Origin of the sequence: Actibacterium atlanticum, from assembly GCF_000671395.1 — a bacterium.
Lineage (GTDB): Bacteria > Pseudomonadota > Alphaproteobacteria > Rhodobacterales > Rhodobacteraceae > Actibacterium_D > Actibacterium_D atlanticum.
In genome coordinates, this window is the sequence record NZ_AQQY01000001.1 from 1 (window position 1) to 225661 (window position 225661).

A 225661-nucleotide genomic window follows, 5' to 3' on the forward strand; every position below is an offset into this window, starting at 1 on the left:
CGCAATCTCACCACGGTTCGCTATCAATATCTTCTTAAACTCAGACATGGGGGGAGGACTCCTTGTGTTGCGCGTTCGCGGTTCCAGTAGGGGAGTCTTAGGTGCACAATCCTTGTGCGGTAAATCCCCAGAAACCCGTATTCGGGCTGTCTTATAGTGTTAGCGCCAACACGAGGGAAGCCTAAAGGCGCGAATTGCCGCGTCTGAGTGTTTTTCAGGCGGGTCGCGCATGAAAAGCGGGCAGGAACAATTGCAGAACGTGCTTTTCCTTTGGGCACGCTGCCTGTATCGTGACGCGCATGAGCAGCTATAATGAAGATGACGCCTTTGAGGCCGCCGCCCGCGTTCCCCTGTCGCAACGTGCGATGCAAGGGGCGATGGCGGATCGGCCCGCGCCGTATCTGGATGACCTGAACCCCGAGCAACGCCGCGCCGCCGAGACCCTGGATGGTCCGGTGTTGATGCTGGCCGGGGCGGGGACGGGGAAGACCAAGGCTTTGACCACGCGCATTGCGCATCTGTTGAACACTGGCACGGCGCTGCCCAATCAGATTCTGGCGGTGACTTTCACCAATAAAGCCGCGCGCGAGATGAAAGACCGTGTCGGGCGTCATCTGGGCGGCCCGGCCGAGGGCATGCCGTGGATGGGCACCTTCCACTCGATCTGTGTGAAACTGCTGCGTCGCCATGCCGAGCTGATCCCGATCCGGGCGCAGGCCAGCGATGACGTGCTGGATGAGGGGGACTCGGCTGCGCAGCCAGCGGCAGTGCACCTGAAGAATACGTTCACCATTCTGGACACGGATGATCAGATCCGGTTGCTGAAACAGCTGATCACTGCCGAAGGCTTGGATGAAAAACGCTGGCCTGCCCGCGCGTTGGCCGGGGTCATCGACAACTGGAAGAACCGCGCCTGGACGCCCGAGGCCGTGCCCGCCGCAGAAAGCAGTGCGTTCAATGACAGGGGCGTTAAGTTGTACGCCGCCTATCAGCGCCGACTGATTGAACTTAACGCCGTGGATTTCGGTGATCTGCTGCTGCATGTGGTCAGTATTTTCCAGAACCACGAAGACGTGCTGGCCCAGTATCAACGCTGGTTCCGCTATATTCTGGTCGACGAGTATCAGGATACCAACGTCGCCCAATACCTGTGGCTGCGCCTTTTGGCGGCCAAGCATCGCAACATCTGTTGTGTCGGGGATGACGACCAGTCGATCTATGGCTGGCGCGGGGCCGAGGTGGGCAATATCCTGCGGTTTGAAAAAGACTTCCCCGGCGCTGCGGTGATCCGGCTGGAACAGAATTACCGCTCCACCCCGCATATTTTGGCGGCGGCTTCGGCGGTGATTGCGGGCAACAAGGGGCGGCTTGGCAAAGAGCTGTGGACCGAGGCTGAAGAGGGCGAGAAGGTGCGCCTGATGGGCCATTGGGACGGCGAGGAAGAGGCGCGCTGGGTCGGTGAAGAGATCGAAGACGCGCGTGCAGGTAGAGGGCGCTATAGGGATCGAGACAACCCGCGTTCTGAAACCTTCCAGCAAGAGCTCGACAGGCGCGCGAAACAGGGCCTCGGAAGAGTAACTAGGCAAGAGTTCGTACGTTGGGCCTTTGAGAGTGGAACGGCCTTCTCCGACTTTAAGGTCCAAAAACTACTTAAAATCCTGCTTCGCGATGATCCCAAAGCGGAGAATATGTACAAGGCCCTGCTCGCAAGTCCCGTCGATAAGTACTCTTACAATGAGATTGTTATTCTGGTGCGCGCTTCGCACCAGATGCGGGCGTTCGAGGATCGGTTCCTGACCATCGGCCTGCCGTACCGTGTGATCGGTGGGCCTCGGTTCTATGAACGGTTAGAGATTCGCGATGCCATGGCCTATTTCCGGCTGGCGGTCAGCCCGGATGACAGCCTGGCTTTTGAACGTATCGTCAACACGCCCAAACGGGGCCTTGGCAATGTGGCGCAGCAGAAAATCCAGACGACAGCGCGGGCCAATGGGGTGTCTTTGGTCGAAGGTGCCCGGATTTTGCTTGAATCAGGCGGGATCGGCGGCAAGGGCGCCAAAGAGCTGCGCGCGCTGATCGACGGGATTGGCCGTTGGCATGGCGCGGTGCTGGACGATCGCACCAGCCACATAGAGCTGGCCGAGGTCATTCTGGATGAAAGCGGCTATACGACCCATTGGCAGAATGACAAATCCCCCGATGCGCCGGGGCGGCTTGAGAACCTGAAAGAGCTGGTCAAAGCGCTGGAGAATTTCGACAATCTGCAGGGTTTCTTGGAACATGTCGCGCTGATCATGGACAATGACCGCGAAGAGGCCGAAGACAAGGTCACCATCATGACCCTGCACGGCGCCAAGGGGCTGGAGTTTCCGGCGGTGTTCCTGCCCGGCTGGGAAGACGGGTTGTTTCCCAGCCAGCGCTCAATGGATGAAAGCGGCGTGAAGGGCTTGGAAGAAGAGCGCCGGCTGGCCTATGTCGGGATCACCCGCGCCGAAGAGATTTGCACGATCACCTTTGCCGCCAACCGACGGGTCTATGGACAGTGGCAATCGCAAATGCCCTCGCGCTTTGTCGATGAGCTGCCCGAAGACCATGTCGAGGTGCTGACGGCGCCGGGGCTTTATGGTGGGGGCTATGGCGCGGCGGCGCCCTCGGCCGCGGTGGAAGAGCGGGCCTCGAAGGCGGATGTTTATAGTTCGCCGGGCTGGAAACGCATGCAGGCGCGCAGCCAATCTGGCCCGTCGCGCGCGGCCTCGATGGTGATTGATGCCAAGGCCGTGTCCAAGTTCACCGCCGGAGAGCGGATTTTCAGCCAGAAGTTCGGCTATGGCACGATTCTGGGTGTTGAGAATGATACGCTGGACGTGGAGTTCGACAAGGCGGGCGCCAAAAAGGTGAAAGCCGGGTTCGTTGTGGCGGCTGAGCGCGCCGACGACGTGCCCTTCTAAACCGTATTCAATCAAATTGTGCGCGCTGCGCGCGCGTCAGATGTCTCGACGCCCTTTGGGGCGTCTCGGGATTGGTGCGCGTTGCGAGGGGGCGAAAAAGAAAAAACGGCGGTGCCAGGGAGGAGGAGAGGCACCGCCGTTCTGTTCTGCGTAGACCCCAGGGAGGAGGAGGGGGCCGGCGCATCTCGGTCAAGGCGTGGGGCGCGTGGCCCGGGCCTTTATGTTTGCGACGGTGACACCAGGGAGGAGGAGAGGTGTCACCGTCTATTCAACGCAGACCTCAGGGAGGAGGAGAGGGCCTGCGTATCTGTGCGGGGCTTTGCGCCCCTTATAAAAGGGCGACGACATCAGGGAGGAGGTCGATGCCGCCGCAGCAATCGGGGATCCCAGGGAGGAGGTAGGGAACCCGAAGAGCGTCGCGAGTGCGTTTGTTAGCGCCCGCTGTTGATACTGAAGATAGGGAATTGCTGCGCCTGCACAATCTCTCTTTGGAGAATGCTGCTATGCAGAAAATGCATACCAAGCGAATTGCTAAATTTAAGGCAAAATTGCACATCTGCCGGACATGATTTGCAACCTTGGCGTGAAATGCGGGGGTTGATGTTGTCCTGAGGTCACCATTTTCGCGAAAGGCGCAGTGGGTGACGTAGCGTTATCTTTACCGGATTTATGGTTAATTTCCTGATTCCTGTTGCTGGCCTTGTCGCGGGAAACACGAATCAAAGCCTGTGTTGAGTCGCGCCTCAGGGCGAAGCGCGGCAGCTCCATCGGAACGTTTTGCATTTTTTTGGGAATTAATGGGAAATTAGGGGGTGGGCCTGATAAATCCTATATGTAGTGGGCATTTCCAATTGTTATATCAACATGGGGTGTGTTGGGTCGTCTATTGTATGGCTCTCTGCCTCGGCTATTCGGGTTTTCCGGGGGTTCTCTCGGATTTATCCCGTGAAAATCAGTTGATTTCCATGAATTCCCGTGTCATCCCTAATGCATCCGATGAGGACGGGCTCAATCAGGGGCGCAAAGAACCCCGAACAAGGCGTAAGTCAGGTTTCATACAGGCACCCGCTTTCATCACCAAAGATCCGGCGCGCAAGCGAGCAGACATCCCCCCAGGTGGCATGCGCAGCAGGACATACCCAGAGATGGGACGAGGGCGGCGGATAGGGCAGTGGCAGCAGCTCTATCCGCCGTTTTCGTTCCCGACAGATAAAAAGGGGCGTCGAAACAGTGGCGCGACGGTTCAGAGGCGAAAGCCACCACAAGGTGGATACGAAGGGCAGGGTGTCTATCCCAGCCCTGTTTCGCCGTGTGCTGGAAGCCGGCGACCCGGATTGGACCGATGGCCTGCGCCCCCAGCTTGTGATCGTCTATGGCGATCACCGCCGCAAATACCTTGAATGTTACACAGTGGAAGCAATTGACGAGGTCGATGACCAGATCGCCGCCATGCCGCGTGGCTCTATGGCGCGCCGCATGCTGGAGCGTCTGATGCACGGTCAATCTTTCCCGACCGAAGTCGATGGCGATGGCCGTTTGGTCCTGCCGCAAAAGCTGCGCGATAAGATCGGCCTTGAAAAAGAGGCGTTCTTTATTGCCTCAGGCGATACATTCCAGATCTGGAAGCCCGAAACCTATGAGGCCGAAGAGCTGGCCAAAACCGAAGCCTGGCTGGATGACCTGCCGGATGACTTCGACCCCCTGACATTGCTGGACAGCGCCGGGGCGCAAGAGGGATGAGCGCGGCGAAGGTGAAAACCGATGCCCCCCATATTCCTGTGCTGCTGCGTCCTTTGCTGGCCGCCGTTGCCCCTGTTGAGGGCACATGGCTGGACGGCACCTTTGGCGCGGGCGGCTATAGCCGTGGCTTGTTGGAGGCTGGCGCGGATCTGGTCATCGGGGTCGACCGCGACCCGATGGTGTTTGACATGGCCGCGGCATGGGCCAGCGACTATGGCGACCGGCTGAAACTGGTCGAAGGCACGTTTTCTGAGATGGACCAATACCATGACACCCCGCTGGATGGGGTTGTGCTGGATTTGGGCGTGTCTTCCATGCAGCTGGATATGGCCGAACGCGGCTTTTCTTTCATGCGCGACGGGCCGCTGGACATGCGGATGAGCCAATCAGGCCCCTCGGCCGCCGATCTGGTGAACGAGGCCGACGAGAAAACCATCGCCGACATTCTGTTTCACTATGGCGAAGAGCGCGCCTCGCGCCGGATCGCCCGCGCGATTGTCGAGACCCGCAAAACAGAACCCTTTGAAACCACTGCGCAATTGGTCGCGGTGATTGAACGCTGCCTGCCGCGCTCTAAGCCCGGCCAAAGCCACCCGGCGACGCGCAGCTTTCAGGCCATTCGAATCGCGGTGAATGATGAACTTGGCCAGCTGGTCGAAGGTCTGTCCGCCGCCGAACGCGCCCTGCGCCCCGGTGGGCAACTGGCCGTGGTGACCTTCCATTCGATTGAAGACCGGATCGCCAAACGCTTCCTTCAGGCGCGTTCAGGCGGGGGCGGGCGTGCCAACCGCTATGCGCCCGAGGTCGAAGAGGACGCGCCGCAGTTCAAGCTGACCCCGCGCAAGGCCATCGGCCCCGATGCCGATGAGCTAGAGCAAAACCCGCGTGCCCGTTCCGCGCGCCTGCGTGTTGCACAACGCACCGACGCGCCAGCGGGGACACCGGACATGGCCGCGCTTGGCCTGCCAAAGTTACTGAGTGAAAGGGGGCGCTGATGCGTGGTTTCCTTTATGTTTTGACCGGGCTGGCCGTTATGGGGCTGATCTATTGGGCCTATAACGAAAACTACCAGACCCGCGAATCCATCGCCCAGGCCGAACGCCTGCAACGCGAGATCGGCCATCAACGCCAGACCCTGTCGATGCTGCGGGCCGAATGGGCCTATCTGAACCGTCCTGACCGGCTGCGCGAACTGGCCGACCTGAACTTTCAGCGTCTTGGCCTGCTGCCGCTGCGCCCTGAACAATTCGGGCTGACCGATCAGGTGGCTTATCCCGGCTCGGGCACCTTGCCGATTACCAACCCGATCGACGCAATCGGGACGCTTGAGGAGGCCGCGCAATGATCCGCACCCCGCTGCGCCCGCTGGCCCGCGTGCTTGATGCCCGCGAAAAGGGGGAAAACCCCGATGCCATCGTGCGTGAAAACCTGCGTCTGCGCCACGAAGCCATGCGCGATCAGGCCCGCACCCGCGCCGAAGGCCGCCTGTTCATCATGGCGGTGCTGTTCCTGTGCGCCTTTACTGTTGTGGGTGCCCGGATGGGCACGTTGGCGGCCTCGGTCCCGCAAGAACCCCGCATGGCCGCGACCACGGGCACGGCGATCACCGCCCAGCGTGCCGACATCGTGGATCGCAATGGCAACGTGCTGGCCACCAATCTGGCCACCCATGCGCTGTATGCGCAGCCGCCCCATATGATTGATCACGCGCGCGCGGCAGCGGAACTGGTTCGTATCTTTCCCGATCTGGACGAAGAACGCCTGATCAAAGACTTTACCGGATCGCGTAAGTTCTTGTGGATCAAAAAGAAAATCAGCCCTGAACAAATGCAGCAAGTGCACGAAATCGGCGATCCCGGCCTGCTGTTTGGCCCGCGTGAAATGCGGCTTTATCCGAACGGCAAACTGGCGGCCCATGTGTTGGGCGGCACCAGCTTTGGCCGCGAAGGCGTGCATTCAGCCGAGGTCATCGGCGTGGCGGGTGTTGAAAAGGCCTTTGATACCTTTCTGCGCGACCCCGCCAACGAAGGCGAGGCCCTGCGCCTGTCTTTGGACCTGACCGTACAATCGGCGATCCGGCGCGTGCTCTATGGTGGGATGAAGCTGCTGAATGCGGCCGGCGCGACCGCCGTGATGCTAGATGCCCACACCGGCGAGGTGATCTCGCTTGTGTCGCTGCCCGATTTTGATCCAAATGACCGCCCCCGTCCGCTGACAACCGGGGATGCCGGGGACAGCCCGCTGTTTAACCGCGCAGTGCAGGGCGTCTATGAACTTGGCTCAACCTATAAAATCTTCACCGCCGCGCAGGCGATGGAGCTGGGTCTGGTCAACGCCCATACCGAAGTCGACGCCAACGCGCCGATGAAATGGGGCAAGCACAAAATCCGCGAGTTCCGCAACAAAAACTACGGCCCGAAACTGTCGGTGACCGATGTGATCGTGAAGTCGTCCAACGTCGGCACCGCCAATATGGCGCTGGCCATCGGCAAGGAGCGCCAGCAAGAGTTCCTGCGCCGTCTGGGCCTGTTTGAACCCACCCCTCTGGAGCTGGTCGAGGCCCCCGGCGCCAAGCCGCTCTTGCCGAAAAACTGGGGCGATATTCACACGATTACAGCGTCTTACGGCCATGGTATTTCCGCCAGCCCGATGCATCTGGCCTCCGCCTATGCCTCGCTTTTGAACGGCGGTAAGCTGGTCAAACCCTCGCTTCTGGCGGGCGGCGCTGCGCCCACGGGCGAACGCATCGTTTCAGAAGACGTGTCAAAAGCCTCGCGCGAAATGCTGCGCGCCGTGGTGACCCGCGGCACCGCCAGCTTCGGCGAGGTCGAAGGCTATGCCGTTGCGGGCAAAACCGGCACTGCGGATAAACCCAAACCCACCGGCGGCTATTACGACGACAAGGTGATTGCCACCTTCGCCACCGTCTTCCCGGCTCATGATCCCAAATATGTGCTGGTCGTCACGCTGGATGAGCCCTCGGAAAACTCCGGCACCAAACCGCGCCGCACCGCCGGGTGGACAGCCGTGCCCGTCGCCGCTGAAATCATCCGCCGCACCGCACCCCTGCTGGGCTTGCGCCCCGAGATTGAACCCGCCACCGACTTCGGGGTAACACTCGCAGGGAACTGATTGGTAAAAGGCGCGGGCATGTCCGAAAAATCACTTGCACAGCTGGGGCTGACCGCCCGCGGCGGAGCAGAGGCCCGGATCACCGGCCTGAGCGTCGACAGCCGTCTCGTCAAAGAAGGGCACCTGTTTGCCGCGCTGCCCGGCACACGGGTGCACGGCGGCAGCTTTATCCAATATGCGCTGCGCATGGGCGCCGGGGCGATCCTGACGGACGCCGAAGGCGCGCGCATCGCCAAAGATGAACTCGCCGCCTCCGATGCCGCCCTGATCATCGCGCAGGATCCGCGCCAGACGCTCGCCTTCACCGCCGCGCTCTGGTTTGGCAAACAGCCCAAAAACGTGGTCGCCGTCACCGGCACCAACGGCAAAACCTCGGTCGCGACCTTCACCCGCCAGATCTGGGAAATCCTTGGCCACACCGCCGCCAACATCGGCACCACCGGCGTCGAGGGCGGCTATGACGCGCCGATGACCCACACCACACCCGAGCCAATCACCCTGCACCGCCTGCTGGCCGATATGGCCACCGCCGGCGTCACCCACGCCGCGATGGAGGCGTCATCTCACGGGCTCGAACAACGCCGCCTTGATGGCGTCAATCTGGCCGCCGGGGGCTTTACCAACTTCACCCAGGACCATCTGGATTACCACGCAACGTTTGATGAATATTTCGCCGCCAAAGCGGGCCTGTTCGCCCGCGTCCTGCCCGAAGAGGGCACCGCGGTGATCAACCTCGAAGACGACCGCGGCCCCGACATGACCACCATCGCCACCGCGCGGGGGCAAAAACTGCTGACCGTGGGGCGCTCAGACTGGGCCGATATTTGCCTTTTGACCCAACGCTTTGACGCCACCGGGCAGGATATCCGCTTTTCGCACAACAGCATCATCCACCAATCGCGCCTCAACCTGATCGGCGGGTTTCAGGCCGAAAACGTGCTGCTCGCCGCCGGGCTGGCGATTGCGGCGGGCGACAGGCCCACGGCCGTTTTCCGCGCTTTGGAGCACCTGTCCACCGTGCGCGGCCGCATGCAACTGGCCGCCACCCGCGACAATGGCGCTGCCGTTTACGTCGACTACGCCCACACGCCCGACGCGCTTGCCACCGCGCTCAAGGCCCTGCGCCCCCACGTCATGGGCCGCCTGATCGTGGTCTTCGGCGCAGGTGGTGACCGCGACCAAAGCAAACGCCCGCTGATGGGCCTCGCGGCGGCGGAAAACGCCGATGTGCTGTTTGTCACTGACGACAACCCCCGCTCCGAAGACCCCGCCACCATCCGCGCCGCGATCATGGAGGCCTGCCCCAACGCGAATGAGGTCGGCGACCGCGCCGAAGCCATCCTGCGTGGCGTCGACGCCCTTGGCCCCGGCGACGCCCTGCTGATCGCTGGCAAAGGTCACGAGATCGGCCAAACCGTCGGCGACGACGTGTTCCCGTTCGACGACACCGAACAAGCCTCCGTCGCGGTGGCGGCGCTGGACGGCAAACTGGCGTAAACCTAACGCCCGGGCGCCCGCCCGGGCAGCGCACGCCCCGCCCCCCGGGCGGGCGCTTCACGCCCACCCCGGGCCGCGCGCTGTCCTCCGCAACAAACCACTGGCACCTTCCTCCACCTTTGCTAAGCTCCGCCCCAACAAAGAGAGTGCCATGAAATTTCTTCTTCGCCTGATTGTCGTTGCCCTGCTGTCCACCCCGGCCATGGCCGACCCGACCGCCAACGCAACCCAAGCCCTTCAAATGGCCGAGGCCGCCGAAGCAGAACAACGCTGGGAAGACGCCGCCCGACACTACGCCGATCTGGTACGTTTAGAGCCAAGTGTCGTGAACCTGATCAGGGCGCATCGCTTTAGTCGTAAATTGAACGACATTCCGACCGCGTCTATTTATAGCGCGCAGATGGTCGATCTCGCGCGCGCCGAAGGTGTGTCTTATACGTTGGCCTCAGCTCTCGGTGCCCACAGTTGGGATCTGGCCAACCTTGGGAACTACGATGCGGCCGAGCCACTCTATCGCGAGCTTGTGGAGGTAAACCGAAGCGTATTTGGGTCTCAAAGTCCGTATCTGGTCGTTTCTCTCGACAACCTGGCGATCCTGTTGGGCGAGACAGGCAGAGAGGCCGAAGCCGAGACGTTGCTGCGCGAAGCTGTGATGGTCGCGCGACAAGCCTATGGTGCTGAACATCCGGACTATGCAAATCAGCTCAACGACCTCGCGAACCTGCTCATCAAAACCGGTCGTTTGGATGAGGCCGATCCGCTTTTGCGCGAGGCCGTTGAAGTCATGGAAACAGCCAAGGGGGTGGACGACATGCATGCGAAGATTTTGCGCAACTCCTACGAACGCTTCCTCGCCAACCGCCCGCCCCAGTAACCCGATCTCAACCCAAATCGGCCTACCGCACGACTCGCAGTTTAAAGGTTTAAACCTTGGCCCCCTCGGCCCCTGCGTTCTTTAAACCTTTCTTGTAAACATGCCCCGCTTGCATTCCGATCCCGCCCCCGGCATCTTCGCCGCAACATGAAAGGGATGCCATGATACCGGTGCGCGGATATGAAGGGGCCAAAGTGGCTGTTTTGGGCTTGGGCCGGTCGGGTCTGGCCACGGCGCGGGCCTTGGTTGAAGGCGGGGCCGAGGCACTGGTTTGGGACGACAATGAAGCCGCCCGCTCCCGTGCGGCGGACGAAGGGTTCACCGTCGCCGACTTGACAAAAGCGCAGTCTTTTCAGGATGTTGCGGCGCTGATCGTCTCGCCCGGCATCCCGCATCTCTACCCCGCGCCCAACCGCGTTGTGCAGCTGGCGATGGACGCAGGCGTGCCTGTGGACAACGACATCGGCCTGTTTTTCCGCAGCTTTGCCACCGATGATTGGGATCGCTTCGACGTCACCCCCAAGGTGATCGCGGTAACGGGCTCGAATGGTAAATCCACAACCTCGGCCTTAATTCACCACATCTTGTGTCATGTAAATCGTGACGCACAACTTGCAGGGAATATCGGCCGGGGCGTGCTGGACATCGACCCGCCCGTCGATGGCAGCGTGGTGGTGCTAGAGCTGTCCAGCTATCAGACCGAACTCGCCCGCTCGCTGACACCAGATATTGCGGTCTTCACCAACCTGACCCCCGACCACTTGGATCGTCACGGCGGTTTCGGTGGCTACTTTGCGGCCAAAAGACGTCTCTTTGCTGAAGGCGGTCCCGACCGCGCGGTGATCGGTGTGGACGAGGTCGAAGGCCAGTTTATGGCCAATCAGCTGGCGCAAGGCCCCACCGACGATCAGGTGATCCGCGTTTCTGGCAGCCGAAAGCTGGCCGGAAATGACTGGCATGTCTTTGCAAAGAAAGGGTTTTTGGCCGAATGGCGCAAGGGGCGGCAAGTCGCCAGCATCGACCTGCGCGCCATCCCCGGCCTGCCCGGTACGCATAATCACCAAAACGCCTGCGCCGCCTATGCCGCGCTGCGCCCGTTGGGGCTTGCCCCCAAGGTGATCGAAGCCGCGCTGCACACGTTCAAGGGGCTACCCCATCGCAGTCAAACCATCGCTGAACAAAACGGCGTGCGCTATGTGAATGACTCTAAGGCGACCAATGCCGACAGCGCGGCTAAGGCCTTGTCAGCCTTCAAGAATATCCGTTGGATTTGTGGCGGTCTTGAAAAGGAAGGCGGGCTTGGCCGGGTGCAGGCGCAGCTGCCAAACGTCGCCAAAGCCTATGTGATCGGGCGCGAAGCAGCCGCCTTTGCCCTGCATCTGGGCGACACCCCGCTTGAGGTTTGCGACACCATGGAACGCGCCGTCGCCAGCGCCGCAGCCGAAGCCCAGCCCGGGGATACGGTTTTGCTGGCCCCCGCCGCCGCCAGTTTTGACCAGTACGATAGCTTCGAAAAGCGCGGCGAGGATTTCATATCGCAGGTCCAGGCGGTGCTGAAAGCCTAGGCAATTCCCCGCCGCGCAGCGCTGCATGTGCTGGCCACAAAGCCCAATCACCGCTATAGTGCCACTCAGACCCGGAAAACGGGCGTTTAAAGAGGCAGTCAGGCGGTATCTCATGACGGAAATGGTCTATGGCACCGCGCCGATGCGTTCGGGAGAGGCCGTTCTCCCGCGCTGGTGGCGCACGATCGACAAGTGGACCTTGTCTTGTATCCTCATGCTATTTGGGATCGGGCTGTTGTTGGGCCTGGCGGCCTCGCCGCCGCTGGCCGCGCGCAACGGGTTCGAAGCGTTTCACTACGTTGAAAAACAAGCAATTTTCGGGGGCATGTCGCTGATCACCTTGATGGTGGTCTCGATGATGTCGCCTGATCAGGTGCGCCGGATTGGCGTGTTGGGCTTCTTTTGCGCCTTTGCCGCTTTGGCCTTGTTGCCGGTGCTGGGCACGGATTTTGGCAAGGGCGCCACGCGCTGGTACAGCCTTGGTTTTGCCTCGGTGCAACCCTCTGAATTCCTGAAACCCGGTTTTATCGTACTGGCCGCCTGGTTGATGGCCGCCAGCCAAGAGGTCGCGGGCCCGCCGGGTAAAATGTTCTCGTTCGCGATTGCCATTGTGATCGTTGCCTTTCTGGCCATGCAACCCGATTTCGGGCAGGCAGCATTGATCCTGTTTGCCTGGGGGGTGATGTATTTCGTTGCCGGAGCCCCGTTGTTGTTGCTGATCGGTATGGCCGGTCTGACGGTGTTTGGCGGCGCGGTTGCCTATCATAACTCAGAACACTTCGCGCGCCGGATTGATGGCTTTTTGTCGCCCGATCTGGATCCGCGCACGCAGCTTGGCTATGCCACCAATGCCATCCGCGAGGGCGGGTTTTGGGGTGTCGGTGTCGGAGAAGGCCAAGTAAAACAATCACTTCCCGATGCGCACACTGATTTCATCATCGCCGTCGCGGCCGAGGAATACGGTCTGATCCTGGTGCTGATCATCATCGCGCTTTACGCGCTGATCGTGTTGCGCTCGCTGTTTCGGTTGATGAAGGAACGTGACCCCTTCATCCGGCTGGCGGGCACGGGGTTGGCATGCATTTTTGGGGTGCAGGCCATGATCAATATGGGTGTTGCTGTGCGGTTGTTACCCGCCAAGGGCATGACCTTACCCTTTGTCAGCTATGGCGGCTCGTCGTTGATCGCGGGCGGGTTGCTTGTTGGCGCCCTGTTGGCGCTGACCCGCACTCGGCCGCAGGGCGAAATCGGAGACATCCTGCGCAGAAAGGGTCGCGCATGACAACCAAGGCACCGTTGCTGGTGATCGCTGCGGGCGGCACTGGCGGGCATATGTTCCCGGCGCAGGCGTTGGCCGAAACCATGCTGCGACGGGGGTGGCGGGTAAAGCTGTCGACCGATGCGCGCGGCGCGCGCTACACCGGTGGTTTCCCGCATGTGGTTGAGATTGAACAGGTGTCCTCGGCGACATTCGCGCGCGGTGGAGTTCTGGCCAAAGCTTTGGTGCCGCTGAAAATTTTGGGCGGGGTGGTGTCGGCGGCGCTGGCGATGCGGCGCGACCGCCCGGCGGCGGTGGTAGGCTTTGGCGGTTATCCGTCGATCCCGGCTTTGGGCGCGGCGACCCTGCTGCGGCTGCCCCGGATGATCCACGAGCAAAACGGCGTTTTGGGCAAGGTGAACAAGCTTTTCGCCAAACGCGTGCCACTGATCGCTTGCGGGACTTGGCCCACCGACTTGCCCGAAGGCGTGCAGGGCGAACATACCGGCAATCCGGTGCGCGGAGCGGTGCTGGAGCGTGCAGGCGCACCCTATATCGCGCCGGGCGACTATCCGATGAGCGTGCTGGTCATTGGCGGCAGTCAGGGCGCGCGCATCCTGTCGGATGTGGTGCCAGCCGCCATCGCGGCCTTGCCCGACAATCTGCGCCAGCATATCCGCGTCAGCCATCAGGCCCGCGATGAAGACGGCGCGCGCGTGACCGAATTCTACGCTGCTCACGGCATCAGCGCCGATGTGCAGCCTTTCTTTACTGACATCCCGTCAAGGATGAGCGAGGCGCAGCTGGTGATTTCGCGTTCGGGGGCTTCTTCGGTTGCTGATATCAGTGTGATCGGGCGCCCGTCGATCCTGATCCCCTTTGCCGCAGCGGCGGGTGATCACCAAACCGCCAATGCGCGCGGGCTGGTCGATGCGCAAGCGGCCGTGCTGATCCCGGAATCGCGCCTTGATCCTCAGGCGCTTTCGCAGCAAATAGGCGCGATCCTGTCCAACCCGCAGGCCGCCACGCAAATGTCGCTGGGCGCCCTGCAGTATGGCCAGCCCGAGGCCGCCACCCGGCTGGCCGATCTGGTCGAAGGTTTGGCGCAGGTTTAGAACACAACGCCCGGCGGCACGCCGGGCAGCGCCCGACCCGCCCCATGGGCGAGCGCTTTACGCCCACCCCGGGTCGGGCGCTGCCCTTTGAGGCAAGACAGAAGGACGAGACGAGATGAACGCAGCCGCCACCAAGCTTCCCACCGATGTGGGCCCGATCCATTTCACCGGTATTGGCGGCATTGGCATGTCGGGCATCGCCGAGGTTCTGCTGAACCTTGGGTATACCGTTCAGGGGTCAGACCTGAAGGCTAGTAAAATCACCGACCGGCTGAAAAAACTGGGTGCGACGATCTTTCTGGGTCAACGGGCCGAGCATCTGGCAGATGCCGCCGTTGTGGTGATCTCTTCCGCGATCAAGCCCGGCAACCCCGAGCTGGACGAAGCCCGCCGCCGCGGTCTGCCCGTCGTGCGCCGCGCCGAGATGCTGGCCGAGCTGATGCGCCTGCGCTCCAACATTGCTGTCGCAGGAACGCATGGCAAAACCACCACCACCACAATGGTGGCCGAGCTGCTGGTCGCCGGTGGCATTGACCCGACCGTGATCAATGGCGGCATTATCCACGCCTATGGCTCGAACGCGCGGATGGGTGCGGGCGACTGGATGGTGGTTGAGGCCGACGAAAGCGACGGCACCTTTAACCGTCTGCCTGCCACCATTGCCATCGTCACCAACATCGACCCCGAGCACATGGAACATTGGGGCGATTTCGACCGCCTGCGCGATGGTTTCCACGAGTTTGTTTCGAACATTCCGTTCTACGGTCTGGCGGTGTGTTGCACCGACCACCCCGAAGTGCAGGCGCTGGTGGGCCGCATCACCGACCGCCGCGTCGTGACCTTTGGCTTTAACGCGCAGGCCGATGTGCGCGCGGTGAACCTGACCTACAAGGCGGGCGTCGCCCATTTCGACATTGCGCTTCAGGCCGAGGATGTCGTGATCGAAGGTTGCACCCTGCCGATGCCGGGGGATCACAACGTGTCCAACGCTTTGGCCGCCGTCGCCGTGTCGCGCCATCTGGGCATGAAGGCCGATGAAATCCGCACCGCGCTGGCCGAATTCCGAGGTGTGAACCGCCGCTTCACCAAGGTGGGCGAAGCAAACGGCGTCACCATCATCGACGATTACGGCCACCACCCGGTCGAAATCGCCGCCGTGCTGAAAGCCGCGCGCCAAGCCTGCGAAGGCCGGGTGATCGCCGTGCACCAGCCGCACCGCTATACCCGCTTGGCCAGCCTGTTCGAAGACTTCTGCACCTGTTTCAACGAGGCCGACGTGGTGGGCATCGCCGAGGTATTCGCCGCCGGCGAAGACCCGATAGAGGGCGCCACCCGCGATGACCTGCTGGCTGGCCTGACAGCCCACGGCCACCGCCACGCGCTGGCGGTGAATTCCGAAGACGAGCTGGAGGCTCTGGTGCGCGCCGAAACCCAACCGGGCGACATGGTCGTCTGTCTGGGCGCGGGTACAATTTCCGCCTGGGCCAACGGCCTGCCCGCGCGTTTAAACAGCTAACGCGACGTCGCCCCCCTTGCCCCCGGTCGCGCAAAGGCGTTCAATTGCCCTGCGCGCGCTCATTGATGGGGCACAACATGTCTGAACATCTGAAACGTCGGATCGGGTTTGGATTGCTCACCGCCTATGGCGTGGGTGTCATGGTCGGGGCTGGCATTTATGTGCTGGTCGGTGCCGTGGTGGCACAGGCTGGGGTCTATGCGCCTTTGGCGTTTGTGATTGCCGGGTTGATCGCTGCGCCCTCGGCCTTGTCTTATGCCGAGCTGTCCACCCGCATCCCTGAGGCCGCAGGCGAAGCGGCGTATATTGCCAAGGGGCTGAACTCGCATCTGTTATCGGTGATCGTTGGCTTGGGGATTGTCTTTGCGGGGACAGTGTCGGCGGCGGCGGTGCTCAGGGGGGGCGGGGGCTATCTGATCTCGGTCGTGGATTTGCCGTTTGACTGGGTCGTTGTTGGGATCGGCGTGGCTTTGGTTGGCGTGGCGATTTTGGGCGCGCTGGAGAGCTTGGCCGTGGCCGCCGTGTTCACGGTAATTGAACTGGCCGGATTGGCCGCGGTGATCTGGGCCGGGGGCACGGCCGCGCCTGTCGCGGCGTTCAGCGCGCCACCGCAGATCGTTTGGACCGGGGTCGGGGCAGGGGCCGTCTTGGCCTTTTTCGCCTTCATCGGGTTTGAAGACATCGTCAACATGGCCGAAGAGGTCGAACGCCCCGCGCGCAACCTGCCGCGAGCGATCCTGTGGTCTTTGGCGATTACCTCGGTCATCTATGGTTTGGTCAGCTTTGCCGCTGTGCGCGCCGTGCCGCAGGATATTCTGGCGGTCAGCGAACAACCGTTGGCCTTGGTGTGGGAATACGCCACCGGTCAAAGCGCGGCCTTTCTGGCGCTGATCGCGGTGGCGGCGGCGCTGAACGGGGTGTTGGCGCAGATCGTGATGGCGGCGCGGGTTTTGTATGGCTTGGGCAAACGCGAGGCAGCCTTTGGGATATTCCATCATGCCCATCCGCGTTTTGGCACTCCGGCACGGGCGACCGCTTTGGTCGGCGTTTTGGTGATCGGTGCGGCAATGGCCCTGCCGGTGGCCACCTTGGCCGGTTTTACCTCAACGGTGCTGTTGGGCGTCTTTGTTCTGGTGAACCTGTCGCTGATCGCTTTGAAGCGCCGTGAACCAGAGGCGCCGTTCAAAGTGCCGATGATCGTGCCGGTGGTCGGGTTGGTCGCGGCGATCGCCGCGCTGGGCGTCAGTTTCGGGGCAGGCCATTGACCGCATCCCTGATCCTGGCCGCGCTTTGGGTGCTGGCGGCGACGGGCGTGGCGTTTTTGCCGATGCGCTATCAGTACATCCCAGGTTTGGCCTTGCTGATCGCGGCCGTGCCGCTGTTGGTTTTCCTGGCCAACCAACATAGTGTCTGGATTGTTCTGGCGGTGCTGGCGGCGATCCTTTCAATGTTCCGGCGTCCGCTGAAAGCGTTGCTAAGGCATTGGAAGGTGCTCAAATGACATTATCCCTGATCTTGCTGTGCTGCTGGGTGCTGCTGGCTGCCCTGTCGATGGTGGTGATGCCCGGGCGCAAGTCGTGGTACGCGGCTTACGGGCTGATCGCCTTGGGCGCTCCCTTGGTCGTTTTTGTTACGGTGCAGAACGGCGTGTTCTGGGGTTTGATCGCGCTGGCCGTGATGGGGGTGATCCTGCGCTGGCCGGTGATCTATCTGACCCGCTGGTGCAAACGCCAATTGCGCGGTAAAGAGCAGCCCTGAGGGACGACATGCAAAGTTTTACCGAAGTCTTGGTCTATGCCACATGGGCCGCGTCGCCCGTTGTGGCCTATCAGGCGCTGATGCACGGGCTGCGGCGGGCGCCGGGGCCGTTTGCGGTGATCTTTGCGATGTATTCCGCTGCGGTGGCGCTGACATTCCTGTCGGTTCGGGCCGAGCTGGCGCGTAATGGTTTTGGCGCGGTCAGCCCGGTTGCGGTGGTGCTTCCCTGGGGGGCGACGGCGGTGTTGTCAGCGCTTTTTTACGGATTGGGGCTGAAGGGGGCCGAGAAAGAATGATCAACCTGCCAGAGGTGCGCGGCACCCTGACCCATGACAAACCCCTGTCGCAGCTGACATGGCTGCGTGTGGGTGGCCCGGCGGATGTGCTGTTTCAACCGGCGGACCTGCAGGATTTGCAGGATTTCATGGCGGCCTTGGACCCGGATGTGCCGGTGTTTCCGTTGGGGGCAGGGTCAAACCTGATCGTGCGCGATGGCGGGCTGCGGGCCGTGGTGATCCGGCTTGGGCGCGGGTTTAATGGCATTCAGATCGACGGCAACCGCGCCACGATTGGCGCTGCGATGCCCGACGGGATGGCCGCGCGCAAAGCGGCGGACGCGGGGCTGGACCTGACCTTTTTGCGCACCATCCCGGGGGCAATAGGCGGGGCAGTCAAGATGAACGCAGGCTGCTATGGCAGCTATGTCGCTGATCATCTGATCAGCGCGCGGGTCGTTCTGCGCTCGGGCGAGATGGTCACGCTGACGCCGGAGGATCTGAATTTTGCCTATCGTCACTCGGACCTGCCCGATGATGCGGTTCTGGTGGACGCGGTGTTTGAGGCCGAACTGGGCGATCCGGCCGAGCTGAACGCCCGCATGGAGGCACAGCTGGCCAAACGTGACGCCACCCAGCCCACCAAGGACCGCAGTGCAGGTTCGACCTTTCGCAATCCGGCCGGGTTTTCATCGACGGGGCGTGCCGATGATGTGCATGACCTGAAGGCCTGGAAGGTGATTGATAACGCCGGTTTGCGTGGCTTTTCCATCGGTGGCGCGCAAATGTCTGAAAAGCATTCCAACTTTATGATCAACACAGGTGATGCATCTGCGCACGATCTCGAATCATTAGGCGAAGAAGTGCGAAAAAGGGTTTTCCAAAATAGCGGGATCAAGCTAGAGTGGGAGATCAAGAGGGTCGGTGAACCGGCCCCGCAGAAATAACACCAAAAGGGCGCAAAGCCCGGTTGAAAATGAGGCGGGCATGTCGAGCAGGACAGCCCCGACAGTGGCGGTAAAGGCAGGCCGGGCCCCGGTTTACGGGACGAGTCTGTCACAACAGCGCACCGCGCTGCGGGAACAGGGATTCAAGGTACAGGGGCCGGGCATTGCGCCGGTTTTGGGCCTATGGCGGATGTAAGCGCGCCCAACGCGCCGCGTCGCGATCCTGCGCCCACGCGGATGGCCTATCGGATGAACCGGCTGTGGCTGACGCCGCTGTTTCGGGCGTTTTTGCGTGTTGGTCTGCCGGCGTTTACCATCCTGTTTTGTGCCGGTGTCTTTTTGTCAGATGAAACCCGGCGCGAGGAGCTGATGCTTCAGGTTTCTGATCTGCGTCGCGCGGTGGAAGAACGCCCCGAATTCATGGTCCGCCTGATGTCCATTCAGGGGGCGTCGACGGAAATTGATCAAGACATCCGCGAAGTTCTGCCGCTGGATTTTCCGGTGACCTCTTTTGATCTGGATCTTGAGCAGATGCGCCAGACCGTGGCCGGGCTGGATGCTGTGGCCAAGGCCGAATTGCGCATTCGTCCCGGCGGTATTCTTGAAATTGAGATCACCGAGCGCGTGCCCGCCATCGTGTGGCGCGGTCGGGATGGGCTTGAGCTTCTGGATGCGGATGGGCACCGGGTCGCGCCGCTGGATCACCGGGCCAACCGGGCCGATTTGCCATTGATTGCCGGGGATGGCGCTGATGCGCAGGTGCCCGAGGCGCTGCAAATACTGGCCGCCGCCCGCCCGCTGACCCCGCGGTTGCGCGGCTTGGTCCGTGTGGGCGAACGGCGCTGGGATGTGGTGCTGGACCGCGAACAACGGATCATGCTGCCCGAACAGGGCGCCGTGGCTGCACTTGAGCGTGTGATCGCGCTTAATCAGGCCGAAGATATGCTGGAACGCGACCTGATGGTCGTTGATATGCGAAACGCTGACCGCCCGACCCTGCGCCTTGCGCCCGGGGCCGTGTCCGAGATGCAGCGAATAAGAACAATCGAGTCAGGAGCGCTTAACCAATGATTGATCTGTACCAATCCCAACGGGCGATGCGCCGCATGCGTAAGGCGGCAATGGATCGCGGTGTGGTGGCCATTCTGGACATTGGCAGTTCGAAAATCGCCTGTCTGGTGCTGCGCTTTGATGGGCCGGATCGCTTTGGTGAAAACGATGGGATCGGGTCACTGGCGGGGCAGTCCAGCTTTCGGGTGATTGGCGCGGCAACCACGCGTTCACGCGGGGTGCAGTTTGGCGAGATCGACGCCATGCAGGAAACCGAGCGCGCCATTCGCACCGCAGTGCAGGCGGCGCAAAAGATGGCCAACCTGCGGGTCGATCATGTGATCGCCTGTCTGGCCGGGGCGCAGCCGCGTTCTTATGGGCTGGATGGCTCTGTTGAGCTGTCGGATAGTGTCGTGACCGAAGAGGATGTGGCGCGCAGCCTTGCGGCCTGTGATGTGCCCGATTTCGGCGAGGGCCGCGAGGTTCTGCACGCCCAACCGGTGAATTTTGCGCTGGATCATCGCTCGGGCCTGGGCGATCCGCGCGGGCAGATCGGCAACCGTTTGGCCTGCGATATGCACCTGCTGACGGTCGACACCCACGTGGTGCAGAACCTGATTTACTGCATCAAACGCTGCGATCTGGAACTGGCCGGTCTGGCCAGCTCGGCCTATGTGTCGGGCGTTTCCAGCCTTGTGGAAGACGAACAGGAGCTGGGCTCCGCCTGTATTGATCTGGGCGGCGGAACCACCGGCCTGTCGATCTTTATGAAGAAACACATGATTTATGCTGACAGCGTGCGTCTGGGCGGCAATCATGTGACCTCGGATATTTCTAAGGGGCTGCAGGTGCCGCTGAGCACCGCCGAGCGCATCAAAACCTTTTATGGCGGCGTGGTCGCGACCGGCATGGACGACCGCGAGATGATCGAGATCGGCGGCGACAGTGGCGATTACGAACATGACCGGCGCTCCGTCAGCCGGACCGAGCTGATCGGGATCATGCGTCCGCGCGTCGAGGAAATCCTTGAAGATGTCCGCGCCCGGCTTGAGGCCGCAGGGTTTGACCACCTGCCCAGCCAGCAGATCGTTCTGACGGGCGGGGGCAGCCAAATTCCGGGTCTTGATGGTCTGGCCAGCCGCATTCTGGGGCAACAGGTGCGCCTGGGACGTCCGCTGCGCGTTCAGGGCCTGCCGCAGGCGGCGACGGGGCCGGCGTTTTCGTCTTCTGTTGGGTTGTGCCTGTTTGCGGCCCATCCCCAAGACGAATGTTGGGACTTTGACATTCCCGCTGAACGTTATCCTGCGCGCTCTTTGAAGCGCGCGATGCGATGGTTCCGCGACAACTGGTAACCCCCAAATCCAGTGTCATTGGCGAAATGCCGCTGATATTAGGCGCTAATTCCCCATATTTTGTGGGGATTAGTCGTTTTTTTGATGACGATCTGTGACGATCTCGCTAGAATCACCTGCAATAAGGGTAGTGCCGCGCGCGTTTCATCGTGTGACAGGCGTATAAAAACAGGCGGACTTAAGATGACACTGAACCTTTCCATGCCGGGTAGCACCGAGGAATTGAAGCCGCGGATCACCGTGTTCGGTGTGGGTGGTGCAGGCGGAAACGCTGTTAACAACATGATCGAGAAAGAGCTGGAAGGCGTGGAGTTCGTAACCGCGAACACCGATGCGCAGGCTCTGCAGCAGAACTCTTCGGCAGCCAAGATCCAGATGGGCGTGAAAGTCACCGAAGGTCTGGGCGCAGGCGCGCGTCCTTCGGTTGGCGCAGCCGCAGCGGAAGAAACGATTGAGGAAATCGTTGATCATCTGGCGGGCGCCCACATGTGCTTTATCACTGCTGGCATGGGTGGCGGCACCGGCACCGGCGCAGCCCCGATCATCGCGCAAGCCGCGCGTGAGTTGGGCGTTCTGACCGTCGGCGTTGTGACCAAACCCTTCCAGTTTGAAGGCGCCAAGCGGATGCGTCAGGCTGAAGAGGGTGTTGAGGCCCTGCAAAAGGTCGTCGACACGCTGATCATCATCCCGAACCAGAACCTGTTCCGTCTGGCCAACGAAAAAACAACGTTCACCGAAGCGTTCAGCATGGCCGATGACGTGCTGTATCAAGGTGTGAAGGGCGTGACCGACCTGATGGTGCGCCCCGGTCTGATCAACCTGGACTTCGCCGATGTGCGCGCAGTGATGGACGAGATGGGCAAAGCCATGATGGGCACCGGCGAGGCCACGGGCGAAGATCGCGCCGTTCAGGCCGCCGAGAAAGCCATCGCCAACCCGCTGCTGGATGAAATCAGCCTGCGCGGTGCGCGCGGTGTGCTGATCAACATCACGGGCGGCTATGATCTGACCCTGTTTGAACTGGACGAGGCCGCCAACCGCATTCGCGAGGAAGTGGACAGCGAGGCCAACATCATTGTCGGCTCGACCTTGGACACCTCGATGGACGGCACCATGCGCGTTTCGGTCGTGGCCACGGGTATCGACGCTTCGGAAACGGTTGCTGAAACACCGGTTCCGCGCCGCCGTCTGGCCGAGCCGCTGCAAACCGCAGCACCTGAAGCCGCGCCTGCGCCCGCCGCAGAAGTGCCCGCGCCAGCCGCGCCGCAAGCCGCTGCACCCGCAGCCCAAGAGCCTTCGTTGTTCCCCGGCTTTGACAGTCAAACCGCCGAAGAGCAGGCCGAAGACATCTTTGCGCAGGACGAAGAAACCGGCGATCTGCCGCCTCCGGCCTATCAGCCGCAAGCTGCCGCCGCGCCGGCTGCTTATGCGATGCCCGAAGAGCCGCAAGAGGAAGTCTTTGTTGCGCCCAAGCCGCGTGCGCCGGGCACCCCATCGCCCGAGGCACTGGCCCGTTTGCAGGCCGCCGTTTCGAAAGCACCGCGTGAGGGAGCCCCTGTGCCACGTCCGGCTGCCGCTGCGCCTGCACCGGTTGCCGCGCCCGTACCTGAGGCAGCTGCCGAACCCGCCGACAAAGCGCGCTTTGGCATTGGGTCGTTGATTAACCGCATGGCCGGTCACGGCGGTGAAGCCCCTGCGCGCAGCGAGCCGCAGGCACGTCCTCAGCCGCCGGTTCAGGGTTACACCGAAGACCCCGAGCTGGATGCCGAACAAGAGCGGATTGAGATTCCCGCCTTCCTGCGCCGTCAGGCAAACTAAATTCTGCACTGCAACATGTGCAAGAAAGGGCCGGGTTTCCCGGCCCTTTTTCTGTTTTAAAACAGGGCATTAACCGCATGTCATAAAACTGTTGGCAAGAATCTGCCGACGTGTTCAGGCCTATGTTTCAGCCGGTTACAAAGATTGAGTTGAGTTGCCAGCCCCGACTGCGTAGGTCGTGAGTGCCGGGATCGGGGGATGCCCGGAACGTAACAATTGGGTGCATATTGCAAACCACGCTGAAAACTTCTGCTGTCTTTTCCGGGGCCGGTCTTCATTCCGGCAAGCCGTCGCATATGACAGTGCTGCCCGCTTCTGCTGAATACGGAATTTGGTTTTGTCGGACCGATGTGACCGGGGTTGACCCGTTGATCCCGGCCCGCTGGGACGCTGCTGAACAGGTTCCGCTTTGCACCCGTCTGGTGAATGACGCCGGGGTGTCGATCTCGACCGTGGAGCATATCATGGCCGCCCTTGCAGGCTGTGGCATTCAGAACGCCTTGATCGAGGTGGACGGCCCTGAGGTTCCGATCCTCGATGGCTCTTCTGCCCAGTTTGTCGAAGCCTTTATCAAATGCGGTTTCCAGCGGCAGGATGCACCCAACCGGGTGATCCGCGTGCTGCGCGAGGTCGAAGTGCGCCGTGGCGATGCCGTGGCCCGTCTGTCGCCTGCTGACACCCTTGAAATCGACTTTCACATTGACTTCGCCGACGCGGCCATCGGCCAGCAAGACAAGAGCCTGAGCATGGCCAACGGCACGTTCGTGCGTGAACTGTGCGACAGCCGTACTTTTTGCCGCCAGGCAGATGTTGAATACATGCATGCCAATGGTCTGGCCCTTGGCGGCAATGTCGAAAACGCAGTTGTCGTTGATGGCGACAAGGTTCTAAGCCCGGGTGGCTTGCGTCACAGCGACGAAGCGGTGCGTCACAAGATGCTCGATGCGTTGGGTGATCTGGCACTGGCTGGCGCTCCGATTTTGGGCCGTTACAGCGGTCATCGGGCCGGGCACTCGCTGACCAACGAATTGCTGCGCGCCCTGTTTGCGCAACCCGATGCCTACCGCATGGAAATCTGCGATGCCGACACCGCCCGGGTGCTGCCCGGCGTGGGTGTCAAACCAGCAGACCTGCGGGCCGTCGCCTAAGTGATGTAAAATCCGGCGCAAAGACGTTTTGCACCGGATTTTTCTGTGCTAGGAGAACGGGGACGGACGGCGCCTTGAACGCGCCGCGTGAAAGCAGACAGTGGGGTTATGCGGTTCATGGGCAAGATCAGAGCACGCGCAACTTGGGCCAGTGCGACTTCGCTGGTGCTGTTTTTGGCGGCTTGCGGTGGCGGCAATCGCGAAATCCCGATTGAGGCTTACTCGGCTCAGGAAATCTTTGAAAAGGGCGAGTTCGAACTTGGCCAGGGCAAGCGCAGTGCCGACGAAGCGGCGCAGTTGTTTGCCGAGGTTGAACGCCTTTACCCCTATTCCGAATGGGCCAAACGCGCGCTGATCATGCAGGCTTATGCGCTGTACGAAGCGCAAGAATACGAAGCCTCTCGCCTGTCGGCGCAGCGCTACATCGACTTCTATCCGGCAGATGAAGACGCGGCCTATGCTCAATACCTGCTTGCGTTGACCTATTACGACCAGATTGATCTGGTGGGACGTGATCAGGGGCTGACCTTTCAGGCACTGCAATCGTTGCGCACTCTGGTCGAGATTTACCCGGACAGTGAATACACCCAATCCGCGATCCTGAAGTTCGATCTGGCTTTCAACCATCTCGCCGCCAAAGAGATGGAGATCGGTCGCTATTATCTGAAGCGCAATCACCACACCGCTGCCATCAACCGTTTCCGTGTGGTCGTCGAAGATTTCCAGACGACCTCTCACACAGCTGAAGCGCTTTATCGTTTGATGGAGGCCTATCTGTCCTTGGGCCTAACGGCCGAAGCCCAGACCGCCGGTGCGATCCTTGGGTATAACTTCCAGTCGTCTGAATGGTACGAGGACGCCTATGCCCTGTTGCAGGGCCAAGGGCTGGAGCCTGATCCCGTTTCCACCGGTTGGTTGCGCAAGATTTATCGCCAGATGCTCAAGGGCGAGTGGCTCTGAGGCGATCTGTGCTGTGTCATCTCGAAATCCGTGACCTGCTGATCATTGATCATCTTGTGCTGGAGTTTCAGCCCGGGTTGAACGTGCTGACCGGTGAAACCGGGGCGGGCAAATCCATATTGCTGGACGCGTTGGGTTTTGTTTTGGGCTGGCGAGGCCGGGCCGAACTGGTGCGCGCGGGTGCCGATCAGGGCGAGGTGATCGCCGAGTTTGCCCTGTCAGATGGCCATCCGGCTTTGGCGGTGCTGGACGACGCCGGATTGCCCGTTGATGACACTCTGATCCTGCGCCGTATCAACAAGGCCGATGGCCGCAAGACCGCATGGGTTAACGACCGCCGGGTGTCGGGCGAGGTGCTGCGCAATCTGTCAGAGTGCTTGTTAGAGTTGCACGGCCAGCATGATGATCGCGGGCTGTTGGATGCGCGTGGGCACCGGGCTTTGTTGGATGCTTTCGGCGGGTTCGCGCCGTATCTGGATGCAACACGCGACGCATGGCGGGGGCTGTCACAGGCCCAAAAGGCTCTGGATGCGGCTTTGGCGGCATTGGCCACTGCGCGCGAAGAAGAAGATTTCCTGCGCCACGCCATGGGCGAGTTGGATGCGCTGGATCCGCAACCGGGCGAAGACGCAGAGCTGGACGCGCGCCGCCGCATGATGCAGGGCGCCGAACGCATCCGAGAAGACATCAGCCGCGCCTTTGGCGCCATGGGTGGCGATGGGGCTGAGGGCCGCTTGAGCGATGCGCTGCGTTGGTTGGAAGGCGCAACAGACGGGGCCGAAGGCCAGCTGGACAGCGCCATCGACGCGCTTGGCCGCGCCTTGGCGGAACTGGGCGAGGCCCAGCAAGGTGTGGAAACCTGCCTGCAGGCGCTGGACTTCAACCCGGCCGAACTGGAACATCTGGAAGAACGTCTGTTCGCGATCCGGGGGCTGGCGCGCAAACACGGGGTGCAGCCGGATGATCTGGGCACGCTGGCGATTGAAATGCGTGGCAAGCTTGATGCGCTGGATGCGGGCGAAGGCGACATCGCGGCGCTGGAATTGGCCGTCAAAGAGGCGCGCGCCGCGTATCAACGCACCGCCGATGATCTGTCTGGCCGCCGGGCAGAGGCCGCTGCGCGACTGGATCAGGCTATGGCCACGGAACTGGCCCCGCTGAAAATGGAACGTGCGGTGTTCACCACCGAGATCACCAGCGTCGCACCGGGACCCGACGGCCAAGACGCCGTCAGCTTTACCGTCGCCACGAACCCGGGGGCGCCGGCCGGGCCGCTGAACAAGATCGCCTCGGGCGGAGAGCTGTCGCGGTTCTTACTGGCGCTCAAGGTTTGTTTGCGCGGCGAAGATGGCTCGAAAACCCTGATTTTCGACGAGATCGACCGCGGTGTCGGTGGGGCCACCGCCGATGCGGTCGGGCGCCGCCTGAAAGCGCTGGCCGAAGGCGGGCAGGTGTTGGTGGTGACCCACTCGCCACAGGTGGCGGCGCAGGGCGCGCATCACTGGCAGGTGGCGAAAACGGTGGTGGATGGCATGACCCTGTCGCGGGTTGTGCCCCTGACCGCAGACGACCGCACCGACGAGATCGCCCGGATGCTGTCGGGCGATACAATCACACCCGAAGCGCGCGCGGCGGCGCAATCCTTGTTGGCAGGCTAATTGCCGGGCACCAGCTTGCCGGGGTTCAGGATGTTATGCGGGTCCAGCGCCTGTTTGATCTGACCCATCGCATCCCAGCCATCGCCATGTTCGGCGCGCATGTATTTGCGCTTGCCCAGGCCCACACCGTGTTCCCCCGTCACAGTGCCCCCCATCGCCAGCGCGCGTTCTGCCATGCGGCCGGACAGATTAAGCGCTTCGTCCATTTCCGCGCGGTTGCCCGGTTCCACCAAAAGCAGCGCATGGAAATTACCGTCGCCCACATGACCGATGATCGGGCCACGCAGGGTTGAGGCCGCGATGTCGGCGCGGGTTTCTTCGACCGCGTCGGCAAGGCGCGAAATCGGCACGCACATGTCGGTCACAACCCCGTCTGCGCCGGGGCGCAAGGCCAATACCGACCAATAGGCGCGGTGGCGGGCCTCCCACAGGGCATTGCGTTCTTCAGGGCGCGAGGACCATTTGAAACCTTCACCGCCGAAATCTGCCGCGATTTCGCCAAACCGTTCGGCCTGTTCGGCCACGCCACTGTCTGAGCCGTGAAATTCCACCATCAGATGCGGCTGCAGAGGCATGTTCAGTGTTGATTGCGCGTTGACGGCCTCCACGCAGTCTTCGTCCAGAAACTCGATCCGGGCCATCGGAATGCCCATCTGGATCGTCGCCATCACGCACTCAACCGCGTTTCGGATCGTGTCGAAACCGCAGATCGCGGCGCTGATGGCTTCGGGTTGGCCATGCAAGCGCAGGGTTAGCTCGGTCATCAGGCCCAAGGTGCCCTCGGAGCCGACAAGCAGCCCGGTCAGGTCATACCCGGCCGAGGATTTGCGCGCCCGCGTTCCGGTGCGGATGATGCGGCCATCCGCCAGCACGGTTTGCGTGCCCAAAACGTTGTCGCGCATGGTGCCATAGCGCACGGCGGTTGTCCCCGAAGCCCGCGTGGCCGCCATGCCGCCCAAAGAAGCGTTCGCGCCGGGATCGACAGGAAAGAACAGCCCCGTGGCGCGCAACTCGGTGTTCAGATCTTCACGGGTGACGCCGGGCTGTACGCGTACATCCATGTCTTCGGCATTGACCTCCAGAACTTTGTTCATACGCCCGAAATCCACCGCGATTCCGCCTTGTGTTGCCATGGCCTGCGCTTCCAGCGATGTGCCCGCGCCATAGCCCACAACTGGACAGCGTTCAGATGCACAAATCTGCACAATCTTTGCCACTTCCTGCGTCGTTTCGGGATAGGCGACCCCATCTGGCGGGCAGGGGGTGAAATGGGCTTCACTTTGCCCGTGAGCTTCCAGATCGGGCTTGGAGCGTGTGAAACGATCGCCTAAGAGGGAAGAGAGGGCTTCTAGAGCCTGAGGGATCGGCATTTTTGTCTCCGGCTTGTTCGTTCAGGCAGGGTATGTCAGCCGAGCCTTGGGTAAAAGGGCCGAAAGTTGCGGAGGGGGCGTTGCCCGAATTTCTGAAAGGCCAGATCGCATCGGCGCGCGCAGAGTTGGCGCGCGTCTGGGCGGTGCTTTTGCGCCAGGGTCCAAGCGAGTTTCAATTCTGGGTAATTGCGCTGGCCATTGGCGTTGCGGCGGGGTTTGCGACCCTGGGCTTTCGTCTGGCGATTACAGCATTGCAGACCTGGCTTTACGGGGTCGAAGACCCCCGCCTGCTGCACAGTTTTGCCGAGACCTTGCCGTGGTACTATGTGCTGTTGATCCCGATCTGCGGGGGGCTGGTCGTGGGCTTGATCCTGAACAGGTTCACCGATGACGGGCGGGTTCGGTCTGTGGCAGATGTGATCGAAGGCGCCGCGCTGCATGATGGACGCGTTGAGCGCAAAGCCGGGTTGGCCTCGGCGGCGGCCTCGCTGATTACGTTGTCGTCGGGTGGCTCTACGGGCCGCGAGGGGCCGGTGGTCCACATGGCTGCGCTGATTTCCAGCTGGGTGTCGGCGCGGATCAACGCCAGCGGCGTTACCGGGCGTGAGCTGCTGGGCTGTGCTGCTGCTGCGGCCGTGTCGGCTTCGTTTAACGCACCCATTGCCGGGGCCTTGTTCGCGATGGAGGTGGTGTTGCGCCATTTCGCCGTGCATGCGTTTGCGCCGATCGTCATTGCCTCGGTCGCGGGCACGGTGGTCAGCCGCATCAAGTTTGGCGATGTGACCGAATTTTCCTTGCCGGTGGAAAACACCCTTGCCGTTTACTTTGAACTGCCCGCTTTCCTGCTGCTGGGCATCGTTTGCGGCCTTGTGGCGGTGGCCTTCATGAAGGCGATCTTTTTTGCGGATGACATGGGCAATGCGATCCAATCTGCTCTGCGCTTGCCACGCTGGCTGCGCCCGGCTGTGGCGGGGGGGATGCTGGGCGCCCTGGCCATCGGGTTTCCGCATATCATCGGGGTGGGCTATGAAACGACCTCGGCCGCGTTGACGGGTAATCTGATCTTTAAGGAAGCGATGGTTTTTGCGGTGCTTAAGGCCGTGGCTGTGTCGATTACCGTTGCCGGGCGCATGGGGGGCGGGGTGTTTTCGCCGGCACTGATGCTGGGCGCGCTGACCGGGTTGGCATTTGGCTATGTCGCCGTGGCAATCTATCCGGCGGTAGAGGGCGAACAGACGCTCTATGCGCTTGCCGGGATGGGCGCCGTGGCGGCGGCGGTGCTGGGGGCGCCGATATCGACCACGCTGATTGTGTTCGAACTGACCGGCGATTGGCAGACCGGGCTGGCGGTTATGGTGGCGGTTTCTATGTCGTCGGCGTTGGCGTCACGGCTGGTGGATCGCTCTTTCTTTTTGACCCTGCTGGAACGGGGCGGCAAACATGTGGCCGCCGGGCCGCAGGCATACCTGCTGTCGCTTTACACGGCGCAGGTGGTGATGCGCGGCAAGGATAGCCCCGGTGCGGCCTCGATTGAGGCCTGTCAGGCGTTAATGGAGGCCGGGATGATGGTTGGCCCCGAAACCACGTTGGAACACGCCCTACCGATTTTTGAGGATACCGGGCATGGTTTCCTGCCCGTGGTCATGCAGGGCAAAGACGGCAAAGAGCCGGCCCTTCTGGGCGCGCTGTTTCATGTGGATGCGCTAAGCGCGTACAACAGGGCTTTGGCGGCGACCGCCGCCGAAGAGCATTCCTGAATTACAGCTGCTCGACCGCGACTTTGCCAGACTGATAGAAGGCGATGTGGTCTTTGATACGTTCCATTCCGGCCTTCGGGTTCTCATAGGACCATGCCGCATCAGGAATGGTTTCGCTTTTGGTCTCGATCGAGAAGTAGCTCGCTTCGCCCTTGTGCGGGCAGGTGGTGCGGCTGTCAGACGATTCAAGAAACGGCATCGCGATATCGGCACGCGGGAAATAAATCACGGCAGGCAGGTCACCTTCGGACAGCTCAATGGCGTTCTCGGACTCTCCCAGAACCGCGCCGCCTGCGCGTACCACCCACTTGCCTTCCGCTTTACGAACTGTGATCTGATTGCCCATATCGTCTCTCCTGATTCATCGCGGTGTACTGTGCAGAGGGTTCATGACAGCTTGGTGTCAGAAAATCCAGAGCTCAGAAGGTCGCATAGTTAGATCGGGGCGCAGGCGCCCAAAAGCCATGCACGGGCGGCCTCGGATACACGCGGAGAGATGTGTTCCAGAACCTTCTGGTGATAAGCATTCAGCCAGTCCCGTTCGTCATTGCTAAGCATCCCGACATCAATCAAGCGCCGGTCTATTGGCACGAAGGTGAGCGTGCGGAAAGACAGCATATCGCGCTTGTCGATGCCCTCGTCGGCGGGCTGCACAACGATCAGGTTTTCAATGCGGATGCCAAAGGCACCTTCGCGGTAATAGCCGGGCTCGTTTGACAGGATCATCCCTTCGCGCAACGCTACGTTGCTTATGCGCGACAGGCGCTGGGGGCCTTCGTGGACGCTCAGATAGGCCCCCACGCCATGGCCGGTGCCATGGTCATAGTCGCGCCCAGTGGCCCAAAGCGGCGCGCGGGCCAGCGCATCCAGGTCACGCCCTGCGGCGCCGCGCGGCCATTGTGCCCGTGAAATGGCAATCATGCCGCGCAACACCAGCGTGAAACATTCCTTTTCCTCAGCCCCAACGTCGCCGACAGCGATGGTGCGGGTGATGTCTGTGGTGCCGTCCAGATACTGGCCACCGCTGTCGATCAACAACAGATCACCGGGTTGGATGGTACGGTTGGTGTCGCGGGTCACGCGGTAATGGACGATGGCGCCGTTGGGGCCGGTACCCGCGATGGTTTCAAAGCTGATATCGCGCAGACGTTTGGTGGCGGCGCGGGCTGATTCCAGCTCGGTGACCACGTCGATTTCGGTCAACGGGGTGTGGGGCAGGGTCGCCTCGAGCCAGCACAGAAATTCAACCACCGCCGCGCCGTCGCGCAGATGGGCCTCAATGCTGCCGGCGATTTCTGCACTGCTCTTGCAGGCTTTGGGCAGAATGCAGGGATCTTGGCCCCAATCCATCTCGACACCGGCCTCGTTCAGCTGTCCGGTCACCCAGATCGGAGCACTGGTGCGATCAACCCGGACCACGCCTGTCAGGCTGCGCAGCCCCGGCCCAAAGGCGTTCGGGGGGCGCAGGGTGATGTCTGGCCCCAGATGGGCACGCAGCTCATCATCCATCTTGTCAGGGTCTGCGAAAAGGGTCAGATGGCCATTGTCATGCAGCACAGAAAAACAATGCGGCACCGGGTTGCGGGTGATGTCACTGCCGCGCACATTCAGCAGCCAAGCAATGGAATCGGGCAGGGTGATCACCGCCGCCGAGTGCCCCGCCGCGCGCAGGTCGGCCGCGATACGGGCGCGTTTGGCATCGTGATCCTCGCCCGCCAGTGTTTCGGGGTAGGGGGTGATCGGTCCCATTGGTGGGGCAGGTTGATCGGCCCAGATCGCGTCAACAAGGTTGGCGGTTTGCGAGAGGGTAATGGCGCTACCCTCAAGGCCTTTCAACAACTGATCAATCTGATCGAACGTGTGCAGCATCGGGTCAAACCCCACCGCGCCGCCTTCGGGCAACACCTCGCGCAGCCAATCGGCCAGCTTGGTCTCGGGCCACGGCACGGGGGCGAAATGATCCAGATCGACCTGATCTTTGACCTGCACGCGGTAGCGCCCATCGATGAACACGCCCGCATCCTGCAGGGTGATTGCCGCAAACCCGGCCGAGCCGGTGAACCCGGTCAGCCACGACAGACGTTCATCATGTGCGGCAACATATTCGCCCTGATGCGCATCGGCGCGCGGCACCAGAAACCCAGCCAAACCTTCCTGCGCCATCGCTGCGCGCAACTGCGCCAAACGCGGGGGGCCGTTTTCGGGGCGGGTGGGGGTGTCGAACCCTTGCAGCATCAACCGGCCTTCTTGATGCCCATCACGCGGGCGCGGGCGCGGGGATCGGAATCAAACAGGCTGGCCAGTTGTTCCGTCATCGCCCCGGCAAGCTGTTCCACATCGGTGATCGTCACGGCCCGGTCGTAATAGCGGGTCACATCATGGCCGATCCCAATCGCCAACAGTTCCACCTGTTTGCGTTTCTCGACCATGGCGATCACGTCGCGCAGGTGCTTTTCCAGGTAATTGGCCGGATTCACCGAAAGGGTGCTGTCATCCACCGGCGCCCCATCCGAGATCACCATCAAGATCTTGCGGGCCTCGGGGCGGGCAATCACCCGACGGTGCGCCCATTCCAGCGCCTCGCCGTCGATGTTTTCCTTCAGCAGGCCCTCTTTCATCATCAGACCCAGATTGTCTCGGGTACGGCGCATCGGCGCGTCAGCGTGCTTATAGATGATGTGGCGCAGATCGTTCAGGCGGCCCGGCTGTTGCGCGCGCCCTGCAGCCAGCCATTTCTCACGGTTCTGCCCGCCCTTCCAGGCGCGCGTGGTAAAGCCCAGAACCTCGACCTTCACCTGGCAGCGTTCCAGCGTGCGGGCCAGAACATCGGCGCAGATGGCGGCAATCGAAATCGGCCGCCCGCGCATCGACCCCGAGTTATCCAGCAGCAGCGTCACAACCGTGTCGCGGAACTCGGTGTCTTTTTCCACCTTGAAAGACAGGGGGGTGGTGGGGTTGGCGACCACGCGGGCCAGACGCCCGGCGTCCAGAATGCCTTCCTCCAGGTCGAACTCCCAACTCCGGTTTTGTTGGGCCTGCAGGCGGCGCTGCAGTTTGTTGGCCAGCCTGCTGACAGCGCCTTTCAGCGGTTCAAGCTGCTGGTCCAGATAAGCGCGCAGTCGTTCCAGCTCGGCCGGTTCAGCCAGATCTTCGGCAGAGACTTCTTCGTCGAACTCGGTGCTGAAGACCTCGTAATCGGGATCGGCTTCAGAATGCGGCGGTGGAGGCGGCGGCTCCAGAGGGGCGTCGCTGTCGGGCATTTCTGCCTCGTCCGACATATCCATATCCGCCAGATCATCCATCGAAACCTGCGCTTCGGCGGCGTCCATCGTCTGGTCTTGTTCTTGCTGAGGCGCGGCGTCGTTGTCTTCAGAGCTGTCATCGTCATCGCCCGTGCTTTCGGGCTGATCCTGCTCTTCTTCCTGCTGTTCGGACTCGTCGTCCATGTCTTCGTCAGGCGTGTCCGGGTCTTCGCCCAACTGGTCGCCATAGCCCAGATCGGTGATGATCTGACGCGCAAATTTGGCGAAGCTCTCCTGATCGGTAAGAACGCTGTCCAGATTCTCAAGCGTGCCCCCGGCCTGCTCTTCAATAAAGCCGCGCCACAGGTCCATGACGTTGTCGGCACCTTCGGGCAGGTCGCGCCCCGTGGCCATCTGGCGGATCATATACCCGGCGGCGACTGACAGGGGGGCGTCCGCGCTGGAAGTGATCTGCGAATAGCCTTTACGGTTGGCCTCGGCCCCGATCATCGCGTCGATGTTGCCTGCTGTGCCCGGCATGACGCGCGCGCCCATCGCCTCGCAGCGGGCGGTTTCCATGGCGGAATACAGGTCCTGCGCCATCTGGCCCTGCGGCATGTATTTCTGGTGCGTCGGTTCATCGTGAAAGCGCAGCCGCATGGCATAGGCATCGGCTGTGCCGCGTGCCAGCAACACTTCTTCGCGCGTCATACGGCGGCTGACCTGCGGCAAACGCACGGAATCGCCGGTCATCCCCGGCGGATCCACCGAGTAGCTGACACCCAGCTCGGGGTCGTCCGCAAGCACGCGGGTTGCCTCGGACAGCGCCTTTTTGAAAGGATCGGCTGGGTTTTCGGTTTTCGACATGGCTGAGTCCGCGGGTGACTGAATTCTACCCGGCTAATCTAGGGACTTTGGCGGCAAATGGCCATGCGAAACGCGCTATGCGCCCAGCAGTATTCCCTGACATTGGGACAGCCGCATCTGTGCGGCCTGCTGGGCCCGTTCCTTGGCGCGGGGGTCGGTCGAAAACGTGGCACGCTGCATCAGCACCGCATGGGCCATCTTGGCCTCAATTTGCCACACCAGAGCCTGCCTGCCGGGCAGCCCATAAGCGCGGGCATCGGGCATCAGGGCCGAGATGATGTCATCAAACATCGCTTTGTGTTGTGCTGTCTGCTCCGAGGCGGGGCCGTCAAACATGCGTTGGTGTTCTTCAAGCGCCGAGAGACGTCCGGCGCAGGTGGCAAAAAGCTGCACCCGTGCGGACGGGGAATGTGGGAGAGACACTGCCGGAGCCGTCAGTCCGACCAGAGCAATGAATCCCACGATTAGTGTTCTTAAACTGCTCATAAAGTAAACTTTACGGCAATTTTATTGAATATCAATTAATCAGTTTGTTAACGGTTCGTTACCTTGCGGCACTTAGTTACCTTGCGGCACTTAGCAGCAGAGATTGGCAGGCGTCGATGCGTTGGGTTATCGCATCCTCTGCCCGGCGCACCCGACCGGGATCGACGCTGTAATAGGTGTCGGCCAGTAGCGCGGCGATCTCGGACCACCCGGACGAACGCCATTGAACGTGTTGCGTCGGCGGAACGCCTTGGGCCCATGCGGCGGGCAGGGTGGCATCCAGCATCAGGTCGAAATCAGCCCGAACCTGTTCGGTTTGCCGCTGATCAGGGTTTTTAAGCGCGCGCTGGTTTGTGGCAAGGGCGGACAAGCGCCCTTCACATGTTGCAAATACCTCTGCCCGTTCAAATGCAGTGCTGGGCAAGGCAGTCGCGGCCGAGGCGGTCAGAACCGACAGCGCCACGCCGCGAAGGGTAAGGAACGCTGTAATCGTCATGTAACAAGTTTACGACAGGCTCTGCGTCAGTCAAGACTGTATATACAATTAATAGACAAGTAATATCTTTAGGATGTGCATTTGTGAGGGCAGTGAAAAACACAAGGTGCTCAGGCGTTTAGACTGTGCGGTTGATAGTTTCCCAAAAGAAAACGGCCCGCGCGAAACGCAGGCCGTTAAAGTTTGATTTAAACTGATGTTAGCCAAGGCTCATGGATGCAGCGCTTTCGGGCAGTTCTTCGTCAAAGCAGCGCTGATAGAACTCGGCCACGGTCTGGCGTTCCAGCTCGTCGCATTTGTTCAGGAAACTCAGGCGAAACGCATAGCCGACATCGCGGAAGATCGCGGCGTTTTGTGCCCAGGTGATCACTGAACGCGGGCTCATCACCGTCGACAGATCACCGTTCATGAACGCCGTCCGGGTCAGGTCGGCCACGGTGACCATCTGGCTGACGGTCTGGCGGCCTTCGGCGGTGTTGTAATGCGGGGCTTTGGACAGCACGATCATGGTTTCGGCGTCATGGCTCAGATAGTTCAGCGTAGCCACCAAAGACCAGCGGTCCATCTGGGCTTGGTTGATCTGCTGTACACCGTGATACAGACCGGTGGTGTCGCCCAAACCCACGGTGTTGGCCGTGGCGAACAGACGGAAATAGGGGTGCGGGGTGATGACTTCGTTCTGGTCCAGCAACGTCAGTTTGCCGTCGCTTTCCAGCACGCGCTGGATCACGAACATCACATCAGCGCGCCCAGCATCGTATTCATCAAACACGATGGCGCAGGGGTTGCGCAGAGCCCAAGGCAGGATGCCTTCCTGAAACTCGGTGACCTGTTTGCCATCACGCAGTTTGATTGCGTCTTTACCGATCAGGTCGATCCGGCTGATGTGGCTATCCAGGTTCACACGTACGGCAGGCCAGTTCAGACGCGCGGCGACCTGTTCGATGTGGGTCGATTTCCCGGTGCCGTGATAGCCTTGGATCATAACGCGGCGGTTATAGCCAAAACCAGCCAGAATCGCCAAAGTCGTGTCCGGGTCGAATTTATAGGTCGGGTCGATCTCAGGCACGCGATCGGTGCGCTCGGCGAAGCCTTTGACAATCATATCGGAATCAATGCCGAACACCTCGCGAACCGAGATTTCTTCGGTGGGTTTTGTGTTCACGTCCATGAATCCGTCAGCCATCGTCTTAATTCCTTCGCGCTTTAACGGGATTGTCTTGGAGCATTCCGCGCGGCGGTGCAAGGGGAAGCGGTGACCCAAGGCTGTGATTTTCGTTTCAGACAGATCACAGAATCCTCACCACGAAGTGACGAGTATTTCAGTGGCTGAACGACTAGATTGACAGCAAGTTGATTTGTCAGAAGGAGGAGATCATGAACCGTCGCGCTTTCATGTCGCAGGTTTCAGTGGCGTCTTTGCTGGCCACTGTCCCCGCAGTCGCAGGTGCCAAAGAGTTTGAAATCACCTATTCGGATGCCGAGTGGCGGGCCATGCTGACGCCGTTGCAGTACAAGGTTATGCGCAAAGAAGGCACTGAACGCGCAGGTTCTAGCCCATTGGACAAGAACTATGCCGAAGGCGTGTACCACTGTCGCGGCTGCGACCTGCCGCTCTATTCATCGCAAACCAAGTATGACAGCGGCACCGGTTGGCCCAGTTTCTGGAAGGCGATCAAGGGCAATGTCGACACCAAGCCAGATCGCAAGCTTTTGGTTGTGCGCACCGAATTGCACTGCCGTCGTTGCGGCAGCCATTTAGGGCATGTGTTCAATGATGGCCCCAAACCAACCGGCAAACGCCATTGTATCAACGGCGTCAGCCTGGTGTTCAAACCCGCCTAAGTCAGATTTTTAGCGAGTATGGGGGTGGCTCAGATTACTGAGCCGCCTCGGTTTCCCATTCGTCCAACAGGCGTTGCAACAACATGCGCGCTTCAGAGTTCAGCTCCTCTGACCCGCCCAATGCCTTTCGCTGCATGATCTTTTCAACCAGAGCCACATCCCGCTGTTTGCAGGCCTTGATCAGGGCACGCGGCAGACGACCCGCGGCTGCACTGGCCGATACCCAAGCGGTGATCAGCGAAGGCGCCGGGGCGTCATCATTGCGGCACCAACGATGTTCGAACTCCGTCATGATATAGGACAGAACCTGGGGTTCTATGTGCCGGCGGTCCTCGCGGTAGGGCAGGTGGAAGACATCTGTCACGATCTCATAGCTGGGCCAGTAGAACAGCGCGCCTTCGTCTTTATGAGCGCGCACAACCTCGTCAATGGCGACGCGCAGCACCGCCTTGGACACCGAGTTGGACGTCAGGCAGGAATTGTCGCGGAAGGTGGCAATCAGCGGGATCGGCGACAGGGTCATGATGATCTTGGCGTCGGGGCGATGCTTTCGGATCAGCTGATAGATCGCCTCGATATTGTCGCGGTTTTCTTCCGTGGTCGACACGCGGAACTTATGGCGCGACGGGTCATAGACCTCTTTGGGGATCGTACGCCAGAAAACACTGCCGGTGACTTCGTCATACCAAACTTCGGACAGGCCGAAGGTCAGAACGAAGACGTCGGTTTCATCGAAGATTTTCTTGGTTTGAAGCCGGATGGATTCATCATAGCCATAGCTTGTCGCGTCATAGCCGTGCCACAGATCCTGCTGGAAATCAGCGTTTTCCCAGGCCCATTCGAACTGTTGGCGGATCACAAAAGAGTTCACCATGCCTTCGCCCATAGACACCACATAGGCCTCTTTGGCGCTGTTGTCCTTGGTCAACACCCGGTAATTGCGCTTGCTGAGCCAATTCGAGATATTCGCCGCAAAGCAACTGCCAAACGCGGTTACCTGCGTGTCGCGCCCGATCGCGGGGGCATCAGGAAGCCAGCCTTTCAATACCTGATCGCGTACCGCAGTTTCAGGCATCATCTTTAGTTTGTCGGGCACATAATTGGTATGATCGCCGCGAAACCATGGACTCACATGGCTGGACTTGGATTTGTTGTCATCTTCCAGAATTTTCTGGGCGGTTTTTACTTGGGGCGCCGAAGAGCCGGTGGGTATTTCGGGAATATCCACATTGACCTCCTCCGCGCGCGGAATGAAAGTATCCATAGCTCTGCCTCAGGTTTCGAATGCTTTTTTGCATTCTTACATTGATTGCAGAGTGCCTGAACGCAGAATCTGCGTCAAGCTTTTGGAAAATAAAGCAGTTTACTTGGCGTTAATCAGCTAAAGCTGCGGCTTTCTTTGATCTGATCCCAAGCCCAGACGACCTCTTGCAGGCGGTCTTCGTCAGATCGGTTGCCACCGTTCATGTCCGGATGCAGATCTTTGACCAGTGATTTGTACTGTTTGCGGATCTCAGCCTTGGTCCAATGGTCCTTGGCTTCCAGAATATCCAGCGCCTTGCGTTCCGTCGGCGGCAGGCGGCGGGTCGTGCCGCCGGTTTCGGATCTGCCCGGATTACGTGTGGCGTTATCGCCCAGCACCTGGTGCGGGTCATCGACGCCCAGACGTGCCCAGGCGCGCTTTTCTTCTGACGAGCCAAAGGGTTTTGTCTCGCGTTCCCAGACGCGGTCCTTATCCATCTGGTCGTTCACTTCGTCTTCGGTCGAGCCGTTGAAGAAGTTCCATTTCAGATTGTACTCGCGCACGTGTTCTTTGCAGAACCACAGGAACTCATCCAGGTGATCGGGTGATTTGGGGGCGCGATATTTGCCGGCCTCTTCGCAACCCGGGTGTTCACAAACGCGGGTTGATGTTTCAAACGCCCCCGACATGCCGCGCTTGCCGCGAGACCGTTTTTTCTTGTCGGCAGACACCGACATATTGAAACCAAAGGGATCGCTTTTCGACATGATCAGACACCGTTTCGACTCGGACCACAGAGTTTATCGTTTTGGTCGCCGGAATGAAGGGGCAGTATTCAAAAAAACCGCTTACGTGGCAAAAATCTGCGAATGCCGTGCTCAGGAGGGCAGTTTCGCATTCTGCGCTGCTTCGCCATCCGCATTTGTTTCGGGCGCGGTCAACGTGGCTTCGGCCGCAGATTTGAAATCTTCCACCGAGTCGGGCGCCGTATGCTCAGGGTCTGGGTCGGCAGGTTTGGACTTTTTGCGCATGAAACCACCGCGCAGCGATGGGCCTGTATCTTCTTGCGTGTCGTCTGCGTCGGGTACCACTGGCGGGGCAAGACTTTCTTCTGTCACGGCGCGGCGAAAAACCAAAACATTCTGAAAGTTGGTCGTTTTCCCCGTTAGACCCGAACGCTCATCGCAGGGCAGGGTCTCGGCGCGTTGATACTCCCAGCCATCGGCTGCAAGCTCGTTCATGACATCTGCCAGCGCATGGGCAAACCGATCTTGAGTGCCGCGCAGGCCTTTGACCTTGGCCGGGCGCGACGGAGCCGGGATGACTTTATACTCGTAAAAGTTGGGCATCGGTTTTACCAAATCCATTTCAAAACCACAGCGCAGCCTAGCGCCGCACCGTGCGATTGCCAATCCCGTGCAGCCGCACTGACCTTGGGTCAGTCACCAAGTTTCTTGGCGACGATTTCGTTCACGGCTTTGGGGTTTGCCTTGCCGCCGGTGGCTTTCATCACCTGACCCACGAACCAGCCTGCAAGCTTGGGGTTCTGTTTGGCCTTTTCGACCTGAGCGGGGTTTTCTGCAATCACCTTATCCACCGCAGCCTCGATGGCGCCGGTGTCGGTAACCTGTTTCATGCCGCGCGCTTCAACGATCTGCGCCGGGTCGCCGCCTTCGGTATAGACGATTTCAAACAGGTCTTTGGCGATCTTGCCGCTGATGTCCCCTTTGGTGATCAGCGCAATGATCCCACCCAGTTGCTCGGGGCTGACGGGGCTTTCGGTGATGTCGTGGTCTTCTTTTTTCAAGCGGCCAAACAGTTCGTTGATCACCCAGTTGGCGGCCAGCTTGCCGTCACGGCCCTCGGCCACGGCCTCAAAATAGGCGGCGCTTTCGGCTTCGGCGGTCAGCACGCTGGCGTCATATTCCGACAGGCCGAAATCATTGACGAACCGCGCTTTTTTCTCGTCGGGCAGTTCGGGCAGGGTTTTGGCAATGTCATCGACCCAACCCTGTTCGATTTCCAGCGGCAGCAGGTCGGGGCAGGGGAAATAGCGGTAATCATGTGCTTCTTCCTTGGAGCGCATGGAACGCGTCTCGCCCTTATCGGGGTCATACAGGCGGGTTTCCTGCACGACCTCGCCACCGTCTTCCAAAAGCGCAATCTGGCGGCGGGCTTCATAGTCAATGGCCTGCTGGATGAACCGCATAGAGTTCATGTTCTTGATCTCGCAACGCGTGCCCAGATGATCGAAATCCTGGGTCTCCATGTATTTCTCATACTGGCCCGGACGACAGACCGACACGTTCACGTCGGCCCGCAGGTTGCCGTTTTGCATGTTGCCGTCACAGGTGCCCAGATAGCGGGTCAGCTGGCGGATTTTGGCGACATAGGCGGCGGCCTCTTCAGGGCCACGGATATCGGGGCGGCTGACGATTTCCATCAGCGCGACACCGGTTCGGTTCAGATCGACAAAGGACATATGTGGGTCCATGTCGTGGATCGACTTACCGGCGTCTTGTTCCAGGTGGATGCGTTCAATGCGGACCTTGCGGGCAATGCCCGGTTCCATGTCGACGATCACTTCACCTTCGCCCACGATGGGGTGATAAAGCTGCGAGATCTGATAGCCCTGCGGCAGGTCGGGGTAGAAATAGTTCTTGCGGTCAAAGGCCGAAAACAGGTTGATTTCGGCCTTGAGGCCCAGCCCGGTGCGCACGGCTTGTTCCACGCAGTACTCGTTGATTACGGGCAACATGCCGGGCATGGCGGCGTCCACGAAGGCCACGTTTGAATTGGGCTCGGCGCCAAACTGGGTCGATGCGCCCGAGAACAGTTTCGCGTTCGAGGCAACCTGAGCGTGGATCTCCATCCCGATCACCAGTTCCCAATCGTATTTGGCACCGGCGATGGTTTTCGGTTTGGGGCTTTCAAAGCTAAGGTGATCAAGCATGGTCGCATCCTGTGAACGGGTCGTTTTGCGTTCTAGGGCAGGGCGCGGGCGGGGGCAAGGCCAAGGCGGCGAGGCTTTGCCGAAATCATCGCGACGGGCCGGGCTGCTAGACGGAATCGCGGCGATTTGGCAGGGTTCGTGTGATGGTTAACGATTGATTGAGAACCCCATGCCGCGTTTTGCCCTTTCTGTTTTAGCGTTTGTTTTGCTTGCTGCCTGCGGGGGGGAGGCCGATGTCAGTCGCGATGCGCCACCCCCACCGGCGCAATTGCCCGAGCTGCGGTGGGATCATCGGCCCGAGGCTGATGACTGGACCCGCGCGGCATTGGCCGCACTGGACACGCATGGGCAGGTGTTGCCGCAGGTTGTGCCCAAAGACATCGACACCTACTGCGCGGCCTACCCAGCGGCATCGACAAAGGAACGTCAGGTGTTTTGGGCCGGGCTTTTGTCGGCGCTGGCCAAGCACGAAAGCACCTGGAATCCCTCTGCCGTTGGCGGTGGGGGCAAGTGGTTCGGTTTGGTCCAGATCGCCCCCGCCACGGCACGCGGCTATGGCTGCGAGGCCAAGTCGGGTGAGGCGTTGAAAGACGGCGAGGCCAACCTCAGCTGCGCCATTCGCATTCTGGCCCACACGGTGCCGCGCGACGGCGTCGTGTCTGAAGGCATGCGCGGGGTCGCGGCCGACTGGGGGCCGTTCCATTCCAGCCGCAAGCGTGCGGATATGCAGGAATGGATGCGCGCGCAGCCCTATTGCCAATCGTGAGCCGCGCCGCAATGGTGCGCGCATGCATGTTTTAATCGTTATTTCCCACCCCCGCCCGAACTCCTTTACCCACGCCTTGACCCAACGCTTTGCCGAGGGCGCGCAAGCCGCGGGCCACACGGTTGAATTCGCTGATCTGCACGCCGAAGGCTTTGATCCGCGCTGGCAGGCCGAGGATGAACCGCAATTCGAGGATGGCCCCTCACCCGACGACGTGCTGGCCGAACAGGCCCGCATTGAACGCTGCGATGCGCTGTGTCTGGCGTTCCCTCTGTATTGGTACGGGATGCCCGCCTTGCTGAAAGGCTGGGTTGACCGGGTGTTCACATGGAACTGGGCCTATGATCAGGTCGAAAATCCTGATGTGTCGTTGCTGCGCGACCGGATCGGGGTGATGCTGGTGCCTGCCGCAGCGAACACCGGCAAATGGACCCAAGACAGTCTGGGCACGGTGGCCCAACGCATCTGGGACGAAGGCTCCATGCGTTACTTTGGCTTCAAGGATCAGCGTATCCATGTGCTGGGCGGCGCCGAAGGGTCACCTGCCCGGCGTGAAGGGCTGTTGGCGCAGGCCTATGACGCAGGTCAGGCGCTAGGCTAAATCCCATCTACCAAAGACCGCGCCCATTTGGGGCGGCGGGTGTTGGCGACAAGGCTGACGGTGGGGGCGTATTCGCCGCCTAAGGCCAGCGTCTCTTTGCGCAGTACTTCGATGCTTTCATCCGATTTGACCGGCAGAGTCTTGGGATCAATCGGCGTGCCCACAGTGATGCGATAGGGCTGACTGCCTTTGTTCAGCGTTTCGTGGAACAGCGTGATGTCGCGTAGGGTTGGGTGGATCAGGTCAAACAGGTAAAACAGAACCGAGTTGCGGGCGCGGATGTTGATCGGGATCACCGGAAGGTCAAACTTGCGCGCGATCATCGCCGCCGAGGCCATCCACGGCCGTTCATGCAGTTTCAGACCGCGCCGTTTGGCCAAGCGGCCCGACGGAAAGATGATGCCCAGCCGACCCTGATCAATCGCGGAGCGGGTAAAGGCCATGGTCTCGCGGGTTTTACCGTGGCTGCGCTTGTCCTCGCGCCATTCCACAGGGGCGATCATCTGATCCATTTGCGGCAAAACGCGGTTGATGTCGCGGTTGGCATAAAAGAACAGATCGGGCCTGATCGCGCCCAGCTGGCTCCACAGCATAATCCCGTCGGCGATGCCTGTGGGGTGGTTGGCGACGATCAGCGCGGGGCCTGATCGCGGGATATTGCGCAGCCCCTCGGCCTCGACATCGCGGGCCAGAATGCGGGACATTTCCTCAAAGATTGCGGGCGCTGTATGGTGTTGGATTCGCTCGCCAATTGCGATGGTGCGTGGATAGCCCAACAGCGCGGTCAATGCCTTGCGCGAGACGTCACTGACGGGCGTGCCCTTGAATAACCAAGGCGCGCGTTCTTCGATCAAAGGGTCGATTCTTTCCTGCATGCGCTTTGTCACCACAATGCCATGACACCCATATGACATTGGAGCCAAAGCCAACCTTCGGGTCAAGAATGCCCCGAGGTTTTGCGCGGTTTCTTGCGCGTCAGTTGGCGTCCAACATCCGGGTGATCATCTCTCCCATATCGCGAGACAGCTTATCATGTGCGGCGATCTTTTGCATCTGTTCGCGCATCATGTCCTGACGGTCGGCATCAAACCGGCGCCAAGTTTCAAAGGCGGTCGACATGCGCGCGGCGGTTTGCGGGTTCTTTGAATCCAGACGTATCAGCCAATCTGCGACAAACTGATAGCCTGCTCCGCTTTCGTGGTGAAAGCCCGCCGTGTTCATCGCCAGCCCGCCGATCAACGCCCGGAAGCGGTTGGGATTGGTCCAATCAAAGTCTGGGTGCTCGGCCAGAGAATGTGCCACCTGTGCGGCCTGATCGGGCTTGGCGAGCGACACTTGCATGCCAAACCACTTGTCCAGCACCAGACGGTCACCGTGCCATTGATCATAGAACGCCTGAACCTGATCGCCGCCTTTCGCGATAGCCAACAGGCTGGTCAGCGCGCCGGTTTGATCGGTCATGTTGTCGGCAGCTTGGTACAGGGCCTCGGCGCGTGCGCCGCCATCGCAGCGGCTGAGCAACCCAAGCGCCCCGTGGCGCAAGGCGCGTTTTCCCGCATCGCCCGCTTCGGGGCTATAAGGGCCGGGGCAGGCCATCGCGTCATAGATCGGTGCCAGTGCCGGTTCCAGATGTGCGGCCAGCGCGTCGCGCAGGGATTGGCCTGCGTCATAAATCACTTGCGGGTCCGGGGTTTGACCGCTGTCAAACAGCGCCTGCGCGATGTCGTCCTGCGATGGCAGGCCCAGCGCCAAAGCGCGGAAGGCCGGGTCCAGCGCGCTGTCAGCAGCGACTTGCGCCATGGCATCTAGATAGAGCGCATCGGGCTGGGTGCTCTGCGTTATCATGGTCAGCAGCACATGTTTGGCCAACGCGCGCCCGGCTTCCCATTTGTTGAACGGGTCGGTGTCATGGGACAGTAAAAACCCCAGTGTTTCAGGGGTGATATCGCGCTCTAGGATGACCGGCGCCGAGAAATGGCGCAGGACTGAGGGCGTGGGTTTTTCCGGTGCCGCGCCCGAGATGCGTTCGGCAGCGGCAGGCCCGTCCAGCACCCAGCCTTCGACGCTGTTTCGGAAGCTAAAGCTTTGTTTCGCCTCGGTCATTTCCAGAACGGTTGTTGGCATGACTTCATTCCCGTTGGCGCCCAGAAGGCCCACGGCGATGGGGATGACTTGGGGGTCTTTCACGTCCTGCCCCGGGGTCGGGGGCGTGTCTTGTGCAAACGACAGCGTATAGGTGCCATCCTCGAAGGCCTCAGACATGTGCAATCGCGGCGTGCCGGGCTGGCTGTACCAGCGTTTGAACTGGCTCAGATCGCGGCCAGTGGCGTCCTCGAACACCTTCAACCAGTCTTCAATGGTGGCCGCATCGCCGTCATGGCGGTCGAAATACAGATCCAGTGCCTGTGAATATCCGTCATCACCAACCAACCGCTTGAGCATCCCGATCAGCTCGGCACCTTTTTCGTACACGGTCGCGGTGTAGAAATTGTTAATCTCGACATAGCTTTCGGGGCGCACCGGGTGCGCCAGCGGGCCGTTATCCTCGCGGAACTGACGCCCGCGCAGCATTAACACATCCTGAATGCGGTGCACCGCATGGCTGCGCATATCGCCGGAAAACTGCTGATCGCGAAACACGGTCAGACCTTCCTTCAGGCACAGTTGGAACCAGTCGCGGCAGGTGATCCGGTTGCCCGTCCAGTTGTGGAAATACTCGTGCGCGATGATCGCTTCAATGCGGGCGAAATCGGCGTCAGTGGCGGTTTCGGGGCTGGCCAGAACGCATTTGGAGTTGAAGATATTCAGCCCCTTGTTTTCCATCGCGCCCATGTTGAAATCATCGACAGCGACAATGTTGAACACGTCCAGATCGTATTCGCGGCCATAGACATCTTCGTCCCATTTCATCGAACGTTTCAGCGCATCAAGGCCATAGTCGCAGCGGTCCTCATCCCCCGGACGCACCCAGATGTTCAGTTCTACATCCTTGCCCGAAGCCGTTGTAAAGCTTGATGAAACCGCGCGAAGATCGCCTGCGACCAGCGCAAACAGATAGGCCGGTTTGGGCCAGGGATCGTGCCATTCGCCCTGCGCCACCGGGTTGCCGTTGGACAGCAAAACCGGGTCTTCACCAAAGATACGCACTTTAAAAGGCGCCATCACATCAGGGCGGTCGGGGTAGAAGGTGATCTTGCGAAAGCCTTCGGCCTCGCACTGGGTGCAATACATGCCGCGCGACATGTAAAGCCCTTCCAGCGCGGTGTTGTCCTGCGGGTCGATTTCAACCTCGGCCTCCCACACGAAAGGCGCGTCGGGCACAGCACAGGTGAGGCCGGTTTTGGAGACCTCGGGGGTGATCCGTTCGCCGTTGATCTTGGCCCAGATCAGGCGCAATTCCTCGCCGTGCAAAAAGAAATCCTGCGCGGGGGCGTCGGGGTTGGGGCGCAAGCTGATCTTCGACAGCACACGGGTGGCACGCGGGGCCAGATGGAACTCCAGCTCGACCTGATCAATCAGCCAGCCAAAGGCGGTGTAATCGGCCAGAAGGATCGGTTGCGGCGTGTCGGACATGGGGCGCTCCTGTATCAGTTGCCCTAAGACTTAGCCGCCGCTGCGCGGGCGTGCAAACGTCAATGAGGGCGGGGACTCCGATGATATATCGCCACTGACCGTGCTAGGGGGGCGCACAACCCGCTGAGTCCCAATTTACCCGCGATTGTGATATGGTCGGCGCACTGAGGGATTAGGAGGTGAAGTCATATGAGACATGTTTTACAAACCGTTCTGCTTGCTGGACCGATCGCATTGGCGGCTTGTTCACATCAAGGCGGTTTGGTGATCCGGGGGGAACCCATTTACAATAAATACGGTGAACAAGTCGGATGCGAGAATGGCGTCTATGTTCCGGGCGCAGCGCCGCCAGACCAGTGTTTACCGCCCGAAGATTGCCCGGATCCGGTTGCTGGAACCGCCAATCCATGCCCGCCTGATCCGGGTCGACCGGATGATGGCAGAGACCCTGATCCCGGGCGAACTGCAACAGGCCAGCCGGGTGGACCGCGCCCCTAACCAGATGCGTGCCTAAGTTTGGGGCGCATTGCTTTAGGGCCTGACAAAACACATACACATTCCATGCACAGTTGATGTGCATGGGGTCTACTCTTCACGCCGGGACCTGAATGGATATATTGGGGCGAACACAGCAAAGAAGGACTCGCAGGTGCGCCCCAAGGTCGGTATTATTGGTAACCCGCATTTGATTGATGGCCATTATCCCACCCATGCGGGGGGAACGATGAACTCGGACGCGGTGGCCAATGTCAGCGGGGCCATGCCGTTGCTGATCCCGGCCGATCCGCGCTATGTGACCGTGCCCGAACTGCTGGAGGCGTTTGATGGGTTTCTGTTCACCGGCGGGCGCCCCAATGTTCATCCCGAAGAATATGGTGAAAGCGCGACCGAGGCGCATGGTGCGTTTGATCGCTCGCGCGATTCGATTACTTTGCCGCTGATCCGGGCGTTGGTGGAGCGTGGTCAGCCGCTATTGGGGATTTGCCGCGGTTTTCAGGAGGTCAACGTGGCCCTGGGCGGGACACTGTACCCTGAAATTCGTGATCTGCCCGGACGGATGAACCATCGCATGCCACCTGACGGGACGCTGGAAGAAAAATTCGCCCTGCGTCACAAGGTGACCTTTGCCGAGGGCGGGCCTTTTGCCCGGCTGTTTGGCGCCCCCGAGGTGATGACAAACACCTTGCACGGGCAGGGGATCAAACGCCCCGGGGCCCGGATTGTGGTGGACGGGCAGGCCGAGGATGGCACGCCCGAGGCGATTTACGTACAGGATGCGCCGGGCTTTACGCTTTCGGTCCAATGGCACCCTGAATACAACGCCGCCTGCGATCCGGTTTCGCGCCCCTTGTTCGAAGCGTTTGGCGAAGCGTTGCGCGACTGGGCGGCGGGGCGGCGGCCCGTAGGGCTACGTTCGGCTTGACCTTCCAGTGCGGGAAGCCTGTAACCTGTTTCTGAAACGGGAGAGGCGCGATGCAACGAAATACGATTTTAGCGGTGCTGGCCATGGCCGTGCTGGGTGGGGGAGTCTGGGTGTTGACCCAGCCTTCTGGACCGCAAGCAACGGATGGCATGGTTCAGGTTATGGTGCCCACATTAAGCGCCGAGGCGCAGGGCGGCGCGCAGCTGTTTGAGGCCAATTGCAGCCAGTGCCATGGTCGCAACGGCGCCGGGCAGGACGGGAGCGGCCCACCGCTAATTCATAAAATCTATGAACCTTCGCACCACGGCGACATCTCTTTTTTGCGGGCGGTGCAATTTGGGGTGCGCGCGCATCACTGGACCTTTGGGGATATGGCACCGGTCGATGGTGTTAGCACACGACAAGCCGGCCAGATCATCACCTATATACGGGAAGTGCAGCGGGCCAACGGCATTGAATGACGCGGCCCGCGCCGGATCAATAGCTGATCAACGCCTTGGTTTCATGCTTTTTCAGGCACAAGCGCGAGGTCGGGCCATAGGCCCCCACATTGCAGCGCAACTCGGGGAAAATCCGGAACAGCTCTTCGCGGGCTGGGTCCAGAATGGCGTTCATACCGACATGGCCGGGGTGGAAGCTTTCTGACGGTGTGCCTTCGGCAAAGACCAGTTCGTGCTGATCAAACAGCAGGTGGATATAGGTTACCTCATCCGCGACTTCGCGGGTCACGGCGTGGTCGTCCAGCAGGTGGATGGCCGGGGCCAGAACCTCGGATTCGCCAAACAGCAGCTCGGCGCGATAGCCCGACAGCAGCATGCGGTGTTGGGGCGAAACCAGAAGATCACGGGTGTTGCTGAACGTGCCTTTGCGGATTTTCACCGGCGCCAGATCACCGCTTGCAGACACGGTACGTTTGCCGATCCAGCGGATGGGCTGAAGGCCGTTGTCAGCGGTGATGACCATATCTCCGATCTCAAGATCCTCGATCGGGCGTTCGCCGCGCGGTGTCAGGATGCGGGTGCCGGCGGCAAAACAGATCACGACATTCTCAATTTCCGAGAAGTTCACCACCGTGCCGTCGGTCAGGGTGAAGTTGCCGCTGAGCCCGCCCGAGGCATCATCCGTGTTGGTATAGGTAATGTCGGCCGGGTTCACCAAGCCGCCAAGGTTCAGCGTATCGCCCAGCGTTTCATCGCCTTCACCGCCGGTGATGGTGATCGTGTCCGATCCGCCCGCTTCGCCCAGATCGGTCAGAATGAATGTGTCGTCGCCATCGCCGCCCTCGGCCACGTCGCCCTCGGCCACGGTGATTTGGTCATCCCCCGCGCCGCCGATGATCGTATCATCGCCCAGGCCACCCGCCAGAATGTCATCACCCGAAGGTTCGCTTGGGATGGTCTGGAAATGAATGTCCGAGACGTTGATCGCCTGCGTGCCGGTATATCCGCCTGATGGGGTTTCATTGTTGGCATAAGAGATTTCGATGCTGGCCACAGGCCCGGGTATCGAGACCAGAACCGAGCCTTGCGCGCTGTCAGGATCGTCCAGCGAGTTCCCCGCGGTGACCGTGTCGCCTGAAATGGTGTCATTGCCTGTGGTGGTGATGGTCACCGGCACGGGGTTGCCGTCGGCGTCATAGGCGGTGATCGTCACCTCGTCGAGGTGGTTCGTGGCAAAGGCATCAATATCCGAAATGCGGAATTCGACGTTTTCCACTTCGCCGGTCACAGAGCCGTTGGCCGCCGCGAAATCAATGGTGGTGGTCGATGTATCGCCATCGCCTTCGCCGTACAGGTACAGGCTGGAGTTGGTGTCAAAATCCTCGCCGGTGTCAGCATAGATCGCGTCGCCGGTTTCGACCTCGAACAGCGGGTTGTTGTTGCCATCGCTGCTGAACGAGACGGTAACATCCATGTCGCCGGTCGATTGCGTAAACCCACCCGACAGGTCGGTTGCATCGCCGCCTTGGCCGGACCAGTTCAGGGTTTCCGGGTCGCCGCCGGCGCTGGGGGGGGTGCCGTCGCCGTAAATCGTGTCATCCCCGGCGCCGCCGGTGATGGTATCGTTGCCGCCCTGACCATAGATCGTGTCGTCGCCTGACCCGCCGGTCACAACATCAGCGCCATCGCCCGCATCAATGTCAGTGCCTGCGCTGTCGCTGCTGGCGTCGATCTGATCGGCGCCATCGGTCAGGATCAGGTGTTCGATATCCGAGAAGGTCACCGAGTCGGTGCCCGCGTTGATCGTGCCCGCCTCATCGCCACTATAGGTGCCGGTGATCGGGGTGCTGACTTGCGAGAAGTCCAGCGTGTCATAGTCGGTGCCCAGATCGCCGCCATCGACAACGTCATCGCCAAAGTTGTCGGTGAACTGGATCGTATCGGCGCCACCGCCGCCATAGATCGTGTCGTCGCCCGCACCGCCATCAATGGTGTCGGCATAGTCGTCCAGCGGGATGGTGTCGAAGTGAACATCCGTCACCCAAAGCGCCTGACCTCCGGTGTCACCATTGGCATAGATCACTTCGACCTGTGCGACAGGCCCGGGGATAGAGACCAGTACCGATCCCGCGGCCTGGTCGGGATCGTTCCCGCCACTGCCCGCTGTGATGGTGTTGCCGGATGTAGTTTCGTTGCCCGAAACCGTGAACGTTACCGGCACCGGGTTGCCATCCGCGTCATAGGCATTGACCGTGACGATATCTTCCCAGCCGCCGCTGTCGATATCGTTGATACGGAATTCAACGTTTTCGACCGTGTCGGCCATGCCGCTGTCCGCGTTGGCCGAGAAATCCAGTGTGGTGGTGGCCGTCGTGCCCGATGCGGTGCCGTCAGATGTCAGGTACAGGGCAGAATTATCGTTAAAGTCTTCGCCGCTGCCAACGTATTGGGTTGAGGTAGATACCTGGATTGCGTCCGAAATTGCGCCGGGGGTGAAGGAGACGTCGACGGTGACATCGCCGGTGTCTTGGCTGAACCCGCCGCTGATATTGCTGCCGTTACCGCCCTGATTGGTCCAGTTCAGGGTTTCGGTGCTGCCAGTTTCGGCGGTTTCGTTGTCGCCATAGATTGTATCGTCGCCCGCGCCGCCGGAAATCGTGTCTTCGCCCGCGCCGCCGATAATCAGGTCATCAAGGCCACCGGTGCCATCTCCGCCGCCATCATCGGGTGCATCGCCTTGGGGGTCATCCGTGTAACTGGCGTCGATAACGTCATCGCCATCGGTGCCTTCGACCACACGATCAGGCGCCACGTAATCGGTATAGGTGAACGCAATGTCGCCCGAGGCGGCATTTGGGTTGGAATCGTAATCCAACACCTCGTATTCGCGCCCGGTGACCAAGGGCAGCTCGGACAGGGTGTAATCACCTGCGGCCGCGCCGTCTTCTACGTCGAACTGGATAATCTGAAACTCTTCGCCGGTGACGGTGTCGCGCACGGTCCAGACCAGTTCAGCGTCAACATTCGATCCGGTCGAGGTATTGCCATTGATGCTGACATCAGCAGTTGCGGTTTCGCCGCCCTGGCTGTCATCATCCAGCGTCAGTTCCTGAATGCCGGATTCATTGTCGGTGATCGTGGCAGAGCCCACCTGCGCATCCGACGCGGTCCACGTAAACGTGGAACTCGTGGTCGTCGGAATGACGCCCGAAGGGTTAAGATCATAAAAGCCGACGGTGTATGTCGCCATGGGTTTACTGCCTACTCGATACCAAACGACCCCGAAAACCGGCGGTCGAAAATTCCTGCTTTGTGCCTTGGAAAGCGGATTTGCCTGCCCCAAGACTCTCCTCAACAAGAGTGACTAAGGGGTAAATCGGGCTGGGATTTGAGGGCTTGCGGGCTGCTCAGCGGCAGTTTCGTGACAAGATTGAGGCAAATGTACTTTAAAGTTTAGTCGCCTTTGCGGGCGCAACCTCTGGTCACAGGGTTTTTGACATCCGAAAGTTGGTCAGCGCGACGCCGTTGCGGATCACGTCCTGACGCGCCGTCACTTGCCATCCCTGACGCTGGAAAAACGGTTTTGCCAAGTGGCTGGCTTCGGTCGAAAGTTGGGCGAATCCTTGATTGCGGGCGGCAATTTCGATGCGTTCATACAGGAAACCCGCCACACCTTTGCCCATTTGCCGCGGTGCAACATAGGCCAGATCCAGATAGGCATCCTCGCCCAGAGTCATAAATCCCTGCATCCGCCCGACCATGTTGGTGGCGACAAGGCAGGTGCCGGTCAGAAAGGTCCGCTGCCAGGTGTCTGGCGGGGTGGGCGAGGGCGCCCAGGCGTTACGTTCGCGCTGGGTGTATTGGCTGGCGGCCCCGGTTTGCACCGCATTATAAAGCAGTGCCCAGGCGGCATCGCTGTCACTGCTGCGGCCAAAGCGCACGCGCAAAGGGCCAGCACGGGTAACACGGAAAAAACAGGTGACGCGGCTCATGCGATCAGGCTAGCTGATTGCGGAGCGCACGCAAGTCCCGGTTGAGGAGAGATCATGAGCGACGATTCGCCCGAGAGGGGCGTGATGCAATGGGTCGACCTTCCGCCGGTCTGGCTGGCGGGTTTCGCGGTTCTGGCTTGGGGGCAGGCGCGGGTGATTCCGGCGCCGGTTTTTGGCAGCTGGGCCGTGCCGGTGGGCTGGGCGCTGGTGGTGCTGGGTGTTGCGCTGGGCGCGGCAGCGGTCGTGCAAATGCTGCGGCACCGCACGACAGTGATCCCACGGCGCGCACCAAGGGATCTGGTCACGGGTGGCATCTTTGCGCTGTCGCGCAACCCGATCTATTTGGGGGATGCGCTGATCCTGACCGGTGTGACATTTGTCTTTAATGCGCTGCTCGGGGTGGCTTTGGTGCCAATCTTCATAGCAGTGATTCAAAAACGTTTCATTCTGCCCGAGGAAGCCCGCATCGCGCAGCAGTTCGGAACCCCTTATCACGAATACACGAATCGCGTTCGCAGGTGGGTGTGACGGCGTTGAAATTGATGTAAAGGTGGCGCATCGGAGCGTTTGCCAATATGTCGCGCTTGAGAAATATTATTGCGCAATGGTATTAGAGCGAAGTTTGTTCGTGCCTGCTATGCAGAGCCGACACGGAAAAGAGGGACTAAACACGTGAAGATCGGGGCACCGAAAGAGATATTCGAAGGGGAAGCGCGCGTAGCGATGACCCCTGACAGTGCGCGCCAGCTTCAGAAGCTGGGCTATGACTGCGCCATTGAAACCGGCGCAGGTGAGGCTGCAGGCTTTGCCGACGCTCTTTATGCCGAAGCCGGCGTTGAGGTCATCAAGACCGCTGCCGCGCTGTGGAAAGAGGTCGATATTGTCGCCAAAGTGCGTCAGCCGAACGACACCGAGCTCAAGCGCCTGACCAAAGGTAAGACGCTGATTTCGTTCTTTAACCCCGGTGGCAACGAAGCCGGGATGGAAGCAGCGAAAGCCAAGGGCGCCAACGTAATCGCCATGGAAATGGTGCCGCGTATTTCGCGCGCGCAGAAGATGGATGCGCTGTCGTCGATGGCCAACATCGCGGGCTATCGCGCCGTGATCGAGGCGGGGAACAACTTTGGCCGTTTCTTCACCGGTCAGGTGACCGCTGCGGGTAAGGTCCCCCCGGCGAAGGTTCTGGTTGTGGGCGCTGGCGTGGCCGGTCTGGCTGCAATCGGCACCTCGACCTCGCTGGGTGCGATCACTTTGGCGTTCGACGTGCGCCCCGAAGTGGCCGAGCAAGTCGAATCGATGGGTGCTGAATTTGTGTACCTCGATTTCGAAGAGGAACAGCAAGACGGTGCTGCCACCGGCGGTTACGCCTCGGTGCAGTCGGAAGAGTTCCGCGAAGCCCAGCTGGCCAAGTTCCGTGAACTGGCGCCTGAAGTGGACATCGTGATCACCACCGCGCTGATCCCGAACCGCGAAGCGCCCGAGCTGTGGACCAAGGACATGGTCGAGGCGATGAAGCCCGGCTCGGTCATCGTGGACCTTGCAGCGGAAAAAGGCGGCAACTGTAAGCTGACCGTCGCAGACGAGAAGATCGTAACCGACAATGGCGTGACCATTGTGGGCTATACCGACTTCCCGTCGCGCATGGCTTCGCAGTCGTCCAGCCTGTACGCCACCAACATCCGCCACATGATGGCTGACCTGACCCCTGAAAAAGACGGTCAGATCAACCACGACATGGAAGATGACGTGATCCGTGGCGCCACCGTGACGTTCGAAGGTGAAATCACCTTCCCGCCGCCGCCGCCCAAGGTGCAGGCCATCGCGGCCAAGCCCAAAGAGGTGGTGCCGGAGCTGACCCCCGAAGAGATCAAAGCCAAAGAAGCGGCTGAATTCAAAGCGCAGACCAAACAGCAGGTGACCCTGCTGGCTGTTGGTGCCGCATTGCTGCTGGGTGTGGGCCTGATCGCACCGGCCAGCTTTATGCAGCACTTCATCGTGTTTGTGCTGTCGGTCTTTGTTGGCTTCCAGGTGATCTGGAACGTGTCGCATTCGCTGCACACACCGCTGATGGCTGTGACCAACGCGATCTCGTCGATCATTATTCTGGGCGCCTTGCTGCAGATCGGAACCGGCTCGTGGCTGGTGATCCTGCTTGCCGGGGTCTCGGTTTTCTTCGCCGGGATCAACATCTTTGGCGGCTTCCTCGTAACACGGCGCATGCTTGCCATGTTCCAGAAATCCTAAGGAGGCCGGGCACATGGAATTCGGTTTCACTACTGCCGCTTACGTTGTTGCGGCTGTTCTGTTCATCCTGTCTCTGGGCGGTCTGTCTGGTCAGGAAAGCGCCAAACGTGCTGTTTGGTACGGTATCGTGGGCATGGGCCTTGCGGTGTTCGCCACGCTGATCGGCCCGGGTGCCGGTCTGTGGTACCTGTCGATCATCCTGATCGCAGGTGGCGGCGTTATCGGCTACTTCCTGGCCTCCAAGGTCGAAATGACCCAGATGCCGGAACTGGTTGCCGGGATGCACGCGCTGGTTGGTCTGGCTGCTGTGTTCGTTGGCGTCAACGCCGAGCTGGTGATGAACAACATCGCCGAGCTGACCGCTGCGGGCAACACCGAAGGGTTGGACGCGCTGAAAGGCTTTGCCAAGAAAGTCGCCCATAAAACTCCGGTTGAGATCGGCATCCTGAAGGTCGAGGTTTTCCTTGGCGTCTTCATCGGTGCTGTGACCTTTACCGGTTCGGTCGTGGCTTATGGCAAGCTGGCGGGCAAGCTGACCTCGTCGGCCACCAAACTGCCGGGCGGTCACTTCCTGAACGCTGGTGCGGCTGCACTGTCGCTGATCCTGCTGTTTGTCTACATGGGCACCGATGGCGGCTGGACGCTGATCCTGGTGACGCTGCTGGCGTTCTTCATCGGCTATCACCTGATCATGGGTATCGGTGGTGCCGACATGCCGGTGGTTGTGTCGATGCTGAACTCGTACTCGGGTTGGGCCGCGGCCGCGATTGGTTTCTCGCTGGGCAACGACCTGCTGATCGTTGTGGGCGCCCTGGTGGGTTCGTCCGGTGCGATCCTGTCTTACATCATGTGTAAGGCGATGAACCGCTCGTTCATCTCGGTGATCCTGGGTGGCTTTGGCGGCGCAACGGGCCCGGCCATGGAAGTTGAGGGCGAGCAAGTCGCCATCGACGCCGATGGCGTGGCGCAGGCGCTGGAAGACGCCGACAGCATCATCATCATCCCCGGTTACGGTATGGCTGTGGCACAAGCCCAGCAGAACGTCGCAGAGCTGACCCGCCGTCTGCGCGCCAAGGGCAAAGAGGTTCGCTTTGCGATCCACCCCGTGGCGGGCCGTCTGCCGGGCCACATGAACGTGCTGCTGGCCGAGGCCAAAGTGCCTTACGACATCGTGCTGGAAATGGACGAGATCAACGACGACTTCCCCGAAACCGATGTATCCATCGTGATCGGCTCGAACGACATCGTGAACCCGGCCGCGCAGGAAGATCCGAACTCGCCCATCGCGGGGATGCCGGTTCTGGAATGCTGGAAATCCAAGCAGGTATTCGTATCCAAGCGTGGTCAGGGGACTGGCTACTCGGGCATCGAAAACCCGCTGTTCTACAAAGAGAACACCCGCATGTTCTATGGCGACGCCAAGAAGTCGCTGGACGACCTGCTGCAGCGGATCAGCTAAGCCTTACAGGCACTTAAACTTAATGCGCCCCGCCAAACTTGGCGGGGCGTTTTCGTTATAGGAATAGTTCGGCATGGAAATGTGCACCACGGTATTCTGCTAAGCGGCGGAAATTACTATGTTTTTTGTTTTGACTTTCTCGCAGCTTGGTCTAGGAAGGCCAAAAGCGAACACAAAGACCTAACATGACCCAGATCGAAGATCATCCGCTCCGCTATCAGTTGTCTAACGAATTGCACGCGCGGCCATTCCCGTCGCTCAAGGCGCCGTGCCATGCGGTCTATCTGGCGATCAAGAAGACTCAGGATGCCGCCAACCGGGATCGGGCCGAGGATCGGGCGCATCTGATTGATCTGCTGGACCGGTTCGGCGCGCAGCACCCGCAGCCCGATGCGACGCATTTCTTTGGCGAGATCGGGCGGTATTCGCTGAAGTGGGAAAACCATACCGAGTTCGTGACTTATACCATCTTCTCGGACGGGGTGACCGAGCGTCCATTTGACCCGGCTGCCTTTGATGTTTTCCCCGAAGACTGGCTGGCCAAAATGCCGGGCGCGCGGATCGCGTCGGCCTTGATCCGGGTTGAGAAAATTCCGGGACAAGACGTGGATCTGTTTGAACGCCTGCACAAGTGGTTCGTGCCGGACAGTCTGGCCTGTTCGTGGGTCTTGGACCGCAGCGCGATGATGGCGTCGGACTTCCGTATCGACAATTCGGGGCATGCGCGGTTTGCCTTGTTCGTGCAGCCTGACGCGGGCCGGCGCCGCGTGGGGCGGATCGTGCAGCGCCTGACCGAGATCGAGATCTACAAGGCCATGTCGATGCTTGGACTGCCGCGGGCGCGGGGGCTGTCGCGCAAGATGGGTGAAATTGACCCGAAGCTGTCTGGGTTGGTTGAGCATATCGCGACGGGCAATCATGCGCCCGAAGAGACGCTTGACGAGCTGCTGGCGATCTCGGCCCGGCTGGAAAACCTGCAGGCGCAATCGGCGTTCCGCTTTGGGGCGACAGGCGCTTACGAGGCGTTGGTGCATCAGCGCATCGAAGTGCTGCGCGAGGAACGCTATGGCGGGCGCCAGACCTTTCGTGAATTCATGATGCGCCGGTTTGATCCTGCCATGCGCACCGTAATGTCGACGCGCGAGCAGTTGCGCGCCATGACCGAACGGGCGGCGCGGGCCGGGGATTTGCTGCGCACGCAGGTGGATGTATCTCGTTCGGCTCAGAACCAGAAGCTGCTGGAAAGCATGGACAAACGCGCCGATCTGCAACTGCGGTTGCAGGAAACGGTCGAAGGCTTGTCGGTGGTCGCGATCAGCTATTACGCGGTTAGCCTGGCGGCTTATGCGGCCTATCCTGTGGCCTCGCCGCTTGGATTGTCCAAGGGGCTGCTGACAGCGCTTCTTACACCGGTTGTGGTGTTGGTGGTGTGGATGATGATCCGGCGGATCCGCCAGAAGATGCACTAAGCGCCCGGTTGGCAGCAAGGGCGCCGACCGTGATCGAGCCAAGCGCCAGCAGGGCTGCAAAGCTCAGCGTGGGCACGCCCGACAGGCCAGCACCCACGGTGCAGCCGCCCGCCAGCACCCCGCCCACGCCCATCAAAACGGCGCCGGCCATATAGCGACCCGTCTGGGCCGGGCTTTCAAAGCTCTGCCATTGGAACCGCCCGCCCAGCGTCGACGCAACCAAAGCGCCCAGCAAGACACCGCCAAACAGCCCGGTGCCAAACTTTGCCGAGATCGAGGTCGAAGCCACGCCCCAAAACAGCGTGTCCGCCGCAGGTGCCGTAAAGGCGATGCTTTCAAACGCGATCGGATCGAAATCGTCATACAGCAGAAAGCCGGTCCCGACCCATCCCAGCGCCGCGATCACGCCGATCCCGGCACCCAGCAACAGCAGACGCGGCGCCACCCGGCTGCGCGCCACGAAGACAAGGGCGGCAATGCCAATCAGCGCACTCCACAACACCGCGCCACCGGGCAGGGCAGACAGGCTGGTCAACTCTCCGGTCGGGACGGTCACGCCCGTCAGGGTCGTGCGCAGCGGCGCCAGCACCCCTTTGAGCGTCGCATGGGCGGCAATCGCAAAGACCACAAGAACCAGAGCAGCGCGCAGGTTGCCTGTTCCGGCCAGAACCGTCAGGCGCGATGCGCAACCGCGTGTCAGCACCATCCCGGCGCCAAACAGAAGGCCACCCGCGGCAATCGCCAGCACCGGCAGGTCCGCGGCAAAAAAGCGATGTTCCGCAAAACTGATCAGGTTGTTGGACACAGCCAGTTGAACGCCGATCAAGGCGGTGATCAGGCCTGACAGCCACACAGCCAACGCTGGCTTGCGTTCAGCGACATCTCCGGCCACCGCCCGGCGAAAGCAGAATTTGCTGATTTCAGCCATCACGCCAAATGCAACGCCAAGCACCAGGCCAAACCAGATGGCGGCCTGTGGGGCGGTCAGATTTTCAAAACCGAAAGATTCAAACATCGGTCAGCTCCGCTGTGTCAGGAATTTGAGTTCAAATGTCGGGAATGGCTGCAAATTACAAGGTATTTGAATGCGTGAATCCATGGTCCGGACAGAACATTGTTCTATGCCGTGGAGAATCCGTGCGAAATCGGTTGTTTGCCTGCACGAATTGCAAAACGTCTATGTATTGTTGGGCGCAACCCGGCAAACCCCGGTCTTTTTTGCTATTTCGCTGGTGGAACTCCAAATGTTCCGCGTTCTACCCGTACACCGCCCATGGGGCTCCGAGTCAGGGTGAACAGCTCTCCATAGGTCAGGGGTGGGTCGCCCGGCGCGGACAGGTCGGTCCAGATCTCATTCAGGTTGCCCTTGTTGCCAACCCAGACCACGGTCTTTCCGGCATTTTGCGCCAGCAACCTTTGGGCGGCGCCGGTTGGTGGGATGCGGGTGATCTGGATGCCCCGCTCAGCAGCCAAAGGCGCTGCCGTATCCAGATTGCGTTGCAAACCGGGGCTATAGATCGCGTCAATCTTTACCCCGGCCAAAGCCGCAGGCAGGGCGGCGGCGCGGGCATGTCCTGCATCTGACAGCAGCTCGCCTTCACGTTCTGTGTGTCGCAGGGCGATCAATGTCGTGTCAGGTGGGATGGTGACCGATCCGGGCGTGCCGCACCCGGCCAGCAAAGCGACCATCATCAACGGTAGCACCAACAGTTTGTGCATCTCGACCTCCCCTTCGGTTGCACTGCCCCAAGGTTAAGCGCAAGAGGGGGCTCACGCCAAGCTTTAGAGTGCTTTGGCTTGACCTTAGGGCGTGGTCGGGGTCAGGTGCGCACAAGCATAGGAGCGCTAAATGACCGCCGAACTGACCCCGCGCCAGATCATGGAGCGCCTTGTGGCCTTCCCGACCGTCAGCAAGGATAGCAACCTTGCGTTGGTCGATTGGGTCGAAGGGTATCTGGCTGATTTCGGGATCGCGGCCAAACGCGTGGTCAACGCGCAATACCCCGGCAAAGTCAGTCTTTATGCGCATGTCGGCCCCCGGGTTGAGGGCGGTGTCGTGCTGTCGGGCCATTCAGATGTCGTGCCGGTCGAAGGGCAGGACTGGACGAGCGACCCTTGGACAGTTGATGAGCGCGACGGCAAGCTGTTCGGCCGGGGCTGCGTTGACATGAAAGGGTTTGACGCCCTGTCGATCTGGACGCTGGTGCGGGCCCATCGTGAAGGTGTCAACCGCCCGCTGCAACTGGCGTTAAGCCACGACGAAGAGATCGGGTGCGCCGAAGCCGCGCCGTTGATTGAAGCCATGGCAAAGGATGCAGACCTGCCCCGTGCCAGCACGGTGTTGGTGGGCGAGCCGTCAAACATGCAGGTGGTGACCGGCCACAAGGGGGGCTTGGGGTTCAAGCTGCGCCTGAAAGGGCACGAGGTGCATTCGTCGCTGCTTCACACAGGGGTCAATGCGATTATGCAGGGCGCAAGGCTGATTGACTGGGTTAATCAGGTGAATGCGCAAAACGCCTCTGCGTCTCCGGCGGCAGGCGATGCTGAATTTGTACCGCCCTGGACCTCGCTGCATGTGGGCACGATCCGCGGCGGCACGGCGCATAACATCACCGCCGGGGAATGTGTTTTTGGCATTGATTTCCGCTTTGTGCCCGGCGATGACCCGATGCGCTGGCGCTCAGAGCTGCAAACGCGTGTCGCATTGGTCGAGGCGGATATGAAAGCCGTGCACCCGGGCTGTGCGATTGAGCTGACCGAGACCTTCAACCTGCCCGCGCTGAAACCTGAAACCGACGGTGCGGCTGAAACTCTGGCCCGCCGCCTGACCGGCGACAATGCCTCTCATGTTGTCAGCTATGGCACCGAAGCCGGGTATTTCCAGCAGGGCGGTTACAGCGCCGTGATCTGCGGCCCCGGCAGTATCGAACAAGCCCATCAACCCGATGAGTACATCACGCTGGAACAGTTTCAGGCGGGTCATGATTTCATGGCGCGCCTGCTGCAACATTTGCAGGAATAGCACAGGCCCGGTCTGCGGCGCGGCGCCCTCTGGCCCCTGCTGCACCAAGACGCTAAACCCGGCACCATGAAACCGTTTCTGATCCTGCAGCTGCGTCCCGAGGCCGAAGCCTCAGATGATGAGTATGCCGCCTTTCTGGCCAAAGGGGGGCTGGATGCCGCCGACACGGTGCGTTTTCGGCTGGAGCAGGAAGACATCCCTGCCGATCTTAATCTGGATGATTACTCCGGGGTGATTGTTGGCGGCGGTCCGGGTTGTGTGTCAGACGCGCCCGAAGACAAACCGCCATTGGAAGCCAAGATCGAAGCCGCCATTCTGGACCTGATGCCGCAGATCACCCAGCGGGATATGCCGTTCATGGGCTGTTGCTACGGCATTGGCGTGCTGGGCGCGCACTTGAACGCCGAGGTGTCAAAACGCCAGTATGGCGAAGATGTGGGCACCACCCATTGCCACCTGACCCAAGACGGCGCGCGCGACCCTTTGCTTGCAGGGGCGCCCACTGATTTCCACGCTTTTGTCGGCCATAAGGAAGCCCTGCAGGAATTGCCCGAGGGCTGCGTGCATTTGCTCGCAAGTCCGACCTGCCCGTATCAGATGGTGCGTTTTGGCCAGAACGTCTATGCCACGCAGTTCCATCCCGAAGCCGACAGTGATGGGTTTGAGACCCGGATTCGCATCTACAAACACAAAGGCTACTTCCCGCCCGAAGATGCCCAAAGACTGATCGACATGTGCCGCGCTGCAGATGTGCACGTGCCCGAACGTATCCTGCGCAATTTCGTGCGACGATATGGCGGGTAAGGTTTTCCCGACCCGGTAGCGCTATAGGGTTGCATTCAGCGCCTAAATCTCAACTTATAGATCATGAGTTTGTTCTAATCGTTGGATTGAAAATGAAAAATTTCTTAAGGCTTTGCGTTGTTGTTTCCACTTTTCTTGCAGGGCCCGCTCTGGCCGGGGACGACATAACCCGCGAAATACCCGTAGACGAGAGCTTCCACCAAATCACCATCACCAATGGGTTTGTGATGAAGATCCAGATTATCAAGGGTGCGGGGTTCTATGAACTGTGCGGGGTTGGCGCTTATCGCAACAGCGAAATTCAGCGGGGCCTGCGCGGCTTTATGCGTGATTCCAGCCTGACCAATCATGGTAAAGTGGCGCTGCGGGGATTCAACTATTTTGCCAAGGTTCGGCAGGGTTCGAATTTCATCGGAGAACTCGCCAAATGCAAAGCAACTAATGTTCCCCTGAACGGAGCAGCGCCCAACTTCGACATTGATTTTTCAACCAAAGGCTATCGGTTCTAAAGCCGCCCAAACGCCTTTCGGTTTCCAAGAACGTATCAGCCGCCCGTGTGGCTCATGTGGCGGCTGACCTGACCATCGGCGCGTTGGCGTGAATAGTCAAAATCATGCCCTTTGGGTTTCAATCCGATTGCCTTGTGGATCGCCGCCACCAGTTGACTGTCGTCCTCGGGCGGGCAGGCGCGCAGCGGGCCGCGCAAATCCATCATGTCTTCCTGACCCAGGCACATGTAGAGCTCGCCGGTACAAGTCATCCGCACCCGGTTGCAGCTTTCACAGAAATTGTGGGTCAGCGGCGTGATAAAGCCGATTTTCTGCCCGCTTTCCACAAGTTTGACATAACGCGCCGGGCCGCCGGTTCGCTCGGCCAAATCCAGAAGTGTATATTGTTGGCTCAGCTGGGCGCGCAGATCATCCAGTGACCAATATTGTCCAACGCGATCCTCGGGGCCCAGATCACCCATCGGCATGACCTCGATAAAGGTCAGATCCATGTCACGTTCGGCGCACCATTCGATCAGGGTGAACAGCTCGTCCTCGTTGAAGCCCTTCAATGCCACGGTGTTGATCTTAACCCGCAGACCGGCCTTTTGCGCCGCATCCAAACCGCGCAGCACCTGTGGCAGGCGGCCCCAACGGGTGACGCGGGCAAATTTGTCTTCGTCCAGCGTATCCAGCGACACGTTGATGCGCCGTACCCCGGCGTCATAGAGCGGCTGTGCAAATTTTTCCAGCTGCGAGCCATTGGTGGTGACGGTCAGCTCTTTCAGCGCGCCAGAGTCCAGATGCCGGGTCATCGACTGAAAGAAGGTCATGATATCGCGGCGTACCAAAGGCTCGCCGCCGGTAATCCGCAGCTTTTCAACACCAAGCCCGATGAAGGTGGAGCACATCCGGTCCAGCTCTTCCAGCGTCAGCAGCTCTTTCTTTGGCAGAAAGGTCATGTTCTCGGCCATGCAATAGACACAGCGAAAATCACAACGATCCGTGACCGAGACCCGAAGGTAGGTCACTGCACGGGCGAAAGGGTCAATCAATTGCGGTGTCATAGCGTTTAATTTAAGGGCTTGGGCGGAAAGCGGCAAGTTTCAATCCCGTGCGTTGTCTGGTCAAATTGACCGCATTAGGATGGTCGCAGGACAAATGGAGAGCCGTTATGACCCTTGTGCGTGTTTCAGCTGTTGTTGGGCTGAGTGTGATGTTGGCCGGTTGTGCCGAGTTGGGCGAAATGCTTGGGGTGACGCCGCCTCCTGATCAGGAAGACGTGGCAACGCAACCCATTGCGCGCCCGGATGACACGGCCCCCGTGCCCACCGCAAACGCGGTTTCGGTCGAAGAGTTTGATACGACAACGCCCGAAGAACGCGCTGCCGCTGCGGCGCCTGCTGCGCAAACCACGCAAGAACTGGGGACCATCGTGGCCTCTTTGGGGGATCCGACAGCGCCGGGTTTCTGGGCCAAGACGGGTTTGGTTGACCGCGTTCAAATGGGGCGGTTGGTCTATCCCGAAACGGGAAACTCTGTGCAGGTTGAATTGCGCCCGTTTGAAGGGGGTGGCGCGGCCGGGCAGGTTTCGTTGGCCGCATTGCGGGTGCTGGGCGCGCCACTGACCGCGCTGCCCGAATTGCAGGTGTTTGCGGAACCCTAAAAAGAAAAGTCGTCGAATATACTTCTAGGCTTGGTCATCAAGGTATTTGGAGGCTTCTTTGCGGGCAAAAGGTTTCATTTGCCGCCCGTGCTCCTCCAGAAAGGCCCGGGTGCGATCGGCGTCATGTTTGGACAGATCACGCAGCCACCATGCCACCGATTTCTGGATGAACCATTCTTCGTCCTGCACATAGTCAGCCGCCCATCCCAGCACCTGCGCGCGGATGTCCAGATCGGCGGGTTTGGGGTTGTTCATCTTGGCCCAGGGCAGGGTGATCACCATCGCGGCGCGGCGGGTCCAGTGGTGATCGACAGTCGTCCATTCTACGACCTCCTGTACCCGAGAAGGGTCTGCGATCAGCCGCTTTTGACCGGCCATGCAGGCGTGATCGGCGATCGCCCAGCTATCAAACTGCGGCACCCAGGATTTGATCAAAGCCCAGGCATCGGCGTCAGGGCGCAGACGGGCCTGCGTCAGCAGCTTTGCGGCGGCCAGACGGGCTTCGAAGATATTGGTGTCCCACAAGGCGCGCGCCAGATCGACGCGAGCAGGCACATCCAGCGATTGCCGCCACGCTTTGGTCAGGTCATTCAGCGCTGGGTTAGGGATGCCCAGATAGGTGCGTGGCACCTTGTGATAGTCGGCCATGCCTTCTGCACGGCCCGGCTCGATCAACGCGTTCAGAGCCGCCAATGCATCTTCGAGGGTCATTCTGGCTCTCCCAGTACACCGGTGGGCAACCCATCCAGCGTGGTTTGGTTCTTTTCGACCCAATAGTCGCGCACACCGTCGCGCCCGCGCTGCTCGGCCCAGTTCGCCAGCGTGTCACGTTCGCCGACATAATCCATGAAGGGCACGGCGAAGCCGCAAGAGGTCTGCACCATCTCGACGGTGACGTCGTAAATCTGACGGGCGCTGTTGGTTGGCGGGAACAGGTCAATCAGATCGTCCCAGCCATCGTCACGTTCGTGCAGGGTCTTGGCCGTGCCATAGGCGCGCAGGATCACCGGACGCTTGGTGAAACTGCACCACATCAAAGTCATCCGGTTGATGTCACGCAGGTGGCCGGCGGTTTCATTGCCGCTGCCAGTCCAGTTCAGCCATGCAATCCGGTTGGGGCCAAGCACCCGCAGGCTGTCCATGCCTTTGGGCGAGATATTCACCCGCCCATCGCGCGCGGCCGAGCCGACAAAGAACACATGCTGTGCCTCGATCAGGGCGCGGTGATCGTCTTCGATCCTGTCGAATTGTTTGGCCATTATTCCACCGTTACCGATTTTGCGAGATTGCGGGGCTGGTCCACGTCCGTCCCCTTGGCGACTGCGGTATGATAGGCCAGCAGCTGCGCGGGCAGGGCATAGAGGATCGGCGCGAACAGGTCGGGGACTTCGGGCAGTTGGATCAACTGCCAGACGCCTTCGCCAGCTTCTTTCGCGCCGCGGTTATTGGTGATCAATACCACTTTTCCGCCGCGGGCCAGAACCTCTTGCATGTTCGATACGGTCTTGTCGAACAGCTTGTCATGGGGGGCCATGACGATCACCGGCACGGTTTTGTCGACCAGCGCGATGGGGCCATGTTTTAGTTCACCTGATGCATAACCTTCGGCATGTATATAGCTGATTTCTTTCAGTTTAAGTGCGCCCTCCAGCGCCAGAGGATACATCGCGCCACGCCCCAGAAACAGCACGTCGCGGGCCTCGGCCAGTTTTTGGGCGACGGCTTTGATCTCGTCGCTTTGGGCCAAGGCGATGTTCATCAGGCCGGGCAGGTTTTGCAAGGCGCTCAGGTGTTCAGCCAATGCCGTCTGATCCAACTGACCGCGTTGTTGCGCCGCGCGCAGGGCCAGCAGCGCCATGACCGTCAACTGACAGGTGAAAGCCTTGGTCGAGGCCACGCCAATTTCAACCCCGGCCAGAATGGGCAGGGCGATATCGCTTTCGCGCGCGATGGAGCTTTCATCGACATTCACGACAGACAGGATCGTTGCGGCCTTGCCGTGGCAATAGCGCAGCGCCGCCAGCGTATCGGCGGTTTCGCCCGATTGGCTGACGAACACCGCCAATGTGCGCGCCGGGATCGGCGGTTCACGATAGCGAAATTCAGACGCGACATCGACGTCAACGGGCAGGCCGGACAGCTGCTCGAACCAGTATTTCGACGTCAGACAGGCCAGATAAGCCGTGCCGCAGGCAACCATTGTGATGCGGTCATATTGGGTAAAATCCAGTGTTTCGGGCAGCAGGATCGCCGCACCATCGTCCAGATAATGGTGGATCGCATCGCCCAGCACGATGGGCTGCTCGGCGATTTCTTTGGCCATGAAATGCTTGTGCCCGGCTTTTTCAACGCGGGTTGCATCCACACGAACCACGCGCATTTCGCGGTTGGTCTGGTTGCCCTGTGCATCGTAAATCTGCGCCCCGGCGCGGGTGATTACGGCGCGGTCGCCTTCTTCCAGATAGGTGATCTTGTTGGTCAGCGGGGCCAGGGCGATGGCGTCCGAACCGACGAACATTTCGCCGTCTCCGTGGCCAATGGCCAATGGCGAGCCCTTGCGGGCGGCGATCAGCAGGTCTTCTTCGCCGTCAAACAGAAAACACAGGGCAAATGCGCCCTCTAGCTTTTCCAGACTTTTGGCCGCTGCCTGATGGGGCGTACACCCTTGATCCAGAAACGAGCGGGTCAGCAGAACAATAGTTTCCGTGTCGGTCTCGGTCTGTGGTGTCAGGCCTTGCTCGGTCAGTTCTGCCCGCAATTCGCGGTAGTTTTCAATGATGCCGTTGTGCACCACAGCCACCGGTCCAGCGCGATGCGGATGGGCGTTGGATACATTCGGAGCGCCGTGGGTGGCCCAACGGGTATGGCCAATTCCGGATTTGCCGGGCAGGGGTTCATGAACCAGCTTATCCGACAGGTTCACCAGCTTGCCAACTGCACGCCGGCGTTCCAGCTTGCCTTGATTGACCGTGGCAATGCCAGCGCTGTCATAACCGCGATATTCCAGCCGTTTCAGCGCCTCTACCAAGAGCGGCGCGGCTTCGTGATTTCCTAGGACCCCTACAATACCGCACATTATTTGGCCTCTTTCTGCTGTCGAGCCTTCTTTTTCTTTAACATATCGAACAATTTCCGGGAAAGGCCGGGTTTGTTCTCTTGCCGGGCGCGGGCCACGGCCATGGCCCCTTCGGGCACGTTTGATGTGACCACTGATCCGGTGGCGGTCATGGCTTCATCCCCGACCGAGACCGGGGCAACCAGCATGGTATTGGACCCGATGAAGGCGCGCGCGCCGATTTCGGTGCGATGTTTGAACACACCATCATAGTTACATGTGATCGTCCCTGCGCCGATATTTGTTGCTTCGCCGACATTCGCGTCGCCGATATAGGACAGGTGGTTTACCTTGGCGCCTTCGGCGAGGATCGCGTTTTTGGTTTCAACGAAGTTGCCAATGCGGGTGTTTGCGGACAGTTCGGTCCCCGGGCGCAGGCGGGCATAAGGCCCGACCACCGCCCCGTTCGAAACGTGGCAGCCTTCAAGATGCGAAAACGCGCGGATATGCGCGCCGCTTTCCACGGTCACACCCGGGCCAAAGAAGACGTTCGGCTCGACGATTGTGTCGCGCCCGATGACGGTGTCATGACCAAAGAACACAGTTTCTGGCGCGGTCAGGGTGACCCCGTTTTCAAGGGCCTCTGCGCGGGCGCGGGCCTGAAAGGCGGCCTCGGCCATGGCCAGTTCTGCGCGGGTGTTGATGCCCATAGTCTCGGCCTCGGGGCAGGTCACTACGGTCGCCGAAAGCCCGCTTTCCCGCCCTTTGGCGATGATGTCGGTCAGGTAGTATTCCCCCGAAGCATTGTTGTTATCCACCTGCGCGATCAGGTCAAATACCTGCGAGGCGGACCCCATGATAACGCCGCTATTACAAAGCGTTACGGCGCGCTCTTCAGGTGAGGCATCTTTGTATTCTACAATCGCCTGCAAGCTGTCGCCCTGGGTGATTAACCGGCCATAGCGGCCCGGTTCGGCTGCGACGAACCCCAAGACAATCAGATCATTCTTTGCACGGGCCTCGGCCATGGCCTGCAAGGTTTCGGGCTGGATGAATGGCGTGTCGCCGTAGAGCACCACCACGTCACCGTCAAAGCCGCCCAGAATGTCGCGCGCCTGATCAACGGCGTGGCCGGTACCCAGTTGCTCTTCTTGCAGAACAACCTGTGCAAAGGGGTTGATGTCTTCGGCGGCTTTGGTCACGGCCTCGGCCCCGTGCCCAGCAACCACCACAATACGCGCCGGTTCCAGCGCCATGCCGGCATGGATTGCATGGCCAAGCATCGGCGCACCAGCGATCTGGTGCAGCACCTTTGGCAGGTCGGAATTCATGCGGGTGCCCTGCCCAGCGGCAAGGACGATCAAAGCAATGGACATGGCATTGGCCTTTTTTCCTGTTGTGCACCTTTTATCGACGCTATGCAGGGGCGCAAGGGCAAGGCCGATCAAAAGGCGTTTCCACAGGTTTCAGCAATGGGCGGAAAGCCGCCAAACGGGGGTGCGATGCGCACGGTAATCTTTGATCTGGACGGGACCCTAGCGGATACCAGCGGCGATCTGATTGCGGCGGCCAATAGCTGTTTTGACGGGTTAGGTCTGGGCGCGCTGCTGGACCCGGTGGCGGATCAGGCGGCCGCCTTCAAGGGCGGGCGGGCGATGTTATCGCTGGGGTTTGAACGGGCGGGTCCCACCTATGGCCCTGCCGATGTCGAGACACAGTTCCCCATATTCCTGCAAGCCTATGCCGATGCGATTGATGTGCAGACCACGTTGTACCCGGGCGTGGTTGACGCCATCGAGCGACTGCGCAGCGGCGGCGTTTTGGTGGGTGTCTGCACCAACAAGCCCGAAGGTCTGGCGGAAACCTTGCTGGCGCGTTTGGGGGTGCGAGGGCTGTTTGGCTCGATGATCGGGGCAGACACCTTGCCCACGCGCAAGCCTGACCCAGCGCCCTATGTGGCCTCGGTTCAACAGGCAGGCGGAGAGGTCGCACGCTCTATCCTGATTGGCGACACGATCACCGACCGCGATACCGCCCGCGCTGCGGGTGTGCCTTGCGCCTTGGTGACCTTTGGTCCTGATGGGCGTGACGTCGCGGAACTGGAGCCCGAGGCTCTGTTGGATCACTATGATCATCTGGACGATGTCGTCGTGCGACTGCTGGGCGCGTGACCCATGCAGAGGATGATGTTTCCATGACCGAACGTTTCACCGGCTCTTTCACCCAGCAAGAACCGATCCCGGAAGCGGCGATCGAGGCCGCGTTGACGGTTATGCGCCATGGTCGCCTGCATCGCTATAACACTGTGGGCGATGATCCCGGCGAGGTCGCGCTATTGGAGCAGGAATTCGCCGCGTTGACCGGGGCGCAGTACTGTCTGGCGGTGGCCTCGGGCGGGTATGCGTTGGGCTGCGCGCTGCGGGCCTTGGATGTCGGGGCAGGGGATCAGGTGTTGACCAACGCCTTTACCCTTGCGCCTGTGCCGGGGGCCATTGCAGCGGTGGGCGCACAGCCGGTCTTTGTCGAGGTAACCGCACAGCTGACCATTGATCTGGATCACCTGCAAAAGATGATCCGCGACACCGGGGCCAAGGTTCTGATGCTCAGCCACATGCGCGGGCATCTGTGCGACATGGATGCACTGATGGCGATCTGTGATGCCGCGGGGGTGCAGGTGATCGAAGATTGCGCCCATACCATGGGTGCGGCGTGGAACGGGGTACCCTCGGGCCGTCATGGGGTGATCGGTTGCTATTCGACCCAGACCTATAAGCATATGAACTCTGGCGAGGGGGGGCTTTTGATCACGGATGACGCCGTGCTGGCGGCCAAAGCGGTGATCCTGTCTGGCTCTTACATGCTGTATGAACGCCATCTGGCAGCCCCTGCGCCCGAGGTCTTTGAGGGCCTGAAACTGGATACGCCCAACGTGTCGGGGCGCATGGATAATCTGCGGGCCGCAATCCTGCGACCGCAATTGCAGGGCTTAACAGAACAGTGCGCGCGCTGGAATGAACGTTATCAAGTGGTCCAAGATGGCCTGCGCGACACGCCGGGTTTGCAGGTGATCCATCGCCCGGCGCCAGAAAGCTTTGTGGGGTCCTCTATCCAGTTCCTGCTGCCCGGCTGGTCGGGGGCAAAGCTGCGGGATTTGATAGCGCGGTGTGGGGCGCGTGGTGTTGAACTGAAGTGGTTTGGGGCAGATCAGCCAATCGGGTTCACCTCGCGCTATGACCATTGGCGTTATGCCGCGCCCACGGCGTTGCCGCAGACGGACGCGGTCTTGGCGGGGCTGATAGACATGCGCCTGCCCTTGACCTTTTCATTGGAGGACTGCGCGCTGATCGCCCGCATCATCCGGGCCGAGGTCAGCGCGCTTTATCAAGCCACGTAGGCTGCGGTTTCAGAACCGCCGGACGTAAGAAACCGCGGCCACAACCGGGTCAATCTTGGTATTCCCCAGAGAGAATCCATTCACCGTCAGCTCGGATTCCAGATCGAAGTACCGCAAATCAAATCGCACGGCGCTGTAGTCATTCAGGGCATAGTCGAACCCTGCATGCAGTGCGAAACCGGTTGTGTCTTCAAGGTCAACGGTCGTTGCCGCCAACACGCCCTGACCATCGACATCGGTGAACTTGGTGTAGTTCAGGCCGACCCCCAGAAACGGATCAAACCGCCCTTCGGTGGGAAAATGATAATTCACGCTGATTGTCGGCGGAAGCAGTTTGGCGCTGGCAATATTGCCGACGCCTGGGTTGCTGATGTCATGTTCAAATGGCAATGAAGCCAGAAGTTCGACCCCCCAGTTATCGGCAAAGAAATACTCGGCGGTGAAAACCGGGCTGATGCCATCGTCCACGCTGTGGGGAATAAATCCCAGCAACAGGCCATTGTCGGATGCGGGCATGACCCCGGCGATCCCAAACGACAACGTCCAATCCCCGCGCGATTGCGCGGTGGCAGGGGCTGCCAAGGCCAATACGGCCGCTCCGATCATGAGAGTGCTCATAGGTTTCATCGTGTCCCTCCTCAGCCAGCGATGAGATTATGTTAATATACTATGTCACAAATCGCCCTGATTTGCATCAAATTGCCCTGACCTATCCTTTTGATTGTATTGAGTTATCATGTTCAATTCTAAGCGGATCGGCGCGTTCCCTTTGCGGCGCAGCGGGTGCATTCACAAAAAAAGGCACCGCGCTGAGCGATGCCTTTGCAAGACCTGATGGATGTCAGATCAGAAGTTGTGGATGTAAGACAGCCCAAAGACAATTGGGTCAATCTCGGCTTCGCCGATGAAGGCGCCATTCAGGTAAGCATCCGAGTTGATGTCGATCCAGCGCAGGTCAGCGCGCAGCGAACCTTTGTCGGAAATCGCCACATCCAGACCCGCGTGCAGGGCCAGCCCGACCGAGTCGCTCAGGGACACGGTGCCCAAGGCCGAGCTTTCCTCGAAGAACGTGGTATAGTTGATGCCAGCGCCGACAAACGGGGTGAATTTGCTGTCATTGGCAAAGTGGTAGTTCACCGACAGGGTCGGGGGCAGGTGTTTGGTCGAAACCGTGCCGACACCGGTGACGGTCGCGGTGTGTTCAAACGGGGTCGCGGCCAGCAGCTCAATACCAATATTGTCCCTTACGAAGTATTCGAAGGTGATGGTCGGGCGCACGTCATTGTCGATTGTCGTGGGCTGACCCGCCAGCAGGCCGTTGTTGCTTTTAGGGGCCACAACACCCAGACCCAGACCAACGGTCCAGTCCCCTGCGGATTGGGCTAGGGCAGGCAAAGCGGTGGTGCCAAGGGCGGCAGCCAGTGTCGCGGCGAGAATCTTCTTCATTTTCTGTCTCCTCAGGATCGCGCGTGCTGCACCATTTTGCGGATGGGATGTCGGCGCTTTGACTTGGGTCAAGTGCCGCTCAGTTGGGGCGTGTGGGCGGTTGGTCAAAACGTCGCAGGGCAGGGGTGATGGTGCTTTCGGCGCGGCGCTGGGTGTGGGAAGGTGGTGCACCCAAGCGCATGTCGATGGAGGGAAAACCATGATGCACACCCCATGCACATCAGATGCACAAGGCATGCATATCTTTTGCGTCGCGGTTGGGTGTCGATGAAACTGTCGCCAACCCTGTTTGCGTACGTGGTGGTGCTGGTGATGGCGCTGATCAAGTTCACCGATTGGTTCGTGGCCCATCACGATCTCAGCGCGCGGGGGTGCCTTGTGAGCTATGTCTACGACGGCGACACCGTGGCGCTGACCTGCGATGGGCAGGAACGCACCGCCCGGCTGGTGGGGTTTGACACGCCTGAAACCAAGTCTCCGGGCTGCGCTGCCGAAGCTGCCTTGGGCGCGCAGGCCACCACGCGGTTGCGCGCTCTGGTCGCGGCAGGCAGGGTGACGCTGGACGGACAGGGAAGCGACAAATACGGGCGGCTTTTGGTGCGCATGGCAGTCGCGGGCCAGGATGTGGCCGACACGCTGATCAACGAAGGGCTGGCTGTTGCCTATGACGGTGGCGCACGTCTTAATTGGTGTCGGCGCCTGCGCGCGGCGGGGTAGCTTGCGGTGGCCCCTGGCGCAGCCCCGCAATTTTGACGTCACCTTTGCCCCGGGGCCACGCCACGGCAAGGTTGCACCGGGGCCGATCGCCGTGGATGATCAGCCCAGGAGGACCAGAATGATACGATTGCACCACGTGCCGTTTTCGCGTTCGTTCCGGGTTTTGTGGCTGTTGCAAGAGCTGGAACAGAGCTTTGACATCATCGAATACAGCATTCGCGATGGATCGTTGCGCGCGCCGGATTTTATGGCGCACTCTCCGGCGGGGCGGGTTCCGGCGTTGGAAATCGACGGTGAGACGCTGTTTGAAAGCGGCGCGATCATGGAACTGTTGTGCGAGCGCCACCCGGAGTTCGGGCTGGGCCGCGCGCCCGGCCATCCGGACCGCGCGGCGTTTTTGCAGGCGCTCAATTTCGCCGAAACCCAGGCCAGCCTGATTGAACAGCTGAATCTGAACCATGTTTTCCTGCGCGATCCGGCAGATGCCAGCCCGGTGGTGATTAAGCTGAACACGATGCGGCTGACGCAGACGTTGAGGGCCACCGAGGCGATGCTTGCAGGGCAGGAATTTCTTTTGCCGTCGGGGTTCTCGGGGGCTGACATCATGATGGGCTTCAACCTGTTTGCCGCGCCCTACTTTGTGCCTCTGGATCCGTTCCCGCATCTGCGCGCCTATCGACAGCGCCTTGAGACCCGGCCCGGGTATCAGGCCGCACGGGCGCGCGACGGGCAGCAGGATTTCTATGCCAAAGATTTCTATCCGGTTCCGGGGGGCGCGTGATCTTGCCCGACATGGTCGAAATCTTCGAAGTGGGGCCGCGCGACGGGTTACAAAACGAGCCGCGGATGATCGCGACCGATCAGAAAATCGCGTTGATTGATTTGCTGTCGGGGGCGGGGTTTCAGCGGATCGAGGTGGCCTCGTTCGTGTCGCCGCGCCTGTTGCCGCAGATGGCGGATGCGGCGCAGGTACTGGCGGGGCTGAACCGCGTGCCGGGCGTGGCCTATGCGGCGCTGACCCCAAACCTGAAAGGGTTTGAGCGCGCCCTTGCTGCGGGGGCGGATGAGGTGGCGATTTTTGGCGCCGCCTCTGAGGGGTTCAGCCGTGCCAATATCAATGCCTCAATCGCGCAAAGCCTTGAACGGTTTGCACCGGTCGCGCAGGCCGCTGCCAAGGCGGGTGTTCCGGTGCGTGGCTATGTCAGCTGTGCCATCGCCTGCCCGTTTGATGGGCCGACCCCCGTGGCGCAGGTGGCGCGCGTGGCGGCGGCGTTGCGCGATCTGGGCTGCTATCAGATCAGTCTGGGCGACACGATTGGTGCGGGCACACCGCAGAGCGTGCGCGCCATGTTGAACGCTGTTTTGCAAGAGCTGCCCGCCGACCAGCTGGCCGGGCATTTTCACGACACGGGCGGTCGGGCGCTTGCTAATATCGAGGCGTCATTGGATTTGGGGCTGCGGGTGTTTGATGCTGCGGTTGGTGGCTTGGGCGGCTGTCCGTTTGCCGGAAACGCGCCGGGGAATGTGGCCACTGAAACCGTGGTGAACTGGTTGCATAACCGTGGCTTTGTTACCGGGCTTGACCCAGAGGCGATTGGGCAGGCGGCGGCTTTGGCGCGCGGGCTGCGCGGATCTGCCGGGACCCGCTGACACAGCGATGTGCCCACCGCGACCGCCGAACGCGTGGTTTTGACGCAGGCGGCGCGGTCTGCCCCTGCGGACCCACGCAAAGCACGCTTTGCACAGGGGCCAATAACATCATTGCAAGCCCTGAGCCTTTGTGACGTAGCCGGTAAAATGCTGCGACTGCATGTCGGTCCGCTGGCGGGCCGCGTCCCGGAGAGGGCGCCAAGCCATGCGCTTGGTGGCGTGGCGATGGCCGAGGGGAGCGACGGCTCTGGCCCCCAAATTTTGCGCCTCTTTTAAGGGCTCTAGCCGGAGGGGGCGTGGGCAGGTCGAAAAAATTTGTAAAACTTGATCTAAATCAAGGCGCGATATTTGCGCATTGACCCGGCACATTCCCGGCATTGAGTCGAATTCTGCGACGCAGCGGGCGCGAATCCCGCCCTGCGGCAATATTTCGCGGTTGTTCAAATGCCGCTTCAAAACACAATCTTGAAAACCCAACAAATAAAAGGGGTTGGAGGGTCGCGGTTTGGTTGACCCTGCTGGCGCGCAGGGGTAAACCATCTGGTGATCAAGGCATGCCGGTTCGGCGCACCTAACTAGGGAGAGACGCTGTGGAAGATCTGCTTCGTGAGTACCTGCCAATTCTGATTTTCTTAGGAATGGCGACGGCACTGGGGCTTATACTCCTCCTTTCAGCGTTCATTCTGGCGGTCAGAAATCCCGATCCGGAAAAAACCTCGGCCTATGAATGTGGTTTCAACGCGTTTGATGACGCGCGTATGAAATTCGATGTGCGGTTCTATCTGGTCGCCATCCTTTTCATCATCTTCGATCTCGAAATTGCCTTCTTGTTCCCCTGGGCTGTTGCCTTTGGTGACATGGGGATGGTCGGGTTCTGGTCGATGATGGTTTTCCTGGCCGTTCTGACCATCGGCTTTGCCTATGAGTGGAAGAAAGGGGCCCTGGAATGGGAGTGATGACCGGAGCCAACACCGCAGGCGGTGACAAAGAGCACGCCACGCGGTTGCTGAATGACGAGCTGCAGGACAAAGGTTTCCTGCTGACCTCGACCGAGGACATCATCAACTGGGCCCGCACCGGCAGTCTGCACTGGATGACCTTTGGGTTGGCCTGTTGCGCGGTTGAGATGATGCACACGTCGATGCCGCGGTATGACCTTGAGCGTTGGGGGACTGCGCCGCGCGCCTCGCCGCGCCAGTCGGACCTGATGATTGTGGCCGGCACCCTGACCAACAAAATGGCGCCAGCCCTGCGCAAGGTCTATGACCAGATGCCCGAGCCGCGTTATGTGATCTCGATGGGGTCCTGCGCCAATGGCGGCGGCTATTACCACTATTCCTATTCCGTCGTGCGCGGCTGTGACCGGATCGTTCCGGTTGACGTCTATGTGCCCGGCTGCCCGCCGACCGCCGAAGCGCTGGTCTATGGCATTTTGCAGCTGTCGCGCAAAATCCGCCGCACCGGCACGATTGCGAGGTAAGCCATGTCTGACGCTCTGAACGAACTTGGCGCCCATATCAGCCTGAAACGCCCAGATCACGTGCTGTCTTATGCCGTGAACTTTGGCGAGCTGACGCTGGAAGCCCCGGCCAATTCCATCGTGGAACTGGTCGAGTTTCTGAAATCCGATGCGACCTGCCGGTTCTCGACTCTGGTCGACATTACCGCCATCGACCACCCCGCGCGTGAAGCCCGGTTTGACGTGGTCTATCACTTCCTGTCGATGTACCAAAACCACCGTATCCGCATCAAATGCGCGGTGCGAGAGGATGAGATGGTGCCGTCTCTGATGCCGGTATTTGAATCGGCCAACTGGTTTGAACGCGAAGTGTTCGACATGTTCGGGATCATCTTCACCGGCCACCCGGACCTGCGCCGTTTGCTGACGGATTATGGTTTCCGGGGCCATCCGCTGCGTAAGGACTTCCCGACCACTGGCTATACCGAGGTGCGTTACGACGAGACGCAGAAACGCGTGGTTTATGAGCCCGTTAGCCTGGTTCAGGAATACCGCCAGTTTGACTTCATGAGCCCGTGGGAAGGGGCCGAATATATCCTGCCCGGCGACGAGCGGGGCGAGGCCAAAGGGTGAGCGGCGCACAGCACATAAGCGCCGTTTCGGCAGGCATTGGCATGGTTAACCAATGCCTTATTGCCGCCACATCGGGCGGGTATTCTCTGCGCGCCCGGGGGCGTCGTGATGGGAAGGCCCGCATGACGAATACATGGTGCGAGACACGTCAATTGGATGGTCTGACAGCGATGTCAGCGCCGTCTTTTGGGCTGCGCACCAGCCTGAAAGATCAAGACACAGATGCGCTGACCCTTGGCGGGGCAGCAATCGGGGCGGGGGCCTAAGCGGATGGACGGTAACTTCAACGACGCACAGACCGGCGAACAGAAGATCCGGAATTTCAATATCAACTTCGGCCCGCAGCACCCTGCGGCCCACGGTGTGCTGCGCATGGTGCTGGAGCTGGACGGCGAGATCGTCGAGCGCGCAGACCCGCATATCGGCCTGCTGCACCGTGGCACCGAAAAGCTGATGGAAAGCCGCACCTATCTGCAGAACCTTCCCTATCTGGACCGTCTGGATTACGTGGCCCCGATGAACCAGGAACACGCCTGGTGCATGGCGATCGAAAAGCTGACCGGCACCGAAGTGCCGCGCCGGGCCTCGTTGATCCGGGTGCTGTATTCGGAAATCGGTCGCATCCTGAACCACCTGCTGAACGTGACCACGCAGGCGATGGACGTGGGCGCGCTGACCCCGCCGCTGTGGGGGTTTGAAGAGCGCGAGAAGCTGATGGTGTTTTACGAGCGCGCCTGTGGCGCCCGTCTGCACGCCGCCTATTTCCGCCCCGGTGGCGTCCATCAGGACCTGCCGCCCGATTTGCTGGATGATATCGAAGCTTGGTGTGACCCGTTCCTGAAAGTCGTGGACGATCTGGACACGCTGCTGACTGAAAACCGTATCTTCAAACAGCGCAACTGTGACATCGGCATCATCACCGAGGACGACATTCTTGAATGGGGCTTTTCGGGCGTGATGGTCCGTGGCTCGGGCCTGGCTTGGGACCTGCGTCGTTCGCAGCCCTATGAATGCTATGACGAGATGGAATTCCAGATTCCTGTCGGCAAGAACGGTGACTGCTATGATCGTTACCTGTGCCGCATGGAAGAAATGCGCCAGTCTGTCCACATCATGCGCCAGTGCATCGACAAGCTGCGCGTGGAAAAGGGCGACGTGCTGGCCCGGGGCAAGCTGACACCGCCCAAACGCGGCGATATGAAAACCTCGATGGAAGCGTTGATCCATCACTTCAAGCTTTATACCGAAGGCTTCCACGTGCCCGCCGGCGAAGTTTATGCCGCCGTTGAGGCGCCCAAGGGCGAGTTCGGCGTTTACATGGTGTCGGATGGCTCGAACAAACCCTATCGCGCCAAGCTGCGCGCGCCGGGTTTCTTGCATCTGCAAGCAATGGATTACGTCTCGAAGGGGCATCAGCTGGCCGATGTCTCGGCGATTATCGGGACGATGGATATCGTGTTCGGGGAGATCGACCGTTGATCGACCCCCGGGCATATCACGGAATCTGGGTGGGGACCCATCGGAGCGAAGGCGCCTGCGCGTCGGCGTCTCCTTTTCAAGAGTACGAGGCAAAGTTTGCCTCAATTCAAGGAGTAACCCCATGAAAACCCTGATCAAAACTACCGCTTTCCTGATTGGCCTGTCGCCTTTGGCGCTGGCTGCGCAAGATTGGACTCCGACCGACGATGATCTTGCCACGTTCCGCGTTGCCTTGTTCAATGCGGGCTGCGTTGTGAATGACGAAGAGTCTGCCCTGGTGGTTGAATCGTCCACCGACTTTTCGGAAGAAGAGCTGGATGTGATGGTTGAACAGCTGCGCATCTATCAGGAAATTATCGACGCCTCGGAAGATGGCGGCATCAAACTCGTATCAGGAGCCTGCGCTGAGTAATGCTTCGACGTCTGCACCATGAACAGCCTGACAGCTTCGCCTTTACCCCCGCCAACCAAGCGTGGGCAGAGGCGCAGCTGACGAAATACCCCGAAGGCCGTCAGGCCAGTGCCGTGATCCCACTTTTGTGGCGCGCACAAGAGCAGGAGGGGTGGCTGTCAAAGCCCGCGATCGAAACCATCGCGGACATGCTGGGCATGGCCTATATTCGGGTGCTTGAGGTTGCGACGTTCTATTTTATGTTCCAGCTGAAACCGGTTGGGACGCTGGCGCATGTGCAGATTTGCGGGACGACGTCCTGCATGATTTGTGGTGCCGAAGACCTGATCAAAGTCTGTCAGGACAAGATTGCCGACAAGGCCCATGCGCTGTCTGCGGACGGTAAGTTCAGCTGGGAAGAGGTTGAATGTCTGGGCGCGTGTACCAACGCGCCGATGGTCCAGATCGGCAAGGACTTCTACGAAGACCTGACGCCGGAAAAGCTGACGGAAATTCTGGAGGCGCTGGCCAAGGGCGACGTGCCGGTGCCGGGGCCGCAGAATGGCCGGTATGGGTGCGAACCTCTGGGCGGGCTGACGGCCCTGACCGAGGTCGACAGCGGCCACACCCAGTATAACGGTTCGGTTCAACGGGCTGTGGATCTGGGGGATACCGTCAAGCGGATTGATGGCACCGAGGTACCGTTGACCACGCCATGGAACGCCGCCGGGACGGGCGATGCGGATGCTGCAGTGCTGGAGAAACCTGCGGCCAAACCCGCCGCGGCCAAAGCTGAGGCGCCCAAACCTGCGCCCAAGGCTGAAACACCCAAGGCCGCGCCCAAACCCGCCGCCAAGGCCAAGGCTGAGGATGCCGCCCAAGAAGGTACGCGCCCGACCGGGTTGGAAGGGGCGCGCGACGGGGCTGGCGATGATCTGAAGATGATCAAAGGTGTTGGTCCCGCGCTTGAGAAATTGCTTAACGAGTTAGGTTTTTACCATTTCGATCAGGTTGCGGCATGGACTGCCGACGAGGTGGCCTGGGTCGATCAGAACCTGAAAGGGTTCAAAGGACGGGTCAGCCGGGATGGCTGGGTCGATCAAGCGCGCGTTCTGGCTGAGGGAGGTCAGACAGAGTTCGCGCAGCGTGTGAAAAAGGGTGATGTCTACTAATCACCCCAGTGTAGGGACAGGAGGACCGGCAGATGTCGGAAGGGTCGAACGGGCTTGGTTGCCCACTGAAGCTTTGGATAATCTCTGCGGTGGTTGGCGCCGTAGTGACGCTTGCGCTGGTCGCAGGTGGTTATGCATGGCTTGCAGCGATCTTTCTGGGCATTGTCACCTGCGGCCTTTTGGGCCTGCTTCTGACTTGGTTGATCTGCGTCTCGCCGCAGGAAGGACCGCGCCGTCAGGCCGCGTTTGGGGAGGAGGACCCCGACGCGATCGTGGCGCAGGTCGTGCAAACAGCGCCTGCTGAGACCGCTTCCAAGTCAGAACCTGCCCCCACACCCACACCAAAACCGGTTCAGCAGGCGGCGCCCGCGCCCGAAGCTGTGCCGGCACCCGAAGCTGCACCTGAACCTGCGCCCGCACCCCTTGCTGCGGTCGAAGAGGACACCGATGAAGTGCAGCCTGTCACCTTGTCTGCGGCACGGGCCGAAGGGGCAGATGACCTGAAGAAGATTAAAGGCGTGGGGCCCAAGCTGGAAGGCGTGCTGAACGAGCTGGGCTTCTATCACTATGACCAGATCGCGGCCTGGTCCGAGGCCGAAGTGGCCTGGGTTGACGCGAGACTGAAATTCAAGGGCCGTATTGAGCGCGATGGCTGGATCGCGCAGGCGGCGGAACTGGCAAAGGGTTAAGCGCGGGTTTCGACCGCAGCTGACCAAAGAACAAAGGGCTGACCATGACTGGGGGGCGTAACGCCAATCAATCGCAAAACGCGCAAAAAGGGCGCGTGGCTGCTGTGGTAATCGCAGTGGGCGGATTGATTGCCATCGTGGCCCCTTGGCTGACCGATATCCTTGGACTGTCGATGCGATTTGAGATGCTGTTCTACATGCTCTCGCTCGCAGCGTTTTTCTGGGCGATGGTCGTGTTGTGGCAAATCCGGCGCGCGGGTCGCGAGAATTGAGGGGCAAGACATGCTGAAAGACGAAGATCGCATCTTTACCAATATCTACGGCATGGATGACCGTTCGCTGGCTGGCGCGCGCAAGCGTGGCCAATGGGATGGCACGGCGGACATCATCGAAAAGGGTCGCGACTGGATCATCGACGAGATGAAAGCTTCGGGCCTGCGCGGACGTGGGGGTGCGGGTTTCCCGACCGGGTTGAAATGGTCTTTCATGCCCAAGGAATCCGATGGGCGTCCGCATTATCTGGTGATCAATGCTGACGAATCCGAACCGGCAACCTGCAAAGACCGCGAGATCATGCGCCATGATCCCCACACCCTGATCGAGGGCGCGCTGATTGCCAGCTTCGCCATGGGCGCGCATGCCTCGTATATTTATATCCGGGGCGAGTTCATCCGCGAACGCGAAGCGCTTCAGGCGGCGATTGACGAAGCTTACGACGCCGGTCTGCTGGGCAAGAACGCTGCGGGCACGGGCTGGGATTTCGACCTCTACCTGCACCACGGGGCAGGGGCGTATATCTGCGGCGAGGAAACCGCGCTGCTGGAAAGCCTTGAAGGCCGCAAGGGCATGCCGCGCATGAAGCCGCCGTTCCCGGCGGGGGCTGGTCTGTATGGCTGCCCGACCACGGTGAACAATGTTGAATCCATCGCCGTTGTGCCCACCATCCTGCGCCGTGGCGGCGCGTGGTTTGCCGGTTTTGGCCGCCCCAACAATCAGGGCACCAAGCTGTTTGCCATGACCGGTCATGTGAACACGCCCTGCGTCATCGAAGAAGAAATGTCGATGTCGATGCGCGAGATGATCGAAAAGCACGGCGGCGGCATTCGCGGCGGCTGGGATAACCTGAAAGCGATCATCCCCGGTGGCGCCTCTTGCCCGGTTCTGCCCAAGGACATGTGCGATGAGGCGATCATGGATTTCGACTGGATGCGCGAGAATAAATCCTCGCTGGGCACCGGTTGCATGATCGTGATGGACCAGAACACCGATGTCATCAAAGCCGTCTGGCGGTTGGCCAAGTTCTTTAAGCACGAAAGCTGTGGCCAGTGCACCCCGTGCCGCGAAGGCACCGGCTGGATGATGCGGGTGATGGAGCGTCTGGTAACCGGCGAGGCTGAGGTCGAGGAAATCGACATGCTGCTAAGCGTGACCAAGCAGGTCGAAGGCCATACCATCTGCGCGCTGGGCGACGCCGCGGCATGGCCGATTCAGGGCCTGATCCGTCATTTCCGTGACGAGATCGAAGACCGCATCAAATACACCAAATCCGGCCGTATCTCGGCGGCTGTGGCGGCGGAGTAAGGCACGACCATGCACCCCAAGGGCCATCATCTTGCGGAACTGAATGTTGGGCGGCTTCTGGCTGACCCGGCTGATCCGCGCGTGGCCGATTTTATGGGGGCCATCGACCTGATCAACGGGCTGGGCAAGAAGATGCCCGGCTTTGTCTGGATGATGGAAGGGTCGGGCGCGCCGGACACGGGCAACACCGAAAACTGCATTGGCGGCGACCCGCAAATGGTCAGCAATCTGACTGTGTGGGAAGACGTGGTCAGCCTTGAGAAGTTCGTTTGGGACACGGTGCATCGCCAGTTCTATGAGCGCCGGGCCGAGTGGTTCGAGCTGATGGGTGAGATGCATTTCGTCATGTGGTGGGTGCCCGAGGGGCATCAGCCGACGCTGGGCGAAGCCTTGGAACGTCTTGAGCATCTGCGCGCCAAAGGCGACAGTGATCATGCTTTTGGCTGGTCTTATCTGAAAGACGCCACCCGATGGCGCACACGCGGCTGTGCGCAGGTGGCGGCAGAATGATGATGCGTGTGGGGGCATATCAGGGATCGAAACCAGCGGGGAACCGCCGGGCGGGTGGGCTGTTATTGAATAGCAGCGATCGCGCTCCCACTCCTTTCTTCGAAAGGAGTTCCCTGATGAACACATTGAAAACACTGGCATTTGCCACAACCGTTACCGGGCTTTCCATGGGGCCTTCGCTGGCCTCGGCGAATGGGCTGCGCGACCATCAGCAGATCAATGACGGGCTGCTGATCATCGCGATTGGCGACAAGATCCAAGACAACTGTCCCAGCATCGAGCCGCGCATGTTCAAAGCCTATAGCTTTGCCAAGACCCTTGAGCGTCTGGCCAAGAATGACGGGTACACCGACGATGAAATCCGGGCTTTTGTCAAAGACAAGGCCGAAAAAGCCCGCGTGAAAGGCTTGGCCGATACGTATCTGGCCCAGCGTGGCGTCCAGCAGGACGACCCGCTGAGCTATTGCACGGCCGGGCTGAACGAAATCGAAAAGAATAGCCAGATCGGCGTGTTGCTGAAGACAAAGTGAGACCACATGGCGGACCTGAAAAAGATCGTAATTGACGGCACCGAGATCGAGGTAGATCCGGCGATGACCATCCTGCAGGCGTGCGAGCAAGCCGGGGTGGAAGTCCCTCGGTTCTGTTACCACGAACGTCTGTCGATTGCGGGCAACTGCCGGATGTGTCTGGTTGAGGTCGTGGGCGGCCCGCCCAAGCCCGCCGCCAGCTGTGCCATGCAGGTGCGCGATCTGCGCCCCGGCCCCGAAGGCCAGCCACCGGTGGTGAAAACCAACTCGCCCATGGTCAAGAAAGCCCGCGAAGGCGTGATGGAGTTTCTGCTGATCAACCACCCGCTGGATTGCCCGATCTGCGATCAGGGTGGCGAGTGCGATCTTCAGGATCAGGCCATGGCCTATGGCGTTGATTTCAGCCGTTTCCGCGAGGCCAAACGCGCCACCGAAGATCTGGATCTGGGGCCGCTTGTAGCCACCACCATGACCCGCTGCATCAGCTGCACCCGTTGTGTGCGCTTCACCACCGAAGTTGCCGGCATCCACCAGATGGGCCAGACCGGGCGCGGCGAAGATGCGGAAATCACCAGCTATCTGAACCAGACGTTGGACAGCAACCTGCAGGGCAACATCATTGACCTGTGCCCGGTGGGCGCGCTGACCAGCAAGCCCTATGCATTCACCGCCCGCCCGTGGGAGCTGACCAAGACCGAAACCATCGACGTGATGGATGCGCTTGGCGCCAATATCCGTGTGGATACCAAGGGTCGCGAAGTGATGCGCATTCTGCCGCGCAACCATGATGGCGTGAACGAGGAATGGATTTCCGACAAGACCCGCTTTGTCTGGGATGGTCTGCGCCGTCAGCGACTGGATCGCCCTTACGTGCGCGTTGATGGCAAGCTCAAACCCGCCAGCTGGGACGAAGCGCTTGGCGCGGCGGCGGCGGCGATGAAGGGCAAGAAAATTGCCGGTCTGATCGGTGATCTGGCCCCGGTTGAGGCGGTTTATGCGTTGAAGCAATTGGTGACCGGCTTGGGGGGCACGGTGGAATGCCGCACCGATGGTGCGAAACTGCCCGAAGGCAACCGGTCGGCTTATGTGGGTAATGCCCATGTCGAAGACATCGACACCGCCAAAGAGATTTACCTGATCGGCACCGATCCGCGTGTTGAATCGGCTGTACTGGATGCGCGCATCCGCAAGGCCTGGCTGGCCGGGGCAAATGTGCATCTGATCGGCACCGCCGAAGGGCTGAGCTATGACGTGACCAACCATGGTCCGGGCCGGATCGTGATCAACCGTCTGCTGGCCGAGGCCAAACCGACCGAAGGCGCGCTTGTCATTCTGGGGCAGGGCGCGATCAGCGAAGGTGATGGCAAGCAGGTGACGGGTCAGAGCATGGCGCTGGCACAAGCTCTGGGCGCCAAGTTCATGATGCTGCACACTGCCGCCGCCCGCGTGGGCGCGATGGATGTGGGCGCAACGACCATGGGTGGCATTGACGCCGCTATGGAGGGGGCCGAGGTGGTGTTTAACCTTGGCGCAGATGAGGTCGACATTCAGGACGGCCCGTTTGTGATTTACCAGGGCAGCCATGGCGACCGCGGCGCACACCGTGCTGACGTGATCCTGCCGGCGGCGTCCTATGTCGAAGAGCAGGGCCTGTTCGTAAACACCGAAGGACGCCCGCAGCTGGCGCTGCGCGCCGCTTTCCCGCCGGGCGAAGCCAAGGAAAACTGGGCCATTCTGCGGGCTTTGTCGGCGCATGTGGGCGAGGTTCTGCCGTTTGACAGCATCGCACAGTTGCGCAGTGCGCTGGTGGCCGAGGTGCCGCATCTGGCACAGATCGACGAGGTGCCCGACAATGGCTGGACGCCAGAACCTGCGGCCGAGCTGCAAAAGGGCAAGTTCCGCCCGGTTGTAACGGATTTCTATCTGACCAACCCTATCGCCCGCGCCTCGCAGGTGATGGCCGAGCTGAGCGCACAGGCCAAGGCCCGCGCTGAGACCCCGGTGGCAGCCGAGTAATGAACAAACGCATCGCATATCACGTGGCAACAGGGCTGGTGCTGGGCACCGGGCTGTCGGCCTGTGTGAATGATGCGGGTGTGGATGTCGGGCAAGGCACGTTTGTGCCTGCTTATGACGGGGTGCAGACGCGCCGTCTGGATGACAAGCTGGTCAGCTTTGTTGTGCAGATGCAAGGCGCGCGCGGCCCGCAGGATGTCGAGGATTATGCCGAATGTGCCGCTGCGCAATATACGCTGATCCGTGGATATGGGTTTGCACGTCATGTGCGGACACAAGTTGAAAACAATAATGACGTTTGGGTGGCGGATGCGGTCTATACGATCTCGCCCGCTTTGCCCGACGGGGTACAGAAACTGGATGCCGAGGTGGTTGTTGCCAACTGCCGGCACCAAGGAATACCGACGGTTTGAAGGGACGGGGCTGGAATGGCTGACTTTTTGAATACCGGCTTGGGGACGGTAGTGCTGATCGGGGCGCAGGGCCTTTTGATCATCGCCTTTGTGATGCTGTCTTTGCTGTTTTTGGTCTATGCGGACCGGAAAATCTGGGCCGCCGTGCAAATGCGCAAAGGCCCCAACATCGTGGGCGCCTTTGGCCTGCTGCAATCGGTGGCCGACGCGTTGAAATACGTGGTCAAAGAGGTCGTCGTGCCCGCAGGCGCCGACAAGCCGGTGTTCTTTCTGGCGCCGATCCTGTCCTTCGTGCTGGCGGTGCTGGCCTGGGCGGTGATCCCGTTCAATCCGGGTTGGGTGCTGGCTGATATCAACGTCGCGATCCTGTTCGTCTTTGCCGTGTCCTCGCTTGAGGTTTACGGGGTGATCATGGGCGGCTGGGCGTCGAACTCGAAATACCCATTCCTTGGCTCGCTGCGGTCCGCCGCGCAGATGATCTCCTATGAGGTGTCGATCGGCCTGATCATCATCGGGGTGATCCTGTCCACCGGTTCGCTGAGCTTTGGTGCAATCGTCGCGGCGCAGGATGGCTCTTATGGCCTGTTCTCGTGGTACTGGTTGCCGCATCTGCCGATGGTGGTGCTGTTCTTTGTTTCGGCGCTGGCCGAAACCAACCGCCCGCCGTTTGACCTGCCCGAGGCTGAATCGGAACTGGTTGCCGGTTTCATGGTGGAATACTCGTCCACCGCCTACCTGCTGTTCATGGCCGGGGAATATATCGCCATCTTCCTGATGTGTGCGCTGATGACCCTGCTGTTCTTTGGCGGTTGGCTGTCGCCCATCCCGGGCCTGCCTGATGGCGTGCTGTGGATGGTGGCGAAGATGTGGATCTTCTTCTTCTTCTTCGCGATGGTGAAGGCCATCGTACCGCGCTATCGCTATGATCAGCTGATGCGCCTGGGCTGGAAAGTGTTCCTGCCGATGTCGCTGGGTTGGGTCGTATTGGTGGCCTTCTTCGCAAAATTCGAACTCTTCGGCGGTGCCTATGCCCGCTGGATGATTGGGGGATAAGCCATGGGTGCGATTGATCTGAACCGGGCGGTAAAATACTTCCTGCTGGCGGATTTCATCAAAGGCTTTGCGCTGGGCATGAAATACTTCGTGCAACCGGCGGCGACGCTGAACTACCCGCATGAAAAGGGGCCGCTGTCGCCCCGCTTTCGCGGTGAACATGCTTTGCGCCGGTATCCCAACGGCGAGGAACGCTGCATCGCCTGTAAGCTGTGCGAGGCCGTCTGCCCCGCCCAGGCGATCACCATCGACGCCGAACCGCGTGAGGACGGCAGCCGCCGCACCACACGCTATGACATCGACATGACCAAATGCATCTATTGCGGTTTCTGCCAAGAAGCCTGCCCGGTGGATGCAATTGTTGAAGGCCCGAACTTTGAGTTCTCGACCGAGACCCGCGAAGAGCTGTTCTATGACAAGGAAAAGCTGCTGGACAACGGCGCGCGCTGGGAGGCCGAGATTGCCCGCAACCTTGAACTGGATGCGCCCTACAGATGAGTGATTTCAGCAAACTCTTTGAGCAGATGATGGAGCAGAGCCACAAGATGGCCAAGGCTTTCAACCCCGCGTTGGAAAGCTTTCAGGTGACCGGCTTCGACAAGCTCATGCCGACCATGCCCAAGAACTTCATGGACATGATGTGGGGCAACGCCTTCAACAAGGATGGTCTGGATTCCAAAACCCGCCTGCTGGTCGTACTGGCCGGGCTGACGGTGCTGGGTGCGCAGGCCGAGCCGCAGTTTAAATTGACCGTGCGCCACGCGCTTGAAGCAGGTGCAACGGAACAAGAGATCGCCGAAGTGATCTATCAGATGGCTATGCTGGGGGGCATCCCCGCGATGAACCACGCCCTGATGCTGGCCAAGGAAGTGTTCCGGGAACAGGAGGAGGACAACTCATGACCCCGATGGAGCTGACCTTTTATTTCTTCTCGACCATCGCGGTGATTGCCGCGCTGATGGTCGTGGTGTCGAAAAACCCGGTGCATTCGGTCCTGTGGCTGATCCTGTCGTTCCTGTCGGTGGCCGGGCTGTTCGTGCTGCTGCAGGCCGAATTTGTCGCGATGTTGCTGATCATCGTCTACGTGGGGGCGGTCGCGGTGCTGTTCCTGTTTGTGGTGATGATGCTGGATGTCGACTTTGCCGAGCTGAAAGGCGAGATGGCGCTGTATATGCCCATTGCGTTGCTGATCGGCGTGGTGATTTTGGTCGAACTGGGCATCGCCTTTGGCACATGGTCGATCACCGAGGCCGCCATGGCGCAACGTGCGGCCGTGACACCCGATGTGACCGAGGTGCAAAACACCGCCGCTTTGGGCGCGCTGATCTATGACGACTACATCTATCTGTTCCAGGCGGCGGGTCTGATCCTGCTGGTGGCAATGATCGGTGCCATCGTCCTGACCCTGCGCCATCGCAAAGATATCAAACGTCAGGACATTCTGGCGCAGATCTACCGCGATCCGGCCAAGGCGATGGAACTGAAAGACGTGAAACCGGGGCAGGGGCTCTGATCGCACCGCCCCGTGCGGGGGCGGCGCTAGGAAATTGGAAGCGGGCAGATAACAGGCCCGGAGGGACAAAATGATCGGACTTGAACATTACCTGGCTGTTGGCGCGGCACTGTTCGTGATCGGCGTGTTCGGGATTTTCCTGAACCGCAAGAATGTGATCGTCATCCTGATGTCGATTGAATTGATGCTGCTGGCGGTGAACGTGAACTTTGTCGCCTTCTCTTACTATCTGGGCGATCTGGTGGGGCAGGTGTTTACCCTGTTCGTGCTGACGGTGGCCGCGGCCGAGGCCGCGATCGGGCTGGCCATTTTGGTCTGCTTCTTCCGGACCCGCGGCACGATTGCCGTGGAAGATGTCAACGTGATGAAGGGATAAGCGGCTATGGTTTCGGTCATTCTTTTCGCGCCGCTGATCGGCGCACTTATTGGTGGCTTCGGCTGGCGCATCATCGGCGAAAAAGGCGCGATGTATGTCACCACGGGCCTTCTGTTTCTGGCGGCTTTCTTCAGCTGGGTGGTGTTTGTCGGCTTTGACGGCGAGACCCAGCAGATCCAGCTGTTGCGCTGGATTGAAAGCGGCAGCCTCAGCACCGACTGGTCGATCCGTCTGGACAGGCTGACCGCGATCATGCTGATCGTTGTCACCACCGTGTCGGCGCTGGTGCACCTCTACAGCTTTGGCTACATGGACCACGACCCGCAATGGGGCGAGGGCGAGACCTATAAGCCGCGCTTCTTTGCCTATCTGTCGTTCTTTACCTTCGCCATGCTGATGCTGGTGACCTCGGACAATCTGGTGCAGATGTTCTTTGGCTGGGAAGGCGTGGGCGTGGCTTCGTATCTGCTGATTGGGTTTTACTGGAAGAAACCTTCAGCGGGCGCGGCGGCGATGAAAGCCTTCATCGTGAACCGTGTGGGTGACTTTGGCTTTGCGCTGGGCATCTTTGCGCTGTTCTTCCTGACCGACAGCATCGACATGGATGTGATCTTTGCTGCAGCGCCCGCGCTGGCGGAAACGCAGCTGCACTTCCTGTGGACGGACTGGAACGCGGCCAATCTGGTGGCTTTCCTGCTGTTCATCGGTGCAATGGGGAAATCGGCGCAGCTGCTGCTGCACACGTGGCTGCCCGACGCGATGGAAGGTCCGACCCCGGTGTCGGCGCTGATCCACGCTGCGACCATGGTGACCGCGGGTGTATTCCTGGTTTGCCGGATGTCGCCTCTGTTTGAATACGCACCCGAGGCCAAGGCGTTTATCGTCTATATCGGCGCCACCACCGCGTTCTTTGCGGCAACCGTGGGATTGGTGCAAAACGACATCAAGCGCGTGATCGCCTATTCGACCTGTAGCCAGCTGGGCTATATGTTCGTGGCCGCAGGTGTTGGCGTCTACTCAGTCGCGATGTTCCACCTGCTGACGCACGCGTTCTTTAAGGCGATGTTGTTCCTGGGGGCCGGTTCGGTGATCCATGCAATGCATCATGAACAGGACATGCGGAATTACGGCGGGCTGCGCAAAAAGATCCCCTATACGTTCTGGGCGATGATGATCGGTACGCTGGCCATCACCGGGGTCGGCATCCCGCTGACCCATATCGGCTTTGCCGGCTTCCTGTCCAAAGATGCGATTATCGAAAGCGCCTTTGCCGGTGGCATTGGCTATGCTTTCTGGATGCTGGTGATCGCGGCCTGCTTTACCAGCTTCTACAGCTGGCGTCTGATGTTCCTGACCTTCTATGGCAAGCCGCGCGGCGACAAGCACACGCATGAGCACGCGCATGAAAGCCCGAAGGTCATGCTGGTGCCACTTGGTGTGCTGGCGATTGGGGCGGTGTTCTCGGGGATGGTGTTCTTTAAACCGTTCTTTGGTGACCATGCCGATGTGAACAAGTTCTTCGGTATTCCGGGCCATCACGAAGAGCACGGCGAGGACAAAGATCACGCCGCGCTTGATACGGCACCTGTGGCGGTGATCGGCGATGACCTGCATCAGGTGATCCGCGTTGCGGGGGGCGAGGCCCATGCCGCTACGGATGATCACGGGGACGCGCATGGCGCGGCCGACGATCATGCGGTGCAAACCGGGGCGGCTCCGCAGGGTGCCATTTTCATGCACCCCGACAATCACGTGATGGATGACGCGCACCATGCGCCCAAATGGGTCAAGGTCTCGCCGTTCTTTGCGATGCTGATCGGGTTGGGCATGGCCTATTGGTTCTATATCGTGAACCCGAAACTGCCCCGCAAACTGGCCGAGAACCAACCGGTCCTGTACCAGTTCCTGCTGAACAAATGGTACTTTGACGAAATCTATGACGCGGTGTTTGTACGCCCCTCCAAGGCGCTTGGCCGTTTCCTTTGGACGCGCGGCGACGGTGCTGTCATCGACGGTGGGATCAATGGTTTGGCCATGGGGATCATCCCGTTCTTCACGCGCCTGGCTGGCCGGGCACAATCTGGATACCTGTTCCATTACGCCTTTGCGATGGTGATCGGCATGGTCGTGCTGATTACCTGGATGGCGATGGGCGGAGGGGCTGAATAAATGCTGGATAACATCCTTTCCCTGATCACCTTTTTGCCGCTGATCGCGGCGCTGGTGCTGGCCCTGTTTTTGCGCGGAGAAGACGAAGCCGCGCAGACCAATGCCAAATGGGTCGCTTTGGCCACGACGGTGGTGACGTTCCTTGCGTCGCTGTTTGTCATCGCCCAGTTTGACCCGTCAAACACCGGCTTTCAGTTCGTCGAAGAGCGCGACTGGATTTTGGGTCTGAAATACAAGATGGGGGTCGACGGCATCAGTGTGCTGTTTGTCATGCTGACCACCTTCCTGATGCCGATCACCATCGGCGCGTGTTGGGGTGTCACCCACCGCGTCAAGGAATACATGATCGCCTTCTTGTTGCTGGAAACCCTGATGCTGGGTGTGTTCTGCGCGCTGGATCTGGTGCTGTTCTATCTGTTCTTTGAGGCCGGTCTGATCCCGATGTTCCTGATCATCGGCATCTGGGGCGGGGCGAACCGCATCTATGCGTCGTTCAAGTTCTTCCTTTATACCTTCCTTGGCTCGGTGCTGATGCTGGTCGCCATGATTGCGATGTTCATGGATGCAGGCACCACCGATATCCCGACCCTGCTGAACCACGAGTTCAGCGCGGGCACGCTAAGCCTGTTTGGCTGGCAGATCGTCGGTGGGTTGCAGACCTTGCTGTGGCTGGCCTTCTTTGCAAGTTTCGCGGTGAAAATGCCGATGTGGCCGGTGCACACCTGGTTGCCAGATGCGCACGTGCAGGCCCCGACGGCGGGGTCGGTCATTCTGGCGGCGATCCTGTTGAAGATGGGGGGCTATGGCTTCCTGCGGTTCAGCCTGCCGATGTTCCCGGTGGCCAGCGACCTGCTGGCGCCGCTGGTTTTGTGGATGTCGGCCATCGCTATTGTCTACACCTCGCTGGTGGCGATGGTGCAGCAGGATATGAAAAAGCTGATCGCTTATTCGTCGGTTGCCCACATGGGCTACGTGACCATGGGTATTTTTGCAGCCAACCAGCAGGGGATTGATGGTGCGATCTTTCAGATGATCAGCCACGGCTTTATCTCGGGCGCATTGTTCCTGTGTGTCGGTGTGATCTATGACCGGATGCACACCCGCGACATCGACGCCTATGGCGGCTTGGTGAACCGTATGCCGGCCTATGCCTTGGTCTTTATGCTGTTCACCATGGCCAACGTCGGCCTGCCCGGCACCAGCGGGTTCGTGGGTGAATTCCTGACCCTGATGGGCGTGTTCCAGGCCAACACCTGGGTGGCGCTGATCGCGACCTCGGGGGTGATCCTGTCAGCGGCTTATGCGTTGTGGCTCTATCGCCGCGTCGTCTTTGGCCAGCTGATCAAGGAAAGCCTGAAGTCGATCACCGACATGAACAAGCGCGAACGCATGCTGTTTGCGCCGCTGATCTTCATGACGCTCTTGCTGGGGGTCTATCCCAGCCTTGTCACCGATATCATTGGCCCGTCTGTGGCGGCGCTGATCGAGCAACAACAAACCGCTGTGGTCGCCTTTGACGGTACGACCCAGATGGCACAGCACTAAGAGGGCACAGCGATGATCTCTTCTGATATCTCCACCGTCCTTCCGGAAATCGTGCTGGCGGTCTATGCCATGCTGGCGCTGGTGGGCGCGGTTTATACCGGCAAGGACAAGGTTACTGGGCTGCTGACCTGGATTACCGCCGCAGTGCTGGTTCTGGTTGGCCTGTGGATCGGGCTGGGCGGCAATGGTGCACGCAGCGCGTTCAACGGCGCCTTCATCGACGATAGTTTCGCCCGTTTCGCCAAGGTCGTGATCCTGCTGTCGGCGGCGGCTGTGCTGGTGATGAGCCAAGACTATATGAAACGCATGCAGCTGGACCGGTTCGAGTATCCGGTTCTGGTCACGCTTGCGGCCGTCGGCATGATGATGATGGTTTCCGCAGGCGACCTGATGGCGCTTTACATGGGGCTGGAGCTGCAATCGCTGTCTTTGTATGTGGTTGCCGCCCTGCGCCGTGACAGTGCCAAATCGACCGAGGCTGGCCTGAAGTACTTTGTGCTGGGCGCGATCAGCTCGGGCATGCTGTTGTACGGTGCCTCGCTGGTTTACGGCTTTACCGGCACAACGCTGTTTAGCGGTGTGATCGAGGTAGTGCAGGCGGGTGAACTTTCGCTGGGTCTGCTGTTTGGTCTGGTCTTCCTGATCATCGGTCTGGCGTTCAAAGTGTCGGCCGTGCCCTTCCACATGTGGACGCCGGACGTCTACGAAGGCTCGCCCACGCCGGTCACCGCCTTTTTCGCCACCGCGCCGAAAATGGCGGCGATGGGCCTGTTTGCCCGCGTGATGTTTGATGCCTTTGGCGAAGCCACCCATGACTGGACCCAGATCATCGCGCTGCTGTCGGTTGCGTCGATGTTCCTTGGTGCGGTTGCGGCGATTGGCCAGACCAACATCAAGCGTCTGATGGCGTTCAGCTCGATCGCGCATATGGGCTTTGCCCTGATGGGGCTGGCGGCTGGCACCGAGGCCGGCGTTCAGGCGATGCTGATCTACATGACCATCTATGTTGCGATGAACGTCGGCACTTTTGCTTTTATCCTGAGCATGGAGAAAGACGGCAAGCCGGTGGTTCAGATCGACGCGCTGCACATGTATTCCACCCGCGAGCCGCTGAAGGCACTGGCCATGCTGGTGCTGCTGTTCAGCCTGGCAGGTGTGCCGCCACTGGTGGGCTTCTTTGGCAAGTTTTACGTGCTGATGGCCGCTGTGGACGCCGGCATGGCATGGCTGGCGGTTGCCGGTGTGATTGCCTCGGTTATCGGGGCCTTCTATTACCTGCGGATCGTCTACTACATGTACTTCGGCGACGAGGCCAAAGCTGGTGTGGATTCGCGGGTTAACCCGGTTTTGTGGGGCTTCCTGATGGTGTCGGCTCTGGCGATGCTGTTGGGGGTTGTGAACCTGTTTGGGATCGAAGGACCGGCCCTGGCAGCGGCACAAACTCTTGTCCGCTGACATTGATTGGGCCGGATGGCCCGACACCTATGACCGGGTAATTCTGGATCAGGTCGACAGTACAATGTCCGAGGCCGCACGCCGCGCCTCGGACGTTTTGCGTCCAACGTGGATTTTAGCGCATCATCAAACGGCGGGCCGGGGGAGGCGCGGGCGGGCTTGGGAAAACCCCAAGGGCAACTTTGCCGCGACATTGATCCTGCGCCCCAAGGGGGATCCGCAACAGATCGCGTTGCGCTCTTTCGTGGCGGCATTGGCTTTGTATGACTGCATGGCCACCGTGGTGGACCCGGCGAAACTGTCGCTGAAATGGCCCAATGATGTGCTGCTGTCGGGCGGTAAGGTCGCGGGCATTTTGCTGGAGGCCATGGGGCAGGGCGCTGAGGTTCTGAGCATCGGTATCGGGATCAACCTGTCCAGCGCGCCAAGCCCAAACCAACTGGAAGAGCGCGCCGTGGCGCCGGTCGCGCTGGCCGATCATACCGGCGCAAAGTTGCCCGCCGAAGGCGTGCTGTTTGAACTGGCCACCGCTTATGCCCGCTGGGAAGACCGTTTCAACACCTATGGGTTTGAACCGATCCGCACCGCGTGGTTGCAACAGGCCGCCCGTCTGGGGCAACCCATCACCGCCCGCACGGCGCGCGATGAAATCACCGGGACGTTTGACACTGTGGACGAAGGCGGCAATCTTGTTTTACGCACGCCCAAAGGCCGTGTGGCAATCGCGGCGGCGGACGTATTTTTCTGAAAGGGGTGGGCATGCTTCTGTGCATTGACTGCGGCAACACGAACACGGTGTTCTCTATCTGGGATGGACAGAAGTTTCTGTGCACGCTCAGGACCTCCACCCATCACAAGCGCACGGCCGATCAGTATTTTACCTGGTATTCGACGCTGATCCGGCATCACCAGATCGACGCGGATATCACTGATGTGATCATCTCATCAACGGTGCCGCGCGTGGTGTTTAACCTGCGCGTTTTTACCGACCGCTATTTCAATTGCCGCCCGCTGGTGGTGGGCAAACCGGAATGCGCCTTGCCGCACGCACCGCGCGTCGATGTGGGGACACAGGTCGGGCCGGACAGGCTGGTGAATACGGCCGGCGCTTTTGATCGCCATGGTGGCAACCTGATCGTGGTGGATTTTGGCACCGCGACCACCTTTGATGTTGTGGCTGCAGATGGCGCCTATGAGGGCGGCGTGATTTCACCGGGCGTGAACCTGTCGCTGGAAGCGCTGCACATGGCGGCTGCGGCACTGCCCCATGTGGACGTCACCATGCCGCCGCAGGTGATTGGCACCAACACGGTGGACTGTATCCAATCTGGTGTGTTTTGGGGCTATATCGGGCTGGTGCAGGGCGTGTGCCATCGAATTCAGACAGAATATGCGGCCAAGATGAAGATTATCGCCACCGGGGGGCTTGCACCTTTGTTCGCGCAGGGCGAAGACCTGTTTGACAGTTTCGAAGACGATCTGACGATGCACGGTCTGACCGTGATCCACGCCTATAACAAGGAAGTTGGCGCGATATGAGCAGTAAAAACCGCCTGATCTACCTGCCGCTTGGCGGCGCAGGAGAGATCGGCATGAACGCCTATGTGTATGGCTACGGTCCCAAGGGCAAAGAGCGCTATATCCTTGTCGATCTGGGCGTGACCTTCCCCGATATGGACAGCACGCCGGGCGTGGACCTGATCTATGCCGATATCGACTGGCTGGTGCAGCGCGCCGACCGGCTTGAGGCAATCTTTATCACCCACGGGCACGAGGACCACATCGGGGCGCTGCCGCTGGGCTGGCCCAAGCTGAAAGTGCCGATCTATACCCGGACCTTCACCGGCAATCTGGCGATGCACAAGATGGAGGATCGCGGGCTGGACCCCCTGCAGGTCCGCGTGGTGCAGCCTTGGCCTGAAACCATTAAAGCGGGTCCGTTCACGGTTAGCTTCCTGCCAGTGTCGCATTCGATCCCCGAAAGCTCGGCCTTGGTCATCGACAGCCCGGCAGGGCGGGTGGTGCACACGGGCGATTTCAAACTGGATGAAAGCCCGGTTGTGGGTGAGCCGTTCCAGCCCGATCTGTGGGCTGAGGTCGCAGGCGATGGCATTCAGGCGCTGGTCTGTGATTCCACCAACGTGTTCTCGCCAGCGGCGGGCCGCTCTGAGGCCACCGTTGGCCCGGCGATTGAACAGTTGATCAAACAGTCTTCGGGCATGATGGTCGCAACCACCTTTGCCTCGAATGTGGCGCGTGTGCGCACGCTGGCGATGGCGGGGCAGGCGGCGGGGCGCTCGATTGTGCTGTTGGGCCGCGCGATGCGCCGGATGGTTGAGGCGGCCGTTGAAAGCGGCGTTTTGACCGATTTTCCCACCACGATCCCGGCCGAAGATGCCACCAACGTACCGCGCGAGAACCTGATGCTGCTGGTCACCGGCAGTCAGGGCGAACGCCGCGCGGCCTCGGCGCAGTTGGCACGGGGCAAATACATGGGTCTGACGATGAAAGAGGGGGACACCTTCCTGTTTTCGTCCAAGACCATTCCGGGTAATGAAAAGGGCGTGGGCCACATCGTGAATGCCTTCTCTGAGATGGGTGTGCATGTGGTCGATGATGGCGCGGATCTGTACCATGTGTCCGGCCACGCCAACCGTCCTGACCTTGAGCGCGTGCATAAGATCATGAAGCCCAAGATCGTTGTGCCGATGCACGGCGAACACCGTCATCTGCGCAAGCACCGTGATCTGGCGCAGGGCAATGGCTTTGCCTCGGTGATTGCGCCCAATGGCACCATGGTGGACCTGACCGGGGATGCGCCGCAGATTGTCGAGCATATCGAGGCCGGGCGGACCTATCTGGATGGCAAAGTGCAGATTGGCGCCTTTGACGGCATTGTGCGCGACCGGATTCGGATGGCGTTGAACGGGCTGTTGGTGATCAACCTGATCATGGATGAAAACGATGAGCCGCTGGGCGAACCCTGGGCCGAAATCAAGGGCCTGCCTGAGGTTGGGTTGTCAAAGGTTCCTTTGTCCGAGCTGCTGGAGAACGATCTGGCGCAGCTGATGAACCGTACCGATGACAAGGTGCTGATGGACGATGACAAGCTGGAAGAGGCCCTGCGCCGGCGCACCCGTCAGGTGGCGCAGGAAGAGCTGGGTCGTAAGCCAGAGGTCATGGTGGTGATCAGCCGTTTGATGGCTTGATAAATTGCGCGCGCCAAGGCGCGCTAGAGATATCTCCGCGCCCCCTTTGGGGGCGCGTCGAGTGGGCGCTTAAGTTTCAGGTCAGCGTATTTAAGCCGGGGTTTTGAACGACCGCAGGATGAAAGCCGGGACGTGATCGCCCATGCCGACAACCGGTTCGCCACCACCGCCGCGTCCGCCACGTCCGCGTGAGCGGCTGCGCGATGCGGTCGGTTTGCTTTCCTTGGGCTTGGTGTCCGCCTTGGCTTTCTCGGCGGGTTTTTCCGCCGGTTTTTCGGCCTTGGTCTTGTGTTCGGCTTTCGGCTCGGGTGCGGCGGTTTTGAGCGGATTCTCGATGCGCGGGATTTCCATTTTCACCAGCGCTTCGATATCGGCGAAGTTTTTCTCGTCGTAGGGCACGCACAGCATCATCGCCTTGCCTTTGCGCCCGGCGCGGCCTGTGCGGCCGATGCGGTGCACATAGTCTTCGGCGTGGCTGGGCACATCGTAGTTGAAGACGTGGGACACATTCGGGATGTCCAGCCCGCGGGCGGCCACATCCGAGGCGCACAGGAAGCGGATCGAGCCATTGCGGAACCCTTCGAGGGTTTTCATGCGGTGGCTTTGGTCCAGATCGCCATGGATCGGAGCGGCGTTATAGCCGTATTTGTTCAGCGATTTCGCAACAATGTCGACTTCGGTCTTGCGGTTGCAGAAGATGATCGCGTTGGTGCAGGCGTCGCCTTCCTGATCAATCAGTGCACGCAGCAGTTTGCGTTTTTCGCTGGCCTGACGGTCTTTGCGCGAGGCTTTGAAGATCACCACACCCTGTTCGATATTTTCCGAGGTTGTCGCGGCGCGGGCCACTTCGATCTTTTCGGGGTTCGACAGGAAGGTGTTGGTGATGCGTTCGATCTCGGGCGCCATGGTGGCAGAGAAGAACAGCGTCTGGCGGGTGAAGGGCGTCAGTTGGAAGATGCGTTCGATATCGGGGATGAAGCCCATATCCAGCATCCGGTCGGCCTCGTCCACCACCATGATCTGCACGCCGGTCAGCAGCAGCTTTCCGCGTTCGAAATGGTCCAGCAGGCGGCCCGGTGTGGCGATCAGAACGTCGACACCTTTGTCGATCAGCTGGTCCTGTTCCTTGAAGCTGACGCCGCCGATCAGCAGCGCTTTGGTCAACTTGGTGTTCTTGGCGTAAATGTCGAAGTTTTCAGCGACCTGAGCGGCCAGTTCACGGGTCGGCGCCAGAACAAGGCTGCGCGGCATGCGGGCCCGGGCGCGGCCCTTGGCCAGCATGGTGATCATCGGCAGGGTGAAGCTGGCGGTCTTGCCGGTGCCGGTCTGGGCGATCCCCAGAACGTCCTTGCCCGACAAAGCGTGCGGAATAGCACCGGCCTGGATCGGAGTGGGAGATTCATAGCCCGCGTCTTCAACGGCGGAAAGAACTTTGGGATGCAGTCCCAAGTCAGCAAATTTGGTCATTCAGGCCCTATCAATTGCGGCGTCTGTAAGAATGCCGCTAAACTGTGCGGCCTGATCAGCCGTATTGCCGATCTTCGTCTTGGCGCAGTGCTTAGGCCAAGCGTACTTAAAGGTCAAGGTTTCACCGGGTTTGGGCGCCTAGGGCCAAAGCCATAGGATCAGAGCGATTTCGGGCACGACGATGGCCCAGCCAATGGCCACCAGAACCCCATCGCGCAGGGTCAGGCCCAGGCCGAAAACCAACAGATGCCACGACAGGGCGAAGGGCAGGCCGGGGATGAACCCGGCGAAGATGATGATCACGCCGCTGGCGACGCAGGTGATTCCGATCAGAGCCACCGCAAGGGGCGAAGCCGACAGGCCCGATCGGCGCTGGCCCAGTACCGGATGCAGCCACCCCATGACTTTGCGCAGGTATTTCGCGGCTCCGCGCAGCAGGTTGGCACCGATCATCACCCGCCCCAGTCGTGCAGGCAGCCACAGGCGGGTGCGCCCGATCATCATGTGCAACCCGATCAGGAAAAGGGTCGCGCCCACGATTGCGGGGACGCCGGGCACCATCCCGACCGGAGAGATCACTAGCAAAGACAAAACCACCAGCAGTGGCCCAAAGCCCCGCGCGCCGAGGGCCTCGATCACCGCGCGCAGAGCGACCTTTTCACGCCCGGCGCCGGTTTGCTCTAACGAGGCCAAAAGCGCCGTTATCGAGGGGTGATGCTCTGGGTCGTTCAGACCTGCATTTCCTTTGTAGCAGAAAGGGTTAGCTCGGGATGGTCGCGCTCTACACGGTCAATATCCCACTGCAGGCGGGTCATGTAGACGACGTCCCCATCATTGTCATAGCTGATGTGCTGCTTGTTGGTGTCGGTGAATTTGTCGACATCCGCCTTGGCGCCGGTGACCCAGCGGGCCGAGGTGAATTGCGATTGTTCGAACCGCACGGGCAGGCCGTATTCCAGCTCGATCCGGCTGGCCAGAACTTCGAATTGTAGCGCGCCCACAACGCCCACAATAAAGCCCGAGCCCATCATCGGCTTAAAGACTTTGGCCGCGCCTTCTTCGGCGAATTGCATCAGGGCTTTTTCCAGATGCTTGGCTTTCATCGGATCCCCTGCGCGGCAGGTTTGCAGCAATTCGGGCGCGAAGGACGGAATACCAGTAACACGCAAAGCTTCGCCTTCGGTTAACGTATCGCCGATGCGCAGCTGGCCGTGGTTGGGGATGCCGATGATATCGCCGGCCCATGCTTCCTCGGCCAGTTCGCGGTCCGAGGCCAGGAACATCACCGGGTTGGAAATGGCCATCGGTTTTTTGGACCGCACATGGGTCAGTTTCATGCCGCGTTTGAAGTGGCCTGAGGCCATGCGCACAAAGGCCACACGGTCGCGGTGCTTGGCGTCCATGTTGGCTTGCACCTTGAAAACAAAGCCAGAAACCTTCTTTTCCTCGGGCGCGATCTGGCGTGGCTCGGCGTTTTGGATTTGTGGCTGGGGGCCGTAGTTGGCGATGCCGTCCATCAGCTCACGCACGCCGAACGAATTGATCGCAGAGCCAAACCAGATGGGTGTCATATGCCCTTCGAGCACCGCTTGTGGGTCCAGCTTGGGCAGCAGTTCACGGGCCATTTCGACCTCTTCGCGCAGCTGTTCCAGCAGGTGGTCGGGGATCAGCTCGTCCAGCTTGGGGTCGTCAAGCCCTTGAATCGAAACGCTTTCGGCCACGACGTTGCGGTCGGCGCGGTCCATCAGTTCCAGGCGGTCATTGATCAGGTCGTAACAGCCCAGAAAATCGCGGCCAACGCCAATCGGCCAGCTGGCCGGGGTGACGTCGATGGCCAGATTTTCCTGAATTTCATCAATGATTTCAAAGGTGTCGCGGCTTTCGCGGTCCATCTTGTTACAGAAGGTCAGGATCGGCAAATCGCGCAGGCGGCAGACCTCAAACAGCTTGCGGGTCTGGCTTTCCACGCCTTTCGCGCCGTCGATCACCATCACCGCCGCGTCCACCGCCGTGAGCGTACGATAGGTGTCTTCGCTAAAGTCGCTGTGGCCGGGTGTGTCGACCAGATTGAAGCGGAAGCTATTGAAATCAAAGGACATTGCTGACGCGGAAACCGAGATGCCCCGGTCTTTCTCCATCTGCATGAAGTCCGAGCGCGTGCGCCGTGCCTCGCCCTTGGCGCGCACCTGACCAGCCATCTGAATGGCACCCCCGTAAAGGAGGAACTTTTCCGTCAGGGTCGTCTTACCGGCATCGGGGTGCGAGATGATCGCAAAGGTCCGGCGGCGCGCAATCTCGGGCGGCAAATCGGGGCGGTTTTGGGCGTTGTCCAACATGAGGGCGATATAGCGGCGAGGGGGGGAAAGGGCAATGGAAAGGGGCATACACAAGCGATGCACATCCCATGCACATCCGATGCATATCGCATGCGCAGCAATTTATTCCCCCGGATTGCCTGCAATCCGGTTCGCGCCCGACCCCGCCCCCCAGGGCGGGCGCGAAATCGCACCCACCCTCGGCGCCGGGCGCGAACCTATGTTCCGATAGAAGGTGGCAGGGTAGGCGGCGGTGGTGGAGGTGGCGCCTGAAACAAGCCATCAAACGCATTGCGCAGGCCGTTCAACGCGGATGCACCGTATTCGCCCAACATGATCTCTCCGCCCGATAGAATGGCCGCAGCGGTACCCGCGCCTAGGGTGGTGCCAAACGAGATCGCGAAAGCAGAGGTGCCTTTGCGCCACACGGAAGAGTCTGCGCCCTTCTTCTTGAGCTCTTCGATTTCCGCAGTCTGCTTTTCGATGGTCGCGCGCAACTTTTCTATCTTGGCGAGGGCGTCAGTGAGTTCCTTGGCGAGACTGTCTTCATCGGCGGAAGGGATCGCTTTGGCCAGTTGTTTGAACGTGTCCGAGACCTGTTCGACCAGCAGCAGGTCATCGGGTAGGTCGTTGCAGTTGTTGGCTTGGCGAAAGGTTTGGGTGGCGTAATCGAGCTGTGCCGCGAAGGTTTCGGCGGTGTTGGCGTTTTGGGCCGGGGCGGCGAGGATAACTTGCACTTGAGTTTTCAGGGCGGCGAGTTGACGGGCCGATGGGTTGGTGGCTGGATCGGGCATTGGTTCCAGCGGGTCGGGTAGCTGTGGGGCGGGCTCAATCCCCTCCGGGTCCGGCCAGTGGGGTGGGTGGGTCAGGCCGAAACGCAGGATAGTGCCGGTGTCTCCATTCATTGCATCGACTTGTGTCTGTGTAAGGCTAGGGAGTTCGAGCAGTTTGGTGTTTAAGTACTGGCCTGCACTAATGATCGTGCGGACGTTTACATTTTTGACGGATGCCTTTTGATCGTATTCTCTTCCGAAATCGGCGTTCCAGAGATCAGCGCCTCTGAGGTCAGCATGATTTAGCTCAGCTGATGCCAACTGTGACCTACGAAGGTTCGCCCTCCTCATATTTGAGCTTTGAAGGTTAGCCCCTCTCAGATCGGCGGCGACGAGATTGGTGTCGGATAGGATTGCTGCTCGTAAATTCGTTCTCCTTAAGTCAATGCTGGAGGTCCCAAGTAGTGGGCGCGTTTTCTTGTAGGCACGGCGAATATCAAACCCCGACAAATCCGGCACAAAATCGTCGGACTCGCGCCGCGCGTTCCACGCTTCGACGCCTTCCAGCAGCCATTCCAGGTGTTGGGGGTTGCCCATAATGCTTTCCTCAAATCCGTCCGCTCAGCCTAGGGGTGTGCGGGCGTGAGGTAAACACTCAGTCGCGGCGGCGCAGGTCTTGGGGGGAGAGGCGGGCGACCATGTCGGGGTCGGCCTCGGTGCCATAGTGGGGATCATGCGCGGTGTCGGGCAGGGTTTGGGCGACCTCGCGGGCCATGTCCTCGGGCAGTTGACCCAAGGAGGCGTCGTTGATCAGCAGGCTCTCGGTCGGGATGTATTCGGCATAGATGATTTCGTGGCGGTCAAAGACCACGTGGAAATATTCAACAAACCCGCCGCCGCGGATATAGACCTGATCGTCATCGACAAGATCGCGGGCTTTGACAAGGATTTCAGCGGTTTCGCCAAGGCCACGGCGGCCCTGACGATAGATGAACAGGCGTTGGTGCTGGCTGACGATCAGGTCGGATTCATTGGCCAGCACGCCTTTGGGGATGACCACGGGCGCATGGGCGCCGACGGCGCGCACGGTGCGGTGGCCGACCCAGCGCACGGGTTGGGGGCCGTGGTCGCGGGTCAGGATTTTGTCGCCGGGTGCGAGGTTTTCGATGGCGCGTTGGGAGCCATCCGCAAGAGTGATCAGCGTGCCGCGGGTAAAGGCCACGGGGGTGATATCGGCCAGACGGACCTCGGTTGGGTTTGGGTCGGCGGTCAGCAGGGTGTATTGCAGCTTTGGCTCGATCGGGTCGAGCGGCAGGAAGAACAGGTAGCGCCCGTCCTGCCCGCGCGGTTGGTGGCCGATCAGGATCAGGTCGACCTTGTCGCCATCGGGTGCCATGAAGGTCAGGCGGCCCTCTAACATCAGCGTGTCGCCGGGATTGCCCAGTTCAGAGCCTTCGGCCACTTTGTGCCCGCCTTTGGCGGACAGGAAGCCACCCGCAGAGTCATCGGCGCTGACCGACAGTTCCTGCGTTTCAGCCATTTCCAGCAGGTGATAGACATCGCCCAGACACAGGTCGTCGATGGGCATCATCGGGTCGCCATGGTTGACGCCGGAAAGCACTTCGAGTTCGGTGGCTGGATAGACCTGAGCCGCGTAGCTTGCGCGCAGATTTGGCTTGGGCGCTTGGGTCATCTTGGCGCGAAATTCCTGTAACGAAAGGTTGTGTACTTGGTAAAGCGCGCGCACCATAGGGTTCGCTTCCCCTAAGGTCAACGTGCCCGAGCTTTGCAGCCAGTATGCCGCAATGCTAGGCAGGGGAAAAGGGTAACAGGAGGGGTAAAATGGATCTTGGAATTCGGGGGAAACGCGCGCTGGTGTGTGCATCGTCCAAGGGGCTGGGTCTGGGCTGTGCCCGGGCGCTGGCCGAGGCTGGCGTGGCGCTGGTGATGAACGCCCGTGGCGCCGAGGCTCTGGAGGCCTCGGCGCAAGCGATCCGCGAGGAGTTTGGGGTGGCGGTCACGACAGTTGTCGCAGATGTCACCACGGCCGATGGACAGGCTCAGGTGTTAGAGGCTGCGGGTGATGTGGACATTCTGGTAACCAATGCGGGCGGGCCGCCGCCGGGCATGTGGACCGATTGGGAGCGCGATGATTTCATCGCGGCGCTGGATGCCAATATGCTGGCGCCAATCGCTTTGATGAAGGCGGTGTTGCCCGGCATGATGGCGCGCGGCTGGGGCCGGGTGGTGAACATTACCTCGGTTTCGGTCAAAGCGCCGATTGCGGTGCTGGGCCTGTCGAACTCGGCGCGGGCCGGTTTGACCGGCTATGTTGCGGGCACGGCGCGGCAGGTGGCCGACAAAGGCGTGACCATCAACAACCTGTTGCCCGGTCTGCACGATACAGACCGCGCGGCGGCGCTGGATGGCGGCGCGGCGGCGCAGCAGGGGATCACCGTCCAACAGGCCCGCGCCCAGCGTTTTGGGACAATTCCGGCGCATCGCTATGGCACGGCGGCCGAGTTCGGCGCGACCTGCGCCTTCATGTGCTCGCAACATGCCGGTTTCATGATCGGGCAGAACATTCTGCTGGATGGCGGTGCGACCAACACCACGATGTAACCGCGCTGGCGGCTTGCGCGCCGGGGCACCGCTTGGTATCCCGGCTGCAATATCCTATGTTTTCTCTAGGAAATGAGGTGCGCCTTGGCTGAAGCCCCCCCGCGACTGGAAATTCGCAACATCACTCGTCAGTTTGGCGGGCGAAAGGTTGTGGATGACGTGTCGTTGTCGGTGGCCCCGGGCGAGGTCACCTGTCTGTTGGGGCCGTCTGGCTGTGGCAAGTCCACCACCTTGCGCATCATCGCGGGCGTGGACATGCAAAACAGCGGCGAGATTTATATCGACGGCAAGCTGATCTGCGACACCCAGTTCCGAGTCCCGCCTGAACGGCGTTCCGTGGGGATGATGTTTCAGGACTTTGCGCTGTTTCCGCATCTGAGCGTGGCCCAGAATGTCGCTTTTGGGCTGACCAAATCCCGCCGGGCAGAACGCGCCGCGCGGGTGCATGAGTTGCTGACCCGTGTCGGCCTTGCCCATTACGCTGATGAATACCCCCATGCGCTTTCGGGCGGGGAGCAACAGCGCGTCGCGCTGGCCCGCGCCTTGGCGCCGCGCCCCGGCATTATGCTGATGGACGAGCCGTTCTCAGGACTCGACAACCGGTTGCGCGACGACATTCGCGATGAAACGCTGGCCGTGCTGAAAGAAGAGGGCACAGCCGTTCTGTTGGTGACCCATGAGCCCGAAGAGGCCATGCGCATGGCCGATCAGATCGTGTTGATGCGGGATGGCAAGGTGGTCCAGCGCGGTGCGCCTTACAATATGTACAACGCGCCGGTGGATCGCGCAGCGGCGGCCTTCTTTTCAGACCTGAATGTGATCACCAGTTCGGTGCATAACATGATGGCGGCCACGCCGTTTGGCGAGTTCATGACGCCGGGGCTACCGGATGGTTCGTTGGTCGATATCGCCATTCGCCCACAGCATCTGAAGATCGAATTTGACCGCAACGGTCACGCCCCTTCGGCCACGCCGCAAAATGGCATGCCCGCACGCGGCAGGGTCGAACGGGCCCGGTTCATGGGCGACGAAAGCCTTGTGGAATTCCGCATGGAATATGACGGCTCGCTTTTGAAAGCGACCTTGCCCGGCGTGTTCCTGCCCAAGCCGGACACGCCGATGTGGCTGCTGATCCGGCGTGATCGCTGTTTGGTCTTTCCCTCGACCCACAGCGATTCCATTGCCGCCAGCTAAGGGTTAACCCCCCATTTCACGCGGTGCGCCGGTGGCCATATTGGTGCCGATGTATTTCTTGTTCGCGGTTTTCCAGGCGCCGAACCCGCCATCCAGATGCGCGATTTTGCTGTGACCGGCGGCCAGGTAGGACTCGGCCATTTTGCGCGACCGCACGCCCGAGCCGCAATGGAGCACCAAGGGGCGTTCGCCCGCTGTGGGCAGAAACTTGGGGTCAAATCCGGCCATCGGCATCAAAAGCGCGCCGTGGATATGTTCAAACATGTATTCTTGCGGCGTGCGCACGTCGATCAGGGTAATCGCGCCCTGCGCCATCGCAGCGGCGACATCTTCGGGGTTCCAGTGTTCCAGCGTCTTGCCGCCCAAATCCTCGGTATGCATCGGAGTCTCCTTTAACGAGTGAGTCGCGCGCATTTTGCGGAAAAAATCAAACATTCACACCCTTGAATGCGGCAGATGATTGCCCATGGAATGGGATTTGTGAAAGAAATCGTCATTTCCGTGCCAAATGGGGTTTGCACTTTAGTCGTGAACCCATAAATGTTTTTGACGAATATCAATCAGGGCGCCCTTGAGGCGGCCCGTAGGGGAGAAGACCATGCTCAACAATATCGGCCTGCCCGGCCTTCTGCTTATCGCCGTCGTGGTTCTGGTGCTGTTTGGCCGCGGTAAAATCTCGTCGCTGATGGGCGAAGTGGGCAAAGGCATCACCGCCTTCAAGAAAGGTGTCAAAGACGGCACCGAAGAGCTTGAAAACGAAATGGAAGCCGCCAAGGACATCACGCCCGAAGTGGAAGTCGAAGAAAAAGACAAAGTCTGATCTTTCTGATCCGCGCAAGGCAGGTGTCGCATGTTTGATCTTGGCTGGACCGAGCTTTTAGTGGTTGGGATTGTCGCGCTTATTGTCGTCGGCCCCAAAGACCTGCCCGGAATGTTCCGCACTCTGGGCCGGTTTACCGCCAAGGCAAAGGGCATGGCGCGCGAGTTTCAGCGCGCCATGAATGATGCCGCCGATGAGGCGGGCGTCAAAGATGTGGCCAGCGATCTGAAGGCGGCCACCAACCCCAAGAAGATGGGGCTGGATGCGGTGAATGACGCGGTCGAAAAGTTCGAAAAGTGGCAGCCACCGATGCCCGGCAAGGACAAGACCGAGCCCGCCAAGACCGAGCCTTTGTCTGAAGAACGGGCCGAAGCTGCTCGCAAGATCAACGAGGCCACCGCCAAAAAGGCGGAGGCGCGCATTGCCGCGCAAGAGGCCGCAAAGGCCGAAGCCGACACCAAGGCCACGCCTGAAGACAGTGCTGGAAAGACCGACGCATGAGCGACGCCGAGCCCGAGATCGAAGAAACCAGCGCCCCGTTGATTGAACATCTGGCCGAGCTGCGCACGCGGCTGATCCGTGCCGTCGGGGCGTTTATCGTAGGCATCGTTCTGGCCTTTGCCGTGGCCGAGCCGATCCTGCAATTCCTGTTGGCCCCTATCGAAGCGACCCTGCGCGATTTGGGCGATCCGGCCCCGACGTTGCAGTATACCTCGCCCCAGGAATACCTTTTCACGCTGTTCCGCATCTCGATGGTGTTTGGCTTTGCGCTGGCCTTCCCGGTTATTGCGCATCAGCTTTGGCGGTTTGTCGCGCCGGGGCTTTATAAGAACGAAAAGAACGCATTCTTGCCCTTTATCATCGCCTCGCCGGTGATGTTTCTGCTGGGGGCCGCGTTCGCGCATTTCGTCGTGACCCCGCTGGCCATGGCGTTCTTCCTTGGCTTTGCCGATGTCAGTTCGATCTTTGCCAATCTGTTGTCGACGGCGGTGCCTAACCTGCCCGTGGACGCGGCGGCGGTGGTGCCGGAAACCGATGACGGCATCAAGATCACCTTCTTTGGTAAGGTGAATGAATCCCTTGATATCACGCTGAAATTTATCATCGCCTTTGGCCTGTGTTTCCAGCTACCGGTTCTGCTGACCTTGATGGGTAAGGCCGGTCTGGTCAGCGCCGCCGGTCTGGGCGGCGTGCGCAAATACGCCATGGTGGCGATCTTGCTGCTGGCCGCTTTGGTGACCCCGCCGGATGTGGTCACACAGCTGATCCTGTTCACCGTGGTCTATGGGCTCTATGAAGTCTCGATCTTCCTTGTTGGGCGCGTTGAAAAGAAACGCGAACGCGATCTGCGTGCGCAGGGCCTGTGGTTTGACGAGGACGAAGACGAAGAAGAGGCCGACGAAGCCGAGGCAGCAGATGCCGACGCCGAAACCCAAGCCGCCTTTACCCCCACCAAGGACGATCCGCTGGTTGACGAGTTCGACGCAGAGGAGGAATCCAAGGATGGTGACATCGAAGAAGACGACCCGGGTCAGGTCGACGACACCAAGTGATGTCTGACACTGAGTACCTGAAACGGATCGCCGAAGCGCTGGAGCGGGTCAGCCCCGCCCCGGCCGCGGCCCCCGACTTCGCCGCTGCGGATGCCTTTGTCTGGCAGGTTTCACCGGATCATCTGGTGCCGGTGCCCAAGGTCAACCGCGTGGCGCTTGAGCTGCTGGTGGGGATCAACCGCTCGCGGGATACGCTGCTGGAAAACACCCTGCAATTCGCCCGCGGCCTGCCGGCCAACAACGCGCTTTTGTGGGGCGCCCGTGGGATGGGCAAGTCGTCCTTGGTCAAGGCCGTGCATGCGGCGGTGGTCGATCAGGGCCTGCCGCTCAAGATCGTCGAAATCCAACGCGAAGATCTGGCCACCATCGCCCGCCTGCTGACGCATCTGCGCGCTGTACCTGATACGCGGTTCATCCTGTTTTGCGATGATCTGTCCTTCAGCCATGATGATCAGCACTACAAATCGCTTAAGGCGGTGCTGGACGGTGGTATCGAAGGGCGCCCGGAAAATGTGGTGTTCTACGCCACCTCGAACCGTCGCCACCTGATGCCGCGCGACATGATCGAGAATGAGCGCTCCAGCGCGATCAACCCGTCCGAGGCCGTCGAGGAAAAGGTTTCGCTGTCGGATCGGTTCGGGTTGTGGCTGGGCTTCCATCCCTGCGATCAGGACGAGTTCCTGACCATGATCCGGGGCTATTGCGACGCTTACGATGTGCAGATTGATGACGATACGCTTCGGGCCGAAGCCATCGAATGGCAGGCCACGCGCGGGTCGCGTTCAGGCCGGGTGGCGTGGCAGTATTTTACCGATCTGGCGGGCCGCAGAGGCGTCGCGCTGACAAAATAACAAAATAGTTTGTCACAGATCGCTCCCAACTGATGTCTAACTAAGTATAGGCAATCAGATGAGGCGCCCCATGGCAGACCTTTCCGACATTCAGGCCGCACAGGGCGGTGACAAACAGGCGCTGGAACGCGTGGTGCTGTCCGTGCAGGATCAGGTGCACAGGCTGGCGCTGCGGATGCTGGCCCTGCCCGAGGACGCGCGCGAGGCGACGCAGGAAATCCTGATCCGTGTGGTAACCAACCTGTCCGCCTTTCGCGGTGACAGCGCCTTTTCGACCTGGGTCTACCGGATCGCCACCAACCATCTGCTGACCGTACGCAACGGCCGTCAGGGCCTGACGTTTGAGGCCTTCGAGGCCGACCTACATGACGGCCTGTCGGACACCCCCGATGCGACCGATACGGTGATGCTGAACGAGCTGCGCATGGCCTGCACCATGGCCATGCTGCTGTGTCTGGATGTGAACCACCGGCTGGCTTACGTGCTGGGCGACATTCTGGAAATGGACCATGCACAGGCGGCCGGGCTGCTGGACATCACGCCGGCCAATTACCGCAAACGCTTGTCGCGGGCGCGGGCCGATGTGCAAGGCTTCACCGCGCGCGTCTGTGGGCTGGCCAACCCGGCGGCCAAATGCAGCTGCCCGCGCCGCCTGCCTGCGGCACAGGCACTGGGGCGTCTGCCCAAGGCGCCCGCGCCTGATGCGCCGGATTACGACACCGTCAAAACCCGCGTCGCCCGCGCCGAAGCGGGCCTGAAGGCGATCACGCTGCAACGCGCCACCGGCGCGCTTGCCGCCCCCCACGATCTGACCAAAGCCCTGATGGCCGCGGTCGACCCGCCGGGCTAAGGCCCTTTCACCCAAGGAGAAACCCATGAACCGCTTTTTCGCGGCGGCTGCGCTGTGCGTTGCCGTCACCACCCCCGCCTTGTCAAATGAAGGAGTTCCCATGACACAGGATCAACAAGACGTACTGGCCACCATCACCGGCATGACCGAAGCGTTCCACGCCAAAGATCTGGACGGCGTGATGGCTGCGTATGAATCTCAGGCCACCATCAACTTTGAACCTGCCAGCCCGGCCAGTGACCCGACCCACATCCGCGCCGGGTTTGAGATGTTCTTTGGCTTCAATCCCCATTTCACCTATGGCGAACACGAGGTGATCGTGAACGGCGACACGGCCCTGCACCTGACCCCGTGGGACATGACCGGCACGGCCCCGGATGGATCACAAATGGCCCAAAGCGGCCTGTCCGTCGCGGTGCTACACCGCCAATCTGATGGCAGCTGGAAAATGGTGATCGACAACCCGTTTGGTGCCCATGTGATGCGGGATCGCTGATCTGAAAGCTGCGCCTGCGGCGCGGATATTTGAACCAAAGCAAGGGCCCCGGACCGGGGCTCTTTTCTTGCATTTGCTTTGGGCGAAATATCCCGGGGGAGGCCCAAAGGGCCGGGGGCAGCGCCCCCTTACTCCAGATAGGGCAGGGGATCGACGCTCTCAAACCCTTCGCGTACTTCGAAATGAACAAAGGCTGGATCACCGGCGCGCACTTTGGCGATGGTTTGACCCCGGGTGACACTGTCGCCTTTTTCCACCGTAATGCTGTCAATGTTGGCATAGACGGTCATCAGGCTATCGGTGTGGCGGATGACCAGAATAGGAACCTGATCGGTATCACGGGTGATCGCGGCGACGGTACCGGCTTCGGCGGCTTTGACGGTGCTGCCTGCGCTGGCGGAAATATCGATCCCGTCATTGGACTTTTTCTTGAAGCCGCGAATGATGGGGCCGTTCACCGGCATGGCCAGTTCCGAGCTGACCGTGGCATCCGATCCAAGATCGGGCGAGGCGGGGAGATCAACCGGGGTGGTGCGGGCGGCTTCATCGGCAGGCAGCGGGGTGGCGGCGCTGGGAGGCGCGGCCAAAACCGAGGACCCACCCGGTGGCGAGGTTTCATCGGCATTGGTTGGGGCCGTGTCGCCGGTGATCGGGATCAGCAGGTATTGGCCTTCGCGCAGGCTAAGTTCAGGACCCAGACCATTCCACTCAGCCAGCGCAGACACTGAGACCCCGTAGATACGAGAGATCGAATAGGCGGTTTCGCCGCGCTGGACCTGATGCCGGACGGGTTCCGGCGCCACAGCCACTTTGGTGCCTTCGGCGGTGGTGGCAACGGCGGGCTGCCCCGTGCTGGCGCGGTCAATCGCGCCGCCGGCCAGTGTGGTGATGTCAATCACGTCCGGCGACTGGATCGGCCCCGTGGTCGGGGAGCCGGTGGCGGGCGAGGGTTCGGCTACGCGCGTGTGCAGGGCGATGATTTCGCCGTCGCGCAGGGATGTGGTGGGTTCCATGGCGTTATGTTGTGCCAGAGCGGCGCTGTCCACGCCGACCCGTGCGGCCACATCGGCGACAGTATCTCCGCGCCGGGCCACGGCGACCTGATAGGTGGGATATGAAATCACGCCGCGATCATCCGGGCGCGGCAGATCGGCGGTGGCTTGTTGGGCGGCGGCCGATGTATTGGCGCCGTTATTGCGCAGGTCGATGTCAAAATCCGAGCACCCAGCCAGCGATACGGCGCTGGCCAATAGGGCGGCACGGGAAATACAGGCTGCGCGCGAATGGGCAGGCATGGCTCGTTCCTCAATGTCGGCCTATCCCGTGTTTGTCCGGGCTTTTGTGGCCTTGGTTACTGGTCTCTACCGATCCCCTCTACCAGCGGGACGAACCGCACTGGTAAGAGCTCCTCATAGTCGAATCCGGTGGCGGTGCGCGTAACCTTGATCAGGCTTTGCACCGCGTCGGACTGACCCACGGGCAAGACCATAATACCGCCCTCACGCAGTTGAGCCAAGAGCGGGCCGGGGGGGTCTTCGGCGGCGGCGGTCACAATGATGCGGTCAAAGGGGGCCAGATCGGGCAATCCGTGTGATCCATCGCCCAGCATGGCGATCACATTATTCAGCGACAGGGCTTCAAACCGTTTCTGCGCTTCGGCCACAAGGCCGCGATGGCGTTCGACCGTGTAGACCCGGCGCGCAAGATGCGACAAGATCGCCGCCTGATAGCCTGAGCCTGTCCCGACCTCCAGAACCTTGTCGCGTGGCTGCACCTTGGCAGCCTGTGTCATCAGCCCCACGACAGAGGGTTGGCTGATGGTCTGCCCACAAGAGATCGGCAGCGGCATGTCTTCATAGGCGCGGCCCTCAAACAGGCCCTGCACAAACTGGCCGCGGTCCACAGATTCCATCGCCGACAGCACCCGTGCATCCGTCACCCCGCGCGAGCGCAGGGCGAAAAGGAACTGCATTTTGCGCTCGGCGGTGTCGCTCATTCCAGGCTCTCTTTTAGTTCAGCCAAGGTATCATGCGCGGTCAGATCGGCGCGCATCGGGGTAACGGCGATATAGCCATCAAGGTTCAGGGCGACATCCGTGCCCGGTGCGGTGGGGGTGTTTTGCGGCCCACCGGTGATCCACAGGAATTTCTTGCCACCCGGAGATTTATGCGGCTGGACGCCAAAGAACGCATCGCGCCGGTAACCCTGAGCGCAGACTTTAAGGCCCTTTACGTCCGCTGCCCGCACAGGCGGGAAATTCACATTGTAGAACAGCCGGTAATCATCGCCATCCCACAGGCCCCGATCAAGCAGCGCGCGCACGGTCTGCGTGCCATGGGCTGCGGCAGTTTCAAACTGAATATCGGGGTCATAGTTTGTCGGACCCAGATACTGTGACAGTGCGATGGCGGGCAGGCCCTGAAGCGCCGCCTCCATGGCGCCGCCCAACGTACCAGAGTAGAGCGCGTTTTCGCCGGCGTTATTGCCCCGGTTCACGCCCGAGAGCACCAGATCGGGTTTGGCATCGGTCATGACGTCATGCAGCCCTGCCAGCACGCAATCGGCGGGCGAGCCTTCAGCGGCATAGCGGCGCGCGCCCAGTCGGGCGATCATCATCGGATGGGTGTACGAGATTTTATGCGCCACGCCGGACTGCTCAAAAGCGGGCGCCACTGTCCAGACTTCTCCGTCCGGGCCAGCGATGTCTTGCGCGATAGCATCCAGAACCTTCAGGCCGGGCGCGTTGATACCGTCGTCGTTGGTGATGAGAATGCGCATGTTATGCCGCCCGTTGCTGCCTGCCCTTCCTCAATAGTCAAGCCAGAAGCCCCGGGCAAGCGGTGCCTCACCCCAAGGCGGCGATCAGGCGCAGGGCTTCGCTTTGGGGCGCGGTCAGGGCATCGCGGTCCTCGCCGGGGTAAAACCGGGCGCGGGTGGCTGTGGGCATCGGGGCGGGCACAAAACGCAGCACCTTGGCAGTGGCTTGGGTATTTTGCGTTTCGGCCTGCCAGGCCCCGAAAAGGGCGCGTTGGGCCGCTTTGGCCGCACTGTAGGCGCCCAGAAACTTGCCCGCATTGTCATCGTCGATGAACACGGCTGTGCCCGAATTCAAAAGCGGCGCAACGAACGGGATCAACAGGCCGGGTGTGGTGACGCCGGTGGCGATGGTCTTGGCCCAGTCTTTTTCATCCAGATGGTCGCTCGGAGACATCGGCGGCACATGGATGGCGGTATGCACCCACAAGTCCAGCGCCCCCCAACGGTCATGGACGGATCGGCATAGATGGCGCATGGCATCGGGGTCGGTGACGTCCATAGGGGCAAGGGTCATAGGCTGCGCGCCGCGCGCCCGGGCGCGGTCGTCCAGCTCTTCCAGAGCACCGGTGGTGCGGGCAACGGCAATCACATGCCAGCCCGCGACGGCCAGCTCTTCGGCAAGTGCCGCACCAAAACCGCGGGAGGCGCCGGTGATCAGGGCAAGTTTTGTATCAGTCATGGATCGGGGTTTGCGGCGAATTAGGCTGGAGGTCAAGAGGCCCGCGCGCTAGACCAAACCCAAAGGCGGCAGGAGCGTGAAATGGTTGAACTTACATTCGTCAGACATGGGCAGGCCAACACCGGTGCTCAGGACGAAGCCAGCTATGATCAACTCTCTGACACCGGGCGCGAACAGGCTCAATGGCTGGGCCAGCATTTCATAACGGCGGGACGCGGGTTTGATCACGTGATCAGCGGCACGTTGAAGCGCCAGCAGGACACTGCCCGGATCGTGGCCGACCAATTGGGGCTGAGGGTCCATCAGGATGCGCGGCTCAACGAAATGGATTACTTTGGTCTTTCGCACTCGCTGCTGGAAAGCCATGCCGTGGATTTCCCAACCGATCGCGAAAGTTTCATCGCCCATGTGCCGCAGATTTTAGAAGTCTGGTCGCGCGGCCAGATCCACAGCCACCTGGAAAGCTTCGACGCCTTTGAAACCCGTATCAGCGCGATGATTGATCACGCGGACAATCTGGGCGGACGTGTGTTGATGGTGACATCAGGCGGTGTCATCGGGATGGCGATGAAAATCCTGATGCAGCTAGAACTCTCGGCGCTCAGTAAGGTGTTGTTGCAGGTCTATAACAGTTCCATCCATCGCTACGTGAAAGCCGGCGATCAACTGGTGCTGGATACGTTTAACGCAGTGCCACATCTGGAGCGGCCAGAGCGCGCCGAAAAGCGAACGCATATCTAAACGCGCGTGCCGCGCGTTGCCTGCGGCGCGGATATTTGACCCAAAGCAAGGGTCCCGGATGCGCGACTTTTTCGGCTTGCTTTGGCCAAATATCCCGGGGGAGCCGCAAGGCGGGGGCAGCGCCCCCTCAAACGTGTTTAGTTCGCGCCGCAGCTTCCGACCAGATCGCCGTAGCGGTCCGTCAGCCATCCCAAAGCCGCTTCGGGATCACGATCCGCGATTTTGCCAGTGATCTTCGAGAAGACGGCCGAGGAGCGGCTGTCATCGACCACCTGAACGGGGTCCGAGGTGACCACCATCTCATAGACGAAGAACGCAACGGCGACCAAAAGCACGCCGCGTGCGACACCGAACAGGAAGCCAAGCCCCTGATCCAGCCCGCCCAAAACGGAACGTTGCACCATCGATGAAAAGAGCGGTGTGAAAATCGACACCAGGATCAGCGCCACGGCAAATACCGCAGCGAAGGCTGTGATGATGCTCAGCTCGCAACTGTCCTTGATAATGTCGTCCAGAATCGGGATTTGTTTGACCAACGGTTCTGCCTGTGAAGCGAACATAAAGGCCAGCATGGCCGCGGCGATCCATCCGACAATGGCCATGCTTTCGCGCACCAGTCCGCGCGAATAGGCCAAAATTGCCGAGATAATAATAACGGCCGCCACAACCGCGTCGATGATGGTGAAACCTTCCATGTCCCTGTCCCCGTGGCTTTCAGCCTGCGCCGAATATGTCTCCGACGAATCCTGTTAAATCCGTCATGTGCCGCAATGTTATTCCGGTCTGCCCCCCCGCTTTAGCGCGGGACGGTGCGATTGCATGTGAGAAACCAAGTTTTTGCGCTTCTTTCAACCTGTTTTCTGTCTGGCCCACGGGGCGTAAGGCGCCGGAAAGGCTGATTTCACCAAAAACCACTGTATCTGGCGGCAGGGCGACGTCTTCTCGGGCAGATAAAAGTGCGGCGGCAACGGCAAGATCGGCCGCTGGCTCGGTTACGCGCATCCCGCCAGCAACATTCAAGAACACATCCAGCCCTGCGAAAGGGATGCCGCAACGGGCCTCCAAAACGGCCAGAGTGGTAGAGAGCCGCCCCGAATCGAGCCCGACAACCGTGCGCCTGGGGGTTCCCAGGGGCGAGGGCGCGACGAGGGCCTGAATTTCGGTCAGCACCGGGCGGGTGCCTTCGATGCCAGCAAACACGGCCGAGCCGGGGGCGGGTTTGTCGCGTTCGGACAAGAACAGGGCTGAGGGGTTGGTGACCTCACTCAGACCTCTCCCAGTCATTTCGAACACGCCGATTTCATCTGCCGGGCCAAAGCGGTTTTTGACGGCGCGCAGGATGCGGAACTGATGACCACGCTCACCTTCAAAATAGAGCACCGTATCGACCATATGTTCGACCACGCGCGGACCGGCGATTTGGCCCTCTTTGGTCACATGGCCGACAAGGACCACAGCGGTACCGGTGCGTTTGGCAAAGGTGGTCAGTTCATGCGCGGCGGCGCGAACCTGGCTTACGGAGCCCGGCGCGCTGTCGACATTGTCGGCCCACATGGTTTGGATCGAGTCGATGATTGCCAGCTCGGGCCGCTCTTTATCCAAGGTGGTCAGGATGTCGCGCAGATTGGTTTCGGTTGCCAGTTTCACCGGCGCGTCTGACAGGCCGAGTCGCTGGGCGCGCATGCGGACTTGGGCGCTGGCTTCTTCGCCCGATACATAGACACAAGACAGACCCGCGCGTGCGAAACTGGCGGCGGCTTGTAACAGAAGTGTTGACTTCCCGATGCCCGGGTCGCCCCCAACCAACAATGCCGAGGCAGGCACCAACCCGCCACCTAGAACCAGATCCAGTTCTGACAGGCCTGACTTTGTACGCTGGGGTGGGGTTTCCTCGGTTGCCAGGTCCTTAAGTGCGATGGCGCGCCCCCGGTCGGCGCCCAGGCTTTTCTTTGTCGGGCCTGCAGATAGGGGGGCTTCTTCGGTGATAGAGTTCCATTCGCCGCAAGCATCACAACGGCCTGACCATTTCTTGTGAACGGCGGCGCAGGCGGAACAGATGTAGCTGACAGTTGGTTTGGGCATGCCTTGCTTGTGCCCGTTTTGTTCTGGTTTGGCAAGCGGGGAAGGGGGCGCTGCCCCCGTCTGGCGACTCCCCCGGGATATTTGGCCAAAGCAAGCCCGGATTTGGCGCGCCCTGCTCCGTGGCATGGAGCAGGGCGTCTTGCTTCGGACGGTCATCGGCGTCCCCGCCTGTACCGTAGGGTTAAAAAAGCCCAAAAGGGTTTTGCTTTGGTTAAAATATCCGCGCCGCAGGCAGCCCGCTCTAGCGGGCTTTGGCGCTTTCCCGCAGGGAAAGCGCCAGCGAGGCCAAAATGCAGAAGGAAAACAGGTACAGGCCCCAGGCTGTTTCGACTTTGGCCAGGCCCACGCCTTTGACCACAACGATGTAGAGGGCAATCAGGAAGACGTCTGCCATGGCCAGTTTGCCCAGTGTGGCCAGCGTCGGCAGCAAGCGGGGGCTTGCCAGGTCGAATTGGATCAGAGCAAGCCCGATGGTTTTTAGATACGGGGCGAATAGGGCGAAGATCGTGACCAGAAGTGCCAAGAAGATATCTGTGTCCCACAGGGCTTGCAGGCCCGAGACGACGCTGATTTCGTCAAGGTCAAAGAATGGCAAGCCCAACCCGGCCCGCATAAGCGGGGCGAACCAGGCGATGGGAAACAGGATCAGCAGGGCGAGGTTTGCCCATCTTGCCATGTCGTTCACTTACTCTGCAGCGTTGCCCAGACCGGCCAGTACAGCGGGAATACTGACAACTTTGCTGCCCTCGGTTTTTGTCGTTGCCCGAGCTATGCCCGATGCGGGCGTGTCGTTCAACTCTGGCAGCAGGTCGGCCAGATCTTTGCACAGCTGTTCGATCTGTTGATCGGCCACGGATTCCTCGACCGAGACCTGTGTCGTCCAGCGGCGCAGCTCGTCTGTCAGCGATTTGGCGTGGTTGATACGTTCTTGCAGCTCTGAGACTTCGGTCTGGCGTTGCTTCAGCACGGCTTTTGCGCGGTCAACATTTTCATCCGAGTACACAGTTGCCAGATCGCGGCTGACGTGACTCATTTGCGCCGCTGCTTCCAGAACGTCCGGCTCTAACCGGGACAGATCGGGATGCTGGCGCAGGTAGGTCATGCGTTCGCGCACTGCGTCAAATTCAGACGACAGGTTGAACACCCCTTCGCGATCGGCACGGTGGCTGATCTGATAGGCATGGGCGACGTCCTCCATCCGCATGGAGAATTTGCGATGCGCGTGCTCCAGCTGCGATACTCTTATTGCCGAAGGCAGATAGAGCAGCAGTGCAACACCAAGACCTGCGCTGGCGATTTGAACAACGTGGCCCGCCGGGAAGGTGTAGCCCCAGCCCGCGATCTCGAGCGTCAGCCAAGGCCAGATCCCGGTGGCAGACAGGACAAGGCTGAGCACGGCAGCAGCGCAAAGCAGGGCGATGTAAGCGATTGCAAACAGCCTTAGCGTGCGAGCAACCCCTCCTTGGGTATTGAAAAGACTTCGAAACATATGAACCCCCAGACAATATGAACTGTCTCCATAATAGGCGAAAATCCGCCAATTTTTGAGGGGAAAAGCGCGCGGTAACGGACCGTTGAACGTGTGGAAACGATTCAGGGCGTGATTCTACCGGGAAAATTTTGGTCGGACAGGGGGGATTAGCGCACTGCCTCGATCGGGCCTTCGGCCACGCCCGAGACGAACTGGCGCACGTAAGGGTCGGGGGTGGTGTCCATCTCGGCGACGGGGCCGGACCATTTGATCACCCCGTCATGGAGCATGGCGACCTTGTCGGCGATGGCGCGCACCGAGGACATATCGTGGGTGATGGTCATCGCTGTGGCGCCCATTTCCACCACGATCTCGCGGATCAGGTCATTGATCACACCGGCCATGATCGGGTCGAGACCCGTGGTGGGTTCATCAAAAAAGATCACCTGCGGGTCGGCGGCGATGGCGCGGGCCAGGCCCACACGTTTTTGCATGCCGCCCGACAGTTCCGCCGGGAACAGGTCGGCGACATCCGGGGTCAGGCCAACGCGGCGGAGTTTTTCGATGGCGATCTCGCGGGCTTCGGACTTGGGCCGTTTCAGAGAGCCGCGCAGCAGGCGGAAGGCGACGTTTTGCCAGACCGGCATGCTGTCAAACAGCGCGCCGCCCTGAAACAGCATGCCGAACTTTGCCAGAAAGGCGTCTCTGTCTTGTTTGGCGACGTTTTGACCGTCCAGCGCGATGCGCCCAGCGTCTGGTGCGATCAGCCCCAGCACGCATTTCAGCGTCACCGATTTACCGGTGCCCGAGCCGCCAATGATCACCATGCTTTCGCCTGAATCGATTTTCAGATCGACCCCGCGCAGCACCTTTTTGGGGCCGAAAGATTTATGGACGCCTTGCAGTTCAATCATGAGGTAAAGAAGGCCTCGGTCAGGATGTAATTGGAGGCCAGGATCATCACCGATGCGGTCACCACTGCGGATTTGGTGGCGCGGCCCACGCCTTGGGCGCCGCGACCCGAGTTCATGCCGTAATAGCAGCCGACCAGAGCCACCAGAAAGCCAAACACCGCGCCTTTGACGAGGCCCGAGCCGACGTCCCAGAATTCCAGAAAATCGACGGTGTTTTGCAGATAGTTGGCCGGGTTGAATCCCAGCCGGGTGACGCCCACCAGATAGCCGCCGAAAATGCCGATAGCATCGCCCACACCGACCAGCACCGGCACCGCCAGCGTGGCGGCCAGAACGCGCGGTACGGTCAGATAGCGCATCGGGTCGGTAGAGAGCGTGACCAGCGCGTCGATCTGTTCGGTCACTTTCATCGTGCCGATTTCCGCCGCGATGGAGCTGGCGACGCGCGCCGCCACCATCAACCCGCCCAGAACCGGGCCCAGTTCACGTGTCATGCCAATGGCGACGATCGAGGGAACCACCTGTTCGGCGCTAAATCGCGCGCCGCCTGCATAGATTTGCAGGGCCAGCGCCGCGCCGGTGAACAGCGCGGTAAGTCCGACCACCGGAAGGCTGAAATAGCCAATGGTCAAAAGGGCTTGCAGGAACTCTTTGAGGTAAAAGGGCGGGCGGATCAGCGCCACCAAGGTTTGTGCGGCAAAGATCACAGCGCGCCCTACGCCGGCGATCAGGCCAAGGGACGCGCGGCCCAGTCCCGCCAGCGAGGCGCTGATCATGCGTGCTGCCCCGTGCCGTTGTATTGGCGGGCATAGCGTGCACCCAGAGAGGTCAGGATTTCATATCCGATTGTGCCTGCCGCATTGGCCAGATCGTCGACCGTCTGGTCGGGGCCAAGGATCTCTAGGGCTTTGGGGGCGCTGCTGAGGTGGGTGATGTCGACCGAGATCAGATCCATCGAAACCCGGCCCGCGATTGGGCAGGGCGCGCCTTCAAAGAACAGGTGGCCGCGCCCGGACATGGCACGGATCAAGCCATCCGCATAACCGCCCGAGACGGTGGCGATCACTGTGGGTTCCTGCGCGGTGTAGGTGGCCGAATAGCCCACGGTTTCCCCGGGCTCAAGTTCGCGAATTTGAATGACGGGCAGAGACAGGTTGACCACCGGGCTGGCGTCTTCAAACGGGGCACCACCATACATGCCAACGCCCGGGCGGGTGATGTCGAAATGGTAGTCAGGGCCCATCAGGATGCCGCCGGTCGCCGCCAGAGACCGCGGTACATTCAACCCGTCGGTCATGGCGCGAAACGTGTCCAGCTGTTGTTGGTTCTGCGGGTGATCCGGTTCATCTGCGCAGGCAAGGTGGCTCATGATCAGTTCCGGCCCGGCCCCCAGCGCGATTTCCGCAACGGCGCCCCATTCGGCGGGTTCCATGCCCAGTCGGTTCATGCCGGTGTCCAGCTGAATGCCGAACGGTCGGCCCGGCAACGCCTCCAGATGGCGGGTCAGCTGTTCCAGCGAATTCAGCATTGGCACCAGATCAAGATCGTGGATCATGTCGGTGTCGCCGGCCATATGGCCAGAAAAGACGCAAATCTGCGGCCCCGGGCCAAGCGCCTGACGCACAGCGGCGCCTTCTTCGGCGGCAGCCACGAAAAAGCGCCGCGCTCCGGCGCGTGCCAAGGCCCGTGCCACTTGCGGTGCCCCAAGGCCGTAACCATCGGCTTTTACAACAGCTGCGGTTTCAACACTGTCCGCGCTTTGCGCATCCAGAGCCTGCCAATTGCGCACCAGGGCGCCAAGATCGATATGTAGTTTACCAGTTGCCATGGATAGGGTTTCGTCCGCGTGTTGGCCAAGGTCAAGGGGAATCAGAATTCCTGATCGGCGCCTTGTTGCCAAGCTTTGACCAGATTTCCAAAGCGGGTGAACTGGGCCTCGAAGGAGAGTTCGACCGTGCCGATGGGGCCGTGACGCTGCTTGCCGATGATCACTTCGGCCTTGCCATGCAGGCGGCTCATGCGTTCCTGCCAAGCGGCCATTTCATCCAGCCGCTCGTCCGAAGGCTTTTCGCGTTCGACATAGTATTCCTCGCGGAACACGAACATCACCACATCGGCATCCTGCTCGATCGAGCCCGATTCCCGCAGGTCTGACAGCTGGGGGCGTTTGTCGTCGCGGTTTTCCACCTGACGGGACAGCTGTGACAGAGCGATCACCGGGATATTCAGTTCCTTGGCGATGGCTTTCAGACCCATCGAGATTTCGCCGATTTCCTGCACCCGGTTTTCCGCCGAGCCGCGCAGCAGCTGCAAATAGTCCACGATCACCACGTCCAGCCCATGCGTCCGTTTCAGACGGCGCGCGCGCGCGGCGACCTGGCTGATCGGCAGGGCCGGGGTATCGTCGATGTAAAGCGGGCAGGCTTCCAGCTGTTTGGCGGCTTCGACAAAACGGCGGAACTCGGCCTCGGTCATATCGCCCTGACGGATCTTGTGCGAACTGATTTCTGAGGCCTCGGCCAAAATCCGGCCTGCCAGCTGTTCGGCGCTCATTTCAAGGCTGAAAAAGCCGACAACGCCGCCCTCGATAGCCCCTTCCGAACCATCCGGTTTCAGCCCGCGTTTATAGGCCTTAGCAATGTTAAACGCGACGTTGGTTGCCAGCGAGGTTTTGCCCATTGAGGGCCGCCCAGCAAGGATTAAAAGGTCAGAAGGGTGCAGCCCGCCCAGCTTGTTGTCCATGTCGATCAGGCCGGTGGAAACCCCCGCCAGACCGCCGTCGCGCTGGTAGGCGGCGTTGGCCACGTTCACCGCGTCGGTGACGGCGTGCAAAAAGCTTTGAAAGCCGCTTTCAGACTGGCCTTCTTCGCCCAGTTTATAGAGCGCCTGTTCGGCTTCGACGATTTGTTCTTTGGGTTCGCTGTCGACCTTAACCGAGCCAGCCTTGGCCGAGATGTCGTGGCCCAGACGGATCAGCTCGCGCCGGATGGCGAAATCATAGATCATCTGGGCATAGTCTCGCGCCGCAAAGCTGGAGATCGCGGCCCCTGCCAGACGGGCCAGATAGGCCGGGCCGCCCAGTTCTTTCAGGCCTTCGTCTTCTTCCAGAAAGGCTTTCAGCGTAACCGGCGAGGCCAGCGCATTTTTCTGAATCCGCGCGGCGGCGGTTTCGAAAATCCGGGCATGGACCGGTTCGTAAAAATGACTGGGCTGGATAACGGACGCGATCCTGTCATACACATCATTGTTCGTCAGGATCGCGCCCAGCAGTTGCTGCTCGGCCTCGATGCTGTGGGGCAGTGTGCCTGCCTCGTCCGCTGTGTCGTCCCCGTTACGGATCTGTGCGATCTCGTTCATTTTTCTTCCCTGTCACCCCGTAAGATGCGGGTATAGAGACCCCGCTGCGGACCGATCAAATTGTATGTTTCTGTGGATAGCCTGTGGACAAGCAGATTAGCACAAATTGTCGCAGAGCGCACCCGGCAGCAGCGCCAGATTTTGTGGCAGCATCCGTGACAAATGCGACAATTATTCCAAAGAAATGTAACAGGCCGTGCCCGTCGTCGCGGCGAAATGGCCCGTGTTACGTCAGCCTTTCTGACGCGCTTCCTGCCAGGCGCGGGGATCATTCAGGAATGATTCGACCTCGGCCAGGGTTTCGGCGTCAAAAGATTCGGCTGCCTTGGCTTCGGCCAGAACGTCCCACCATGTGCACAGGCTGTGCAGTTCCACACCATGTTCCGCCAGACGTTCACGGGTGCCCGGGAAGATATCATAGAAGAACACAACGGCTGTGTGGCCGCAGGAGGCGCCGGTTTCGCGGATCGCATCCACAAACGACAGTTTCGAGCCGCCATCGGTGGTCAGATCCTCGACCAGCAGCACGTTTTGGCCTTCGGTCATCGCGCCCTCAATCCGGGCATTGCGGCCATAGCCTTTAGGCTTTTTGCGCACATAGGACATGGGCAGCGCCAGACGTTCGGCAACCCAGGCGCCAAAAGGAATGCCAGCCGTTTCACCGCCGGCGATGTTGTCAAAGGCCTCAAACCCCGCGTCGCGCATCACGGTGACGGCCATGAAGTCCAGCAGCGTGGAGCGCACGCGCGGGAAGCTGATGATCTTGCGGCAATCCACATAGGTCGGCCCCTGCAGGCCCGAGGCATAGGTGAAAGGCTCGCGCGCGTTGAAATCCACCGCGCCGATTTCCAGCAGGGCGCGGGCGGTCAGGCGGGCGATTTCTTCTTTGGCGGGGAAGCTGGTGGGGATCATTTTGCGCCTTTCTTATGCGTCCACGTGCCAGTGCAGCGGGAAGCCGGGATCGAACATGGTGACCGGGCCGGCGCCGGTCTGAATTTTATCGGGATAGTCCACCGGATCGCCCTTGGTCAGGGTGATGGTGGCCGTGTTTGCGGGCAGGCCATAGAAGGCGGGGCCGTTCAAGCTGGCAAAGCCTTCCAGCTTGTCCAGCGCATTGGCGGTATCAAACACCTCTGCAAGGCAGCTCATGGTGTTGGTGGCCGAGAAGACCCCGGCGCAGCCACAGGCGCTTTCCTTGTTGTCGTCGGTGTGGGGCGCACTGTCGGTGCCCAGGAAGAAACGGCTGTCGCCCGAGGTCGCGGCCTCAACCAGTGCCAGACGGTGGCTTTCGCGTTTGGCGACGGGCAGGCAGTAATAGTGCGGCTTGATCCCACCCACCAGAATGTGGTTGCGGTTGATGATCAGGTGATGCGTGGTGATCGTCGCGCCCAGACCGCTTTCGTTGGATTTCACATAGTTCACCCCGTCGGCGGTGGTGATGTGTTCCATGATCACGCGCAGGCCGGGGGTGGCGCGGCGGATCGGGTCCAGCACGCGGTCGATGAACACGGCTTCACGGTCGAAGATGTCGATGTCGGCATCGACCACCTCGCCGTGCACACACAGCGGGCAGCCGATCTCGGCCATTTTTTCAAGAACCGGGCGCACTTTGTCAAAATCGGTCACGCCGCTGGCCGAGTTCGTGGTTGCGCCCGCCGGGTAGAGTTTGACCGAGGTGATCAGGCCCGAGGCATGGGCCGCAGCCAAGTCTTCGGGGTCGGTGTCCTCGGTCAGATAGAGGGTCATCAGCGGTTTGAAATCCATGCCGTCGGGCAGGGCGGCCATGATCCGGTCGCGATAGGCGGCCGCATCGGCGCCGGTCACCACGGGGGGCACCAGATTGGGCATGATGATCGCGCGGCCGAAATGGCGCGCGGTTTCGGGCAGCACGCCTTGCAGCATGGCGCCATCGCGCAGGTGCAGGTGCCAGTCATCGGGGCGGCGGATCGTCAGTGTCTGGGTCATGCCTTGCGGTTACACAATTGGCGGCGCGGTTTCCAGAGGAGATCGCGCTTGGCGGGGCGCCAAGGCGGATTCATGGGTGATCAAAATATGGGCGTTGGATTGGGTGGCGCACAGCATTTGCCCAAACTATGGGCATTGCTGCAGTGCGGCATTGTGCTATGCTGACCCCAACCGCAGAAGATGGATATGAAGAGTCGATGTTGGACCAAACCGACTCCCTAAACCTCATGCAACGGACCCGAGGAAGGGCAGAGGTTGCATTGCGCGCGGCACCCGGTGGTGCGCGTCTGACCCATCTGCATCAATCCGGCTCAGCAAAGGCGATGTTGCCACGTGTTCATGGCGCCGCCCCTGAGGTGGTTTTTTTGAACACTGCCGGGGGGTTAACCGGTGGAGATCAAATGCGCTTTGCGTTGGATCTGGCCGAGAACGCCCGCGCCACCGCAACCACCCAGACCGCTGAACGGGCCTATGCGTCGTCAGGGGGCAATGCCCAGCTGAACGTAGATTTGACCGTTGGCGCCGGGGCGCATCTGGATTGGTTGCCGCAAGAAACGATTCTGTTTGAAGACAGCGCGCTGACGCGACGGACAACAATTGCCCTGACGGGCGACGCGCATCTGTTGATGGTGGAAATGGTCGTGCTGGGCCGTATTGCCATGGGCGAAGAGCTGCGTCGCATTCGGTTCAATGATCTGCGCCATGTGACCCGCGACGGTCGGCCCGAACTGATCGAGCCGCTACAGATCACCGATGACAATCTGTTGAAAAGCGCCTCGGCAGCGGGGTTGAGCCATGCGCGCGCCTTTGCGACGCTTGCCTTGATCGCGCCGGGCGCAGAAGATGCGCTGGAAACCCTGCGGTCGGTCTTGCCTGAAACAGGTGCGGCCGCCTCGGGCTGGAACGGCAAATGCGTCGCGCGTTTCATGGGCACAGACGCAATGCCGGTGCGTAAAGCGCTGGCCAAAGCCATCACAACTTTGCGCGGCGGTCCGCTGCCGCGCGTTTGGCAACTTTGAGGAAGACACGGCATGAACCTGACCCCCCGCGAAAAAGACAAGCTTCTGGTTAGCCTGGCCGCCATGGTGGCGCGCGGGCGGCTGGAGCGCGGCGTCACGCTCAACCATCCCGAAGCAATCGCGCTGATCACCGACTATGTGGTCGAAGGTGCGCGAGACGGCAAATCAGTGGCGACACTGATGGAGGAGGGCGCGCATGTCGTCACCGCCGCCCAGTGCATGCCGGGCATTCCCGAAATGATCCACGAAGTGCAGGTCGAGGCGACATTCCCCGATGGCACCAAACTGGTCACCGTACACCATCCGATCCGCTGAAGAAGGAGCCACCCATGAAACGACTTATCCCGCTTTTCGCGCTCTGTGCTTCGCCCGCCATGGCCCATTCGGGCGCGCATCTGCACCCGCATGGCTTTGACGCGGCCACGCTGATCCTTGCCACCAGTTTTGGGGCGGCTGTCACCTATGCAGTTGTAAAGGTGCGCAAATGATCCCCGGAGAATATTTTATAAAAGAGGGAGACATTACCCTCAACGCCGACAGGAAGGCCCTGACCCTTACCGTTGCCAATACCGGGGATCGCCCGGTTCAGGTGGGGTCGCACTATCACTTTGCTGAAACCAATACTGCGCTGGAATTTGACCGGGACGCGGCACAGGGCATGCGGCTGGATATCGCTGCAGGCACCGCGGTGCGTTTTGAGCCGGGTCAAGGCCGAGAGGTGGCCCTTGTGCCACTTGCCGGAGCGCGGAAAGTTTTCGGTTTTAATCAACTCGTCATGGGGGATCTCGATCCATGAACGCAAAGGAATTCGCTATGGTTTACGCCTCTCCTGCCGCTTGTGCGGCGTCATATAACAATGCCGTCCAGATGTGGGCGAAATCTGTCGAAATGCAGATGACGGTTATGAACTCTTGGATTGAACTGGCCCAGAAGTTCAACCCGATTTTGCCGACGCTTGAGGTGCCCTTGGGCATAGCGACGCCGGCCCCGGCAAATGCACCGACCCCGGTCGCCAAGCCCAAACCCGTTGCCAAGAAGGCAGCCCCCAAACCTGCGGCCAAAAAGCCAGCGGCCAAGAAACCTGCCGCAAAAGCTGCGCCTGCCCCAGAACCTGTGACAGAAGCAAAGGTAGAGGCGCCTGCTAAGCCCGCTCCTGCTGCGAAAAAGCCAGCAGCCAAGAAACCTGCTGCCAAGGCAAAACCCGCCGCCAAGGCTGAGCCCAAGCCCGCTGCCAAGGCCGAACCAAAACCTGCGGCCAAAGCGGCGCCCAAACCGGCTGCCAAGGCTGCGCCCAAACCAGCAGCCAAGAAGCCCGCTGCGAAAAAAGCGGCCACAAAACAGTCAGCCCCCGCCAAAAGCGCGAGCGACAAGGTGGCCACATCTGAAATCGCGACGGATGATAAACCGGCGAACCGCCGTCGTAAGCAGCCCTCGAAACCGGCACAGCCGTTCAAGGAATGATAGGGAACTCACAACAAACACCTCCCAGCTCGAGCGACATGTTGGGAGCTGGGCTGGAGGTGTGGCATCTGGTTGTTGAATCGCAGATGGTCGTCGCCATGCGCCTTTTGGGCATGGCGGGGATCTGGGCGGTCAAGCCGGATGAAAATGTTCGTATGGTTGGTGAAAAGGTTTCCGGGTTCAGGGATGCGGCTTTGGCGATGCAAAGCTCTGTTTGGCGTGGCGAGCGCCCCGATCAAATCATGGTGGCCGGGATACGCCCGATCCGCGCGCGCACCTATTCTAATTCACGTCGTCTGTCGCGCGATGGAAGCCGCGATTTCAGTTCGTTTCTGCCCGCAAAGGTGATGGAGACGCTGCCCACGGTGCCGATGCCGCCCTACATGATCCTACTGGTGATCTGGCGCAAAGTGACCGGCGCAGAAGCCGAACCTGCGACGGCGCTGGTGGATGGGCGGCGTTACCCGCTGCTGGCGGGGCCTGATCCGTTGGCGATACTGCCTGCTCCGGCCCCTCAAGCGCGTCCTGAAGTGATTGAGTCCACAGCGAAAGAGGTGCAGTTGATCGCCCCTCAGGCAGATCCAACCCCTGCGCCCGTGGCCCCTACGCCGGACCCGGCACCCAAGCCACGCCGCAATCCGGGGCTTGGCCTGCGTTTACGCAACCTGTTTCGCCGATCCGGCGGGACGGACAAGACATAACAAAAACGGGCCGGAGAAATGTTTCGGCCTATGACGACCAACACGGAGCGATCCGGAACCAAGAAGGTGAGACATGCCCGCTAAAATCTCTCGTGCTGCCTATGCCGATATGTATGGCCCCACAACGGGGGACCGTCTGCGTCTTGCCGACACAGACCTTGTGATCGAGGTGGAAAAAGACCTGACCACCTATGGAGAAGAGGTCAAGTTTGGCGGCGGTAAAGTGATCCGCGATGGGATGGGGCAAGCCCAGACCACCCGCGCAGGCGGGGCGGTGGACACCGTCATCACCAACGCGCTGATCCTGGATCACACCGGTATTTACAAGGCCGATGTCGGCCTGAAAGACGGCAAAATCCACAAGATCGGCAAGGCGGGCAACCCGGATACTCAGCCCGGTGTCGATATCATCGTCGGCCCCGGCACCGAGGCGATCGCGGGCGAAGGTAAAATCCTGACCGCGGGCGGCTTTGACAGCCACATCCACTTTATCTGCCCGCAGCAGGTCGAAGATGCGTTGCATTCGGGCCTGACCACCATGCTGGGCGGCGGCACTGGCCCCGCCCATGGCACGCTGGCCACCACCTGTACCCCGGGCCCGTGGCACATTGGCCGGATGCTTCAGGCGCTTGATGGGTTGCCGATGAACTTTGGCCTTGCTGGCAAGGGTAACGCCAGCCAGCCCGCCGCGCTGATTGAGATGATCAACGCCGGCGCTTGCGCCATGAAGTTGCACGAAGACTGGGGCACCACCCCCGGCGCGATTGATTGCTGCCTGTCCGTCGCCGATGACATGGACGTGCAGGTGATGATCCACACCGATACGCTCAATGAGAGCGGCTTTGTGGAAAACACCGTGGCCTCGATGAAAGGCCGCACCATTCACGCTTTCCACACCGAAGGCGCGGGCGGCGGCCATGCCCCCGATATCATCAAGGTTGTTGGCGAACAGCATGTGTTGCCCAGCTCGACCAACCCGACGCGGCCCTACACGGTGAACACTTTGGAAGAGCATCTGGATATGCTCATGGTCTGTCACCATCTGGACAAATCCATCCCCGAAGACGTCGCCTTTGCCGAAAGTCGCATCCGCAAGGAAACCATCGCCGCCGAAGACATCCTGCATGACATGGGCGCGTTTTCGATCATCGCATCCGACAGTCAGGCCATGGGCCGCGTCGGAGAGGTCATCATCCGCACATGGCAGACCGCACATAAGATGAAGGTCCAGCGCGGGCGTCTTTCAGAAGAGACTGGCGAAAACGACAACGTGCGCGTTAAGCGCTACGTGGCGAAATACACCATTAACCCGGCGATTGCGCATGGGATCAGCGCGCATATTGGCTCCATTGAGGAAGGCAAACGCGCCGACCTGTCGCTGTGGTCGCCGTCGTTCTTTGGGGTGAAGCCCGAGATGGTTCTGCTGGGCGGCACGATTGCCGTGGCGCAGATGGGCGATCCGAACGCCTCGATCCCGACACCGCAGCCGGTCTACACCCGCCCGATGTTCGGCGCGCTGGGCCGCGCGGTGGAACGCTCTGCCGTCAGCTTTGTGTCAGCTGCGGCGCAGGCAGGCGGCATCGGCGGGCAGCTTGGGCTGGCTAAGGACACGCTGGCGGTGGAAAACACCCGCAACATCGGCAAGTCCGACATGGTGATGAACGCCGCCACGCCCGACATTGAGGTAAACCCCGAGACCTATGAGGTGCGCGCCAATGGCGAGTTGCTGACCTGCGAACCAGCGACGGAATTGCCGATGGCACAGCGGTATTTCATGTTCTGATCCGGGGTCGGATGCACCATGTTCGACTATTCGCTTTTGCACTGGACCACGTTTCTGACGGCGGCGGTTCTGTTGAACCTGTCGCCCGGTCCTGACATCGCCTTTATCCTTGGGCAGACCGTGCGGGGTGGTCGACGGGCCGGGGCCAGTGCAATGGTCGGGGTCTGGAGCGGCGCCTTGGTGCATGTTCTGTTTGCCGCGCTGGGCTTATCGGCGATCCTTGCGTCCTCTGCGCTGGCTTTTGCCGTGGTGAAATGTGCCGGGGCGGGGTATTTGATCTATCTGGGTCTCAAAGCCTTGCGGTCTTCGGGCGGGGCCTTGCTCCCAGATGTGCCCACCAAAGCCCCGCAGCGCGCCGTTCAGGTCTGGCGTCAGGGCGTGCTGGTTTCTTTGCTTAACCCCAAGGTTGCGATCTTCTTTCTGGCCTTCTTGCCGCAGTTCATAGAGCCGGGCGCAGGCCCGACATGGGCGCAGCTGATGTTGCACGGCAGCCTGATCATTGCCGTTGCGGCCTGTATTGAACCGCCGCTGGTCTTGCTGGGGGATCATCTGACCCGCGGCCTGCGCCGCAGCCCAAAACTGGGCCTGTGGCTGGATCGGGTTCTGGGAACGCTGTTTATCACGCTGGGGGTCAAACTGGCCCTGACCCACAGATAACCCGCCAGTGCGGATCAGAACATCGGCCCGTATTTCCAGTTGTCTGCGTCGGGGGTGACCTCATCCAGATCGTAATCCGCACCTTGCAGGCGCTGGGCGATCTCTAGCCCCTGATCGGCGGCTTCATCGACAAACTGGCGACCCAGCTCTTCGTCCTGCGACGTACCATGGCCGCGCATCAGGTTCAGGCCGTGGTTGAACTTGCCTACCGGATCGCCCGCTTCGGCGGCGCGGCGGTCCCATTCGGCCGAGGCATCAGGGTCATATTCCCCGCCCAGCCCGTTGTTGTTCAACTGGCTGAGCCATGTCATAGATTTGGTGAACCCGGCGTCGGCGCACATTTTCATCAGCTTGCGGCCCAGAACGTGATCGTCGTTCTTGGTGACGTTGACCGCCATCGAGCAGGTCACAGAGTCGATCATCCCCATTTCCATCCGACGGATCAGCATCTCGCGACCGGTGTCTTCGGGATTCAACACGCCAAGGTCGTCCTCGACCTTGGTGGGTGGCTCGGCAAAAGCCGCACCCGCGATAAAAAGGATCGCCCCCGTCAGTGCAAATTTGTTCATGTCTATGTCCTCCGCGCGAAAGTGTAACATGGGGCCGCAGAACCGGGCTTGCGACTTTAGTCGCGTGGCGCGTTTCGTCGGGCGCAATGCTGCTATGCAGCATTTCGGGGTACACATTGGCATGCAAAACGCCATGTTAGCGCCATGGGAGGAAACCAAACACTCTGTAGGGTTTCCAAATGGCACACACACAAACATCTGACGCGTATGAACCGTCTGACGTCCTGCTGGACCAGCTGATGGTCGAGATGGGACTGGGGTTTAACGCATATCTGGAACGCCGTGCGGCAATGCAGCAGCTGAAGCAATTGCAGCAGCTAAGCGACACCGAACTGGCCAAACGCGGGCTGCGCCGAGACACGATCCTTGATCACGTTGTCCAGCATCTGGGTGCAGGCACCAGCGCCGCGGCATGATCTCATCCTCCAATACTGCATCGCGGCTATGCGCAGACGGCATTGGAATTCGCACTTCTTCCTCCCTACACTTATCCACAGGGAGGGAACGACCTAATTTAAAGGAGTTTCCTAATGGCACTCACTGTAACACAACCCAGCCTGAATATTCTGTCGGCCCTGGCCGCACCCATCGTGTGGTTTGGCAAACTGGCCGTAGCCGTTGCTGAAAACAACCGATACGCACGTCAAATGCAGTATTTGAGCGGCCTGTCGGATAAAGAACTGGAAGCTCGCGGCATCAAGCGCGAAGACATCGCGCATCACGTCTTCAAAGAGCTGTACTATATCTAAGCACTCCGGCACATCGCGTCCCTGTGATGTGCCGAATTGCCTTCCGCCCGGGGCCAAGTCTGGTTAATCTGCCGTGACCTGATCCCGGGGGACACATGACGAACGAAGCGGCATCCGCACATGAAGTATTGCGGCACTGTCACCAGCCCGTCGCCGATACGGTGACGCTGGACTATGAGGCGCGATTTTTGCGCCGCAAACGCCTGATCACGGATGGCGGCATGGCCGTTTTGGTGGATCTGGCGGAAACCACAAGCCTTGACCATATGGATGCACTGGTGCTGAACGACGGGCGACTGATCGGTGTGCGCGCGGGGGCCGAACCGTTGCTGGCTGTCAGCGGGGATAACCTGACCCGTCTGGCTTGGCATATCGGCAACCGCCACACCCCCTGTCAGATCGAAGAGGACCATCTGCTGATCCGCGCGGATCACGTCTTGGCCGATATGCTGACCAAGCTTGGGGCAACTGTTGAAACGCGACAGGCGCCTTTTACGCCCGAAGGTGGGGCCTATGGTCACGGGCGCACGATGGGGCATGATCATGGGCACAGTCACTCCCATGGATGAATGTGGGCTGAACACTGACCTGTTGACCCTGATGCAATGGATGTCGCCCGCCTTCCCGGTGGGGGGCTATGCCTATAGCCACGGCTTGGAACAAGCGATCGACGATGGTGCCATTACAGATGCCGATACGCTTTTTGACTGGCTGGTTACCGTGTTGGAACACGGGACAGGCATGGTCGATGCGACCCTGTTGTGTCTGGCCCTGAAGGGCGAGGACATGGCGGACACGGCCCGCGCGCTTGCGTCCAGCAAAGAACGCTATCAAGAGGCTGAGGCGCAGGGTCAGGCCTTTACCAGCGCGGTAAACGGCATCTATGGCGAGCAGACTCCGCCTGCGCCCTTGCCTGTGGCCGTTGGCATTGCAGCGCGGCGTTTGGATTTGATCGCCCCTCAGGTGGCGGCGCATTATCTGCACGCGTTTGCGTCGAATCTGGTGTCTGCGGCGGTGCGGTTTGTGCCCTTGGGGCAGACCGATGGTCAGCGGGTGCTGAAACGTCTGCACGGCGTGATCGAAGGGGTCGCTGCGCGCGCGTCACAGGCCACGTTGGATGATCTGGGCAGTGCCGCGCTGGGCAGTGATATGGCGTCGATGCGTCACGAAACCATGGAAGTCAGGATATTCAAGACATGAGCAGCACCGAAAAAGGCCGCGCCCTTTCCGAGGAGCTTAACCCCGGAATGGAAGCCGCGCTTGAGGCGCGCTATGGGCATTTGTTGCCCGGAATGGCCGAAGGGATCGTGGACTTCGCCTATGGGCGCCAATATGCCCGCCCGGGTCTGCCTTTGCGGGATCGCTATGTCGCAACTATTGCAAGCCTGACGGCGCTTGGGGGGCAAACCGCGCCTCAGTTGAAGGTCAATATCGCCGGGGCCCGCAAGGCGGGGCTAACCCAGGAAGAAATTGCAGAAGTGATCTGGCAAATGGCGCTCTATGGTGGGTTTCCAAGTGCAATCAATGGCTTGAACACTGCCCTAGAGGTGTTCGCAGAAGAGGAAAGTCAGGAATGAGCAGCCCGAACGGACCTTTGCGCATCGGCATCGGCGGCCCTGTTGGCGCGGGGAAAACCACGCTGACAGAACAGCTGTGCCGGGCCTTGGCCCAGAAGTATTCCATCGCCGTCATCACCAACGATATCTACACGTCCGAGGACGCCGAATACCTGATGCGGGCACAGGCCCTGCCGTTGGAACGCATCAAGGGTGTCGAAACCGGAGGGTGCCCGCATACGGCGATCCGCGAAGACGCCAGCATCAATCTGGCCGAGGTCGCCGCTTTTCGCGAACGTATCCCCGATCTGGATGTGATCCTGATTGAATCGGGCGGTGACAATCTGGCCGCGACCTTCAGTCCGGAACTGGCTGATATGACACTCTATGTGATTGATACTGCCGCCGGTCAGGACATTCCGCGCAAAAAAGGGCCGGGGGTGACCCGGTCAGATTTGTTGATCATCAACAAGACCGATCTTGCGCCTTACGTGGGCGTCGACCCGGACCTTCTGGAAAGCGATGCCAAGACTGCCCGCGGCGCGCGGCCTTTTGTGATGGCGGCGCTGAAAGCGGGCAAAGGGGTGGATCAGATCGTGGCCTTCATCGAGGAAGAAGGCGGGCTCTAGGACTCGTCGCTCAGCGCCTCTTCCAACCACGCGGGCAGGGGGCCAGCCTCGGCCAGAGTTTCAGCCGACTGACGCATTTTCTTGCGGAACAACGGTGCCCGCAGGCGCGAGCTGACATTGTGACACAGCAGCGCGTTCAGATAGGGGCGTTCGCGTTTTTCAAGCCCGTTTGCCATGCGGCGCAGATAAGGCTTATAGCGACGGCGGGTGCGGAACAGCCGGTGAAAGACATCCTCGGTTAGGGTGTCTTCGCAGGCGGCGTCGATCAGTTCGGGCAGAACCCCCATTTTGTTCAGATCGGTTTCCAGATCAGATTCAAACCAGCGGCAGCGCAGTTTGGTCACGTTGGGGCGGGTGAACAGCGCGGCATGCACTGCGTCCATCTGCATATAGGGGTCATACAGGATAAAGGCGTGGTGGGCGGCCTCGAGCATGTCGGGCGCATAGCCATAGCGCGAGGTAAAGTCGATCCGGCGGTGCTGGGTAAACCGTTCATCCCATTCCGTGACGCGCGGGTCCAGCGTGGCCTGCGGCGCAATAGAAATCACTGTGGCCCCGGGGGCCGAAACCGAAAAGGCACAGGCGGCATAGCCACACATACCGGCGCCGTAAAACACGACGCGGTCGAAGTCTTCGAAAAAGCCGTCATCTACCAGCCGGTCGAAAAAGGCGTAAACGGCGGGATCGCGAAACCAGGTGTCGCCATTGGTTAGAACGGTCAGCATGGACCAGCCCGCATCCTCGGCCAGATCATAGGCCAAGGGCATGGCGTCGGCGTCGTCGGAAAAGCCATCGGTGGTTTCGAAACTGACCAGAAGGGTGGGGGTCTCGTCGATGAAAATCGCGGCGTGATCGGTGCCCAGGGTTTCAAAATAGCCCCTGTCATCTCCGACTTGGTGAAGCCGCTGAAACCACGGCGCCTGTTTGATATGTTCTTCGCGTACCAACTGTGAACCTGCCTCGTTACCCGGGTTACGTTACGTCACCATGTTCGTCCGGGTGGGTTTTGATTGCCGTCTAGAATGCCGTTCAAATGCGGCGAAAATTGGCAAGGGCGCAGGTATTTTTGCGTGCGCATCACGCGTTTACGCGGCGGAATGGGGCATAAATGCCCGTGCTTGATCCCGATCAAGGTAAAATTGTGCCAACCAGTGTCCAAAAGGTTAAAACTGAACCACCTGGTTCATGTTTTTAACGGATTTCTCATTGGCAGCGGAGCTGGATATGGGACGTAAAACAGACATTGAAGAGACACTGAAACTGGGCCAGCACAAGCCTGCGATCCCGGTCTGGTTGAAATGGGGCGCGATCGCGGCGCTTGCAGTTGCAGCATTGTGGTTTGCCATCGGTGCCGGCGGTTCTGATGGCAAGGTTGACTACCTGACCGAAGCCTCGAAAACCGGGGATCTGACGGTGCTGGTGTCCGCAACAGGAACGATTGAGCCGACCAATCTGGTCGAGATTTCCTCCGAACTGTCGGGCACCGTGGCCACGGTGGAGGTCGACTATAATGACACGGTTGAGGTGGGGCAGGTGCTGGCGCGGTTGGATGTAACCAAACTGCAAGCCACGCGCGATGTACAGGAGGCCGCGTTGATCGCCGCCGAAGCCCGTCTGGAACAGGCGCAGGTCACCCTGCATGAAACCGCAGACAATTACACCTCGGCCGAGGAGCTGGAATCGCGTGGGGTCACGTCGCATCTGTCCTTTATCGCGGTGCGCGCCGCCTATGAGCGCGCCGCGGCCAATGTGCAGATTGCGGATGCAGACCGGGCGTTGGCGCAGGCCAATCTGGACCTGATCGATGCCGATCTGGCCAAGGCGGTGATTACATCGCCCATTCGTGGGATCATTCTGGAACGCGAAGTGGATGCCGGGCAGATTGTGGCCTCGGCCCTGTCCGCGCCCACGCTTTTCACTATTGCCGAGGATTTGGCCAGCATGGAGTTGCGCGTGGACATTGACGAGGCCGATATTGGCTTGGTCGCCACCGGCAACGTGGCGACGTTTACCGTCGATGCCTATGACGATGACGTTTTTCCGGCCACTATCTCGCAGATCCGTTTCGCCCCCGAAGAGACCTCGGGCGTGGTGACCTATAAGGCGATCCTGACCATCGACAATACTGACCTGCGGCTGCGCCCGGGCATGACTGCCAGCGCGGATATCACCGTACGCGAATTGTCGGATGTTCTTTTGGTGCCCAATGCTGCGTTGCGCTATGCCCCGCCTCTGACGCCCGAAGACGGCGGCGAGAGCGGCAGCGGTTTGTTGGGCCTGATCATGCCCGGTCCGCCCAGCGGCGCGATGCCAGACTCTGGGGCGGGGGCCTCGGTCTGGGTTTTGCGTGACGATGCGCCAGTCGAAGTGCCGGTTGAGGTCGGCCTGAGCGATGGCAGTTGGACCCAGCTGACGGGCGGAGAGTTGTCTGCGGGGGACGCGGTGATCACCGAACAGACCGAGGGCAAGTAATGGCACAGGGGCCGGTACAGGTGGAGTTGCGGGGTATTTCCAAGGTCTACGGCCACGGGGCGGCAGCGGTGCATGCGCTGAGCGATGTGGACCTGACCATTGAGACCGGGGATTTTGTCGCCATCATGGGGCCGTCTGGCTCGGGTAAATCCACCGCGATGAACATGATCGGCTGTTTGGACACGCCCAGCAGCGGCGACTACCTGTTTGAAGGCGTGCATGTGGCGGCGCTGGACGCGGATCAGCGCGCATTGCTTCGGCGCAATTATCTGGGCTTCGTGTTTCAGGGCTTCAACCTGCTGGCGCGGACCTCGGCGCTGGAGAATGTCGAACTGCCGCTGATCTACAAAGGGCTTGGTCGTGCCGAACGTCGTGCGCTTGCGCTTGAGGCTCTGCACAAGGTCGGCCTTGAGGACCGTTGGAGCCACGACCCATCAGAGCTGTCAGGCGGGCAACAACAGCGCGTTGCCATTGCCCGTGCACTGGCGGGCAAGCCGGATGTGTTGTTGGCGGATGAACCCACGGGGAACCTCGATAGTGCGCGCTCGACCGAGATCATGGAGTTGCTGACCGCGCTTAACCGTGAAGATGGCATCACCATCGTCATGGTCACGCATGAAGATGATATGGCTGCCTTTGCCAACCGGATTGTGAACTTCATCGACGGGCGGATCGCCACTGATATTCGCAATGAAAAAGGGGCCGCGTGATGCTTTGGGAAACCCTTCGCCTTGCCGTACAGGCGATTTTTCGCAATACGATGCGGTCTTTCCTGACCGTGCTTGGGATTGTGATCGGTGTGGCCGCGGTGATCGCGATGGTCACCGTGGGGCAGGGGTCTCAGGAAAAGGTAACGCAGGATGTTGAAAGCCTTGGCTCGAATGCGCTGATGGTGATGCCGGGCGCGGGCGGGATGCGCAATGGCGGGTTCACCTCGGACCGACCGTTCAAAAAAGACGATGCAGACGCGATCGAGGACCTGACAGTGGTGCGCGTGGCGGCGCCATATTCCATGTCGGCGATGGCGGTGATCTATGACGGCGAAAACCACTTTACCAGCATTATCGGCGCCAACGGGGACATGTCGGATGCGATGGAGTGGCCGGTCGAAATTGGCCGACCGTTTTCGGATGCAGAAGAACGGGGCGGGCGGGCAGTCTGCCTGATTGGCGTGACCATTCGCGAAGAACTGTTCGGGAATCGCGCGCCGGTGGGTGAAGAAATCCGGGTTAAGAACATGGCCTGCGAGGTGATCGGTATCCTCGAGGAAAAAGGCGTTTCTTCGCTGGGCGAGGATCAGGATGACATCGTGGTCATCCCCTTGTTGACGTATCAGCGCCGTATCGCGGGCAATGATGACGTCGCATTGATCTATCTGTCGGTGCGTGATGGCGTATCCATGGAACGCGCCACGCAGGATATCGAGGCACTGCTGCGCGACCGGCGTCGCATCTCCAGCGGCGAGGAGGACGATTTCAGCGTGATGGACATGGCGCAGCTGGCCTCGATTCTGACCGGGATCACTGCCGTGCTTGCGGGGCTGTTGTCTTCGGTGGCTGCGGTCAGTCTTTTGGTCGGCGGTATCGGGATCATGAACATCATGCTGGTGTCCGTAACCGAGCGCACGCGTGAAATCGGCATTCGTCTGGCCGTGGGGGCCACGGCGGGGCAGGTGCTGTTGCAGTTTCTGGTCGAAGCCATGGTGTTGTCGCTGCTGGGTGGGGCGCTGGGCATTCTGCTGGGGCTGTCGCTGGCGGCATTTGCGGCGCATTTGATGGCGATTCCATTCTCGCCGGACCTGTTCATCGTGGTGCTGGCCTTCGGATTTTCGGCCGGCGTTGGCGTGATTTTCGGGTTTTTCCCGGCCCGCCGCGCCGCGCGCATGGACCCAATCGAGGCCTTGCGCCACCAGTGAACAGTTTGTCGCAGGCAAACATATGGTTTCGTGAATGAATTTTGATCTGGATCAAGGTTGAATCCGGGCTGCAAACATACATCTAGGCCATAGCTTGCCACGGCGCTTTGCGTCGTCCCGGACAGCAAGCTTTCCTGATCGGCGTCTTTTCCCAGCGCCGTGGGTTGCAAGGGGGGCCTCCCTCCCCCAAGCACAAATCAAGGCGCTGCGGGCCTCCCTTCCGCAGCGCCTTAAATTTTGCCCAAAGCCCAGCACCAGTCACACGTGAATGTGAGTTCCCCAAACCTGTGCGCCTGCTAGCCTGCACAGGCGCAAGACAGGGGTCGCTATGTTTCTTGATATTTTCCGCAGTTTTCTGCGCTTGCCGCTGTGGGTTCAGATTTGGGTGGCGGTCGTTTTGGCTCCGATCAATCTGGCCGCTTTGGCGTTTCTGGATGCCCCGGGCGGGGTGTGGATCGCCGTGTTGTCGATTGGCGGAATGCTTCCGAACGTCGCGATCATGATCAAAGAGAGGGGCCTGTCCAAAGCGATGTCCTTCCCGCATCTGGTGATCTGGGTGCCGCTGGTCGTTCTGGTGGCCTTCAAAGTGACCACGCAGGACCTGCCGGCCGGGTTCGCGACCTATCTTTGGGCCTTGTTGATTATTGACCTTGTGTCGCTCGGGTTCGATTTTCCAGACGCCTATAAATGGTGGCGTGGAGATCGCGACATCGCCTGAAACCAAAAAGCCCCCGCACAGGGCGAGGGCTTTGGAAGTGCTTGATGACAGAGCTTACTTGGGAAGCGGGCCGATCATCATGATCATCTGGCGGCCTTCCATCTTGGGCATGTTTTCGACCTTGCCGTGCTCTTTGATGTCTTCTGCGACGCGTTCCAGCAGTTCACGACCCAGGTTCAGGTGCGCCATTTCGCGGCCACGGAACCGCAGAGTGACCTTCACCTTGTCGCCGTTATCAAGGAACTTGAAGACATTGCGCATTTTGACGTCATAGTCGTGCTTGTCGGTGTTGGGCCGGAACTTGACCTCTTTCACCTCAATGATCTTCTGCTTTTTGCGGGCTTCGGATTCACGTTTTTGCTGTTCGTACTTGAACTTGCCGAAATCCATGATTTTGCAGACCGGCGGGGTCGCATTGGGCGAAATCTCAACCATATCCAGCCCGGCTTGTTCGGCCAGCTGCATCCCGCGTTCCGGCGTCACAACGCCGACATTCTCGCCTTCGGCTCCGATAAGCCGGATTTCAGGAGCCCGGATGCGTCCGTTGACGCGGGGGCCGGTGTCGCGCGTAGGAGGCGCGTTATGAGGTCTGCGGGCTATGACTGAGTTCCTTCTGTGGTTTAGCCTGATTGGCCCGGAAAATAGACCTCTCCCCCCGTTCTTTCAACCCGCATTCGACATCGGCCGTTCGTTGCCTTGATTGCGCAAACAGGGGAATGCGGCGTGACTTTCCCCTAACATCTGGTCATGAAAGCTCACAGGTTCGTTACGGACCTGTTCAAGGAAGGAAGTCATAATGAAAAATACTGTGATCACCGTTGCAATCCTGGCCGCTCTCGGCATCGGGGGCTATGTGTGGTACTCGGGTCAGCAGGCTATGGAAGCCCCGGCAGAAGATGCTCAGGCGGCATCCGAGGCTGCTGTTGAAGCCCCCAGCGCCCTGGAAGAAGCCGCTGATGCGGTAGGTGCCGCAGCTGAGTCGGCCACTGATGTGGTTGAAGAAGCTGCTGAAGCTGCCAGCGAAGCCGCCGAAGAGGCCGTGGAAGCCGCGACCGAAACCGCTGAAGAGGCAACCGACGCCGCGGCCGACGCAGTTGAAACTGCGACCGACGCCGTGACCGAGACCGCCGAAGAGGCAATGGACACAGCGACCGAGGCCGCCTCGGACGCAGTAGAAGCCGCTGAAGGTGCCATGCAAGAGGCAACTGACGCCGCAAGCGACGCTGTCGAGGGCGCCACCGATGCTGCGACCGAAGCCGCGGATGCTGCGACCGAAGCTGCAACCGACGCCACAGAGGCTGCGACCGAAACCGCAACCGAGGCTGCGGACGCCGCTGCGGATGCGATGTCGCCGATGGATGTGTTGACCAAAGACGGATTTGACGCCGACAAGATCATCGAAATGATTGACGGCTCTGGTCTGACCGAGGCGCGCAAAGAGCTGTTGAAAACCGCCGTCACCAATGCCGCGGACAACCCGGTCCTGATGGAACAGGCGCTGACCCGCGTGAAAGCTGCTTTGGGCATGTAAGCCCCCCAGCTTTGCAGACAAGAAAGCCCCGCTTGGTTCAGGCGGGGCTTTTTCTTTGGCCCGCTGGCTTTAATCCAGAAACGCTTTTTCCACCACGTATTGGGCGGGTTTTGAGTTGGCGCCCTCTTCCAGTCCGGCGGCCTCGAACAGGTCTTTGAGTTCCAGGTTGAACGCCAGGTTGCCGCAGATCATCGCGCGGTCGGTGTCGGGGTTCAGCGGTGGCACGCCAAGGTCTTCGTACAGTTCGCCCGAGCGCATCAGGTCGGTGATGCGGCCCATTTTGGGGCTCTCCTCGCGGGTCGTGGTCGGATAATAGCGGATCTTGTCGGCAAAGCCTTCGCCCATCAGTTCCGCCAGCATTTCATCCTGTTTGATGCTTTCGATCAGCTCAGCGCCATAGGTCAGCTCACCGACCTCGCGGCAGGTGTGGGTGATGATGACCTCGTCATAATCCTCATAGGTTTGCGGCTCGCGCAGCAGGCTGGCAAAGGGCGCAAAGCCGGTGCCGGTGGCAAAGAACCACAGGCGTTTGCCGGGCAGCAGCGCGTCATGCACCAGCGTGCCGACGGGCTTGGGGCGCAGGATGATTTCATCGCCCACCTTGATGTGCTGCAGCTTGCTGGTCAGCGGGCCGTCGGGCACCTTGATCGAGTAGAACTCCAGCTCCTCGTCCCAGCTGGGCGAGGCGATGGAATAGGCGCGCAGCAGCGGCTTTTGCTTGCCGGTTTCGGGGTGCGGATCGCCCATCAGGCCGATCATCACGAACTCACCCGACCGAAACCGCAAACTGGCCGGGCGGGTGCAGCGGAAGCTGAACAAACGGTCGGTGTAATGGGTCACCTCGGTGACGGTCTGCGCGTCGGGGAGGTGGGGCTTGGCTGGGGCAGAAGTATCGGTCAATTCAAAAGTCCGGCAGTTGAAAGATGGCGCGTTTTAACAGCTTTCTAAAGCGCTGAGGACGCGGCGAAAAGTCCTCGTGGTGTGGTATGCGAACGGGGTCGCGTCGCTTTTTCTGGCAGCTAGAATATTTTTCCTCTAAGAGAAGTATTGCCACCATATACAGGAAGATTATCCCACGGAGCAGCCATGGCCGCCAAATTGGACAAAATTGACCGCAAAATTCTTGAGCAACTGCAGCGTGATGCCAGCCAATCGTTGGACGTGATCGCGCGCGAGGTGGGCTCTTCAAAGACGCCGGTCTGGAACCGCATCCGCAAAATGCGCGAAACCGGTGTGATCAAGGGGGAAACCGTGCTGGTGGACCCCGAGGCGCTGGGGCTGGAGGCCTGTTTCTTTGTGCTGATCCGCACTTCAGAGCATGATGCGGATTGGCAGTTGAAGTTTCTGGAGACCCTGCGCGCGCGCCCTGAGGTGCTGGAAGCGCATCGTCTGGCGGGGGATATCGACTATATCCTGAAGGTGCTTGTGCCCAATGCCCGCGCCTATGACCAGTTCTATCAGGCGCTGATCGAAGAGGTGAAAATTCACAACGTTACCGCGCTTTTGTCGATGGAAGAGATCAAAGCCACCACCCAGCTGCCGATCTAGGGCTGGCCATCGGGGCAGGGTGTTTTTACCATAACCCCCTGTCAACCGGACTTGCGCATGACCCGTTTCGCCGCCACTGCCACGATGTTTTTGATGCTGGCCCTCGCTATTGCAGGGGGGACGTGGTGGTTTGGCTATCGAGCGGCGCTGGGGCAGTTGGCGGCGCGCGGGCAATCGAACCTTTCTCTGGCTGCCGACCGTTTGCTGGGCGAATTGCAGCAATATCGCGAACTGGCGGTGCTGATGGCGAACCGACCTGATATTGTCGCAGCCTTGGAAGGGCGTATTCCGCTGTCAGAGATAGAGCCGGTATTGCTGTCAACGGGCGACATGACCGGCACGCTGGAGCTGCGGCTGGTGGGGGCGGATGGGACAGTTTTGGCCAGTTCTGGGGCCAAACCCTATGGAACCCGACGCGACAACCCCGCCTATAAACGCGCGATGCAAGGTGCGTTGGGCTCGCATCATGCCCGTATTGACACAATCGCCGGGCGCGCAATCACCTTCTCTGCCCCGGTTTTTGGCAGCTTTCCGGGCCCCATTGGCGTGCTTGAGGTCGATGTGAACGTCTGGGCGGTCGAGGCCGAATGGCTGGCTGATCCGCAGGCGGTCTATTTCACTGATGCGTTGGGGGTGATCTTTATTTCCAACCGGGCCGAGCTGTTGTTCAACACCACCCAAGCCGTGTCGGATGGGGTGGGGCTGCGCCAGCATGGCTATGATCTTGGGCCGATGCGGGCGTTGCCAGTTGCCAGTACGGCGCGTCACGCCGGGCTGGACGTGTGGATGCTGAACGCCGGTCCCTATCTGCCGGCGGGGGCCTTGCATCTGGTGCAGTACCTGCCGGTGATCGACATGACCGGAGAGCTGTTGCTGGACATCGCCCCGGCGCAACGGATCGCGACCTTGCAGGCGGCCGTCGCGGCGGCCTTGTCCTTGATCGTCGGCAGCACCTTGCTGTTGTTGCTGCAACGCCGGCAGGCGTTGTCAGAAAGATTGATGCTGGAAGAGCACGCTAATGCGCAGCTGGAACGCCGCGTAGCAAAGCGCACGGCCGAGCTTTCGGCCACCAACCTTGCCCTGCGCCGCGAAGTGGCCGAGCGCGAAGAGGCCGAAGCCGCGTTGAAACAAGCGCAGGCCGATCTGGTGCAGGCGGGTAAATTAAGCGCGCTGGGGCAGATGTCTGCAGGGATCAGCCACGAGCTGAACCAGCCTCTGATGGCGATCCAGAGCTTTGCCGAGAATGGTCAGAAATTCATGACGCGCGGCAATGCCGACAAGGCGGGCGACAACCTTGGCCGGATCGCACAGATGGCGGCGCGTATGGCGCGGATCATCAAGAACCTGCGTGCCTTTGCCCGCAATGAATCCGAACCGATGGGCAAGATTGATCTGGTGGCGGTGATTGATCAGGCGGTGGAACTGACCGAAACCCGGTTGCGCAATGAACAGGTGGCGCTGTCGTGGCACCCTCCCGATGATCCGGTGTTTGCCCTTGGGGGCGAGGTACGTTTGAGTCAGGTCTTTGTGAACCTGATCAACAACGCCGCAGACGCGATGACCGGACTTAGCGACAAACGCATCGAAATCGCCGTTCAAGCGGGCCCGACACTCAGCGTGACCGTCCGGGACACGGGGCCGGGGATTGATCAGCCCGACAAAATTTTTGATCCGTTCTATACCACCAAAGAGGTCGGCAGTTCCGAAGGGATGGGGCTGGGCCTTTCCATTTCCTACGGGCTGGTCCAAAGCTTTGGCGGCAATATTCGCGGCACCAACGCCCCAAAAGGCGGAGCGGTCTTCACCGTGGACCTGGAATACTGGCACGAGGAACAAGTGGCATGAGCAATGCACCCGTTTTGGTGGTGGATGATGATCCGGTGGTACGCGAGGCGCTAAGCCAGACGCTGGAGTTGGAAGATATTGCTGTGATCGCGACGGGCTCGTTTATCGAGGCCAAAGATCATATCTCGGCTGACTTTCCGGGCGTGATTTTGTCAGATATGCGCATGCCCGGTCGGGATGGGTTCTATCTTTTGGACTACTCCCACGGGCTGGATGCGGAATTGCCGGTGATTTTGCTGACGGGGGAAGGCGACATTCCGATGGCGGTCAAAGCCATGGGGAAGGGGGCCTTTGGCTTTCTCGAAAAACCCTGTGCGCCTGCTGATCTGACCGCCGTGATCACCCGCGCCCAAAAGACGCGCGACATGGTGCTGGAGAACCGACGCCTGAAAGCGCAGCTTGAAACCGGTGATGCGGCGGCGCGCATGCTGTTTGGCGAAAGCACGCTGGCCGAAGAGTTGCGCGGTCGGGTGCGCGCCGTCTCGCGTGCGGGGGCCGAAGTGTTGGTGACCGGCGCGCCGGGCTCGGGCACCTCTAAAGTCGCAGAGGTGATCCATCTGCTGTCGGACGTGTCGATGCACAGTTTCGAAAAGCTTTCGGCGGCCTCGGCAACTCCGCAGGACCTTGCCGATGCGATGGCCCGTGCAGAGGGCGGAACGTTGTTCATTGATGGGGTGGCGTCGCTGTCTGACGCGGCGCAATTCGCATTGATCGAAATGCTGGACGAAGGCGCGGGGGCACGGGTGATTGCCGGCACTTACAAGGATATTGATGCGCTGGTGCAGGGTGGGGCGTTCAATACGGATCTGTTCTATAAGCTGGACGTAATGCGTGTGCGTATCCCGGCCCTGTCGCAGCGCCCCGAAGATATCCCCATCCTGTTTCGCCACTACGTTGCGATTGCCTGCGAACAGGCCGCGCTGCCGCAGCCCGAGATCACGCCTGATGTGATTGCGCGCCTGATGGCGCAGGACTGGCCCGGCAACGCCCGCGCGCTGATGAATGCGGCGATGCGTTTCGCCATGGGCCTGTCAGAGACGACCGAAGACACCGAAGAAGCCGGGCTTAGCGAAAAGATGGCGCGCGTCGAACGCTCGTTGCTTATTGATGCACTGCGGCGTGCGCAGGGCAACGCAACCGAGGCGTCCAAAGCGCTGAAATTGCCGCGCAAGACTTTCTATGATCGGCTGGCTCGTCACGAGATTCGCCCCGAGTTGTACCGATAGCCAAGCTGTGCGGATTTTCGCACAGTCGCCGGTAACAGCTGTGTGAATTTTCGCCCACTTGTCAGGCCCGCGCCAAGACGGATTTGCGATATCTTGCTGTAACCGTATGAAAAAACTTAAATAAATAGAGCATTTTGGGAAGCGACACGTTTTTCTTGAGCAACCCCGCCTGCCTCGCTTTTCTAGATGGGCAGGGGGATTACACCCCGCAAACATAACGAACACCGTTATCTGGGAGGATAGCTTATGAAATTCGCAAAGTTCGCGGTCGCCGCGGCCGCTCTGTCGATTGCTGCTGGTGCTGCACATGCAGAAGGCGCTTGTGACGAGGGTGAGATCGTCATCAAGTTCAGCCACGTGACCAACACCGACAAGCACCCCAAGGGGATCGCCGCCTCGCTGCTGGAAAAGCGCGTGAACGAGGAAATGAACGGCAAGGCCTGTATTGAAGTCTTCCCGAACTCGACCCTCTACAACGATAACCAGGTTCTTGAAGCCATGCTTCAGGGTGACGTGCAGATGGCCGCCCCGTCGCTGTCGAAGTTCGAGCAGTTCACCAAGCAGTTCCGCCTGTTCGACCTGCCCTTCATGTTCGCCAACATTGATGCAGTAGACGAGTTTCAGAACTCGGACGCTGGTCAGGCGATGAAGCAGTCGATGACCCGCCGGGGTCTGCTGGGTCTTGAGTTCTGGCATAACGGCATGAAGCAGTTCTCGGCCAACAAGCCGCTGATCGACCCGTCGGATGCCACCGACCTGAAATTCCGCGTGCAAACCTCGGACGTGCTGGTTGCGCAGATGAAAGCACTGGGTGCCTCGCCCCAACCCATGGCCTTCTCGGAAGTCTATGGCGCGCTGCAAACCGGCGTTGTGGACGGTCAGGAAAACACCTGGTCCAACATCTATGGCAAGAAGTTCTTCGAAGTGCAGGACGGCATCACCGAAACCAACCACGGCATCATCGACTATATGGTCGTGACCTCGGTGGATTTCTGGGACGGTCTGCCCGACGACGTGCGGGACCAGCTGACCACCATTCTGCGTGAAGTCACCGAAACCCGTAACGCTGAAGCCTTTGCCGTGAACGAAGCTGCAAAACAGTCGGTGATCGACGCGGGTTCGACCGTGCGTCAGCTGACCGCCGAGCAGCGTCAGGCATGGGTCGACGCGATGAAGCCGGTTTGGGCCGAGTTTGAATCTGATGTCGGCGCTGACAACATCGCTGCCGCACAGCAGATCAACGCAGGCTACTAATCCGATCCAATCGGGCAGGACGGCCCGGGGCAGGCGCAAAGTGTCCCGGGCCGTTTGTCATTCTTAGAAGGGGGAACGGCATGAACAGCCAGATACACAACCCGCCGAAATCCGGGTTTGGCCGGTTTGTCGATAATGTCGAAGAAACGCTCATCGCACTGACACTTGGCCTGATGGCCCTGCTGACATTTGCCAACGTTGTGGTGCGCTATGTGTTTAACTCTGCGGTTGGGAAAGGCTTTGAAAACCTGACCGGGCTGTCACTGCCGACTGAAATCCTTTGGGGGCTTGAGGTCACGCTGGTGCTGTTTGCCTGGTTGGTTCTGTTTGGCATTTCCTACGGGTTCAAACATGCCTCTCACCTTGGGGTCGATGCGATCCTGAACATGCTCGATAAGAAACCGCGCAAGGTTCTGGTGATCGTCTCGGCGTTGATCTGCATGGTCTATGCCCTGCTGCTGATGAAAGGCGCCTGGGATTATTGGGCCCCGTTTGCCGGTTTTGAGGCCACCGAGGGCCGTTGGTTCCCCACCGGGTTCAATGAGCGCACCCGCGATCAGGGCTGGTACGAGACCGAGCAAATCCCGATCCCGTTCCTGCAAGGCTGGCTCGAGAACACGTTCAACCTGGGCGAAGAATACGAAAAAATGCCGCGCCTTGTGCCCTATGTGATGTTGCCCGTCGGGGCAGCGCTGCTGGTGCTGCGCATTGGACAGGCACTCTGGCGCCTTGTCACAGGCCGTCAGGAAAGCCTGATCGCCAGCCACGAAGCCGAAGACGCGGTCGAAGAAGCCGCCGCTCAGAACGAGGGTTAAACGATGGATGTTGTCTTTCTCTTTGCCATGGTGATTGGCATGCTGCTGATCGGGGTGCCGATCGCAGTGTCGCTGGGCCTTAGCTCGATGGTTTTTCTGCTGATTTACTCGGACAGCTCTTTGGCGTCAGTCGCGCAGTCGCTTTATCAGGCGATGGCGGGCCACTATACGCTGCTGGCGATCCCGTTCTTCATTCTGGCATCAAGCTTCATGTCGACGGGCGGGGTGGCGAAACGGATCATCCGCTTCTCGATTGCCTGTGTGGGCCACATGCGCGGCGGTCTGGCGATTGCAGGTGTCTTTGCCTGTATGCTGTTTGCCGCCCTGTCGGGGAGCTCTCCGGCAACTGTTGTGGCCATCGGGACAATCGTAATCGCGGCGATGAAACAGGTGGGCTATTCCAAGGAATTCGCCGCTGGTGTGATCTGTAACGCAGGTACGCTGGGCATTCTGATCCCGCCGTCGATTGTGATGGTGGTCTATGCCTCGGCGGTTGAAGTGTCCGTGGGCCGGATGTTCCTGGCCGGGGTGATCCCGGGCCTGATGGCCGGTGTCATGTTGATGATCGCGATCTACGTGATGGCGCGGATCAAGAACATGCCCAAGGGCGAATGGGCCGGTTGGGGTGAGATCACCTCGTCCTTTGCCGACGCCTTCTGGGGCTTGATGCTGATCGTCATCATCATGGTGGGTATCTACGGTGTACCCGGCATCACCGGTGCGATCTTTACGCCGACAGAAGCCGCTGCCGTGGCCTCGGTCTATGCGTTCATCATTGCCAGCTTTGTCTATCGCGATATGGGGCCGCTTGCCCCGGCCCAAGAGGACGGTCGCCCAACGCCGCTGTTCAAAAAGCCGCTTGCGCTGGTCACGGCCCTGTTCCACCGCGACACCAAGCACACGCTGCTTGAGGCCGGTAAACTGACCATCATGCTGATGTTCATCATCGCCAACGCGTTGATCCTGAAGCATGTTTTGACCGACGAACAAATCCCGCAGCAGATCGCCAGTGCGATGCTCAGCGCCGGTTTTGGCAAGATCATGTTCCTGGTCATGGTCAACGTGATCCTGCTGATCGGGGGCCAGTTCATGGAACCCTCGGGCCTGCTGGTGATTGTTGCGCCGCTGGTCTTCCCCATCGCTATTGAGCTGGGCGTGGATCCGATCCACCTGGGTATCATCATGGTGGTGAACATGGAGATCGGGATGATCACCCCACCGGTTGGTCTGAACCTGTTCGTCACCTCGGGTGTGGCCGGTATGCCGATGATGCGGGTCGTGAAAGCCGCGTTGCCCTTCCTGGCTGTACTGTTCGTCTTCCTGCTGATGGTGACCTACATCCCATGGATTTCGACCTATCTGCCGAATTCGATCATGGGGCCAGAGATCATAACCAAGTAACCGTTGTTAAGCGGCGCGCCGCCCCTGACGGGGCGGCGCAAGTTTATAAGTTAAAAAGGCCGCCCCTTGGGGCGGCCTTTGCATTGGTGCGACTGTTGTGGCCGGGTCAGGCGTTTTCGAGTGCCGTGATGATGCCGGTGAAGTCAGCTGCTTTCAGCGAGGCCCCGCCAACCAGCGCGCCATCCACGTTGGACGTGGCAAAAATTTCAGAAGCATTGCCGGGTTTGACTGAGCCGCCATAGAGCAAGGCGATGTCATCGGCCGCAGAGCCAAAGCGATCGGCCAGTGTTTTGCGCATGAAATCATGGGCTTCGGCGATTTGCTCCAGCGTGGGGACGCGGCCAGTGCCGATGGCCCAGACGGGTTCATAGGCAACGACGACCGTGTTTCCGTCGATCCCGTCGGGCAGGGACCCGGCGAGTTGGGTCCCGAGAACATCCAGGGTGGTGCCCGCATCGCGCTCGGCCTCGGTCTCGCCGATGCAGACGACAGCGATCAGCCCGGCATCCAGCGCAGCCTGTGTTTTGGCTTGAACGATTGCATCGGTTTCACCATGGTCGGTACGGCGTTCAGAGTGACCCAGAATGACATAGCTGCCGCCGGCGTCTTTGACCATCTCAGCCGAGATATCACCCGTATGCGCGCCCGAATTATGAGCGTGGCAATCCTGAGCTCCGGTGGCAATGGCGCTGTCTTTTGTGGCGTCTGAAAGGCGCGACAAAAGCGTTGCGGGCGGGCAGATCAGGATGTCGACGGACGGGTCGGGGTGCGCTTTATGAAGCGCGTCAATCTCTGCCAGTTGGGCAGTGGTTCCGTTCATTTTCCAATTGCCGGCGGCAAGCTTGTTGGCCATCGTGATCTCCCAAAATGTTTGGAGCACTTAGCCTTATTGCTTAGGGGGAAGGCAAGGGAGGAGCGTCACTTTGCGGCGATTTCACGCGATTTGGTGATGTGAATTACATCTCTGCGAATTTGATAGACTCGCCGCAGCCGCAGGCTTCGACCACGTTGGGGTTGCGGAATTTGAAGCCGCTTTCCAGCAAAGAGGTCTCATAGTCGATCTCGGTGCCGAACATGAACATCTGCGCCATGGGGGCGATCATCACGCGGGCGCCGTCTTGTTCTACCACCAGATCCTGGGGGTCGACGTCCTGCACATACTCCATGGTGTATTCCATCCCGGCGCAGCCGCCTTTCTTGACGCCGATCCGCAAGCCTGCAGAGCCACCTTTTTCCATCAGGCGGGTGATCTGCGCGATGGCAGCGGGGGTAATGGAGACCGGGTTTTCGCCGGGGATGTTGAACATGGTGCACCCTTTATTGATGCAATGAAATTAAGGGTTTGGACCCTTGTTTTCAAGTTTGGGGTTACATGAAACCCAATTCAAGACGGGCCTCATCAGACATCATGTCCATGCCCCATGGGGGTTCCCAGACCAGCGCGACGTCGACCTGTTTGACTCCGGGCAGAGGCTCAATCGCTTCGGCGACCCAGCCGGGCATTTCACCGGCGACGGGGCAACCGGGCGCTGTCAGGGTCATCAGCACCCGAACCTCATTTTCGTCATTTATTTCAATGGTATAGATCAGGCCCAGATCGTAGATGTTGACCGGAATTTCCGGATCAAACACGGTGCGGCAGCCTTCGATCACGGCATCGAAAAGCGGGTGCTCCACGGAGGACGGTTTGATGAGGGGCGCGCCCTCGAGCTGTTGGCCTGTGTCGGTCATGGGGGTCTCTTTGGATAACTTACCAAAGATATAAGGAATGGGAGGGCCGAGGTAAAGCGCCGCCCATGTTTTAACGAATGTTTGAAAGTTTGGCGGGGCGCAGGGGCCGAGGTTTAAAGGTTTAAAGTGCTATTTGGACGCCGCATCGGGCATCAGGCCGAATTTCCATTCGCAGCCTTCGGGGGGTGGGATCGGGGTGACATCGCGCCATTCGGGAGGGGCGGTGGCGGTAAACGACCATCCAATATTGGGATCATTTGTTTCGAGCCAGCCGCGCCAGCGGCCATAGAATTGCTGATCGGAAAGCGGTTCGTTTACCCATTGGCAAGGATTGCCCATGGCGGCGCGGAAGCCATCGGGCAGGGTGACAGTGCCATCAAGGAAGCTGTTGCGCCAATCGGTTACGGTATCGAAATAGGCGCCACTGAGATCGACAAACCTGAGGGCGCTACCATCACCTATGCTCGCACTCAGGTTGATGTCGATTGAGATGATCGGTCTCTCGGCGCTTCCGGTCAATAGGGCGTAGTAAAGCTTCACCCCCTGCATTTTCGCCTCGCGGAGGTCCGCCCTCTGCATCTGCGCCTCGCTGAGTATCGCGCCTTGCATTTTCGCGTCGCGGAGGTCCGCCCTCTGCATCTGCGCCTCGCTGAGTATCGCGACTTGCATTTTCGCCTCGCGGAGGTCCGCCCCCTGCATGTTTGCCTTGCGGAGGTCCGCATCATTCATCTCCGCCTCGAGGAGCACCGCGCCTTGCATCTGCGCTGATCCGAGGTCCGTGTCCTGCATCATCGCCTTGCGGAGGTTCGCGCCCTGCATCTGCGCCCGGCTGAGTTCCGTACCCTGCATCTGAGCGTTGTTCAGGTCTATGCCCGCCAGGAAGCTGTCAGTCAGGTTGGCCTGACGCAGATCGGGTTTGGCATGGCCGGGGTTGTGCCATTTGGGTTTGGGCAGGGCGGCGAGGCGGGCTTGCCAGCGGGTTTGCCATTCGGCGTCGAAGGCCTCTTGGGTGTCACCCTCCAATATGCAGGGCGTGATGGCTTTGCGCTTGCAATAGTTTACCCGGAACTCGTCCATCTGGATGTCATGGGGCAGCCAATCCTCGGGTTTTCGAACGATCTCAGCCCCTACCAGATAGATTGGGGCGAGGTGGGCGAATGGGTCGAGCAGGGGGTAGGGGGATTGCCAGTCGTCCGCGACTTTTTCACCCGGCCGGGGCAGCCATGGGGCGGGCTCAGTCGTGCGCCAGTAGCTGGGGAAGGCCAGAAGGGGGGCGCAGAGGAAGAAGGTGGCGGTGGCGATGTAGGCGGGGCGGGGGGATCGGTTGTGGGCGACCCGGCGCCACAGGGTGCCGAGACTGCTGATGGCGGTTGCGATCATGGCGAGCCACATCAGCGCGGTGAGGCCGGTCATCCAGAGGTCGCGGGCCGTGGCAGATATCCACCAGGCGTAGCCGACGACCACCAGGCCAAAGCCCCAGGCCAGGGCGATGTTGACGAGGGCTGAGATGCCCTCAAGCGCGCGCTCTCCGCTGCTGCCGTCGCGGCGCACAAGGTTGCGCAGCCACAGGGCGGCGTCGAGCAGCAGCCAGACCGGGGTGGCATCGGACAGGGGCGCGCCTTTGATGCGGGCGGGGGCGGTGGCAAGGGCGCTCCAGAGCCGCAGCAGGTAGAGGTGGAAGTAGATATAGCTGGCGGCGGCCAGGACCGGCGCGGCGTAGAAGAAGAACCTTGTGGGGACGGAAACGCCGACGACGGGCAGGGTGGTTTGTTCGTCAATGCCGTAGAAGTCGATATGTTCGAACCCCAGCAGGGTGACGCCCACGAACAGCAGCACCGCGACCAGCCCGGCCCAGCTGGCGCGGGCGTTGCGGGTGATGGCGTTGATGCGCTCGACCGGGTCGAGGCCTTGAGGGCGGTTGTGCGCGCGGCGCAGGGCGATTTTCTGTTTGGTCATCGGGAAATCAATGGGTTTTAAAGCAGCTTGGCGTGGGGGGCGTGAAAACTCAAGCCTTGTGGCGAGGGCGCGATTGGCGCAAATGGGGGTATGGAGATTTCATTTGATCTGAAGGCCACCGATGGCCGTGCCCGCACGGGCGTGATCCGCACGCCGCGTGGGGATATTCGGACGCCGGCGTTTATGCCGGTGGGGACGGCGGCGACCGTGAAGGCGATGATGCCGGAAAGCGTGCGCGAGACGGGTGCCGATATTTTGCTGGGCAACACTTATCATCTGATGCTGCGCCCCACCGCCGAGCGGATTGATCGCCTTGGTGGGTTGCACAAGTTCATGAACTGGGACCGGCCCATTCTGACGGACAGTGGCGGGTTTCAGGTGATGTCGTTGGCCGGGTTGCGCAAGCTGACCGAGGAAGGTGTGAAGTTCACCAGCCATGTGGATGGCTCCAAACACATGCTGAGCCCCGAGCGATCGATGGAGATCCAGAAGCTGTTGGGCAGTGACATTGTCATGTGTTTTGACGAATGCCCGGCACTGCCTGCGGATCGGGACACGATTGCGCGCTCGATGGAGTTGTCGATGCGCTGGGCGAAGCGGTCAAAAGAGGCGTTTGGTGAGCGGCCCGGGCATGCGCTGTTTGGCATTATGCAGGGCGGGTTGGAGCGTGATTTGCGCGAGGTCAGCGCGCAGAAGCTGCGCGAGATTGGCTTTCATGGTTATGCGATTGGCGGGTTGGCCGTGGGCGAGGGGCAACAGGCGATGTTCGCGTGTCTGGACTATGCGCCCGGATTTCTGCCCGAGGACAAGCCGCGTTACCTGATGGGGGTGGGCAAGCCCGATGACATCGTGGGCGCGGTGAAACGCGGCGTGGATATGATGGATTGCGTCTTGCCCAGCCGGTCGGGGCGGACGGGGCAGGCGTTCACGCGGCGCGGGGTGGTGAACATCAAGAATGCGCGCCACATAGATGATCCGCGCCCGTTGGATGAGGATTGCACCTGTCCGACCTGTCGGAACTATTCGCGGGCCTATCTGAGCCATGTGTATCGCTCGAACGAGATGATCAGCGCGATGCTGCTGACCTGGCACAACCTGCATTATTTTCAGGAGATCATGCAGGGGATGCGGGCGGCGATTGCTGGCGGGACGTTTGACGCGTGGGAGGCGGATTTCCATGCGGGCCGCGCGGATGGAGATATCGCGCCGTTGTGAGGACGGGGGCGGCGCTCTTGCTGTGCAAGTCGCCCCGCCCGCCGTCCCAAAGTGGGCGGCTGTTGGCACGCGCTAGCTGGTCGGGCAGCCTTGATAATCGCTGTACATCTTCTCTATCGACTTTTGAAAGAGCGGGTTTTGGCTGGAAAGAAAGCGCCATCTTTCGTGGTCTTCGCGCAAGGCGCAGCGCGTGCGACAGTCTTGGAAAATCTCCAGCACAACGCAGCTGTCGCCGTGGCTGGAAAACCATTTGAACGGGTTTGGGTCAGGCTGGGCCGTGTCGAAGGACATCCATCGTTTCCATTCCAGATCAATGCCGCAGGCTTTGGCATAGCTGCTTGCGCCGAAGGCATCGTATTTTGACGGAAAGGCGCTTTCACCCGTGCTTTCGGTGAAGGTGCGCCCGTTGCGGTCTGACTTGAGGAGTGTGGCTTTGATATTGTCGAACTGGAAGATCAGCTGATCGGGTTGATCTTCGATGGTTTCGACCTTGGTACAGGTCTTTTTCCACATGTCGATCGCATAGATACTGTAGCCGCCTTCCTCCATGCCAAGAAGGGCCTGGACGAATGTGTCACGTGCGAATTCGGGCCAGGTTTCTGCCAGCGTTGCTGTGGGCAGCAATGCGGTGAGGGCGAGGACGCGCCAGGTGAGGGCTTTGGGGAATGGGGGAAAGAGACGACGCAAGGTTTGCTCCTGTTTGCGTGGTAAAATGCCATGGTTGAATTTGCCGCGGCTGAGGGGCTTGAATTGAGGCCTTGCCGCCTAATCGAGGGTGCATATGAATGCCAGGGGCGCAACATGTACGAGGCTGAGGCGTTTGGAATCCGTTGTGTTTTATGGGGCGTGCACAATAACTGACCCGTCAGCGCGCGCAGGTGGGGGCGCGCCCTTGCGAGACGGGGTTGTGAGACGGGGTTGTGAGACGGGGACGGCGCTCTTGCTGCGCAAGTCGCCCCGCCCGCCGTCCCGTTTTGGTTTAGCGTTTCTTTTTGTGTTTCATCGCGCCTTTGACCATTTTGCCGAAAGCGCGGTCATCGGCGCGGCGTTGGTGCAGGGCCTTGGCGTTGAACGCATCTTCGCTGCGCAGCTTTTGCCAGCGGTCCACGCGGGATTGATCAATCTGTCCGGCCTCCACGGCGGCTTTGACGGCGCAGCCCGGTTCGGATTCATGCGCGCAGTTGCGGAATTTGCAGCTTTGGGCCAGTTCCGCCAGATCGGCGAAGACCTCATCAATGCCGGCCGCCACGTCGGACATTTGCAGCTCGCGCATGCCCGGCGTGTCGATCAGCCAGCCGCCGCCTTCTAGCGGGAGCATTTCGCGATGCGAGGTGGTGTGGCGGCCCTTGGCGTCATCTTCGCGGATGTCGCCGGTTTTCATGGTCGCATCGCCGCGCAGGCTGTTGGCGATGGTCGATTTGCCCACCCCGGAGGAGCCCACCAGCGCCACGGTTTCCCCGCGTCCGCACCAGGGGCGCAGGCGGGTGATGTCATCGGCGTCTTTGGCGTTCAGCACCTCGACCAGCACGCCGGGTTGCATGTCCAGCACCTGGTCGCGGTAGCCGTCGGGATCGGCGGCCTGGTCGGATTTGGTGAGGACGATGACCGGGGTGACCTCGGCCTCGTAGGCCAGGGCGAGGTAGCGTTCCAGCCGGGCCAGGTTGAAGTCCTGATTGCAGGAGCTGACGATGAACAGCGTATCGACATTGGCGGCGATCAGCTGTTCGCGCCGATCATGCCCCGGGGCGCGGCGTTTAAACAGGCTGAGCCGTTCCAGCAGGCTGGGCTGGTGGGTGTCGGGGTCAAGGACCAGCCAGTCGCCCACGGTCATACCTTCGAGCGGGATGCAGGTGGTGGGCCCGTCAGCGGTGATCAGGGACAGGCTGCTGCGGTGCACGGCGGTGACGCGGGCCGGGATGTGGCCGGGGTAATCGGCCAGCTGGCGGGTGAAGTGCGGTTTGAGGCCCATATCTGCCAGACGCGTGGCGGGGGGTTCAGGGGCGGGTTTGTTCAGAAAGTCAGGAATGGTCCTGCGGGTCATGGTGGAAGTCTTCCAGCAAAGGGGGGGGCGCACGGGGCGGCAGAGTCATGTGGTTGTGCAGAGGGGGCCCGCGAACGCGGGGCCGGGTTGGGTGTATCTGCTTTGGGCCGGTGTTTTTGGGCCCGCATGACTCAGGTCATAAAATCTCCATTCCTGAGGCCCGATGATAGGGCGTCAGGCAGCACGATGCAATCTGGGATGGATCAGGCGTTTGCCTGTTGTGTCAGAAGGGGCGCTTCGAAGGATTTAACCGAGTAATAGGAGTCTGCGCGCGCACACACCTTTTGGCGCAGGGCGCGCGGGATCTGGGCATAGAAATCCAGCCGGGTGTCGGATTCCATCGCGCCGATGGCGTGGACCGAGGGTTGATAGCTTTCGGTGACCATCCCGTTTGAAATCAACATGTCATGCTGGTCGCACAGCAGGTGGTAATAGGTGACGCCTTGGGCCGGGCAGGTCTGTTCGGAAAGTGCGCCCAGCAGATACTTGGCGGGCACCAGCACCGTGTCTGTACCGAAATGCATGGCGTTCTGGCTGTCTGTGATCAACACCCGGTGTTGTGGTGAAACCAGCAGGTCGCGATTGGGAATGTTGTGGCCCATACAGCCCTTGGCAAAACGGACGGGGCGCAGGGCAGGGGTGATGGCCAGCTCGGCCCCCGATATGTGACGTTTCGCAACCCAGCGCAGGGGCACCAATCGCCCGTCATGGGTGCGCAGCTGATCGCCGATACGCAGGTCCTGAACCGCGACTTCGCCGGTTGCGGTGGCAATCCGGGTATCCTGCGCGAAACAGACAAGGATGTTTGAGGTTTCGTCGTAATCCGTCAGCGCATGGGCCCCATTGGGGAAATCTTCCATGGTTGCGGCGGATACGCTGCCATCCGGCAGAAAGAACAGGCGGTCGCCTTCCTCGGTGGTGATGATGATCACCTGTTCGCCGCGCAGGTCTTCTCCGTTTACATCCGACAGCTTGTTGGTCGAGGGCAGGTTGCCGGAGAATTCCAGTGTGAATTCCATCTCGACGCCGTCGATCAGCACCATCGTGTCGGGATCAGGGTTGCCATTGTTATAGTCCAGCACCAGATCGCCGGTGTCGGTGGTGAACTGGATCGACACAACGGGCTGTTGGTTGGTGTTTTCGGCGTTCAGATAGGCGTTGCCGGCATTGGGGGCGTCGCCGCGGCCATAATAGACTTCGCTTTCCATGGTTTTCGTGCCTCAATAAGCGATCTGGATGGCCCGCAGGCCTGCTCGGGTAAACTGGCTTTTCGCCTTCTATTTGGGTCTTAAACTAGCTTTTATGCAACCGGGTGTCACGCGCCATGCGCGGCAAGGCAATGGAACGGCGAATTTTGGTGCAGTTTCGATAGGATTGAACACTTTCTTCACCGGATTGGGGCGATAACTTGGCTTGCCCATGTTGCGCGAAGCGGGCACAGTAGGTGACAATGCTGAAACAGGGCGTGGTTGAATTTGCGGGGGCGGCCCCCAGATATTGATCCATGACCGGGGAAGGCCGGGGCTGCCATATCCGGGGCCGGTGCCTTCTTGCCAAAGCCAAGGAAAGTATATGACCGAGCAACACTCGCACACTTATCCCGTCCTGCCGCTGCGCGACATTGTGGTGTTTCCACATATGATCGTGCCGCTTTTCGTGGGGCGTGAAAAATCTGTCCGCGCGCTGGAAGAGGTGATGGCCGACGACAAGCAGATCCTGCTGTCCAGCCAGATCGACCCGGCCGAGGATGATCCTGATGATGACGGGATTTACCGCACCGGCGTGTTGGCAAATGTTTTGCAGCTGTTGAAGCTGCCCGACGGCACGGTGAAAGTGCTGGTCGAAGGCCGGATGCGTGTGCGCATCACCGAGTTTCTGGATAGCCCCGACTACTTTGAGGCCCGCGCTGAGACGCTGGAGGAGACGCCCGGTGACGAAGATACGCTTGAGGCGTTGATCCGGTCGGTTAGCAAAGAATTTGAACGCTATGCCAAGGTAAAGAAAAACATCCCCGAGGAGGCGCTTGCGACCATCTCGGAAACCCGCGAAGCCGCGAAACTGGCCGATCTGGTGGCCGGGCATCTGGGCATTGAAGTGGACCAGAAGCAGGAGCTTCTGGAAACCCTGCCCGTGGCCGAGCGTCTGGAAAAGATTTACGGGCTGATGCAGGGCGAGATGAGCGTTCTGCAGGTTGAGAAAAAGATCAAAACCCGTGTGAAATCGCAGATGGAGCGCACCCAGCGCGAGTACTATTTGAATGAGCAGATGAAGGCCATTCAGAAGGAGCTGGGCGACGGGGATGAAGGCCAGTCGGAAATTGCCGAGCTGGAAAAGCGCATCAGCGAAACCAAGCTGAGCAAAGAGGCGTCCGAGAAGGTGGAAGCAGAGCTGAAAAAGCTTAAATCCATGTCGCCGATGAGCGCCGAAGCCACCGTGGTGCGCAACTATCTGGATTGGATTCTGTCGATCCCGTGGGGCACCAAGTCGCGCGTCAAAAAAGACCTGACCCGCGCTGAAAACGTGCTGGATGCCGATCACTATGGGCTTGAGAAAGTCAAAGAGCGGATCGTGGAATATCTGGCGGTGCAACAGCGCTCGAAAAAGCTGAAGGGGCCAATCCTGTGCCTTGTCGGCCCGCCGGGCGTGGGTAAGACCAGCCTTGGGAAGTCGGTTGCCAAAGCCACGGGGCGCGAGTTTATCCGCATCTCGCTGGGGGGCGTGCGCGATGAAAGCGAAATTCGCGGTCACCGCCGGACTTACATCGGTTCGATGCCCGGCAAGATCATTCAGGCGCTGAAAAAGGCGAAAACCACCAACCCGCTGATCCTGTTGGATGAGATCGACAAGATGGGGCAGGATTTCCGCGGTGATCCGGCATCGGCGATGCTGGAGGTGTTGGACCCTGAACAAAACGGCACCTTTGTGGATCACTACCTTGAGGTCGAATATGACCTGTCCAATGTGATGTTCCTGACCACGGCGAATTCCTACAACATGCCGGGGCCGCTTTTGGACCGGATGGAGATTATCTCTCTGGCCGGATACACCGAGGACGAAAAGCGTGAAATCGCGCGCCAGCACCTGATCGCAAAGCAGATCAAGAACCACGGTCTGAAAGAGGGCGAATTCGAAGTGTCGGATGAAGCCCTGACCGAGATGATCCGCACCTACACCCGCGAAGCGGGCGTGCGGAATCTGGAACGCGAGATCGCCAAACTGGCCCGCAAAGCGGTGACCAAGATCATCAAGAAGGAAACCGAGGAAGTCTCGGTTGAGCCTGAAAACCTTGAGGATTTCCTGGGGGTCAAACGGTTCCGCTATGGTCTGGCTGAGAAGGACGATCAGGTGGGGGTTGTCACCGGTCTGGCCTGGACCAGCGTGGGCGGTGATCTGCTGTCGATTGAAGCGCTGAAACTGCCCGGTAAGGGCCGGATGAAGACCACCGGCAAGCTGGGCGATGTGATGAAGGAGTCGATTGATGCGGCGTCTTCGTTTGTACGTTCAATTGCGCCCGAGATCGGGGTAAAGCCGCCCAAGTTCGAAAAGGTCGACATCCACGTGCACGTGCCCGAAGGCGCCACGCCCAAGGACGGCCCGTCGGCCGGTGTTGGCATGGTGACCTCGATCGTGTCGGTGCTGACGCAGATCCCGGTACGCAAGGATATCGCCATGACCGGCGAAGTCACGTTGCGGGGCAATGTGCTGGCGATTGGCGGCTTGAAAGAGAAGCTTCTGGCGGCCCTGCGCGGTGGGGTGACCACGGTGCTGATCCCGGAAGAAAACGCCAAGGACCTGCCGGAAATTCCGGACAACGTCAAAGACGGGCTTGAGATCATCCCGGTGGCCCATGTCAGCGAAGTGCTGAAACACGCGCTGATCGAGGCTCCTAAGCCGATTGAATGGGACGAAGAAGCCGAAGAAGCCGCAGCAGCGGCATTGGCGGCTGAAAAGGGCGCGCAATCCGCACGCGCGCACTGATCAGAGCCTGAAACCAACGCCAAGGCGCCCCATGCAGGGGCGCCTTTTTCATGGGCAAGGGTCAGCAAATGCGCGAAACCCTGCACTGAAAATACGGAAAATTAGCGATATTAAGCTGAAATTGTGGATTGGGACCGCAAGATGCGCTATTATTTGCAGTAATGATAACCAAATATAGGGCAGTAAAACATGTTTTTGCGGAAAACGCGCGCGGCCACTACTACTGCTGCCGATGCGGAAATCGAAACAGAAATCACACCAGAAACAGCGGTGGATGACACCGTGGCAACACCTGACTTCGAGATGGATGAAGAGCCAACCGTTTTCCTTCGCAAGAAGGATCTGGTGGACCGCGCTGTTGAGCGTTCGGGCTTGAAAAAACGCGATGTGAAACCTGCCATCGAGGCGGCGCTTGCGGTGCTGGGCGAGTCAATCGAAGCGGGCGAAGGTCTGAACCTGCCCCCCTTTGGGAAGGTCAAGGTCGTCAAACGCAAAGAACTGGATCGCGGATCGGTTCTGATCGCGCGGATACGGCGTTCTGAGCAAGCGGAAAAAACTGACCATGACATGCCTCTTGCAGAGGCTGCTGAGTAAGGTTATCACGCCCGCCACCGGGTGATTAGCTCAGTGGTAGAGCGCTTCGTTCACATCGAAGATGTCAGGAGTTCAAATCTCTTATCACCCACCATGGGTTTTAGCGGGCGCTCCCCTGATCGGGTGAGCGCCCGTTTTCTTAGCGCGCCGGGTAGTGGGTGCGCAGAACCATCACGTCCTGTCCGGTCAGTTTGGTGACGTAGTTGCCATTTTCAGCGAAAATGGAACGCATCTGGTAGTATGGCCCGTCTACATCGGTCAGAAGACCCAGGGCCTGGGTCAGTTCTTCGAGAGCTACGGATTTTGTTTCGCCGCGCTCCATTCGGCTGGTGAAAACGATGTCAGCGCGGGTGATTTCCCCGGTCGGGCTGTTGCGCGAGGGGCTGCTCCAGAAGACATCAACGCGGGCGATCTGGTGCTGACCGAAGGTGCGGCCGTTTACGGATTTGTCCGGTGTCCCCTGAACGGCCTTGGTTTTGGCGGATTCTGCCAGAGGCACCAGATAGACCCGGATATCAGGGTCGGAGTCATTCACCATACGCAGTTTGACGTCCGCCTTGGCGCGGTTGATCTCGCGGGTGGCGCTGCGCAGGTTCTTTTTGATGTGCTTGTGCATCTTGGGGTCGAAGGACGGGTCGGTGAAGACGATCGCGACGGTCAGGTTGTCGCGTTTCTCTTCGGGCCAGGTGGCGAAGGCATTTTTACATTTGCCGCCGGGGCGCGCGCCACAGGCAATCGCCCGATAGAAGGTTTTGTCGGGCTGTGCGTCTTCAAAAGTGACAATGCTTTCGGCGTGAACTGGCTGGGTCAGGCCGGTCAGGATGGCCATACAAAGGCAAGCGGTTACACGTGCAAGCCGGGTGCGTAGAACGGGTAGGGCCACGAAAATCTGCTTTCAAATAGATGTTCAATGGAGAGATATTGGCGTTTTGGCCGGGGGAATTCAATGCTTGAATGACCTTAGGGTTGAAGACAAAAAAGCGCCGCTCCCATGGCGGGAGCGGCGCTTGATTTTCAGGTTTTTGGGCGGCTTAGAGCGCGCGCCAGCCGATGTCTTTGCGATAGAACCCTTCGGGCCAGTCAATCGCGTCGGCCATGGCATAGGCGCGGTCACGGGCCTCGGCCAGGGTGTCGCCGCGCGCGGTGACGTTCAGAACGCGGCCGCCATTGGCGGTGATCTGGCCGTCGACCTCTTTGGTGCCCGCGTGGAAAACCATGTTCAGGCTGTTTTCGGGCTGATCGTCCAGCCCTTTGATTACGCTGCCTTTTTCATAGCTGCCCGGATAGCCATTGGCGGCCATCACCACGGTCATGGCGTGGTCATCGGCCCAGTTCACCTGCGCTTTGTCCAGCTCGCCCTTGGCGCAGGCCAACAGCAGATCCAGCACCTGCCCCCCCAGACGCATCATCAGCACCTGGCATTCGGGGTCGCCAAAGCGGACGTTGTATTCGACCAGACGGGGCTGGCCGTCTTTGATCATGAACCCGGCATAAAGAACGCCCAGATAGGGGGTGCCGCGCTTGGCCATTTCATCGACGGTGGGCTGGACGATTTCATCCAGCGCCTTTTGGGTCACGGCGTCAGTCATCACCGGGGCGGGGGAATAGGCGCCCATGCCGCCGGTGTTGGGGCCGGTGTCGCCATCGCCGACGCGTTTGTGGTCTTGCGCTGTGCCGACGGGCAGGATGTTCTTGCCGTCTGAGAGGATGAAGTAGGAGGCCTCTTCACCTTCCATGAATTCCTCGATCACCACCTCGGCGCCTGCGCCGCCAAAAGCGCCGCCGAACATGTCGTCGATGGCGTCCAGCGCGTCTTGTTCTTCCATGGCCACGATCACGCCTTTACCAGCGGCCAGACCATCGGCTTTCACGACAATCGGCGCGCCCTGTTCGCGGATATAGGCTTTGGCGGCCTCGGCATCGGTGAAATGGGCGTAGCCAGCGGTGGGGGCGTTGCAGGCGTCACAAACCTCCTTGGTGAAGGATTTGGAGGATTCCAGTTTCGCAGCGGCCTGCGAGGGGCCAAAGCAGAGCAGCCCCGCATCGCGCAGACGGTCAGCAACACCTGCGGCCAAGGGGGCCTCAGGCCCGATTACCACGAAATCAATCGCGTTTTCTTCGGCAAAGGCCGCCACGGCGCCACCGTTTTCAATATCAAGATCGGCGCATTCGGCGATCTCGGCCGTGCCCGCATTGCCCGGCGCGGCAATCAGCCGGTCGCATTTGGGGTTCTGTTTGATCGCCCAGGCGAGGCTGTGTTCACGCCCGCCGCTGCCCAAGATAAGGATGTTCACCCTAGTCTCCCTCTGCTAGCTGTTGAATGCGGTTTACGCGGCGTGGGCCAGACCCGCAAGAGGAGCCTTGTTTGAATGCCTTTTGAGCAGCATCTGAGCGACCCGGATTTGTGGCGCAGGATTTGCGAATGCGAGTTTCCAAAGGATGAATTTGGTCATTCCTTTGCGCAATATCTGGCGAATATCACCCATTGGCCTGCTGAGAAGGTGCATGGTGTCATCGAGGAATACCGCCGCTTTGCTTATCTGAGTGCGATGCAGGATCATCTGCTGGTCGGCCCGCCGGTGATCGAAGCCGTCTGGGCGCATCATCGGGCTTTCGGGGACGCTTACGACAAGACCTTTGTGCCCGGCATCGGGTTGCAGGTTTGGGAACCGTTCGAGGGGGCCAGACGTGACCGCAAAACGCGGGTGCAGCACACGCGGTTGATTTATGAGCGCGAGTTCGGCGCCCCCCCACCCAATATCGGTTGGCAGCGTCCAGCGGTTTGGCGCTTGGGGGTGGCGGCGTTGATCGTGCTGGCAAGCTCGATCGGGCCAGTCTTGCTGGGCGTGCCGGAGGTCTTGATTGCCGTGCTGCTTTTTGGCGGCGTATTCGGCGCCGGGTGGGTGGCACAGCCTTATTTCCGCGAGGAGTTGTAGCATCCTGATGGGTATGACGGAGAACTGCAGCGGGCACATAGAATTGGGTCGCGTCGCCTCTAGTCGCTGGCGGGGGGGTGGGCTAATGTCCCCTCATGAATGACCTGATCGACGACCCGACCCCCGGCGGCAATGCGCCTGAATTCTCTGTCTCGGAAATCTCGGGGGCGGTGAAACGCACCATTGAGGGCGCCTTTGGCCGGATCCGTGTGCGCGGCGAGGTCGGGCGGGTGTTCAAGGCGCGCTCGGGGCATCTCTATTACGACATCAAGGATGACAATAACGTGCTGGCCTGCACCACATGGAAGGGGCAGGCGGCGCGGTTGAGCGTGGTGCCCGAAGAGGGCATGGAGGTCATCGTCACCGGCAAGCTGACGGCCTTTGGCGCGCAATCCAAGTACAACATGAACGTGGATGAGGTCGAGGTTGCGGGCGAAGGCGCCTTGATGGCGATGCTGGAGAAACGCAAGAAGGCGCTGGCGGCGGAGGGGTTGTTTGCCCCTGAACGCAAACAGGCCTTGCCGTTTTTGCCCGAGGTGATCGGGGTGGTGACCTCGCCCAGCGGTGCGGTGATCCGCGATATTTTGCACCGGCTCAGGGACAGGTTTCCGCGCAAGGTGCTGATCTGGCCGGTGGCGGTGCAGGGCAAGGAGTGCGCGCCGCAGGTGGCCAATGCGATCAACGGGTTCAACGCGTTCACGCCGGGCGGGGCCTTGCCGCGGCCTGATCTGATCATCGTGGCGCGCGGCGGGGGCTCAATCGAGGATCTGTGGGGGTTTAACGAGGAGATCGTGGCGCGGGCGGCGGCGGCCTCAAGCATCCCGTTGATCTCGGCCGTGGGGCATGAAACCGACACGACGCTGATTGATTTCGTGTCCGACAAGCGCGCGCCGACGCCGACGGCGGCGGCGGAACTGGCGGTGCCGGTGCGGATGGAGTTGATGGGCTGGATGGAAGACCAGAACGCCCGGCTGTTCCGCGCGGCCAAGGACGGGATCGCGCGGCGCGATCAGCGGCTGGCGGATGTGGCGCGCGCTTTACCGCGCCCGGCGCAACTGGTCGATCAGCAGCGCCAGCGTTTGGACCAGTGGGAGGCGCGATTGGCGCCCGCCTTGCGGTCGGTGGCAAGCCGCAAAGAGGTGCAACTGGCCCAGCGCGCAGCACATCTGCGCCCGCAGGTCTTGCAGCAGATGGTTGGTGTAAAACGCGAGCGGTTGAACAATGTTCTGCAACGCTTTGAAAGCGCGTCAAAGTCGCAGGTTGCACGCTTGCGGGACCGGCTGGACGGGTTGGAGCGGATGCGCCAGACCTTGGGGTATACGGAAACCCTGAAACGCGGCTATGCGGTGGTGCGTGCGGGCGATCAGGTGGTTACGACCAAGGCGCAGGCGGCCAAAGCCGGGGCGCTGGAGATCGAATTTGCTGATGGCAAGCTGTCGACGGGCGGCAAGCCGGTGAAACGCAAAACGCCGAAACCGGCACCGCCGGAACAGGGCAGCTTGCTTTAGGCCCCCACATCCGGGCCGGGGCAGTAAAGCGGTGCCTGGGTTTTCTCGACTTCGATCAGCGGTTGCAGGGCTGGGTCATTTTCGAACCGGGCTGACAAGCTGTCGCCGTCAGAAAAGAAAGTCCAGCATTGCGTCTGACCGGGGCGATTTTCGTAATCAAAACAGATCTGAGTGCCCTGAGAGTGCCATGTGCCATACTCGCAGCGGCCATCCAGAAACGTCCAGATCACCCGGCGGTTGGGCAGGTATTGCTCGGCCCCGTAGGGGGCGCCGCTTTGCCCAAAATAGAGGGTCTTGCCGGCGGTGTAGGACTCGAACTCGGCCCCGGTCATCGGGGTTTGGGCAAGTGCCGGGCTGGCCAGCAGAGCAACGATAGCAAGGGCGCGCATGTTTGGTCCTTTAAACGGCTCAGACCGGGTTGTGCCATTTTGCGGCGCGCGGGTCCATGATTTTGCGCCACAGCGGCGGCAACAAGGCCAGCACCGCCATCGCCGGCAGCGAATAGGGGAGGGTGGGGCTGTCATCGGCCAAACGCAGGGCCGGGTATTTGCGACCGGGATGGGCGTGGTGATCCGAGTGGCGCGGCGCGTTCAGCATCAGAAAGCTGGAGAACCAATGTGGGCTGTCCCACGAATGGCGGTTGGTGACCGGTTCAAACTTGCCACTGTCCAACTGCGCGCGTTTCAGCCCGTAGTGTTGCACATAATCCGACAACAGCAGCTGCGCGGTGGCATAGCTGGCCAGCGCCAGATGGGCGATCAGCCCGGCGATACCAGAGACCACAAAGCTGGCGGTCAGCACCAACAACGCGCCCGCGACATAGTGCAGGTAGGGGTGCTGCCAGAGCGGCTTTCCGGCTTGGTGCAGCAACTGCGTTTCGGCGCGACGCCCGGCGCGGAAGGAGCCGATCCAGGCGCGGGCGGCGAAGTGATAGTAAGGCTCGCCCAGGCGCGCGGTGTTGGGGTCGTCGGGGGTGCCGACAAAGCGGTGATGCACCTTGGTATGCGCCGAGGTGTGATGGCCGTAAAGCACTGAGATATAGACCATTTTACCCAGCCAAAACAGCGGCTTGGAGCCGCGGTGGATCAGCTCGTGCGCGTTGGCGTTGGAGACCTGCCCAAAGAACAGCGAGGCCGCGATGAAGAGGCCGATACGCTCGGCAATGCCCAGACCGCCACCGCCCGCCACTGCCCATATCGCCAAGGCCAGCAACCCGAAATGCGCCAGTGCCAGCGTCACCGACAGCGGGTTGGCGGCGGGGAATTCCACCCCGTCGGGCGCGTTGGGGGTGACGATGGCCACAAGTTCATCCAGCGCGAAGGTGAACAGCGTCATGTAAAGCAACGCCGCCCAGACCCAGACCCCCCCCAGCGTTGCGCCCAGCACCAACAGGGGCACCGGGGTCAGCGTGGCAATGGCAAAGGCCGTGACGGAGGGTTTTTGGGTCATAGGGTTCAGTGCTGCGTGGGAAAGGTTAAGATGGCGCAAAGCAGCGCAAAGGGCCAGTGGCCTAATTAGATAGGGGCAGATGGTGAATTTGGTGATCCTTGCGGCGTTGGTCTTGGCGCTGATCTATCTGCCCTTGACCGGGGCGGGGCCCTCGGCCCGGCGCAGCGCGTTGAAAACCGCGCCCGTTGCGGTACTGGCGGTGGGGGCCTTGGCCTTTGGGCCGCTGTGGCTGGCGTTGGGCTTGGGTCTGTCGGCGCTGGGCGATTTAGCCCTGTCGCGCGATGGAGACCGCGCCTTTTTGGCCGGGTTGATCAGCTTTGCCGCCGCCCATCTGGCCTATATCGCGCTATTTTTTGGGGCGCAGGTGCCGCTGGGGGCGTTGGTTTTGCTGGCGCTGGCCATCAGCACCGAATTTTGGCTGATCCCACACACCGGCGCCTTGCGCTGGCCGGTGCGCTGCTATGTGGGGATCATCTGCGTGATGGGCGCCTTTGCGCTGGGCCTGCCGCAGGCGCGATTGGGGGCGGGGGTGTTCATTGTCTCGGACCTGATCCTTGCGGTGCAGCTGTTCCGGTTGCGCCCGGGCACGGCGCTGTACAAACTGGCCGGGAGGGCGCTTTGGGGCCTCTATATTGCGGCGCAGGCGTTGATCTTTGCCGGGTTTGTCGGGCCATCCCTTCCATAGCGCTGCATTTGCGATTAAGTGGGGCTAACCGGAGGCACCAATGGCACTATTTTCCAAGCTCAAAGACCGTTTGTTCAAATCCTCTTCCAAGCTGGAACAGGGGTTGGAGGCCATTGTCGAAGATGGCGGGGTTGAAGAGACGGTGGAGGCTGTTGCGGACGCTGCGCCAGAGCCAACACCCGCACCAGCGCCGCAAGCCGCGCCTGAACCCACACCCACGCCGACTCCTGCGCCTGCTGCGCCCGAACCTGAGGCCGCAAAGCCGGGTATCCTTGGGCGGATGTTGGGGCAAACCACCGTCAAGCGCCGGGTGCTGGACGATGAGATGTTGGAAAGCCTTGAGGAATTGCTGATTACCGCCGACATGGGCGTGGATACCGCCTTGCGGGTGACGGCGAACATGGCCGAAGGGCGGTTTGGCAAAAAGCTGTCGGTTGATGAAATCAAAGCGCTGTTGGCGCAGGAAATTGCGCGCATCATGGAGCCGGTGGCGCGGCCTTTGCCGCTCTACCCAAAAACGCCGCAGGTGGTGCTGGTTGTGGGGGTGAATGGCTCGGGCAAGACCACGACGATTGGCAAACTGGCCAGCCAGTTCCGCGCGGCAGGCAAGTCGGTGGTGATTGCGGCGGGCGATACGTTCCGCGCCGCGGCTGTGGAACAGTTGCAGGTTTGGGGCGAGCGCGCCGGGGTGCCAGTGTTGACCGCGCCCGAGGGCAGCGACCCCGCGTCGCTGGCCTTTGACGCCATGGGCAAGGCCCAAGATGAGGGCGCTGATCTATTGATGATCGACACGGCCGGGCGGTTGCAAAATCGCGCCGACCTGATGGAAGAGCTGGCCAAGATCGTGCGGGTGATCCGCAAGAAAGACCCGGATGCGCCGCACAACACTTTGTTGGTGTTGGATGCGACCACGGGCCAGAACGCTGTCAATCAGGTCAAGGAGTTCCAGAACCTTGCCGATGTGTCGGGTCTTGTGATGACCAAGCTGGACGGCACCGCCAAGGGCGGCGTTCTGGTATCGCTGGCCGATAAGTTCGGCCTGCCGATCCATGCGATTGGGGTGGGCGAGCAGATCGACGATCTGGCGCCGTTTGATCCCGAAGATTTCGCCAATGCGCTGGCCGGGGTTGATGCGTCGTGAGTGACTGGCTCGTCTCGGTCGCCGGAACCGAGACCGGTCGACAACTGGCGCTGATGCTGGCCCTGACGGCGGCGTTTTTGCACGCGGTGTTTGGTGCGTTGCAAAAGGGGCGGTTTGACCCTTGGATGTCACGCGGGTCGATCGACATTTGGTTGTTGGTGCTGTCTGCACCCTTGGCGTTGTTCGTGGTGCCGATGCCGCAAGGCATTGAGTGGCTGATCATCGCAGGCACCATCCCCATCCATTTTGCCTATAAAGTCGGGATGGCTTTGGCGTTTTCGCGCGGGGCTTTCACGGTGGTTTATCCGGTGGTGCGGGGCGCAGGGCCGTTGTTTACCGTCATCGGGGCGTCGTTGATTTTTGGCGAGCATTTCACGCTGGTGCAGTGGTTGGGTGTGGCCGTGCTGTTGACCGGGATATTCGGATTGGCGGTTTACAACCTGATCCATATCGAGGTCGCGCGCGACACATTGGTGCCCGCCTTGTGGCTGGCGGTGGGGACGGGGGGGCTGGTCGCGCTCTATACCACCTATGACGCCTATGGTATTCGCGCCACGCCGGACCCATTTACCTTTCTGGCATGGTTCTTCTTTGTCACTGCCTTTGACATGCCGGTGATCGCCGCGCTGCGCTGGCGTGTGATGGAAAACCGGCCTGATCCAAAGCCCTTGCTGTGGCGCGGGTTCTTTGGGGCGTTGATCGCCTATGGCAGTTTTGGCTCGGTCATGATGGCGACACGGCTGGACAAAGTCGGCGAGGCCGCGGTGATGCGCGAAACATCGACCGTTTTCGCGGCGTTAATTGGCTGGCTGGTGCTGAAAGAGACCGTTGGACCGCGCCGATTGGCGCTGATGACTTTGATCGCGGTCGGCGCCGTGATAGTGGAACTGGGCGCGTAAACAGGAAAGCAGGCGATGGCAGGTAAACAGATCAACCCGATTGTGAAACTGGTTCTGGAAATGGGGCCGATTGTGCTGTTCTTCGTGGGCTATCTGATGCTGCGCGACCGCGCTTTCATGATCGGCGGCACAGAGTACGAAGGTTTCATTCTGGTCACCGCCGGGTTTATCCCGCTGATCCTGCTGACCACTTTTTTGCTGTGGAAACTGTCGGGGCATATTTCCAAGATGCAGGTCGCCACGGCGGTGCTGGTGGTGGTGTTTGGCGGGCTGACGGTCTGGCTGAACGATGACCGCTTTTTCAAGATGAAGCCGACGATGATCTATACGCTGTTTGCGGCGGTTCTGGGTTTTGGTCTGGTGCGTGGGCAGTCTTACCTGCAATACGTCATGGAAGAGATGATGCCGCTGAAGCAAGAGGGCTGGATGATCCTGACCCGCCGCGTGGCGCTGTTTTTCGCCGCATTGGCCGTGTTGAATGAGGTCATCTGGCGCACCCAATCCACCGACATGTGGGTGAATTTCAAAACCTTTGGCCTGACCATCGGGGTGTTTGGCTTTTTCATGCTGCAGGGCGGATTGTTCCAGAAATACGCCGTGGAAGAAAACGACTAACGTTTGAACAGGGCGCTGTGGCTGTCTTTGTCTTTGCGAAAGTCTGACCGTTTCTCGGCCGCGACGGCCCTGCCGCGTTGCACGGCGGGGCGTTGCCCGACCACCTCCAGCCAGCGTTTCAGGTGCGGCTTGTCATCCAGCGTTTGCTGCTGACCTTCCCAAAGCGAGGCCCAGCCCCAGGCCGCCATATCGGCGATGGAATAGAAATCCCCCGCCAGATAGGCGTTCTTGGACAATTGCTTGTCCATCACCCCGTACAGCCGCGCGGTTTCGGTGCGATAGCGGTCCTGCGCGTAGGGCAGCACATGGGGCGGTTCCATCGACGGGGCGTATTTAAGAAAATGATGCGCCTGACCGGCCATCGGCCCCAGCCCGCCCATTTGCCACATCAGCCATTGGTCCACGTTCACCCGGTCGCGTTCGGTTTCACCATAATACAGCCCGGTCTTGCGGGCCAAATATTGCAGGATGGCGCCGGATTCAAAGATTGAGATCGGGGCGCCATCGGGGCCTTGCGGATCAATGATCGCGGGCATGCGGTTATTGGGCGCGATTTTCAGGAAATCGGGGGCGAATTGATCACCAGCGCCAATGTCGATCAGGTTCAGCGTATAGGGCAAAGACATCTCTTCCAAGGCGATAGAGATCTTCCACCCGTTTGGGGTGGGCCAATAGAAAAGCTGAATGGGATCGGTCATCTTGCGGGGTCCTTTTCCCCTTAAGATGCGGTTTTCCCGACAAAGGGCAAGTTTATCGTCACTCGCGGGGGCGCAAGAAGTCGTGACCAGCGCGGGCTTGTATGGGCGGGCAGGGTGTTCAGCGGCAGGCTGCCGTCCAGCACCGCGCGATAGAGCGGAAACAGACCAGCACGCAGATAAGTGCTCCAGTGACAGATGCGGCGCAGGGGCGGGGCGATGCGGTGGCCCAGTTGATCCAGCGTGTGCAACGTGTCGGCGTGGTCGATTTGCAGGTCGTGCCAATTGGCATGGGCTGGGGCGTTTTGGCCGACCGAGCGTTCCGAGGGTCGCAGCGGTGCCATCACGCTTTCCAGCATGAAGTCGAACAGGTCGTTTTCCCGGCTGTTGACCGACAGGAATTGGGCGGTCTGTCCTGCGGGTGTGGCCAGCGCCGGGGCGGCGCGGCTGCTGAGTTCTGCCGGGGTCATCAGGATCGCCCGGTGCAGCGCGCCCGGGGCCATGTCGGGCAGGGCGCAAAACATCACCCGCGCGCCCAGCGAATGGGCGACGACATTGATGCGCACCCCGGGGCGCAGGGCGCGCAACCGGTGGGTTAGGTCGGCCAGCGCGCGGCCTGCATCGGCGGCTTGATTGTAAGCGCGCCAGATGTGGCCCGAGGCATCCCAGCCAAAGCCGATACACAGCCCTTCAGTGCCATGATCAAACCCCAGATGGCGCGGCCAGGATACAGATTTGGCGCGGCTTTGATCGGGCGTCAGCGAAAAGATGTGATTGTGCGGGCTGCGGGCCGGTTCAAAAGGCGTGTATTTGAATCCGTGGACCATCACCGTCACCGGCGCATCAATTTCCGTTGCGTAAAGTGCGGATTTCAGCGTCTTGCACAGGTCATCGCCATGGGCGGGAAGGGGCCGGGCCCCGTGTGCGTTGACGTGAATCACAGGCATAACATGCGTCCGGTTAACGTTACTGGGTGTTTACTGTCAGCCTACGACAGGGGGATGAACAGCGCGTTACATCCGTGTGACGTGGCTTGACGGCACTGGGGCACGGCGCTATCCCCAAGGCGTGGCGATTTGATACCGGATTGCGGGCCACGTAAAACATGCCGCTAAAAGGTTTGGGATCTGTTCGCAGCCCTGCCGTACCGGTGGGGCTATTTTTATGCGCGAAGGACAAGTGCAATGGCAAAATGGGGAAAACGTACCGCTCAGGTTCATGGGGGCACACGGCGCAGCCAGTATGGTGAAGTGGCCGAGGCGATGTTCCTGACCCAGGGGTTTGTATATGAAACCGCCGAAGCCGCTGAGGCGCGGTTCGTGGAACTGGGCGAAGATGAGTTCATCTATGCCCGCTATGGCAACCCCACCACCCGTATGTTCGAAGAGCGCATTGCGATGATCGAGGGCGCCGAGGATGCCTTTGCCACCGCAAGCGGCATGGCGGCTGTTAACGGGGCGCTGATGTCGGCCGTGTCGGCGGGCGATCACGTGGTCGCCGCGCGGGCGCTGTTTGGCTCGTGCCTGTATATCCTTGAGGACATTCTGGTGCGCTTTGGCGTGGAATTGACGCTGGTTGACGGGCTGGACAAAGACGCCTGGGCCAAGGCGATCCGTCCCGACACCAAGGTGGTGTTCTTTGAAAGCGTGTCGAACCCGACGCTAGAGGTCATCGACTTGCCCTATGTCGCCGGGTTGGCCCATGCGGTGGGCGCGATTGTGGTGGTGGATAACGTCTTTGCCACGCCGATCTTTTCCAATGCGTTGGAGCTGGGCGCGGATGTGGTGGTCTATTCGACCACCAAACACGTGGACGGGCAGGGGCGCTGTTTGGGCGGCGTGGTTCTGGGCACCAAGGATTTCATTCGCGGCACGCTGGAGCCTTATCTGAAACACACCGGCGGCGCGATGAGCCCGTTCAACGCCTGGGTCATGCTGAAAGGTTTGGAAACGCTGGACCTGCGCGTCAATGCTCAGGCTGAAAGCGCGCTGAAACTGGCGCAGGCTCTGCAGGGCACCAAGGGGCTTAGCCGCGTGATTTACCCCGGCCTGGCCGATCACGCCCAGCATGATCTGGCGATGCAGCAGATGAGCGGCGCTGGCGGCACCGTGGTGGCGTTTGAGCTGGAAGGCGGGCAAGGTGCTGCGTTCAAGATGCTGAATGCCTTAGAGATTATCATCATCTCCAACAACCTGGGCGACGCCAAAAGCATCATCACCCACCCGGCCACCACCACCCACCAGCGCCTGCCGCAAGAGCAAAAAGACACGCTGGGCATTACCGATGGTCTGGTGCGTCTTTCGATTGGTCTGGAAGACACGGATGACCTGATAAACGACGTAAAACAGGCCCTCTCTGCGGCATTGTGATCTAAACCCGGCCTTTGCGCGTAAGCATTTATGACTATATGTGAACTCGCAAAGGGCGGCGATCCGCTCTTGGAAATGCTGTGGAGGCGTGATGAACATTCACAATTCGACCCCCGACCTGACCAAGGCCGAAAAAGCTTTGTCACGCCAGTACCCCGAGGATTTCACGGCGGATTCCGCCTATCGTGAGACCCTGCCAGACCTGCAAAACGGCCCGGCCAGCCTGATCCGGGGCGAGGATCGGATGATCCAGCATGTCGGCATTTCGAACTTCCGCCTGCCGTTGCAGGTGGGCCTGCGCGATGGGTCAGTGCGCGAGCTGGACTGTTCCGTCACCGGAACCGTTTCGCTTGAGGCCGGCAAGAAGGGCATCAACATGTCCCGCATCATGCGCAGCTTTTACGACCATGCCGAAAGCCAGATCGGCTTTGGCGTGGTCGAGGCCGCGCTGGACAGTTATCACCGCGATCTTGAGGCGTTTGACGCCCGCATCGCGCTGAAATTTTCGCTGCCGCTGAAGGTGCCGTCGCTGCGCTCGGGGTTGGAAGGGTTTCAGTATTACGACGCCGCGATGGAGGTCGTCGACCAGAACGGTACCCGCCGCCGCATCCTGCATCTGGACTATGTCTATTCGTCGACCTGCCCCTGCTCGATGGAGCTGGCCGAGCACGCCCGCCAGACCCGCGGCCAGATGGCCACGCCGCATGCGCAGCGGTCAGTCGCGCGGATTTCGGTGCTCTGCGCCGAGGATCTGCACGTCGAAGACCTGATCGACCACTGCCGCGCCGCCGTGCCGACGGAAACGCAGGTGATGGTCAAACGTGAGGACGAACAAGCCTTTGCCGAACTGAACGCCGCCAACCCAATCTTTGTCGAGGACGCCGTGCGCCTGTTTGCTGAACGCCTGAGCGACGATCCGCGAGTCGGCGATTTCCGCGTGGTGGCCAGCCACCAGGAAAGCCTGCACAGCCACGACGCGGTCAGCGTTGTGACCCAGGGCAGCACCTTCGCTGCTCGTTCCATGGGGCCGGAAATGTTTGGGTCTTTGGTGCATCCGGGATGATTGGCACAAGCGCGGAGCTGTAAGCCCCGCGCCAATCAAGAGATGGTTGGCGGCCCCACGCATGGATCATAGTGCAGCGAAGGGGCGGTTTGAGTCCATTCCTACTAGGTTTCTGCAACGTGGAGAATGTCGGCAAGTCGCGCTCCTGGTAGCTCAGGAATAATCTTCAATGGAACCTGCGTGTTTTTCCCGATGATCCAGGATTGCGTTGTAGTGTTCGACCAACCATTTTTCGAGCTCTCTCGCGACACCGCTCAAAGATTTCCCTAACGTGGTCAAGCTGTATTCAACGCGCGGCGGAACTTCCGGATGACTAACCCGGTGCACCAGACCGTTACGCTCTAGCTCACGCAACGTCTGTGTAAGCATCTTTTGTGAGATGCCGCCAACAGAGCGCTTTAATTCCCCGCTTCTAACGGGTCCTTGCTGGAGACAGCACAGGATCAAGATCGCCCATTTGCCACCAATCAGGTCGAGCAACTCACGCGAGGGGCAATCCATGTTGTACGGGTTTGCCGGTAAAAACATCTCCATATGTTACCAAAAGGTGCGTACTATAACAAGAGGGATATTTAACGTAGCATGCCGCCTGACGCATCAGAAGGAGATGATCATGCGCTACGCTCAAATTTTTCGGTATGTCTTGGATATGGAGGCAAGCGAGTACCAGGCCAAGTTTGTCGATCCCTATGCCGAGGCAATCTCAAAAGTGCCGGGCCTCATTCGCAAAACCTGGATGGCCGATTTTGACAACGGCGAATTCGCAAGTTTCTATCTTTGGGAAGACAAGGGCTCGATGGAGAGTTTCATGGCCTCCTCCGCCATAGCGACAGTCGCTGCGGAGCCTTTTCTAAAAGATCTCGTGATCACCGCGATCCCTGTCGCTGAAGACGCATCGGCTATAACGCGCGGGATTTAGATGACCTTTGCCAGCCGACGGACCAAGACCTTTCGTCAAAGGCGCAATGCGAATTAATATCCCATAAAACCGGCCGATTAGCTCAGTTGTTCAAATGGCCGGTTTGTCCCGCAGAGTTGAACTTCGTTTGGAAACGCTTTCGCGCGCGTCAGGGTCTCGTTTTGGGGGGCTTAGGTGAGCGGTTGGCACTGGTTGACATGCCCGCCGAGGGTGAGAAAAAGCGCCGTGTTCTGGGGGCGGGGCGCCCGCAACCGGCTTGACACAGGCGTTATCTGTGCCATGGCTTGGCCCATGGTTGATCTGCGTCCTGTCGGATATGTCATTGGTCTGTTGGTGGCCGCGCTGGGCGTGACCATGGTGTTGCCTTTCGCGGTGGACCTGTGGGCCGGGAATGGCGAGTGGCCGGTCTTTCTTGAATCCCTGATCCTGACGACGCTGATTGGCGGGGTGTTGGCGTTGGCCTGTGCCAACAGCGCGCAGGGCGGGTTGACCTTGCAACAGACCTTCCTTTTGACCACGGGGGTTTGGGCCGTATTGCCCTTGTTTGGCGCCATCCCTTTCGTGATCGGCGCAACCGAGGCCCGCGCGGTGGATGCGATCTTTGAGGCCATGTCGGGCCTGACCACCACTGGCTCGACGGTGTTTTCCGGCCTTGATCAATTGCCCGAAGGGTTGCTGTTGTGGCGCTCCATGCTGCAATGGTTCGGCGGGGTTGGCATCATCGTGGTGGCGATGGTGTTTTTGCCCGAGCTGCGCGTAGGCGGCATGCAGATTTTCCGATCTGAAAGTTTTGACACGGGCGGCAAGGTGTTGCCCCGCGCGGCACAGATCGCGACCCGGATTTCGGTCATTTATCTGTTTCTGACGGCGTGGTGCTATGTGTCTTATATCCTGGTCGGGATGAGCAGCTTTGATGCGCTGAACCATGCTTTGACCACATTGGCGACGGGCGGATTTTCCACCCATGATGCCTCGTTCGGGGCATTTCAGGGGGCTGCCGAGTATGTCGCGACCTTGTTCATGATCATCGCCAGCTTGCCCTTCGTGCGCTATGTACAGCTGCTGGGCGGGCAGACCGGCCCCCTGTGGCGGGACAGCCAGGTGCGGGCCTTTGTGATGACGCTGGCCCTGATCATCACGCTGATCGTCGCTTACCGCATGTGGTCTGACAACATCGGCTTTGCTTTTGCCCTGCGTGAGAGCCTGTTCAACGTGACCTCGATCATGACCGGGACGGGCTATGCCAGCGCCGACTATCAGGTGTGGGGCGCGTTCCCGGTGGTGGTCTTCTTCTTCATCGGCTTGGTTGGGGGCTGTGCTGGCTCGACCTGTTGTTCGATCAAAGTGTTCCGGTTTCAGCTTTTGTTTGCTTCGATCCGGGCACAGGTGCAGCGGTTGCATTCGCCCCACGGCGTGTTCGCGCCGCGCTATGAGGGCAGCCCGGTGTCCGAGGATGTGTTGTCTTCGGTCATGGCGTTTTTCGTGATGTTCATCGTGTCGCTGGGGGTATTGTCGGTGCTGTTGGCGATGACGGGGCTGGATTTTGTGACCGCTGTGTCGGGTGCCGCGACGGCATTGGCCAATATCGGCCCCGGGTTGGGGGACATCATCGGCCCGGCGGGCAACTTTGCTGCGTTGAATGATACCGCCAAGTGGATGCTCAGCGCCGCCATGCTGATTGGCCGGCTGGAGCTTTTGGCGGTTTATGCCATCCTGACCGTGCAGTTTTGGCGGACATGAAAAAGGCCACCCCAAAGGGTGGCCTTTCGCGTTAATCAGATCCGCTTTAGTTCCAGCAGGACACCAGAACCGTGATGTCCGACGCCAGCGCGCTCAGGTCTTCGGGGGCGATCTGGCTGGCGGTTTCGGCGGCGGCCATCTGGACACCGCTTTCTGACAGGAACTCGGCGATTGCCGGGACGCTGGCGGTAAAGCGCACGGCGCCGGGCAATTGGCGGGCGCTGTCGTTTTTGCCCAGCAGCATGCCCATAACCGCGCCCGAGGCGTCAAACACCGGGCCGCCGGTATCGCCGGGCAGGGCGTCCAGATCCAGACGGTACACCGCCGCTTCACCGGCAAGGCCTTTCAGATCAGCCAGCGTGCCATAGGTCAGCACCGGCAGATCCAGCACCCCTTCGTACGAGAACCCGGCAACAGCCACATCCGATTGCAGACGCGGCAGGCCGGTTTGGAAGGCAGCATAGGCGGCGGGTGCCAATGCAGCACTGGGGCGCAGCACCGCCACACCAAGCGCATCGCTGCGCGCTGCGATTTGCATTTCATATTCGTCGTTCACGGTGATGCGCTGGCATTGGCCTAGGGCCTCGACGGTGGTCAGCACGGTGCCTGCGTCATCAATGTAAAAACCGCTGCGCGACATATCGGGGCGGCGAATTTCCAGCCCGGCCAAAAGATCAATGCTTTGCGGGCCACTGTTGTCGCCCGCCAGATCATCCAGCACCACGCCCTGCACCGGGGCAAAGCTTTCGCGCATCATCTGGGCGGCGCGGTTCATCAGCTTGGCGTCTTCGGGCTTCCAGATCAGGGTAAAGCCTTTGACCGCCCCGTCCTTAAGCGCAGCATAGGTGTAAGAGTGCAGATCGGCGCTTTGCCCGGTCAGGGTGAAGCTGCGTTCGCCGCGGGTGCGGTCGCCCTCCATCGGGACGATCTCAAGCGTCTGCATGATGTCATAGAGGCCAAACAAGGTGCTTTGATCGCCGGTCTGACTGATCAGCAGAACGCGGACATCATCATCGGTCGCACTGTCATAATGGACAAACGGCGGCTCCAGACGGGCATAGGACGCCAGTGCGGCGGGCAGCGACAGCGAGATGCCTGCGTTGTTGTCCTCGACAGTGGCCATGCCCAGCTTGGCAAATTGCGCACGGTAATTGCTGACCAGTTCGTCCCGCTGACGGGTGGTCAGAACACCGGTTTGCTCATAGCCCATGGCGCCTTGGTATTCGGCCATTGCACCGCGCGTGCCGCGCCCATAAGAGCCATCAATCTTGGCGGTATAGAAACCCTCCCATTGCAGGGCCTCTTGCAGCAGCATTTTCTCGTCGCGGCTCAACTGCGCTTCGGAGCGCCGCGCCTGTGCGGGGGTTTCTTCTTCGATCACCTGAACGACGGGCTCTTGCGGGGCAATGCTGGGGGCCGGGGCGGCCACAGGGGCATCTGCCGCAGCGCCGACGGGCCAGAACCGTTGCCGGAAGTTGGTGCCATCAGTGACATAGGAATCGCGCGGGATGGCGCCATTGCGGCGCAGCGCGCGCAGCTGTTCGGCGGCCTGATTTTCGTTGTAGGGGCCAAGCGCAAGCGCATACCAGCCCGAGCCAATCTGAAAGCCGTTCACATCGGTCAGATCGGCGGCGTAATTGCGCGCGCTTTGCTGGGCCTGTCGCAGGGTCGGCTGGGCCTCGATCTGGATCCAGCTGGCGGTTTGCGCCTGAGCCACAACCCCGGTCAGCAGGCCGATACACAGCCAAAGCATCCCAATCAGGTGTTTCATCGTTTCAATGTCCTCAAATTCAGGTATTACGCTTTTTCGCGAAATTAGACGGAGCGCGCGGCGAATGCGAGTTTTGATTAACCTTTTGCGACATATCGACGATAAAACCGGCGTGACTGGTGCATGCGCGCCGCAGGAGGGGTGATGGCGAAGAAATCGGGCAAGGCTGAGACCGGGCTGAACGGCAAGACCGGTTATCTGGACCCAGAGGACTGGGACGGGTTTCGCCGCGCTGCGCATCAGGTTTTGGATGCGGCGCTCGACAAGATGCAGAACGTGCGCGAAGGCCGCGTCTGGAACCCGCTGCCTGACGAAATGAAAGCCGACCTTTTGTCCGAGTTGCCCGAAGACGGTGAGGGGTTTCAGGAAGTCGCCGAGCGGATCACCGAGTTGATGCCCTATACGGCGGGCAACACCCATCCGCGCTGGCTGGGCTGGGTGCATGGCTCGGGCAGCCCGGGCAATATTCTTGCCGAGATTGGCGCGGCAGCGATGAATGCCAATCTGGGCGGGCGGGATCACGGCCCGATCTATGTGGAACAACAGGTCATCCAATGGTGCAAGCACGCGATGGGGTTCCCTGAAGGGGCCAGCGGCGCGGTGGTTTCGGGCACTTCGATGGCGACAATCGTGGCGCTGAAGACCGCGCGTGAGGCCCATATCGGCGTCGAGGCCCGCGCCAAGGGCGTGTGTGGCGCGCGCTTGGTTGGGTATTGTTCGACACAAACCCACTCCTGCGCCGGTCGGGCCTTCGATCTTTTGGGGCTGGGCAGTGATGCGCTGCGCAAGATTCCCTGTGACGATCTGTTCCGTATGGATACAGAAGCGCTGCGCGCCCAGATCGCGCAGGACCGCGCCGACGGCTTTCAGCCTTTCGTGGTGATCGGGACGGCGGGGACGGTGAACATGGGGTCGATTGATCCGCTGGGCGATCTGGCCGACATCTGTGCCGCCGAGGGGCTTTGGTTTCATGTCGATGGCGCGTTTGGCGCCGCCGCCATGCTGGCCGAGGAGGTCCGTGAGCGTGTCGCTCCGCTGGCCCGGGCGGACTCGCTGGCCTTTGATTTCCACAAATGGCTGCATGTGAATTTTGATGCCGGCTGCGTGTTGATCCGCGATCACGACCTGCATCTGGCGGCGTTTTCGCACAACCCGGACTATCTGGCCAAGGCGGAACGCGGCCTGTCGGCGGGTCCGGCCTGGCCCAAAGATTACGGCCCAGAACTGTCGCGCGGATTTCGCGCGCTTAAGGTCTGGGCCCATATCCACGAACATGGCACCCGCACATTGGGCGAGGCCGTTGCGCGCAACTGTGCGCAGGCTGAATATCTGGGCGCCAAGGTTGACGCTGACGGCGGGCTTGAGCTGATGGCGCCGGTCGCCCTGAACATCGTGTGTTTCCGGCATCTTGCCCCGGTGGATGACTTGAACGTCTTCAACCATGAAATCGTGGTGCGGTTGCAGGAAAGCGGCGTGGCCGTACCCTCAACCACGCGCATCCATGGAGCGTTGGCGATCCGGGTGAACCTGACCAACCACCGCACCAGCCGCGCCGATTTGGACCTGCTGATCGACGAAATCCATCGCATCGCGGCAGATATCCAATGACCCCCCGGCTGGCGGTTTTGGCGATTGTCGCACGCGAGGATCAGGTGTTGCTGGTGCAACGCCGCAACCCGCCTGATGCGGGCAAATGGGGCTTTCCGGGTGGTAAGGTAGATTTCGGCGAAACCGTCTTTGCCGCCGCAGAGCGTGAATTGCTTGAAGAAACCGGCGTCACTGCCCGCGCCACGCAGATTTTGGGCACCCACGAACTGATCCTGCCCGAATTTCATTATTTCATGGTCGGTGTCCTGTGCCGCTATGAAACCGGCACACCCGTTGCCGCAGATGACGCCATGGTGGCGCGCTGGGTGGGGTTGGACGCGTTGGAAACGCTGGACCTGTCTGCGGATGTGGCTGAAACCGCCCGCGCGGCCTGTCAGGTGCTTTAGGCCGTTTAGCTGCGCGGATGTGCGCTTCCCCAGGCGTGAAGCGCCTGAATAACCGGGGCCAGCGCCTGGCCCTTGTCTGTCAGGCTGTACTCGACGCGCGGCGGGACCACTGCATAGACTTTGCGGGTAATGATCCCGTCGGCCTCAAGCTCGCGCAGCTGTTTGGTCAGGCTGCGCTGGGTCACGCTGCCTACCCGGCGCGACAGCTCGTTAAAGCGCAGGGTTTCGGACATCAGGTGATACAGCACCAGCCCTTTCCATTTTCCGGCGATCTGTTCCAGCGCCCCCTCGACGGGGCAACCGCTGCTGCATCCGGGGCTTTCAAAGCGTTTGCTGAGTTTTACAGTATCCATTTGGACCCTATAGGCGAAAATGTTGCGTACTTGTCCATTATGCATACATGGCTATACGCCTTGATCAAGCCCTTGGGGCGCTAAATGCCCCGATCACCGGTTTTGAAGAAAGGATTCATCTATGAAAGCCATTGGATATCTGGACAACCGATCTGACGCCGGGTCGGGGTCGCTGGTCGACCTGGACCTGCCCCAGCCCGTCGCCACCGGGCGCGATCTGTTGGTCGAGGTAAAGGCGGTTTCGGTGAACCCCGTCGACACCAAGGTCCGCCGCAACCGCGAGGCCCAGCCGGGCGCACCGGAGGTGCTGGGCTGGGATGCGGCGGGGATCGTCACGGCGGTAGGGCCGGATGTGTCGTCGTTTCGCCCCGGGGACAAGGTCTGGTACGCCGGTGACATCGGCCGCCCGGGCACCAACAGCGCCTTTCATCTGGTTGATGAACGTATCGTCGGCCCTATGCCCGCATCGCTGGACTTTGCCGCCGCCGCGGCGCTGCCTTTGACGGCCCTGACGGCATACGAGATGTTGTTTGAGCGCCTTAGGGTCGAAAGCCCGGTTGCCGGCGGGGCGAATGCCGTTTTGATTATTGGCGGGGGCGGCGGGGTTGGCTCGGTCGCGATTCAGTTGCTGCGCGCGATGACGGATTTGACGGTGATCGCCACCGCCTCGCGCCCGGAAACGAAATCATGGGTGCAGGATCTGGGCGCGCATCACGTTGTGGACCACACCTTACCACTGCCCCCGCAGATCAACGCCCTTGGCATTGGCGCCCCGTCCTTCGTGTTCTCAACCACCCATTCGGAAACCTATATCGACGAGGTTGTCGCCCTGATCGCCCCGCAGGGCCAGTATGGGCTGATCGACGACCCCGCAGATTTCAATATCATGCCGTTCAAAACCAAGAACATCTCGATCCACTGGGAGTTCATGTTCACGCGTTCGATGCATCAGACCGCCGATATGGCCCGTCAGGGAGAGATCCTGCGCGAGGTTGCCCGGCTGGTCGACGCTGGGAAGCTGCGTGCCACGGCGACAACCAACATGGGCCAGATCACGGCAGAAAACCTGCGCCGTGCCCATGACCATATTGAAACCGGGAAATCAGTTGGCAAAGTCGTTCTGGAGGGATTTGCGAGCTGATTCAGTGGACACCTATTGTATTTGTCCATGTCGCGCGGGCCGCTTGGGTGGCCCGCTTGACTGTTTGATGGGGTGGCAAGACCCAAGTGGGTCTCAATGCGGCTAGGTTTTCGGCCCCAGGTGTTCTCCGACGAGCCGCCAATGGTTTCCCTCGCGCGCCAAGACGGTCGTCCCCCTGCCAGAGCCAGAGGCAGGCTGACCTTCGATGAAACCGCTCCAGTGAAATTCAAAGACATAGGATGCACTGTCTGCGGTCTCAGACAGCCAACGAACATTGCTGATCTGATACGTTTCATTCTGGATCGCTTGGAAATTGCGTTCATAGGCTGTCCGGACTGCGTCCTTGCCTGCGTGCAGGGCGCCGTTGGAAAAGATGACGATGGCTTGTTCGCTGATCAGGGGCGCCACCGAGGCCCAATTCTGGGTGCCAAGTGCGGTTTCATAGGCGTTGATAAAGTCTCTTGCGGACATTGCGCTCTCCTTGATCCTGCATGTTGACCGTACCACCACAAGCATGTGGGCTGGGGGTCGAGTTGGCAATCTTCCAGCTATGTGGGCGCTTGATCTTTTTTACCAGTGGCGCGTTACCCGCGCTGTGTTGGTTTTGTTGCGCCTAAGGGGCCAGAAGCCCACCCGCTTCATTGACGCCCCAGAACCGATACAATATGGGGGGAGGGTCGAATTTAACGCCGGGTTTTGCCAGATATGTCGGACACACCTCGTTCCTTCCAAGAGATCATTTTGCGCCTGCAAAACTACTGGGCCGCCAAGGGCTGTGCGGTGTTGCAGCCCTATGACATGGAGGTCGGTGCGGGCACGTTCCACCCGGCGACCACGTTGCGCTCTTTGGGGGCAACGCCCTGGGCTGCGGCCTATGTGCAGCCTTCGCGCCGCCCGACCGACGGGCGATATGGTGAAAACCCGAACCGTTTGCAGCATTACTATCAGTATCAAGTGCTAATCAAACCCAGCCCGCCCGATCTTCAGGCGCTGTATCTGGGTAGCCTTGAGGCCATCGGCATCGACATGGCGATGCATGACATTCGTTTCGTCGAGGATGACTGGGAAAGCCCCACTTTGGGCGCCTGGGGTCTGGGTTGGGAAGTTTGGTGTGACGGCATGGAAGTGTCGCAGTTTACCTATTTCCAACAGGTTGGCGGCCATGACTGTAAGCCGGTCTCGGGCGAGCTGACCTATGGTTTGGAACGTCTGGCGATGTATGTGCTGGGCGTCGATCACGTGATGGACATGCCGTTCAACGACCCGGATGCGCCGATTGCCCTGACGTATGGCGATGTATTTCGCCAGACCGAGGCCGAATACAGCCGGTTCAACTTTGATGCGGCCAACACCGAGGTGTTGCTGAAGCACTTTGAGGAGGCCGAGCAGGAGTGCGAGGATATCCTGACGCACCCCTATGACGACCCGAAAACCGGCAAGCGCATCATCATGGCGCACCCGGCCTATGACCAGTGCATCAAGGCCAGCCACATCTTCAACCTGCTCGATGCGCGCGGGGTGATCTCGGTCACGGAACGTCAGGCCTATATCGGCCGTGTGCGTGCGTTGGCCAAGAAATGCGCCGATGCCTTTGTGCAGACCGAAGCAGGCGGGGCACAGGCGTGAGCGGCAAAATCATAGCGAGCCTTATCGTGCTTATCTCTGTTCTTGTTGGCGTCGGGATCTATTACCAGCAGATCTATGCCTATTACGAACCCGTCAGCGTCGATGCGGTGCACGGTGAGGTCAAGCTGACCTCGCTGGTCAGCGGTCTGCCCGAGGTCATCCCGGCTGAGTCGTTTGAAGGCATTGATGCAGAAAGCTCGCCTTTGCGGTATCGGGCCTGTTTTTCCATGCCGACCTCCATTGCGACCCTGACTGAAACCTACCTGATCCATGAAGACCCGGTGCCGTTGATCGGCCCCGGTTGGTTTGACTGTTTCGATGCCAAGTCCATCGGCAAGGCCTTGGAAAGCGGCGTTGCCGTCGGCTTCATGGGACAAGAAAACATCACCTTTGGGATCGACCGGGTGATCGCTGTTTTTGAAGACGGCCGTGCCTATGCCTGGAACCAGATGAATGCTTGCGGAGAAGCCGTGTTTGACGGCAAGCCCGCCCCAACGGGCTGCCCGCCCGCGCCGGAGAAGAACTGATGCCTGACCTGCTGATCGAACTGTTTTCCGAGGAAATCCCCGCCCGCATGCAAAAGCGCGCGGGCGAAGACCTGAAGAAGCGCGTGACTGATGGTCTGGTTGAGGCTGGATTGACCTATGCCTCGGCGGCGGCCTTCACCACGCCGCGCCGTTTGGTGCTGACCGTGGATGGGCTGACCGAGGAAAGCCCCAACACCGTTGAGGAACGCAAAGGCCCCAAGGTCGGTGCGCCCGAAAAGGCAGTTGAAGGGTTCTTGCGTTCGACCGGTCTGAGCATGGATCAGTTGCAGGTGCGCGACGATAAAAAGGGGCAGGTCTATTTCGCGGTGATCGAGAAAACCGGGCGTCCGGCGGCTGAGATCATTGCGGAGGTGCTGGAAGCCACCATTCGCAATTTCCCATGGCCCAAGTCGATGCGCTGGGGCGCGGGCAACCTGCGTTGGGTGCGCCCCCTGCATTCCATCCTGTGTATCCTGACGCGCGAAGACGGCGCCGAAGTGGTGCCGCTGAGCGTTGACGGCATTGAGGCCTCCAACACCACCGAAGGTCACCGGTTTATGGGGGCAGGGCGGTTTACCGTGTCGTCTTTTGACGACTATGTCGCGCGGCTGAAATCCGACAAGGTGGTGATCGACCCGCAAGAACGCGCCGATCACATCTGGGCCGATGCCACCAACATGGCCTTTGCCCAAGGTCTGGAAGTGGTCGAAGACAAGGGCCTGTTGGCCGAGGTCTCGGGCCTGGTTGAATGGCCTGTCGTGCTGATGGGCGAGATCGGCGAAGATTTCCTTGGTCTGCCGCCTGAGGTGTTGCAGACCTCGATGAAAGAGCACCAGAAGTTCTTTTCAGTCCGCGACCCCAAGACCGGCAAGATCGTCAAGTTTGTCACCGTCGCCAACGTGGAAACCCCTGACAATGGCGCAACCATTCTGGCGGGCAACCAAAAGGTGCTGGCGGCGCGTCTGTCGGATGCGAAATTCTTTTGGGAGAACGACCTGCGGGTTGCGACCTCGGGGATCGAAGTTTGGACGGACAAACTGTCGAACGTAACCTTCCACAACAAGCTGGGCAGCCAGAAAGAGCGCATTGAGCGCATCGCCGCCCTGTCGCGCAAGCTGGCGCCGGTTGTGGGGGCGGATGCCGATCTGGCGGCGCAGGCCGCACGGGTGGCCAAGGCCGATCTGTCGTCGGAAATGATTTACGAATTCCCTGAACTGCAGGGTCTGATGGGGCGCTATTACGCCGAGGCCGCAGGCCTGCCGGCCGAGGTTGCGGCGGCTTGCGAAGAGCATTACTCGCCCCTTGGTCCGTCGGACGATGTGCCGACGGCGGATGTGTCTGTTGCTGTGGCTCTGGCCGACAAGTTGGATATCCTGACCGGGTTCTGGGCGATTGACGAAAAGCCCACCGGCTCAAAGGACCCGTTCGCGCTGCGCCGTGCGGCGTTGGGCGTGATCCGGTTGATCCTGACCAATGATCTGCGGTTGAGCCTGGATTACTTCTTTGATGCGCAGCTTCTGCGTCATGAGATCGAAGTGACCGACGCCGAAGAGGCCGAGCTGCTGAATGAAATGCTGACCGAAGTATCGCAACACGGGGTGCTGGGCTCGGCTTTGCGTACGATCATCGAAAAGCTGGATGGCGATGGCCCGGCCTGGGTCGCCAAACTGACCGATCATGCGCCGGATGTAAGTGCTGATTTGCTGGGCTTTTTCCATGACCGGCTGAAGGTATATTTGCGCGATGAGGGCATGCGCCACGATGTGATCGACGCCTGTCTTGCGATGCCGGGGAGCGATGATTTGACCTTGTTGGTCAAACGCGCGCGGGCGTTGAATGCTTTTGTTGCCACGGATGATGGTGTGAACCTGTTGCAGGGCTTCAAGCGGGCCAACAATATCCTGACTCAGGCCGAAGAGGCCGACGGGGTGGAATATCGTTTCGGCGCGGATGTGAAGTTTGCCGAAGACGCGACCGAGAAAGCGCTGTTTGCCGCGCTGGATGCGCAGCAGAGCGCGATCTCCTCGGCCATCGAGGCCGAGGATTTCGCCGCAGCCATGCAGGGCATGGCCGCGTTGCGCGCGCCGATTGATGCGTTTTTCGAGGCTGTTCAGGTGAACACGGACAATCAGGTGGTGCGCCGCAACCGGTTGAACCTGCTGCATCTGATCCGCGAGACCTGTTTGCAAGTTGCTGATCTGACGCGGGTCGAAGGCTAAACGGCGTTTGCGTTAACCCTTTGCTTGCCAAGTTTTAGAAAGACTCTATTCTTCGAGCGACAGGAGGGTGCCGCAGTGCAGAAACGTGTCGAATTCGAAGATTTCGCTGTCATCACGCCGACCGCCGATATCTCGGTTGAGCGCCATGGTGGACGCGCGAAATGTCTGCAGCGTCTGATACGGCTTGAGATGCCGGTGCCCCGCACTGTGGCGTTGTCTTTTGATGCGGTGCACCAGATTGCGGCGGGTGTTATGCCCGACAAACCTGCCATTCTGGCTGCCTTTGAAGAGGGCGCTTTGCTGTCTGTGCGGCCCAGTTCCGAAGATCAGGACTGGGGCGGGCCGGGGGCGATTCTGAATATCGGGATGAATGATGCCCGCCACGCCCGGCTGATTGACGAGATCGGCGAGGCGCCAGCCAACACGATATATCGACGTTTCGTACAGGCGTTTGCCATTGATGTGGCCCGGTTGGACCCGGATATGTTCGAGGCCAGTGGCAGCGACGCGCACACCCTGCGTGCGGCCTTGGATGCCTATGAAGACGAGATGGATGAGCCCTTCCCGCAAGATCCGGCCCGCCAGTTGGGCGAGGTGTTGCGTTCCATGGCGCGCGCCTGGGAGGGCACGACGGCACGCCTGTTGCGCCAGGCCAAGGGCGCACCGGCAGATGCCGGGTTAGGATTGGTTGTTCAACAGATGGCGCTGGGGCTGGGGCCTGAAGAGTCAGGCTCGGGCGTGATCAAGTTCATCGACCGGGTTACTGGCTTGCCTCAGGTTACCGGCCGATACCTGAGCCAAAGCCAGGGCCGCGCTGCGCTGACACACGGTGACGGGGTGTTCTATCTGACCCGGGATGAGCGCGGGGCCTCGTTGCAGGACCATTGTCCTGAAATTTATGCCGAGTTGCTGAAATGGGGCGAAGTCAGCCGTCGTCGTTTGCGCGAAGAGATGGAGATTGAGTTCACCATTGCGGGGGGGCAGCTGGCCATTTTGGATGCGGTGCGGGTGCCCCGGTCATCGCGTGCTGCGGTGCGGGTGGCTGTATCGCTGGCCGAAGACAGCATCATCCCGCGCGAAGAGGCACTATCACGTATTGAACCGCGCGCCTTGACCGAGCTGTTGCACAGTCAGGTGAATCCGGATGGGCTGCGTGATGTGTTCGCGCGGGGGATCGCGGCCAGCCCGGGCGCGGCGACCGGTAAGATCGTGTTCAGCTCGGCGGCGGCGCAGGCCTCGGCTGCGCGGGGCGAAGCCTGCATTCTGGTACGGCGCGAAACCACGCCCGAAGACATTCGCGGCATGCATGCCGCCAGCGCTGTTCTGACGGAACGCGGTGGGATGACCAGCCACGCTGCGGTGATTGCGCGCGGGCTTGGCCTGCCTTGTGTTGTGGGGGTTTCTGATCTGGTGCTGCGTTGGCGCGACAAATCCCTGCGTGTCCCGGATGGTCGGGTATTTCACGAAGGGGATGTCATTACTATTGATGGCACCAACGGTGAGGCGATCGCTGGCGAAGTAGAAATGCTGCCCCCGGCATTGGATGACGCCTATCGCGCGTTGCTGGGCTGGGCCGAGGAGGTCTGTGACATTGGCGTGCGCGCAAATGCCGATACCCCCGCAGACGCGGGCACCGCGCGCGATTTCGGCGCCGACGGGATCGGCCTGTGCCGGACCGAACATATGTTCTTTGACGATGGCCGCCTGACGGTCATGCGCGAAATGATCTTTGCCAAGACGCTGGATGACCGCGCAGCAGCGCTGGAACAGCTGCTGCCCATGCAGCGCGAGGATTTCACCCGCCTGTTCCAGATCATGTCGGGCCAGCCGGTTTGCATTCGTCTGTTTGACCCGCCTTTGCATGAATTCCTGCCTCACAGCCGTGAAGGGCTGCGCGAACTTGCAGAAGCGCTGGATATGCCGCTGTCGGATGTTACCCGCCGGGTCGAGGCCTTGGCTGAATTCAACCCGATGCTGGGGATGCGCGGCGTGCGCTTGGGCATTACCGTGCCCGAGATCTACGAGATGCAGGCGCGTGCGATTTTTGAAGCCACGATTGAGGCGTCCAAAACCGGCGAGGCAGTCGTCCCCGAGATCATGATCCCGCTGGTATCGGCCAAGCGCGAGGTCGAGCTGGTGAAAACCCGCATTGATGGCGTGGCTGCGGCGGTGCGCACCGAACAGGGCGTTGATTTCGATTTTCGCCTTGGGGTGATGGTGGAAACGCCGCGTGCGGCGTTGCGGGCGGGTGAGATCGCGCAGCATTCGGCCTTCCTCAGCTTTGGCACAAACGACCTGACCCAGATGACCTATGGTCTGTCGCGCGATGACGCGGGCCGGTTCATGGGGGCCTATGTGCAACAAGAGGTCTATCCCGAAGACCCGTTCCATACGCTGGACGTGGATGGGGTGGGCGAGTTATTGTTGATTGGCGCAGAGCGTGGACGCCGCGCCAGCCCGAATATGACGCTGTCAGTCTGTGGAGAACACGGCGGCAACCCCGAATCTATTGCCTTTTGCCGACAGGCGGGATTCGATTATGTGTCTTGTTCGCCGTTTCGAGTACCTGTGGCGCGACTGGCCGCAGCGCACCTCGCCCTGGGCGTGAAACAGCGCCGGAAAACCTATTATTGATGCAAAAATAATCACTTAGCGGGTATATGTGCCCGTTAACCGGCCTTGACTGAAATGCAAGGCCGTTATGCTTTGGTGCCGTTAGCGCACGCCAGACTAGACGTGTGAACATGTTTCATTTATGTGACGCCGCGTTGCGACACGATAAGGTCGCGTGGATTTGGGGCGTTTCATGCGCTTTGGGATGTTGAAGGCAGGTGCCGTGGTTGCCGCGATGGGTATCGCAGGAACCGCGCTGGCAGAGGTAAGTATTTCCTCGGCCAATGATCCGACCGCACTTTTGGATAATCGTCTGACCCAGCTTTTGGGGGCCGAGAAATCCGCGTTGAGTGCTGTCAGCTCGCGCCGTCTTGAAAAGCTGATCCGCCCGGCCAAGCCCGAAACATCAGGCATTGCAGCAAGCGATATCAGCTATAGCCGCGCGTGGCTGGATGCGATGCCAAAAGTGTCCGGCGACGCGCAATGGCAATGCCTTACCGAAGCGCTGTATTTCGAAGCCCGTGGCGAAAGCGTCAAAGGCCAGTTTGCCGTGGCCGAGGTTATCCTGAACCGTGCCTCGTCGTCCAAATTCCCGAATTCGGTCTGTGGCGTCGTGCATCAGGGCACTGGCAAGAAATACCAGTGCCAGTTCACCTATACCTGTGATGGCCACAGCGAAGTTGTGCACGAACATGCCGCCCATGCCCGTATGGGCAAGATCGCGCGGATCATGCTGGATGGCGCTCCGCGCAACCTGACGGGTGGGGCGACCTACTATCACACCAAGGCCGTCAGCCCCAGCTGGTCGCGTAAGTTCAACCGCACTGCGACCATCGGCCAGCATCACTTTTACAGCCCGCCTGTACGGCTGAGTGCAAACAACTGAAATAATTCCCCGGCAAATCCCCGCTGATCGGCGTTTTGGCGGGCGAAAGCATGTGCTAAACCCGCGAAAAGCATAAGTGGGGGCGGTATGAGCAGAACTCTCTTCGGAACCGATGGTGTACGTGGCAAGGCGAATGCCTGGCCCATGACGGCCGAACTGGCGTTGAAGCTGGGCGCGGCAGCTGGTCGGTACTTTCGCCGCAACGATACGGCGCGCCACCGCGTGGTGATCGGCAAAGACACGCGCCTGTCGGGATATATGTTCGAAAACGCGCTGACGGCTGGGTTTACCTCGACGGGGATGGATGTGTTGCTGTTGGGGCCGGTGCCGACGCCTGCTGTGGGTCTGCTGACCCATTCGATGCGCGCGGATGTTGGGGTGATGATCTCGGCCAGTCACAACCCGCATCACGACAATGGCATCAAGTTCTTTGGCCCCGACGGGTTTAAACTGTCGGACGAGGCCGAGGCCGAGATTGAGCGCCTGACGCTTGAAGGCGTCGAACCCGCACAATCGCAAAACATTGGCCGCGCCAAGCATATTTACGATGGGCGGTTTCGCTATAACGAACGGGTCAAGATGACCTTCCCCACCGGTAAGCGGCTGGACGGGTTGAAGGTGCTGATCGACTGCGCCAATGGCGCCGCCTATCGCACCGCACCCGAGGTCCTGTGGGAGCTGGGCGCCGAGGTGATCCCCGTGGGTGTCAGCCCGAACGGTACCAACATCAACGAAAAATGTGGCTCGACCCATACCGATACAGCCGCCGCGGCGGTGGTGGCGCATGGGGCGGATGTCGGGATTTGTCTGGACGGCGACGCCGACCGGGTGATGATCATCGACGAAAACGGCGTGGTGGCCGATGGCGACCAGATCATGGCGCTCTTTGCGGACCGCTGGGCGCAGGAGGGCCGTTTGAACAACGGCACTTTGGTGGCCACCGTGATGTCCAACCTTGGGTTGGAGCGGTTTTTGGATGCGCGCGGCCTGCATCTGGACCGTACCGGTGTCGGAGATCGTTATGTCGTTGAATCAATGCGTAAAAACGGCTTCAACCTTGGGGGCGAACAGTCTGGCCACATCGTGATGACGGATTTTGCCACAACCGGTGACGGGCTGTTGGCAGGGTTGCAGTTTCTGGCGGCGATGGTCGAAACCGGCCAACCAGCTTCCAGCCTCATTCGCCAGTTTGACCCGGTGCCACAGCTTTTGAAGAATGTCCGCTATGAAATCGGCCAAACCCCATTGGCCGAGCCATCGGTGCAAAACGCTATCACCTCGGCCGAAGCAGAGCTTGTTGGCAAAGGCCGCCTTCTGATCCGCAAGTCGGGTACCGAGCCGTTGATCCGGGTGATGGCCGAATGCGAAGACGCGGCGATGCTGGAACAGGTCGTCGACAGCGTGGTCGAGGCCGTTACGAAGGCCTGCGGCTAAGTCGAAACAGGGCCTTTAGCGCGGGCCATTGGCTCAGCCCGACGCCCGCCAAAATCAGCGCCAATGCCCCCAGCAAGGCGGGGGGCAGGGCCTCGTGCAGCAGCCATGCGCCCAGAACCACCGACCAGACCGGCACCTGATAATTCACCAATGTCATGAAGGTCGGCCCGGCCGAGCGGATCACCAGCACGCGCAACAGGTTCATTGCGGCTGTGGAAATCAGCCCCAGTGCCAGCACGGCCAGCCCGGCGCGCCAGCCCGGCAGCGGGGGCAGACCCTCGAAGGCAATTGAAAAGGGTAGGGTGATCAGGGTGCCGATGGCCATCATCACCGTGGTCAGCCCGATTGGATCAACCGGCGGCAAGCGGCGAATGGTGACGGAATTGACGGCATAGCATACCGCGACGCTGATACAGGCCAACCGGCCCCACAGTTCCAATCGCGCACCGCTGCTTTCAAACGCGTCTTGCCCGACCAACAACCAGACACCAATGACCCCCATCGCGACGCCCACGGCAATGCGGGGCGACATGCGTTCTCCGGGCACCAGAAAATGCGCCAATGGCAGCACGACCAGGGGCACTGCGGCCATGGATGTGCCAGCAAATCCTGAGGTGACGTATTGTTGCCCCCAGTTCAACAGTAAGAAGGGTATTGCGGTGCTGACTGCGCCGGTCCAGATCAGTGCCAAGATGCTTGGAGGGTTGTTGGGATCCAGCGACAACCGAAAGCCCCGGGCGCGCCACACAAACCCCATAGCAAGGGTTGCGACAAACAGACGCAGGGTCGCCAGCCAAAAGGGCGGCAGCCCTGTCAGCGCGACTTCGATGATCATGAAAGTGGAGCCCCAGACGAAGCCCAACACAGCAACCATCAGCCAACTTTTCGATGTGATTTCCGGCATTTCGCCCGTTCCGTATACGACGGTCTATAGAAAGAACGTCAGACGCGGGGAAGGTCAAGGTGTTACTGGTATGCAGATGTATGCCATTGATAATAAACACTTTTATTTCGATCCTTGAAGGCTTATGTACCCTTCAGCGGAACTTTCCGCACTGCAGCATTTTCGGTGCCGCAGGACTGCGCGAACAACAATCAAAAGGGGCATCACGCTATGCCACAACGCATCCTCATTCTGGGCGGCGGCTTTGCCGGCATGTATGCCGCTCGCGAAATTCGAAAACGCCTTGGCGATTCTGTCGAAGTCGAGCTGATCAACGATGAAAACTACTTTGTTTTCCAGCCGCTGCTTCCCGAAGTCGGGGCAGGCTCGATCACCGCTCTGCATGCGGTCTCGCCGTTGCGGTTTCTGCTGAAGGGCGTGTTCATCCGCAAGGCGCGGGTGCATAGCGTCGATCAGGACCGCAAGGTTGTGACCGTGTTCCAAGGGGTGCAGCGCCGCCCGACCGAAGTGCCCTATGACCATCTGATCGTGACCATGGGCCAGCGGGTCGATCTGACCCGCACGCCGGGGCTGACAGAACATGCCCTGACGATGAAAACCCTGAATGACGCACGCCGCCTGCGGTCGCATGTGCTGGAACGTCTGGAACATGCCGAGATCACCCAGCTGCCCGAAGTAAAGAAAGAGGCGCTGACGTTCTGTGTTGTGGGCGCCGGATTTTCGGGCGTGGAAACCGTCGGTGAGATGAAAGAGATGATCGACCGGTCGTTGAAATACTATCCTAACATCTCGGCGGATGAGGTGCGGGTGGTTTTGGTGGAATTCGCCGACCGCGTGCTGGGTGAGCTGCCCGAGAAGCTGGGCACCTATACGGCGAAGAAACTGCAGGAACGGGGCATCGAGGTGATGCTGAACACTGGGGTGGCCTCGGCCACGGGGACACGGCTGATCACTACGACGGGAGAGGAAATCCCGACCCGGACCATCGTGGCGACCATTGGCAATGCGCCGTCGAAAGTGGTGCAGGACATGGACCTGCCCAAATCCCATGGCCGGATCGAAGTTGGCCGCGACCTGCGTGTTGTGGGGCGCGATGACATCTGGTCGCTGGGCGACTGTGCTCTGATCCCGATGAAGGAAGACGCCACTGAGCGCGCTGATTTTGCGCCGCCTACTGCCCAGTTCGCGGTGCGTGAGGCCCGTACATTGGCCAAGAACATTGCCGCAGCATTGGCCGGTAAAGCCCTGAAACCGTTTCAGTATAAGTCGCAAGGCGCCTTGGCCTCGTTGGGCGCGCGCCGCGGTGTGGCGCAGGTTTGGGGGATGAACTTTTCGGGCTTCTTTGCCTGGATATTGTGGCGCGCCTATTACGTGTCCTTCTTGCCCGGCACAGGCACCAAGATCCGTGTTCTGCTGAACTGGTTGCTGGATGACCTAAGCCCGCGTTCTGTGGTGCAGGCCAGCTCGTATACCCCGCCCGCCGCGCGGTATGCGCATTACCGTGCCGGGGATCGGGTGTTTGAAAAGGGCAACCGTGCGGATGGGCTTTACACTGTGATCTCGGGTCAGATGGAGCTGCGATACGAGGACGAAGACACTGGCGAAGTGAAGGTCTGGAACGTTGGCCCGGGAGAGCATTTCGGCGAACGTTTGATCCTTGGTCAGGATCGCCGGTCCGGCACGGTGCGTGCCTTGGAGGACAGCAAGGTTCTGATCGTGGACCGCGAGGAATTCCTGAAGCTGGCCGAGGGTTTTCCGGTGCTTAGCGACTACTTCCAGACCCGTATGAAAGAGGCTTACGGCATCGAATGGGTGCCACCCGCGAACTGGGCGGCCTGACCTGACGACAAAAGAAAAGGCACCCAAGCGGGTGCCTTTTCGCATTTCTGACTCTGAATTTTCAGATCAGTTCTTTTCCTGATCAACCAGCTTGCCAGCCGAGATCCAGGGCATCATGTCGCGCAGTTTCTTGCCGACCACCTCGATCTGGTGCTCGTCGTTGGCGCGGCGCGAAGCCTTGATGGTGGGCTGACCCACGGCGTTCTCCAGCATGAAGTCACGCACGAATTTGCCGGTCTGGATGTCTTGCAGCGACTCTTTCATGGCTTTCTTGGTGGCTTCGTAGGGCAGGATGCGCGGGCCGGTGACGTACTGGCCGTACTCGGCGGTGTTCGAGATCGAGTAATCCATGTTGGCGATGCCGCCTTCATAGATCAGGTCCACGATCAGCTTGGTCTCGTGCAGACACTCGAAGTAGGCCATTTCCGGCGCATAGCCAGCTTCGACCAGGGTTTCAAAGCCGCAACGGATCAGCTCGACGATGCCGCCGCACAGAACAGCCTGCTCGCCGAACAGGTCGGTTTCGCATTCTTCGCGGAAGTTGGTTTCGATGATGCCTGAACGGCCGCCACCGATGGCCGAGCAGTAAGACAGGCCGATTTCCAGCGCTTTGCCGGTTGCGTCGGTGTCAACCGCTACCAGGCAGGGCACGCCGCCGCCTTTAACATATTCGCCACGTACGGTGTGGCCCGGGCCTTTGGGGGCCATCATGATCACGTCGACGCCTTCTTTGGGCTCGATCAGGCCAAAGTGTACGTTCAAACCGTGGGCAAAGGCGATGGCCGAGCCGGGCTTGATGTTGTCGTGGACGTATTTCTTGTAGGTTTCAGCCTGCAGTTCGTCGGGCATGGTGAACATGATCACGTCACACCAAGCCGCAGCTTCGGCGATACCCATCACGGTCAGGCCTTCGGCTTCGGCTTTCTTGGCGCTGGCCGAGCCTTCGCGCAGGGCAACGACCAGGTTCTTAGCGCCGCTGTCACGCAGGTTCAGCGCGTGGGCGTGGCCTTGCGAACCGTAGCCCAGGATGGCCACTTTTTTGTCTTTGATCAGGTTGATGTCGCAATCGCGATCATAATAAACGCGCATGTCAGCGGTCCTTTCGTTTAAAGATTGGCGGTGATCATAGGCATGTCTGCGGCATTGGCGAGAGTGGCTTGCGCATAAACCGCATATAAATCGACATTTTAATTCTCGAATAACTGCTTTATAGGTGAATTCATGCTCGATGACCTTGATCGCCGCATACTCCGCCTGATGCAGGCAGAGCCTGACCTGTCTGGCCCCGATCTGGCGGATCGTGCCGGGGTCACGCCCTCGCGCCTTGCGCGGCGGTTGGAAAAACTGCGCGAGTCTGGCGTGCTGCGCGGGGTGCGTGCGCAGATAGATTGGCAGGCCTTGGGCTATGCGGTGGAGGTGTCGCTTAGGATCACCATCGACAAAAGCCAGCCCCGCGCTTTGGACGAGTTGATGCAGGCTGCGCGCGACATTCCCGAGGTGATCGAAATCCAGACCTTTTTGGGCCGGGTCGATCTGCGCCTGTCGGTGATTGCCCGCGACATGGCGCATTACCAACAGATCTATCGCGATCAAATCCTGACCCTGCCGCATCTGGCTGAAATCGAGGCACTGATGCACGTCGCTCGCATCAAATCCGAAGAAAGCCTGCCGCTATGATGCCGTTGGACGATACCGACCGCGCGATCCTGCGGGCACTGGCGCGCGATGCGACACAAAGCGCCGGAGCGTTGGGGCGGCGTCTGGGCCTGTCGCAACCGGCGACGTGGCGGCGGATCAAACGGTTGCAGGACGCCGGCGTCATTAAGGCGCGCAAGCTTGATCTTGACGCCGACAAACTGGGTTTCGGGGTGACGGTGTTTTTGGGCGTGAAACTGGCCACCAAGGGGCGGGTCAGTCTGGAAGACTTCGAACGGGCCGTCACCGCCATTCCCGAGGTGCAAACGGTGGAACATGTTCTGGGCCTGTATGATTACCGGCTGCGGGTCGTAGCGCGTGATATTGCCGATTTTGAGCGCGTGCTGCGCCGCCGGATCATGACCCTGCCCGGTGCGGGCGATGTCGAGGCCAACGTTCTGCTGACCGAAGAGCGTCGTCCGGGGCCGCTGTGACAATTTCTCTCTTTGTCTGGGGCGCGGGGCAGGGTAGCTCTGAGATCAGCAAGGGAGGCTATCATGACCAATTCAGTTGATCCCGGTGGGCTGGCCGAGTTTTCGGTTGTCTTCACGGACCGCTCTTTGAACCACATGTCCAAGACATTTCAGGGGGTGATGAACGATATCTCGGCCACGATGAAAGAGGTCTATAACGCCGATGCTGTGGCGCTTGTGCCCGGCGGCGGCACCTATGGCATGGAGGCCGTGGCCCGCTGTTTCGCGCGCGAGGGCAAGATGGTTGTGGTGCGCAATGGCTGGTTTTCCTATCGCTGGACGCAGATCGTGGAAGCCTGCGCGCTGCCCATCGAAGAAATCGTGCTCAAGGCGCGCCAGACCGGCAATACCCCGACCGCGCCCTTTGCGCCTGCCCCCATCGAAGAGGTGGTGGCAACGATCCGGTCTGAGGCCCCCAACGTGGTGGTTGCCCCGCATGTTGAAACCAGTTCGGGCATCATCCTGCCCGATGACTATGTAAAAGCCATGGCGCAGGCGGCGCATGAGGTGGGCGCGGTGATGGTGCTTGATTGCATCGCGTCGGGCTGTGTTTGGGTGGATATGAAAGCCCTTGGGGTGGATGTGCTGATCTCGGCGCCGCAAAAGGGCTGGTCGTCGACGCCCTGCGCCGGGATGGTGATGCTGTCAGCGGCGGCGGCAGATAAGGCCAAAGCGCTGGGCAGCAATTCCTTTGCGGTGGACTTGCCCAAATGGCTTGAGATCATGGCGGCCTACGAGGCAGGGGGCCATGCCTATCACGCGACCATGCCGACGGATGGGCTGCGCATGTTGCATGATACGATCCTTGAAAGCCGCGAGATTGGCTTTGAGGCGTTGCAAGAGGCGCAATGGGCCTTGGGGCGGGCTGTGCGTGCGGATTTGGCGGCGCGCGGGATTGTTTCGGTTGCTGCCGAAGGTTTTGGCGCGCCGGGAGTGGTGGTCAGCTATACCGATGATCCGGATGTGAAATCGGGCGCAAAATTTGCTGCTCAGGGCACGCAGATTGCCGCGGGCGTTCCGCTACAATGCGATGAGCCAGAGGGGTATAGCACCTTCCGGTTGGGGCTGTTTGGCTTGGACAAGCTGAAGGATGTGGACGGCACTGTCGCGCGGTTGAAAACTTCTTTGGACGCCGCGCTGTAAGCGAAAGCTGTTAAACGGCATGCGCCGCCCGATGGGCGGCGCATAAGGTCTTTGTTTGAGGGCTTGGCGTGCTAGCGCACCCCAAGCCCCGCCCGCATCAGGGTTTTGCGTACGGGTTCCACCGAATAGAGCGCCTTGAGGGCGCTGACACGGATATCGCGCAGGTGTTGGCTGCCCATCATTGAGGCACGGTTGAGTTTGTCGATGCCTGCAACGCGGGCGCGGACCTCGGTCCATCGGCGGCGGTCATAGGTTTTGAGCATCTCCGGGCTGCCCAGTTGCGCCGGGTCGGCTTTGGCCAGATCCAGCAGGACGCGTAGGTCCGCGAGGCTCATGTTCAGCCCTTGCGCGCCGATCGGGGGCACCACATGGGCTGCCTCGGCGATCAGGGCGCTACGTTCACCGTGAAAGCGGTGCGCGTATTGGCTGATGATCGGCCAGGTGGTGACTTTGGAGGCCAGCTTGAGTTCCCCATAGAGCCCGGCAGAGCGGGCGTTCATCTTGGCCTCGAAATCATCGCTGGGCAGTTTCGACAGGCGCAGGACTTCGGGGCCATGTTCCATCCAGACAATCGCCGAGCAAGGTTTGCCATCACGGTCGGGCAGGGGCACGAGCGTGAAGGGGCCGCCCGAGCGGTGGACCTCGGTTGAGATATTGTCATGCGGCTTTGGGTGGGTGACCGCAAAGGCCAGCGCTTTTTGACCATATCGGATGGTCGTCACGTCGATGCCAAGCGCCTGACGCATGGGTGAATTTCGCCCATCGGCAGCGACCAGAAGGCGGGCCGAAACGCGGGTGCCATCAGTCAGACCCACAAGGGCTTCGGCCTGTCGCGTCAGAAGGGTGCGCGTGCCCACACCGGGGCGGAATTCGACATTCGGCAGCTCGTTCAGCCGCGCGACCATCTCGCGGCGCAAAAGCCAGTTGGGCAGGTTCCAGCCAAAGGGCAGATCAGACAGATCGGCGGCGTTGAAATCTTTGGTCAAGCGCGGCTCGGGGGTTTCGCCACCCGCATCGACGATGCGCATAATTTGCAAGTCGGCCGCATAGGTCGCAAGGCGACCCCACAAGCCTGCGTCCTGCAACACCTGCAACGAGGGCTGCAAGAACGCGGTTGTGCGCAGATCGGCGCCCTGATCGGTTTCTGCAGTCACAGGGGGGGTCGGATCGACACAGATTACATTGAATCCGGCGCTGCCAAACGCAGCGGCCGCGGTCAATCCGGCGACGCCGCCGCCTGAAACAAGAATATCGGTGGATGTGCGGTTCATGGCTTGCCCTCCGTCCCCCCACAGTTAGGGCGAAATCCCCCGAAGGGCCAGAGGGCAATGCGTCACCCGCGTGTGATCACCAGTAACAGGATCATCACCACGGGAACTGCGCCCACAGCTGGCAGGTAGAGGCCAGGAACGCCAAAGGTGGCAAAGCTTAGCCCCCACAGCGCAATCAACGCGATGGCGAAAAACAGCAATAAAGCAGGGGTGCTTTTGAGAATTGCGGGCAAAGGAAGGATGGCGCGGGCCTTGGGGGCCGCTGTGTTCATGGTCATGGGATGCTCCTGATACGCGATTTTGCGCTCTATGGCAGGGCAGGATGCGGCGTGAAAGCGTGCACTTTGCCACAGTGCGGCAAAGTAGCGCGACTAGTCCACGAGCCTGCGCAAAAAGCCGGTCAGATCATCGGTGTGGTGATGAATATGCGCGCCGTCTTCGGGGGTTGGGGCGACATGTACGGTACGCATGCCCAAGGCATGGGGCACCTTTAGATTGCGGGCGTCGTCCTCGAACATCACTGCTGTGTCAGGGCGCAATCCGGCACGGGTGAACACTGTTTCAAATGCCGCGCGTTCGGGTTTAGGCCGAAAGTCGGCATGTTCAACGCCATAGACAGCGTCAAACACGCCCTCCAGACCGCGCGCCGACAGGACCCGTTCGGCGTAGGGCGCAGATCCGTTTGTGTAAACAATGCGTTGGCCGGGCAGGGTTTCAATATGGGTGCGCAGGTCCGGGTCTGGCTGCAGGTGGCTTAGGTCAATATCGTGTACATGGGTCAAATAGGGCGCCGGATCGACCCCATGCAGATCCATCAGCCCGGCCAGGGTGGTGCCATATTCGGCCCAATAGGTGCTGCGCAGCCGGTCCGCCTCGGGCTTGGGGACGCTTAACGCGTCCATGACATATTGGGTCATGCGGACTTCTATCTGGTCAAACAACCGCGCCGCGGGCGGATAGAGCGTGTTATCAAGATCAAAGACCCATCCACGCCGATCTGCAAAGTTTTGTTTCACCATATCTCAGCCCTAGCGATCTGCGGCAGGTTGTTCAATGGTCTGACTTGTCTTGTTTGCGCTCCCGGTCTAGCGTGAAATTTCGCTCGGCGGAGGAGACGGAGTGCGCAATGAGAGACGCAAGACAGAACAATAAGGATGCGTATTCGCTGATCTTGGATGCCATTGATATCGGGGTTTACAAACCCGGGGATCGGCTGGTGGAAAGCGAATTGGCCGAGCGTTTCGGCGTTTCGCGCACCCCCGTGCGCGAAGCCCTGCAACGCATGGAGACCCAGTCTTTGCTGACCCGCGACGGGCGCAGTTTGATTGTTGCGTCGCTGAACCATAATCAGCTGACAGAACTCTATGTGGTTCGGGCCGAGCTGGAAGGGCTGGCGGCGCGTCTGGCGGCGCGTCATGCGTCGGAAGAAGAGATCAAAGTTCTGCGTGAAATGATCGAGGAAGACCGCGCCTTGCTGGACAACCCAACCGCGATGTCGCGGGCAAACCGGAGGTTCCACAAGCAGGTGCATCTGGCCTCGCACAATGATTTCTTGGTGCAGCAGCTGGATTTGGTGCATCGCTCGATGGCGTTGATGGCGACGACTTCTTTGGCTGCCGAGGGCCGGGGGCCGCGCGCGCTGGAAGAGCATCAGGCCATTATTGATGCCATCGCCGCGCGTGATGGCGACGCGGCCTATCAGGCGTTGAAATCCCATATCTCGACGGCTTACGAGGCCCGCCTGCGACTGGATGCAGCCGAATACGCCAAGCAGATCTAAAGCGTGGTTTCCGGCTCGTCCATTTCGTCAGCGATGCCGTGCTGGGTCTTGTCCCAATAGAACGGTTTTGACACCATTTCATAGGCGGCCTTGTACATCGCAAAAGCTGCCAGCGGGTAATAGAAATGCATGCTGGGCACCCAGGGCAGCACATGCGGTTTGCCCGCCTTATGTGCGCCTGCCATGCCGATGGCGATGTTGGTCAGTTCCGCTGTGATAAACATCGCTGACATGCCCCAGATCACGCCCGAGGGCAGCAGCGCCTGAAGCGGATGACCCGCCCCGGCCAGGATCAGCCAGAAAGACCACATCAGCGGCGCCAGCATGAATTGTGACAGGATGCCCAGAAACATGATCTGAAACCCCATAAAGCGGCGCCAGCCAAAGTCGCGCAGCAATGCGCCGGGGTCACGCATGTGCACCGCATAGGTCATGGCAAAGCCCTTCAGCCAGCGCGAGCGTTGTTTGACCCACGGCACAAGGCGGCCGTTTGCCTCTTCCTGGGTGACGGTGTCGATCACCTCGGTTTCATAGCCATGGCGGGCCAGACGCACGCCCAAATCCGCGTCCTCGGTCACGTTATGGGCATCCCAGGCGCCCAGCTTTTCCAGCGGTTCACGGCGGAAAAAGCAGGTGGTGCCGCCCAAGGGGACGGCCAGCCCCAAGTCGGCGATGCCGGGCAGAACCACGCGAAACCAGCCAGCATATTCGGCCGTGAAGCACCGGGTAAACCAGTTGCGGCGGGTGTTGTAGTAATCCAGCACGCCTTGCAAACACGCGACATGCGCGGGGCGTTCATGAAACCGGCGCACGATGCGATGAATTTGATCGGGGTCGGGCATGTCTTCGGCGTCATAAATCCCGATGATCGAGCCGCGGCAGAAATCCAGCGCGAAGTTCAGCGCGCGGGGTTTGGTTTTCAGCCCGCCGACGGGCACGGTGATGTCACGCATCCAGCTGGGCAGGCGCGTGGTGCGGATCATCTGCGCGGTCATGTCGTCGTCTTCCTCGATCACCAGACAGATATCCAGCAGCTCTTTGGGATAGTTCAGACGTTCCAGACGTTTGATCAGACGGGGCGCGATATCTTCTTCGCGAAACAGAGGTACCATGACCGACACAACCGGCAGGCGCGCGACCTGTGTTTGGGGCGCTTCGGGGGGCGGGGGGCGGCGTGCATGGGTGAGGGCCGCGAAAGCCTTCAGACCGGTACAGGCGGTCAGGGTGATCAGGCACCAAACCGTCAGCGCGGCCAAGGTGGTCAGCGGGGCCAGCACCGCGCTGACACAGATGAACAGGGCCACCCCAACCAGCACCTGACGCGGGCGGGCGTCGTACCAGTAACGACAGCTTTCATGCTCCGCGACACGGGTTTCCGCCTTGACCACCAGCCGCCGGTTGCGCGCCCGCACCAAGGCGCGGTGCAGCGCGCGTTCGTCGCAGAGCGCCAGAATGGGCTCCCCAAAACCAGAGGGCAGGCTTGGGCGCACATCGTCAAACGCTTCGGGGCGGCAGGTGGCGATCACAGTTGCCCCGCCCATGCGCCGCACCGGCAAGACGCCCAGTTTCAGACAGGTCTCGACCCCCAATTCGTCAATCAGGCGCGGATCGGGCGTGAGCGTTTCCAGATCAATCGGCTGGGCGTCAAACTGCTGCGCCAAGGCGCGGGTCAGTTGATTGGGGGTAATCATGCCATGGGCGATCAAAATGTCGCCCAGTCGCAGGTCTTCGCGGTTTTGCAGCGCCAGTGCGCGGGTAAGGTCCGCCGGGGTCAGAACCCCCATCCGCAACAGCACATCCCCCAGCGGGCGGCGGGTCGTGGATACACGGCGGCGCCCGATGCGCGCAGCATCGGTGGAAGTGTCGACCAGATGAAGTCGTGCAGAGGAGGTGGACATGACGCTCCCTGTGGGAAATCCAACTTATCCACAGGGTGCGTCACGGGTGGTTAATGGCGCGTTAAACTTGATGAACCAAATGGCCTAAGCGCGTGCGTTCATCGCCTCGACGAAACGTTCGAACAGATAGAAACTGTCCTGCGGGCCGGGGCTGGCTTCGGGGTGATACTGCACCGAAAAGACCGGACGCTCTTCCATCGAGATACCGCAGTTCGAGCCGTCAAACAGTGACACATGGGTCTCTTTGACGCCCTTGGGTAGGGTCTGGCTGTCTACGGTAAAGCCGTGGTTCATCGAGGTGATCTCGACCTTGCCGGTATCCAGATCCTTCACCGGGTGGTTGGCGCCGTGGTGACCGTGGTTCATCTTGATCGTGGTTGCCCCCAGGGCCAAAGCCAGCATTTGGTGGCCAAGACAGATGCCAAAGACCGGCAGGTCGGTGGTTTCCAGCACTTCCTTGATCATCGGAACGGCGTATTCGCCGGTCGCAGCCGGATCACCGGGGCCGTTCGACAGGAACACGCCTTCGGGATTATGGGCCAGAACCTCTTCGGCTGTGGCGGTGGCGGGCAGGACGGTTACGTCACAACCGGCCGAGGCCAGACAGCGCAGGATGTTGCGCTTGGCGCCAAAGTCCAGCGCCACGACCTTGCGGCCGGGGGTGTCGCGTTTGGTATAACCTTCTGGCCAGGCCCAACGCATCTCATCCCATTGATAGCTTTGCGCGCAGGTCACGTCTTTAGCCAGGTCGAGACCTTCCAAGCCGCTGAATTCACGTGCTTTTGCAACCAGAGCTTCGATGTCGAAATTGCCCTCGGGGTCGTGGGCCAGTGCCACGTGCGGCGCGCCTTGCTGGCGGATCGCGCGGGTCAGGCGACGGGTGTCGATACCACCGATGCCGATGCGGCCACGCCGGGCCAGCCAGTCAACCAGATGATCCTCGGCACGCCAGTTGCTGGGATCGGTGGGATCCCACTTTACCACCATGCCCGCAGCCACCGGATCGGCGGTCTCGTCATCCTCGGGGGTGACCCCGGTGTTGCCGATATGGGGGAAGGTGAAGGTGACAACCTGCCCTGCATAGGACGGGTCGGTCATGATCTCCTGATAGCCGGTCATGGCAGTGTTGAAACACAGCTCGGCGACGGTTTCTCCGGTCGCGCCAAAGCCGTATCCATAGAACACGGTGCCATCGGCAAGGGTCAGGCAGGCGGTGGGTCTTTTTTCGGGGGCAGCGGCGTGCATGGCGGGCTCCAATGCTCAAATTGGCGCGAAACTAGGCGTCTGGGCGAAAAGCGTCAAGGGCAAAGGCAATTTAGGTTCTATAACAAAATCAAAGACTTGCATTTTTCATGCCTGGTTGCGCCCGCGCGCGCAGACGCGTATTTTCCAAGTTCTGAGCCAAAGTGCACTGAGGATCGCTATGGAAATGCGAACAAAGATCGACTCGGCCCTGAAAGCCGCGATGAAGAACAAGGACGCCGAGCGCCTTTCGACGCTGCGTCTGATCAATGCGGCCATCAAGGATATGGATATCGCCCGCCGTGGGACCGATGCCGAAGATACCGGCATCACCGACAAGGATGTGATGGATGTTCTGGGCAAAATGGTAAAGCAGCGCCGCGAAAGCGCGCGGGCTTACGATGAAGGTGGTCGGATTGATCTGGCCGAGCGTGAGCGCGCTGAGATCGGCATCATCGAGGAATTCCTGCCCAAGCAACTGTCCGACGACGAGGTCGCCGAAGCCATTTCCAAGGCTCTGACCGAAACCGGCGCGGAATCGATCCGCGATATGGGCAAAGTTATGGGCGCACTGAAGGCCAAATATGCCGGTCAGATGGATTTCGGCGCCGTTGGTCCGATGGTCAAGGACCGGTTGGGCTAAGGTAAATTCTGTACCATTGGTACATTTGCCACCCCAGGATTGTACAAAACCCGCTTTGGCGGGTTTTGTGCGTTTTAGGGTGGGGTTTAGTCCGACGGGTGGGGCAGGTTGGCGAGGGTGATCTGAAGGTCTTCGCGCATTTGCAGGCGTTCCTCGGGGGTCAGAAACGCGCCCAGCTCTACCTCGCGCGGGCCGCCCTTTAGGGTTACGTAATTTGGCACGGGCCCGCCCTTGGGATGCAATTCAACGCTGATCCAATAGGGGTTGGCGTCCCAGTGTTTGTCAGGGCCGCGCGGTTCATACCGGGTGAGCTCGACCTTGTCGGGCCAGATGCGCATCTCTTCCAGAATGCTGCCGTCTTTGTAGGACCGTTGCAACAGCAGCCACAACAGGCCCAGTGTGCCCAGCAGGAACGGCAGAAGCCCCCACAGAACCGGCGTTCCCAGTGCCGCAAACAGCGGCAGAAGGATTAACAGGAACGTTATAAAGATGAATATCACGAAGCCGCGCTTAGGCAGCGACCGATAGGGCCAGGCGTGCAATACGCGTGGCTCTTTCGGTGTTTGCGGCTCGATCCATTCAAAGGGCATGTCAGCTGTCTTGGTTGCGGGCTTTGACCAGTGCGATCACTGGCAACGCAAAGAGCAACAGTATGCAGGTCAACACGACCAGTACGACAAACCCCATCATATCGGATACTGCGCCCACAAGGTTGGGGTCGAATGCGCCGGCAATCTCAAGCGCCATACCGGGGGTCAAGAGCGCGCCCAACAGGGCCCAGAAAGCGACGGTCGCGGTTTTGGGTGACAGTGGCGCGGTGCTGCGGTGCTGCATGAAGTGCACGGCCGACAGCATGATCAGCAGAATCGCCGGGGCGGCAAAATTGCCGGTGACGCCGGTGCTGGTTTCGGCCAGACCAAAAATCCGTGAAGCCAGTGTGACAAGGGCGAATCCCAGCGCCGAAGCAACCATCAGCGCATAAAGAGGCAAGCCGCGCATATTCGCCAGAAGCGCCAGCAGGACGGCAAGAAGGGGCAGGGTGGTGACAGCATACATCGGGTCATTCCTTCAAAAAGCAAAAGGCCCCGGAAAGTCCGGGGCCCCTTGGTGTTTCTTTCCCAGAGAGGGCTTAGTGGGCGTGGCCCTTATCCCATTCCTCTTGCTTGGGGAGCGTTTCAAACGTGTGCTCCGGCGGCGGCGAGGGCAGGGTCCATTCCAGGGTGTCTGCGTATTCGTTCCACGGGTTCGCGCGGCTGTCGCGCTTACCGGCCAGCAGGGTGTAGAACACGATGCCGATGAACAGAACGAAGGACGAGAAGGACAAAAGCGCACCAAACGACGACACTTTGTTCCACAGCGCGAACGCGTCGGGATAGTCGATGTAGCGGCGCGGCATGCCCTGACGGCCCAGGAAGTGCTGCGGGAAGAAGGTCAGGTTTACACCGATGAAGAACATCCAGAAGTGCAGTTTGCCTGCCCATTCCGGGTACTGACGCCCCGACATCTTGGACATGTAGAAGTACACGCCAGCGAAGATGGTGAAGGCTGCGCCCATCGACATGGTGTAGTGGAAGTGCGCCACAACATAGTAGGTGTCGTGGTAAGCGCGGTCGACGCCGGCCTGGCTGAGCACGATACCGGTTACACCACCCACGGTGAACAGGATCAGGAAGCCCAGGGCGAACAGCATGGGCGTCTTGAACTCAAGCGAGCCGCCCCACATCGTCGCGATCCAACTGAAGATCTTGATGCCCGTTGGCACCGCGATCACCATCGTGGCCAGCATAAAGTAGCTTTGCTGGGTCAGCGACATGCCTACGGTGTACATGTGGTGTGCCCACACGACAAAGCCCAGAACACCAATCGCAACCATTGCGTAAACCATCGGCAGGTAGCCAAAGATCGGCTTCTTCGAGAAGGTTGCGATGACGTGCGAAGCGATACCAAAGCCCGGCACGATCACGATGTACACTTCGGGGTGACCGAAGAACCACAGGATGTGCTGGTACAGGATCGGGTCGCCGCCGCCTTCAGGTTGGAAGAAGGTGGTGCCGAAGTTCCGGTCGGTCAGCAGCATGGTGATGGCGCCTGCCAGAACCGGCAGCGACAGCAGGATCAGCCATGCGGTGACAAAGATTGACCAGGCAAACAGCGGAACCTTGTGCAGGGTCATGCCCGGTGTGCGCATGTTCAGGAAGGTGGTGATGATGTTGATCGCACCCAGGATCGAGCTGGCGCCCGAGACGTGCACGGCGAAGATCGCCAGATCCATCGAGTAGCCGCCTTCGTTGGTCGACAGCGGCGGGTACAGAACCCAGCCAACACCCGAGCCCAGCTGGCCGTTACCACCCGGGGACATAACCGACAGGATCGCCAGCGACGTCCCGGCGAAATACAGCCAGTACGAAAGGTTGTTCAGACGCGGAAACGCCATATCCGGCGCGCCGATCTGCAAAGGCATGAAGAAGTTGCCGAAGCCGCCAAACAGCGCCGGAATAACCACGAAGAACATCATCAGGATGCCGTGGCCGGTAATCATCACGTTCCACAGGTGCCCGTTAGGGGTACATGCGTCGGTGGTGGTCGGAATAAGGCGAGCGCCTTCCATACACATGTACTGAACGCCCGGATCCATCAGCTCCAGACGCATGTACACGGTAAACAGCACCGACACGAAGCCAACGGCCCCGGCGGTGAACAGATACAGGATACCGATGTCCTTGTGGTTTGTGGACATGAACCAGCGGGTAAAGAACCCGCGAGAATCATGCGCGTCGTGGCCATGAGTGGCTGCGTCGGCCATGAATGCCTCCCGTTTAACAATATCTTGCGGCCCGATACCATAATCTGGCCGCGCTTTCCCAAGCCCGTTCTTAATGCGCTGTTGGGCGGGGGGCAATCCTCCGATGATCGTAGACCCCGGATTTCCCCGTCACTGGTGGCTGTTTAAGACGTGCGTACTGCCAAAAATTTGGCAAACCGGCCCCCAGAAGGCAATAAATATCCGAATATGTTCCGATCAAACGGCGTGTGAAGGCAGCTTTCAGGGCGATAGCCCCGGTTGATAGCGCTAATCAGCCAAAGATGCGGGTGAAGGTGCGCTCTAATGTCGCATCCACATCGTCTGTCGTCACCGGAAGACCTAAATCGACAAGACTTGTGACTCCGTGTTCGCGAATCCCGCAGGGGACAATGCCATCAAAGTGGCTCAGGTCCGGTTCGACGTTGATCGACAGCCCGTGAAAGCTGACCCACTTGCGCAGACGGATGCCAATGGCGGCGATCTTGTCTTCGCGCGGACTTCCATCGGCGTTCGCGGGCTTGTCATTGCGCACGACCCAAACCCCGACACGCCCCTCTCGACGTTCGCCGCGCACATTGAACTCGGCCAGTGTGGCGATGACCCATTCTTCCATTTGGTTGACGAACTGGCGCACGTCGCGCCCACGCTTGCCGACATCCAGCATGACATAAGCGATGCGCTGGCCGGGGCCGTGATAGGTATACTGGCCCCCGCGTTGGGCGTCATAGACGGGAAAGCGGTCCGGGTCTGTCAGGTCTTCGATCTTCGCCGATGTGCCAGCGGTGTACAGCGGCGGGTGCTCCAACAGCCAGATCAGCTCTTCGGCCTGACCCGCCGCTATCGCTGCGGCCCGGGCTTCCATTTCTGCCAGAGCTTCTTCATAGGGCACCAGCGTATCACTGCGTCGCCATTCCACCATGTCGCCCACCTTTCCGTCCTGTGTTCCTTGCGCGTTAGACCACGCCGACGATCAGAAAAGCAACCTGTCGCAGTGCCTCTGTGTTTGGGGCATTTATGCTCTTCACATCACCAAACCAAGCCGCTATGTAACCGCGCACTACCTGATCACGTGCGGTCGTGGCGGAATTGGTAGACGCGCAGCGTTGAGGTCGCTGTGGGGTAACACCCGTGGAAGTTCGAGTCTTCTCGACCGCACCATTTCACATTTTGCTGTGAAGTCGGCTAAGAAATCAAAAATTACAGACAGCACGTCTTCAGAGCAACGTTTGATCGTTAAGATGGTCGACGGAGTATCCGCGCGGGTGATCTAGGCGACTTGCATCACCTTTTGTGGCCTCAGTTCTTCGATCAAGCTGGCCCATGCATTGGCAAAGACCTGTTCAGCCGTTGCGCAACTGTTGGCAATATCGGGGTGGGGAGGTGTCTTTGCTAGATGTTGGATGGCATCGGACCATTCAGCAATCGTATGCCCTGAAACCGCCAAAGTCCCGTCGTGTATTTGTTCTTGTAACCCATCCACCTTTGCTAGGGCCTGCGGTATCCCTGCGGCGCGGGCTTCAAGTGCGACAAGGCCAAAGGCCTCCCAACGCGAGGGCATAAGGATGGCATCCACACTTCCTATCGCGGCTTCGGGGGATGTGGTGTGGCCTCGAAAACGGATGCGGGCGTCGCCCGCGGCTTGGGTTTGCAGCGATGACAGGTCGGGGCCATCACCAAAGATGTCCAGCCTTAGGGAGACATCGGGTACAGCTTTGAATGCTGCCACCAAAAGGTCGAACCCTTTTTGATGATCCAAGCGGCCAATTGCGCCGAACCGGTTGGGGTGGCCAGTCTGGCGGGGCAAAGCGCGAAACGTGTCCAGATTGACGCAAGACCGGATGGTGCGTAGCGAAGCTTTGCGCACAAGGGCGCGTGCCAACAGCCAGTCTGCCTGCGCACCACTGACGGCGACCACGCGATCAAACAAGGCATAGGCCGTGCGCAGCAGCGTATAGAACCGTGCACGGGATGGCACATTCAGGGCAGTAAAGGCCTCGGTATAGCTGTGTTCAACATGGATCAGGGGCGTGCCGGCGTGTCGGGCGCGAAACGAGATCAAGCCAGGCAGGCTGCGCCAGCTGACCGACAGGTGCGAGACGATTATGTCTGCCTGAACGCCGGGCAGTGCGCGGCCTCGGGGGACCGACTGGCAGATGTGCCGGGCGGTTTGGCCAATCAATGGACAGGACGCGAGATGATCCAGCACACGCATGACGCCACCTGGTGTGGTGTCATCGACGATGTGAAGAATGACGGGGGGATGTGTCATGTGAACCTCGCTCAGGATTGCTTGGGTTTTAAGGAAAGCAGCGCGGATTGGGCGTTGCGGAAAGATACATCGCCGAACCGGGCCAAGGCCTGCGCGGCCGCCCAGGTGGTCAGCGTTTTCATTGGCTCCTCGATCAGTGGCGCTCGCGAGATCTGCATGGAGCGTCGTACCAAATTCCGCGCAGTGTCGGCATCTTGGCTGTGCACCGCCCGACGCGCGAGATAGCGCAACTGATACGCGCGCGCAGCGCTTTCGTGACGTTTAAAAAACTCGGGGGAAAGGGGGCGTAGTTTGGCGACCATGCGTTCCCATGTTTCCAACTGGCGGGCGATATTGGCAGACAGGCCCTGTGCGTTCAAACGATAGCTGGTCAACAGGCCCGAAACGCCTTGAATCTGCCAATCCGTTTTCAGGGCAAACCGTAGCCAGCACTCGATGTCTTCGGATTGGCGAAAGGTTTCGTCAAAGACCCAGTCCCTTTGCATCTCGTGTTTAGGGCACCACGCAAGCGCACGTAGCGCCGCGCGCCGAAACATCGGGGCCGAGCCGTTTCCGATTGGGTTGCGCTTGAACACATGGGCTGCCGTGATGTTTTGCAGCCGGGGCGATTGCGTGTGCCCCGTCTGGATGCTGTGTTCATCGATCAGAACAGAGCCAGAATAGCTGAGCCCCACCTGAGGTGCCGTATCGAAGTGGTCCATATGCGTGGCCAGCTTAGATGGGTGCCACAGGTCATCGGAGTCGCAGAACCCGATGATTTCGCCGTTGGCGGCGGCAATGCCACTGTTGCGCGCACCGGCAAGTCCCCGGTTGGGCTGACGCACAACGCGAATGCGCGGGTCGCGCCCGGCGTGGTCTTCGGCGATCTGTGCTGTTTCATCTGTCGAGCCGTCATCGATCACGACAATCTCGAAATCATCAAAGCTTTGAGCGCTCAGCGATGCCAGCGTTTCTGGAAGCGTTTGGGTACTGTTGAAGGCGGGGACGACGATTGAGGCTTTGGGCATGGGTCTTCTCCTTACTGGGCGAACAGGGCGCGGCGCAGTGCGGTTGGCAGAAGCGGCGCAAGCAGGGCGGCGGCAGCGGTGGCCAAGCCGCGCCTGGGGGGGGATAAAAACGCGTGCGCATCCAGCGATAGGCCTTGGTGCGTCAGCCGCAGCGCGAGCTTTGGTTCAACGTTCAGGCGCAGGGCACGGCGCGCCAGATATCGCAGGTGCACCGCTTCGGCGGCCGCATTGGGCGCAAACCCGAAACGCGCGGCGGTTGCGACGGCGCGCTGGCGCCCCATTTCCATGGCGCGCAAATCTGACGACAGCCCGCCAACGTTGGTGCGATACAAAACATGGCGCTGATTGACGCCTTGCAGCGTGAAGCCATGCCCGACCAGTCGGATCAGCAACTCCAGATCCTCGTTGTGGATCACCTGCGGGTCGAATCCCTTCAGCGACTGCAGCACGCTGCGGCGGATCGTCAGGTTAGAGGTGGTGCAGACCGGGTTCTCTCCTAACAGCATCGGGATCGTAACCGGCCCCGTGGGGACGGTGGACACCGTGCTTAACTCTGTGGGGGAGTTTTGAAAGAACCCGATCTGCCCAAACATCGCATCGGCGTGAGTGGTGGCAAGGGCCGTTGCGACGTTTTCTAGTTTGTTTGGAAGCCACAGGTCGTCGGCATCACAAAATGCGATGAAGGTTCCGGTGGCTAAGGTCAGAGCGCCGTAATTGCGCGCATCGCTTGGCCCTTTCCCGGTATTGACACACGCCTTGAACCGAGGGTCAGCTTGCTGGGCGCGTTGGGCGATTTCAGCGGTCTGGTCTGTCGAACCATCATCGACGATCCAGGCCTGCCAATCTGTCACGGTCTGCCGGCGAATGCTGTCCAGCGTCTGTGGCAGGGTTTTGGCGGCGTTGAAGGCGGGAATGACGATTGAGAACTCAGGCATTTTGCAAACGCTCCTTAGTGGCAGAGAGGAAAGCGGCGTTCAGCGCGGGCAGGGCAGCCAGTGTCATCGCGATGCATGACACCAGCAGATAGCCCCATGCGATGGCTGTCAGGCCTAGGGGGGCCAGCAGAAACGTGTTCAGCATCAGCGCCAGCGTCACAAGCGCGGTGGCTTTCAGCTCTTGCGCGGGGCGTCCCTCGGCGCGCATCCAGCTGGCGGCGGATGTCCAGAGGACTGTTGGTATGGCAGCAAGACACAGGATTGAGACAACGCCAGACAACTGCGCCCAGTCGTCTCCCAACAACAAGGGCACATACCAGGGGGCCAGAACCGCTTGCAGGACCACGACCGGGGCAATCAGGCCAAGCGACAGTGTTATCCCCTGGCGCAGGGATGCGGCCCGGTCCTTGCTTGCGCATAGGTGAGGAAACAGGACCACCGACAGCGCGACCGAGAATGACGAGGCAAGGCTAAGCCCGGCATTGAAGGCCATGAAATACAGGCCCAGCGCTTGAGGCCCCAACAGCAGGCCGACCAAAAGTTTATCTGCCTGAAGGCGCAGGGCTTTGACCACCTCGATGCCAAGAACGGCCCAACCAAAGGTTAAGAACGGGCGTATCGCCGTGGGGTGCGCGTTTGGGTTGCCTTGCCATGGATGCAGTCGGCGCACAGCCATCAGCCAGAACGGCGCCGTCAGCAATCTTGGCAGGATCAAGACGATGGCGGCGGGCCACACGATGGCCAGTGCGACCGACAGGATGTTTGAAATCACGACCTGTCCGCCGGCAATCGCCGCGATGGAGCGCATTTTGCCTGCGCGCATGGCCAGCGCCACCTGCACAAGACCTGCGGGCATGAACAGGTATTCACCGGCCAGTACGAGGATCAGCAGGCAGATCATCACCGATCCGCCAATGGCCCAAAAGAGGGCAGCAACGGCGACCTGCACGGCGAACAAACCAAGGCACCAAAACCAGAACAGCCGACGCGCTGTGGTGCAGGTGCCTTCCAGATCGTGGTCTTTGGCGGCGATGATTCGTTGGCCCACGCCGTTTTCAGTCAGCGCTTTCAGAATATCACCCATGGCCAAAGCAGCTGCCGCAATCCCGATCTCGGAAGGGCTGAGCATCCGCGCCACGGCAATCACCACAAACAGGCGCGAAGCTTTGGTCGCAAGCTCGGAGGCACCAAAGGCCATCAGGTGGCTGATAAATGGGGGCAGGCTGGGTTTCACAATAATGTCTCCGGCTGGGTTCCTTTTCAGATACCGTTGCCGGTGGCTGCCTGTCTTGGACGCGCCGGGAGTGCCCATGGCCGCATCTGCGTTGCGGCCTATCCGCATGGATAGGGTCCTTATCCGCACCCCCACATGACGTGGTTAACCAACTGATAGTAACTCTGAGACATAGATAGTTCAGAGGACTTTACACGTATGAAACACATTCAGACCAATTGCGCCTGTGCCTGCCTGGCTCTGCTGACTGCGTGTGGATCAGCCCCGTCACCCCAAAACATCCCGCCCGCGCAGTCGGGTGAGGCCTATCAGGCCCAATATCGTGAACCGCAGGGCAACGGGGCTGAACCAGTTTTGATGTCGGCGCAGATGAATGCGTCGCGGTGTCTTCCGTCCCTTGGGCTTACGGCAGGGGGGGCTGGTAAGGGCGGGGGGATTGCGGCCCATGCCCTGCGCGGAGAGCGCCTGTCGCGCAATGATCTTGTCGACATCCGAGTGGACGAGGATGAAACTTTCAACGGCAATTACGTTGTTTCGCGCGATGGGTTTTTGAAATTGCCCTTCTTGCCGTCTGTGCGCGCGCAAGGGCGCACTCCGGCCCAGATCGAAGACGATTTGGCCCTCCATCTTTTGGAACAGGGGTTCTATGACGTCGCCCCACGCATTTCTGTACGGGTTGCAGATTACGCCAGCGTGTCGGTTGCCGTGTCGGGCGCGGTGTTTGAACCCCACGGGGTCGAAATCGGCGGAAGCCCCGGGGATCAGATTGATGTTGCACGTCAAAGCGCGCTGGGCGCCTCGACCGAGGCGCGCAATCTGTCTGCCGCCTTGCGAAATGCCGGGGGCGTGCGCCCTGATGCGGATCTTTCCGCGGTCAGCCTGTATCGTGGCGGGCAAAAGTATCAGCTGGACCTGACGGGGGTGTTTCAGGGCCGCAACATGGTCGACATCATGCTGTTGTCCGGCGATGAGATCGTTGTGCCCTCGCGCCTGTGTTTTCAGGATGATCTGATGCGCCCCAGCCCTGTCAGCCCGCCGGGCATCACCTTGTTCATGTCGAACCTGACCCAACCTGCCACCGGCAACGCCCCCTCGGCCGTGGGGCGCAGTGTGCGCGAGGTTCCCTACGGCACGCGCTTTATGCAGGCGGTGTTTGACACCAACTGTGTGGGCGGGGTGCGCGCCACCAGCGCACGTCGTTCGGCGTTGTTGTTTACCCGCGACCCGATGACAGGCGTCTCCATCGTGATTGAACGCAGCATCGAAGATCAATTGCGCCGTGCGGATCGCGATGACTTTGACCCCTATGTTCTGCCCGGAGATTCGATTGCCTGTTACGACAGCGGCGTCACCAATGTCGCCGACGTGGCCCGGGTGTTGGGGATTGTTAGTGGGATTCCCTAAGCGATGCCTTGGTCTTAGCTGACACAAGGGGCGGGTGACGTGCGCCATGCCTTTTGTGCCGTTTCAATCGCCTGCGCCAGACCCGCGCGATCCCCTGCAGTTGCACGTTCTTCCAACTGAACCAATGCCTCGCGCAGATCGGGGTGGCCAAAGGCGGCGGCACTGCCCGCAATCTTATGGCATCGCTCGGCGATTTCACGCAGGTCTTCCGGATCGCTTTCCAGCCAATCAAACAGTTCTTGGGCCTCTGCCAGATAGCGGTCCATCAACGCGAGAATTGAGGCGTTTTCAGCAGCTTGTGGCACGTCTTGTTCGGGCGCGGAGCCTGCGCCCGAGGCGCCGCTGAGAACCAATGAAAGTTCGTATTTGTTCAGGGGTTTGCCAAGGAAACCTGACATGCCACCTGCGATGAAGCGATCACGCGCGTCGGGGAGCACATTCGCCGACAGGGCGACGATGGGCACATCCTTGCAGGGGCCTGCGCCATCACGAATGGCCTTGGTGGCAGTCAAACCGTCCATCACTGGCATGCGGATATCCATCAGGATCAGGTCGAAGGGCTGGGTTTGGGCCAGTGAAACAGCTTCTTGCCCGTTGCGTGCTTCGATTACCTCATGCCCAAGTTTGGTCAGCAGTTCTTCGGTCAGGCGCAGATTGATTTCATTGTCTTCGACCAGAAGAATGGTCTGGGATTTGGTGTCTTTAGGCACAGCCTGCGCCGGGGTTTCCGGGGGTGCCACACCGTGAACAAGCGGAAAGGAAAACCAGAACACGCTTCCCTCGCCCAATGTGCTTTCAGCGCCGATTTCCCCACCCATCGCATCGACAAGACGCCGGGCGATGCCAAGACCCAGACCGGTGCCCGCGACACCGTCTTCCAAAGGCGCATGCAGGCTTTCAAAGTCGTCAAACACGCGCGGCAAATCCTGTTCGGCTATTCCGACGCCGGTGTCGATGATCCGCACCTCGATACGATCAGCCCCATCGCATGCCATACGCTCAAGCTCTATCGCGATGCGGCCGTTACGGGTAAATTTGATCGCATTACCAAGCAGGTTCAGGATCACCTGCTGCAAGCGGGATTCGTTTGTCGTGACCCAACTCTCCGATGCGCCAATCCAGCTCCACTCCAGCAGGTTCCCATAGGCTTCGGCTGCGCTAAGCTGGCTGTCGACGATGTTCTGCATCAACTGGCCAAGGTGGATGGTTTCGTCCTGGCCCTGCACAACGCCGGATTCAAACCGCGCGATATCCAGAACCGCATCCACATGCGACATCAAGAGCTTGCCTGATATCCCCATATTGCGGACATAGCGTTGCTGTGATGGCGATAGCTTGGTGTCCTGCAATAGTGAAAGATTGCCCAAAACGCCGTTCAAAGGTGTGCGAATTTCATGTGTCATCATTGCAAGGAATTCGGCCTTTGCCTGTTCCCCCGCCAAGGCTTTATCGCGCGCGTCGACCAGTTCATTTTCGGCGGCGACACGACGCGAGATATCCCGAAGGAAGGCGATCACGATCTCATCTTCCCCGGTCTGCGCGGTTTCAAGCGCCAACTCGATTGGAAAAACCTCACCATCCCGGCGCTTGCCCTCAAGGCGCACGCGCCCGTGCCCGACGACATGTTTGCTGCCATCTTTTGCATGGCGCGCCATGCCGGCCTCATGGGCGTCGCGCAGGTGGTCAGGCACACAAATCTCGCCGATGGTGCGCCCCTGAACCTCGTGCGCCTGATACTGAAAAATCCGTTCAGCAGCGGCGTTGAACTCCAGAATTCGGCCTGCCTTGTCTGCAACAATCACCGCGTCCAGCGACGTTTGCAACACGGTGTTCATCCGCCCATAGGCCAGTTCTAATTCGTTTCCCCGTGTGCGGGCTTGCCGACCGACTTTGCGCGCGTGATGCAGAAGCGTGAGCAGCGCGATGACAAGGCAGGTCGCCAGAAACGCAAGCCGCAGCAGGGATTGGGCAATCTCGGTTCGGCTGTTGTCGGAGTCTTCCGCAAAGACATGCAGGCCAGCGTTGGCGATATCGCGCACGGTTGGGCGTAACGACGTTATCGTTTCTGACATTGACCCAAGCGCGGCGATAAGATGTGTCTCGGGGCCATCGATCTGCGGGATCATCTGATCCAGCCCGGCCATCGCCGTCACCAAGGCGCGGTCAAACTCAGGTACCCTGCGCAAAGGCGCATAAAGGGTGCCCTGCGATAGGGTTTGGAGTCGGCTGTAGATAATGTCGAATTCTTTGCGCACCAAGGGCAGATCAGGGGCCTGACTGTATCGCGCCTGATCGACGGCGTGCTGAAAGTCCAGAAACTCGACTTCGGCCTGCGACAAGGTCCATTGTGCATTGTCAGAGCGCGCCGTGCTGAGCACACGCAAGTCCCGCATGACTTCCATGGCCAGAAACACGATCGTGGCCGCACATAAAGCGGCCACGAAAATGGGGATCAGGGACCTTTGAAATCGGACGTTGTTCAACAGTCGCACGCGTACAGGCTTTCTGACGGGATATCTAAATTACGACTACTGGCGGATTTCCATTCTGTCGAGTTGCCAGATACTGCGCGAGTAAACGACTTCAGTCCTAAATTTGTTTGAAGACGCATAGGGGTATATCACCCAAAGCGGGCCCTTATCGCGTCGTGACATGGGTTGACCATCCATCGCATAGGCGACGATAGGCCCGTCTTCTTGAGCGTCAGACGTGGGGATATCCACAGAATAATCATTGATCGCAACGGCCGAGATGGTCATGCCCGACGCCCCGACATGCTCCAGAAGCGTGTCCAGACGTACCCCGGTGAAGCGATGAACGCCTTCGGTCCAGTTTGTGTCGGTGATGATCTCTGTCGCCTCCAGCGCCTGCAGCATTTCAAGATCAAAGGCAGCAGCACCGTTGCCGTTGTCCGCAGTGATTTCCCCGCTGATGGTTAGGATGACGTCGCCACTGGGGGCGGAAAGATCGTCTGCATAGGTGGCACTTGAAAGGCCCAGGCTAAGAAGAACGACATGCGCCAAGCGCGAAAGGTGGGTGATCATTTGAAACTCCTGAACGGTCTGGACAAACCCTAGCAAAGCGCGCCCGCCGCTGGCATCTGGGTTTCGGGATAAGGCCCCTATCCGTATGGATAGGGTGCCTTGGTTCGACCTGCGCTTAATAGGCACCCCGCCCGGACAGAACTGCCCGCGCTGTCAGCGTCAGCAACAAGAGATCCAGCAAGAAGGACCGTGATCGCACATATGCGACATCCATATCGACCATCTTGTCAAAACCAATGTCGGCGCGTCCTGAAACTTGCCACAGCCCTGTTATTCCGGGGCGCGCGTTAAGGCGCTCCATTGCGCGCGACGGATAGGCGGCGACTTCTGACGGCAGGCCCGGGCGTGGCCCAACCAGTGACATGTCACCTTTGAACACGTTCAGCAGTTGCGGCAGTTCGTCGATAGAAAATCGCCGAAGTACCCGGCCAATACGGGTTATCCGCGGGTCATGGCGGGACTTGAAGCAAACCCCAGAGCGGTCAGAGCTTTCGCGCAATTCTGCCATCCGGGTCTCTGCATCGGTATGCATGCTGCGGAACTTGAAAATCTTGAACGGCGTTCCATTGCGCCCGATCCGGGTCTGGCGGTACAGGACCGGCCCCTTGCTTTCCGCCTTGATCAGCGTCGAGACCGCCAGAAAGATGGGTGCAATCACCAACAACAAGGCGCTGCTGACGATCAAATCGAATCCGCGTTTCAAAACCGCGTCTCCCGCACCTTTGCGCAGCGCATCTCGTGCAGCGCGTGCCATGAACTGAAAGTTGCCCAGCAGGTACCGTTTGGCTAATCGGCGCGGCTCTATTGCCAGACGCCAGACCCATTCCATCTTGGCGGCGCGCACAATTTTTGGGGCGCGCTGAACATTGCCCGCCATAAAGTCCAGAAATGCGCCCACGCCAAGGATCAGTGATGCGTTCAGGTCGCGGGCATAGCGGTCGATCCACAGCTCTTGCATCGGCACACCAAGCGCGACCAAAACGATATCGGCGCCAGAACCGTTGATATCGGCAACCACCTCTTGCGGGTCAGCTGCGCCCGCAAATCCATCGCGGGTACCAGCGATCTGCAACCCGGGGATCACAAATGCAAGGTGGCGTGCTGCGGCCTCTGCCGTGCCGGGCGTCCCACCAAACAGAAAGACAGATCGCCCTTGTGCCGCTGCCGCGCGCAGCAGTTCGGGGGTGAAATCCGTCCCGTTCAGGTTCTCAGTCAGGTGGTGGCCCGTCATGCGCGCCGCCAGCTCAACCCCGATTCCATCTGGCAAAATGAGGTCCGTGCGCCGCAGGGCTGCGGCATATTGGGGATCTCGGGCGCGCACATTGGCACAGTGGGCATTCAGAAAGTTGACGGTCCGCGCGCCGCCGATCAGAAGCCAGTCAACGGCTTGGCGTGTGGTGGCATCGGCAACGGGAACGCCAAGAATGTCGAGTTGCTTGGGCGGGCGGGGGAAGTCGGCATCGTGTTTCATGGGAAAAGCTCCGAAAGTTCATTGCTTTTTCCTTGCCAAGCGGAAGGGGCTGGCCGCAATTTCGCACCCGGACAGGCCGGTAACGCAATGGCATGCGGCCATCGTCCCGGAGGGGTACCACTTGACCGCACCCCGCCCTGTTCCCATCCGAATGGATAGGGTCCCCCCCTGAAAGCCCCATGCTTGAAGCTGAACGCAACCTCAACAATTATGGGGCTAACTGATTACACTGGTGCCATATGTTAACGAGGGCCGTGATGAGAATCCTGATTGCTGACGACCACGATTTGCTGCGCGACACGCTGATTGCGTTCCTGTCTGCCGAGGATTCACTTGAAACCGAATCCGCGGCCACTCTGGACGAAGCTGTGACCCGGATAAAACGTGATGACCCATACAATCTTGTTCTGCTGGATTACAAAATGCCGGGCATGGCTGGCTTAGACAGCTTGCGAAAGGTGCTGGACATGGAGGGCGGCCAACGGGTCGCGCTGATTTCGGGCGAAGCAACGCGCGAGATTGCCGAACAGGCGCTGGAAATGGGCGCGGCCGGGTTTATCCCGAAAACCCTGCCCGCAAAGTCGCTGGTCAATGCGGTGAAATTCATGGCCATGGGCGAGCAATACGCCCCGATCGACTTTATGAAAGCCCCGGACGAGGCCGAGGTTCACCCCTTGGCCCAACGTCTGACCCCGCGCGAAAATGATGTTCTGAAGGCCCTCACCGCCGGGAAATCCAACAAAGAGATTGCGCGCGACCTGGGGATTACCGAACCCACGATCAAGCTGCATATGAAAACGCTCTATCGCAAACTGGGGGTTAACAACCGGACCCAGGCCGCGATGGTGGCGCGCGACGAAGGGCTGTATTAGGGCGATCCTATCCAACGGGATAGGGTAGGGCGCTAACGGCCCATCCCCCCGTTCCAGTGCGCCACGGCATCTTTGAGCCGACCCTGATATTTTGCGGGCAAAGGAGCCCGCAATGACGTCTCTCACCACCCAGCCAAGACCCCGTCAGATATTCGAGCTTGTGCGCATGCCACTGAGGCAACTGCGTTTGTCACGCATTCTGATGGGGGGGCATCTGTCAGATGCCGGGCGACTACCCCGCTATGTCGCGCTGTTCGCGCTGGGCGTGGCGGCGATCTGGGCACCGATCACCGGCTACCTCAAGACCGCGCCTTTGAAATACAGCAGCCATCTGTCGCTGATCCTGCCCGGTTCGGGGGTCTCGGCCTCGGTCAACCTTAACAATATCGGTCAGGTCAGCTCTTATGCCAACTCTGCATTTGCCAGCAATTCTGTTAGCCCGACGGAAACTTACAAACGACTGCTGGGTGCGGACCGGGTGATCCGCGCCGCCGCCAGCGCAATTGGGCAGGGTCCGCAAGAATTTGGCACGCCCCGCGTCAGGCTTGTCGATCAAACCGCGTTCATTCATGTCGAAATGCTTGGCCCTTCGCCCAAGGCAGCGCAATTACGCGCCACAGCCCTTCTGGCCGCGTTTTTCACTGAAATCGACCGTCTGCGCAAAGATGAGGTCGCAACACGCGAAGACGGTGGGCTTGGCGCCATTGCCGAATACAAGGCCTCGGTCACAGCGACGCGGGATGAAATTGCCCAACTGCAAAAGGACACGGGCCTATATTCTGCAGAACAATACGCCCGCCAAGTGGATGCGCATGACGCGCTTCGGGCCAAGGTGGATACCTTAGCAACCGAACTGAAAGGTAAAGAGGGTGCGGTGACGCGACTGCAGGCCCGTCTGGGAACCGATGCGCAATGGGCGTCGATGATCCTGTTGTTGAATTCCGACAGCGCTTATTTGGCTTTGCTGGAAACGCTTGCCACCCAGACAAGCAAACTTGCCGCTGCGCAATCACGCTTTGGCGCGCAGCACCCAAAGTTTCAAAGGGCACAAGACGCGCTTGATGCGGCCCGCAACGCGGCAATCCAGCGCGCGACCGAGGTCACCGGAAAACCCATCGCTTTGGAACGAATGCCCAATGGCGGGCGTGCCGCATTGCTGACCGATCTTGTTTTGCAAGAGTCCGAGCGCAACGGGCTGGAAAAACAATATGATGAACTGTCTGCGCAATTGGCCGCGCAAGCAGCCCGCTTGGAGGAACTGGCCCCATTGGCAGCACGCCTTGAGGACCGCCAGCGTGATTTTGAAGTGGCCGAAGCCGTGTTTGCGTCGGCCATCGCACGCCAGCAGTCATCAAAGACCGATATCTATGCGTCCTACCCCTTGGTGCAGGTGCTGGAAGACCCGACTTTGGCCGAGCAGCCGTCCTCGCCGCGTCGCAATCTGGCGGTGGCGGCTGGCGGCGCGGCAACCTTCATGCTGTGTGTGGCATTGGTGTTGGCGTGGGTGCGCAAACCCATGATCGGCTATCTTCTGGCCAAAGGGGGGGACAAGCCATGATCGCACCGCAAAACTTGGTTGAGGTGCTGATTTGGAAAACACTTGTTTGGACCTGGCCTCTATATGCAGTGGGCGCGCTTTACATCGTGGGGCCGGTTCTGGCGTGGATCCTTGGGGGGCTGGCGGTACTGTCGCTGTATCTTGGCCCTGCAATTCGGGACGATCTGCGCGCCACCGGGGTAATCCCGCCCATCGTCTGGGGGTGGATCGCCGGTATGGCGGTGATGCTGGTGGCGCTTTGGGTCGGGCATATTGATTGGGGGCTAGGGGTTGCAAAAACCATCAAGTCGTCGATCGGATGGGCCAAGGGGTGGGCATTGATCGCTTTGTTCCTGCTTGCCGGGGCCGTGTTGCCGATCCGCCGCGAGGTCATCGTACGCGCCCAGTCCAAACTGGCGCTTTGCACCCTGGTTCTGGCGCCACTTCTGCTCGCCGCGCCCTATGTCGGCCTACCGGAGAAAATATTTACATCGCCCCTAAAGGCCGTCGGTGGCCCGGGCCCGGAGTACTTCACGGTTTTTCTGTTCACCTACGATCCGGCCTCATGGGCGCCGCGGTGGCAGTTCTATGCGCCTTGGTCGCCGTTTGCCGCGCTGCTGGGGGTGACCACTGTCTTGTTTGCGCTTGAGGAAACCGACAAGCGCTGGCGTGCGGCGGCCCTTGGTGCGGGGGTGTTGATGATCTTGGCGTCGAAATCCCGGATGGGGCTGGTCGGGCTGGTGGCGTGCACAATTGGGCCGCGCCTGATGCCTCTGGTGTTGAAAAGCTGGGCATGGCTGGTCCTATCCTGCGTCACCGCTTCGCTTTCTGTCTTGGGCGTGTGGCTGATGCACTCCCTTGGTGCTGGGATAGAGGCGTTCAAATCCGCACGCGCCGATAGCACACGGGTGCGCGCAACCTTGCAGCGCATCGCCCATGAACGCTGGCAAGAAGAGGCGGTCTGGTTTGGTCATGGAACCGTGCAACCCGGTCCACATTTGGTGGAATACATGCCCATTGGCAGCCATCACACCTGGTTCGGCTTGCTGTTCGTCAAAGGTCTCACTGGCTTTCTAGCCTTTGGCATTCCCTTGGTCTGGCACATGGCGATCTGCCTTGTTGATGCCGCCCGATATCCGCGCGGCTATCTGCCGTTGGGCATCATACTGGTCTTTGTGCTGTTGTCCTTTGGCGAAAACATCGAAATCGAAACCTATCTATTGTGGCCTGCACTGCTGATGCTAGGAGTGCATGCCCGCGAGATGGCGCAGAAGGTTGCCCACACCCATTGACCTTAGGCGCCATTCGAAAGCTGCCAAAGCTGGTTGTTAAGATGAGTCAGGGTTTGGGGCAGGACGCTTCGGTGCAGCCGCCCCCCCAGACAAACCCTGACAAACCGATCCTGCTGACCCGTGGTTGTAAAGGCGCTTTCTGGCGTGATCCCGATCTCTTGGTTGGCCATGTTCGACATAAGCGCGGCGCAGGTGACGTTTTCAGGAAGGCGAAGCCAGATGTTGAACGCATGCGGGTGCGACACGAACTTTGCTTCGGTGATCGTTTTTGCCGCAATTTCTTGTCGGATAATGGTTTCGCTTCGGATGAAGCGCCTGATCTGGTCGGCCGTGCCATCAAGCACCCAGCGCGTGGCAATCGCCATGGACACGGGCGAGGCCATAACCGAGACCGCCCGAATTCCGTTTTCCATCGCGAACCCGGCACGCGCACTGGGGGCAATCGCATAGGCCAGCCGCAGCCCGGCCCCAATACACTTTGCCAACCCGCCGATGTACCACGTTAGCTCGGGCGCGCTTGCGGCCATCGGTGGCGGCGCATCGGGCAGGACAAACCCATAGGCGTCGTCTTCGATCAAGGGCAGGTCATGGCGCTTCATCACATTGGTGATCTCTAGCCGGCGATCCTGAGGCACGATCAACGTGGTCGGATTGTGCAGGGTCGGGTTGAGGTACAGCGCCTTTGGCTGATGTTGTTTTATCGCTGCCTCAAGCGCATCGGGAACAATACCATCCTTGTCCATCGGGAGACCGATCAGCCGCAATCCAAGCTGCGCTGCGATCTTCTTGAAGCCAGCATAGGTGATGTCTTCGCACAGCACGCAATCTCCGGGTCGCGCAAGGATGGTCAGGATGGCAAGCATGGTCGCATGGGCGCCGGGGGTCACGGCAATGCGATCAAGGTTTGGCACCAGCCCCCGCATGGACAGCCAGATCGAGGCCGCCTCTTTGTCGATTTCGCCGCCAATCGGGTTCTGGTAGCGCAACAGGTGAACCAGATCATTCGACACTGCAGACAGGCCCGAGCGCATACGTTCAAGCAGGTCAGGGTCTGTCGGTTCCGGCGGGGAATTCATCGTTAGGTCATTGGCCAGCGCGCGGCGCTCGTCGCTTATTTCGCTAAAGCTTTGCTGGGGGAGGACAAACGTGCCGCGCCCCACATGGGATTCGATCAGGCCGCGGCTTAGCGCTTCGGTATAGCCGCGTGAAACGGTGGTAAAGTCCACCCCGATCATATCCGCCAGCTTGCGCTGAGGCGGCAGCTTGTCGCCGGGCAAAAGCACACGATCTTTCATGTCCTGAGCGATGCAATCTGCAATAGCCAGGTATCGGGGTTTGTTCGACTGCTCGATTCGCTGAGACCAGTTATCCATCGTTTCATCCGGGTTTTTGTCCGGTGTCTGTATATTGTATGCATATATTGCCGACAATATTGAAGGGGGTTATGGGCCGATTTTGAGCGGCTTCAGTCAATAATAGCGCATTTATGCACCGTTTTGATGTGAATGCGCCCATGCTTCGGGCGCATTCATACAATCAATACAATTCCTTTGATCGCATTATTGTATGGATTGGTGGCCGCGCCGCCGATCCCGCGTCTAGCAATGGTCAGCACCAATGCGAACGACAGGAGAGCGCAATGCCAGAAGTCACAACCCCCGCCCATAAAGACGGTGATTTTTTCGTCGACTACGAAGAGAAAGTATTTGAGGACGTACAGGCCGAGGAAGGCCAGAAAGCCCTCGTCACCTTCCACACCGTTGCCTTTGAAGGTTCTATCGGGCTGGTGAACATCCTTCAGGCGATCCGTCTGCAACGGAAAGGTTTTGAAACCTCGGTTCTGCTGTACGGCCCCGGCGTGTCCCTTGGCGTACAGCGTGGTTTCCCAACCCTTGGTGATGAAGCCTTCCCCGGCGCGCAGAACTATTCGGCCAACCTGACCAAGTTCATGAAAGAGGGCGGCAAAGTCTATGCCTGCCGCTTTGCGCTGCAAATGCTGATGGGGCACGGCGAGCCGTCGCTGCTGCCGGGCATCACGCCGATTGCGCCACAGGATGTGCTGGATTTGAAACTGCTGCACGAGCGTGACAACGCCGTGATTCTGGACACCTGGACCGTTTGATCCGCCTTCGGTCGGGGCGGCAAAGTCGGCGTCCCGGCCTTTTCCCATTTCACGTCAAACTGGGGCGGCAACGGCGCCGCCCACTTTTACAAGGACCCCCAGATGTCAGACCGCATTGTGCGTGCCGCCGCCGTCCAGATCGCTCCGGATCTGACCAGCCGTGCCGGTACGATTGAACGAGTTTTGAACGCCATCGCCGAAGCTGCCGACAAAGGGGCTCAGCTGATCGTGTTCCCCGAAACTTTCGTGCCCTACTATCCTTATTTTTCCTTTGTGCTGCCGCCGATCCAGCAAGGCCCCGAGCACCTGCGGCTTTATGAAGAGGCGGTGGTCGTGCCCTCGGCCGAGACCCAGGCCGTGGCCGACGCTGCTAAGAAACGCGGTGTGGTGGTCGTTCTGGGGGTTAATGAGCGCGACAAGGGCTCGTTGTTCAACGCGCAGCTGATCTTTGACGCCGATGGCTCTCTTGTGCTGAAGCGGCGCAAGATCACCCCGACCTATCATGAGCGCATGATCTGGGGGCAGGGGGATGGCGCGGGCCTGAAGGTTGTCGACACCAAGGTGGGGCGCGTCGGGGCGCTGGCCTGTTGGGAACATTATAATCCGCTTGCCCGCTATGCGCTGATGTCCCAGCACGAAGAAATTCACGTGGGCCATTTCCCCGGCAGTCTGGTCGGACCGATCTTTGCAGAACAGATCGAGGTCACAATGCGTCATCACGCGCTAGAGGCCGGGGCTTTTGTGGTCAACTCCACCGGGTGGCTTAGCGAAGAGCAAATCAACACCGTCACCGAAGATCCGAAACTTCAGAAAGGTCTGCGGGATGGCTGCATGACCTGCATCATCTCTCCGGAAGGCCGCCACGTGGTGCCGCCCCTGACCGAAGGTGAAGGCATTCTGATTGCCGATCTGGACATGCGGCTGATCACCAAACGCAAACGCATGATGGACAGCGTTGGGCACTATGCACGACCCGAGCTGCTGCATTTGGTGCATGATACGCGCCCCGCGCAGCCGGTGCGCTGCATCGAAGATATGCAAGACCTTTCGGGAACCCCAGAAGCGGAGGCTGAAGATGTCTGAAGCGGCTCTTATCAATGAACTGCAAACCCATGGCATGCGGCTGGTCGATCCGACTGTCGGCATGGCTGGTCGTCGCGGCGGTGCAGGCCCGACAGACCACAAAGCGGTGACCATCGGCGGGTCAACCGTGATGGTTCCGGTGCATACCGCCCCGGCCTTTGACAGCCCCTATGTGGTTCAGGCCCCTGACGCGGATGGCATGGCCGAGGTGACCAAGGCGGGGGTTTCGATGGGGAAGGTGAAATTCCCGGTACGCCCCCGGTTTTATGATCTGAAAACGGCAGAGGGGATTGAATACCACAAGATCGCGACGCTGCACTCCAAGAATGTTCTTGCGACCACGGTACTGCAGGATTGTATTCGCTATGCCAGTCGTAAAAAGACCTGTCAGTTCTGCTCGATTGGTCAGTCACTGGCTGCGGGCCGCACGATTGCGCACAAGTCGCCGGCCCAACTGGCCGAGGTTGCCAAAGCTGCGGTCGAACTGGATGGCGTGAAACACATGGTGATGACCACCGGCACGCCAGCGGGCAAGGACCGTGGTGCCAAGGTCATGGTCGACAGCGCGACCGCCATCAAAGCTGCCGTCGACCTTCCTATTCAGGGGCAATGCGAGCCTCCGGAAGATGACATCTGGCACGAACACATGTTTAACGCCGGGATTGATAGCCTGGGGATGCACCTAGAGGCGGTAACCCCCGAAGTGCGCGCCCGCGTCATGCCGGGCAAGGCAACAATCGGGCTTGAGAAGTATTTCGACAGCTTTAAAGCGGCCGTGAAGGTGTTTGGGCGCGGTCAGGTATCAACCTATATCCTTGCCGGTCTGGGCGACACCTCAGAGGCGATTTTGAAAACCTCGCAAGAGCTGTGCAAGATCGGCGTCTACCCTTTTGTCGTGCCCTTCGTTCCCGTTTCCGGCACCCCGATGGAAAGCCACCCGGCCCCGGATGCCGATTTCATGGCCAGCATCCTTGAGCCTTTGTCGCGCATGATATTGCGGGCCGGTATGAGCGCTGAAACGGCAAAAGCCGGTTGTGCGAAATGCGGCGCCTGTTCGGCGTTGTCTGTGTACGAAAAGCTGAGGGTGTCATGAGTTTTCAGAACCCCAAGACCTTTCTTTCCCCCGATTTCATCATCCGCGCTGCCGCGCAGCCATGGGAGCTGGAGGGCGTGCGCGCCCTGCGTCAGGCGGTCTTTGTCAACGAACAAGGTATCTTTGAAACCGATGACCGCGACGAGATTGATGATATCGCCATGCCGCTTGCGGCCATAAGCACCTTTGCCGCCGAAGCCGATCAGGTTGTGGGCACCGTACGTATTCACGAAGAAACCCCCGGTATCTGGCGCGGCTCGCGGCTTGCGGTTGCGCAAAGTCACCGCCGGATGGGGCGGCTTGGGGCCGAGCTTATCCATCTGGCCGTCAGCACCGCAAACGGGCGTGGGTGCGATACTTTTCTGGCGCAGGTGCAGATGCAGAATGTCCCTTTGTTTAAGCGCCTGCGCTGGGCACCGCTGAGCACCATCGAGGTTCACGGCGTGCCCCACATGGAAATGCAGGCGGATTTGACCTTCTATCCGCCGATCCCGGATCCGTTTGCTGGCTGGAAGACGCTTTCAACACGACGGAGGCCCAAGTGATGAAACCTCATCTTCCGTTGCGCAAAATGGTGCGCGAGCTGCGCGATCATCCCTCCATTCGCGGAAAGCTGGATATTGCTGCAAGCACGCGGACACTGGGCCTGACCTCGCAAAGCGATGGCCAGCCCGGAGACGATTGCGCGGTTTTGCCATCAGGGGATGGTTTTGATCTTTTCTCGTGCGAGGGGTTCATCAACGCCTTTGTCAAAACAGACCCGTGGTTCGCGGGCTGGTGCGGTGTGATGGTGAATATCTCGGACATCCTTTCCATGGGGGGGCGTCCGCGCGCGGTGACCAACGCAATCTGGGCGCCCAATGCCGAGCAGGCGCAACCGGTTCTGGCGGGCATGAAAGCTGCTTCGCAGGCCTATGGCGTTCCTGTGGTTGGAGGGCATACAAACCTGCATACGGACGACCTGCAGCTATCCGTTTCGATTTTGGGTCATGCGAAGTCTTTGATTTCCAGCTTCGACGCACGGCCCGGAGATGTTTTAATCTGCGCGATAGATTTGCGGGGCAGTTATCGCGAACCATTCGACAATTGGAACGCCGCGCTGACCACGCCGCCCGCAAAACTGCGAGAGGCCATGGCGATATTGCCGTCGCTGGCAGAGTCAGGCCTTGTCACCGCAGGAAAAGACATAAGTCAGGGCGGGATTCTGGGAACGGCTCTGATGTTGGCCGAGGCGTCGGGTGTTTCGATGGAAATCCAGCTTGAGGCGCTTCCAAAGCCTGTGGGGGTGGACCTGCCGCGCTGGCTTCGCAGTTTCCCCAGTTTCGGTTTTCTACTGTCGGCGCGCCCCGAAAATGCGCAGGCGGTTTGTGCGGCCTTCACCCGGCACGGCATTTCCGCCGCCGCCTGCGGCGACGTAAGCGACGGCAGCGCCGTTCAGATCACCGAACGCGAAGGCACCGCATTGTTCTGGGATTACGAACGCACGCCATATCTGAACCTGTCCGCAAAAGAGGCCTCCAATGCCTGAGACCCGATTCACCGTTCGATGGCCGGATGGCCAGATCGAGCAATGCTATTCCCCCTCTACAGTTGTGAATGACTTCCTTGCCGCCGATACGACCTATCCGCTGGATGATTTCGTCACGCGTTGCCGCATCGCGCTTGAAAAGGCCAGCACACGCGTCGAAGCCAAGTTTGGCTATCGCTGCTCTAGCGCCGAAGCTCAGCTGACAGCGATTGAGCGCAAGGCCAGCACTTTCTCTCTCCCGGCAGATGTGACCTGCCTTTCGATCACATGAGGAACGCAATATGACACATCGCGATCATAAATCCGTTGTTATCGTCGGTGGCGGTCAGGCCGGTTTGTCTGTCAGCTACTATCTTTGTAAGGAAGGCTTGGATCACGTTGTTTTGGAACGACACAAAAAGTTCCATTCCTGGCGCAACAATCGTTGGGATACATTTTGTCTGGTGACGCCGAACTGGCAGTGCCGCCTGCCGGATTTCCCCTATCAGGGAAGTGATCCCCACGGCTTCATGGTCAAAGACGAGATCACAGATTACCTGGATGCCTTTGCCGAAAGCTTCGCCCCTCCGGTGGTTGAAAACTGCACGGTCACGAAGATATCCAAGCGCCCTGGTGGCGGGTATCTGATCGACAGCAGTCAGGGCAATTATTCAAGCGATCAGGTTGTGATTGCAACGGGTGGCTACGACAACCCAATCGTGCCGCCCTATGCCGACAAACTGGACCCATCAATCACGCAAATGCATTCGGTGGAATATCGCCGCCCCGAGCAAATGCCCGAAGGGGCGACGCTGGTGGTTGGGACCGGGCAATCGGGTGTCCAGTTGATGGAAGACCTGCATCTGGCCGGGCGTGATGTCCATCTGGCGGTAGGCCCCGCGCCGCGGGCGCCG

224 protein-coding genes, 2 tRNA genes and 1 riboswitch (1 of these 227 cut by a window edge) are annotated in these 225661 nt (G+C 60.2%); of the genes, 142 read left to right on the forward strand and 84 right to left on the reverse strand.

What is annotated here, in order from left to right; all coding sequences use genetic code 11:
• Positions 1-299: 299 nt before the first annotated feature.
• From ATO10_RS00005 to recN, 22 genes are all read left to right on the forward strand, one after another.
• On the forward strand, positions 300-2948 hold the full coding sequence (locus ATO10_RS00005) for an ATP-dependent helicase (protein WP_035246508.1): 2649 nt from the start codon (positions 300-302) through the stop codon (positions 2946-2948).
• A 1230-nt stretch (positions 2949-4178) separates the two neighbouring features.
• Positions 4179-4688: a division/cell wall cluster transcriptional repressor MraZ gene (gene mraZ / locus ATO10_RS00010; protein ID WP_081806374.1), complete on the forward strand. Its 510-nt coding sequence runs from the start codon at positions 4179-4181 to the stop codon at positions 4686-4688.
• Positions 4685-5683 (forward strand): 16S rRNA (cytosine(1402)-N(4))-methyltransferase RsmH, encoded by a 999-nt coding sequence (gene rsmH / locus ATO10_RS00015; protein WP_035246511.1) that lies wholly within the window; start codon positions 4685-4687, stop codon positions 5681-5683. Before mraZ ends, rsmH begins: the two co-directional genes overlap by 4 nt.
• A complete protein-coding gene (ftsL, locus tag ATO10_RS00020) occupies positions 5683-6033 on the forward strand; it encodes a cell division protein FtsL (protein ID WP_035246516.1) in 351 nt (116 codons plus the stop codon). The genes rsmH and ftsL overlap by 1 nt, the downstream gene beginning before the upstream one ends.
• On the forward strand, positions 6030-7820 hold the full coding sequence (locus ATO10_RS00025) for a peptidoglycan D,D-transpeptidase FtsI family protein (RefSeq protein ID WP_035246519.1): 1791 nt from the start codon (positions 6030-6032) through the stop codon (positions 7818-7820). The genes ftsL and ATO10_RS00025 overlap by 4 nt, the downstream gene beginning before the upstream one ends.
• Before the next feature lie 18 nt (positions 7821-7838).
• Entirely contained in the window at positions 7839-9317 is a 1479-nt protein-coding gene (locus ATO10_RS00030; protein WP_035246520.1) for a UDP-N-acetylmuramoyl-L-alanyl-D-glutamate--2,6-diaminopimelate ligase, read from the forward strand.
• 151 nt (positions 9318-9468) lie between these two features.
• Complete coding sequence (locus ATO10_RS15785) at positions 9469-10191, forward strand: tetratricopeptide repeat protein (RefSeq protein WP_051597854.1); 723 nt, start codon at positions 9469-9471, stop codon at positions 10189-10191.
• Positions 10192-10352: 161 nt separating this feature from the next.
• The gene (murD, locus tag ATO10_RS00040) at positions 10353-11756 is read left to right on the forward strand and encodes a UDP-N-acetylmuramoyl-L-alanine--D-glutamate ligase (RefSeq protein ID WP_035246524.1); all 1404 of its coding nucleotides are present in this window, start codon (positions 10353-10355) and stop codon (positions 11754-11756) included.
• A 112-nt stretch (positions 11757-11868) separates the two neighbouring features.
• Positions 11869-13038, forward strand: a complete 1170-nt coding sequence (locus tag ATO10_RS00045) for a peptidoglycan glycosyltransferase FtsW (protein WP_035246527.1) — start codon at positions 11869-11871, stop codon at positions 13036-13038.
• On the forward strand, positions 13035-14129 hold the full coding sequence (locus tag ATO10_RS00050) for a UDP-N-acetylglucosamine--N-acetylmuramyl-(pentapeptide) pyrophosphoryl-undecaprenol N-acetylglucosamine transferase (protein WP_035246530.1): 1095 nt from the start codon (positions 13035-13037) through the stop codon (positions 14127-14129). Before ATO10_RS00045 ends, ATO10_RS00050 begins: the two co-directional genes overlap by 4 nt.
• A 115-nt stretch (positions 14130-14244) precedes the next feature.
• Positions 14245-15645 (forward strand): UDP-N-acetylmuramate--L-alanine ligase, encoded by a 1401-nt coding sequence (murC, locus tag ATO10_RS00055; RefSeq protein ID WP_035246533.1) that lies wholly within the window; start codon positions 14245-14247, stop codon positions 15643-15645.
• Between the two features lie 77 nt (positions 15646-15722).
• The gene (locus ATO10_RS00060; RefSeq protein WP_035246534.1) at positions 15723-16910 is read left to right on the forward strand and encodes an APC family permease; all 1188 of its coding nucleotides are present in this window, start codon (positions 15723-15725) and stop codon (positions 16908-16910) included.
• On the forward strand, positions 16907-17146 hold the full coding sequence (locus tag ATO10_RS00065; protein WP_035246536.1) for a DUF2484 family protein: 240 nt from the start codon (positions 16907-16909) through the stop codon (positions 17144-17146). Before ATO10_RS00060 ends, ATO10_RS00065 begins: the two co-directional genes overlap by 4 nt.
• Positions 17143-17403, forward strand: a complete 261-nt coding sequence (locus ATO10_RS00070; protein WP_035246538.1) for a DUF2484 family protein — start codon at positions 17143-17145, stop codon at positions 17401-17403. The genes ATO10_RS00065 and ATO10_RS00070 overlap by 4 nt, the downstream gene beginning before the upstream one ends.
• Positions 17404-17411: 8 nt before the next feature.
• Entirely contained in the window at positions 17412-17699 is a 288-nt protein-coding gene (locus ATO10_RS00075; protein WP_035246541.1) for a hypothetical protein, read from the forward strand.
• The gene (gene murB, locus ATO10_RS00080; RefSeq protein WP_035246543.1) at positions 17696-18625 is read left to right on the forward strand and encodes a UDP-N-acetylmuramate dehydrogenase; all 930 of its coding nucleotides are present in this window, start codon (positions 17696-17698) and stop codon (positions 18623-18625) included. The genes ATO10_RS00075 and murB overlap by 4 nt, the downstream gene beginning before the upstream one ends.
• Positions 18626-18808: 183 nt before the next feature.
• Positions 18809-19696 (forward strand): cell division protein FtsQ/DivIB, encoded by an 888-nt coding sequence (locus ATO10_RS00085; RefSeq protein ID WP_035246546.1) that lies wholly within the window; start codon positions 18809-18811, stop codon positions 19694-19696.
• Entirely contained in the window at positions 19693-21027 is a 1335-nt protein-coding gene (gene ftsA, locus ATO10_RS00090; RefSeq protein ID WP_035246548.1) for a cell division protein FtsA, read from the forward strand. Before ATO10_RS00085 ends, ftsA begins: the two co-directional genes overlap by 4 nt.
• Before the next feature lie 183 nt (positions 21028-21210).
• Positions 21211-22845, forward strand: coding sequence for a cell division protein FtsZ (gene ftsZ, locus ATO10_RS00095; protein WP_035246550.1), 1635 nt, complete (start codon positions 21211-21213; stop codon positions 22843-22845).
• Positions 22846-23072: 227 nt separating this feature from the next.
• On the forward strand, positions 23073-23993 hold the full coding sequence (lpxC, locus tag ATO10_RS00100; protein ID WP_035246552.1) for a UDP-3-O-acyl-N-acetylglucosamine deacetylase: 921 nt from the start codon (positions 23073-23075) through the stop codon (positions 23991-23993).
• Positions 23994-24110: 117 nt separating this feature from the next.
• Complete coding sequence (locus tag ATO10_RS00105; RefSeq protein ID WP_035248153.1) at positions 24111-24953, forward strand: outer membrane protein assembly factor BamD; 843 nt, start codon at positions 24111-24113, stop codon at positions 24951-24953.
• Positions 24954-24961: 8 nt separating this feature from the next.
• Complete coding sequence (gene recN / locus ATO10_RS00110) at positions 24962-26611, forward strand: DNA repair protein RecN (protein WP_035246553.1); 1650 nt, start codon at positions 24962-24964, stop codon at positions 26609-26611.
• Here the strand turns inward: recN and ATO10_RS00115 are convergent.
• Complete coding sequence (locus tag ATO10_RS00115; protein WP_035246556.1) at positions 26608-27981, reverse strand: FAD-binding oxidoreductase; 1374 nt, start codon at positions 27979-27981, stop codon at positions 26608-26610. The two genes, recN and ATO10_RS00115, sit on opposite strands and share 4 nt — an antisense overlap.
• A gap of 32 nt (positions 27982-28013) precedes the next feature.
• Here ATO10_RS00115 and ATO10_RS00120 point away from each other — a divergent pair, with 32 nt between their 5' ends.
• Positions 28014-29738, forward strand: coding sequence for a chloride channel protein (locus ATO10_RS00120; protein ID WP_081806376.1), 1725 nt, complete (start codon positions 28014-28016; stop codon positions 29736-29738).
• Between the two features lies 1 nt (position 29739).
• Here the strand turns inward: ATO10_RS00120 and ATO10_RS00125 are convergent, their stop codons facing one another.
• The 6 genes from ATO10_RS00125 to cobS form a co-directional block, all read right to left on the reverse strand.
• The gene (locus ATO10_RS00125; RefSeq protein WP_035246560.1) at positions 29740-30084 is read right to left on the reverse strand and encodes a DUF427 domain-containing protein; all 345 of its coding nucleotides are present in this window, start codon (positions 30082-30084) and stop codon (positions 29740-29742) included.
• Between the two features lie 89 nt (positions 30085-30173).
• Entirely contained in the window at positions 30174-31973 is a 1800-nt protein-coding gene (locus tag ATO10_RS00130; protein WP_035246562.1) for an aminopeptidase P family protein, read from the reverse strand.
• Positions 31973-33847: a cobaltochelatase subunit CobT gene (gene cobT / locus ATO10_RS00135; protein WP_035246565.1), complete on the reverse strand. Its 1875-nt coding sequence runs from the start codon at positions 33845-33847 to the stop codon at positions 31973-31975. The genes ATO10_RS00130 and cobT overlap by 1 nt, the downstream gene beginning before the upstream one ends.
• 75 nt (positions 33848-33922) lie before the next feature.
• Positions 33923-34333, reverse strand: a complete 411-nt coding sequence (locus tag ATO10_RS16320) for a hypothetical protein (protein ID WP_155886661.1) — start codon at positions 34331-34333, stop codon at positions 33923-33925.
• A 76-nt stretch (positions 34334-34409) separates the two neighbouring features.
• Entirely contained in the window at positions 34410-34829 is a 420-nt protein-coding gene (locus ATO10_RS00145) for a hypothetical protein (RefSeq protein WP_035246570.1), read from the reverse strand.
• 199 nt (positions 34830-35028) lie between these two features.
• Positions 35029-36015, reverse strand: coding sequence for a cobaltochelatase subunit CobS (gene cobS, locus ATO10_RS00150; protein WP_035246573.1), 987 nt, complete (start codon positions 36013-36015; stop codon positions 35029-35031).
• A 191-nt stretch (positions 36016-36206) separates the two neighbouring features.
• On the opposite strand from cobS, the gene msrB reads away from it, so the two are divergent.
• A complete protein-coding gene (gene msrB / locus ATO10_RS00155; RefSeq protein WP_035246575.1) occupies positions 36207-36674 on the forward strand; it encodes a peptide-methionine (R)-S-oxide reductase MsrB in 468 nt (155 codons plus the stop codon).
• Positions 36675-36708: 34 nt separating this feature from the next.
• On the opposite strand, the gene ATO10_RS00160 is transcribed toward msrB, so the two are convergent.
• The 4 genes from ATO10_RS00160 to gatB all read right to left on the reverse strand — a co-directional run bounded on the left by ATO10_RS00160 (position 36709) and on the right by gatB (position 40870).
• The gene (locus ATO10_RS00160; RefSeq protein ID WP_051597855.1) at positions 36709-37938 is read right to left on the reverse strand and encodes a GSCFA domain-containing protein; all 1230 of its coding nucleotides are present in this window, start codon (positions 37936-37938) and stop codon (positions 36709-36711) included.
• Between the two features lie 113 nt (positions 37939-38051).
• On the reverse strand, positions 38052-38684 hold the full coding sequence (locus ATO10_RS00165) for a DnaJ domain-containing protein (protein WP_035246578.1): 633 nt from the start codon (positions 38682-38684) through the stop codon (positions 38052-38054).
• Positions 38685-38795: 111 nt separating this feature from the next.
• Entirely contained in the window at positions 38796-39266 is a 471-nt protein-coding gene (locus ATO10_RS15790) for a DUF4177 domain-containing protein (protein ID WP_081806407.1), read from the reverse strand.
• 89 nt (positions 39267-39355) lie between these two features.
• The gene (gatB, locus tag ATO10_RS00175) at positions 39356-40870 is read right to left on the reverse strand and encodes an Asp-tRNA(Asn)/Glu-tRNA(Gln) amidotransferase subunit GatB (protein WP_035246581.1); all 1515 of its coding nucleotides are present in this window, start codon (positions 40868-40870) and stop codon (positions 39356-39358) included.
• A 169-nt stretch (positions 40871-41039) separates the two neighbouring features.
• Between gatB and ATO10_RS00180 the strand changes: the two genes are divergently transcribed.
• Together ATO10_RS00180 and ATO10_RS00185 are read left to right on the forward strand one after the other, a co-directional pair.
• The gene (locus ATO10_RS00180) at positions 41040-41636 is read left to right on the forward strand and encodes a transglycosylase SLT domain-containing protein (RefSeq protein ID WP_035246583.1); all 597 of its coding nucleotides are present in this window, start codon (positions 41040-41042) and stop codon (positions 41634-41636) included.
• 22 nt (positions 41637-41658) lie between these two features.
• Positions 41659-42237, forward strand: a complete 579-nt coding sequence (locus ATO10_RS00185) for an NAD(P)H-dependent oxidoreductase (protein WP_035246585.1) — start codon at positions 41659-41661, stop codon at positions 42235-42237.
• Here ATO10_RS00185 and ATO10_RS00190 read toward each other — a convergent pair.
• Entirely contained in the window at positions 42234-43112 is an 879-nt protein-coding gene (locus ATO10_RS00190) for a 1-acyl-sn-glycerol-3-phosphate acyltransferase (protein ID WP_155886662.1), read from the reverse strand. The genes ATO10_RS00185 and ATO10_RS00190 overlap by 4 nt on opposite strands.
• A 100-nt stretch (positions 43113-43212) precedes the next feature.
• Complete coding sequence (gene pepN, locus ATO10_RS00195; RefSeq protein WP_035246591.1) at positions 43213-45810, reverse strand: aminopeptidase N; 2598 nt, start codon at positions 45808-45810, stop codon at positions 43213-43215.
• Between the two features lie 319 nt (positions 45811-46129).
• Between pepN and ATO10_RS00200 the strand changes: the two genes are divergently transcribed.
• The 3 genes from ATO10_RS00200 to ATO10_RS00210 all read left to right on the forward strand — a co-directional run bounded on the left by ATO10_RS00200 (position 46130) and on the right by ATO10_RS00210 (position 47694).
• Positions 46130-46324 (forward strand): hypothetical protein, encoded by a 195-nt coding sequence (locus ATO10_RS00200; protein WP_035246593.1) that lies wholly within the window; start codon positions 46130-46132, stop codon positions 46322-46324.
• 135 nt (positions 46325-46459) lie between these two features.
• Positions 46460-47233, forward strand: a complete 774-nt coding sequence (locus ATO10_RS00205; protein WP_035246596.1) for a gamma-glutamyl-gamma-aminobutyrate hydrolase family protein — start codon at positions 46460-46462, stop codon at positions 47231-47233.
• A 50-nt stretch (positions 47234-47283) separates the two neighbouring features.
• Entirely contained in the window at positions 47284-47694 is a 411-nt protein-coding gene (locus tag ATO10_RS00210) for a c-type cytochrome (protein WP_035246597.1), read from the forward strand.
• A 16-nt stretch (positions 47695-47710) separates the two neighbouring features.
• On the opposite strand, the gene ATO10_RS15795 is transcribed toward ATO10_RS00210, so the two are convergent.
• Both ATO10_RS15795 and ATO10_RS00220 read right to left on the reverse strand, forming a co-directional pair.
• Entirely contained in the window at positions 47711-50923 is a 3213-nt protein-coding gene (locus ATO10_RS15795; protein ID WP_051597857.1) for a Hint domain-containing protein, read from the reverse strand.
• A gap of 232 nt (positions 50924-51155) precedes the next feature.
• Positions 51156-51665, reverse strand: coding sequence for a GNAT family N-acetyltransferase (locus tag ATO10_RS00220; protein WP_051597858.1), 510 nt, complete (start codon positions 51663-51665; stop codon positions 51156-51158).
• 54 nt (positions 51666-51719) lie between these two features.
• On the opposite strand from ATO10_RS00220, the gene ATO10_RS00225 reads away from it, so the two are divergent.
• The 4 genes from ATO10_RS00225 to ATO10_RS00240 all read left to right on the forward strand — a co-directional run bounded on the left by ATO10_RS00225 (position 51720) and on the right by ATO10_RS00240 (position 56837).
• Positions 51720-52193 carry a methyltransferase family protein gene (locus tag ATO10_RS00225; RefSeq protein ID WP_272945261.1) on the forward strand — a complete coding sequence of 158 codons (474 nt, stop codon included), beginning with the start codon at positions 51720-51722 and terminating at the stop codon, positions 52191-52193.
• 144 nt (positions 52194-52337) lie between these two features.
• Positions 52338-53909: a Re/Si-specific NAD(P)(+) transhydrogenase subunit alpha gene (locus tag ATO10_RS00230; protein WP_035246600.1), complete on the forward strand. Its 1572-nt coding sequence runs from the start codon at positions 52338-52340 to the stop codon at positions 53907-53909.
• Between the two features lie 13 nt (positions 53910-53922).
• A complete protein-coding gene (locus ATO10_RS00235) occupies positions 53923-55368 on the forward strand; it encodes an NAD(P)(+) transhydrogenase (Re/Si-specific) subunit beta (protein WP_035246601.1) in 1446 nt (481 codons plus the stop codon).
• A 185-nt stretch (positions 55369-55553) separates the two neighbouring features.
• Positions 55554-56837 carry a DUF3422 family protein gene (locus ATO10_RS00240; protein WP_035246603.1) on the forward strand — a complete coding sequence of 428 codons (1284 nt, stop codon included), beginning with the start codon at positions 55554-55556 and terminating at the stop codon, positions 56835-56837.
• Here the strand turns inward: ATO10_RS00240 and ATO10_RS00245 are convergent.
• Together ATO10_RS00245 and ATO10_RS00250 are read right to left on the reverse strand one after the other, a co-directional pair.
• Positions 56773-57852, reverse strand: a complete 1080-nt coding sequence (locus ATO10_RS00245; protein WP_035246605.1) for a YeeE/YedE family protein — start codon at positions 57850-57852, stop codon at positions 56773-56775. The two genes, ATO10_RS00240 and ATO10_RS00245, sit on opposite strands and share 65 nt — an antisense overlap.
• Before the next feature lie 206 nt (positions 57853-58058).
• On the reverse strand, positions 58059-58556 hold the full coding sequence (locus tag ATO10_RS00250) for a histidine phosphatase family protein (RefSeq protein WP_035246607.1): 498 nt from the start codon (positions 58554-58556) through the stop codon (positions 58059-58061).
• Between the two features lie 130 nt (positions 58557-58686).
• On the opposite strand from ATO10_RS00250, the gene argE reads away from it, so the two are divergent.
• From argE to ATO10_RS00265, 3 genes are all read left to right on the forward strand, one after another.
• Complete coding sequence (argE, locus tag ATO10_RS00255; protein WP_035246610.1) at positions 58687-59859, forward strand: acetylornithine deacetylase; 1173 nt, start codon at positions 58687-58689, stop codon at positions 59857-59859.
• 66 nt (positions 59860-59925) lie between these two features.
• The gene (locus ATO10_RS00260) at positions 59926-60663 is read left to right on the forward strand and encodes a glutamine amidotransferase (protein ID WP_035246612.1); all 738 of its coding nucleotides are present in this window, start codon (positions 59926-59928) and stop codon (positions 60661-60663) included.
• Positions 60664-60755: 92 nt separating this feature from the next.
• The gene (locus ATO10_RS00265; RefSeq protein WP_035246615.1) at positions 60756-61172 is read left to right on the forward strand and encodes a hypothetical protein; all 417 of its coding nucleotides are present in this window, start codon (positions 60756-60758) and stop codon (positions 61170-61172) included.
• Between the two features lie 35 nt (positions 61173-61207).
• On the opposite strand, the gene moaA is transcribed toward ATO10_RS00265, so the two are convergent.
• Positions 61208-62218 carry a GTP 3',8-cyclase MoaA gene (gene moaA / locus ATO10_RS00270; protein ID WP_081806377.1) on the reverse strand — a complete coding sequence of 337 codons (1011 nt, stop codon included), beginning with the start codon at positions 62216-62218 and terminating at the stop codon, positions 61208-61210.
• A 107-nt stretch (positions 62219-62325) separates the two neighbouring features.
• Here moaA and ATO10_RS00275 point away from each other — a divergent pair, with 107 nt between their 5' ends.
• The gene (locus tag ATO10_RS00275) at positions 62326-62817 is read left to right on the forward strand and encodes a hypothetical protein (RefSeq protein ID WP_035246618.1); all 492 of its coding nucleotides are present in this window, start codon (positions 62326-62328) and stop codon (positions 62815-62817) included.
• Between the two features lie 24 nt (positions 62818-62841).
• Here the strand turns inward: ATO10_RS00275 and ATO10_RS00280 are convergent, their stop codons facing one another.
• From ATO10_RS00280 to glmU, 4 genes are read right to left on the reverse strand one after another with little or no spacing between them, the layout of a single operon-like run.
• Positions 62842-63528, reverse strand: coding sequence for a DNA alkylation repair protein (locus tag ATO10_RS00280; protein ID WP_035246620.1), 687 nt, complete (start codon positions 63526-63528; stop codon positions 62842-62844).
• Entirely contained in the window at positions 63525-64076 is a 552-nt protein-coding gene (locus tag ATO10_RS00285) for a pyridoxamine 5'-phosphate oxidase family protein (RefSeq protein ID WP_035246623.1), read from the reverse strand. Before ATO10_RS00285 ends, ATO10_RS00280 begins: the two co-directional genes overlap by 4 nt.
• Positions 64076-65893, reverse strand: a complete 1818-nt coding sequence (glmS, locus tag ATO10_RS00290) for a glutamine--fructose-6-phosphate transaminase (isomerizing) (RefSeq protein WP_035246626.1) — start codon at positions 65891-65893, stop codon at positions 64076-64078. Before glmS ends, ATO10_RS00285 begins: the two co-directional genes overlap by 1 nt.
• Complete coding sequence (gene glmU, locus ATO10_RS00295) at positions 65893-67248, reverse strand: bifunctional UDP-N-acetylglucosamine diphosphorylase/glucosamine-1-phosphate N-acetyltransferase GlmU (protein ID WP_035246628.1); 1356 nt, start codon at positions 67246-67248, stop codon at positions 65893-65895. Before glmU ends, glmS begins: the two co-directional genes overlap by 1 nt.
• Positions 67249-67374: 126 nt before the next feature.
• On the opposite strand from glmU, the gene ATO10_RS00300 reads away from it, so the two are divergent.
• Both ATO10_RS00300 and ATO10_RS00305 read left to right on the forward strand, forming a co-directional pair.
• A complete protein-coding gene (locus ATO10_RS00300) occupies positions 67375-68043 on the forward strand; it encodes an HAD-IA family hydrolase (RefSeq protein WP_081806409.1) in 669 nt (222 codons plus the stop codon).
• A 23-nt stretch (positions 68044-68066) separates the two neighbouring features.
• The gene (locus ATO10_RS00305; RefSeq protein WP_035246630.1) at positions 68067-69266 is read left to right on the forward strand and encodes a DegT/DnrJ/EryC1/StrS family aminotransferase; all 1200 of its coding nucleotides are present in this window, start codon (positions 68067-68069) and stop codon (positions 69264-69266) included.
• A 9-nt stretch (positions 69267-69275) separates the two neighbouring features.
• Here the strand turns inward: ATO10_RS00305 and ATO10_RS00310 are convergent, their stop codons facing one another.
• Together ATO10_RS00310 and ATO10_RS00315 are read right to left on the reverse strand one after the other, a co-directional pair.
• The gene (locus ATO10_RS00310; protein WP_035246632.1) at positions 69276-69893 is read right to left on the reverse strand and encodes an OmpW/AlkL family protein; all 618 of its coding nucleotides are present in this window, start codon (positions 69891-69893) and stop codon (positions 69276-69278) included.
• A gap of 219 nt (positions 69894-70112) precedes the next feature.
• On the reverse strand, positions 70113-70712 hold the full coding sequence (locus ATO10_RS00315; RefSeq protein WP_035246634.1) for an OmpW/AlkL family protein: 600 nt from the start codon (positions 70710-70712) through the stop codon (positions 70113-70115).
• Positions 70713-70979: 267 nt separating this feature from the next.
• Here ATO10_RS00315 and ATO10_RS15800 point away from each other — a divergent pair, with 267 nt between their 5' ends.
• The 28 genes from ATO10_RS15800 to ATO10_RS00460 all read left to right on the forward strand — a co-directional run bounded on the left by ATO10_RS15800 (position 70980) and on the right by ATO10_RS00460 (position 95272).
• Entirely contained in the window at positions 70980-71429 is a 450-nt protein-coding gene (locus ATO10_RS15800) for a thermonuclease family protein (RefSeq protein ID WP_051597859.1), read from the forward strand.
• A gap of 118 nt (positions 71430-71547) precedes the next feature.
• Positions 71548-72210, forward strand: a complete 663-nt coding sequence (locus tag ATO10_RS00325; RefSeq protein ID WP_035246636.1) for a glutathione S-transferase family protein — start codon at positions 71548-71550, stop codon at positions 72208-72210.
• Positions 72211-72212: 2 nt separating this feature from the next.
• Positions 72213-73079, forward strand: a complete 867-nt coding sequence (locus ATO10_RS00330; protein ID WP_035248169.1) for a hydroxymethylglutaryl-CoA lyase — start codon at positions 72213-72215, stop codon at positions 73077-73079.
• 590 nt (positions 73080-73669) lie between these two features.
• Entirely contained in the window at positions 73670-74035 is a 366-nt protein-coding gene (locus ATO10_RS00340; protein WP_035246643.1) for an NADH-quinone oxidoreductase subunit A, read from the forward strand.
• A complete protein-coding gene (locus ATO10_RS00345) occupies positions 74026-74559 on the forward strand; it encodes a NuoB/complex I 20 kDa subunit family protein (protein ID WP_035246645.1) in 534 nt (177 codons plus the stop codon). The genes ATO10_RS00340 and ATO10_RS00345 overlap by 10 nt, the downstream gene beginning before the upstream one ends.
• A 3-nt stretch (positions 74560-74562) precedes the next feature.
• Complete coding sequence (locus ATO10_RS00350) at positions 74563-75171, forward strand: NADH-quinone oxidoreductase subunit C (RefSeq protein ID WP_035246648.1); 609 nt, start codon at positions 74563-74565, stop codon at positions 75169-75171.
• A 122-nt stretch (positions 75172-75293) separates the two neighbouring features.
• Entirely contained in the window at positions 75294-75437 is a 144-nt protein-coding gene (locus ATO10_RS16325) for a hypothetical protein (protein ID WP_155886663.1), read from the forward strand.
• Between the two features lie 4 nt (positions 75438-75441).
• A complete protein-coding gene (locus tag ATO10_RS00360; RefSeq protein ID WP_035246652.1) occupies positions 75442-76650 on the forward strand; it encodes an NADH-quinone oxidoreductase subunit D in 1209 nt (402 codons plus the stop codon).
• A gap of 121 nt (positions 76651-76771) precedes the next feature.
• Positions 76772-77062: a hypothetical protein gene (locus ATO10_RS00365; protein ID WP_035246654.1), complete on the forward strand. Its 291-nt coding sequence runs from the start codon at positions 76772-76774 to the stop codon at positions 77060-77062.
• Positions 77062-78213 (forward strand): NADH-quinone oxidoreductase subunit E, encoded by a 1152-nt coding sequence (locus ATO10_RS00370; RefSeq protein WP_035246655.1) that lies wholly within the window; start codon positions 77062-77064, stop codon positions 78211-78213. Before ATO10_RS00365 ends, ATO10_RS00370 begins: the two co-directional genes overlap by 1 nt.
• Before the next feature lie 32 nt (positions 78214-78245).
• On the forward strand, positions 78246-78902 hold the full coding sequence (locus ATO10_RS16330; protein ID WP_035246656.1) for a hypothetical protein: 657 nt from the start codon (positions 78246-78248) through the stop codon (positions 78900-78902).
• A gap of 44 nt (positions 78903-78946) precedes the next feature.
• Entirely contained in the window at positions 78947-79174 is a 228-nt protein-coding gene (locus ATO10_RS00380; protein ID WP_035246660.1) for a DUF5337 family protein, read from the forward strand.
• A 10-nt stretch (positions 79175-79184) separates the two neighbouring features.
• Positions 79185-80483: an NADH-quinone oxidoreductase subunit NuoF gene (nuoF, locus tag ATO10_RS00385; protein WP_035246663.1), complete on the forward strand. Its 1299-nt coding sequence runs from the start codon at positions 79185-79187 to the stop codon at positions 80481-80483.
• A gap of 9 nt (positions 80484-80492) precedes the next feature.
• On the forward strand, positions 80493-80993 hold the full coding sequence (locus ATO10_RS00390) for a DUF3291 domain-containing protein (protein ID WP_035246666.1): 501 nt from the start codon (positions 80493-80495) through the stop codon (positions 80991-80993).
• Between the two features lie 116 nt (positions 80994-81109).
• Positions 81110-81523, forward strand: coding sequence for a DUF5333 domain-containing protein (locus ATO10_RS00395; protein WP_051597860.1), 414 nt, complete (start codon positions 81110-81112; stop codon positions 81521-81523).
• A 6-nt stretch (positions 81524-81529) separates the two neighbouring features.
• Positions 81530-83539 (forward strand): NADH-quinone oxidoreductase subunit NuoG, encoded by a 2010-nt coding sequence (gene nuoG / locus ATO10_RS00400; RefSeq protein ID WP_035246669.1) that lies wholly within the window; start codon positions 81530-81532, stop codon positions 83537-83539.
• Positions 83539-83952, forward strand: a complete 414-nt coding sequence (locus tag ATO10_RS00405; protein WP_035246672.1) for a hypothetical protein — start codon at positions 83539-83541, stop codon at positions 83950-83952. Before nuoG ends, ATO10_RS00405 begins: the two co-directional genes overlap by 1 nt.
• A 15-nt stretch (positions 83953-83967) precedes the next feature.
• The gene (gene nuoH, locus ATO10_RS00410; protein WP_035246675.1) at positions 83968-85005 is read left to right on the forward strand and encodes an NADH-quinone oxidoreductase subunit NuoH; all 1038 of its coding nucleotides are present in this window, start codon (positions 83968-83970) and stop codon (positions 85003-85005) included.
• Between the two features lie 3 nt (positions 85006-85008).
• Positions 85009-85503 carry an NADH-quinone oxidoreductase subunit NuoI gene (gene nuoI, locus ATO10_RS00415; RefSeq protein WP_035246678.1) on the forward strand — a complete coding sequence of 165 codons (495 nt, stop codon included), beginning with the start codon at positions 85009-85011 and terminating at the stop codon, positions 85501-85503.
• Complete coding sequence (locus ATO10_RS00420) at positions 85500-85907, forward strand: carboxymuconolactone decarboxylase family protein (protein WP_035246681.1); 408 nt, start codon at positions 85500-85502, stop codon at positions 85905-85907. The genes nuoI and ATO10_RS00420 overlap by 4 nt, the downstream gene beginning before the upstream one ends.
• Positions 85904-86518: an NADH-quinone oxidoreductase subunit J gene (locus ATO10_RS00425; protein WP_035246684.1), complete on the forward strand. Its 615-nt coding sequence runs from the start codon at positions 85904-85906 to the stop codon at positions 86516-86518. Before ATO10_RS00420 ends, ATO10_RS00425 begins: the two co-directional genes overlap by 4 nt.
• A gap of 70 nt (positions 86519-86588) precedes the next feature.
• A complete protein-coding gene (gene nuoK, locus ATO10_RS00430) occupies positions 86589-86894 on the forward strand; it encodes an NADH-quinone oxidoreductase subunit NuoK (RefSeq protein WP_035246686.1) in 306 nt (101 codons plus the stop codon).
• Positions 86895-86900: 6 nt separating this feature from the next.
• The gene (nuoL, locus tag ATO10_RS00435) at positions 86901-89063 is read left to right on the forward strand and encodes an NADH-quinone oxidoreductase subunit L (RefSeq protein ID WP_035246689.1); all 2163 of its coding nucleotides are present in this window, start codon (positions 86901-86903) and stop codon (positions 89061-89063) included.
• Positions 89064-89066: 3 nt separating this feature from the next.
• Positions 89067-90608 carry an NADH-quinone oxidoreductase subunit M gene (locus ATO10_RS00440; protein WP_035248173.1) on the forward strand — a complete coding sequence of 514 codons (1542 nt, stop codon included), beginning with the start codon at positions 89067-89069 and terminating at the stop codon, positions 90606-90608.
• A gap of 12 nt (positions 90609-90620) precedes the next feature.
• The gene (gene nuoN, locus ATO10_RS00445; protein ID WP_035246692.1) at positions 90621-92063 is read left to right on the forward strand and encodes an NADH-quinone oxidoreductase subunit NuoN; all 1443 of its coding nucleotides are present in this window, start codon (positions 90621-90623) and stop codon (positions 92061-92063) included.
• Positions 92053-92811: a biotin--[acetyl-CoA-carboxylase] ligase gene (locus tag ATO10_RS00450; RefSeq protein WP_272945263.1), complete on the forward strand. Its 759-nt coding sequence runs from the start codon at positions 92053-92055 to the stop codon at positions 92809-92811. Before nuoN ends, ATO10_RS00450 begins: the two co-directional genes overlap by 11 nt.
• A gap of 11 nt (positions 92812-92822) precedes the next feature.
• Entirely contained in the window at positions 92823-93602 is a 780-nt protein-coding gene (locus tag ATO10_RS00455) for a type III pantothenate kinase (RefSeq protein WP_035246695.1), read from the forward strand.
• Positions 93599-95272 carry a ribonuclease J gene (locus tag ATO10_RS00460; protein WP_035246697.1) on the forward strand — a complete coding sequence of 558 codons (1674 nt, stop codon included), beginning with the start codon at positions 93599-93601 and terminating at the stop codon, positions 95270-95272. The genes ATO10_RS00455 and ATO10_RS00460 overlap by 4 nt, the downstream gene beginning before the upstream one ends.
• Before the next feature lie 90 nt (positions 95273-95362).
• Here ATO10_RS00460 and ATO10_RS00465 read toward each other — a convergent pair whose 3' ends face one another.
• The 5 genes from ATO10_RS00465 to ATO10_RS00485 all read right to left on the reverse strand — a co-directional run bounded on the left by ATO10_RS00465 (position 95363) and on the right by ATO10_RS00485 (position 101520).
• Positions 95363-96739: a DEAD/DEAH box helicase gene (locus ATO10_RS00465; RefSeq protein WP_035246700.1), complete on the reverse strand. Its 1377-nt coding sequence runs from the start codon at positions 96737-96739 to the stop codon at positions 95363-95365.
• Between the two features lie 138 nt (positions 96740-96877).
• Positions 96878-97432, reverse strand: a complete 555-nt coding sequence (locus tag ATO10_RS00470; protein ID WP_035246703.1) for an exopolysaccharide biosynthesis protein — start codon at positions 97430-97432, stop codon at positions 96878-96880.
• Positions 97433-97467: 35 nt separating this feature from the next.
• Positions 97468-99075: a peptide chain release factor 3 gene (locus tag ATO10_RS00475; protein ID WP_035248177.1), complete on the reverse strand. Its 1608-nt coding sequence runs from the start codon at positions 99073-99075 to the stop codon at positions 97468-97470.
• Positions 99076-99272: 197 nt separating this feature from the next.
• Positions 99273-100424 carry a pentapeptide repeat-containing protein gene (locus tag ATO10_RS15805; protein WP_051597861.1) on the reverse strand — a complete coding sequence of 384 codons (1152 nt, stop codon included), beginning with the start codon at positions 100422-100424 and terminating at the stop codon, positions 99273-99275.
• Between the two features lie 58 nt (positions 100425-100482).
• The gene (locus tag ATO10_RS00485) at positions 100483-101520 is read right to left on the reverse strand and encodes a Hint domain-containing protein (protein WP_081806410.1); all 1038 of its coding nucleotides are present in this window, start codon (positions 101518-101520) and stop codon (positions 100483-100485) included.
• A gap of 149 nt (positions 101521-101669) precedes the next feature.
• Here ATO10_RS00485 and ATO10_RS00490 point away from each other — a divergent pair, with 149 nt between their 5' ends.
• Positions 101670-102449, forward strand: a complete 780-nt coding sequence (locus tag ATO10_RS00490) for an SDR family oxidoreductase (protein WP_035246704.1) — start codon at positions 101670-101672, stop codon at positions 102447-102449.
• Positions 102450-102533: 84 nt separating this feature from the next.
• A complete protein-coding gene (locus tag ATO10_RS00495; RefSeq protein ID WP_238323316.1) occupies positions 102534-103643 on the forward strand; it encodes an ABC transporter ATP-binding protein in 1110 nt (369 codons plus the stop codon).
• 3 nt (positions 103644-103646) lie between these two features.
• Here ATO10_RS00495 and ATO10_RS00500 read toward each other — a convergent pair whose 3' ends face one another.
• Positions 103647-104024, reverse strand: coding sequence for a rhodanese-like domain-containing protein (locus tag ATO10_RS00500; protein ID WP_035246708.1), 378 nt, complete (start codon positions 104022-104024; stop codon positions 103647-103649).
• A gap of 217 nt (positions 104025-104241) precedes the next feature.
• Between ATO10_RS00500 and ATO10_RS00505 the strand changes: the two genes are divergently transcribed.
• From ATO10_RS00505 to ATO10_RS00530, 6 genes are all read left to right on the forward strand, one after another.
• On the forward strand, positions 104242-104463 hold the full coding sequence (locus ATO10_RS00505) for a twin-arginine translocase TatA/TatE family subunit (protein ID WP_035246710.1): 222 nt from the start codon (positions 104242-104244) through the stop codon (positions 104461-104463).
• Between the two features lie 30 nt (positions 104464-104493).
• Positions 104494-104964, forward strand: coding sequence for a Sec-independent protein translocase protein TatB (tatB, locus tag ATO10_RS00510; protein WP_035246713.1), 471 nt, complete (start codon positions 104494-104496; stop codon positions 104962-104964).
• On the forward strand, positions 104961-106016 hold the full coding sequence (gene tatC, locus ATO10_RS00515; protein WP_051597863.1) for a twin-arginine translocase subunit TatC: 1056 nt from the start codon (positions 104961-104963) through the stop codon (positions 106014-106016). Before tatB ends, tatC begins: the two co-directional genes overlap by 4 nt.
• The gene (locus ATO10_RS00520; RefSeq protein ID WP_035246716.1) at positions 106016-106867 is read left to right on the forward strand and encodes an ATP-binding protein; all 852 of its coding nucleotides are present in this window, start codon (positions 106016-106018) and stop codon (positions 106865-106867) included. Before tatC ends, ATO10_RS00520 begins: the two co-directional genes overlap by 1 nt.
• A gap of 70 nt (positions 106868-106937) precedes the next feature.
• Entirely contained in the window at positions 106938-107717 is a 780-nt protein-coding gene (locus ATO10_RS00525; protein WP_051597864.1) for an RNA polymerase sigma factor, read from the forward strand.
• Positions 107718-107742: 25 nt separating this feature from the next.
• Entirely contained in the window at positions 107743-108213 is a 471-nt protein-coding gene (locus ATO10_RS00530; RefSeq protein WP_035246719.1) for a YybH family protein, read from the forward strand.
• Positions 108214-108341: 128 nt separating this feature from the next.
• On the opposite strand, the gene ATO10_RS00535 is transcribed toward ATO10_RS00530, so the two are convergent.
• From ATO10_RS00535 to ATO10_RS00550, 4 genes are all read right to left on the reverse strand, one after another.
• Positions 108342-109508: a peptidoglycan DD-metalloendopeptidase family protein gene (locus tag ATO10_RS00535; RefSeq protein ID WP_051597865.1), complete on the reverse strand. Its 1167-nt coding sequence runs from the start codon at positions 109506-109508 to the stop codon at positions 108342-108344.
• A 56-nt stretch (positions 109509-109564) separates the two neighbouring features.
• Complete coding sequence (locus ATO10_RS00540; protein ID WP_035246722.1) at positions 109565-110209, reverse strand: protein-L-isoaspartate(D-aspartate) O-methyltransferase; 645 nt, start codon at positions 110207-110209, stop codon at positions 109565-109567.
• Complete coding sequence (gene surE, locus ATO10_RS00545; RefSeq protein ID WP_035246725.1) at positions 110206-110991, reverse strand: 5'/3'-nucleotidase SurE; 786 nt, start codon at positions 110989-110991, stop codon at positions 110206-110208. Before surE ends, ATO10_RS00540 begins: the two co-directional genes overlap by 4 nt.
• Before the next feature lie 67 nt (positions 110992-111058).
• Entirely contained in the window at positions 111059-111709 is a 651-nt protein-coding gene (locus tag ATO10_RS00550; protein ID WP_035246728.1) for an SDR family NAD(P)-dependent oxidoreductase, read from the reverse strand.
• An 81-nt stretch (positions 111710-111790) separates the two neighbouring features.
• Here ATO10_RS00550 and ATO10_RS00555 point away from each other — a divergent pair, with 81 nt between their 5' ends.
• Positions 111791-112450 carry a histidine phosphatase family protein gene (locus tag ATO10_RS00555; protein ID WP_035246731.1) on the forward strand — a complete coding sequence of 220 codons (660 nt, stop codon included), beginning with the start codon at positions 111791-111793 and terminating at the stop codon, positions 112448-112450.
• Positions 112451-112587: 137 nt separating this feature from the next.
• Here ATO10_RS00555 and ATO10_RS00560 read toward each other — a convergent pair whose 3' ends face one another.
• The 10 genes from ATO10_RS00560 to pyrC form a co-directional block, all read right to left on the reverse strand.
• Positions 112588-113145, reverse strand: a complete 558-nt coding sequence (locus ATO10_RS00560; RefSeq protein WP_035246733.1) for a CvpA family protein — start codon at positions 113143-113145, stop codon at positions 112588-112590.
• Between the two features lie 19 nt (positions 113146-113164).
• Positions 113165-114532, reverse strand: a complete 1368-nt coding sequence (gene radA / locus ATO10_RS00565; protein WP_035246735.1) for a DNA repair protein RadA — start codon at positions 114530-114532, stop codon at positions 113165-113167.
• A gap of 241 nt (positions 114533-114773) precedes the next feature.
• A complete protein-coding gene (locus tag ATO10_RS00570) occupies positions 114774-115208 on the reverse strand; it encodes a paraquat-inducible protein A (RefSeq protein ID WP_035246737.1) in 435 nt (144 codons plus the stop codon).
• A gap of 9 nt (positions 115209-115217) precedes the next feature.
• Positions 115218-116021, reverse strand: coding sequence for a DNA repair protein (locus tag ATO10_RS00575; RefSeq protein ID WP_155886664.1), 804 nt, complete (start codon positions 116019-116021; stop codon positions 115218-115220).
• A gap of 149 nt (positions 116022-116170) precedes the next feature.
• Complete coding sequence (locus ATO10_RS00580; RefSeq protein ID WP_035246740.1) at positions 116171-116917, reverse strand: ABC transporter ATP-binding protein; 747 nt, start codon at positions 116915-116917, stop codon at positions 116171-116173.
• Positions 116914-117693: an MlaE family ABC transporter permease gene (locus tag ATO10_RS00585; RefSeq protein ID WP_035246741.1), complete on the reverse strand. Its 780-nt coding sequence runs from the start codon at positions 117691-117693 to the stop codon at positions 116914-116916. The genes ATO10_RS00580 and ATO10_RS00585 overlap by 4 nt, the downstream gene beginning before the upstream one ends.
• Positions 117690-118745: an alanine racemase gene (gene alr / locus ATO10_RS00590; protein ID WP_035246743.1), complete on the reverse strand. Its 1056-nt coding sequence runs from the start codon at positions 118743-118745 to the stop codon at positions 117690-117692. Before alr ends, ATO10_RS00585 begins: the two co-directional genes overlap by 4 nt.
• A gap of 41 nt (positions 118746-118786) precedes the next feature.
• Positions 118787-120274: a replicative DNA helicase gene (locus tag ATO10_RS00595; RefSeq protein WP_035246746.1), complete on the reverse strand. Its 1488-nt coding sequence runs from the start codon at positions 120272-120274 to the stop codon at positions 118787-118789.
• Between the two features lie 231 nt (positions 120275-120505).
• Positions 120506-121186 (reverse strand): orotate phosphoribosyltransferase, encoded by a 681-nt coding sequence (locus tag ATO10_RS00600; RefSeq protein WP_035246748.1) that lies wholly within the window; start codon positions 121184-121186, stop codon positions 120506-120508.
• Between the two features lie 12 nt (positions 121187-121198).
• On the reverse strand, positions 121199-122239 hold the full coding sequence (gene pyrC / locus ATO10_RS00605; protein WP_035246750.1) for a dihydroorotase: 1041 nt from the start codon (positions 122237-122239) through the stop codon (positions 121199-121201).
• A gap of 197 nt (positions 122240-122436) precedes the next feature.
• Between pyrC and ATO10_RS00610 the strand changes: the two genes are divergently transcribed.
• The 8 genes from ATO10_RS00610 (at position 122437) to ATO10_RS00640 (ending at position 127860) form a co-directional block, all read left to right on the forward strand.
• Entirely contained in the window at positions 122437-123258 is an 822-nt protein-coding gene (locus ATO10_RS00610) for an urease accessory protein UreD (protein WP_035248190.1), read from the forward strand.
• Positions 123259-123270: 12 nt separating this feature from the next.
• Positions 123271-123573 (forward strand): urease subunit gamma, encoded by a 303-nt coding sequence (locus tag ATO10_RS00615; RefSeq protein ID WP_035246752.1) that lies wholly within the window; start codon positions 123271-123273, stop codon positions 123571-123573.
• A 14-nt stretch (positions 123574-123587) separates the two neighbouring features.
• Positions 123588-123746 (forward strand): hypothetical protein, encoded by a 159-nt coding sequence (locus ATO10_RS16335; protein WP_155886665.1) that lies wholly within the window; start codon positions 123588-123590, stop codon positions 123744-123746.
• Positions 123743-124054 carry an urease subunit beta gene (locus ATO10_RS00620; protein WP_035246753.1) on the forward strand — a complete coding sequence of 104 codons (312 nt, stop codon included), beginning with the start codon at positions 123743-123745 and terminating at the stop codon, positions 124052-124054. The genes ATO10_RS16335 and ATO10_RS00620 overlap by 4 nt, the downstream gene beginning before the upstream one ends.
• Positions 124055-124071: 17 nt before the next feature.
• Positions 124072-124719: a hypothetical protein gene (locus tag ATO10_RS16490; RefSeq protein ID WP_051597866.1), complete on the forward strand. Its 648-nt coding sequence runs from the start codon at positions 124072-124074 to the stop codon at positions 124717-124719.
• Between the two features lie 38 nt (positions 124720-124757).
• Positions 124758-125420 carry a hypothetical protein gene (locus ATO10_RS15815; protein ID WP_051597867.1) on the forward strand — a complete coding sequence of 221 codons (663 nt, stop codon included), beginning with the start codon at positions 124758-124760 and terminating at the stop codon, positions 125418-125420.
• 73 nt (positions 125421-125493) lie between these two features.
• Positions 125494-127203, forward strand: coding sequence for an urease subunit alpha (gene ureC, locus ATO10_RS00635; RefSeq protein WP_035246755.1), 1710 nt, complete (start codon positions 125494-125496; stop codon positions 127201-127203).
• A gap of 18 nt (positions 127204-127221) precedes the next feature.
• On the forward strand, positions 127222-127860 hold the full coding sequence (locus ATO10_RS00640; RefSeq protein WP_035246758.1) for a LysE family translocator: 639 nt from the start codon (positions 127222-127224) through the stop codon (positions 127858-127860).
• A gap of 14 nt (positions 127861-127874) precedes the next feature.
• On the opposite strand, the gene ATO10_RS00645 is transcribed toward ATO10_RS00640, so the two are convergent.
• Positions 127875-128429, reverse strand: a complete 555-nt coding sequence (locus ATO10_RS00645) for a tetratricopeptide repeat protein (RefSeq protein ID WP_035246761.1) — start codon at positions 128427-128429, stop codon at positions 127875-127877.
• 179 nt (positions 128430-128608) lie between these two features.
• Between ATO10_RS00645 and ATO10_RS00650 the strand changes: the two genes are divergently transcribed.
• The 6 genes from ATO10_RS00650 (at position 128609) to ureG (ending at position 131363) form a co-directional block, all read left to right on the forward strand.
• Positions 128609-128845 carry a DUF1127 domain-containing protein gene (locus ATO10_RS00650; RefSeq protein ID WP_035246764.1) on the forward strand — a complete coding sequence of 79 codons (237 nt, stop codon included), beginning with the start codon at positions 128609-128611 and terminating at the stop codon, positions 128843-128845.
• A 114-nt stretch (positions 128846-128959) separates the two neighbouring features.
• Positions 128960-129178: a DUF1127 domain-containing protein gene (locus tag ATO10_RS00655; protein ID WP_051597868.1), complete on the forward strand. Its 219-nt coding sequence runs from the start codon at positions 128960-128962 to the stop codon at positions 129176-129178.
• 95 nt (positions 129179-129273) lie between these two features.
• Positions 129274-129747 (forward strand): urease accessory protein UreE, encoded by a 474-nt coding sequence (locus tag ATO10_RS00660; protein WP_035246766.1) that lies wholly within the window; start codon positions 129274-129276, stop codon positions 129745-129747.
• Between the two features lie 7 nt (positions 129748-129754).
• Positions 129755-130378 (forward strand): urease accessory protein UreF, encoded by a 624-nt coding sequence (locus ATO10_RS00665; RefSeq protein ID WP_035248198.1) that lies wholly within the window; start codon positions 129755-129757, stop codon positions 130376-130378.
• Positions 130375-130755, forward strand: coding sequence for a carboxymuconolactone decarboxylase family protein (locus ATO10_RS00670; RefSeq protein WP_035246768.1), 381 nt, complete (start codon positions 130375-130377; stop codon positions 130753-130755). Before ATO10_RS00665 ends, ATO10_RS00670 begins: the two co-directional genes overlap by 4 nt.
• On the forward strand, positions 130752-131363 hold the full coding sequence (gene ureG, locus ATO10_RS00675; RefSeq protein WP_035246770.1) for an urease accessory protein UreG: 612 nt from the start codon (positions 130752-130754) through the stop codon (positions 131361-131363). The genes ATO10_RS00670 and ureG overlap by 4 nt, the downstream gene beginning before the upstream one ends.
• Here the strand turns inward: ureG and ATO10_RS00680 are convergent.
• Positions 131360-132310: a hypothetical protein gene (locus ATO10_RS00680; protein ID WP_035246773.1), complete on the reverse strand. Its 951-nt coding sequence runs from the start codon at positions 132308-132310 to the stop codon at positions 131360-131362. The two genes, ureG and ATO10_RS00680, sit on opposite strands and share 4 nt — an antisense overlap.
• Before the next feature lie 277 nt (positions 132311-132587).
• On the opposite strand from ATO10_RS00680, the gene ATO10_RS00685 reads away from it, so the two are divergent.
• From ATO10_RS00685 to ATO10_RS00700, 4 genes are all read left to right on the forward strand, one after another.
• A complete protein-coding gene (locus ATO10_RS00685; protein ID WP_238323320.1) occupies positions 132588-133835 on the forward strand; it encodes an efflux RND transporter periplasmic adaptor subunit in 1248 nt (415 codons plus the stop codon).
• The gene (locus tag ATO10_RS00690; RefSeq protein ID WP_035246776.1) at positions 133835-134545 is read left to right on the forward strand and encodes an ABC transporter ATP-binding protein; all 711 of its coding nucleotides are present in this window, start codon (positions 133835-133837) and stop codon (positions 134543-134545) included. Before ATO10_RS00685 ends, ATO10_RS00690 begins: the two co-directional genes overlap by 1 nt.
• Complete coding sequence (locus tag ATO10_RS00695; protein WP_035246778.1) at positions 134545-135750, forward strand: ABC transporter permease; 1206 nt, start codon at positions 134545-134547, stop codon at positions 135748-135750. The genes ATO10_RS00690 and ATO10_RS00695 overlap by 1 nt, the downstream gene beginning before the upstream one ends.
• 328 nt (positions 135751-136078) lie before the next feature.
• Positions 136079-136468 carry a hypothetical protein gene (locus ATO10_RS00700; protein WP_035246780.1) on the forward strand — a complete coding sequence of 130 codons (390 nt, stop codon included), beginning with the start codon at positions 136079-136081 and terminating at the stop codon, positions 136466-136468.
• A 54-nt stretch (positions 136469-136522) separates the two neighbouring features.
• On the opposite strand, the gene infC is transcribed toward ATO10_RS00700, so the two are convergent.
• The gene (gene infC / locus ATO10_RS00705; RefSeq protein WP_474775242.1) at positions 136523-137098 is read right to left on the reverse strand and encodes a translation initiation factor IF-3; all 576 of its coding nucleotides are present in this window, start codon (positions 137096-137098) and stop codon (positions 136523-136525) included.
• A 166-nt stretch (positions 137099-137264) separates the two neighbouring features.
• On the opposite strand from infC, the gene ATO10_RS00710 reads away from it, so the two are divergent.
• Positions 137265-137999 carry a hypothetical protein gene (locus tag ATO10_RS00710; protein WP_035246786.1) on the forward strand — a complete coding sequence of 245 codons (735 nt, stop codon included), beginning with the start codon at positions 137265-137267 and terminating at the stop codon, positions 137997-137999.
• 69 nt (positions 138000-138068) lie between these two features.
• Here the strand turns inward: ATO10_RS00710 and ATO10_RS00715 are convergent, their stop codons facing one another.
• On the reverse strand, positions 138069-138899 hold the full coding sequence (locus ATO10_RS00715) for a ferredoxin--NADP reductase (RefSeq protein ID WP_035246789.1): 831 nt from the start codon (positions 138897-138899) through the stop codon (positions 138069-138071).
• A gap of 186 nt (positions 138900-139085) precedes the next feature.
• On the opposite strand from ATO10_RS00715, the gene ATO10_RS00720 reads away from it, so the two are divergent.
• The 6 genes from ATO10_RS00720 to ATO10_RS00745 all read left to right on the forward strand — a co-directional run bounded on the left by ATO10_RS00720 (position 139086) and on the right by ATO10_RS00745 (position 146088).
• Positions 139086-139547: an Lrp/AsnC family transcriptional regulator gene (locus ATO10_RS00720; RefSeq protein ID WP_035246791.1), complete on the forward strand. Its 462-nt coding sequence runs from the start codon at positions 139086-139088 to the stop codon at positions 139545-139547.
• 57 nt (positions 139548-139604) lie between these two features.
• Positions 139605-141392 carry a sensor histidine kinase gene (locus ATO10_RS00725; RefSeq protein ID WP_035246794.1) on the forward strand — a complete coding sequence of 596 codons (1788 nt, stop codon included), beginning with the start codon at positions 139605-139607 and terminating at the stop codon, positions 141390-141392.
• A complete protein-coding gene (locus tag ATO10_RS00730; RefSeq protein ID WP_035246796.1) occupies positions 141389-142618 on the forward strand; it encodes a sigma-54-dependent transcriptional regulator in 1230 nt (409 codons plus the stop codon). Before ATO10_RS00725 ends, ATO10_RS00730 begins: the two co-directional genes overlap by 4 nt.
• A 246-nt stretch (positions 142619-142864) precedes the next feature.
• Complete coding sequence (locus ATO10_RS00735; RefSeq protein WP_035246799.1) at positions 142865-143872, forward strand: TRAP transporter substrate-binding protein; 1008 nt, start codon at positions 142865-142867, stop codon at positions 143870-143872.
• Between the two features lie 80 nt (positions 143873-143952).
• Positions 143953-144687 carry a TRAP transporter small permease gene (locus tag ATO10_RS00740; RefSeq protein WP_035246802.1) on the forward strand — a complete coding sequence of 245 codons (735 nt, stop codon included), beginning with the start codon at positions 143953-143955 and terminating at the stop codon, positions 144685-144687.
• Positions 144688-144690: 3 nt separating this feature from the next.
• Positions 144691-146088: a TRAP transporter large permease gene (locus ATO10_RS00745; protein ID WP_035246805.1), complete on the forward strand. Its 1398-nt coding sequence runs from the start codon at positions 144691-144693 to the stop codon at positions 146086-146088.
• A gap of 106 nt (positions 146089-146194) precedes the next feature.
• On the opposite strand, the gene tpiA is transcribed toward ATO10_RS00745, so the two are convergent.
• The 4 genes from tpiA to ATO10_RS00765 form a co-directional block, all read right to left on the reverse strand.
• Positions 146195-146941, reverse strand: coding sequence for a triose-phosphate isomerase (gene tpiA / locus ATO10_RS00750; protein ID WP_035246807.1), 747 nt, complete (start codon positions 146939-146941; stop codon positions 146195-146197).
• A 103-nt stretch (positions 146942-147044) separates the two neighbouring features.
• A complete protein-coding gene (locus ATO10_RS00755; RefSeq protein ID WP_035246811.1) occupies positions 147045-147395 on the reverse strand; it encodes a HesB/IscA family protein in 351 nt (116 codons plus the stop codon).
• A 61-nt stretch (positions 147396-147456) separates the two neighbouring features.
• Positions 147457-147819, reverse strand: a complete 363-nt coding sequence (locus tag ATO10_RS00760; protein WP_035246813.1) for an SUF system Fe-S cluster assembly protein — start codon at positions 147817-147819, stop codon at positions 147457-147459.
• A 129-nt stretch (positions 147820-147948) separates the two neighbouring features.
• Positions 147949-149775 carry a pentapeptide repeat-containing protein gene (locus tag ATO10_RS00765; protein WP_035246815.1) on the reverse strand — a complete coding sequence of 609 codons (1827 nt, stop codon included), beginning with the start codon at positions 149773-149775 and terminating at the stop codon, positions 147949-147951.
• 90 nt (positions 149776-149865) lie between these two features.
• On the opposite strand from ATO10_RS00765, the gene tgt reads away from it, so the two are divergent.
• Positions 149866-150990, forward strand: a complete 1125-nt coding sequence (gene tgt, locus ATO10_RS00770; RefSeq protein WP_035246816.1) for a tRNA guanosine(34) transglycosylase Tgt — start codon at positions 149866-149868, stop codon at positions 150988-150990.
• 72 nt (positions 150991-151062) lie between these two features.
• On the opposite strand, the gene ATO10_RS00775 is transcribed toward tgt, so the two are convergent.
• The 3 genes from ATO10_RS00775 to ATO10_RS15820 form a co-directional block, all read right to left on the reverse strand.
• On the reverse strand, positions 151063-151677 hold the full coding sequence (locus ATO10_RS00775) for a hypothetical protein (RefSeq protein ID WP_035246818.1): 615 nt from the start codon (positions 151675-151677) through the stop codon (positions 151063-151065).
• Positions 151678-151969: 292 nt separating this feature from the next.
• Complete coding sequence (gene rsgA, locus ATO10_RS00780) at positions 151970-153031, reverse strand: ribosome small subunit-dependent GTPase A (protein ID WP_035246820.1); 1062 nt, start codon at positions 153029-153031, stop codon at positions 151970-151972.
• 203 nt (positions 153032-153234) lie between these two features.
• Entirely contained in the window at positions 153235-154239 is a 1005-nt protein-coding gene (locus ATO10_RS15820) for a Hint domain-containing protein (RefSeq protein WP_051597869.1), read from the reverse strand.
• A 364-nt stretch (positions 154240-154603) separates the two neighbouring features.
• Here ATO10_RS15820 and lon point away from each other — a divergent pair, with 364 nt between their 5' ends.
• The 3 genes from lon (at position 154604) to ATO10_RS00805 (ending at position 157697) form a co-directional block, all read left to right on the forward strand.
• Positions 154604-157009 carry an endopeptidase La gene (lon, locus tag ATO10_RS00795; protein WP_035246825.1) on the forward strand — a complete coding sequence of 802 codons (2406 nt, stop codon included), beginning with the start codon at positions 154604-154606 and terminating at the stop codon, positions 157007-157009.
• Positions 157010-157198: 189 nt separating this feature from the next.
• Positions 157199-157603 carry an HU family DNA-binding protein gene (locus tag ATO10_RS00800; RefSeq protein WP_238323322.1) on the forward strand — a complete coding sequence of 135 codons (405 nt, stop codon included), beginning with the start codon at positions 157199-157201 and terminating at the stop codon, positions 157601-157603.
• Between the two features lie 19 nt (positions 157604-157622).
• A tRNA-Val gene (locus ATO10_RS00805) sits at positions 157623-157697 on the forward strand.
• 45 nt (positions 157698-157742) lie between these two features.
• Here ATO10_RS00805 and ATO10_RS00810 read toward each other — a convergent pair.
• Together ATO10_RS00810 and purD are read right to left on the reverse strand one after the other, a co-directional pair.
• A complete protein-coding gene (locus ATO10_RS00810; protein WP_162174073.1) occupies positions 157743-158486 on the reverse strand; it encodes a DUF2927 domain-containing protein in 744 nt (247 codons plus the stop codon).
• A gap of 148 nt (positions 158487-158634) precedes the next feature.
• Positions 158635-159897 carry a phosphoribosylamine--glycine ligase gene (gene purD / locus ATO10_RS00815; protein ID WP_035246828.1) on the reverse strand — a complete coding sequence of 421 codons (1263 nt, stop codon included), beginning with the start codon at positions 159895-159897 and terminating at the stop codon, positions 158635-158637.
• 75 nt (positions 159898-159972) lie between these two features.
• Between purD and ATO10_RS00820 the strand changes: the two genes are divergently transcribed.
• Complete coding sequence (locus ATO10_RS00820; RefSeq protein WP_035246831.1) at positions 159973-160539, forward strand: hypothetical protein; 567 nt, start codon at positions 159973-159975, stop codon at positions 160537-160539.
• A 95-nt stretch (positions 160540-160634) separates the two neighbouring features.
• The gene (gene xseA, locus ATO10_RS00825) at positions 160635-162047 is read left to right on the forward strand and encodes an exodeoxyribonuclease VII large subunit (protein WP_035246834.1); all 1413 of its coding nucleotides are present in this window, start codon (positions 160635-160637) and stop codon (positions 162045-162047) included.
• On the opposite strand, the gene ATO10_RS00830 is transcribed toward xseA, so the two are convergent.
• Both ATO10_RS00830 and ATO10_RS00835 read right to left on the reverse strand, forming a co-directional pair.
• Positions 162044-162436, reverse strand: a complete 393-nt coding sequence (locus ATO10_RS00830) for a hypothetical protein (protein ID WP_035246836.1) — start codon at positions 162434-162436, stop codon at positions 162044-162046. The two genes, xseA and ATO10_RS00830, sit on opposite strands and share 4 nt — an antisense overlap.
• Before the next feature lie 19 nt (positions 162437-162455).
• Positions 162456-163496 (reverse strand): alkane 1-monooxygenase, encoded by a 1041-nt coding sequence (locus ATO10_RS00835; RefSeq protein ID WP_035246837.1) that lies wholly within the window; start codon positions 163494-163496, stop codon positions 162456-162458.
• 79 nt (positions 163497-163575) lie between these two features.
• Between ATO10_RS00835 and ATO10_RS00840 the strand changes: the two genes are divergently transcribed.
• Genes ATO10_RS00840 through ATO10_RS00855 form a run of 4 tightly spaced genes read left to right on the forward strand, consistent with a single transcriptional unit; the run spans position 163576 to position 166836 of the window.
• Positions 163576-164181 carry a lysoplasmalogenase family protein gene (locus tag ATO10_RS00840; protein ID WP_035246839.1) on the forward strand — a complete coding sequence of 202 codons (606 nt, stop codon included), beginning with the start codon at positions 163576-163578 and terminating at the stop codon, positions 164179-164181.
• Positions 164182-164221: 40 nt separating this feature from the next.
• Positions 164222-165322, forward strand: a complete 1101-nt coding sequence (gene ftsY / locus ATO10_RS00845; RefSeq protein WP_035246841.1) for a signal recognition particle-docking protein FtsY — start codon at positions 164222-164224, stop codon at positions 165320-165322.
• Complete coding sequence (locus ATO10_RS00850; RefSeq protein ID WP_035246843.1) at positions 165319-166221, forward strand: DMT family transporter; 903 nt, start codon at positions 165319-165321, stop codon at positions 166219-166221. The genes ftsY and ATO10_RS00850 overlap by 4 nt, the downstream gene beginning before the upstream one ends.
• A 15-nt stretch (positions 166222-166236) precedes the next feature.
• On the forward strand, positions 166237-166836 hold the full coding sequence (locus ATO10_RS00855) for an inner membrane-spanning protein YciB (protein ID WP_035246846.1): 600 nt from the start codon (positions 166237-166239) through the stop codon (positions 166834-166836).
• Here the strand turns inward: ATO10_RS00855 and ATO10_RS00860 are convergent.
• Positions 166833-167534: a glutathione binding-like protein gene (locus ATO10_RS00860; RefSeq protein WP_035246848.1), complete on the reverse strand. Its 702-nt coding sequence runs from the start codon at positions 167532-167534 to the stop codon at positions 166833-166835. The two genes, ATO10_RS00855 and ATO10_RS00860, sit on opposite strands and share 4 nt — an antisense overlap.
• A 20-nt stretch (positions 167535-167554) precedes the next feature.
• Entirely contained in the window at positions 167555-168478 is a 924-nt protein-coding gene (locus tag ATO10_RS00865) for an alpha/beta hydrolase (RefSeq protein WP_035246850.1), read from the reverse strand.
• Between the two features lie 111 nt (positions 168479-168589).
• Positions 168590-168666: riboswitch (SAM riboswitch) on the forward strand.
• A 49-nt stretch (positions 168667-168715) separates the two neighbouring features.
• Between ATO10_RS00865 and metZ the strand changes: the two genes are divergently transcribed.
• Positions 168716-169900 carry an O-succinylhomoserine sulfhydrylase gene (gene metZ, locus ATO10_RS00870; RefSeq protein WP_035246852.1) on the forward strand — a complete coding sequence of 395 codons (1185 nt, stop codon included), beginning with the start codon at positions 168716-168718 and terminating at the stop codon, positions 169898-169900.
• A 61-nt stretch (positions 169901-169961) separates the two neighbouring features.
• Positions 169962-170963 carry a GTP cyclohydrolase FolE2 gene (folE2, locus tag ATO10_RS00875; protein ID WP_420313631.1) on the forward strand — a complete coding sequence of 334 codons (1002 nt, stop codon included), beginning with the start codon at positions 169962-169964 and terminating at the stop codon, positions 170961-170963.
• Between the two features lie 153 nt (positions 170964-171116).
• Here the strand turns inward: folE2 and ATO10_RS00880 are convergent, their stop codons facing one another.
• On the reverse strand, positions 171117-171497 hold the full coding sequence (locus tag ATO10_RS00880) for a winged helix-turn-helix transcriptional regulator (protein WP_238323324.1): 381 nt from the start codon (positions 171495-171497) through the stop codon (positions 171117-171119).
• Positions 171498-171576: 79 nt separating this feature from the next.
• On the opposite strand from ATO10_RS00880, the gene ATO10_RS16120 reads away from it, so the two are divergent.
• Together ATO10_RS16120 and ATO10_RS00890 are read left to right on the forward strand one after the other, a co-directional pair.
• Positions 171577-171882, forward strand: coding sequence for a YdhR family protein (locus ATO10_RS16120; protein ID WP_035246855.1), 306 nt, complete (start codon positions 171577-171579; stop codon positions 171880-171882).
• A gap of 291 nt (positions 171883-172173) precedes the next feature.
• Entirely contained in the window at positions 172174-173622 is a 1449-nt protein-coding gene (locus ATO10_RS00890; protein WP_035248210.1) for a TrkH family potassium uptake protein, read from the forward strand.
• Between the two features lie 46 nt (positions 173623-173668).
• Here ATO10_RS00890 and ATO10_RS00895 read toward each other — a convergent pair whose 3' ends face one another.
• Positions 173669-175393 (reverse strand): serine protease, encoded by a 1725-nt coding sequence (locus ATO10_RS00895; protein WP_051597870.1) that lies wholly within the window; start codon positions 175391-175393, stop codon positions 173669-173671.
• 144 nt (positions 175394-175537) lie between these two features.
• Here ATO10_RS00895 and ATO10_RS00900 point away from each other — a divergent pair, with 144 nt between their 5' ends.
• Together ATO10_RS00900 and ATO10_RS00905 are read left to right on the forward strand one after the other, a co-directional pair.
• Complete coding sequence (locus ATO10_RS00900; protein ID WP_051597871.1) at positions 175538-177001, forward strand: pyridoxal phosphate-dependent decarboxylase family protein; 1464 nt, start codon at positions 175538-175540, stop codon at positions 176999-177001.
• Positions 176998-177387, forward strand: coding sequence for an NUDIX hydrolase (locus ATO10_RS00905; RefSeq protein ID WP_035246858.1), 390 nt, complete (start codon positions 176998-177000; stop codon positions 177385-177387). The genes ATO10_RS00900 and ATO10_RS00905 overlap by 4 nt, the downstream gene beginning before the upstream one ends.
• 5 nt (positions 177388-177392) lie before the next feature.
• Here ATO10_RS00905 and ATO10_RS00910 read toward each other — a convergent pair whose 3' ends face one another.
• On the reverse strand, positions 177393-177740 hold the full coding sequence (locus tag ATO10_RS00910; RefSeq protein WP_035246860.1) for a winged helix-turn-helix transcriptional regulator: 348 nt from the start codon (positions 177738-177740) through the stop codon (positions 177393-177395).
• Between the two features lie 121 nt (positions 177741-177861).
• Here ATO10_RS00910 and ATO10_RS00915 point away from each other — a divergent pair, with 121 nt between their 5' ends.
• Entirely contained in the window at positions 177862-178881 is a 1020-nt protein-coding gene (locus tag ATO10_RS00915; RefSeq protein WP_035246863.1) for a zinc-binding alcohol dehydrogenase family protein, read from the forward strand.
• Positions 178882-178983: 102 nt separating this feature from the next.
• Here ATO10_RS00915 and ATO10_RS00920 read toward each other — a convergent pair whose 3' ends face one another.
• Entirely contained in the window at positions 178984-179352 is a 369-nt protein-coding gene (locus ATO10_RS00920; protein ID WP_035246864.1) for a YybH family protein, read from the reverse strand.
• 234 nt (positions 179353-179586) lie between these two features.
• On the opposite strand from ATO10_RS00920, the gene ATO10_RS00925 reads away from it, so the two are divergent.
• The 6 genes from ATO10_RS00925 to glmM all read left to right on the forward strand — a co-directional run bounded on the left by ATO10_RS00925 (position 179587) and on the right by glmM (position 188186).
• Positions 179587-180507: a glycine--tRNA ligase subunit alpha gene (locus ATO10_RS00925; protein WP_035246867.1), complete on the forward strand. Its 921-nt coding sequence runs from the start codon at positions 179587-179589 to the stop codon at positions 180505-180507.
• The gene (locus ATO10_RS00930; protein ID WP_035246869.1) at positions 180504-181034 is read left to right on the forward strand and encodes a DUF6446 family protein; all 531 of its coding nucleotides are present in this window, start codon (positions 180504-180506) and stop codon (positions 181032-181034) included. The genes ATO10_RS00925 and ATO10_RS00930 overlap by 4 nt, the downstream gene beginning before the upstream one ends.
• Positions 181034-183253 carry a glycine--tRNA ligase subunit beta gene (glyS, locus tag ATO10_RS00935; protein WP_035246871.1) on the forward strand — a complete coding sequence of 740 codons (2220 nt, stop codon included), beginning with the start codon at positions 181034-181036 and terminating at the stop codon, positions 183251-183253. Before ATO10_RS00930 ends, glyS begins: the two co-directional genes overlap by 1 nt.
• Positions 183254-183328: 75 nt before the next feature.
• On the forward strand, positions 183329-185887 hold the full coding sequence (locus ATO10_RS00940) for a putative PEP-binding protein (RefSeq protein WP_035246873.1): 2559 nt from the start codon (positions 183329-183331) through the stop codon (positions 185885-185887).
• A gap of 172 nt (positions 185888-186059) precedes the next feature.
• Positions 186060-186752: a cell wall hydrolase gene (locus ATO10_RS00945; RefSeq protein WP_035246875.1), complete on the forward strand. Its 693-nt coding sequence runs from the start codon at positions 186060-186062 to the stop codon at positions 186750-186752.
• A gap of 87 nt (positions 186753-186839) precedes the next feature.
• Positions 186840-188186: a phosphoglucosamine mutase gene (gene glmM / locus ATO10_RS00950; RefSeq protein ID WP_035246878.1), complete on the forward strand. Its 1347-nt coding sequence runs from the start codon at positions 186840-186842 to the stop codon at positions 188184-188186.
• On the opposite strand, the gene ATO10_RS00955 is transcribed toward glmM, so the two are convergent.
• Positions 188167-189090 (reverse strand): DMT family transporter, encoded by a 924-nt coding sequence (locus ATO10_RS00955; protein WP_035246880.1) that lies wholly within the window; start codon positions 189088-189090, stop codon positions 188167-188169. The genes glmM and ATO10_RS00955 overlap by 20 nt on opposite strands.
• Positions 189091-189300: 210 nt before the next feature.
• Here ATO10_RS00955 and ATO10_RS00960 point away from each other — a divergent pair, with 210 nt between their 5' ends.
• Positions 189301-190929: an FAD-dependent oxidoreductase gene (locus ATO10_RS00960; RefSeq protein WP_035246882.1), complete on the forward strand. Its 1629-nt coding sequence runs from the start codon at positions 189301-189303 to the stop codon at positions 190927-190929.
• 66 nt (positions 190930-190995) lie between these two features.
• Here the strand turns inward: ATO10_RS00960 and ilvC are convergent, their stop codons facing one another.
• Positions 190996-192228, reverse strand: a complete 1233-nt coding sequence (ilvC, locus tag ATO10_RS00965) for a ketol-acid reductoisomerase (RefSeq protein WP_420313632.1) — start codon at positions 192226-192228, stop codon at positions 190996-190998.
• Between ilvC and ATO10_RS00970 the strand changes: the two genes are divergently transcribed.
• From ATO10_RS00970 to ATO10_RS00980, 3 genes are all read left to right on the forward strand, one after another.
• Complete coding sequence (locus ATO10_RS00970; RefSeq protein WP_035246886.1) at positions 192151-192606, forward strand: Lrp/AsnC family transcriptional regulator; 456 nt, start codon at positions 192151-192153, stop codon at positions 192604-192606. The genes ilvC and ATO10_RS00970 overlap by 78 nt on opposite strands.
• Complete coding sequence (locus ATO10_RS00975; protein ID WP_035246888.1) at positions 192603-193058, forward strand: Lrp/AsnC family transcriptional regulator; 456 nt, start codon at positions 192603-192605, stop codon at positions 193056-193058. Before ATO10_RS00970 ends, ATO10_RS00975 begins: the two co-directional genes overlap by 4 nt.
• A gap of 63 nt (positions 193059-193121) precedes the next feature.
• A complete protein-coding gene (locus ATO10_RS00980) occupies positions 193122-194240 on the forward strand; it encodes an aminotransferase class V-fold PLP-dependent enzyme (protein ID WP_035246891.1) in 1119 nt (372 codons plus the stop codon).
• A 71-nt stretch (positions 194241-194311) separates the two neighbouring features.
• Here ATO10_RS00980 and ATO10_RS00985 read toward each other — a convergent pair whose 3' ends face one another.
• The 3 genes from ATO10_RS00985 to ATO10_RS00995 all read right to left on the reverse strand — a co-directional run bounded on the left by ATO10_RS00985 (position 194312) and on the right by ATO10_RS00995 (position 196530).
• Complete coding sequence (locus ATO10_RS00985) at positions 194312-195511, reverse strand: UbiH/UbiF family hydroxylase (RefSeq protein WP_035246893.1); 1200 nt, start codon at positions 195509-195511, stop codon at positions 194312-194314.
• 62 nt (positions 195512-195573) lie between these two features.
• On the reverse strand, positions 195574-195789 hold the full coding sequence (locus ATO10_RS00990; RefSeq protein ID WP_035246897.1) for a hypothetical protein: 216 nt from the start codon (positions 195787-195789) through the stop codon (positions 195574-195576).
• Positions 195790-195882: 93 nt separating this feature from the next.
• A complete protein-coding gene (locus ATO10_RS00995) occupies positions 195883-196530 on the reverse strand; it encodes a pyrimidine 5'-nucleotidase (RefSeq protein WP_035246899.1) in 648 nt (215 codons plus the stop codon).
• Positions 196531-196637: 107 nt separating this feature from the next.
• Between ATO10_RS00995 and ATO10_RS01000 the strand changes: the two genes are divergently transcribed.
• Positions 196638-197291 carry a GntR family transcriptional regulator gene (locus ATO10_RS01000; RefSeq protein ID WP_035246901.1) on the forward strand — a complete coding sequence of 218 codons (654 nt, stop codon included), beginning with the start codon at positions 196638-196640 and terminating at the stop codon, positions 197289-197291.
• Here ATO10_RS01000 and ATO10_RS01005 read toward each other — a convergent pair.
• Together ATO10_RS01005 and carA are read right to left on the reverse strand one after the other, a co-directional pair.
• Positions 197288-199189 carry a glycosyltransferase family 2 protein gene (locus ATO10_RS01005; RefSeq protein ID WP_081806385.1) on the reverse strand — a complete coding sequence of 634 codons (1902 nt, stop codon included), beginning with the start codon at positions 199187-199189 and terminating at the stop codon, positions 197288-197290. The two genes, ATO10_RS01000 and ATO10_RS01005, sit on opposite strands and share 4 nt — an antisense overlap.
• A gap of 84 nt (positions 199190-199273) precedes the next feature.
• Positions 199274-200434, reverse strand: a complete 1161-nt coding sequence (gene carA, locus ATO10_RS01010; protein ID WP_035246903.1) for a glutamine-hydrolyzing carbamoyl-phosphate synthase small subunit — start codon at positions 200432-200434, stop codon at positions 199274-199276.
• Positions 200435-200612: 178 nt separating this feature from the next.
• On the opposite strand from carA, the gene ATO10_RS01015 reads away from it, so the two are divergent.
• Complete coding sequence (locus tag ATO10_RS01015) at positions 200613-201074, forward strand: GatB/YqeY domain-containing protein (RefSeq protein ID WP_035246907.1); 462 nt, start codon at positions 200613-200615, stop codon at positions 201072-201074.
• Positions 201075-201160: 86 nt separating this feature from the next.
• Here the strand turns inward: ATO10_RS01015 and ATO10_RS01020 are convergent, their stop codons facing one another.
• The 4 genes from ATO10_RS01020 to lipB form a co-directional block, all read right to left on the reverse strand.
• Positions 201161-201664, reverse strand: a complete 504-nt coding sequence (locus ATO10_RS01020; RefSeq protein WP_035246909.1) for a DUF2244 domain-containing protein — start codon at positions 201662-201664, stop codon at positions 201161-201163.
• Position 201665: 1 nt separating this feature from the next.
• Positions 201666-202130 (reverse strand): hypothetical protein, encoded by a 465-nt coding sequence (locus tag ATO10_RS01025; RefSeq protein WP_035246910.1) that lies wholly within the window; start codon positions 202128-202130, stop codon positions 201666-201668.
• Positions 202131-202203: 73 nt separating this feature from the next.
• Positions 202204-203877 (reverse strand): cytochrome c oxidase subunit I, encoded by a 1674-nt coding sequence (locus tag ATO10_RS01030; protein ID WP_035246912.1) that lies wholly within the window; start codon positions 203875-203877, stop codon positions 202204-202206.
• A gap of 271 nt (positions 203878-204148) precedes the next feature.
• On the reverse strand, positions 204149-204796 hold the full coding sequence (gene lipB, locus ATO10_RS01035) for a lipoyl(octanoyl) transferase LipB (protein ID WP_035246914.1): 648 nt from the start codon (positions 204794-204796) through the stop codon (positions 204149-204151).
• A gap of 152 nt (positions 204797-204948) precedes the next feature.
• On the opposite strand from lipB, the gene ATO10_RS01040 reads away from it, so the two are divergent.
• Positions 204949-205035 (forward strand) — tRNA-Leu (locus tag ATO10_RS01040).
• Positions 205036-205144: 109 nt separating this feature from the next.
• Here the strand turns inward: ATO10_RS01040 and ATO10_RS01045 are convergent.
• The 4 genes from ATO10_RS01045 to ATO10_RS01060 are packed head-to-tail and all read right to left on the reverse strand — an operon-like array spanning position 205145 to position 209286.
• Positions 205145-206146: a glycosyltransferase family 4 protein gene (locus ATO10_RS01045; RefSeq protein WP_035246915.1), complete on the reverse strand. Its 1002-nt coding sequence runs from the start codon at positions 206144-206146 to the stop codon at positions 205145-205147.
• Positions 206147-206157: 11 nt separating this feature from the next.
• Positions 206158-207153, reverse strand: a complete 996-nt coding sequence (locus ATO10_RS01050) for a glycosyltransferase family 2 protein (RefSeq protein ID WP_035246917.1) — start codon at positions 207151-207153, stop codon at positions 206158-206160.
• A gap of 11 nt (positions 207154-207164) precedes the next feature.
• Positions 207165-208088, reverse strand: coding sequence for a glycosyltransferase family 2 protein (locus ATO10_RS01055; RefSeq protein WP_035246918.1), 924 nt, complete (start codon positions 208086-208088; stop codon positions 207165-207167).
• A complete protein-coding gene (locus ATO10_RS01060; RefSeq protein WP_051597924.1) occupies positions 208081-209286 on the reverse strand; it encodes an oligosaccharide flippase family protein in 1206 nt (401 codons plus the stop codon). The genes ATO10_RS01055 and ATO10_RS01060 overlap by 8 nt, the downstream gene beginning before the upstream one ends.
• 234 nt (positions 209287-209520) lie before the next feature.
• On the opposite strand from ATO10_RS01060, the gene ATO10_RS01065 reads away from it, so the two are divergent.
• Complete coding sequence (locus ATO10_RS01065) at positions 209521-210726, forward strand: polysaccharide biosynthesis/export family protein (RefSeq protein WP_035246920.1); 1206 nt, start codon at positions 209521-209523, stop codon at positions 210724-210726.
• Between the two features lie 14 nt (positions 210727-210740).
• On the opposite strand, the gene ATO10_RS01070 is transcribed toward ATO10_RS01065, so the two are convergent.
• From ATO10_RS01070 to ATO10_RS01080, 3 genes are all read right to left on the reverse strand, one after another.
• Positions 210741-213167, reverse strand: a complete 2427-nt coding sequence (locus ATO10_RS01070) for a hybrid sensor histidine kinase/response regulator (RefSeq protein WP_238323326.1) — start codon at positions 213165-213167, stop codon at positions 210741-210743.
• A gap of 87 nt (positions 213168-213254) precedes the next feature.
• Positions 213255-213770, reverse strand: coding sequence for a putative pterin-binding protein (locus ATO10_RS01075; protein WP_035246921.1), 516 nt, complete (start codon positions 213768-213770; stop codon positions 213255-213257).
• 115 nt (positions 213771-213885) lie between these two features.
• Positions 213886-215241, reverse strand: coding sequence for a WecB/TagA/CpsF family glycosyltransferase (locus tag ATO10_RS01080; RefSeq protein WP_051597873.1), 1356 nt, complete (start codon positions 215239-215241; stop codon positions 213886-213888).
• 257 nt (positions 215242-215498) lie between these two features.
• Between ATO10_RS01080 and ATO10_RS01085 the strand changes: the two genes are divergently transcribed.
• The 3 genes from ATO10_RS01085 (at position 215499) to ATO10_RS01095 (ending at position 218942) form a co-directional block, all read left to right on the forward strand.
• Positions 215499-216113 (forward strand): LuxR C-terminal-related transcriptional regulator, encoded by a 615-nt coding sequence (locus ATO10_RS01085; protein ID WP_035246923.1) that lies wholly within the window; start codon positions 215499-215501, stop codon positions 216111-216113.
• Between the two features lie 112 nt (positions 216114-216225).
• On the forward strand, positions 216226-217671 hold the full coding sequence (locus tag ATO10_RS01090) for a GumC family protein (protein WP_051597874.1): 1446 nt from the start codon (positions 216226-216228) through the stop codon (positions 217669-217671).
• Positions 217668-218942 (forward strand): capsular biosynthesis protein, encoded by a 1275-nt coding sequence (locus ATO10_RS01095; RefSeq protein WP_035246925.1) that lies wholly within the window; start codon positions 217668-217670, stop codon positions 218940-218942. Before ATO10_RS01090 ends, ATO10_RS01095 begins: the two co-directional genes overlap by 4 nt.
• A 2-nt stretch (positions 218943-218944) precedes the next feature.
• On the opposite strand, the gene ATO10_RS01100 is transcribed toward ATO10_RS01095, so the two are convergent.
• A complete protein-coding gene (locus ATO10_RS01100) occupies positions 218945-220315 on the reverse strand; it encodes an aminotransferase-like domain-containing protein (protein WP_051597875.1) in 1371 nt (456 codons plus the stop codon).
• Positions 220316-220581: 266 nt separating this feature from the next.
• Between ATO10_RS01100 and ATO10_RS01105 the strand changes: the two genes are divergently transcribed.
• The 7 genes from ATO10_RS01105 to ATO10_RS01135 all read left to right on the forward strand — a co-directional run.
• Entirely contained in the window at positions 220582-221064 is a 483-nt protein-coding gene (locus ATO10_RS01105; RefSeq protein ID WP_035246927.1) for an MSMEG_0572/Sll0783 family nitrogen starvation response protein, read from the forward strand.
• A gap of 102 nt (positions 221065-221166) precedes the next feature.
• A complete protein-coding gene (locus ATO10_RS01110; RefSeq protein ID WP_035246928.1) occupies positions 221167-222147 on the forward strand; it encodes a Nit6803 family nitrilase in 981 nt (326 codons plus the stop codon).
• Entirely contained in the window at positions 222140-223240 is a 1101-nt protein-coding gene (locus ATO10_RS01115) for an MSMEG_0568 family radical SAM protein (RefSeq protein ID WP_035246930.1), read from the forward strand. The genes ATO10_RS01110 and ATO10_RS01115 overlap by 8 nt, the downstream gene beginning before the upstream one ends.
• On the forward strand, positions 223237-223785 hold the full coding sequence (locus ATO10_RS01120; protein ID WP_035246932.1) for an MSMEG_0567/Sll0786 family nitrogen starvation N-acetyltransferase: 549 nt from the start codon (positions 223237-223239) through the stop codon (positions 223783-223785). Before ATO10_RS01115 ends, ATO10_RS01120 begins: the two co-directional genes overlap by 4 nt.
• Positions 223785-224768 (forward strand): sll0787 family AIR synthase-like protein, encoded by a 984-nt coding sequence (locus ATO10_RS01125; protein ID WP_051597876.1) that lies wholly within the window; start codon positions 223785-223787, stop codon positions 224766-224768. Before ATO10_RS01120 ends, ATO10_RS01125 begins: the two co-directional genes overlap by 1 nt.
• On the forward strand, positions 224761-225039 hold the full coding sequence (locus ATO10_RS01130; protein ID WP_035246934.1) for an MSMEG_0570 family nitrogen starvation response protein: 279 nt from the start codon (positions 224761-224763) through the stop codon (positions 225037-225039). The genes ATO10_RS01125 and ATO10_RS01130 overlap by 8 nt, the downstream gene beginning before the upstream one ends.
• 10 nt (positions 225040-225049) lie before the next feature.
• Positions 225050-225661, forward strand: partial view of an MSMEG_0569 family flavin-dependent oxidoreductase gene (locus tag ATO10_RS01135; protein WP_035246936.1) — the beginning only. It continues 645 nt past the right edge of the window; only the first 612 of its 1257 coding nucleotides appear in the window; its start codon is at positions 225050-225052; its stop codon lies beyond the right edge, outside the window.

Coding starts and splice junctions, on each gene's coding strand:
- ATO10_RS00005 (WP_035246508.1), top strand. CDS start 300: ATGAGCAGCTATAATGAAGATGACGCCTTTGAGGCCGCCGCCCGCGTT.
- rsmH (WP_035246511.1), top strand. CDS start 4,685: ATGAGCGCGGCGAAGGTGAAAACCGATGCCCCCCATATTCCTGTGCTG.
- ftsL (WP_035246516.1), top strand. CDS start 5,683: ATGCGTGGTTTCCTTTATGTTTTGACCGGGCTGGCCGTTATGGGGCTG.
- ATO10_RS00025 (WP_035246519.1), top strand. CDS start 6,030: ATGATCCGCACCCCGCTGCGCCCGCTGGCCCGCGTGCTTGATGCCCGC.
- ATO10_RS00030 (WP_035246520.1), top strand. CDS start 7,839: ATGTCCGAAAAATCACTTGCACAGCTGGGGCTGACCGCCCGCGGCGGA.
- ATO10_RS15785 (WP_051597854.1), top strand. CDS start 9,469: ATGAAATTTCTTCTTCGCCTGATTGTCGTTGCCCTGCTGTCCACCCCG.
- murD (WP_035246524.1), top strand. CDS start 10,353: ATGATACCGGTGCGCGGATATGAAGGGGCCAAAGTGGCTGTTTTGGGC.
- ATO10_RS00045 (WP_035246527.1), top strand. CDS start 11,869: ATGACGGAAATGGTCTATGGCACCGCGCCGATGCGTTCGGGAGAGGCC.
- ATO10_RS00050 (WP_035246530.1), top strand. CDS start 13,035: ATGACAACCAAGGCACCGTTGCTGGTGATCGCTGCGGGCGGCACTGGC.
- murC (WP_035246533.1), top strand. CDS start 14,245: ATGAACGCAGCCGCCACCAAGCTTCCCACCGATGTGGGCCCGATCCAT.
- ATO10_RS00060 (WP_035246534.1), top strand. CDS start 15,723: ATGTCTGAACATCTGAAACGTCGGATCGGGTTTGGATTGCTCACCGCC.
- ATO10_RS00070 (WP_035246538.1), top strand. CDS start 17,143: ATGACATTATCCCTGATCTTGCTGTGCTGCTGGGTGCTGCTGGCTGCC.
- ATO10_RS00075 (WP_035246541.1), top strand. CDS start 17,412: ATGCAAAGTTTTACCGAAGTCTTGGTCTATGCCACATGGGCCGCGTCG.
- murB (WP_035246543.1), top strand. CDS start 17,696: ATGATCAACCTGCCAGAGGTGCGCGGCACCCTGACCCATGACAAACCC.
- ATO10_RS00085 (WP_035246546.1), top strand. CDS start 18,809: ATGGCGGATGTAAGCGCGCCCAACGCGCCGCGTCGCGATCCTGCGCCC.
- ftsA (WP_035246548.1), top strand. CDS start 19,693: ATGATTGATCTGTACCAATCCCAACGGGCGATGCGCCGCATGCGTAAG.
- ftsZ (WP_035246550.1), top strand. CDS start 21,211: ATGACACTGAACCTTTCCATGCCGGGTAGCACCGAGGAATTGAAGCCG.
- ATO10_RS00105 (WP_035248153.1), top strand. CDS start 24,111: ATGGGCAAGATCAGAGCACGCGCAACTTGGGCCAGTGCGACTTCGCTG.
- ATO10_RS00115 (WP_035246556.1), bottom strand. CDS start 27,981: ATGCCGATCCCTCAGGCTCTAGAAGCCCTCTCTTCCCTCTTAGGCGAT.
- ATO10_RS00120 (WP_081806376.1), top strand. CDS start 28,014: ATGTCAGCCGAGCCTTGGGTAAAAGGGCCGAAAGTTGCGGAGGGGGCG.
- ATO10_RS00125 (WP_035246560.1), bottom strand. CDS start 30,084: ATGGGCAATCAGATCACAGTTCGTAAAGCGGAAGGCAAGTGGGTGGTA.
- ATO10_RS00130 (WP_035246562.1), bottom strand. CDS start 31,973: ATGCTGCAAGGGTTCGACACCCCCACCCGCCCCGAAAACGGCCCCCCG.
- cobT (WP_035246565.1), bottom strand. CDS start 33,847: ATGTCGAAAACCGAAAACCCAGCCGATCCTTTCAAAAAGGCGCTGTCC.
- ATO10_RS16320 (WP_155886661.1), bottom strand. CDS start 34,333: ATGAGCAGTTTAAGAACACTAATCGTGGGATTCATTGCTCTGGTCGGA.
- ATO10_RS00145 (WP_035246570.1), bottom strand. CDS start 34,829: ATGACGATTACAGCGTTCCTTACCCTTCGCGGCGTGGCGCTGTCGGTT.
- cobS (WP_035246573.1), bottom strand. CDS start 36,015: ATGGCTGACGGATTCATGGACGTGAACACAAAACCCACCGAAGAAATC.
- msrB (WP_035246575.1), top strand. CDS start 36,207: ATGAACCGTCGCGCTTTCATGTCGCAGGTTTCAGTGGCGTCTTTGCTG.
- ATO10_RS00160 (WP_051597855.1), bottom strand. CDS start 37,938: ATGGATACTTTCATTCCGCGCGCGGAGGAGGTCAATGTGGATATTCCC.
- ATO10_RS00165 (WP_035246578.1), bottom strand. CDS start 38,684: ATGTCGAAAAGCGATCCCTTTGGTTTCAATATGTCGGTGTCTGCCGAC.
- ATO10_RS15790 (WP_081806407.1), bottom strand. CDS start 39,266: ATGCCCAACTTTTACGAGTATAAAGTCATCCCGGCTCCGTCGCGCCCG.
- gatB (WP_035246581.1), bottom strand. CDS start 40,870: ATGCTTGATCACCTTAGCTTTGAAAGCCCCAAACCGAAAACCATCGCC.
- ATO10_RS00180 (WP_035246583.1), top strand. CDS start 41,040: ATGCCGCGTTTTGCCCTTTCTGTTTTAGCGTTTGTTTTGCTTGCTGCC.
- ATO10_RS00185 (WP_035246585.1), top strand. CDS start 41,659: ATGCATGTTTTAATCGTTATTTCCCACCCCCGCCCGAACTCCTTTACC.
- ATO10_RS00190 (WP_155886662.1), bottom strand. CDS start 43,112: ATGCAGGAAAGAATCGACCCTTTGATCGAAGAACGCGCGCCTTGGTTA.
- pepN (WP_035246591.1), bottom strand. CDS start 45,810: ATGTCCGACACGCCGCAACCGATCCTTCTGGCCGATTACACCGCCTTT.
- ATO10_RS00200 (WP_035246593.1), top strand. CDS start 46,130: ATGGCGTCTATGTTCCGGGCGCAGCGCCGCCAGACCAGTGTTTACCGC.
- ATO10_RS00210 (WP_035246597.1), top strand. CDS start 47,284: ATGCAACGAAATACGATTTTAGCGGTGCTGGCCATGGCCGTGCTGGGT.
- ATO10_RS15795 (WP_051597857.1), bottom strand. CDS start 50,923: ATGGCGACATACACCGTCGGCTTTTATGATCTTAACCCTTCGGGCGTC.
- ATO10_RS00220 (WP_051597858.1), bottom strand. CDS start 51,665: ATGAGCCGCGTCACCTGTTTTTTCCGTGTTACCCGTGCTGGCCCTTTG.
- ATO10_RS00225 (WP_272945261.1), top strand. CDS start 51,720: ATGAGCGACGATTCGCCCGAGAGGGGCGTGATGCAATGGGTCGACCTT.
- ATO10_RS00235 (WP_035246601.1), top strand. CDS start 53,923: ATGGAATTCGGTTTCACTACTGCCGCTTACGTTGTTGCGGCTGTTCTG.
- ATO10_RS00240 (WP_035246603.1), top strand. CDS start 55,554: ATGACCCAGATCGAAGATCATCCGCTCCGCTATCAGTTGTCTAACGAA.
- ATO10_RS00245 (WP_035246605.1), bottom strand. CDS start 57,852: ATGTTTGAATCTTTCGGTTTTGAAAATCTGACCGCCCCACAGGCCGCC.
- ATO10_RS00250 (WP_035246607.1), bottom strand. CDS start 58,556: ATGCACAAACTGTTGGTGCTACCGTTGATGATGGTCGCTTTGCTGGCC.
- argE (WP_035246610.1), top strand. CDS start 58,687: ATGACCGCCGAACTGACCCCGCGCCAGATCATGGAGCGCCTTGTGGCC.
- ATO10_RS00260 (WP_035246612.1), top strand. CDS start 59,926: ATGAAACCGTTTCTGATCCTGCAGCTGCGTCCCGAGGCCGAAGCCTCA.
- ATO10_RS00265 (WP_035246615.1), top strand. CDS start 60,756: ATGAAAAATTTCTTAAGGCTTTGCGTTGTTGTTTCCACTTTTCTTGCA.
- moaA (WP_081806377.1), bottom strand. CDS start 62,218: ATGACACCGCAATTGATTGACCCTTTCGCCCGTGCAGTGACCTACCTT.
- ATO10_RS00275 (WP_035246618.1), top strand. CDS start 62,326: ATGACCCTTGTGCGTGTTTCAGCTGTTGTTGGGCTGAGTGTGATGTTG.
- ATO10_RS00280 (WP_035246620.1), bottom strand. CDS start 63,528: ATGACCCTCGAAGATGCATTGGCGGCTCTGAACGCGTTGATCGAGCCG.
- ATO10_RS00285 (WP_035246623.1), bottom strand. CDS start 64,076: ATGGCCAAACAATTCGACAGGATCGAAGACGATCACCGCGCCCTGATC.
- glmS (WP_035246626.1), bottom strand. CDS start 65,893: ATGTGCGGTATTGTAGGGGTCCTAGGAAATCACGAAGCCGCGCCGCTC.
- glmU (WP_035246628.1), bottom strand. CDS start 67,248: ATGTCCATTGCTTTGATCGTCCTTGCCGCTGGGCAGGGCACCCGCATG.
- ATO10_RS00300 (WP_081806409.1), top strand. CDS start 67,375: ATGCGCACGGTAATCTTTGATCTGGACGGGACCCTAGCGGATACCAGC.
- ATO10_RS00305 (WP_035246630.1), top strand. CDS start 68,067: ATGACCGAACGTTTCACCGGCTCTTTCACCCAGCAAGAACCGATCCCG.
- ATO10_RS00310 (WP_035246632.1), bottom strand. CDS start 69,893: ATGAAACCTATGAGCACTCTCATGATCGGAGCGGCCGTATTGGCCTTG.
- ATO10_RS00315 (WP_035246634.1), bottom strand. CDS start 70,712: ATGAAGAAGATTCTCGCCGCGACACTGGCTGCCGCCCTTGGCACCACC.
- ATO10_RS15800 (WP_051597859.1), top strand. CDS start 70,980: ATGAAACTGTCGCCAACCCTGTTTGCGTACGTGGTGGTGCTGGTGATG.
- ATO10_RS00325 (WP_035246636.1), top strand. CDS start 71,548: ATGATACGATTGCACCACGTGCCGTTTTCGCGTTCGTTCCGGGTTTTG.
- ATO10_RS00345 (WP_035246645.1), top strand. CDS start 74,026: ATGGGAGTGATGACCGGAGCCAACACCGCAGGCGGTGACAAAGAGCAC.
- ATO10_RS00350 (WP_035246648.1), top strand. CDS start 74,563: ATGTCTGACGCTCTGAACGAACTTGGCGCCCATATCAGCCTGAAACGC.
- ATO10_RS16325 (WP_155886663.1), top strand. CDS start 75,294: ATGACGAATACATGGTGCGAGACACGTCAATTGGATGGTCTGACAGCG.
- ATO10_RS00360 (WP_035246652.1), top strand. CDS start 75,442: ATGGACGGTAACTTCAACGACGCACAGACCGGCGAACAGAAGATCCGG.
- ATO10_RS00365 (WP_035246654.1), top strand. CDS start 76,772: ATGAAAACCCTGATCAAAACTACCGCTTTCCTGATTGGCCTGTCGCCT.
- ATO10_RS00370 (WP_035246655.1), top strand. CDS start 77,062: ATGCTTCGACGTCTGCACCATGAACAGCCTGACAGCTTCGCCTTTACC.
- ATO10_RS16330 (WP_035246656.1), top strand. CDS start 78,246: ATGTCGGAAGGGTCGAACGGGCTTGGTTGCCCACTGAAGCTTTGGATA.
- ATO10_RS00380 (WP_035246660.1), top strand. CDS start 78,947: ATGACTGGGGGGCGTAACGCCAATCAATCGCAAAACGCGCAAAAAGGG.
- nuoF (WP_035246663.1), top strand. CDS start 79,185: ATGCTGAAAGACGAAGATCGCATCTTTACCAATATCTACGGCATGGAT.
- ATO10_RS00390 (WP_035246666.1), top strand. CDS start 80,493: ATGCACCCCAAGGGCCATCATCTTGCGGAACTGAATGTTGGGCGGCTT.
- ATO10_RS00395 (WP_051597860.1), top strand. CDS start 81,110: ATGAACACATTGAAAACACTGGCATTTGCCACAACCGTTACCGGGCTT.
- nuoG (WP_035246669.1), top strand. CDS start 81,530: ATGGCGGACCTGAAAAAGATCGTAATTGACGGCACCGAGATCGAGGTA.
- ATO10_RS00405 (WP_035246672.1), top strand. CDS start 83,539: ATGAACAAACGCATCGCATATCACGTGGCAACAGGGCTGGTGCTGGGC.
- nuoH (WP_035246675.1), top strand. CDS start 83,968: ATGGCTGACTTTTTGAATACCGGCTTGGGGACGGTAGTGCTGATCGGG.
- nuoI (WP_035246678.1), top strand. CDS start 85,009: ATGGGTGCGATTGATCTGAACCGGGCGGTAAAATACTTCCTGCTGGCG.
- ATO10_RS00420 (WP_035246681.1), top strand. CDS start 85,500: ATGAGTGATTTCAGCAAACTCTTTGAGCAGATGATGGAGCAGAGCCAC.
- ATO10_RS00425 (WP_035246684.1), top strand. CDS start 85,904: ATGACCCCGATGGAGCTGACCTTTTATTTCTTCTCGACCATCGCGGTG.
- nuoK (WP_035246686.1), top strand. CDS start 86,589: ATGATCGGACTTGAACATTACCTGGCTGTTGGCGCGGCACTGTTCGTG.
- nuoL (WP_035246689.1), top strand. CDS start 86,901: ATGGTTTCGGTCATTCTTTTCGCGCCGCTGATCGGCGCACTTATTGGT.
- nuoN (WP_035246692.1), top strand. CDS start 90,621: ATGATCTCTTCTGATATCTCCACCGTCCTTCCGGAAATCGTGCTGGCG.
- ATO10_RS00455 (WP_035246695.1), top strand. CDS start 92,823: ATGCTTCTGTGCATTGACTGCGGCAACACGAACACGGTGTTCTCTATC.
- ATO10_RS00460 (WP_035246697.1), top strand. CDS start 93,599: ATGAGCAGTAAAAACCGCCTGATCTACCTGCCGCTTGGCGGCGCAGGA.
- ATO10_RS00465 (WP_035246700.1), bottom strand. CDS start 96,739: ATGACCAAATTTGCTGACTTGGGACTGCATCCCAAAGTTCTTTCCGCC.
- ATO10_RS00475 (WP_035248177.1), bottom strand. CDS start 99,075: ATGTTGGACAACGCCCAAAACCGCCCCGATTTGCCGCCCGAGATTGCG.
- ATO10_RS15805 (WP_051597861.1), bottom strand. CDS start 100,424: ATGGGCAACCCCCAACACCTGGAATGGCTGCTGGAAGGCGTCGAAGCG.
- ATO10_RS00485 (WP_081806410.1), bottom strand. CDS start 101,520: ATGACCCAAGCGCCCAAGCCAAATCTGCGCGCAAGCTACGCGGCTCAG.
- ATO10_RS00490 (WP_035246704.1), top strand. CDS start 101,670: ATGGATCTTGGAATTCGGGGGAAACGCGCGCTGGTGTGTGCATCGTCC.
- ATO10_RS00500 (WP_035246708.1), bottom strand. CDS start 104,024: ATGCATACCGAGGATTTGGGCGGCAAGACGCTGGAACACTGGAACCCC.
- ATO10_RS00505 (WP_035246710.1), top strand. CDS start 104,242: ATGCTCAACAATATCGGCCTGCCCGGCCTTCTGCTTATCGCCGTCGTG.
- tatB (WP_035246713.1), top strand. CDS start 104,494: ATGTTTGATCTTGGCTGGACCGAGCTTTTAGTGGTTGGGATTGTCGCG.
- tatC (WP_051597863.1), top strand. CDS start 104,961: ATGAGCGACGCCGAGCCCGAGATCGAAGAAACCAGCGCCCCGTTGATT.
- ATO10_RS00520 (WP_035246716.1), top strand. CDS start 106,016: ATGTCTGACACTGAGTACCTGAAACGGATCGCCGAAGCGCTGGAGCGG.
- ATO10_RS00525 (WP_051597864.1), top strand. CDS start 106,938: ATGGCAGACCTTTCCGACATTCAGGCCGCACAGGGCGGTGACAAACAG.
- ATO10_RS00530 (WP_035246719.1), top strand. CDS start 107,743: ATGAACCGCTTTTTCGCGGCGGCTGCGCTGTGCGTTGCCGTCACCACC.
- ATO10_RS00535 (WP_051597865.1), bottom strand. CDS start 109,508: ATGCCTGCCCATTCGCGCGCAGCCTGTATTTCCCGTGCCGCCCTATTG.
- ATO10_RS00540 (WP_035246722.1), bottom strand. CDS start 110,209: ATGAGCGACACCGCCGAGCGCAAAATGCAGTTCCTTTTCGCCCTGCGC.
- surE (WP_035246725.1), bottom strand. CDS start 110,991: ATGCGCATTCTCATCACCAACGACGACGGTATCAACGCGCCCGGCCTG.
- ATO10_RS00550 (WP_035246728.1), bottom strand. CDS start 111,709: ATGACTGATACAAAACTTGCCCTGATCACCGGCGCCTCCCGCGGTTTT.
- ATO10_RS00555 (WP_035246731.1), top strand. CDS start 111,791: ATGGTTGAACTTACATTCGTCAGACATGGGCAGGCCAACACCGGTGCT.
- ATO10_RS00560 (WP_035246733.1), bottom strand. CDS start 113,145: ATGGAAGGTTTCACCATCATCGACGCGGTTGTGGCGGCCGTTATTATT.
- radA (WP_035246735.1), bottom strand. CDS start 114,532: ATGCCCAAACCAACTGTCAGCTACATCTGTTCCGCCTGCGCCGCCGTT.
- ATO10_RS00570 (WP_035246737.1), bottom strand. CDS start 115,208: ATGGCAAGATGGGCAAACCTCGCCCTGCTGATCCTGTTTCCCATCGCC.
- ATO10_RS00575 (WP_155886664.1), bottom strand. CDS start 116,021: ATGTTTCGAAGTCTTTTCAATACCCAAGGAGGGGTTGCTCGCACGCTA.
- ATO10_RS00580 (WP_035246740.1), bottom strand. CDS start 116,917: ATGATTGAACTGCAAGGCGTCCATAAATCTTTCGGCCCCAAAAAGGTG.
- ATO10_RS00585 (WP_035246741.1), bottom strand. CDS start 117,693: ATGATCAGCGCCTCGCTGGCGGGACTGGGCCGCGCGTCCCTTGGCCTG.
- alr (WP_035246743.1), bottom strand. CDS start 118,745: ATGGCAACTGGTAAACTACATATCGATCTTGGCGCCCTGGTGCGCAAT.
- ATO10_RS00595 (WP_035246746.1), bottom strand. CDS start 120,274: ATGAACGAGATCGCACAGATCCGTAACGGGGACGACACAGCGGACGAG.
- ATO10_RS00600 (WP_035246748.1), bottom strand. CDS start 121,186: ATGATCCCCACCAGCTTCCCCGCCAAAGAAGAAATCGCCCGCCTGACC.
- pyrC (WP_035246750.1), bottom strand. CDS start 122,239: ATGACCCAGACACTGACGATCCGCCGCCCCGATGACTGGCACCTGCAC.
- ATO10_RS00610 (WP_035248190.1), top strand. CDS start 122,437: ATGTTGGACCAAACCGACTCCCTAAACCTCATGCAACGGACCCGAGGA.
- ATO10_RS00615 (WP_035246752.1), top strand. CDS start 123,271: ATGAACCTGACCCCCCGCGAAAAAGACAAGCTTCTGGTTAGCCTGGCC.
- ATO10_RS16335 (WP_155886665.1), top strand. CDS start 123,588: ATGAAACGACTTATCCCGCTTTTCGCGCTCTGTGCTTCGCCCGCCATG.
- ATO10_RS00620 (WP_035246753.1), top strand. CDS start 123,743: ATGATCCCCGGAGAATATTTTATAAAAGAGGGAGACATTACCCTCAAC.
- ATO10_RS16490 (WP_051597866.1), top strand. CDS start 124,072: ATGGTTTACGCCTCTCCTGCCGCTTGTGCGGCGTCATATAACAATGCC.
- ATO10_RS15815 (WP_051597867.1), top strand. CDS start 124,758: ATGTTGGGAGCTGGGCTGGAGGTGTGGCATCTGGTTGTTGAATCGCAG.
- ureC (WP_035246755.1), top strand. CDS start 125,494: ATGCCCGCTAAAATCTCTCGTGCTGCCTATGCCGATATGTATGGCCCC.
- ATO10_RS00640 (WP_035246758.1), top strand. CDS start 127,222: ATGTTCGACTATTCGCTTTTGCACTGGACCACGTTTCTGACGGCGGCG.
- ATO10_RS00645 (WP_035246761.1), bottom strand. CDS start 128,429: ATGAACAAATTTGCACTGACGGGGGCGATCCTTTTTATCGCGGGTGCG.
- ATO10_RS00650 (WP_035246764.1), top strand. CDS start 128,609: ATGGCACACACACAAACATCTGACGCGTATGAACCGTCTGACGTCCTG.
- ATO10_RS00655 (WP_051597868.1), top strand. CDS start 128,960: ATGGCACTCACTGTAACACAACCCAGCCTGAATATTCTGTCGGCCCTG.
- ATO10_RS00660 (WP_035246766.1), top strand. CDS start 129,274: ATGACGAACGAAGCGGCATCCGCACATGAAGTATTGCGGCACTGTCAC.
- ATO10_RS00670 (WP_035246768.1), top strand. CDS start 130,375: ATGAGCAGCACCGAAAAAGGCCGCGCCCTTTCCGAGGAGCTTAACCCC.
- ureG (WP_035246770.1), top strand. CDS start 130,752: ATGAGCAGCCCGAACGGACCTTTGCGCATCGGCATCGGCGGCCCTGTT.
- ATO10_RS00685 (WP_238323320.1), top strand. CDS start 132,588: ATGGGACGTAAAACAGACATTGAAGAGACACTGAAACTGGGCCAGCAC.
- ATO10_RS00690 (WP_035246776.1), top strand. CDS start 133,835: ATGGCACAGGGGCCGGTACAGGTGGAGTTGCGGGGTATTTCCAAGGTC.
- ATO10_RS00695 (WP_035246778.1), top strand. CDS start 134,545: ATGCTTTGGGAAACCCTTCGCCTTGCCGTACAGGCGATTTTTCGCAAT.
- ATO10_RS00700 (WP_035246780.1), top strand. CDS start 136,079: ATGTTTCTTGATATTTTCCGCAGTTTTCTGCGCTTGCCGCTGTGGGTT.
- ATO10_RS00710 (WP_035246786.1), top strand. CDS start 137,265: ATGAAAAATACTGTGATCACCGTTGCAATCCTGGCCGCTCTCGGCATC.
- ATO10_RS00720 (WP_035246791.1), top strand. CDS start 139,086: ATGGCCGCCAAATTGGACAAAATTGACCGCAAAATTCTTGAGCAACTG.
- ATO10_RS00725 (WP_035246794.1), top strand. CDS start 139,605: ATGACCCGTTTCGCCGCCACTGCCACGATGTTTTTGATGCTGGCCCTC.
- ATO10_RS00730 (WP_035246796.1), top strand. CDS start 141,389: ATGAGCAATGCACCCGTTTTGGTGGTGGATGATGATCCGGTGGTACGC.
- ATO10_RS00735 (WP_035246799.1), top strand. CDS start 142,865: ATGAAATTCGCAAAGTTCGCGGTCGCCGCGGCCGCTCTGTCGATTGCT.
- ATO10_RS00740 (WP_035246802.1), top strand. CDS start 143,953: ATGAACAGCCAGATACACAACCCGCCGAAATCCGGGTTTGGCCGGTTT.
- ATO10_RS00745 (WP_035246805.1), top strand. CDS start 144,691: ATGGATGTTGTCTTTCTCTTTGCCATGGTGATTGGCATGCTGCTGATC.
- tpiA (WP_035246807.1), bottom strand. CDS start 146,941: ATGGCCAACAAGCTTGCCGCCGGCAATTGGAAAATGAACGGAACCACT.
- ATO10_RS00755 (WP_035246811.1), bottom strand. CDS start 147,395: ATGTTCAACATCCCCGGCGAAAACCCGGTCTCCATTACCCCCGCTGCC.
- ATO10_RS00760 (WP_035246813.1), bottom strand. CDS start 147,819: ATGACCGACACAGGCCAACAGCTCGAGGGCGCGCCCCTCATCAAACCG.
- ATO10_RS00765 (WP_035246815.1), bottom strand. CDS start 149,775: ATGACCAAACAGAAAATCGCCCTGCGCCGCGCGCACAACCGCCCTCAA.
- tgt (WP_035246816.1), top strand. CDS start 149,866: ATGGAGATTTCATTTGATCTGAAGGCCACCGATGGCCGTGCCCGCACG.
- rsgA (WP_035246820.1), bottom strand. CDS start 153,031: ATGACCCGCAGGACCATTCCTGACTTTCTGAACAAACCCGCCCCTGAA.
- ATO10_RS15820 (WP_051597869.1), bottom strand. CDS start 154,239: ATGGAAAGCGAAGTCTATTATGGCCGCGGCGACGCCCCCAATGCCGGC.
- lon (WP_035246825.1), top strand. CDS start 154,604: ATGACCGAGCAACACTCGCACACTTATCCCGTCCTGCCGCTGCGCGAC.
- ATO10_RS00800 (WP_238323322.1), top strand. CDS start 157,199: ATGTTTTTGCGGAAAACGCGCGCGGCCACTACTACTGCTGCCGATGCG.
- ATO10_RS00820 (WP_035246831.1), top strand. CDS start 159,973: ATGCCTTTTGAGCAGCATCTGAGCGACCCGGATTTGTGGCGCAGGATT.
- xseA (WP_035246834.1), top strand. CDS start 160,635: ATGAATGACCTGATCGACGACCCGACCCCCGGCGGCAATGCGCCTGAA.
- ATO10_RS00830 (WP_035246836.1), bottom strand. CDS start 162,436: ATGCGCGCCCTTGCTATCGTTGCTCTGCTGGCCAGCCCGGCACTTGCC.
- ATO10_RS00835 (WP_035246837.1), bottom strand. CDS start 163,496: ATGACCCAAAAACCCTCCGTCACGGCCTTTGCCATTGCCACGCTGACC.
- ATO10_RS00840 (WP_035246839.1), top strand. CDS start 163,576: ATGGTGAATTTGGTGATCCTTGCGGCGTTGGTCTTGGCGCTGATCTAT.
- ftsY (WP_035246841.1), top strand. CDS start 164,222: ATGGCACTATTTTCCAAGCTCAAAGACCGTTTGTTCAAATCCTCTTCC.
- ATO10_RS00855 (WP_035246846.1), top strand. CDS start 166,237: ATGGCAGGTAAACAGATCAACCCGATTGTGAAACTGGTTCTGGAAATG.
- ATO10_RS00860 (WP_035246848.1), bottom strand. CDS start 167,534: ATGACCGATCCCATTCAGCTTTTCTATTGGCCCACCCCAAACGGGTGG.
- ATO10_RS00865 (WP_035246850.1), bottom strand. CDS start 168,478: ATGCCTGTGATTCACGTCAACGCACACGGGGCCCGGCCCCTTCCCGCC.
- metZ (WP_035246852.1), top strand. CDS start 168,716: ATGGCAAAATGGGGAAAACGTACCGCTCAGGTTCATGGGGGCACACGG.
- ATO10_RS00880 (WP_238323324.1), bottom strand. CDS start 171,497: ATGGAGATGTTTTTACCGGCAAACCCGTACAACATGGATTGCCCCTCG.
- ATO10_RS16120 (WP_035246855.1), top strand. CDS start 171,577: ATGCGCTACGCTCAAATTTTTCGGTATGTCTTGGATATGGAGGCAAGC.
- ATO10_RS00890 (WP_035248210.1), top strand. CDS start 172,174: ATGGTTGATCTGCGTCCTGTCGGATATGTCATTGGTCTGTTGGTGGCC.
- ATO10_RS00895 (WP_051597870.1), bottom strand. CDS start 175,393: ATGAAACACCTGATTGGGATGCTTTGGCTGTGTATCGGCCTGCTGACC.
- ATO10_RS00900 (WP_051597871.1), top strand. CDS start 175,538: ATGGCGAAGAAATCGGGCAAGGCTGAGACCGGGCTGAACGGCAAGACC.
- ATO10_RS00905 (WP_035246858.1), top strand. CDS start 176,998: ATGACCCCCCGGCTGGCGGTTTTGGCGATTGTCGCACGCGAGGATCAG.
- ATO10_RS00910 (WP_035246860.1), bottom strand. CDS start 177,740: ATGGATACTGTAAAACTCAGCAAACGCTTTGAAAGCCCCGGATGCAGC.
- ATO10_RS00915 (WP_035246863.1), top strand. CDS start 177,862: ATGAAAGCCATTGGATATCTGGACAACCGATCTGACGCCGGGTCGGGG.
- ATO10_RS00920 (WP_035246864.1), bottom strand. CDS start 179,352: ATGTCCGCAAGAGACTTTATCAACGCCTATGAAACCGCACTTGGCACC.
- ATO10_RS00925 (WP_035246867.1), top strand. CDS start 179,587: ATGTCGGACACACCTCGTTCCTTCCAAGAGATCATTTTGCGCCTGCAA.
- glyS (WP_035246871.1), top strand. CDS start 181,034: ATGCCTGACCTGCTGATCGAACTGTTTTCCGAGGAAATCCCCGCCCGC.
- ATO10_RS00945 (WP_035246875.1), top strand. CDS start 186,060: ATGCGCTTTGGGATGTTGAAGGCAGGTGCCGTGGTTGCCGCGATGGGT.
- glmM (WP_035246878.1), top strand. CDS start 186,840: ATGAGCAGAACTCTCTTCGGAACCGATGGTGTACGTGGCAAGGCGAAT.
- ATO10_RS00955 (WP_035246880.1), bottom strand. CDS start 189,090: ATGCCGGAAATCACATCGAAAAGTTGGCTGATGGTTGCTGTGTTGGGC.
- ATO10_RS00960 (WP_035246882.1), top strand. CDS start 189,301: ATGCCACAACGCATCCTCATTCTGGGCGGCGGCTTTGCCGGCATGTAT.
- ATO10_RS00970 (WP_035246886.1), top strand. CDS start 192,151: ATGCTCGATGACCTTGATCGCCGCATACTCCGCCTGATGCAGGCAGAG.
- ATO10_RS00975 (WP_035246888.1), top strand. CDS start 192,603: ATGATGCCGTTGGACGATACCGACCGCGCGATCCTGCGGGCACTGGCG.
- ATO10_RS00980 (WP_035246891.1), top strand. CDS start 193,122: ATGACCAATTCAGTTGATCCCGGTGGGCTGGCCGAGTTTTCGGTTGTC.
- ATO10_RS00985 (WP_035246893.1), bottom strand. CDS start 195,511: ATGAACCGCACATCCACCGATATTCTTGTTTCAGGCGGCGGCGTCGCC.
- ATO10_RS00990 (WP_035246897.1), bottom strand. CDS start 195,789: ATGACCATGAACACAGCGGCCCCCAAGGCCCGCGCCATCCTTCCTTTG.
- ATO10_RS00995 (WP_035246899.1), bottom strand. CDS start 196,530: ATGGTGAAACAAAACTTTGCAGATCGGCGTGGATGGGTCTTTGATCTT.
- ATO10_RS01000 (WP_035246901.1), top strand. CDS start 196,638: ATGAGAGACGCAAGACAGAACAATAAGGATGCGTATTCGCTGATCTTG.
- ATO10_RS01005 (WP_081806385.1), bottom strand. CDS start 199,189: ATGTCCACCTCCTCTGCACGACTTCATCTGGTCGACACTTCCACCGAT.
- carA (WP_035246903.1), bottom strand. CDS start 200,434: ATGCACGCCGCTGCCCCCGAAAAAAGACCCACCGCCTGCCTGACCCTT.
- ATO10_RS01015 (WP_035246907.1), top strand. CDS start 200,613: ATGGAAATGCGAACAAAGATCGACTCGGCCCTGAAAGCCGCGATGAAG.
- ATO10_RS01020 (WP_035246909.1), bottom strand. CDS start 201,664: ATGCCCTTTGAATGGATCGAGCCGCAAACACCGAAAGAGCCACGCGTA.
- ATO10_RS01025 (WP_035246910.1), bottom strand. CDS start 202,130: ATGTATGCTGTCACCACCCTGCCCCTTCTTGCCGTCCTGCTGGCGCTT.
- ATO10_RS01030 (WP_035246912.1), bottom strand. CDS start 203,877: ATGGCCGACGCAGCCACTCATGGCCACGACGCGCATGATTCTCGCGGG.
- lipB (WP_035246914.1), bottom strand. CDS start 204,796: ATGGTGGAATGGCGACGCAGTGATACGCTGGTGCCCTATGAAGAAGCT.
- ATO10_RS01045 (WP_035246915.1), bottom strand. CDS start 206,146: ATGACACATCCCCCCGTCATTCTTCACATCGTCGATGACACCACACCA.
- ATO10_RS01050 (WP_035246917.1), bottom strand. CDS start 207,153: ATGCCCAAAGCCTCAATCGTCGTCCCCGCCTTCAACAGTACCCAAACG.
- ATO10_RS01055 (WP_035246918.1), bottom strand. CDS start 208,088: ATGCCTGAGTTCTCAATCGTCATTCCCGCCTTCAACGCCGCCAAAACC.
- ATO10_RS01060 (WP_051597924.1), bottom strand. CDS start 209,286: ATGGCCTTTGGTGCCTCCGAGCTTGCGACCAAAGCTTCGCGCCTGTTT.
- ATO10_RS01065 (WP_035246920.1), top strand. CDS start 209,521: ATGAAACACATTCAGACCAATTGCGCCTGTGCCTGCCTGGCTCTGCTG.
- ATO10_RS01075 (WP_035246921.1), bottom strand. CDS start 213,770: ATGATCACCCACCTTTCGCGCTTGGCGCATGTCGTTCTTCTTAGCCTG.
- ATO10_RS01080 (WP_051597873.1), bottom strand. CDS start 215,241: ATGAAACACGATGCCGACTTCCCCCGCCCGCCCAAGCAACTCGACATT.
- ATO10_RS01085 (WP_035246923.1), top strand. CDS start 215,499: ATGAGAATCCTGATTGCTGACGACCACGATTTGCTGCGCGACACGCTG.
- ATO10_RS01090 (WP_051597874.1), top strand. CDS start 216,226: ATGACGTCTCTCACCACCCAGCCAAGACCCCGTCAGATATTCGAGCTT.
- ATO10_RS01095 (WP_035246925.1), top strand. CDS start 217,668: ATGATCGCACCGCAAAACTTGGTTGAGGTGCTGATTTGGAAAACACTT.
- ATO10_RS01100 (WP_051597875.1), bottom strand. CDS start 220,315: ATGGATAACTGGTCTCAGCGAATCGAGCAGTCGAACAAACCCCGATAC.
- ATO10_RS01105 (WP_035246927.1), top strand. CDS start 220,582: ATGCCAGAAGTCACAACCCCCGCCCATAAAGACGGTGATTTTTTCGTC.
- ATO10_RS01110 (WP_035246928.1), top strand. CDS start 221,167: ATGTCAGACCGCATTGTGCGTGCCGCCGCCGTCCAGATCGCTCCGGAT.
- ATO10_RS01115 (WP_035246930.1), top strand. CDS start 222,140: ATGTCTGAAGCGGCTCTTATCAATGAACTGCAAACCCATGGCATGCGG.
- ATO10_RS01120 (WP_035246932.1), top strand. CDS start 223,237: ATGAGTTTTCAGAACCCCAAGACCTTTCTTTCCCCCGATTTCATCATC.
- ATO10_RS01125 (WP_051597876.1), top strand. CDS start 223,785: ATGAAACCTCATCTTCCGTTGCGCAAAATGGTGCGCGAGCTGCGCGAT.
- ATO10_RS01130 (WP_035246934.1), top strand. CDS start 224,761: ATGCCTGAGACCCGATTCACCGTTCGATGGCCGGATGGCCAGATCGAG.